This is a genomic window from Thalassospira xiamenensis M-5 = DSM 17429, assembly GCF_000300235.2.
In the GTDB taxonomy this organism is placed as follows: Bacteria; Pseudomonadota; Alphaproteobacteria; order Rhodospirillales; family Thalassospiraceae; genus Thalassospira; species Thalassospira xiamenensis.
In genome coordinates, this window is record NZ_CP004388.1 from 2,452,501 (window position 1) to 2,683,186 (window position 230,686).

Here is a 230,686-nt window from a genome sequence, read left to right on the forward strand (position 1 = left end):
AAGCCGCGTTGCCACGATCAAGCTGCAAGGCGGATCGTTTGCCGGATCAACGGTTGATATCACGGTATCGCCAAAAGGCTGATCACGGCACCGACGAAATCCGAATAGACCAGACGAAAGGGCGCCGACGGCGCCCTTTCGTGTTACTGTATCATGCGATCAGATCAGCGGGTGCCAAACAGACGGTCCCCGGCATCGCCAAGGCCCGGCACGATATAGGCCTTTTCATTCAGCTTCTCGTCAAGGCCCGCAGTATAGACCGGTACATTCGGATGCGCATCATGGAAGACCTTGACCCCTTCGGGGGCCGCGACCAGCGCCATGAAGCGAATGTCTTCATCCTTCACGCCATATTTGTTCAGCGTATCAACTGCCGCCACTGCCGAATTCCCGGTTGCCAGCATCGGATCGACCAGAATGAAGGTCCGGCCTTCGACTTCGGGCAGCTTCACCAGATATTCGACCGGCATGTGGGTTTCGGGATCACGATACAGGCCGATATGGCCGATGCGCGCGGACGGCATCAGTTCGATCAGACCATCGGCCATACCAAGACCGGCCCGCAGGATCGGCACGACGGCCAGTTTGCGGCCCTGGATCATCGGTGCCTTCATCGGGCAGATCGGGGTGACGATATCCTCATAGCTGACCGGCAATTCGCGGGTGATCTCGTAGCCCATCAGCAGCGCAATTTCCTTCAGCAGCTGGCGGAAGGTCTTGGTCGAGGTATCAACCTTGCGCATATGCGTCAGTTTGTGCTGGATCAGCGGGTGATCGAGAATATGAAGATTGGGAAAATCGTTCTGTGTGGTCATGTTTCTGCCAACCATCCTGATGTGCAAAGCTGCCCGCGTGGCACGTCACGGCTTTGCTTTCCGAAAAACTCTGGCGTACCGCCTAAAGCCTTTGCCCTGTGAAGGCAAGTAGAATGCCGCAAAGATGGCGCAAAAACAAACCCGTTCATCAGAAAACAGAAAGGGCCGATGCAGCATCTGCACCGGCCCCGGTATCATATTGAGCGACACTATATATATGTGTCAGTTGACTTCGCGGTCATTGGGCTCGGCCCGGACCGGGAAACCGTCAAGATTCTGGTCCTTCTTGACCGCACTTGCCTTGTCGCGCGCTTCCTTCATGGTCGTAAATCTGCCAACCCGGACATAATACCAGGTGGCATCCCCTTCGGGGCCACGGGCGACAACCGCGACCTCAAGGCCAAGCTTGCGCAATTCTTCGGCGCGCTGGCTGGCATTTTCATGCACCTTGAAGGCCCCCACCTGAACCGAGAACGGGGCGGCCGCCCCGGACGCGGTTGCTTTGGGCGCAGACGTCGCTGCCGGTTCGGTTTTCTTGGCAACCGTCGTGTTTTCTGCCGCGGCCGCCGGGGCTTCGGGGACCGCGGGTGCCGCCGGTGCGGATGTGGTTTCTGATGACTTGGCTGCGGCATCATCGGATGATTTGATTTCCGGTGCCTGAAGCTTGCGCGGGGCATTCGCGCCCTGATCGGCCTGTTCCGCACGGGCCGCCGCCTTTTCGGCGTCGCTCATTTCCGGGGCGACCGGGGCATCATTTCCGTCGGTCGTACCTTCATTGGCCGCCTCACCGTTTTCTGCGGTATTGCCCGCATCCTCGCCCTCGATCACGGCACTGCGTTCGGCAATCAGATCCCCCACCGGATCATCGGTCGCAGCCGGTGCCGCCGGGGTTGAGGATGACGTCTCAGTCCCCGACAGAGTACCGGCATCGGGCATTTCGGCTGTCGGTGCCGGGTTTGATGTCGGACTTTCGGGCAGGGTTGCCAGAATTTCGGCCTGCCCTGCCGGTTTTTCGTTGGCTGCCATCTGTTCGTCAGGGTCCATGAACAGCCCAGCGCCGACCAGCATGCCGACAAAGAACAAGACCAGACCGAGCATGCCGGCACCGGTTGCGAGACCCAGTAAGGTTTTGCGATCCATTTCTGCTATCCGCCCATTTTGTGACTGTCGATGACGCCCGCCGTCCTCACCATGACCATTGCGGCCATAAATAAACGCCGGTAAGGGCGCGTCTTTCTGCGGTTCCGGTTTCGGGTCCGCATGCAGGTCGGTGCGGTTGTTTTCGTCTTCGCCAGCCATTTTCTGCCGGTCCTTTACGACTGATTATCTGTAAATATCGCGCGTATCCGTCATGGCGATTGAACCCCGCCACAGGCTACCCTGCTTCTTTTAGGGCACAGGCCGTTTATAAAACGCTAAAAACGCTGGCCCGGTCGCACCCAAAATCGCGCGTCGATATGCAGATTGCAGATGTCATGAAACTTTGGCGATTTCAAAGCACGGATGTCGCAAAACCGGCCAGCAGGACAAAAAAAGGGAGGCTGGTATATAGCCCGGAATTGTCCCGCACAATTTCCGGATACCAGCCCCCTCGAGTGAGAGAGATCGACCTTCGGGGAGAGAGAGTCCCGAAGAACAGTGGCCATCAGGTACGCCATGTCAGCCTGATGGCCCGTCGCAAACGACGTTGCCGTCTGCATTTGACAAACACAGTCATAGAGCATCATAAATCTAATTGCAAACGATTATCACACTCGTTCGCAATTTTTCTTGTGTTTTTTCAATAGCCATTCGAAATTCACGGGATTCCCGGCCCCGATTTCGCGCCCGTCACGAATATATAGAATACTGTATACCGCGAAAAACATGGGGTTTGGGGCAATAGCGCTATTGTGTTTGCCGCCAAGCTCTGTTTGGATCAAACCAATTACCCCCCAAGAGGTAGACCGGGAACGAAGCACCAAAAGAACCATAAAAAACTGGCTCTGGAGTGTAATGAATGACGGGAGACAAAGCCGCGAAGACGGCTATTGCAGGGGGCGCTACGGGCCTCCTGACGTTACGACGCATCCTGCTTGTAACAGGTTTGCTTTTATCGGGTGCAGTCACATGGATGTTGCTGTGGACCGGTGACACCTATCGAAACTTTGCCGTTGATACGCTGAACAATTCGGTCGGCGGCACAGTCAATTTCTTTGTCCGTTCACGCGTGGCACAGGATTACGCAGACAAGGTCACGCCGATTGTCAATGAATGGTCGCGCCTTGGCAGTCTGGTCAAAAGCTATCAGGATAACGATCAGGCCCGCATGAAGGCCGAACTTAACATCCTTTCCAATGCCAGCCAGGTCGTTCAGGGCGAACTGGTTCTGGTCGAAACCATCGCCTATGACACCGACTTCAACCAGCTTGCAACCTCGGATGCCAATCTGGGGGCCAGTGTCACCGATGATGCGGCGGTGATGGATTACCTTAAAACACGCGACAAGGCCGATGCCCGCAAACCGGTGACCTATATGTGGGCAACCCCAACCGGCAAACCGGTTTTCAGCACCATCGTTCCGGTCGGCGGTTTTCGTGCTGTCGGCTTTATGGAAGTCATCACCGATCCCCTGCCTACCCTTACAGGTATCGGCAAGGTGCTTGGCGGTAATTTCCGCATTCTTGGCAGCGACGGCAATGTGCTGTTTGAAAGCCTTGAAGACGGGGACGCCAGCGAAGGCGGCGAAGCCCTGGCCCCAACGGCCGATAGCGAAGCCCCGGCCCCGGCGGAAGCAAAACCCACCGAAGCAGCGGGCGGCACCCATCGTGCCACGGTCGATATCGAAATCGGCAATGACCGTGGTGGGGTCTGGGCCACCGCCACGTTTGATCGCGATATTACCGACTTCTATTCCCAGACCGACGATCTTCGAACGCTCTCGATCGAAATTCTGGTCGCCGTCCTTCTGGTTGGCTGGATCGCTGGCTGGATATTGCTCAGAACCACGGTATTTCGCAATCTGCGCGCCTTTGCCGGGGCAATGACATCGATCTCGAACGGGGATACCAATGTCCGCCTGCCCCGGGTCGGGTCCGATGAAATCGGCGAAATGCGCAAGGCGCTGGTCGGCCTGCGCGAAGCCGTGCGTCAGGCCATGATCCTGCAAAACATGGTCGAAAATACCCCGACCATGACGGCCCTCATCACGCCTGAAGGCGAACTGACATATCTGAATGCCAGTGCGCAAACCTATGTCGGTGGCGATGCGGCTTCGGTTTCGGGCGACTTCCTCAAGGTCGGTGCGGAATTCCAGAACCGGCTTTCCAATCCGGCCAACCTGCCCTTTACCGAAGTGGTCAAAACCGAACGCGATCACCTTGAACTTCTGGCAGCCCCGGTGCGCGACAAGGACAATGTCCTTGTCGGCACCATGCTGGCCTGGAACGTTGTGACCGAACGCGAAGAAAGCCGCATCGCGGTCAGCGAAATGATGGCCGAGGTCGCCCGCGTGGCGCAATCGGTCACCGAACAGTCCGAAGGGCTTCTTGGCCTTGCCCGTGATCTGACCAGCCAGTCGGAAAACACGGTCGATCAGTCAGGCAGCGCGCTTGACGTCTCGCGCGAGGCGGCAAGCAACACCCAGAACGTCGCCACCGCGGTCGAGGAACTTTCATCCTCGATTGCCGAAATCAACCGTCAGGCATCCGAGGCCGCAAACGTGACCAACCGGGCACGCACCGAGGCCGAAGAAAGCCAGCGCAATATCGTATCGCTTGAAAAGGCAAGCTCGGAAATCGGATCGATCATTGATCTGATCAACGATATCGCGCATCGCACCAAGCTTCTGTCGCTTAATGCGACCATCGAAGCCGAACGGGCGGGCGAACTGGGGCGCGGCTTTGCCGTTGTCGCAAACGAAGTCAAATCGCTTGCCGATCAGACCGCGAGTGCGACCGGCCAGATCGGCGATCTGACTACTGCGATCCAGCAGGAAGTCCAGAAAGCCGCCCATTCCATCAGCACGGTGGGCGACGTTATTCATCAAGTCAACGATATCCAGTCGACCATCACCCATTCGGTGGATGAACAGCGCCGTGCCACCAGCGAGATTTCGGAAAACGTGCAACGCATTGCATCAGGCGCCGGATCGATGGACCAGATGATCCGGTTCGTGAATGACGGTGCCCAAAGCACGGGCCGCTCGGCCCATGACCTCAACACTGCCAGCCGCGAACTTTCCGACATGGCGCGCAATCTTTCCGAACGCATGAAGGAATTCAGCGAACGGATGAAACTGACTTGATCGTACCTGCCTGAAACAGGCCACGACACAAAAAGGCGGCACATATCGCGTGCCGCCTTTCGCGTTTTCCACTGGTCGCCTGTTTAAGCCAGCGGTTCAGGATCAAGCAATATGAACGATCCGCGGCAACCGGGCAAAATGCGGTGCCGAACCCCGCGTGGGATCAGGTGAAAATCACCAGCCTTAAGGTGCATCGGCACCTGATCAAGCTCCAGCACCAGTTCACCCTCCAGCATCAGGATCGCTTCATCCCAATCCGAATGCATTTCCTCGGCAAGGCCGACGGCATCTGCCTTGAAAAGTTTCATCCGGACACAGCCAAAATCTGCAAGAACCCGGCCCTTCCATCCGTCGGAAAGCTGTGCTGCAACGGCGGCCAAATTCATATTCTTTCCCTTTCCATTCGCAACAACCCCCATCGCAAATCATGCATATCGGGCGCGTGGGCCTTATGAAGAAAGGCGTTCACGCAATGACCCACGGCCTCATACCGCCCGCGATTTCGATGCGATTTCATACAGATCGCGGGAAATGTCCGGTTTGGCGAGGATACGATCAAGGGCTGCCTTCATCAGGCCGGCCCGCGCCTCGTCATATTTCGCCCATTTGCCAAGCGGCGCGCAAAGCCGTGCCGCGACCTGCGGGTTGATATCGTCAAGCTCGATCAGGCGGTCGGTATAAAACGCATATCCGCTGCCGTCCGCCGCGTGGAAGTGGCGCGGGTTGGCCATGGCAAACGCCCCGATAAGCGACCGTACCTTGTTCGGGTTGCGCATGGTAAAGAGCGGATGGCTCATCAGGTCCTTCACGCGCGACAGCGTATCATCGCGTGATGACATCGCCTGCAGGCCAAACCATTTATCCATCACCACCGTATCCGTGCCAAAGCGCGCCTCGAAATCGGCAAGTGCTTCGGCCCGGCCCGGATGATCCAGATGGTTCAGCACCGAAAGGGCCGCCATCCGATCCGTCATGTTATCGGCCGTGCGATATTGCTCGGCTGCCAGATCGGCAAATTCGCCCTCTCCGCTTGCCACCAGATAGGAAAGTGCGGTTGCGCGTAACGCCCGCTGCCCGGCCGATTCCGCGTCCGGGGTAAAGGCCGCGTTTGACGCGTTCTGGTGATAGGCATTGCCAAATTCGGCCCGCAAATCCGATCCGATGCGCTTTCGCAACGCATTGCGCACCTGATGGATCGCGTCCGGGTTGGCGGGTTTGCGCTGCTCCGAAAGGAATTCTTCCCCCGGCAGGACAAGCGCATCGGCGCGAAACGCCTTATCAAGATCGTCATTGATCAGGGTCGCACGCATCGCCGCCACAAATTCGGTCACATCGCCCAATGCCGCGTCCGCATCGCCGCCATTCTTTTCAAATTCGGCAATGGCCGAAAGCATCAGCGCGGTCGCATATTTCTGCCCCGCTTCCCAGCGATTGAACGCATCGCTGTCATGGCCCATCAGGAACACAAGCTCCTCATGCCGCTGTTCGGTCGCGATATTCACCGGGGCGGAAAAACCACGGTTGAACGACACGACCGGCACCTGATCGATATTATCAAACACGAATGTCTGTTCGGCCTCGGTCAGTTGCACGGTGCGCGAAACAAGCTCCCTTCCATCCCGGCCCAGAAGGCCAATCGCGATTGGCATATGAAGGGCCACCTTGTCCGGCTGCCCCGGTGTCGGTGCGGTTTTCTGGGAAACCGTCAGGCGGAACTGCTTGGCCTCCGTATCATGTTCGCCCCGCCAGCTCAGGCTCGGCGTCCCCGCCTGCGAATACCAGATTTTAAGCTGGCTCAGGTCAACCTCGTTGGCATCTTCCATCGCCTTGGCAAAATCATCGCAGGTCACGGCCTGCCCGTCATGCCGGTCGAAATAAAGATCGATCCCCTTGCGGTAGCCCTCTGCGCCCAACAGGGTATGCATCATGCGGATCAACTCCGCGCCCTTTTCATAGACCGTCGCGGTATAGAAATTGTTGATTTCCATATAGCTGTCCGGGCGCACCGGGTGGGCCAACGGCCCGCCATCTTCGGGGAACTGGCGCGCACGAAGTTGGGCTACATCCTTGATGCGCTGCACCGGGCGGGACCGCTGATCAGCCGAAAATTCCTGATCGCGGAAAACCGTCAGGCCTTCCTTAAGCGATAACTGGAACCAGTCCCGGCATGTCACCCGGTTGCCCGACCAGTTGTGGAAATATTCATGCGCAACAATCGATTCGATCAATTCATAATCCGTATCGGTCGCGGTATCGGGCTTGGCCAGGATGTATTTGGCGTTAAACACATTCAGGCTCTTGTTTTCCATCGCCCCCATATTGAAGTCGGAAACCGCGACGATATTGAAAAGGTCCAGATCGTATTCGAGGCCATAAACCTCCTCATCCCACTTCATCGACCGTTTCAGGCTATCCATCGCGTAATCGCAACGGTCTTCATTGCCATGTTCGACAAAAATGCGCAGCGCAACATCGCGGCCCGACATGGTCTTGAAGCTGTCCTCAACGCATGCAAGGTCCCCCGCCACCAGCGCAAAAAGGTAACTCGGCTTCGGGAACGGATCTTCCCACACCGCGTAATGCCGGTTGCCGTCAAGATCACCGCTATTGATCAGATTGCCGTTGGATAACAAAACCGGGCAGCTCGCCTTGTCGGCATGGATCGTGACTTTATAGGTCGCCATCACATCCGGGCGATCTGGGAAATAGGTGATGCGGCGGAATCCTTCCGCCTCGCACTGCGTACAGAACGCGCTTTGCGATACATAAAGCCCCTCAAGCCGCGTATTGGCCGCAGGCGATATCTGGGTTTCGATATCCACCACAAATGTCTCGCCCGGCGCGCTAAAGCTTAAGCCCGATGGATCGACACTATATTCATCAACACCAAGCCTGCGATCATCAACCGCAATCGACACCAGCTTCATGTCTTCGCCGTCAAGATGGACCATGTCGCCGCCGCCGGTCCCACGCACAGGATTCGCATGCACGAACAGCCGCGATTTCACATTTGTAACATCCCGATCAAGCTCGAATACCAGTTCGACCTTCTCGACCAGAAAGGCCGGTGCGGTGTAATCTTCGCGGCGGATGACTTGCGGTTGATCAGACATCAGACAGTCCTTTTTCCCTTGGTCTGCGCGGCGTTGCCGGTGATTGTATAAAATCGCCAATGTTGCAGCGCGGCGCAGTTCTTCAAAACTGAATTTCGTTCATTAACCCAACAGATAAGGTAAATTTCACTTTCCGACAAATGCAGAGTTTACGAGCCCGATTTTAGTCGTCATAATCATCAGTGGTGGCGCGAGGGGGGCCGAAGTTTCACATTTCGTGGGGCGAGAGTGATCTTTGGTTTCCCTCACTCCTTTCTGCCAGCGCAGCAAGGACGCATCAGGGTCGCACCACACCAGACAAACAATGTCATCCCGGTTTATCGTCCCCTCACCTTAATATTATCGTGAGACGCCGTTAAAAGATAACGGGATGGAATAATCGCGACCTTTTAAGGGAAATGACTTCCGGGGAAATCGCCAATGGCTGACAGCTTCCAGATTCTGATCGCAGACGACCACCCGCTTGTGCGTGGTGCCCTCAAACAGGCCCTGTCATCAGAATTGGAAAACGTCACACTGTACGAGGCCGGAAGCCTGTCTGAAGCCATCGAACAGATCGAAGCCCATAGCGGCGATATCGACCTTGTCCTGCTGGACCTGCACATGCCCGGCATGAACGGCTTTACCGGCCTGTTCACCTTACGCGCTTCCTATCCCGACATCCCGGTTTCCATCGTCTCGGCCAGTCAGGAACTGCCGGTTGTCAGACGCTCCATTGAATATGGCGCATCGGCCTTCGTTCCGAAATCCGCCCCTGTTGATCAGATCGGAACGGCCATCCGCACCGTTCTGAATGGCGATATGTGGATGCCCGACTGGGCACGTGACGCGATTGAAAACGGCCCCGCCGATGACGAGGCCACCGGCCTTGCCGAAAAAATCGGCCAACTGACGCCACAGCAATTGCGCGTGCTCAACATGCTGACCGAAGGCAAACTGAACAAACAGATCGCCTACGAGCTTGACGTGACCGAAGCCACCGTAAAGGCCCATGTATCGGCGATCCTGCGCAAACTGTCGGTCCATAGCCGCACCCAGGCTGTCATCATGGCCCGCGAACTGCAATTGCAGGAACCGGCCATCGACGCCTGACGGGTCGCTGCGGCAATCTCCTGACCAATTAATTCTATTTCGCGTTCAATCTGGCTATGCTATTGAATAATCATTCATTATTCACCTCGTCGCCTAGTCGACAGACTGCGATAGCAAACAGAGCCACAAAATCATGCGCTTTCCTCTAAAATCACGTATTTCGTGTGCCGGTATCGCAGCCGTCATCCTGTGTGCCGCTGCCTCCCACGCCTCTGCTGAAACAGACTGGTCGGGCTTTTATGGCGGCCTGGCACTTGGTGGCGCATATAGTGCGGCAAAGCCGGACACCGACGTGCTGTATACCGGTTATTTCCAGGACAGTGCCTTGGGCAGTGACAGAAACCAACTCACCCCGATCCTCAATGAAACGATCGAGGGTTTTGATGTCACCGGCTCTGCCCTTTTCGGATACGACCATCAGGACCGTAATATGATTTACGGGGTGGAAGGCGATCTGACATTCATGCCGTTTTCTGAATCAGAAAGCCATGGCCGGACCGCGTATGATACATCTCCGGCCAACAGCTTCACGTCCCAAACCACCGTTGAATCGGATTTCACCTTTAGCATCCGCCCCAAAATCGGCTATGCGACCGGGGGATGGCAGGTCTATTTCGCGGCGGGTCCATCGATCAGCCGGTTCAAAACCACACATAAATTCACCGATACTTTTGGTACAGGCACAAATCATACATTTACCGATACGAAAACGGCATTCGGCGTGTCGGGCAGCATCGGGGCCGGGTACCTGATCGGCAATGGCTGGTCGCTTCGCGGGGACTATGTCCTGACCTATTTCCCGTCCATTGTAGACGGCGACAGAGACATTGGCCAAGGCGGTGCTGCCTCAGACCTTTCTTATGATGGCGACTTCCAGTCGCACAATGTCCGCTTTGCATTGATCAAGCGCTTCTGATCTTCTGACATATGTCTGGCTCAAAACGGCGTCCAATTCGGGCGCCGTTTTGCTTTACCAGCCACTTACATTCATCCCGGCGGAACATCACCCTGTCACAAGACGTTAAAGGCAGGTCACCCTCCTGCCGCCTGCATCATGCCCGGCAGAATTCCGCCCGGAGCGTATTGCATGACCGATCCGATCAAGGCATCCGACACCCCCGCCATTGAAACCGGTGCTGCGGATGCCCCTACCGAAATCGATGAAGCCGAAGAAGCCGAACAAAGAATGTTAAGCGCGCGTGCACGCGCCTATCGCCGGGCGCGCACGGTATCGGTGATCGGCACCTTCGTCATTCTGGCCTTTGGCTGTTTTTACGTCGCCCAAAGCCTGATCCTGCCGGTGATACTGGCCTTCCTGCTGGCACTGGTGTTTTCCCCGGTCGTCCGCACACTGGCGCGCTATCGCATCCCGCAAAGCCTGACCGCGCTTGCGATTGTCCTGACCCTGACGACATCCGTGATCGCCGGGATTTATGGTCTGAGTGAACCGGTATCAAAATGGATCGATGACGCCCCCAAAATCGAACGTCAGTTGCGCCTGCGTCTGGCCGATCTTGGCGGGCCGCTTGAAAAACTGCGCGATGTGCAAAAGCAGGTCGAAGAAGCCACCAATCAGAATGACGGGGCCGACACGCAAAAGGTCGTGGTCCAGGAACCCACCATGATCAGCCAGGCCGCCCGGGGCGCACCGGAAATTGTTGCCGGTATTGCGCTCATGCTCGTGCTGCTGCTGTTCATTCTCTCGTCGGGGGATATGGTCTATGAAAAAATGGTCCGCACCCTGCCAACCTTTGGCGACCGGCGAAAGGGACTGCGCATCGCGCACGATATCGAACGTGAAGTTTCGCGCTATCTCCTTACCATATCGGCAATCAATATCGGGCTTGGCGTCATCATCGGAAGCCTCCTTGCCATTGTTGGCATGCCCAATCCGGTTTTATGGGGCATTGTTGCGGCGATCCTGAATTTCGTGCCGCTTCTGGGGGCGGTTGTCGGCATCGGCATTGTCGGCATGGTCGCACTGGTTTCCATGCCGACCACAACCGCGGCCCTGCTGCCACCCGCGATCTATCTCGCCTGCACCGCGCTTGAAGGCCAGTTTCTCACCCCGGCCCTTGTCGGCAACCGGCTGCGCATCAATTCGGTCGCGATCATCCTCGCCATTGCGTTCTGGGGCTGGATATGGGGCTTCATCGGTGTGCTTGTCGCCGTCCCGCTTCTGATCGTCATGAGCGTCTTTGCCAAACATGTCGAAGGATTGGGGGGCTTGCGCGAAATGCTCGGCCCCAACAACAATAACGGCAACTGATTTCGACCCGATGGCAACCCGATTGCGAAACGGCGCAAAAACTGCCAGTCTTCTGGCATGTCAGACGCATCAAACGAACCGTTTCGCATCCTGTCTCATGACTGCACCGGCGTTTTGGCCCTTAAGGCCAGGACATGCCACAGCTTTGCCAGACACAGCCATGAACAGTTCGGCATCGGCTTCATGTTTGAGGGCGCACAAAAATCGCTTTCGGGGCGCGGCATGGTCGAAGCCGGGGCGGGCAACATCATCACGGTCAATCCGCGCGAAGTCCATGACGGCACACCGATTGGCCAAAGCCCGCGAGGCTGGAACATGCTGTATTTCGATCCGGACCTGATCAGTTACGCCGCCCACGACATGACAGACGGCAAATCAGGCGAATACGAATTCACCAACCCGGTCATGACATCCCCCGATGTCGCAAATTGCTTTGCCGCCCTTTTTAACGCCATCACCCAGGGTAACAGCCAGACCGCAGCGCTCCGGCGCGAAGAAATGCTGTTTCTTCTGCTCCATCACGCGATCATTGTACCCGGCATCAAACCGGGCCAATCCGACCCTGTCCGCAATCAGGCCCCCAACCGTGCCGATCAAAACATCGCGCGCGCCAAGGCCATGATTGACGATGCCCCGGACGAAAACCTCTCGCTTGCCGATCTCGCCAATGCCGCCGGGCTAAGCCGCTTTCAGACCGTCCGCCATTTCACCCGCGCGACGGGGCTTACCCCACATGCCTATATCATCCAGCGCCGCCTCGACCTCTCCCGCCGCCTGATCGCGACGGGTACAGCACTTGCCGACGTCGCCGCAACCGCGGGCTTTGCCGATCAAAGCCACCTGAACCGGCATTTCATCCGCGCCTATGGCCTGTCACCGGGGCGATATGCCCGCGCACTTCGTGCAAACTGATCCATTTCCGGGCCTGCAATTCCGTTCAAGAATACCCGATCAAAACACGCTTAACTGCGCGGATCAGGTCAAACCACAAAACGGAACCATGCCATCATGATCAGCCCCGACTATCTCCTGACCTCGCTTATTGTCGTCCTGCTGCCCGGCACGGGGGTGATCTATACCCTTGCCATCGGGCTTGGGCGCGGCATGCGTGCGAGCATCTGGGCAGCCTTTGGCTGCACGCTCGGCATCCTGCCTGCCATGGGGGCAAGCATCCTTGGCCTCGCGGCTCTGTTGCATACCAGTGCGCTCGCCTTTGAAACCCTGCGCTACCTTGGCGTCGCGTGGCTGCTTTACATGGCGTGGGGCATGTGGCGTGGCACGGGTGCGATGAAAGTCACCGCCAAATCCGATCCGGTCCATGCCACCAAAATCATCCGCGATGCCATCCTGCTCAACGCGCTCAACCCGAAACTGTCCCTGTTCTTCCTGGCCTTCCTGCCGCAATTCGTCACCCCGGATACCGCCGGAACCACCGCCCAGATGATCCTGCTCGGCCTGATCTTCATGGCGATCACCTTCGCAGTGTTCATCGTCTACGGCTTCTTCGCCAGCACCCTGCGCCGCCACGTCATCGAACGGCCAAGGATCATGAACTGGCTGGGGAAAAGCTTTGCAGGGGTGTTTGTTCTGCTGGGGGCAAAGCTCATGGTCGCAAACCGGTAGCATAGGAAGTAGTGAAAGCACACCATTCTGTGATTCACTTGCGCCTTAAGCTTCTTCCAAGCAAGTGAGGAATAAGTTCGCAAGAACGGCAATTGTTTTGATGTCCGCAACTAGGTTTGCATGGAAAACAGCAGGCTCAGCTTCTTCCTCAAACGAGTGCATAATGCAGGGTACAAAATAGTGCATTTCTTCATACTGCTGCTTCAAGCGCACATGCAATTCTAAGTCGCCATTTCGAAGCGCTTCATTTGCTTGCTTAACAAGCTGATTATATTGTTCGGTATCCCGAACACAGTAAGGCGGAATGTACAAAGGGATTCGGTGTACTAACGCGTCACGCCACTCAGTAATGTGAGTAAACCAATCTCTAAATTCGACAATCTTGTCTCGAAATCTTTGTGGCAAGTCACGCCACAGATCACGACAATCTCTGGAGAGCTTCACTTCCCTCGTTCTAAATGTACTACCATCTCGATGTTTTAAGTTACGCTCATTAATCCAAATCCAAGCTAAATTATCCAGACAACCGATGATATTGGAAATACTTGCTTGGATGTGGATAGTTGCTTCCTTGACATCACCCCTTGGGGGTATGTCGTCAATATCGGGAGGAAGCAATTCATAAACGCGGTCCACAGCATGATCTAGGGTTTCCAGCCGCCGACAAAGTCCATGATGAGCGTGTTCGCGGGCCTCGCGAGTTGCAAACTCGTGCACAATAAAACGTTCTTTGCATGCATTTAGATGCTCTCTGGCTTCAACAAACCCTTCAATCAACTGATCAATATGCTCTTGCGTAAAATACATTTTAAAGACCACCCTACTCCATCACGTCCCACCTCAGCCAACAAAGAGCCGGTGTTACTATGACACGCAGAATAACATTGGACACAAACCCAATTTAGGTACTGTTGGGATCTAGTGAAAACTTATTCTGCCACATCGGTTGGGAGAACAATGCGAAAGCCTGAGCCCGTATCACATCCGCCGTTTCGGTGCTTCAGTTATTCGGACCACAGCATCGCGAATGTCGAAGCAATTTTGACAAGACGGGCTAAAGAGCACGACGGCGCCTTGTCCGGCAACAATAGTCGCCCCCGATTCACCTGCCGATGACACAGGATGGTCGCACCAGTGGCGGTCAATGAACGCAAGGCAGGCGCATTTCGCGCCGTCGGTGACTGGCCTTCCGGCATTTCCAAACGCAGCCATCTATCACGTCGCCAAGCCAGATGATCCCCGGCTTCGCCTCACCCCGAACGGCTCGCCCTCACCCAAAGGGCGCATCTCTCCCGTCATGATTCACACCAATTTTCCGCAAATTCTCCACGGGCTCATCACCCGGACGCAATACCGCCGTAATGGCTTTTCCACCTGCCAGTCATGATCCTTTGGCGATATCGCCGTCTTCCTTTCTGCCTGTCAGATCGCGGCTCTGTCATCGTCGTTACCAGCATCATCTTGTTCCTGTCTTTCCGGCCCGAATACGCAAAAACCCGCGAAAGCGAATCACGCTTTGCGGGTTTTGGGTCCGGGTGCATTTCCCCCGTTGACTTTTCTTTGATGCCACAAATGAAAGAACAAATCAAGAACAATTTTCAGGGAATTTGCAAAAAATCCTAATCCCTTGAAAAGATGTTATCTTTCAAAACCATATGCCCCTATTCCGCCGCATCGGAACTTTGCCGGGTCACTGCCCGCGTCATAAGCGCCCGCAATTTGGCCGGGCGCAGCGGCTTGTTCAGCAAGGCGAATCGCTGTGCCTTGATCAGCTCCGCCGTCTCGGTGCTGCGGTCCGCCGTGATCACCACACCGGGAATATCAAGCCCGCGTTGGTCCCGCAGCCGGATCAGCACATCCAGCCCGGTTTCCCCGGAACTGAGGTGATAATCGGCCAAAATGATATCGGGGACAAAGCCGATGTTATCATCGTTATCATCCTCATTCCCAAGCAGGATTTTCTCGGCATCCCTGCCTGACCGGGCGGTCGCCACCACGCAATTCCAGTTTTCCAGCATGGCGCGCATGCCATCAAGGATATCGGGTTCGTTATCGATGCAAAGGACGCGCAAACCGCCCAGTTCGCCGGCCATGCGGCGGCGCGGTTTGGGCATCGCGGCCTCGTCAACAATGCCAATCGGCACATCGACCGAGAAAACCGTCCCCCGCCCCGGTCGCGAGCGCACCGAAACCGTGTGATCAAGCGACCGGCCAAGCCGCTCGACAATCGCAAGGCCAAGGCCAAGCCCCTTGACATCGGTGGTTTCCGGCCCCTCAAGGCGATGGAATTCGCGGAAGATGATTTTAAGCTTGTCCTCGGGGATGCCCGGCCCGCTATCCCAAACCTCGATCCTGATCTTGTCACCGCGCATCCGGCACCCGACCACCGCCCCGCCATGGCGGGTATAGCGCAGCGCGTTGGAGATGAAGTTTTGCAGGATACGGCGCAAAAGCCTGCTATCGCTTTTGACCCAGACATCACGCGGATGCACTGCAAAACGAAGCCCGGCCTTTTCCGCCACCGGCGTAAATTCGGTCTTAAGGGCATTGAGCACATCCGAAACCCGGAAATCGCGAATGGTGGGTTGCATGGCACCTGCATCAAGCTTGCAGATATCCAAAAGCTCGTTAAGCAGTTCCTCAACCCCCTTAAGCGACAGATCAACCTTGTTGACCAGATCATGGATGTCGTCGCGAAGTTCCTTGCCCCCCAGTGCTACGGTAAACAGGCGCGCGGCATTAAGCGGCTGCAACAAATCATGGCTGGCCGCAGCAAAGAACCGGGTCTTGGTATCGTTCGCCGTTTCGGCCTGCTCCTTGGCGACCGACAGCTCCGAGTTCAGTTCCTCAAGCGCATGCGTGCGCTCCGTCACGCGCGCTTCCAGCCCCTCGTTGGCATCCTTAAGCGCGCGTTCGGCATTCCGCCGTTCGGTAATGTCGTGATAGATACAGAAATAGCCAAGTACCTCGCCGGTTTCGTCAAAGTGCGGGATATATGTCCCCTCGGCATAGCGGTCCTCGCGTTCGCTGCGCTGATCCCGTTCGCTGCCGTCACTCGCCCCCCAGCCGCCTTTAGGGGCGGGAAAGTCGATCTCGAAACTCTGACGATAACCTTCAAGCACCGCGCGGATCATCGGCTCCAGCCGGACATAGCGTTCCTCGCCCACCGCTTCGCGCACCGCCATGCCATGCGCCTCGATACGGCGGATGCCAAACATCCGCTCATACGGGCGGTTGGTAAAACGCAGCCGCTGATTTTTGTCGGCATAGGCGATCATGACCGGGATGTTATCGGTATAAATGCGAATATTGCGCTCGCTTTCGCGCAATGCTTCCTCGGTCCTGACACGTGCGGTAATGTCGGCAATGGTCGCGACAAACCCGCCATCGGGCATCGGGTTGGTCCGCATTTCAAGCACCATGCCATCCGTTCTCTTGCGCTCGTAAGTATGGGGCAATCGTCGCATCTGCGGGGCGGCATTGCGCCCCAGAAGGATATCGATATCAACCGCACGCGCCCCATTGTCGCGGCAGATATCGACCAGTTCCGCAAGCGGCATCGTGACCTGAATATCGCTTGCGGTGATGCCCAAAAGATCGATAAAGCGATGGTTCCATGTCGCTAGACGCAAATTCTGGTCAAACACCCCGACCCCTTGCGAAATGTTTTCCAGCGTATTGAGCAAAAGATCCCGGTTGAATTTGATTGCCTCGGACGCTTCATCCAGAAGCTCCATCGCATCGCGCCGCGATACCGCCTTGTCGGGCAGCAGAAGCGCCATCACCACGCGCGATGACGCCGCACCGACCGCGCCCGAAAGCAGATGTTCGGTAAAATTCGCCGCATCAAAATCGGCAATGTCGGATCGTTTGCAATCATCGCCGCGCTGGCTAAGGTAGGTGCGAAACGCGCGCTCTGCCCAATGTTTGCCAAGGAACCGCGCGGCAAGGTCTTCAAGGTCGCCAATCGTCACGCGCCCCGGCCATGTATCGTTTCTGGCTTTGGTATCCTTGCGATAGATATCGACAAAAAGCTGGGCCTGGCGGCGCTGGGTCACGCCTTGCACGCCAATCGCCGATCCGACAAACATCAGAACGAAATTAACCCCAAGCGACCAGACAACCCCGTGCGTCAGATGGTCCTCGATCCCCACACCCAGCAACGCCTGCGGCCGCAGGATACCAATGCCAAGCGGCCCGTCCGTCAGGATCGACATCGGCAAAAGCCCGCTTTGGATAAAGCTTGGCAGCAACAGGGTATAGCTCCACAGCACAAACCCGGAAATCAGGCCAAGCCGCACGCCCGTCCGGTTGATCGATTTAAGGTAAATCGCCGCCAGAACCGCCGGGCCGAACTGCGCCACCGCGGCAAAGGACAAAAGCCCGATATCAGCCAGCGCGTATTTTTCCGACAAAAACCGGTAAAAGCCATAGGCCAGAAACAGGATGGCAATGATTGCCGCACGCCGGATTTTCAGAAGAACCTGGCTGACATCGCCTGCGAACCGCCCCTGCAATTTCTGCGACCGCAGCAAAAGCGGCATGACCAGATCGTTACACACCATCGTCGATACCGCGACGCACGATACGATCACCATGCCGGTACTGGCCGAAAGCCCCCCGACAAAGGCAAACACCGCCAGCCAGTTTTCCCCGCCCAGCAACGGCAGCGTCAGAACAAACGTATCGGGATTGACCGCCGGGTCCCCCCCAAACAGCAGGATTCCGGCAATCGCAATCGGCACGACGAAAATATTGATCGCAATCAGATAGCCGGGAAACAGCCAGCGTGCGGATTTCAAATTCCGGCTGTCATCATTTTCAACGAATGTCACATGAAACTGACGCGGCAGACAGAAAATCGCAAACAGCGCCAACAGGGTCGAGATGAAGAAATGCGATGACAGCCACGCATCGGGCTTGAACATCTCGGTAATATCGGGATTGGCTGCGGCCCGGATGCGCATGTCGCCAAAGCCATCAAACAGCCCGTAAACCACAAACAGCCCGACGAACAAAAGCGCGACCAGCTTGACCATGCTTTCGAATGCCACCGCAAGGATCAGCCCGTCATGATGTTCCGACGCATGGATATAGCGCACCCCGAACAGGATCGCGAAAACCGCCATCAGGATCGTGACGTAAAACGCGGTATCCTTGGAAAAATCGGTCGCACTGTGGCGCACGATCTGCTCGCCGACCTCGCCGATCAGCACATCAAATGACAGCGACACGGCCTTAAGCTGAAGCGCGATATAGGCCAGAACCCCAATCACGGCAATGATCGCCACAAGGGCGGCCAGGCTTTGGCTTTTGCCATAGCGCGAGCCAAGAAAATCGGCAATCGAGGTAATGTTCTGTTCGCGGCAAACGGTCGCGATTTTGGTCATGATACCAAAACCGACAATCATCATGATGATCGGGCCGATATAGATCGGCAAAAACGCCCAGCCGCGCGTCGCCGCCGTCCCGACCGAGCCGAAAAACGTCCAGCTCGTGCAATAGACCGCCATCGACAGCGCATAGATGCTGGGCTTCAGCCGCGACGCCCGCCATTTTTCGGCATATTTGTCGCCATAATGCGCAATCGCGAACAAAAGCCCGATATAGGCCATGGCAACAATGAAAATAAGTCCGCCCTGAAGCATCCGGCTTATGGCTCCGCGTATCGATCATGCCGCCAAAACAGTTGGTTGGCGTTTGGACTATACCACGACGCGCTTATGGACTAAAACGGCGCAAATCCAAACCCAACCAAAGACCAAGAACGATCAGGATTGTCATGTCTTCCGATTACGGCTTTTACGCAGGAATCCTGCGCTTTGTGGCAAAGAAAACCGAAAGCGACGACCGCGAGATAAAGGTCATGATGGGCCATCTTTCCGGCATCGCCACCGCCATTGAACAGTCTGGGCGCTTTGTTGTCGAACGCGCCAATTGCGAAAGTGCCGCCCGTGCCTTCGCCGGTGTCGCCAAATTCCTGCAGGAACGCATCCTGCCCGAGGCCTTGGCAGCAGGCAATGAAGGTGCGGTAAATCAGCTCAAATGGGCGATTGAAACCTCGCTCGCACTGGGCTCGGAACTGGTCAAACGCATCGCGCTTGAAGAATATGAAGGCCAGGACAAATTTACCTTTGACCTGCCCCTGCCCCCCCGGCGCGCCGACCGTGCATTGAAAATGCTGCCGGACCGGACCCCATTCACATAAAAAAAGCGGCACCCGAAGATGCCGATTTTTCCTTATCCGGTCATATCACCGGGAAATTCTTATGCCTCTGCCCAGACATTGGCACGCTGCAGAAGGCCGGTTGCCTCGAACTCCTTGCCATACGGCGCGGCCTTTTTCACGAAATCCATATAGGACGCATAGATACGGCCGTTCAGTTCGTTCTGATCGGCGATTTCCTTGACCGCTGCCTTGACCTCGGTGGCAAGGGCTGCAATCACATCGTCGCTGAAATGACGGATTTCCGCCCCCTTGGCCAAGACGGCCTGATAGGACTGGATGTTGTGGAAGGTGAAATCTGCCAGTGTCTGTTCAAGATTGGCCTGTGCGGCGACAGCAAAGATTTCCTGAAGGTCCTCGGGCAATTCCGCGAATTTGTCCTTGTTGACAAACACTTCAATCCCCGTCCCTGGCTCGGCAAATGCCGGGGTGTAATAATATTTGCCAACCTGGGTCAGACCAAACGCATAATCGTTCCACGGGCCAACCCATTCGGCGGCATCAATCGCGCCGGACTGCATGGCCGGCAGGATTTCGGCTGCGGGCAACATCGTCACATTGGCACCCAGACGGCGCATCGCTTCGCCACCGATCCCGGCATAGCGCATCTTGATGCCCTTGATGTCGTCAACGGTGTTGATTTCCTTGTTGAACCAGCCACCGGCCTGCAAACCGGTATTCCCGGCCGCGAACGGCTTGACGTTGAACTGGGCATAAAGCTCGTCCCAAAGTTCCTGCCCGCCGCCAAAACGCAGCCAGCCCGACAGTTCCCAGCCCATCAGACCGAACGGAATGGTCGAGAAGAAGTTTACACCCGCATCCTTGCCAGCCCAGTAATAAGGGGTGCCATGCGCCAGTTCGGCCACGCCCTGCTCGACCGCATCCATGCATTCGAATGCCGGAACAAGTTCGCCTGCACCGTAAACGGTAATTTTCAGACGGCCGCCCGACATTTTGGTCACGCGCTCGGCGAATTTTTCACCATTGGCACCAAGGCCCGGCGTGCCCTTCGGCCATGGCATCACCATGCGCCAGTGGATCTGTTCATCGGCTTTGGCAATTGAAGGTGCGGCACTGCTGGCGACAAAGGCACCGGCGGCCATGCTGGCACCCGTCAGGAACTGACGACGTTTCATTGTGGGGCTCCCAAATTCATATTGGCAATTTTTTGCGCAAATCTGCTTCTAAAATAGCATTCGTAACTTTGCAAGGGATTGAAGTTGCGGCTTTTGCTGTCTTTGACACGTCATATTCAAAGTTCCCAACATCCCGTAACGTCGATGACATCGCGCAAAGTTTGCTTGAACTTTGCCAGAAAACAAAAAAACGGGGCCGCCCGAAAGCAGCCCCGAATTTCCAGCATGTCGCTTTCCGGATTTCGCGGGACTTAATATCCCCACACTTTCGCACGATGCAAAAGTCCGGTTGCCTCGAATTCCTTGCCATAGCGCGCCGCCTTCTTGACCAGAGCAAGATAGCTCTCCGCGATCCTGCCGCTCAGGTCGTTCTTCGCAGCAATTTCCTGGACCGCGGCATTCGACTGTTCGGCCAGTGCCAGAATGACATCATCCGAGAACTGGCGCACTTCAACACCCTTGTCGATCAGCGGCTGGTAGGATTGCAGGTTGTTGAAGGTAAAATCAGCCAGTGTATTTTCGGCAATCGCCTGCGCGGCATAACGAATGATCGCCTGCATATCCTTGCCAAGCGCGTCGAACTTTTCCTTGGAAATAAAGATTTCAAGGCCCGGTCCGGGCTCATGGAATGCCGGGGTATAATAGAATTTGGCAACCTGATAGAGACCAAATGCAAGGTCATTCCAAGGACCGACCCATTCGGCGGCATCAATCGCACCGGACTGCATCGCAGGCAGAATTTCGCCCGGCGGCAACATGGTGATGTTGGCACCAAGGCGACGCATGGCTTCGCCACCAAGACCGGCATAACGGGCTTTCAGGCCCTTAAGGTCCTCAACCGAATTGATTTCCTTGTTGAACCAGCCACCAGCCTGCATGCCCGAGTTACCGGCATAAAACGGCACAACGTTAAATTCGGCATAGGCTTCTTCCCAAAGCTCCTGCCCGCCGCCAAAGCGAAGCCAGGCGGAAAGCTCCCACGCGGTCAAACCAAACGGAATGGTCGAAAAGAAGTTCAGCGCCGGGTTCTTGCCCTGCCAGTAATAAGGGGTACCATGCGCCATTTCGACCACGCCCTGTTCGACCGCATCCATGCATTCGAACGGCGGGACGATTTCACCAGCGCCAAAAACCGAAATATTCAGGCGGCCATTGGACATTTCCTTGACCATGGCAGCGAACTTTTCGGCATTGGTGCCAAGGCCCGGCGTTCCTTTGGGCCACGGCATGACCATCCGCCAATTCAGGCTTTCCTGCGCGGATACGATGGCCGGTGCGGCAACCGTAGCCGCAACCGCAGCACCGGCACCAATACCGGCCCCTTTAAGGAACTGACGACGTTTCATTGTAACCCCCTAAACTCTTTTACTTTGGTGATTTTTTGCGCAATCACCAGCATGCGTTGGGGGATTTTGGCGAAAAGATCGCGCATATGCCACAATTTTTGCGCATGGCGATGCGGATTTTTTCGCCGACGCTACGGCAGCTTAGCTATTGCCAACATATCGATTGTAATTGGCAACGAATTCATCCGTTTCGCCCTTGCCCCCGGCGGTATTGTAATATTGCTTCCAGTAAGCCGCGAGGCCCGCGATATCGTTGGCATCGGGCAACGGGGCACTGACCCGCATATATCGCACCCGGCACATGGCAGCCGCATAGGCATTATTGGTTGCAAGCTGGGTGGCCTTGTCAGGCTGCGGTGCGAGATAGGCATCAATCTTGGCTTTCAGATCCGCGCGGTAATCCAGAAAATTGACATAGCAATCATTCAGAGTTGCCGGTTCCATCTGAAAAATACCGCGGGCCGGGCCGCCGCCAAGTTGTTCCACATAGGTCCCCAACCCGCTTTCCTGGGCGGCGGTCCCCATAAGCAGGTTTTCAGCGGCCTGCGACCACAGACCAAGGTTTTGCAAAACCGGTCGAATGATGGACAGGCGCAATTGGCTGGCATTGATGGGCATGATGTTTCCTTTGTGTGCATCGAAACTGAGTTGATCAGCCTGACGACGCACGAGGACCACATTCGTGATCACAGTCACATCCAACACCTCCTATACGTGTACAACACCCATCTATCCGTTTGATAAAAGGAACAAGTATCTGGCAGAAAACGGTATATCTTGATATCTGTCCAACGGGCGACAGACACTCCTACCCTTAAGGATAGTTAACATCATAATATCTTTAACCAACCTAAGGTAATGCCCCGCCAAACAACCTTTTATGAGAGACATCGACGAGGGACCCGCATGCATCAGGAAATTAAACGCCGTCTTGAATTCATTGATTTCAATGAAAAGAAGGCAGCCAACCTTAAAAAGGCGTGGCCGATAATCGAGAAAAACCTCGCCCCGATACTGGATGAATTTTATCGAAAAGTGATGGCGCGTGACGATTTGGCCAAAATCATTGGCGATCCGTCCGGTATCGAGCGTTTGAAAAATGCCCAACGCAAACACTGGGCAAAGCTGTTCGACGGTACATTTGACCAGGCATATTACGACGATGTCCGCCGGATCGGTAAAGCGCACGAAATCATCGGCCTAACCCCGGAAGCCTATGTTTCTGCCTACAACTTTATCATGGCCAAGCTTTGCGATATTCTTTTTGCCCATTTCCGCAAGGACTCATCGGTTTCGCAAATTGTAACCGCCGCGACCAATGCCATTCTGATCGATATGGAAATGGCGATAACGGTTTATTACGAAGAAACTCAAAAAACATACAGCAACCGACTGGCGAAAATGTCGGGTGAGTTCGAAGCAACCGTTTCAAAAGTTGTCGACGCACTGGCAAGTTCCGCAGAAGACATGTCGAGCGCCTCGGAAACACTGATCAGCAGCATGAGCCAAACCACCGAACAGGTGGAAAGTGCGAAATCCGCTGCCGAGATTTCGGCGGAAAACGCGTCAACCGTGGCAGGGTCTGCCGAGGAGCTCGATAGTTCGATCCGCGAAATTTCAAGCCAGATTTCACGCGCGTCAAGCGTCTCAAACGAAGTTGAAAGTTCCGTACAATCGACATCGGATGTTATTGCATCGCTGAATGTTTCCGCCGAAGAAATCGGCACAGTCGTTGACCTGATCGACAAGATCGCCAACCAAACCAATCTTCTGGCACTGAACGCAACCATCGAGGCAGCACGTGCAGGTGACGCGGGCAAGGGCTTTGCGGTTGTCGCAAGCGAGGTCAAAAACCTTGCCAATCAAACGGCCAAGGCCACCGGCGACATCACAGCCTAGATCAACAATGTCCAGCAAAACACCTCCGCCGCCGTGACGGCCATCCGCGAGGTTGCTGGTCAGATCAGTTCGATTGTTGATTCCATCACCGCCATTTCAGCCGCCGTTGAACAACAGGCCGCGGCAACCACGGAAATCAGCTCCAACATCACGGCGGTTTCATCGGCCAACAGCAACGTGAACAGCAATCTGGAATCAGTTAGCGGCACCGCGCATCGCACCGGTTCGGTCGCAGAAGAGGTTTATAAGGTTTCAAAGGTCTTAAAAGAGCATTCCCGTCAGCTTAAGACGGATGTGAATGCCTTTGTATCACGCCTGACCGAACCCAATTGATCCTGAGCCCCTAACGCCCCCGTGCTTCAGAGGGCGAAATGCCAAAGACCCGCTTGAACGCGGTTGCAAAGTTGGCAGGACTTGAATAACCGGCCATCCAGGCGGCCTGACCAATCGTCAGGCCGTCTTTTTCCATAGCATCACGCGCTGCAATCAGGCGACTTTCGCGGATGAAATCCTTGACCGTCGTGCCATAGGCATTTTTGAAAATACGTTGCAGGCTGGCAATGCTCATCCCGCACTTTTCCGCCAGGCCAGACAATGTCAGGTCATCAAAAATATGTTCCAGAACATAGTTGCGAATTTCCTGCGCCTTCTGATGCTGGTCAAGCGCATCCGGCTCGACACTTGCCTCCCCGACCTTAGGACCAAGTGCCCCAAGCGCCTCGGCGAAAATTTCCAACCCGCGGCTTTCGGCATAAAGATCACGAAATAGCGGATCATCGGTCGGTGGATAGAGCAACTGGTCCGCCAGTGCTATGGCACGACGTGACGGTTGCCACCTCCGAACAGAGATCCCGGCATGAATAAAATCATCAATTGCGACATGACGGCTATCAGTGTGATTGACCCGACTGGCAACCCAATCGAATTTCGCAGAAATCATCACTTTGCTGACATCGTCACCCTGTTTGAGTTGCCGATGCAACATAACCGGTTGCGATAGGGCCCAAATAAACCCCACTGGTTGATCCCGTGCATCCAGATCAAACGGAACATCATCGAATGCCCCGCAAACGCGCCCTCGCAACACAATCGCAACCGTGACGGCGGCTTTGACGGGAAACTTCACGTCCGCATCTTGCATGCTGACAGTATCGGTCGTGTGGATATTCAAAAATGACTGAAGGTTGTCGTTTGACAGTCGCCCGCTCATCACCGGACGACGTCGAATACCCTCGGCTGCATTGCGCGGTAGCGCTGTTCCGAAATCTTCAAGCTGCTGACCGGTGATGGTTTCCCGCCGCGTCACATTGCGCCGTAAACGTTGCGGCGCATGCTGCCGATCAAACGCCATATGGGTGCCCTTCCAAGCCTGAATATCCCGTCAAAAGCAAAATTTGCGTTTTCGCAAACATCATTGGCGATCTCGCAAACGGTATTCCGATTGCTCGAACCATTGCGATAATAATATTCAAAATCATTCGCATTTGGCAATTTATTTGATAAGGAAATCAGCATGCCGCAGCCATCAAGACCGGTCTTGCTCGAAAAATACCGCCAACCGTTTCATGGCCTGTGCCGCGCAACCCTGCTTGCCGGCGTCGCCCTAACGGTACTTCCGGTAGCAGCCGTCGCACAAGAAACCAAAGCCAAAGACGAAACCGTTCTGGCACCAATCGAAGTCACAGCAAGCCAGGATAGCGGCCCAACTGCGGCGGGGAGTGTCACGGTTACGCAGGACGAACTTGATCGCATCAATCCGCAAACCATCAAGGATGTGTTTGCGAACGAACCATCGGTTCAGGTTGGCGGCCCGACCGCCATCGCGCAAAAGGTTTATGTGCAGGGCATCGAAAACACCAAGCTGAACGTTCAGGTAGACGGCACCCGGCAGGTTGATTCCACCTATCATCATATAGGCACCGCGATCATTGATCCGGGAATGCTGAAATCGGTAAAGGTTGAGTCCGGCATCGCCCCCGCCGATGCCGGACCAAATGCATTGGGCGGTTCAATGGCTTACGAAACCAAGGATGCCCGCGACATTCTCGACCCGAATGATCCGTTCGGCGGCTTTGCCAAAATCCAGTATAACAGCAATACCAAAGGCCTTACCGAATGGCTGACCTTGGCCGGTCAGCATGACGGCTTCGAAGCTCTTGCCTATATCCAGAACAGCAATCAGGGCAATTACAAGGACGGCGATGACAACGAAGTTGCTGGCACGGCAGATGGCAGCGAAAACGGACTTGGCAAAATAGCCTTCACCGGCACCGAAGGTTCACGGATTGAAGCATTTGCAAGCCATTTTGAAGACGAAGGTGTGCGCCCTGCCCGGCCAAACTTTGGAACCCTTACCAGCGGCGCCTCGCCGCAGTGGATTTCATACAAAGATACCTCGCTTGGCATCAGTTATGTCGATGAACAGCCAACCGATCTTCTGGCACCGGAACTGAGCCTCAATTACAGCAAAACCCATCTTGATGTTCCCAAACTGAACGGCAACACACACCTTGAGGCAGAAATTGAAACCCTGAACGGTAAGGCTGCCAATACTTTTGACGTCGGAATGGGCGGGATAACAACTGGCGTCGATTTCTATCATGATCAAGCAACCGGCAGCGGCGACACGGCACGCCCGGCTGGACGTGCCGGGCGATTTACCGAAGAAACAACCAATATCGGCGTCTTTTCACAGGCACGCCTTTCGCTGACCGATCGCTGGCGCGTCTCGTTCGGCGGGCGGGGCGATCAACAATGGTTCGAAGGCATTGACGGAACCGATTTCAGCGAATTCGGACTTAGCGGTAACGCCAATACCGAATATGACCTGACCGATGACCTGATGATCTATGGCGGATTAGGTACAAGCTTTGGTGGACTGCCGCTGGGTGAGTCTGCGATTTACAACTACACCGGCATCTGGACCTATGACGGTTTCAAACCGTCCCGGTCGCATAACTACAAGGCAGGCGCACGCTATCAGTTGGCGCAATGGGATTTCGATGGAAACCTGTTCTACAACAAGATCAACGGTTCCCATTCGCTTGAATATACAACACGAAATACGACCAGCGATCTTGCAACACGTGGTGTCAATCTGTCCGTCACCTGGACATACGGCCCCGGCTTTGTCCGCGCTGCCTATACCCATACCGATGTAGAAAGAAATGGCAAAGTCCCGCTGAGCAACGATGCGTCCTATCAAGGCGTCATCGTCGGTGACATTGCAAACTTTGAAGTCGCCCACCGGTTTGATGACCTTGGCATTCAGGTCGGCTCGACATCTGAACTGGCCCTGTCAGACGACGATCCCGAAAAGAACGGCAATGCCAAGCTCGACACTTACTTTGTTGCCAACCTGTATGGTGAATGGACGCCAGAGACATTGTCGAATGCGGTAACCCTACGCGTCGATGCGCTGAATATTTTTGATCGTGACTATGTCGCCCGGACCACGCCGGGCTACGACAGCAGTGCAATTGAACCCTATCACGAGCCGGGTCGCACCTTCCTTGTTTCAGCAAAGGTGGCGTTCTGATCAGACCATCTTCCAACAGATCCTCTATCCGCGATGGGTGGCATGCCGTGCCACCCATTTCGGCGTTTCTGACTTTCCTGCAATTCTTGCCTATTTCAACAGGACTTCCGCAATGACATTCAAACGCGTTTTAACGCTGGCCGCAGTCGCTTCAATGATCACCTTTCGGGCTCATGCTGGCGAAACCATTACCCTGACCGATGTTTCCGGTCGCGAAGTCACGGTCGAAGTACCGGTCAAGCATATGATCCTTGGCGAAGGGCGTTTCTTGCCAAGTCTTGGCATCCTTGATCCTGAAAATCCGGTCCGCTGGGTCGCCGGTATGATGGGGGAATTCAAGAAACTTGATCCGGCAACCTTTGCACAATACCAGGCAAAATTCCCCGAGATTGACGACATCCCGCTGGTCGGCCGCAGTGGCGAGGCAACATTCAGCGTCGAAAAGGCGATTACAGTTGAACCCGATGTCGCAATTTTCGGCATTGATGGCGGTCATGGTCCGGGATCAGACAGCCATGAAGTCCTGAGGCAATTTGGCGCAGCTCACATTCCGGTTGTCATGATCGATTTTCGCAGTGACCCATTTGGAAACACCCCAAAAAGCATCCGTATCCTTGGCAAATTGATGGGCAAGGAAGATCAGGCAGAGGCTTTCGTCAAATTCTATGAAGACAATCTGGCGAAGGTCAGAACAGGTCTGGAGGGTTTAACGCATAAACCCAAAGTCTTCCTCGAAAGCCGGGTTGGTCTGCATGGCACCTGCTGCGAGGCGATGGGCAACCAAATGATCGGAAGGTTTGTGGAGCTTGCCGGTGGCGAAAATATTCTTGCCGACCGGATTCCGGGCGTCATCAGCCAGATTTCAGTTGAACAGCTGCTCGTCGATCAGCCCGATATTTATGTCGCAACCGCAATTGGCGGGGCAACAATGACGGCCGAACAGAATGTCGGCCGCATCATACTTGGAACCTACGCAGATGCCGAAACATCACGCGAGTCTTTGGCCAAAAGCATGGAACGCACCGTCTTGCCCGAGCTCGACGCCATTAAAAACGGCAAAGTCTATTCCGCGTGGCACCACTTCTATAACACGCCAATGAATGTGACGCTGTTACAGGCCATGGCGAAATGGTTCCATCCCGATCAGTTTGCCGATCTTGATCCAGACGCAACCCTCGCCGAATTCTTTGACCGGTTCCAGCCGGTAGCACTGAATGGTGTTTACTGGATCGGCCTTGATCGGCCATGACCGGCCCGAACATCCCCCAAGAAACCATCAGAGATCGATAAATCAATGTTCAAAACCACAGGATCGGTTCAGACCGGGCAGGCCAGTAAATACCTGCAACAACTCTGCAAGCACTTTGCCCACAAGGTAGAAGTCGATTTCACGCCCCATGAGGCCCATGTGAGCTTTCCAATGGGCACATGCATCATTCTGGCCGATGACGTCACCCTGCGCTTTCAGGGACAGTCTGAGAAAGCCGAGGGGATTGAAGCCATGAAAGGTGTTATTGTCTCGCATCTCGATAAATTCGCATGGCGCGAGCAGATTGAATATGTCTGGGAAGACAGTTCAGATTAAACCTGCCCGCCCCGTAAAACAAAGAAGCCAGCCTTTCGGAGCAGGCTTCTTTGTCTAGCGCAAGTCGTAGATCACAGGAATCGTCAGGTTCATCTCTGTGCGCGCCATATCTTCGGGGAATGGCGGGAAACGTTTAACCCGCTCGATCATATCCTGGGTCGCACGATCAAGAATAGACGAACCACTCGGGCTGGTCATTTCAAAGAAGGAAACAGTACCGTCACGCTGGATGACCAGCCGGACCATGTTCTGCCCCTCTATACCGCGGCGTTTGGCACGATCCGGATATTCGCGATAACGCATCAACATCTGAACCACAGCTGCTTGATAGTCGGTAAAGGCCGCACTGCTCATTGCCGCACCTCCGCCACTTCCCGATGCGGAACTTGCGGCCTGGCTTTGGGTTGCTTCGCCAACCGTGCCTTCTGATTTTACTGAATCGACGGGGCCGCCGGATGGTTGCACGACCGGTTTGGCTTCAGCCTTTTCAACAGGTTTGGGGGACGTTGCCGGTTCCGGTGTTGCTTTGGGGGGCTCCGGCTTTCTGCGGACCGGCATGACATCGGCCAAAAGCGGACTGATTTCCGGTTCCGGCTCTGGTTCCGGTTCAACCGCTTCCTCAACCACCGGCTCAGGAACAGGTTCCGGCTCAACGATCGGTTCGGGATCGGGTTCAGGCACGGTTTCAACAACCGGTTCAGGATCGGGTTCGGGTTCCGGCTCAACAACCGGCTCGGGGACCGGTTCTGGTTGGGGTTCGACTTCCTCGACGGGTTTTTCACCCTGCTTACTGTCTTCAGAATCAGCACTTTCTTCGGGTGTTTCGGCCTCGCCCTGGGTCGCCTGACCGCTGCCCAGCGAGATGCTGATACTTTGAACGGCCCCTGCCCCGCCCCAACCGGCAGGTTGCGGTTCAGGCATGGCAAGAACGATCCCACCGACAAGAACAATACCGGTCAGCCCGGTCGCAATCAGGAAATCAATGCGTTTCGACATATTCTATCCGTCTTGGTCCTGATCTGCTTGCATCGCGGTCATCAGTTGCACCTTTTCGACTCCCAGTTCCTGCAACCGTTTCAAAAGGGCAACAACGCTGGCACCTTCTGTGGTGCGGTCAGCACGAATTTCGACTGGACGACCGGCATAATCAGCCGGTAGCAACCCCGCAATATCCGCAAGGTCTCCCTGCCGGTCTTCAATCCCGATTTCGGCATTTTTGCCAAACCAAAGGACAATCGTGTCTTCTGGCTGGCCTTCGGCCGTGCTGCTTGCGGGCGGATCCACGTCAAATGGCCCCAGCTTTTGCAGACTTCCGGCTATCATGAAGAAAATCAGCAGAAGAAAGACGATGTTGATCAATGGCAACATCGGTTCCTGAGCCGGGCTGTCATCGGTGATCTGGATGCGACGCTTCATTCGATCAGATCCACATCAGTCACACCGCCACGTCCCAGCGCATCCATCACAACAATAAGATGCTGCAAATCGGCACCATTGACGGGCCGCAGATGAACACTGGCACCGGCATGGTTACGCAAAATAGTCACGGCAAGATTGGAAACAGCGACGGCTTCACCATTCAGCGACAAACCACCATTGGCATCGACATTGACCGTTGCCGGGCGAATATCGCTGCTGGCCCGTGCCTGACCGTCCATAACAGTCACCGACATTTCAAACCCCTTCCAGTCAAGAAAACTGGAAGCCAGCATGAAAAAGATCAGCAGGATGAAGACAACATCAATCAGCGGCGTCAGGCCGATCATCGGCGAAGCACCACGACTTCGATCACGCAATTGCATAAGGCGTATTCCGACCTTGTTCGGGCTTATTCCGCAGCCTGGCGCAGTTCAGCGACGTTTGACGCGCGAAGCGCACCCTTCCGAGCCAACTCACCACGATTGATCACCATGGTGCAGACATCTTCCATCACGGCCGCAGCACGCGCGATAACGCCCTGCATCCACATATGGAACGCGGTTGCCGGGATCGCGACGACAAGGCCGATTGCCGTCGTCAGAAGTGCTAGCCAGATACCGCCCGAAAGGACAGAAGGATCAATACGGCTTCCGGCACCTTCCATCTTCTGGAAAGCTTCAATCATGCCCATAACGGTTCCAAGCAACCCCAAAAGAGGGCTTAAGACCGCAATTGCCGACATAATCCGCAAACCGCTGTTCAGGCCATCGATTTCCTTGCGTGCATGGGAAGCAATGATATCGGACGCCGCTTCACGGTTTTCCGGGTTGGCAACGGACAAGGTCATGCCAAACAGACCGATGCGAGCAGCCGGATGACGGCGGCGCGACAGAATCTGCGCGACCTGCTTATCATCACCATTGGAAAGATGACGTTCGACATCCTTGGCAAAACCATCCGCGAAAATTCCACGCCGGATAAAGCCGACCAGCTTGTAGAAGAATATCAGCATCCCAACCAATGCAAGCGCGGCCAGAACCCAACCGACAACACCGGCACGATCCACAAGATCAAAAACCGGCAAGCCACTGATGGCATCCGGAACGATTGTGCTTTCGGTGATGGCAGCTGCGTCATCCGCAATCGGCAAGCCGGTTTGCGGATCAAGGGTTACCGCCCCACCTTCTGTTGACGTGATCGCACCGTTGGCGGCATCCGTGGTTACACCGTCAAGGCCAAGCGGAGTCTGCGCATCTGGCGATGCGGACATCGGATTTACGGGTTCAGGCATGTAACTCTTCCGATCCAAAATTCGATCAGCACCGGACGTCCTGCTCCGGTGCATTTGAAACTGATTTGCATTACTTACAAGAAATCACATTGCGATGCAATCGCAACAGCGAAAAGACGAGCATTTTTCGTGCATGGCCGCATTGCATCGCACGTAAAACAGCGCCCGTCGCAGACGCTCAAACCGGATGGAATCGGTTTTTGAAAACAGAAAAGACCACGGAAAAGCAAAACCCCCGGAACATCTGGGTTCCGGGGGTTTTGAAATGGTGAGCCCGACAGGATTCGAACCTGTGGCCAACTGATTAAAAGTCAGTTGCTCTACCAACTGAGCTACGGGCCCTCAACGTTGGTGAGCGGCCTTTTAATGTGCTGATCGCAAAGGGTCAACCCCCCTTTTTCGATCAAACTGCATGACAGCCATTCAAATGGTAAAAAATATCAAAAACAGGCCCGTTTCAAATCCGCCCCAAATTGACATTCGCATCGGTTCGAAAGCAGTATGACAGTGATCGCAATAAAATCATGAAAAAGAAAAAGCCCCCGAAACCGATTGGGTTTCAGGGGCTTATTGGTGAGCCCGACAGGATTCGAACCTGTGGCCAACTGATTAAAAGTCAGTTGCTCTACCAACTGAGCTACGGGCCCTCAACGTTGGTGAAGCGCGTTTTAATGGGACTGGCGGCTGCGGTCAACACCTGTTTTCCATATTTTCCCGGTTTTTGCACTTTCAGCCCCCAAAACGCGAAAGCCGCCCTGATCAAGGACGGCTTTCGGTTGCATTATAGGGGTCAAGGCTCTTATTGCGCGTCAGCCGCGACCTGCATTTTTACAATATGGTCCGGGTCTGCAACCCGGCCATTGGCCCAAGGTGCCCCCTTTTTCAGGCCATCGACATATTCCATACCCGATACGACCTGCCCCCATATGGTATATTGTCCATCAAGATGCGGCGCATCGGCAAAGACGATGAAGAACTGCGAATCAGCGCTGTTCGGGTTGGACGAACGTGCCATCGAAACCGTACCGCGCACATGATTCTCGTTCGAAAACTCCGCCGGAAGTTTCTGGCCCGAACCACCGGTACCGTCCCCTTTGGGGTCACCGCCCTGCGCCATGAAGCCTTCGATCACACGATGGAAAGTCAGACCATCATAGAAACCTTCACGAGTCAGTTCCTTGATACGCTCGACATGCTTGGGCGCCAGATCCGGACGCAGCTTGATCACAACGCGACCTGCTTCAAGATCCAGATACAGGGTGTTTTCCAGATCCTGCGATGCATCGGCCGACTGGGCCTGAGCACCGCCGCCGATACCACCGTTCGACATGGTCACTATTCCTAATACGAGTACAAAAAGAGATGCGAGACGAATAAGACGCATGGGTGCGCTATTCCTTTTCTTCGGCCAGCTTTTCGTGCAGTCGCTTCAGCACGTTTGCCGGCACAAATTCGGTAACATTACCGCCCAGACGGGCGATTTCCTTCACAAAGCGCGAAGACACGAATTGCTGTTTGTCGGATGCCATCAGAAAGACCGTCTCTACCTTTGGGGCAAGACGGGCATTCATTCCGGCCATCTGGAATTCATATTCAAAGTCAGACACAGCCCTCAGACCACGAATAATGATGCTCGACCCGTTTTCCTGGGCAAACTGCATCAGAAGTGACCCGAACGGCTTTACTATGGTGCGGGCAGCAACTTCGCCGCCCGCAGCCTTAAGAGCCTCTTCGACCAGAGCGCAACGTTCTTCGACCCCAAACATCGGGCCCTTTCCCGCATTGACCGCAACGCCGACAATAAGCTTGTCGACGATGCGGGTCGCGCGACGAATAATGTCCATATGCCCCTGGGTTACCGGATCAAAAGTGCCCGGATAAATCCCGATACGCGAGGCGTTTGAAGACTGTTCGTTCATTGATCTTCCGTTTTATTCGTCGGTGTCGTCTGAACCGGTTTCCACTGCCTCGCTGCTATCCTCGGCAACGGTCGGTGCATCTTCGCCTGATGCGATTTCGGTGCCTTCTACACCTTCGTCGCCTTCAAGCTCTTCTTCACCATTGTCACCCAGATTGGACAGACGTTCGACAGCAACAACCTGTTCGTCTTCGGCCGTACGGAACAGGGTAACACCCTGTGTCTTACGCCCGGCAATGCGGATATCGTGTGTCGGCATACGAATGACCTTGCCACCATTGGTGACCATCATCAGTTCGTCGCCTTCCTCGATCACGAAGGATGCCGCGACATTGCCATTGCGTTCCGACATCTCGATATTGGCAAAGCCCTGCCCGCCACGACCGGTTACGCGGTATTCATAGGCAGACGTACGTTTGCCATAACCATTTTCTGTAACCGAAAGGATCAGCTGATCGCCTGCCAACAGTTCGTCGTAACGTTCCTGAGAAAGGATTTCCAACGGCAGACTATCATCAGCCGAGATTTCCTCGCGACGCAGCTTGCTTGCGATCGACAGATACTCGTCACGTTCTTCCATAGAGGCATGATTGCCAAACAGGACGGACATCGCAATGACCGCATCCTCGTCAGCCAGACGAATACCGCGTACACCGACCGAGTTACGGCCAGTAAAGACACGAACATCTGCAACACGGAAACGAATGCATTTACCCAGACGGGTCGTCAGCAGAATATCGTCATCGTCCGAGCAGGTCTGAACCGCAATCAGCTTGTCACCACGATCTTCTTCAAGTTTCATGGCGATCTTGCCGTTTGATTTCACATTCACGAAATCGGCAAGGCTGTTACGGCGGACGTTACCGGTCGAAGTCGCAAACATCACGTGCAGATTCGGCCACTCTTCCTCGTCGGGAAGTGGCAAAACCGTTGTGATATATTCGCCTTCTGAGAGCGGCAGCAGGTTCACAAGCGCCTTGCCACGCGATTGCGGCGTGCCCAGCGGCAGGCGCCAGACTTTCATCTTGTAGACCATCCCCTCGGAACTAAAGAACAGAACCGGAGTGTGGGTGTTGGCGACGAACAGTTTGGATACGAAATCCTCTTCGCGCGTTGCCATGCCCGAACGTCCTTTGCCGCCACGACGCTGTGCGCGATAGGTCGACAGCGGAACACGCTGGATATAGCCGGTGTGCGATACGGTCACGACCATATCTTCACGGGCAATCAGGTCTTCGATGTCATGTTCGAATTCGGCTTCAAGGATTTCACTGCGACGTTCATTAGCGAACTCGTTCCGCATTTCCGTCAGCTCATCCTTCAGGATGATCATCTTGCGTTCGCGTGAACCAAGGATATCAAGGAAATCTTTGATCTTCTCGCCCAATTCGGTCAATTCGGATGCGATTTTATCACGTTCCAGACCGGTCAGGCGATGCAGACGCAGTTCAAGGATTGCGCGCGCCTGCGCTTCGGACAGGCGATAATTGCCATCGTCCGAACCAACCTGGTTCGGGTCGGCGATCAGCTCGATCAACGGAACAATATCGCCCGCCGGCCAGCTACGTTCCATCAGTTGTTCACGTGCAATCTGCGGGTCAGCCGCAGCACGGATCAAGCGGATGACTTCGTCGATATTGGCCACCGCAATGCCAAGGCCGACTACCAGATGGGCGCGCTCACGTGCCTTTTTCAGCAGGTGAATGGTCCGGCGCGTAATGACTTCTTCGCGGAATTCGACAAAGGCCTGAATGATTTCTTTCAGGTTCATCAATTCCGGCTTGCCACGATTAAGTGCCAGCATATTGACGCCAAACGACGTCTGAAGCGCGGTAAAGCGGAACAACTGGTTCAGAACGACATCGGCAACCGCATCACGTTTGATTTCGATCACCATGCGAACGCCCGAACGGTCTGACTCGTCACGCAGATCGGAAATACCTTCGATCTTCTTGTCACGGACCAGTTCGGCGATCTTTTCCATCAGGGTTGCCTTGTTCACCTGGAAGGGAACTTCGGTAACAATGATGGCTTCACGGTTGGCACGGATTTCCTCGACATGGGTACGTGCGCGCATGACGACAGAACCGCGACCGGTTTTAAAGGCCGAATGAATGCCCGAACGGCCCAGAATCAATGCACCGGTCGGAAAATCCGGACCATGCACGAATTCCATCAGGCCTTCGACGGTAATGGCCGGATTGTCGACATAGGCCATGCAGCCATCGATAACTTCGCCAAGGTTATGCGGCGGAATATTGGTGGCCATACCAACAGCAATACCACCTGCACCATTGACCAGCATGTTCGGAAAACGTGCTGGCAGAACCGATGGCTCCTTGGTGGTTTCGTCGTAGTTATCCCGGATATCGATGGTTTCCTTATCGATATCATCGAGCAGATAATGGGCTGACTTAGCCATGCGGGCTTCGGTGTAACGCATGGCGGCGGCCTTGTCGCCGTCCATCGAGCCGAAGTTGCCCTGCCCGTCAATCAGTGGCAGGCGCATGGAGAATCCCTGCGCCATACGAACCATCGCGTCGTAAATCGCGCTGTCGCCATGCGGGTGGTATTTACCCATAACATCCCCGACCACGCGGGCCGATTTACGGAATGGTTTGTTCCATTCAAAGCCGTTTTCATGCATTGCATAAAGGATGCGTCGATGCACGGGCTTCAAACCGTCGCGGACGTCGGGCAGCGCACGGCTGACGATCACGCTCATCGCGTAATCGAGGTAGCTGCGGCGCATTTCTTGTTCGATGGATACCGGGATAATATCGCGGCTATCTGGATTGGTCTCTTTGGTGGACAAAAGCCGTGACCTCTTAAACGCTTGATCAGAAATGCTTCAATCGGCGTGACATATGGACATATGCCTGACCAGTGAGCCGGAAAGTATCAGGTTTGTCCGGCACAAACAATATTGACAAATCTGCCTGTCCCGGCATTCGGTACAAACGGCGAAAATAATCGTAATTAACGCAAAAATGCCCACCCCGAAGAGCTATTTTTTGGTCCCGGGTGCCGTCATGATCGGGGTTACCGGGTCACATTCCATTTCGGCAACATCACCAGCCCTGACAGGCTTTCGTCCGAAACGCAGCTGGGAAACGGCAATCCCGGCCAAAATAACGCCAAGCGCAATCACGCTGGTCGGTTTGGGAACTTCGTGCAGAACAAGAAAACCGATCATTACGCCGACTGCAGGTACAAGGTAATTGTTAAACACCACAAAGCTCGCTCCGGCGCGCGCAATCAGATACAGGATCAGGAACATGGCAATGCCAGTCGGGAAAATCCCCAGATACAGGATTGAAAGCGCCCCGTCGACGTCCCACCCCATATTCCAGGGCTGATCAACAAACAGCGCAAAGGGTGTGAGCATCACTGCAGCGAAAGTCAGGATCACCGCCGCAGACCCAACACGCGGCTGATCACGCAGATTTCGCGCCACCAGTGATGAAATCGCGTAGCACACGGCCGCGATCAAAACTGCCAACTGAAAAACAAGCTGCCCGCCAAGCCCGGTCAGGGTTTCCGGCCCGACCAGAACAATCACGCCAATGGTGCCAAGCACCACACCAAGCGCCTTCCCCATCGAAAGTTTTTCATCATTCGTAACGAAATGTGCCAGCGCCACCGTTGTCAGCGGCACGACAGACATCAGAATTGCCGCTAGCCCGGCATCGATTTCCGTTTCGCCATAGCTGATCAGGAAAAAGGGCACAGAATTCCCCAACAACGCAACAAAGAAGGTCGACCACCACGCGCGCCGTCCCTTGGGAAGGTCACTTTTGCGAATAAAGGCAAAGGCCCATAGCACCAGTGCGGCGACAGCCAATCGCCCGGCTGCGACCACCAGCGGCGAATAGGCATGCACACCAATCTTGATGAAGGTGAATGAACTGCCCCACATCAGCGCCAGTAAAAACAGCAACGCAAATTCACGAATTCCCGGACGTGTCATCTTCCCAGCCTATTCTTGCCACAGTTATTGGGCTTTATCGGATTTCGAAAGCCAGATGACAGCGTTAGAGCCAGAAAACACGAGAATCAAGAAAATAGCTGAAAACCAGCCACCGCAGGATGTGGTCCGTTATCAACAGCGCCCCAGCACAAGAAACACCTTATATAGCGTAAAATCGCCCGTCTGACTTTGACGCAGCACAACGCGGCTACAGCGAAAAGATGAAAAAAGACAATGGATACAACTTAATTGTTGCGAATGATTTTCAATCGCTTTATCTTGGGCGCAACAATATGAATGGGATGCGAGCAATGAAATATGTGGATCAGGAACTGACCATCGACGAAATGCTGGCCGATCCGATCGTCCAGACATTAATGCGCTATGATGGCATCTCGGCCAGTGACGTCCGTCACACGATTGATCAGGTTTTGCAAAATCGCCTGCCATCACCCCCTGTTCGCGCCCGAAGCAGCCGCGCGCCCCACTATAACTGGCGCATGACAGCGGCGTAAACAACACGACCTCAGGGATGGCTATCGTTCAATGACCAGTCATAATGATAGAAGCTGATGGGCAGGTCCTCGCCGTGAACGCTCAGCCATGTTGCAAGCTCCAATCCGGCATAACGCGCCAGATGATCGGAAAATGCCGCATCGCTTTTGCCAAAATCGGACCGATACCAGTCAAAAATCGAAGACAGTTCGATCTCTGATCCGCCTTCGGCCAACCTCACCGCCCGTTCATCCTGGATGAAAGCAAGAGCCGCCTTATCAAGCTGCTCTTCGATCCGGTTTCCGTCATAGGCCGTCGCTGCCAACGCCGGACAACCAATTGACGCACAATTAAGGGCATAGTGAATACGCGCATCCTGCCAGATGGGCCGCAGGATACGATGTTCGATATCGTTCAGGCTCAAAGACCTGCCTTCGACGGTCAAAAGTTTTTTGTCCCAAGGGCCTGACGAAAATAATCCAAGCGAAAAAAGCCCCGGTGAAATGTCGATATCCCGAATGCTGTCGACCGGATAATGATCCATGACCACCGCAACAGTCTGCGCATTGTAAAGATTGATCCAGAAGGCCATTTGCTGATCGCGGTTATATGCGTCAATTTTAACCGCCTGCATGGCATTAAGATAATCCGAGAGATGCGTAAGGCTTGAAGATTTGGCACCTGCATAATCAAATGCCGTGACGCCAGACGAAACCACCACCAGATGATGGTCAAGGATCGTCTGCCAGACAGAATGATCAATGATGGCGTCGTTCGAATCATCATGCGCCTGCCAATCGGGCCATAGATCAGCATCAGGTGCGGCAATTGCAGGTACCGACACTATCGCCCAAAGCATGATCAAAACAGGCATAAGCAGGTGTTTCAAACGGCTATTTCTCCTACACCATATCGACTGCGTTCCTGCATTCTATGATCGATCAGCAATTCAAGATCACATCAAACTGCCGTGATTGCAGTGATGCCAATCATATACACTTAACCATAAGTTGATATATAATGCTCCCATGACACAGGATGGTGCAATTCAGCTTATTCCTGGCAGTGGTGGGCAACTTGGGCAAGTCATTGCCACCCGTGCCCTTCCCGGTGCCGGGCAACAATCTGCAGGATCAGGTTCTGCTGAGGGGGGCTCTGTTGCAACACCTTTAAGGCCCGCTGCCGTGTCAATCCGACCGATTGGCAATGCGAGCACCACAACACAGCTATCAGATCCGGCGCCAAACGCCCCCTCCACACCGGTTAACAGTGCGGCATCAATTGTTACCATTATTCAACAACTTGACCCTCGCGCCCTGCCCGGTGCGTCCGTACCCGACATCCGGGGCAGCACCGCGCAACAACGCGAAGCACGCGAAACAACACCGGAAAGTGCACGCCTGCCAACAAGCAATCCCGCCCTTTTGACGGACCGGGAACGCGACATTGTTCGGGAATTGCAGGCGCGTGACGCCAACGTCAGGACCGAGGAAGAAAGCCATCAGACCCTTGCTGGTGCGAATGCCGGAATGATCAGTTATAGTTATACTGCCGGTCCTGACGGGCGACTTTACGCCACCGGCGGCAAGGTCAGCATTCACCCGCTTCAGGGCCTTGACGGGATTGCAGCGATTGCCAATCAGGCCGCCATATCGCGGGCCGCCTCTATGCCCGGCACATCATCGGCCGATTTCAATGTTGCAAAGGGTGCGTCACGCAACATCAGTGCGATGATCGCAACACAGGCTATTGCGGCAGCCGAAAGCTATCGCATGACATTAGGGCTGAGCGCGGCACCAGCCAATATTGATATCACGGGCTGACCATCACCGTAGAAGCCACAAAAAAGGGGCCTGCATAACAAGCCCCTTTTGAACATGATCGACGCAAACCTAACCGGCATAGTGCCAGTAAATCGGGAAGCCCGGATCAAACACCGTGACTGGGCCCTCACCGGTTTCAATTCTGGCCGGGAAAGTTGCCGCCGCATCGCGTTTTTCCAATGTGATCTTGTCGCCATTCAACGGCAGACCATAAAACTGCGGACCATTGACCGAGGCAAAGCCTTCAAGCTTGTCCAATGCCCCCTCTTCCTCGAACACATGTGCCAGAAGTTGGACAGTATTATTGGCGGTAAAGATACCGGCACAACCACACGCGCTTTCCTTGCGGTCATCGGTATGCGGGGCGGAGTCAGTACCCAGGAAGAAACGCACATCACCGCTGGTTGCTGCCTTGCGCAGTGCGAGGCGATGTTTTTCACGCTTCGCCACCGGCAGGCAGTAGAAATGCGGATGAATGCCTCCGACCAGAATGGCATTGCGGTTGATGATCAGGTGATGGGTCGTGATGGTCGCGCCAAGGTTCCTGTCATTGGCTTTGACATATTCGACACCGTCTTCGGTGGTGATATGCTCCATGATCACACGCAATTCCGGCAAACGCTTACGCAGCGGATCAAGAACGCGGTCGATGAACACGGCCTCGCGGTCGAAAATATCAATCTCAGGATCGGTGACTTCACCGTGCACGCAAAGCGGAATACCAAGACTTGCCATGCGCTCCAGCACCGGCATCGCCTTGTCGAAATCGCGCACACCACTTGCCGAATTGGTCGTTGCCCCGGCCGGATACAGCTTCAGTGCGGTAATCACACCGGACTTGTAGCCTTCCTCGACATCATCGGGATTGGTCCCTTCGGTCAGGTAAAGCGTCATCAAAGGCGTAAAATCGTGCCCCTGCGGGATGACCGCGTTAATCCGGTCACGATAGGCAATCGCATCCTCGGTCTTGACCACCGGCGGCACAAGGTTCGGCATAATGATCGCACGTGCAAAATGTTCGCTGGTTTCGCCAATAACCCCTTCAAGCATCGCGCCATCGCGCAGATGTAAATGCCAGTCATCGGGACGGCGAAGTGTAATGCGATTTACTGAATTTGCGGACATGGGGGCGACCTCCTCGGAACCGGAACAAACGAATGGGCGCGAGCGCACAGGCTAACTAGCAGATCAGTCCCGGTTTTGGAATTGGAAAGCAGCCCGAAAGACAAAAGGCCAGGCATTTCTGCCTGACCTTTTCACATGGGGCGAGTGATGGGACTTGAACCCACGGCCCCCAGAGCCACAATCTGGTGCTCTAACCACCTGAGCTACACCCGCCGTCGTGTGGCGCGGTTTTTATCGCCGGGAGCACCGGACGTCAAGCGCATATTTTTACTTTTTTGCCCCGTTTTCCACCGAACTTCTCAAAGTCCCGCAAACCGGGCGACTGCGGGTTCTGTATCTGGTACTTATCATCACAACCAATCCGCCCGAACAGGCCCCCATCCGTTTGAACATCTTGCGCGATCAGGCAAGTGCGCTAATTAAATCAATTCAATATCTTGAACACGCCCGCCATTCCGGGCGAAATTAACACGGCGCGCAGGCCTGAAACAATCATGCGCGCCGCAAAAGAGAAAACAATACGGAGTATCGGAATGAAGTGGGGCGTCATCAGCACGGCAAAGATCGGCACGGAAAAGGTCATTCCGGCCATGCAGGAAAGCGACAAGCTTGAAATCCTTGCCATTGCCGGACGTGATCTGGAAAAAACGCGTGAAACCGCCCAAAGTCTGCGCATTCCGCGCGCCTATGGCTCCTATGAGGAACTGCTGGCTGATCCGTCAATCGAAGCAATCTACAATCCCCTGCCCAACCACTTGCATGTCGAATGGACAATCAAGGCGCTGGAAGCCGGAAAACACGTGCTGTGCGAAAAACCCATCGGGCTTGACACCGAAGACGCCAAACGCCTGATCGCGGCCCGCGATAAAAGCGGCAAACACGTGCTTGAGGCCTTTATGGTTCGTCATCATCCGCAATGGCAGGAAGCGCGTCGGCTCGTCGAAAGCGGTCAGATCGGCACGATCAGCACGGTGCAAAGCATCTTTACCTATTTCAATGCCGATCCGAACAATGTGCGCAACAAAAAGGATATCGGCGGTGGCGGTTTACTTGATATCGGCTGCTACTGCATTGTCGGCCCACGCTATATCACGGGCAAGGAACCGGTGCGTGTGGTTTCCCTGATGGACAAGGATCCGAAATTCGGTACTGACCGGCTTGTTTCGGGCATGCTCGATTTCGGAAGCGGCGTTCAGGCAAGTTTTGTTTGCGGCACACAATCCGCCGCCGTGCAGCGCGTTCATATCCTTGGCACCGAAGGCCGCATTGAAATCATCATGCCGTTCAACCCGGTGCCGGAAAATCCGGCAGTGATCAGGGTCGGTACGCAAAAGCAGCCAGGTTTTGACGAAGCACGCGAAATCAAATTCCCGACTGGCAACCACTATACCCTGCAAGGCGAGAACGCGACGGCGATCTTTAACGACGCAAGCCCGGTCGACTACCCGATTGAAGACGGGATTGCCAATATGCAGATCTTGGATGCGCTGGCCCGCTCGGCCCGCACAGGGAGTTGGGAAATGGTCAATTCCTGATCACGGTTGACAGCGTCCCCAAAAAAACAGGCCGAAGGCTAAAGTTCTCGGCCTGTTTCCCTTAAATGCCTTGCTTTTCTACCTTGCAAACGCCTTCTTCATCCGCTCAATCGCCTCGGACATTTTGGCTTCTTCCTTGCAGAAGCAGAACCGCACAAAATGGCGAACGCCGCCATCCTTGCCCTGATAGAACGCCGAAACAGGGATCGCCACAACACCGGCCTCCTTGATCATGATCTGACAAAACTCGACATCATCGCAATCATAGCCAAGCGGTCGGAAATCGCAGGTGATGAAATAAGTACCCTGCGAATCCAGAACCCCAAAGCCAACCTCTTTCAGGCCCTTCATCAGGAAGTCGCGCTTTGCCTGCATTTCAGCAGTAAAACCTTCGAAGTAATCATCACCTTTGTTAAGGCCGTAGGCCACACCATGCTGCAACCCTGGCGGCACGGTGAAAACAAGGAACTGATGCGCTTTTTTGATCGGCTCCATCAATTTTGCACATGCTGTGATGTATCCGATCTTCCACCCCGTCAGTGAGAATGTCTTGCCTGCTGATCCTATGCGTACGGTGCGATCATGCATACCGGGAAAAGTCATCAGCGGTTTGTGTTTGCGCCCGTCAAAGACAAGATGTTCATAAACCTCGTCACACAGTGCGATCACATCATGCTTGATGCACAGATCAGCAATGAATTGCAGTTCATCATCGCCATAGACCTTTGAACAAGGGTTCTGCGGCGAGTTTATCAGGATCAGCTTGGTTTTTTCCGAGAAGGCCGCTGCAAGTTCTTCGCGTGGCAGATCCCAGCTTGGCGGTGTGACACGTACCAGTTTGGGGATACCGTCCGCAAGCTTCACCATCGGAAGGTAGCTGTCATAAAGGGGTTCGATCAGGATCACTTCATCGCCGGGCGCAACAAGACCAAAGATCACATCAGCCAGCGCCTCGGTCGCACCGACCGCGACAAGGACTTCTTTCTTCGGATCGACCTCGATATCATAGAAACGCTTGTTATGGTCGGCAACCGCATGAAGCAACTCCGGAACACCTGCCAACGGCGGATATTGATTGGACAGTTCCATCGTCGCCTTGGCCGCAGCTTCGCGAATATCAGCCGGACCGTCAGTATCGGGCGCTCCCTGCCCTAGATTGATGGCATTATGTTTCTGGGCCAGTTCGTTCATCACTTCAAAAATCGTGATGCCGCCCGAAGCGAAAAGAGGATTGCCGACAAATTCGGTCATGAGGCGTCCTTCTCTGAGTTTCAGTACCAGTCGGTGGAAACCGGCTTTTATCTGTCTGGTGGCGCAAATTATAAATCAGACAGGCAGATTATATGATCCATGCCCTGTCGTCATGATACGTGTTTTATGTATTTTCTGTCGCACGACGCAGGCAGATCAGGCAAGCACGGATCGCGGAGAACCTCGTTGACCTCTGCCATCTCACAATGTTTGCATAAATTTTAAACATTCTGCCTAAAAGACAATCAGATGCGATCAAGAAAATCTTAAAAACTTCATGGGTTTTGCTGGGTTTTCACGCAGAGACTCCTTAGAATGACCGCGCGGGCCAAAACTGGCACGGCCCGTGCAATTAACGCGGCAAAGCAATGGAGCTTTCCGAGTTCTACGCAACTCTCGCAAAAAGCAGAGGGCGCTTAATGAAAAAGATTGAAGCCATCATCAAGCCATTCAAGCTTGACGAGGTTAAAGAGGCCCTTCAAGAGATTGGCCTCAAAGGGATTACCGTTACCGAAGCCAAAGGCTTCGGCCGACAGAAAGGCCATACGGAGCTGTATCGCGGCGCCGAATATGTTGTGGACTTTCTGCCGAAGGTAAAGTTGGAAATCGTCGTTGAGGACACGCTTGTCGAGCGTGCGATTGAGGCAATCCAGCAAGCCGCTCACACCGGTCGTATCGGTGACGGTAAAATCTTCGTTTCCTCGCTCGAGGACGCGATCCGCATTCGTACCGGTGAACGGGGCAACGACGCGATCTAATCGGTCCGTTACCTGACATTGAACATCGTACGATCACTAATTTTGAGTTTTAAAGGGTTGCATCATGTCTGACGCTGCTTCTGTACTTAAGCTTATCAAAGAAAAAGGCATCCAGTTTGTCGATCTGCGCTTTACCGATTCCAAAGGTAAATGGCAGCACACCGCGCAGGACATCTGCACAATCGACGAAGACGTTTTTGTTGACGGCATCATGTTCGACGGTTCGTCGATCGCTGGCTGGAAAGAAATCAACGAATCCGACATGATCCTTATGCCGGATCCGTCGACCGCTGTTGTTGACCCGTTCACCGCGCAGCCGACCCTGATCATCGTTTGCGACGTTATCGAACCGGCCACTGGCCAGGGTTACGAGCGTTGCCCGCGTTCGACCGCAAAACGCGCACTCGCATACATGAAATCGGCCGGTATCGGCGACACCGCATATTTCGGTGCAGAGCCGGAATTCTTCATGTTTGATGACGTTCGCTGGACCACCGCTGGCGAAGGCATGGGTTATCAGCTGGACTCCGAAGAAGGTCCGTACAACACCGGCACCGAATTCGAAGGCGGCAACCGCGGCCACCGTCCGGGTCCGAAGGGCGGCTATTTCCCGGTACAGCCGGTTGACTCGGCCAACGACATCCGCGCCGAAATGGTCAACTACATCAACGAAATGGGCGTGCGTTGCGAAAAGCACCACCACGAAGTTGCACCGTCGCAGCACGAACTGGGTATCGCTTTCGGCACCCTGATCGAACATGCTGACGCCGTTCAGGTTTACAAATACTGCATCCACATGGTTGCACATCAGTATGGCAAAACCGCAACCTTCATGCCGAAGCCGGTCTTTGGCGACAACGGCTCGGGCATGCACGTTCACCAGTCGATCTGGCACGAAGGCAAGCCGCTGTTCGCTGGTAACGGCTATGCGGACCTGTCTGACACCGCTCTGTACTATATCGGCGGTATCATCAAACACGCCAAAGCACTGAACGCTTTCACCAACCCGACGACCAACTCTTACAAGCGTCTGGTCCCGGGCTTCGAAGCACCGGTTCTGCTGGCATACTCGGCTCGTAACCGTTCTGCTTCCTGCCGTATCCCCTACACCGCGTCCCCGAAGGGCAAGCGCGTCGAGATTCGCTTCCCTGATCCGCTTGCCAACCCGTATCTCGCATTCACCGCAATGCTGATGGCTGGCCTTGACGGTATCGAGAACAAGATCCACCCGGGCGATGCAATGGACAAAAACCTCTATGACCTTCCGCCGGAAGAGCTCAAAGAAGTTCCGACCGTTTGCCGCTCGCTGCACGAAGCACTTGACAGCCTCGACGCAGACCGCGACTTCCTGAAAAAAGGCGATGTGATGAGCGACGACCTGATCGACGCTTACATCGCCCTGAAAATGGAAGAAGTTATCCGCTTCGAACAGTCGCCGCACCCGGTCGAATTCGACATGTACTACAGCGGCTGATCCTTTCACCAGAAAGGACGCATCGAACACGAAACGCCCGGCCATGTGCCGGGCGTTTTTGTTTGTGCCAACCACCAGATTCCCGGCAAAAATGTGCCTGATTAGACCTATTAGCTAATTGAAAATCTCGGCAAAACCGCAGTACTGGCGGATGCAACTGATCAAATCAGCAAAGGAAAAGGCGGGATGATCACATCCCCCCACCCCAAATTCCACTTGAGCAAACCAATCAGACCTAGACAGTATCATCCCTGTGCAAATCGGGTTCAAGTTCTGGCCGATAGAGACAGGCCCGCCCCTTGCCGGCTTCTTTGGCCTCATACATGGCCTTGTCAGCACGGCGTAATTGCTCGGTCATGTCGCAATAGCCTGCGTCGAAAACGGTAAAGCCAATCGATGCACCAATATCACAACGATTCCCTTCCCACATATAGGGTTTGGAGATCTCGGCAATAATGTCATCGGCCAGTGCCGCCATTTCCTTTTCATCACCTTTATTAATGAAAAACAGGGTAAATTCATCACCGCCCAGACGCGCCACTTCCTCCGCCCGACGGGCAACACGCTTGAGCCGCTTTGCCGTTTCAACCAGAACCCAGTCGCCAGCACCATGCCCCAATGTATCGTTCACGGTCTTGAAGCCATCAAGATCAAGCAGGAAGATTGACGCTGGCGTATCCGTACCGCGCAAGACAGTTTCACATTGTGAAAGCTTCTGCATGTAACGCGCACGGTTTGCCAGGCCGGTCAGTTCATCGTTATTTGCCTTATTCTGCAGTTCACGTGCGGCAAGCTTCTGCTTGGTGATATCACTTATCCACCAGAGCACAGATTCCTGCCCCTCGAATGTCAGCGGTTCCATGGATGCCTTCAACCACCGCGCATCTGAATCTGCCGGACGGCGAATGCGTAATTCCACATCCTGCAATTCGCCAAGCATATCCATATCCTGAAGACTTTTTTCTCGGTATCGCTCCGAAAGAAGCACTGTGTCCGTTGGCACCATCCCATCACTATCAAGAGACAGAAGAGTCTCGAACATCTTGTTATAAAACTGGAATTCCCCGCCATCCCGGTTGGAAATGCCAACACCGATTGGTGCCTTTTCCAAAAGCCCTGTCAGACGTTGTGCTGCCGCGGCGACTTCGGCCTGTGCCTGTTTTAGCGATGTCACATCAATCAACGAGCCAATCGTACCGGCAATTGCGCCACTTGGCCCCTTCAGGCTGGCGGCGGCAAACAATGCGGATTTTTCGACACCGTCCATTTCGAAATCAATTTCATGACGCACATTGCCTTCTGATTTCAGCAACGGCGCCTCGTAATCGAAAATGCGGCTAACAAGCGGTGCCGGGGCCACATCGGCGAATTTGCCGCCAATCACCTTTTTGGGATCCTGCCCCAGCAACTCGGCAAAAGCATCATTGCAACGGTTGATCACACCATCCAGATTCTTGAGGTAAACCGGGATAGGCAACACATCGATTAGATGCTGGATGAAAAGCTTGTGATCGGCCAATGCCTTGGCAAGTTCTTCTGCCTTGCCAGCCTCGCGAAAGACCAGTGCTGTCACACCTTCGGGACCTTCGGCCTTACGCCACGTAACTTTTCTGCCATTCATTTGAAAGGCTGGCAAATCGGCCTTGGCATCCTTACCAGAAATGAGGCTAAGCGCTTCGCGTGCCGCACCGACACTGTCGCCAGACGAAAATTCCGCATTTTTGGCAAGAAAAGCAAGGAACTGCTTGATTTCGGTTCCGTCTCGCAAGGCCGACTTCGATGCGTTAAAAAGGTTAACCGCAACCAAATTGGCATGGGCGATTTTCAAATCGGACGAACCGATGAATATAATGCCGTCACGCGATAGTGCTGCTGTGGCGACAATGTCTGGAGCAATTGACAATACACGCACGCGCCGCTTTGCGACGCACTCCCTTTCCCGTGTTATCTATAATGCCCCAAAACCATCGGATTTTATTACCAAGGCCGCTTAGCAGGCCCTTTTTCAAAGCTCTTATTCCATACGTAAGTATATGACAAGCTTAGTCTTGCGACCAGAGCCAATGCGTCACGATTTTTTATCGCCGACCGGCAGGTCAATATATCCCCGATCAATGCAATGTTCGAGTTCACGCGCAGCCGCAAGCATTTCCTGATAGCTCTCGCGAAGAAGTTTAAGCTTCGCCAGTTCTTCGGCCGTCGGATGATTGTCGTTGCGATCTGCACTGAGTTTGAAGGCATATTTCAGATAGTCGGCACGCAACTTGGCAACATTGATAATAAGCGGCAAAGCCGTATCGACGCTCATATCAGGGATCGCAGGACTGATGACTTCATGGTTCACTTCACGCAAAACATGCTCCATAGCCATCATGAAACGGCTTTTGCTGCGTCCGGCATCCTGCGTCATGATTTACCCTCCTTGGCGATAACGGTCTGGAATGACATACATTATCTCCTGTTAAGGTAAAAACTCCTATAACAGTTTTACCCCCCTGCACTTGATGTTTTTCAACCTTTAACTGCCTTATGTGATCACGGCTTGCGCGAACCGGTCAGGCAGGCTAGACGATGAAGCATGCAATTCTCGAGACAAGGAACCCGATCATGGAAGCACGCGTAAAGTGGCTTGAAAATCTGACCTTCACCGGCACCAGCGGCTCTGGCCACGGCGTTGTCATGGATGGCAACCGTGACACCGGCTTTGGTCCGAGCCCGATGGAGATGCTGCTTCTCGGTCTGGCAGGATGCTCGTCGATTGATGTCGTGCATATCCTTCAGAAAGGCCGCGAGAAAATCATCGATGTCCAAGCCGATGTCAAAGCCGAGCGTGCGGAAACCGACCCCAAGGTATTCACGAAAATCCACCTGCATTTCAAGGCCAAGGGTGAAAACCTGAACGAAGCCAAACTGGCCCGTGCGGTTGAACTTTCAGCCGAGAAATATTGCTCGGCCTCGATCATGCTGTCGAAGGCGGCCGAAATCACGCATAGCTGGGAAATCATGGAATAAGCCAGCTTTCGGGCGTGTTCTGCCACCGATTTCAAAGCGGTCCGTTACGGGCCGCTTTTTTGTTGGTCGCGTCATAATGCAGCCTGAGTTAGAGTTTATCGGACAAGCCACCACACCGAAACGAAACGGGGAAGCATTCCATGTCCGCAAACGGCCTTTTGCGTTCGACACTTGTCGCTATGACCATTCCGGCGACGATTGCACTGTCGGGATGCATTTTCGAAGACCCGCAACATGATCCGTCCGGCCTTGCCATTGGTGCCCCCGCCGAGAACCAATCATTTGACGATTATGTCCAGAAAACCCGCGAACAGCTTCGCACGGCACTTAAAGCAAAGCGCTTTGACAAGGAAGCCGCGCCATTTAGCCAATACGATCTTGACCAGGTGGTCGCGATGCGTGCCCCTTTCGCATCAGGTCCGAACAAAGCGGCCTGCGATGCGGCGGGCAATGACACGGCACATGGCAAAGATGTCGGTTTCCTGATGGTACATGGCCTGACAGACAGTCCGTTTCTGATGACCGATGTGCGCGATACGTTGCAATCCAAATTCCCATGCGCGACCTTCCATGGCCTGCTTCTTCCGGGGCATGGCACCGTCCCAGGTGATTTGGTTGACGTCAGTTACGAGGACTGGATCAAAACAGTGCGTTATGGCATGGACGGGTTCGCAAACGGCACCGACCATGTCATCACCATTGGCTATTCGATGGGGGCGGCCCTGATCGGGCGCGAATTTGATGCCCGTCGCCGCGATCCGCGGATGACGGCAATGGTTTTACTATCGCCGGGCTTTGCTGCCAAAAGCGATCAGGCATGGCTGACACCCTATGCCCGTTATGTCCAAAGCTGGGTTGGCAAAGGTGAAAACAGTGATGCTGCCAAATATGGTTCGATGGCAATGAATGCCGCAGCGGAATTTCATCTGCTGACTGAACCCTATCGCGATGGCACCATGGATACGTTCGATATCCCCGTCTTCATGGTGGCCAGTTCCGATGACCACACGGTTGATCCCTTACTGGCGGCCGACTTTTTCTGCAACAAGGTCACAAATGATAACAAGCGCCTGATCTGGTATCAGGGCGAGGAACACCTGATTGACGAACATCCTTTGTGTGAGGGTGTCGACATTGTCAAATCTGCGGCTCCGGACTGGCGGACGCTTAATCATGCCCATACTGCCATTACCATGCATCCCGATAACCAGCATTACGGTATGGATGGCATTATCCGTCGATGCGACCATTACGACGAGCAAAGCGCTAACAGTAAATGCCAGACCAGCAGCGATGCGGTTTATGGTGAATTGAATCTGTCGGATTCCGCGTCCCCGGGCAGTCTGCGGCGCGGAACCTTCAACCCCGATTTTGTCAGCATGCTCGATAAAATGACCCATTTCATCGAAGTGTCACTGGAAGTCCCGGGAAAGACCGCAAATTGATGAACAGTTTGCACAACTGATCATCGCCTGCCGCCATAAGAAGCACGCACAGACATGACCTTTGCCATTGATCGATTTAACGGACGAAGCGGCCTGACATTTCGTTATGCCTTGCATTCGCCTGAAAATGCCGTTGGTCATGTCCTGATCCTTCAGGGGCGCGGCGAGTTCATCGAACGCTACGGCGAAACGGCACATGAACTTGCCGAACGCGGGCTTGGCTGTGTCACTTTCGATTTCCGCGGACAGGGCGGATCAACCCGCGAAGTCACCGAAAGCCATATGGGTTATGTCCGCGATATCGCCCATTATATCGAAGATACGCATGATGTGCTTTCGCACCTGGCCGATCATTACAATATCCACTGTGATCTGCTTCTGACCCACTCGACTGGCGGGCTGGTGGGCATGCACATGCTGCTTGAAAAACCGTCCCTGTTTGAAAGCAGCGTCATGATCGCCCCATTTTTCGGGCTTGGTGGGCCGGACTGGATTGCACTTGCCGCGCAGTTTTTGTCAGCCGGACTGTGCCGATATGGTTTCGACAAGCAATTCCTGCCAGGACAAAAGCTGCTGTCACCACTGCAACCCTTTGGCGATGATAATCTGCTGACGTCGGATAGGGCGCGCTACGAACGCAACGTCACCTGCCTGCAAGATAACCCTGATCTGGTGGTTGGTGGCGTTTCGGCGGGATGGCTTGATGCCTGTTTCAGGGCACAGGCGGAATTATCCCAGCGTATTGTACCGGATAATAATTTTGTGACCTCGCCCCTGCCCCCGATTACGATGATTCTGTCAGGAAACGATCAGGTGGTCAGCAACCGCGCCACACAGGAACTGTTTGGCGATCATCCATCGGTTGCAATGGTCGAAATCCCCGAAGCCCGCCATGAAATCCTTCAGGAACGCGATGTTTTCCGAAACCTTTTCTGGCAGGCATTTGACCAGCATCTGGCAACCAATCATACCGACTGGCCCCTGCCTCGTTTCTAATAGGCGCGTCTTCCTTCTCAAACCGACTGCAACATTCCCTTGTCAAACCGTTCACGCCGGAACCGGCTGGGCGACATGCCGCGATGACGGGCAAATTGCCGATTGAAATGCGACAGGTTCTGAAACCCGGATTCCTCCGCCACCCGATAAATCGGCAAATCGGACGACAGCAGCAACGACACCGCCCGCCCCAACCGCAATCCCATTAGATAATCCTGAATGCTTGACCCTGTATGACGTTTGAAAAAACGGCGCAGGGTCCGCTCGCTCATGCCGGTCTGCTCGGCAATTTCAGCACTTCCGGTTTGTTCGACATAGTGCGAATGCAAAATATCCAGAACCCGACCAAGCCGGGTTGCCTCATGATAATCGGGCACCGTCGCGTCAAACCGTTCGGACGCAAGCGGTATCCGTTCCTGCGCATCCAGCAAAATCTGCAATACTTCTATCAGCAACAATAACCGGTCGGCCGGATCGCCTATATCAAACCGGTGTGTGAAGGCCGCAACCTTTCGTGCTGATAGGGTATCGAACTTCACACCCCGCCGTGCATCTGTCAGGACAGGTCGCAGCCGCGCAAATTCCGGAATGGTTTCACAAACATTATTGATCCAATCGGCCGTAAACCAGAACACAAAGGCCTGATGTGGCCGTTCGCCCGGCTTTGCCTGCAAATCAAGATCATAGGCTCCCATATCGATTTTCCCGGATGCGGGCGGGGCGGCATTGTGCGAATGCCATGTATGGGGCAGGTTCGGGCCCAGCAAGACCAGATCATCGTCACCGTAAGAACCGATATGATCCCCGACATAGCGTTGCCCCTCACTTCCGAGCGTCAGGGTGAGTTCGTATTCCGGATGAAAATGCCACTCGAACGGGATCGCACGCAGGTTCCGGTGCAGGCCGCGCCATGACCGATCCGGTGCAATTTTCACATGTTCGAACAGCAGTTTCATTCAAACACCCGCTTATACGGCTATCAAAATCGATTAATTTGGCCGAATAGTATCATATTATGTCCGCCCTGTCAGTGGGCGCGACCATTGCGGCCCTCTAGAATGGTTCCAACATCATGAACCATGCGGGAGGAAAAATCATGAGCATGCTGGCAAACACAACCATGGCAACAATGGCCCCGACCGGCCCGAATGCGAACCGGCCGGGCAATGCCTCGGTCAAGGAAGTCACCGGCACGCAATTGCGTGATCTTAAAAAATCGCTGCCGCTCCGCGTGCTATCGGATGCGGACTTCAAACACTGGCAAACCTATGGCTTTGTTGTCGTAAAAAATGCCGTCCCGCAGGAACAGGTCAAAGCCACCGTCGATTTCCTTTGGGAATTTCAGGAAATGGATCCGAATGATCCGGCAAGCTGGGCCCGGCCGCAAATGCGCGACCATGCCATGACCGAACTGAACAATTCTGGCATGGTCGAAGCCTATCATCATCAATCAATGTGGGATAACCGCCAGACGCCGCGGATTTATGACGCGTTTGTCGATATCTGGGATCGGACCGATCTTTGGGTATCGATTGATCGCGCCAACCTTAATACGCCCAATGTCGGCACGCGTGCCTTTGATGGTTTCATTCATTGGGACGCCGATACCAGTCAGGTCCCGCTGCCGATCAATGTGCAGGGCGTTTTATCGCTGGTCGACACCAATGATGATATGGGTGGGTTCCAGTGCGTACCGGACCTGTTTGCCAATTTCGCCGAATGGCTTGCCACCGCGCCAAAGGACCGAGACCCGTTCCGGCCGGACATCGCCAATATTCCGTATGAACTCAAACGCATCCCGATGCAGGCGGGCGATCTTCTGATTTTCAATAGCCTGCTTGCACATGGCATTCGCGCCAACCGGTCCAACCAGACCCGCGTTGCGCAATATATATCCATGGCCCCGGCAACGCCCGAGGAACAGGAACTTGTTGATTGGCGGACCAAAAGCTGGTCGGAACGCCTGCCGGCACGCGGTCACGCCTTCCCGGGTGACCCGCGCAATTGGGAACAGACGCGCTATGAACGCGCAAAGCTGACACCGCTTGGTGAAAAGCTTCTGGGTAAAGTTGCCTGGTAACAGAACAAAAAACGCCCCGGATTTCTGGGGCGTTTTGTATTAGTTCGCATCAAGCTTTGCGATCAGTATGGCTTTCGTGTCCGCATCCACAAAGGCCGCCTCAAGGGCGGTACGCGTTATACCACGAAGCTCATTCTCGCTAAAACCAAACACATCTTTAGCGCGCTGATACTCCTCGGCCAATGTTGTGTGGAAGAACGGCGGATCATCTGATCCCAACGTCACCTTAACCCCGGAATCATAAAGCCTGCGCAAAGGGTGGGATTCGTAATCCGGATATACAGACAGGGCAATATTCGATCCGGGGCACACTTCCAGAACAATGCCGCGTTTCACCAGTTCTTCGACCAGTTTCGGGTCTTCGATGGATCGCACACCATGCCCTATTCGGGTCACCGGCAATTTGTCGATTGCATCCCACACACTTTGCGGACCTTCAACTTCACCGGCATGCGTTGTACATCCAAGCCCGGCATCGGCGGCAATTTTATAGGCCGGGTAAAACGCTTCCTGCGAAAACATGCTTTCATTCCCGCCCATGCCAAACCCGACAATATAGGGATGATCACACGCAACCGTATCAGTCGCCACACCAATCGCCTTTTCCGGGCCGATATGGCGAACGCAGGTCATGATGATCCGTCCGATAATTCCGGTTTCCTTCCCGGCACGGTCAATCCCCTCGGCAACACCATTCAAATGATCATCAAAGGAAATGCCACATTCCAGTGCATGTGACGGCGAACAGAAAATCTCGACATAAAGCGCCCCCGCTTTGGCCTGTTCGCACAGATACCAATGCGTCAGATCGGCATAATCCTTACCGGTACGGATTGCCGCACTCGCCCTGTCAAAACTGCCCAGAAATTCGGGGAAGTTTGACCAGATATACCGATCCTGATCATCATAAATCCCGTCCGGAAGGCTAATACCGTTGCGGGCGGCGAATTTGCGCACCAATGCAGGGGTCAACGCACCTTCCATATGCAGATGCAATTCGGCCTTGGGAATATGCTGTGTCATTTCTGGCGCTCCGGATTTTCTTATTTTCTTTCCTGATCCAGTTCTAGCGCCAACAAGGCCCTAGGTCACGCAACAACCGTTTTCCGTCGCAGCATTTTTATCGAAGCCAAAAGCGCGCCACCAACAATCAAAAGGCACCCCGCGATCACGGTCGGGCTTGCTTCGGCTTTGCCAAAACCGATCAGCAGGATCGTGCTGAGTAACGGTGCACCATAAGACGCGACACCCAGAACCTGAATATCGCCATGCTTGGTGCCATAATCCCAGACAAAGAAAGCAACCCCGACCGGGCCAAGACCAAGCCCGATAATCGCAAGCCATTGCCCCGCATCCGGCATGACCCAGATTTCAGTCACGCCGTGTGTTATGAAACCCAATAACGCCGCACCGGCACAAAATCCGCAAACGGCTTCAACAGGAACATTGCGATAGCGCCGGTTCAAAACCGAATATCCCGACCACAGGATAGAGCAAACCATTGCCGCACCATAGCCAAGACCATAGGCCGGATCAAAATCAAACCCATGCCCTTTGGTCACCAGAACCGCAGCCCCGCAAAGTCCCAGAACCGCACCGGCAATGTGATACCATCGCAATCGTTCGCCGGGCAGAAGTGCAGAAAACAGGACAATAAAAAGTGGCCACAGATAGGCAATCAGACTGGCATCAACCGCGGGCGCATTGGCCAAGGCTACGAAATAGAAAAAGTGATACCCAAACAACCCGCCAACCCCAAGCACCCAGGCACCAACCGGTTGCCTCAATGCCTGAAATGCCGCCAACCCGCCGCGCGCGATCCAGATAAAGCTGAAAATGGCCGCAACGGAGAAACAAAGACTGACCAGTTGAAAAGGCGGGATGGCACTGACTTCTGTCGTAAATAACGCCAGCAAGGCCCAAAGCACAATGGCAATACCACCAATCATGGTGGCCTTTGTACGGTGATCAAGCAAAGTCATGAAACCATCCCGAAGTTCAACTAATCGCAGCGGTGATCAAAGCAGGTCGGGATGAAGACGTCTTTGCCGAAACTCCGGATTTCATTCGAATGAGATAAACCCGGAGGCCTTTAAGTTCGGCGGCGAAGCGCAATCGGCGCATGTCCGAACCGCCGGGAAAAGGCACGGGAAAACGCACTTTGATCGGTAAAACCGACCTCGCGCGCGATATCGCCAAGCGGCATTGTATTTTTCGGATCATTCAGCATTGCATAGGCACGCTGTAATCGTTGTTCGCCAAGCCAGCGCATCGGCGTTGTACCCAGATGCTTTTGAAACGCCGCAAATAACGCGCTTTCCGATTGCGCGGTAATCTTCGCCATTTCAGGAACCCCGACCGGTTCGGAAAGGCGCAGCTCAATCCAGGCAAGCAGGCGCTGCAAGCGCATCGGAATCATGCTGCCTGCGTCGGCTTTGTCAGTTTGCGTGGCTGCTGAATGGCACAGGACTTCGCCTAAAGTTTTGCAAACAAACGCGTCATCGGCAAAGGTGTTTTCACACACAGCAATTCCCGCCACATGACGCAATGACAGATTTTCAGATTGCAGTCTCCCCTGCCCATCCGGCGAAAATCGCCGTATGCGCGATATCACACGCTTTTGCTCAAGTCCTTGCAAAAGACCTGTCAAATGCCCAGCATAGCCAGCCCCGACTTCAAGATAGGTTGACGCACCCGCCTGATACCAAAACCGTTCAAGCCCGGTTTGCGCCGCAAGATCGATATCGACATCAAGCACAAGAAAACGGTTCATCCCCAACGCCCGATAGGCATGGGTATCGCCCGCCGGAACAAACGCCAGCCTGCGGCCCGAAACACAGCCACCGCGCCCCTCGACCTCAAGCTCGAGCATGCCAAGATCAGCAATGATGATCTGGTGGAAATCGTCGTGACTGTGGCTGGCGGCTTCAGACCGATACTGGCGAAAACTTGTTTGCATTTCTGTTCCTGTTCAAGAGCCACAGGATATGCGATTGCCGCAGTTCCGCAAAGCCCCTCGACAGCCGATACCGGCACAAACAAAATCAGCAAGGCGTTTATTAAAAACGCCTTGCTGATTGGTCGCCCGGGAGGAAGGCTAAAACCTTATGAAAACAGTTCCCTGTTTTCTTCAACGATCTGTGGCAAACGTTCCATGGTTCCCGAAAGATGCTGCCGCATTTCCGAACTGGCCAAATTGCCATCACCGGACTGGATCGCGGCAATTACCGCCTTGTGACCTTCAAGCACCGAAAGCATTTTACCCGCACGCGGCAGATCAAGCATGCGAACGCGCGCCAGATGACCGCTGCGCGCCGTCACCTGCACATGCAGGTTTGATTGATTGACCCCATTGAAAAGAGCCGCATGGAACGTCTCATCCAGCTGCTTGAACAGATCAATCTGTTCGATATCACCCGCAAGGGCTTCCTGCATTTTGATAATGCCCTTGGCTTTGACAACGGCGGCAGTTTCCCCCATTTCCGCCAATTGCCGCACCACTTCGCATTCCGCCGCAACACGCAGAAAATGCTCCTCGCGGATACGGGCAACATCAATCTTGGTCACCACGGTTCGCGACTGGGGATAGGATGCAACCAACCCATCCTGTTCCAGACGCATGATGGCTTCACGCACCGGTGACTGGCTGACTTTGAAACTGTCCGCCAGTTCTGCCCGAACCAGTGTTGTTTCAGGCGGAAGGACAAGCGAAATGATCCGGCTTCTCAGTTCCTCATAAACAAGTGCCGAAGCAGGAACATGCGCATTGGCTTTCATCGCGCTATCATAAACAGGCATGAGACCGCCCATGAATGTATTCATTTTCACTCAACTCCCGGCAATTGCGCATGTGCCTGCATCCCTTGGTCCCTTCATTACATCAATGCGTTGGGCAATAACAACGTCAAGCTTGGCACTGCCGCCATCAAAACGAAAAATACCACCATCGCAATGAAGAACGGGATCGATGCCCGGGTATAAGCGCCGGTTTTGACATCCAGAATGCCACAAACCGTAAACATGATGACCCCGACCGGTGGCGTCAGACCGCCAAAATTGATCAGGGTCACGATCAAAATCCCCATATGGACCGGGTCATATCCGGCATTGACCAGAACCGGCATGACAATCGGCGTGACCAGAAGGATGTTGGCCGCTCCTTCAAGGAACATGCCGCTGATCACAAGAACCGCGACAACAAGCGTCAGGATCAGAACCGGGTTTTCGGTAAGCGTTGTGACGAACTCGGTAATCTGCTGGGGTGCGCGCTCAATGGTCATGGCATAGCCCAGAACCGCCGCCATAATGATCAGCAACATCACCATGCCAAGATCGGAAACAGAGCCGGTCACCGCTTCGTAAAGCTTTTTGCGGTCCAGTTCCCGATAAACAAAAAATCCGACACAAAGCGCATAGAAAACAAGGAACGCGCCCGCCTCGGTCGCGGTAAACAGACCAAAGCGGAAGCCGACAATCAGAATGACAGGAAATGCGAGCGCCCAGATGCTTTCCGAAAAGCTCGACCAAAGCTCTTTTCCACTCGGCACCTTTGGCAGGTCGGGTTTATAACCGTTCTTATGCGCGACAAACCAGGATGTGATCATCAGGACAATCGTCAGGAAAATACCGGGCAGAACGCCGGCCAAAAACAGGCGACCGATCGAAACTTCATTCACAAACCCGAACAGGATCAGTCCGATGCTTGGTGGAATGGTTGCGGTGATAACCGACCCGAAGGCCAGAACCGCAGCCGTTGATGCCTTGGAATAGCCCTGCTTGATCATGCTGGGCCCCAGAAGGCGCGCTTCCATCGAGGCATCGGCAACGGCCGACCCCGAAATCCCGCCCATCATGAAGCTTAGAACGATGGATACCTGTGCCAGCCCCCCGGCCATCCAGCCGGTTAGCAAACGGGCAAACTTGACCAGACGGAACGTAATCCCCGTCACATTCATCAGATTTCCGGCAAGGATGAAGAACGGCACAGCCAAAAGCGGAAAGCTTTGTGTTGCCGTTACCATTTTCTGGATCACCACGGTTGGCGGCATGGCCCCGGTCATAATGAATACCGGCACCGAAGCAAGCGCCAAGGCAAAGGCGACAGGCATTCCGATGACCAGAAAAACCGTAAATAGTACCGCAATCAGTATGAGCATCAGAACTGCCCCCTGCTTCGAATTCGTTCGATAAGCTTAAACACCATGGTCCGCATCAAAAGGATCAGACCGACGACCATCGAAGCATGGATGTAAGAGGCATGGATTTGCGTCGCGCCGACAAGACGGGGATGCATCAAAATCATATTGCCCCACGCGTAATACAGCAGAAACGCAAGGAACCCGATGATCACGACGATATTGAACAATTCGACGAGATCGCGTGCTTTGGGGGATATGTTGTCCTGCAGGACCTGAAGACCGAAATGCCGGTTTTCCTGCATGCCAATGTCAGCTGCCAGCATGCAAAGCCAGACGAAAATAAGCTGGGCCATTTCAATTGACCAGATAATCGGGGATCCCACCGCCCTGGCAATTGACGCAACGCCCACCAGAACGACAATTGCAACAAGCAGAATCCCGGCACAGGCAAACTCAATTTGCTTGAGCATGTATTCCATTCCATCTTGAAGATTGATGTGCGTTGCCCCGCATGCGGAACAACGCACATTCGCAAGGCACGTTTACCGTTACCGGAAAATCAGCGACCGAGAACTTTATTGACGATGGCCGCCTCGGCTTCGAGATCAAGCTGCTTGTAAACCGGCTTTACAGCTTCCTTGAATGGCGCAAGGTCAACTTCGCTGACCTCAACCCCGCTTGCGGCAACATCTTCAAGCGCCTTTTCGCCAAGCTCGATGGTTAGCTGCGACGCATAACGACCGTCCTCGACCGCAAGATCACGTACAATCTTCTGATTTTCAGGAGAGATTTCATCCCATGCCTCGGCACCAACAACCAGCGCGGTCACGAGCTGGATATGGCCGGTTTTGGTCACATTCTTGATCACTTCGTAAAGTTTGGCATTCCAGATTGCGGTCGGCTGGGCTTCGGCACCGTCAATCGTGCCAAGCTGAAGGGCGGTGTATACTTCGCCCCATGCAATCGGGGTCGGTTCGGCACCCATTGCGCGGATGGTTTCAATCCAGACAGGCGCACCGATTGTCCGCATGCGAACACCGGCAAGATCAGCCGGACTTTTCACCGGTTTCTGTGTCAGGGCGTGGCGCGCCCCCTGATACCAGTTCGATGCAATCATCACGAGGCCAGATTTCTCGCGAAGTTCATCACCCCAGGCGATATATTCATCCGAAAGGGCAAATTTGTCGGCCTGTTCATAGGTATCAAACAGGAACGGTGCCGACATGATCGCCAGCGACGGAACGAAGCTTGAAAGACGGGCGACATCCGTGACCGTACCGATACCGGCACCCGCACGCGCCTGATCGATCATTTCGGTGGTGTCACCCAGCTGGGAATTGTGGAAAACCTCGATAATAACGTCGCCATTGGTGGCTTTTTCGACATCAAGCTTGAACTTCTCAAGCCCCTGCCCCATCGGGTCATTTGGTGCCAGAACCGTTCCGATACGAAGCGTCGTTGCAGCCGTCGCAGGCATTCCCGCAGCAAGCGCCCCGGCAAGTACAGCACAGATTCCGAGTGTTTTCGCAGTAAATTTCATTATGGAAGTCCTCCCGTTGGATTGGCATTTTGCCATTAATTGATATTTTAGTTTGTTTGAAATTTTAGATAGCTCCGGTCAATCTTGTCAATCGATTTTTCAACTTGTAAAAATCATTAAAAATCAAAAGATTAGTTGAAAATTTTCAATTCCAGACGCTGAAACTTGTAATCAACCGGGAAATGATCTTTGACCTATCGGGGACGCAAAATCAGAAATTGGCCACCGTCGAATGTGCGTAAAATCCGATCATATTTACCAATCATATTTAGCAGGCAGGTCCGATCTCGCCCGACGTTCAGGCTTTTTTTGCCACACCCAAATCCCATATGCTTTAATGAAGGAAGCCATTATCTTACAAGATGATGGACCTTCGGGTGATCTGGAAAACCAAAAAGCGGAGACGATTTTGACCTTCTGCGAGAAGTGCGACCAAATACCGGAAATGGCCCCAAGTGAAGGCCGCCTTTACCTTTGGCCTCCTGTTGCACATACAACGGGAAAAATTCTTGCCAATATCAAGAAGTCCGGGCACTCCGCAGAAAAAAGCACATCCGTTGCAACGCTTTATCTTAATTATGTACGTCCGGGTCTGCGCCCGATGATTGATGCGATTTCCGAAAATCTGCTGTCCGAAGAAATCACTGACACCAAGGCGCTGATCATGCCCGGCAATAGGGAACCCCAACTTGACGACATTGCGCGCGTCACGTCGCTTGGTGCCATACGCGCACAGATCGGCGCGGAATGGCTTGGCGATATGCTGCGGGAAAATCGCCTGAATTCCGTTTTCCAACCGATTTTTGCCGTTGGAAACATCACAAAACCCTATGCCCATGAATGCCTGATCCGCGGGACCGATAAAACCGGCAATGTCATCACACCAGATAAACTATTCGGCGCGGCCCAATCAGCCGATCTGCTGTTCCAGCTTGACCGGGCAGCCCGGGCTGCAAATGTCCGTAACGCGCACAAAGCAGGGATTTCGGGAAATCTGTTTATCAACTTCACGCCAAGTTCGATCTACGATCCGGATTCCTGCCTGCGCACAACGATTGATGTGGTGTCGGAATGCGGGTTGGATCGCAACAATGTTGTCTTTGAAGTTATCGAAACTGAAAAAGTCCGCAGTATTGAACATCTTGGTGCGATCCTGAAATCCTATCGCGATTCTGGTTTTCGGGTTGCACTGGACGATGTTGGATCGGGCTATTCGACCCTGAACATGTTGCCGCAACTGCAACCCGACATCATTAAAATCGACCGTGAACTGATCGACCATGTTGATCAGGATAAATACAAACAGGCCATTGTCAGCAAGCTGATCGATCTGGCCAAGCAACTCGACATTGACGTCGTCGCAGAAGGGATAGAACGCCAGGGCGAACTTGATTTCCTGACCAGTCACGGCGTGGATTATGTGCAAGGATATCTGCTTGGCAGACCAAACGCCTTGCCCTTTGCCGGCAACGCATAAAGCCCAATCCCATTATTCCGCAATCTCGCAACGCCATCGCTTGTCTGCGGGCACAAGCACATCGCCGCCCCCGCCGCTACCGGGCGACGCTTCGGAACTTTGCCGGGGTCAGGCCGGTAAAGCTGCTGAACCGCGTGGTCAGATGGGCCTGGCTTGAAAAACCGGTGGCGAGCGCGATATCGGCAACCGACAATGCCGGATCGCGCAGCATCCGTTTGGCGGCCTCAATCCGGCGGCGCAGAACATATTTATGCGGTGCCTCGCCCACCGACTGGCGGAACATGCGCGCAAAGTGATAGGGCGAAAGCCCCGCCTCGGCCGAAATCTGTTCGAGTGACAGCGGCTGATCCAGATTGGCCTCGATAAAATCAAACACCCGACGTCTGATTTGCGGCGACAGGCCACCGCGCACCCGGAATTCCAGATCGCGTTTCGACGAATAGCTGCGCAGCATATGCCCCATCAGCATCTGCCCAGCACTCGACATCGCCATGCGGTCCGCCGGGGCACTCCAGTCCAGCGGCAACATGGCGTGGCGGATTGTCTGCTCGATCAGGGGATCGAGGAAGAATGTCTTTTCAGGAACCTCAACGGCGTTGGGTTCAATATCAAATGCCTCGACCACCGCGCGTTCCCACGCGGAATGCGGGATATAGAGGTGGAACAGTTCGACCTCGCCATTGACCACCCAATCCGATGTCAGATGGGCCGGCATCAGGCAGCAACGCCCCGGCCCGCCACCGGTTAGCGGATCAGGTCCGATCTGGCGTTTAATGCCTGTACCACCATTGACATACAGGCTGATGGTGTGATGGTCAGGGTCGGTATAGCGGGTCATGACATCCGCATTGCGCCGCCAGTGTGCGGCCGAAATGCTGTCGCCAAAATCGCCCGCATTCAGCAGTTCGGCATCACCGATCAGCTGATTGTAGACTTCAAAATTCTGGTATCGGCCATTGGGCACAAACATCGGCACGTCCTGTTTCCAAGGCACAATCATCGCATTGCTGCACCATATTGCAAAGCCCGGCGTGCGAAGGACTGCATTGATTTGCGCAAGATTGTGAAAAACACCGCAAGTTCGTGAAAGCCCGTCCCCCGCAAAACGGTCTATAAACTGGCTTCGGATATGCCCCACATATCATTCTCTCCCTCTCGCCACCGGAGTTTCCGCTTTATCATGACCGCATTGCTTTTTCTGATCGTCACGGCCTGCTGGGGATTTACCTGGTATGCGATCAAGCTTCAGATCGGGCCGATCCCGATTGAAATGTCGATCTTCTATCGCTTTTTGCTGGCTGCTGTCGTGCTGTGCGCTTTCCTGATCCTGTCACGAAAATGGCGGCCGGTTCCGTGGCAGGCCCATCCGTGGATCGTGCTGCTGGGCTGCGGGTTGTTTGGCATCAACTTTATCCTGATGTATTCGGCGACCGGCTATATCGCATCGGGGATTGTTGCGGTGATCTTTACCACATCGACCATTTTCAACGCGCTTGGCAACTGGGCCTTTTATGGGCAGCGACCGGGATTGCGTTTTGTTTTCGGGGCCGCGTTCGGCCTTGGCGGCATTGCGTGCCTGTTTGCCAATCAGATTTATGCCCTGTCGCATAACCCGCATGCCATCACCGGCCTTTTGTTTGCGCTTGGCGGGACGGCGGTGTTTAGCATGGGCAACATGGTTTCGGTCAAACTGAACGCGATGGGTATTCCCAACCGCGATGCGGTCGCGCGTGGCATGGCTTATGGTGCGGTCATGCTTCTGATCTTTGCCCTGCTGCGCGGTCAGACGCCGGTCCTGCCGACCGATCCGGTCTATATTGGCGGGCTTCTGTATCTGGCCATTCCGGGGTCGGTCGTTGCCTTTATTGCCTATCTGGCACTGGTGCACCGGGTCGGTGCGGGGCGTGCGGCTTATGTCACCGTCCTGTTCCCGGTGGTGGCCCTTACGGTTTCGACCTTCCTTGAGGGCTATGTCTGGACGCCGATTGGGGCGACGGGGCTTGTGATGATCTTCCTTGGCAATATCACGATATTTGCCCGCCTGCCCGGCGCAAAAGCCCGAGCCGCCAAAGCCGCCGCCAAGGCATGAACAAAAAACGGTCGCCTGAGATATCACAGGCGACCGTGTGCCAACCTATGCCGGTTTGGCTTTGCGCCCGTGCCAGACTTCGGGGTTGATCATGTGGATCGGATCGCCGTTGGCATAGGCCACAAGCTGATCGAAAATATCGCCAAACTGCATGTCCAGTTCATCCTCGGTCACGAAGCCGACATGCGGGGTCGCCAGCACGTTGGGATGGTTGGCAAACCGGTCATCGGCGTCGATCAGGGGTTCGGTATCGAGCACATCCACCGCCGCCTTCCCCGGATGTCCGGCATCAAGGGCCGCCAGAAGCGCGCCCGGCACCACCAGCCCGGCCCGCGATGTATTGACAAACAGGCTGTCGGGCCGCATCCGCGCCAGATCATCAGCCGTAATCGTGCCGCGCGTTTCCGGCGTCAGACGCATATGCACCGTGACGATATCGGGCGTGGCAAAGAATGCCTCGCGCGATGCGGCGACATCAAGGCCGTCCTCAGTAGCAGCCTTGCGCGATGCCTCGGACGCCCAGACCAGCACATTCATGCCGAACGCCCTGGCATAGCCCGCCACCACGCGCGAAATCTTGCCATATCCAAGGATACCGAGGGTTCGCCCGCGCAATGTCTTGCCGATTCCCATCTGCCATTGGCCTGCTTTGAGCGACGCATTCTGTTCGACGATCTGGCGGGCGGATGCCATGATCAGCGCCCATGTCATTTCCGCCGCCGCATAGGATGGCGCCTTGCCCGCCCCCTGTTTCGAGCACAGCAAAACACCGCGTTTCGTGCAGGCATCGACATCAATATGCGGATAGGCACTGCGCTGACTGATCAGTTTTACGCCTGGCAAATGTGCCAGCAATTCATCGGTGATTTTGGTGCGTTCGCGAAACAGGACGACCGCCTCCGCATCGCCAATTGCGCCCGCCAGATCAGCCGGATCATCATATTTCTGCGTGAGGATGGTCACGTCATGCCCGGCCAGCTTGCTATAGCATGGCAGATGAAAAATGCTGTCGAGATAGTCGTCAAGAATTGCGATCTTCATTCTTAATCCCGCTATATTTTGCGCCATGATTACGGCACTTTAGGCAATACTCGCATCACGGGAATACCGACGCAAGACAGATCACCCTGATCCGGTTTTCTCATCCCGGTCACCTTTGCTTTGTCATCGGGTTTTGCGGTGTACGATCCTGCAAAAACCTTGAAAGCCGCCAACCCGGATTGTGCCGATTGGCCAAAAGGCTGTGTTTCGCCGCGATGATATCGCCATGCCCGACCCCATAGATGTCTTGCAGCATCCAGTCTTCCATCGCCAGCATAGCCTCAACCTCGCGCAGGTTCCGCCGACACGCTTCGCGACGCACGCGCCATTTGACCCACAAACCCGCCATTCTGCCCCACACCCCATCGGACCTGCTGGTCACGTCGGTTTTGGCGGCTACCGTCGGCTCGCATGAAATTTGCGCTGCCATGGCCATCATCCTTTTCAAGTTTTCCCAATTACGGATAGCGAGATGATGAGGATTTCTTATTGATGAGACAAACGAGAAGATTTAATATTATCTATTAGGAAACCTCATAATACTGGTTGATATTCATGTCCTCGCTGCCCGCTGCCCTGCCAAATCTTGACCTTGATCTGGCGCGTACCTTTGTCGCGATTTGTGAAACCGGCAACTTTTCGCGCGCGGCAGAACGGGTCAATCGCAGTGCCTCTGCCATCAGTCTTCAGGTCAAGAAGCTTGAGGAGATTATCGGATGCAGCCTGTTTGAACGCGAAACCCGCCGGGTGCGACTGACCCCGGATGGCGAGGTTTTATTGGGTTTTGCAAGACGTCTTCTACAGCTCAATGATGAGGTCATGTCACGCTTCCGCACCCCGGATTTTGCAGGGAAAGTGCAGCTTGGCGTGCCCAATGATAACGGGATCATCGCCATTCCCGAAATCATGCGCCGTTTTGCCATCAGCCACCCGCATGTCGAGGTCGATGTTTTTCTCGGCCCGACCGCAAGGCTGCGCCAGCGCATTGCCGACGGCACTACCGATATCGCCGTTTTCAGCTATAACCCCGAACTTGATCGGCAACCACCAATCCATAGCGAACCGCTTGTCTGGCTTGGTGCCCGCAACGGAATGGCGATTGAAAAACGCCCGCTTCCGGTCGCACTGGCCGAACCGGGTTGTTATTGGCGGGCGATGGCATTACGGGCGCTTGACGAAGCGGGGATCAATTACCGCGTTGCCTATACCAGCGAATTTTGTCAGGCACAGATTGCCGCAACCGAGGCTGATCTTGCGATCTGTCCGGTCCCGATCAGCGTGATTTCCGACCGCCTGATCCATCTTGATGCCCGCCACGGACTGCCCGAGCTTGGCGAATACCGCATAACCCTGGCCAAGCGCCCCGGTACCGGCCCGGCAGAGAATGCCCTGGCGGAGCATGTCGTGAGCAGTTTTAAAATGGCGGCAGAGCGCGGCATGCGGCTTTTTGCCTGAGCATTTTGATAGCCGGCGTTGATGTCCGAATCTGGCCAGCCAGCACAGCCAGCACGCTTTAATATCCATTCCGTCACCACCACATTTCAGACGGATCATGGATATGAGCACGGATACATGGATTGCCCTTTACCCGGAACAGGAGCGCAACCGCACACTTGCAAGGCGTATTCCGGCAGGCCCGAAAGCACCCCGGCCAGAACCGGAAAAAATCAACCAGAGCAATGACCCATCCCCGCGCATGGATGGGCGGAGCTGGGTGATGCTGATTGTGCTTTCGGTACTTTGGGGCGGGTCGTTTTTCTTTACCGAAATCGCCCTTGTCGATTTGCCACCCTTTACCCTTGTTCTGGGGCGGGTGGCGATTGCGGCGATGATCCTTTGGTGGGTGGTTCTGTTGCGCCATATCGACATCCCGCGTGATCCGAAGATATGGTTAAGCTTCCTTGTCATGGGGGCCCTTAACAACCTGATCCCCTTCAGCCTTATCGTCTGGAGCCAAACCCATATCGCAAGCGGTCTGGCGGCAATCCTGAATGCGACGACACCGCTTTTCACCCTGCTCATTGCCCATCTGGCGACCAAAAATGAAAAACTGACGCGGCGAAAAGTGATTGGTGTGCTGACCGGTTTTGTCGGCGTGATGATCGTGATCGGTTTGCCGGACGGAATTGTTCCCGCGATTGAGTCCAGCATGAGTTCCAACACGGGCACCAGCGTATTCAAGGACGTTTTTTCCCTCGCCCCATTTGCCCCGCTGGCGGTACTGATCGCCGCAATTTCCTACGGCTGTGCCGGGGTGTTTGGCCGCCGGTTCAAAAACACACCGCCGATCCTGACCGCGGCGGGGCAAACCAGTGCATCGAGCCTGATGCTGCTTCCTATTTGTATGATGATTGATACGCCGTGGCATTTGCCGTTTCCCAAAACCGAAACCATCCTTGCCGTGCTGGGCATCGCGGCGTTTAGCACGGCGCTGGCCTACATCCTGTATTTCCAGCTTCTGAAACGTGCGGGGGCCAGCAACCTTCTGCTCGTCACCTTCCTGATCCCGGTCAGCGCGATCCTGCTGGGTGTACTGTTTCTTGGCGAAACGCTGGCCCTGCGCCAGATTGCCGGGATGGCCGTCATCGGATTGGGGCTTGCCGTGATTGACGGGCGGCTGATCGGACGCAAAGGGAACCCGCGAAAGAGTCCGGCTTAGCCAAGCCGCCTATAAAGTTTCCTGAAAAAGTTCTTGATTTGTTCTTTTAACTATGACATAAAATAAAAGTCAACGGGAGAAATGCACCCGGACCGAAACCCGCAAGGCCTTGTGCCTTGCGGGTTTTTGCGTTTGGGAGCGGATGAAAGAGGTGATCGGGATGCAGGGACAGGGACAAAGACACAAAACGGGCGGCGGGGCGATCCGCAGGATATTGATCGGGGGATGGCGGAGCCATTACGGCGGCGTTCTGCCCGAGGATTAAGGGGGCTAACCCAGTCATTTGTCATGACGGGAGAGGTGCGTCTTTTTGGCAAGGGAGCGTTAAATTCGCCGGGAGCGGCGGCAATGGCAGCATGAGCGGCAGCGGGCGATCACCCGCCGACGATGGACAGGTGGGGGCCGTGCGCCCGAAATCCGTCTGCGGGGCAAACTGGCGAAGGCCCGAAATGTGTCCGGGCTTCACCGGTTGCCGGAAGTGTCGCCAAAGCCGGAAGGATGGCAATGGCAGCAGCAAGCCATGGCCCGTCGAAGATGGACAGGGCTGACAAGTGCGAGGACCGTGTGCCCGAAAACCGTTTGTGGGTGAGTTTGGCGCAAGCCCGAGGTTTGTCTGAACGCCGGGGTGGCAGGTTGTTGTCGTGGCCGGAAGGTGAGCGATGTGGGCCGGGAGTCCGATGGTGGTCCGTCGGCGGGGTTGGTGAACGCCTGAGGTTTGCCTGAGCACCGGAGAAGCAGGTTGCCGCCACCGCCCGAAAGTGAGCGACGTAGCCGAGAACCCGATAGCCGTCCGTCGGCGAGGTTGGCAATGGCCCTTGGTCTGTTCGGGCGTCGGTGGTTGCGGCAAGTCGGGTTTTGGGGGCCGGTTTTGGGGTGGCGTGCGCGGCCCTTTCGGGGTCGTTTGCCGATCTGCGGATGGTGACCCTGCCGCCGAATGGGCGCATCGAAAATGATCAGCACGGAGCCAGCCTGTGCGGGCCGTCGAACCGATGATGCCGGAAGCAGGCAATCCCGGCCGGGCGGCTTTCTGGTGCTGTGCGGCACCCTCCTGCCCCCGACCCTCATCACAAGCCAGTTTCAAAACCGTCTTTGCAGATCAGCATAAATACCATCGGCAAAGAGGTAACCAATGAAATTCAAAACAGATGACGATGCACATAGTTTTGACATCTCACCAGAAGGTGCAGGTCTGGAAGGAATATATGATGGCGACAGCACGCAGAAATCATCGCTTGAATTCACCAATACCCTGCCAACAAGCGACGGTAAATTCAGCAAAGTTCCCAAAGGATGGATTGCACAGGACGGCTATATGACAACCAACCCCAAACAACAGGGACTTGGTTACATGATGTCATTTGCCGGTGCGACCATGGCCGCGCAAGGCGATATCGAACATGTGTTTGTGTCTTCTGGCAGTGTGGGGGGCGGCGGACAGGCCGTTATTGCCGCACTGGGTGGTGCAAAATACGACCTTTCTGTCACCATGCAGGACGGCAAGACTGAAATCTTTGGCGGTTATGCGATCCCGGTCGCCAGCATGCTGGAAAAATCCGCACAGGGATGGAAGGCAAAGGGCTGGGTGCTCACGGACGACACGCTTTAATCGACCGATCCCAGATATTTCAGCCCCGGGCAGTTCAAGCTGACCGGGGCGACAACATCCTTACTGGTCGAAATAGCAATCCTGATCGATATCGGCGAGCAATCCGGCCTCTGTCGGGGACCAGTCTAATTGCCGACGCGTGATGGCACTTGCCGCCGGGCAATCGAGTTTGGCGAAATGGGCGAACCAGCCGAAATGATCGGTGGCCTCATCGGGGGTTTTGGATACGGTAGGAATACCCAGCCGTTTGCCAATCACCCCGGCGATCTCGCGAAAGGCGATGCCGGTTTCGGCAACGGCGTGATAGACGCTTCCCGGCATCGCGACCTCTACCGCGCGGACATAGGCGCGTGCGGCGTCAAGGCGATGCACGGCGGGCCAGGCATTGCCGCCATCGCCGATATAGGCCGAAACCCCGGTTTCGCGTGCGATGCCAATCAGGATCGGCACAAAGCCATGATCGCCCCTTCCATGCACCGAGGGCGGCAGGCGCATGAGCGACACGTTAAGCCCCTGCCCGACAAGGTCGGCCACGGCGCGTTCGGTCGCGACACGCGGCATGGCGTTTGGGCCGAAATCGGGCATGTCCTGCTCCGTCACCTGCATCCCACCGGCCAGAAGGCCGAGGCCAGAGGTCACGACAAGCGGCTTTTGCGTGTCGGCAATCGCATCGCCAAGGGCGGCGATGACCTCCTCATCCTCGGCACAGCTTTGGGCGTAGCGTGAAAAGTCGTGATTGAACGCGGTGTGAATGATCCCGTCGGCCACGAGCGCCCCGGCGCGCAGGCTTTGACGATCATCAAGATCACCGCGATGCACCAAAGCCCCGGCCGCCAGAAGCGCACCTGCCGACGCATCGGACCGTGCCAGCCCCAAAACCTCATGCCCGGCCGCGATCAGATTTTCCACCACCGCCGATCCGACAAAGCCACTCGCCCCGGTTACAAAAATACGCAATTCCGTTCTCCACTTCACATTGCACATGATCAATGAGCAAACGATAGGCGATGGCGATTGGACGATCCATGCGCTATGATCCATATTACTTTCGCAATCGTCCAGAAGGAAGTTCCCCACCCCATGGATCCGCTTTCCGATATCCTGTCGCTGCTTAAGCCGCGCAATTACATGTCGGCCGGGTTTGACGCCGCCGGTCCCTGGGCGATCCGTTTTGCCGATCAGGCCAATTCCATCAAATGCGGCACCATCGTTTCCGGGCAATGTTATGTCAGCGTCGAAGACCTTGCGGGTCCGGTGCTGTTGACGGCGGGAAATTCCTTTGTCCTGCCGCGCGGGCGGACCTTCTTTCTGGCAAGCGATCCTGATTGCCCGCCCGTTGATGCGCCGCACATCTTTGTCAAGGCCCAAAGCGGCGGGATTGTTCAGCATAATGGCGGCGGCGAATGCTTTATCGTCAGCAGCCGCTTTGTCCTTTCAGGGCCGCATGCCGACATGCTGCTGGCGGCCCTGCCGCCGATTGTGCGGATTGAAAATGATCAGGATGAAGCCAGCCTGCGCTGGCTGGTCGAACGGATCATGCAGGAATTGAGCAACCCGCAACCGGGCGGTTTTCTGGTGTTGCAACATCTGGCGCATACGGTGCTGGTGCAGGCCCTTCGGCTGCATCTGAGCAATGCGCAGCAAGCCAGCGGCCAAAGTGATAGGACCGAGCAAAACGCACCCGACATCCCCGACTGGTTTGCAGCACTATCGGATAAGCAGATCGCAACCGCGATTGCCTGCATTCATGGGGACCCCGCCCATCCCTGGACGCTTAAGGAACTGGCCCGCCATGCGGGCATGTCACGCTCGGCCTTTGCCGCCCGGTTCCGCGATGTTGTTGCTGTGCCGCCGATGGCCTATCTGACCCGCTGGCGGATGCTGCTTGCGGGGGATCGCCTGACCCATTCCGGATTGCCGGTTTCGGAAATTGCCCTGTCGGTGGGATATGAGTCTGAAAGTGCGTTCAGTACGGCGTTCAAGCGGGTGATGGGGTGTGCGCCGCGGGGGTATTCGAAAGAACTTGCAGGGAATGGCGTAAACCCCAACAGATTGTAGGGTTGCTCGTAAACCTAGAGCTTCACTGGGTTAGTCGTTTGATTGTGTGTAATATCTAATGAAATGTACTTAATGACAGAATGCCTCTAATGGGGTTTGGATAGCGCTAGAAAGAAAATCCCCCGAGAAAGAAATTTTGAGATGTGCAGAATATTTGATGAAAAACTATTCTCGCGTTCACTGCAATCAGCAGCAAAAGGTACGCCATGGACCGCAAAGCAAGGAGTGATCTCTAGCAGCTTAAATGGTTGGATATTTTCTGTAGATTTCCATCAAAAAAAAATCCTTAGGTTCTTTGCCAAGCCTGTAGCTTGGGACCACATGCTTTGGGATATCCTTCAAATAGAGGGAAACCAAAATAAACCAGTTACATTCCACTACTGGGGCACATTTACCTGCAAGACACCGGCGATTTGCGAACTGTGCGTTGATGAGGAAGGGCTCTCAAAAGATGATCTTGCCCAGGCTATCATAAGCTTTGCCGATCAGGGCAAGGATGACCGAGATTGGCAGAAAGGGCTATCGTTTGAGCAAATGCACGATCTAGCATCCTCCGATATGCTCAGACAGGACTATACGATGACACAAGTAATTTCATTGATATCGAACCAACGATACGAAGATGCAAAAACACTTTGCCAACAAGCTGTCAGAGGGGAAATTCCGATAAGGCATGTATTCTCATCGTTCGACAAAAACGAAGTGCCAGATCGTCAAGGCAGACGACCTTCAAGGAGCTTTTTCGAGCTCGCCGAAATATACTTAGAAAAGAATTTGTTATGAGCATATTTGCCTAGAGAGCTTTCGCATCATGCGACGAAAACTGTCCAGGCAAGACCACGAAGGGAATTGTAAAAACCAGCCTTCGGGCTGCTTTTATCATTTCGCATTTGACGGAAGGCGCTTTAACCCGCAACCGTTGTTCAGTTCTCAAACCCACATCGGGGGTTCAAGTCCCTCCTCGGCGACCAATTCCGCATCGTCGCCCCAAATCCCGCCGCCTTGACATTCGAACAAATTTGTTCGAACATAGCTCCATCAGCACATTTGGGGGAGGCTGAATGAATGGCAATGAACTGATGCGCAAGCTCAGGAAATACGCCAAGGTGCATGGGCTGGACCTCGCATTCGAGGCACATCGCGGCAAGGGATCGCACGGTACGCTGTATCTGGGAGATCATCGTACCACGCTCAAAGACCGCAAGAAGGAAATCAGCCCCGGCCTTCTGAACAGTATGCTGAAAGATTTGGGCGTCGATCCCAAGGATATCTGATATCCGGTGATGACGCCCATCCGGAACGGAGCAACAGAAATGCGGTTTATTTATCCCGTGGATTTAAGCGACGATGGCGCGGATGGCTTTCTTGCCGTTGTGCCCGATGTCACCGGCTGCGCAACGGATGGCGCAACAGAGCACGAAGCCTTACGCGAAATCGCCGATGCGCTTGATGAAGCCATTGCAGCAGCCATGATCGCCAAGGAAGACATTCCCCTGCCCTCTGCCGCCAAGGGCCGCCCCACGGTGACGCCGGGTACGCTTATGGCCGCCAAGGCCGCCCTTTACATCACCATGCGCGAAACGGGAACGACCAATACCGCCCTTGCGGCAAAGATGGGGCTGGCCGAAACCGAAATCCGCCGGATGCTTGATCCGCGTCATGCGACGAAGATGGGGCGGCTGGAAGATGCTTTGGCTTTGTTGGGGCGGAGGATTTCGGTCGTGGTGGAGGCGGCTTAGGTGAGGGGTGGTTTGGAGAGAACAAGCAGGAAATAAATCAGCCCTTGTTACTTATAGCTTTTTTCTAGTGGACATTCCTTAATTTCGTCTCGGTTTGAGCATCTGAATTACTTCGTGATTGATAGGAATAATCTCATGGAAACCATCATCAAGATTACGCGCTAGCTTTGTAACTAGACTAGAAAATTTCAACGCAGTATCCATATTCTCCCTAATTTCTTGACCGTTCCTAACGTCTACGTCTCCCGATCTTTTAATGTACTCATCGTCAACTACACCACCGCAGTGCTCATATACATGTCTTCTCAAAAACATTCTTTTTAACAACGTCTGATCGTCGTCAGATATATTTTTTTTAACTTGAATATCAAAACAACTTTGCAGCTCAGAATCAAAATAATCCAAATTATGGAATTTTATTCGCTCTGCAGTTTTTCGGCGACTTTCGGTCATTGGAACCAAGCGAACCAGAAGTTTGACATAATCTGCACCACCAGAGTCCAAAACAGATACAATCAGTTTTATCGCTTCAGTCGGATTTATATTACCTGTACCAATCCGCTTCTTAAGATCATCTAATTGAATTTCAATTTGGTCTAAATTGTTCCTGTATCCACAGGAAGAACAAAAGCCATAGCGTCCCAGCACATCATTACGTGTGCCACATTTCTTACACTTAAAGTTGGTCTGTTGCGATTCATCAGCTTTATAAAAGGCAGGCGGCTCTTTACCATCCTGAACTGCGGAAACAACCTCATCCATATCAATAATATGCTCGCCATCATCAGGATAACCTAATGCTTCATGGAAGCGTTGAGTAAGGTTTTTCAGAAATGCTCTGTGTCCTTGAGTTAAGAAATAATGTGGCGCAGCTCGAACACCACAATAAGGACAGACTGTATGCCAAATCGCTGAAAAGCTATTGGTTCTCCAATATTTTTCACAGTTAGGGCATTCATGCCCAAACATGCCAGTACGATCTGAAGCCAAAAGCGCCTGTATAAAAACAGGTTCTGGCTCTGGTTTTTCTGCCTCTGAGTTTGCTACCCATCCTCCTAAACGTGTAATGCGAACTGGTTCTCCATCAGAGTTAACTGCAACACCAATCAACGAGGCAGGGTTAGCATTACTTATTCTCATTCCTATGCTCACAGAACGATTACCTGCTTCATCAGTTTTGACATTGATAGAGAATTTGCCACCACAGTGCCCAATCTCAGAAAACTCTTGATGCATATTTCCACCTATGACCTATAGTTCGCCAAATCTAAAGAATGCGTCCTATCTGTGATACGCTGCACGCATTGGACCAGCGCGCAAAAAAACGCTGGCGATGCATGCCAACGCCGTCTTAGACGTTGTGAAGGATCGTCGGCTGTAACCATGGCAGCAGAGGCTGCTCAGAAGCCGACGTAGACCCAGCATTAGGGCCGATGGAACTGGCCACACTAAGAATATCCTTACAGTGCATTAAAAATTCCACGGATCAATTATGCACGGCTCATTGCCATTAGGACCAGATTTGCCAATTGACACTCTGATATTGTCTGAACAGACGCAATTTCCGTGCATATCCACACTCTCCCCCCAAGTATCTCGCTTCCCCGACAAATCTAGAAAACGCATTGTACCTGTGCCAAATCCAGAAATGAGCGTTGTCAGATAGACCCCATCATTATTAATGGCCACACCGTACTTGAATTTTTGATGACCTTGGAATTGATAGCCTGGCTCAATGGATACAGGACTTGCCAGTTTAATCGCCCAGTCTCTTCCAATATCTAGAAGAGTCTGACTCCGTCCAGATATAAGCTCGATCTGCTTATCTTGGTCATTTGTTTGAAAAGCAGCATATCCATCAATATCATTGAATTTTGCTCTTATGCCAAGGGTCTTACCTGTCTGACCAAAAGCAGATATCACTAGATTCCCCATAGGAATCTCAGACATATCCGTCGCTTTCATACTTTCTATTCCAAGCATAACCCTCTCCTATCAATAGTTATAAACTAACTAGCAGTTAGCTCTGCCAACACAACAGCGCCCACGAAACATCAGTACACCACCCCAATTTACATTAGACACTTATAGTCCCATTAGAAGAAAGCGCTTGCCAGCCCTCCTGAAGGGTAGGATTACCCTCGAGTAAATAGACCGACAAATGTTAGCGACCGACTTTGCAAGCACCATTTGCCGCCTTGAAAAACAAGGCGTTTCAGGGCTTCAAAATTTCTGAATATTTTCTGGAGACTGACATGGAACGTCTGGAAGTGATTGCGTCTAAATGGAAATCTCTGATCCATTTCTGGACTATATTTTCCAATTTTAGACAAAGAATCTCCAGTTAATCCTTTGACTTAACAGGTTTTTTAATTGGTAGCCGAGGAGGGAATTGTAAAAACCAGCCTTTGGGCTGCTTTTTATCCTTGGGCTTTGCCCGGCGGACCGTTGCGCGTTTCGCGCAACGTCTCTCGAAAGCTGCGTGCCTCGCTTTCTCGTGAACCAGGGGGTTAAAGCCCTCTCCGAGGGTGCCAATTAAAAACCCCCTCAGGCGGAGCCATGAGGGGTTTTTTAATTGGTAGCCGAGGAGGGACTTGAACCCCCGACACGCGGATTATGATTCCGCTGCTCTAACCAGCTGAGCTACTCGGCCACCGGGTATGTATAGGATACATATTCTGTGGGTTCCGTAAGCGCCGGAACGGGGCGGTTTTTACGTCAGGGAACCGCCCCCGTCAAGCGCCTTTTTGGTGTTTTGCGGAAAAAAGATATCCGCAAAACCGGCAGGTGAGCAAATGCCCCGCCTGCCCGCCTTATTGATGATTGAGCCGCCGATCAGGCCGCCGTCGGTGCATGTGCTGCCAGAAGTTCCTGACGGGTGATCCAGCCGCCGCCCATTACCCGGTCGCCAGAATAGAAAACGCCCGCCTGCCCCGGTGCGATGCCAAACTGCGGGTCGTGCAGTTCGATGCGGGCCTCGCCCACCCCTTCGGGGTAGATGGTCGCCGGGGCCGGTGCCATGGCGGAGCGCAATTTGACTTCGACCTCGACCCCGTTCGGGTCAATCGCGTCACCATCAAGCCAGTTCAGTTCCTTGACATAGACCATCTGGATCGCAAGGGCCGATTTCGGGCCGACCACGACCTGCCGGGTTTCGGGCAGGAGTTTGACGACATAAAGCGGCTCGGCCGTGCCACCGATGTTAAGACCGCGCCGCTGGCCGATGGTGTAATGGATCAGGCCGCGATGATCGCCCAGCACATTGCCATCCAGATCAACGATCTGGCCCGGTTCACCGGCTTCGGGGCGGAGCTTTTCGACCAGACGGGCATATTTGCCATCCGGGACAAAGCAGATATCCTGACTGTCGGGCTTATCGGCGACTTCAAGGCCGAATTTGGCGGCAAGCGCGCGGGTTTCGGCCTTGCTCATCAGATGGCCCAGCGGGAAGCGCAGGAAATCGAGCTGTTCCTGTGTGGTGGTGAACAGGAAATAGCTTTGATCGCGATTGGGATCGGCCGCACGGTGCAGTTCGGCATGGCCGTTGGCACCCAATTTGCGCTGCACGTAATGGCCCGTCGCCATGCAATCCGCACCAAGGTCATGTGCGGTTTCGAGCAGATCGCGGAATTTGACCGTCTGATTGCATTTCACGCACGGGATCGGGGTTTCGCCGCGCATATAGCTGTCGGCAAAATCGTCGATCACTTCTTCGCGGAAGCGTGATTCGTAATCGAGCACGTAATAGGGAATGTCGATATCCTCGGCCACCTTGCGCGCATCATAGATATCGCGCCCGGCACAGCAGGATTTGGCGCGTGACGGTGCATTGGCCCCCATATCGTAAAGCTGAAGGGTAATGCCGACCACGTCATAGCCTTCGGATTTCAGAAGGGCCGCAACGGCGGAGCTATCGACCCCGCCCGACATGGCAACAACCACGCGGGTATCTTTCGGGGCTTTGTCAAAGCCAAGAGAGTTCATTTTTCCCACCCATCCGCGGGTCAAGGCCGCGGCGACAAGAAGTTGATGTAAAATAGCGGCAGACCGAGACCGGTATCGGCGTCCGGTCCATGATCCCTGCCCCGCGTCATTCCCGCGAAGGCGGGAATCCAGCCCTATCCGTTATGCCGCGACGTGCGGCGATATGGATTCCGGGTCTGCGCTTCGCTTCGCCCGGAATGACGGGAAGAGCAAAGCGGGAAGAGATCAACAAACCGGGCGGTTTTAACCGGCCCAGAAAGCATGTTCGCACTCATATAAGGCATCTGCGCCTATTTTGCCAGATCAAGCCCCATCTGCCAGAAATCGGCTTCAAGGCGGCTTGCCCTGGCAAAGATTTCCGTTAGCCCCTTGATCCGGGAATCCCCCCCGCGGGTTTGCGCGGTATGTTCCAGAAGATCGATTTCGGCCTTTGCCACGTCCTGGAATTCGGTCGATGCATACATCTCGATCCAGGGGCGGTACGGATTTCCATCCAGCCTTGTATCAGAACTTGCCATCAGGCGGTTTGCGATTTCGGCATAGCCAACCATACAGGGCATCAGGGCGACCTGAAGATCAACCACATCGCCCCGCCCCCCGCAATCGAGCACATAACGGGTATAGGTGATGCAGGCGCGGGCTTCGGGTTCGGCCACGATATCGGCCTCCGTCAGGCCCCAGCCTTTGCAGAAGTCGAGATGCAGGCTCATTTCCATATCAAGGATCGCATGGACCGTGCCGGAAAACTGGCGCATGGCACGCAGATCATCGGCCTTGTAGGTTGCCAGCGCATAGGCACGGGCAAACTGGATCAGGAACAGGTAATCCTGAATGAGGTAGTGCCTGAACGCGGCTTCGGGCAGGGTTCCGTTGCCAAGCTGTTTGACGAAGTCGTGGCAGACATAGCTTTGCCATGCATCGGGGGCATTGGCGCGAAGACGGCCAAACAGGCTTTGGGCCGGGATGATATCGGTGAAGGTGTCGGTCATGGTTGTCAAAGCCCCTGCCCGTGATGATGTCGAATACGGATAAAACAAAGCCAGCCTGCGGAAGGGTCCGGGCTGGCTTGTATCGATGCGGGTTCTACCGGTTTTGCGGGTGCCTAAGAAGGCGGGCATCCCGCACGGCAGAAATCCTAATCGTCGCGTTCATCGATCCATGCCATCTGGATGGCTTCGAGGATCTTCTCGTTTGATTTCGCGGGATCGTCGTCGAAGCCGTCAAGTTCACAGATCCATTTATGCAGATCGGTGTAACGCAGATTGACGTTATCCTTGTCGGGATGGGCTTCTTCAAGCTCGATCGCGATATCCTGAATATCTGTCCAGCGCATGGGTGTCCCCCTTTTGGCTTGGGCGGATTAACGGGGCGGAAATCTTGGTGTTACTTGTCGACCATCATGTTGCGCGTGGCAGACGGCAGCATGACGCGAAGGCCGTCGAGCTCGTCGCTCATGATGATCTGGCAGCCAAGGCGCGAGGTCTCGGTCAGGCCGAATGCGAGGTCAAGCATGTCTTCCTCGTCTTCGCTTGGCTCGTCGAGCCTGTCAAACCAGCTATCGTCAACAACGACATGGCAGGTCGAGCAAGCGAGTGATCCTTCGCAGGCACCTTCAAGGTCGATGCCATTCTTGTGGGCAGCTTCCAGAACGGACAGACCGTCGGCAACGTCAAATTCCTTTTCGGTGCCATCGGGTTCAACAAAAACGATCTTAGGCATCTGTGCCTTTCTCCTCGGTAATACTTTTTCGTTCGATCTCTGGTCCGACCTGACCTTGGCGGTTGCACGGGACAATCGCCGCAGTTGGCCGGTTTGTCAATTATGTCTGGCCCCTAATTCACCTGATCGACATTGCGACCGGCAAGGGCCTGACGGATACGGGCGTCCATACGGGCCTCGGCAAAGGGACGCGATGCGTCTTCCAGGGCCTCGGCCTGTTCGTTGATAAGGTCGCGATCCTCGCCCGACATGGCGGCTTCGAGTTTGGCAATCGCGCCTGCGATATTGTCTTCGTCCTCCGGCGTCAGAAGGGCACGGTCGGCATTGATTGCGGCCTGAACGGCCAGAACATTGCGGCGTGCCTCGACCCGTGCCTCGGTCAGGAGGCGCATTTCCATATCCTCGCGGGCATGAACCATGCTTTCGCGCAGCATGTTGGCCATTTCAAGCTCGTTAATGCCATAGGTCGGCTTGACGGCGACTTCCTGTTCGGTGCCGGTGGTTTCCTCGCGTGCCGATACGGTCAGAAGGCCGTCGGCATCGACATTGAACGTCACCTTGATGCGCGCAGCGCCAGCCGCCATTGACGGAATGCCGGTCAGGGCGAAGCGCGCAAGCGAGCGGCACTGATCGACCATTTCGCGTTCACCCTGCACCACATGGATCATCATGGCCGACTGACCATCCTGATAGGTGGTGAATTCCTGTGCCTTGGCGACCGGGATCGGGGTGTTGCGGTCAATGACCTTTTCGACAATCCCGCCCATGGTTTCAAGACCCAGCGACAGCGGCGTGACATCCAGCAGAAGGTTGTCAGAGCCGCCTGTCAAAGCCTCTGCCTGAAGGGCGGCACCTAGGGCGACGACTTCGTCCGGGTCGATATCGGAAAGCGGTTCCTGTTCGAACAGATCAGCAACCGCCTTACGCACGGCAGGCACACGGGTGGAGCCGCCAACCAGCACCACGCCCTTGACGTCATCGGCCAGAATATCGGCGTCATCAAGAACCTGTTCGGTGATCGCAATCGTGCGCGATACCAGTTTGGCAATCATCGCATCAAACGCGGCACGGGTGACGGTGTGGGTGGTTTCCGCGCCGCCAAGCGAGACGGTAACACTGGTTTCATCGGCATCGGTGAGCGCCTCTTTGACCTTGCGCGCGGTTTTAAGCAGGCGTTTGGCATCCGACGCATCCAGATCATCGGTGGTGCCGCCGTCCTTGCGTTCCGCCAGAAGATGTTCGGCAATGGCGTGATCGAAATCATCACCGCCAAGTGCGGCATCGCCGCCGGTTGCCTTCACCTGGAAGACGCCCTTTTGCATTTTAAGCAAGGAAATATCGAACGTGCCGCCGCCAAGGTCGTACACGGCATAAAGCCCCTCGGCCCCGTTATCGAGGCCATAGGCAAGGGCGGCCGCGGTTGGCTCGTTCACCAGACGCAGGACTTCGATCCCGGCCAGACGGGCGGCGTCCTTGGTTGCGGTACGCGCACCATCATCGAAATAGGCCGGAACGGTGATGACGGCCTTTTCGACCGGCTTGCCAAGGCTTTCCTCGGCCCGTGCACGCAATGCACGCAGGATATCGGCGGAAACTTCGACCGGGGTCAGGACGCGGTCGCCGACATTAAGGCGCACCATCATCGGTTCGCCCGATGGGGTGGCGTCCTCGGCCGGGACTTCGACATGATAGGGCAGCGTGCCGGCAATCGATTTGACATCGGCAATGCCGCGCCCCATCAGGCGTTTGACCGACGATACGACGCGGTCGGCATTATCGTTGATCTGATCACGGGCCGCCTCGCCCACCACCGGATCGGCATCCGCGCCATAATAGACGACGGAGGGCACGATGGCATTGCCGCCGGATGTATCGCGAAGCACCTCGGGTTTTTCATCGTTCGAGATCGCGACGACGGAGTTCGTCGTACCCAGATCGATACCAACCGCAAGCTGGCGTTCATCTTCGTGGGGCAGCGGCGTCTGGCCCGGTTCGTGAATCTTTAGCAAAGCCATGAATTCTATCCGTTCTTTTTAAATGATCAGGCGGCGGCAAGACGCGATTTCTTCGCGCGCGCTTCCTCGGTCATTTTCATCAGGTATCTGAGCCGGGTTGTCAGTTTTCTGGCCCGGTCATATGCGTTCTGGTCAAGTGCCTCGGCAACGTCCTGCTCACACGCACGGGCGGCCTTTCGGGTATCCTTGATCATGGCGTCGACCGTATTGCGATCATCGGCATCATGCAGGGCTTCGCGCATTTCCATGGCTTCCATCAGAAGGGCGGGATCGTTGACCGTATGCCCCTCGCCGCCTTCGGGTTCGTGACCGGCCAGACGCAGAAGATATTCGGCCCGCGCGACCGGGTTTTTAAGGGTTTCGAACGCGCCATTCAGGGTTGCCGCCTGCTGTGACGACAGGGCCTGTTCACGGGCGGATTTCGATGCGAAGCGGTCGGGATGGAGCAGTTGCTGCTGCTTAAGGTAGGTTGCCTCTATCGCATCGACATCGATGATGAAGGTGCGTTCCAGGCCAAAGCGCGTGAAATGGTCAAGCTGGCCGGGGGGCTGGATGGCATTGCAGGTATCGCAAAACAGGGCTGATGCCTCGACCGGGCCCTTGCAGGACCAGCAGACTTTATGCTGCGGCTGTTCTGCGGTGCGCGTTTCTGAGGTACCGGTATTGCTCACGCTATGCACTTTCAAGATTTAAAAACAAATGACAGAACGACAAAACAGCGACGACCGGGACTGCTTTCAGTCGATGGCCCCGGTGATCGGAACGTCCATCAGAACATCCATCACCGGGGCCATGACCGATCAAGAAGCAGGGAAAACCCGGCAGACCGTCAGACGTGGAAGGATTCCCCGCAGCCGCAACGCCCCTTTTCATTGGGGTTACGGAAGACGAAACCTTCTTCCAGACTGGTGACCTCGTAATCCATCTCGGTGCCGAGCACGAACATGATGGCTTTTGGGTCAATCAGAAGCTTAACGCCGTCCTCAAGCTCGACGACTTCTTCGAAGCCCGATGCATCATCTGCATATTCAAGCGTGTAGGACAGACCCGAGCACCCTTTGCTGCGCACGCCAAGGCGGATGCCTTCGGACGGTTTTCCGCGGCTATCAAGCAACGCCTTGATATGAACAAGCGCCTCAGGGGTGACACTGATCGGGGACGGTAATGCCATAGTCTTCTCCTGAATTCCCGAAAACGAAGGGGGGGTAGAAGCTGCTTATTCAGCAGCTTCGACTTCGCCCTGACCGTTTTTGGTCTTGTAGTCGGCAATCGCTGCCTTGATGGCATCTTCTGCCAGGATCGAGCAGTGAATTTTCACCGGCGGCAGAGCCAGTTCTTCGGCGATCTGCGAGTTCTTGATCGAACCGGCTTCGTCAAGCGACTTGCCCTTGACCCATTCGGTGATCAGCGAGCTTGACGCGATGGCCGAACCGCAACCGAACGTCTTGAACTTTGCATCTTCGATGATCCCGTCGGCGGTCACCTTGATCTGCAATTTCATGACGTCGCCACAGGCCGGGGCACCGACCAGACCGGTACCGACAGACGTTTCGTTCTTGTCCATCGAACCGACATTGCGCGGGTTTTCGTAATGGTCGATCAGCTTTTCACTATAAGCCATGGTAAAAGTCCTCCTAAAAGTCCTGTTTCTCTCTCACGAGAAGGAATAGTTCGTTACGCTTAGTGTTCGGCCCATTCGATCGATTTGATGTCGATGCCTTCCTGGGCCATTTCCCAAAGCGGGCTCATTTCGCGAAGGCGTTCGACAGCGACACAGATCGAATCAATCGCCTGATCGAGCTCTTCACGGGTCGTATAACGGCCAATACCGATGCGAAGCGAGGTATGGGCGAGTTCTTCGTCAACACCGAGCGCACGCAGAACATAAGACGGTTCCAGCGATGCCGAGGTGCAGGCCGAACCGGACGAAACCGCAATGTTCTTGATGTCCATCAGAAGGCTTTCGCCTTCGACATAGGCAAAGGAAACATTGAGGTTGCCGGCAACGCGCTGTTGCTCGTCGCCATTGACATAGATATCGGCCAGGCGATCCCGGAAACGTTTCATGGTGTAGTCCCGCAGCTCCATGATGCGGGCATTTTCTTCGGCCATTTCGTTCATGGCGATGTCGCATGCCTTGCCCAGACCGACGATCAGCGGGGTCGGCAGCGTACCGGAACGCATGCCGCGTTCCTGACCACCACCGGTGATCTGTGCGATGACGCGAACGCGCGGACGACGGCGGACATACAGCGCACCAATGCCTTTCGGGCCATAAATCTTGTGGCCGGAAATCGACATCAAGTCGATTTTCATGTCATCGACATCAAGCGGAATCTTGCCAACCGCCTGTGCGCAGTCGGTGTGGAAGAACACGCCACGTTCGCGGCAGATTTCGCCGATTTCTTTCAGCGGCTGGATCACGCCGATTTCGTTGTTGACCGCCATGACCGACACAATTGCGGTTTCATCGGTGATCGCGGCTTTCAGCTGTTCAAGGTCGATCAGGCCGTTATCCTTGACGCCAAGATAGGTTACTTTGAAACCTTCCTGTTCAAGGTGACGGGCACTGTCGAGCACGCATTTATGTTCGGTCACGACCGTGATCAGGTGCGGCTTTTTCTTGCCGTAGAACTTCATCACGCCCTTGAGCGCAAGGTTGTTCGATTCCGTCGCACCCGAGGTGAAAATGATCTCTTTGGACGAGGCGCCAATGATCTTGGCGACCTGGTCGCGGGCGACCTCGACCGCGTCTTCCGCTTCCCAGCCAAAGCTGTGGTTACGCGAATGCGGGTTACCGAACTTCTCGGTGAAGTAGGGCAGCATGGCATCCACCACACGCGGATCGGTCGGCGTCGTTGCCTGGTAATCCAGATAGATCGGCTTTGCTTTAAGCTCGTTCATAATTAAGGCTTCCTCACTCACTCTTTTTCAGGCCGCGTGGCGCGCACTTTTCTTACGCACTGCATTGCCCCGCATCCGGCTCCAAACGCGGATAAATGTATCAATCTCGTCATCGGTGGTTTCCAGTCCCAGACTGACCCGTATGGCCGATCCGGCATCCGTAACCCCCATTTCCTTCAATACGTGGCTTTCACGTACCTTGCCTGATGAACAGGCTGATCCCGAACTGATCGCAACCCCTGCAAGATCAAGCGCCATCACCTGGGTTTCCCCCGGCATGCCCGGCAGGATCAGGCAGCTGGTATTGACCAGTCGATCCGTTCCTTTTCCGGCAATCAGAAGTTCGGGGGCTTCTGATGCCAAAACCGTTTCCAGACGGTCGCGCAACGCACGGACATCGTCCATTTTCGCCCGGCTGGCGTCGGCGCGTTCGGCCGCAGCACCAAAGCCTGCGATACCGATCACGTTTTCCGTGCCGCCACGGCGGTATTTTTCCTGACCGCCACCGCGGATCTGCGGCACCAGCATCACGCCGGGCGCAATCGCCAAGGCACCAATCCCTTTGGGGCCGCCGATCTTGTGGGCCGAAATCGACACCATATCGACCAGAAGCTGGCCCATATCGACCGGCAGACGACCCAAGGCCTGAACCGCGTCACAATGGACCTTTGCGCCATATTCACGGGCCAGAAGGCCGACTTTGGCGACCGGCTGAATAACGCCGGTTTCATTGTTGGCCAGCATCACCGAAACCAGAACCTTCTGCCCGGCATCGGATGCCGCACGCAGCATGGTTTCAAGGGCGGCCAGATCAATGACGCCATCGGCATCAACCGGGATGCGTTTCGCATCCGACCGGGCTTCGATCACCGAAGGATGTTCGACCGCACTGGTAAATACGGTGACATCTTCCAAACCGTTCAGGGCCAGATTGTTGGCCTCGGTACCGCCGCTTGTGAAAATCACACGTTCGGCATCGCCACCGATCAGATCGGCAATTTTACGACGGGCGTGATCGACAATCTTGCGGGCTGCACGACCGGATGCATGAACAGATGACGGGTTGCCCGCGATTTCCATCGCCACAAGCATCGCCTGCCGTGCTTCGTGGCACAGTGGCGCGCTGGCGTTGTAATCAAGGTAAACCGGGTTGGTCATCTGTTTATAATCATCCTTATTCGCATTTTCTGATCTGCCCTCGATATAGAGGACAAGTTACTGGGCCGCAACCTGGCTCGGCTCTTTGATTTTCGTGGTTCTGGGCTCGAACATGCGTGCCCCGCCCGGAACACGACAATCCACAACATCAGCCAGACTGACAGAGGCCAGATAAAGATAAATCTGGTTGCCGAGTTCTTCCCACAATTCATGGGTCAGACAGCGGCCCTGATTGGCCTTGCAGCCCTTTGGCGAGCCCGATTTGCAGCGGGTTGCGCGGATCGGTTCGTCAACAGCCAGAATAACATCGGCAACGCGGGTTTCCTCGGCCGTGCGGGCCAGAAGATAACCACCACCCGGCCCCCGGACAGATCGGACAAGTCCGCCTTTGCGCAATTTGCCAAAAAGCTGTTCCAGATAGGACAGGGATATTTCCTGACGGTCCGCAATATCGGCAAGCGCGACCGGCCGGTCCCTGCTGCTATCAGCGAGATCGACCATCGCCATGACGGCATAGCGGCCTTTTGTACTCAGCTTCACGGTGCGTCCTCCTACCTGTCGATCAAGGCCCGAACTGTCGGGAAATGATCACAAGCTCTGTATTTCCTTTATGGGCGATCAACATGTCTATTTGATGCCCGACCTGTATCCGCCCGATTGGGACGGTTACAAATATTACTCTGATGCCGCGACAATCCGCGGCTTTGCCGGTGTATCGGCACCCGCGGCTGTACCTGCCCTGTCGGCTTCGAGGGCGGCAACCTGACTGCGCAACGTCTGGACTTCGCGGCCCAGTTCTTCAAGCGCGCGCGCAACCGGATCGGGCAGATCGCCCAGCGGCGTACCATAGGCACAGAAACGGTCGTCCTTTTCCCGACGGACGATCTTGGCCGGAATACCGACCACGGTTGCGCCTTCGGGGACTTCGGACAGCACGACGGCGTTGCCGCCAACTCGTGCATTTTTGCGAACAATGAACGGACCAAGGATCTGCGCGCCAGAACCGACAATCACGCCATCTTCAAGCGTCGGGTGACGTTTCAGGCCACGCTGGCCATCGCTATTGACGCTGGGCGATGTCCCACCAAGGGTAACCCCCTGATAGAGCGTAACGTCATCGCCGATTTCGGCGGTTTCGCCAATCACCACACCCATGCCATGATCAATAAAGAAGCGTTTGCCGATGGTCGCGCCGGGGTGAATTTCAATCCCGGTCAGCCAGCGCAAAATCTGTGACAGGAAGCGTGCGGTTATACGAAAACCGCGCTTCCACAGCCAGTTTGTGCCGCGATATCCCATGATGGCATGGAACGCCGGATAACAGAGCGCGATCTCCCAGCGGGAGCGTGCCGCTGGATCGCGGGCGATCATCGCGTCTATTTCCTGACGAATTAGCTTGAACATCGGGCTGTCCACTGTGTAATTAGTAGCTTCGATTCCCGGCAGCCGACATCGTTGCCCGCAGCGCGAACCGCGCAAAACGGACAGCAATGATGCCATCGGATTAGCCGGAATATAGGATAACCGAGTAACCTGGTCAAGTATTTGCCCAAAGCAATTTATGCACAAGAACGAAAAAACCTACAAAAATACTCGGATATATTCTTTACTCACCCCATTCCATTCGTGGACAGGAGCAGTCTGATCCATGCCTGAGGTCATTTTTAACGGCCCTGAAGGCCGCCTTGAAGGTCGCTATCACCACAATGGCGCAGACGATTCGCCCATTGCGCTTATTCTTCATCCGCACCCCCAGCAGGGCGGCACCATGAACAACAAGCTGTGCTTTAACATGTTCAACATGTTCAAGGATCGCGGCTATTCGGTCATGCGTTTCAATTTCCGCGGTGTCGGACGCTCGCAGGGCGTTTATGATCAGGGAATTGGTGAATTGTCGGATGCGGCATCCGCCCTTGACTGGATGCAGACCTATAACGCCAATGCGCGCGCAACCTGGGTTGCGGGCTATTCATTCGGTTCGTGGATCGGCATGCAGCTTTTGATGCGCCGCCCGGAAATTGACGGTTTCATTTCGGTTGCAGCCCCGGCCAGCGACTATGATTTCACCTTCCTGGCCCCCTGCCCGTCATCGGGCATCATGATCCACGGGTCGCACGACACCAACATCCCGCTGGCGTCTGTCAACAAGCTTGCCGACAAGCTGAATGCCCAGAAAGGCATCGAAGTTGATATGTGCGTCATCGAAGGTGCCGATCATTACTTTGCCAAGCAGCAGGACGACGTGATCAAGCATACGGCTGCTTATCTGGACAAGCGCAGCGCGTAAGCACTGCCAGCCGGACAAAAAGACCAAAGGCCGCCTGATCAGGCGGCCTCAGACTGCTGACAAAGTCCTCGCCATTGGCGGGGATTTTTGATTCAATGGGGAATGCTTAAGAAACCCAGCCCACATCAAACCGAACTTGAGATGGTGACACTCGACAGTTTGGTCCCCAGCGATCATTTGCTTCGTAAGATCGATGCCGTGATCGATTTCAGTTTTATCCATGCGCGCGTGGCCGATTTGTACTGCGCGAACAATGGCCGTCCCGCCCTTGATCCGGTGATGATGTTTAAGGCGCTGTTCATTGGCTATCTGTTTGGCGTGCGCTCGGAGCGCCAGCTTGTGCGCGAGATTGAGGTCAATGTCGCCTATCGCTGGTTTTTGCAACTCAAGCTGACCGACAAGGTCTTTGATGCCTCGACCCTGTCGCAGAACCGGCGGCGTCGATATCATGATGCCAGTGTTGCGCAGGATATTTTTGACGAGATCGTCGAGCAGGCGATCAGGCACGGGCTGGTGGATGGTAAGGTTCTCTATACCGACAGCACGCATTTGAAGGCCGATGCCAACAAGAACAAATGGGACCGCGAAGTGGTTGCCAAATCGCGCGCGGCCTATTGGGATGATCTGGATCTGGCGATTGAGGAAGACCGGGCGGCTCATGCGAAAAAGCCGCTCAAAGCCAAGGAACGCCAGCCGGTTGAGAAAGAAACCAAGATCAGCCGAACCGATCCCGACAGCGGATATATGGTGCGCGACGGCAAGCCCAAGGGCTTTTTCTATCTCGATCACCGCACGGTCGATGGCAAGCTTGGGATCATTACCGACAGTTACGCCACCCCGGCCAATCTGCATGACAGCATTCCCTATCTCGACCGTCTTGACCGACAAAGGCAGCGTTTTGACCTTGATGTTATCGCCGTCGGACTGGATGCGGGCTATGCGACCGCCGCGATTGCCAAAGGCCTTGAAGATCGTGACATCCTTGGCGTGACGGGCTATCGCCGCCCGAACCTTCGGGAAGGCTACATCCCCAAACGCAAATACGTTTATGACCCTGAACGTGATGCTTATCGCTGCCCCGAAGGTCAGCTTCTGTCTTATGCGACAACCGACCGAAATGGATACCGCCATTATCACAGCGACCCGGAAAAATGCCGCACCTGTCCTGTGCTGGCTTCCTGTACCGCCAATGCCCACCACCGAAAAACTGTCACGCGCCATGTCTGGCAAGACGCCAGAGACCGGGCTGACGCCTATCGTCTGACAGAGTGGGGTAAGCGGGTTTACAAGCGCCGAAAAGAGACGGTCGAACGCTCTTTTGCAGATGCCAAACAGCTTCACGGTCATCGATATGCAAGGTTCCGGGGACTGATCAATGTCAAATGCCAATGTCTGCTGGCCGCCGCCGCCCAAAACATCAAGAAAATAGCCCTGGCTTTGGGCCCCAAGGGGCCAATCGCTGAGGGATAATCCCCTCGGCACACTCAAGCCAGCTTTCAAACACCTCTAAAAGAAAAACCCCGCCAAAATATGACGGGGTTTGTCAGCGGTCTGAGGCCGCCTGATCAGGCGGCCTTTTTGCTGTGATAGAGCTTTCCGCCCCGGCATGGTTCGGGAACGCCGGTTGTGCCAGGAAAACTGAGCGGCAGATCGCAAAGATGACGGACCGCAAGATAGCCAAAGCATTCGGCCTCGACCGCATCGCCGTCCCAGTCCAGATCGTCAACGGATCGTACTGGTACACCCAGCCGATCATTCAAATGTGCCATCAAATAATCATTGTGACGCCCGCCGCCACAGACAAACCATTGCAGGGGAGCCGCAGGCAGGTGATTTACCCCGGCAACAACCGCCGCCACGGTGCATTGCGCCAGTGTTGCCGCCCCGTCGGCAACGCCCAGCTTTGCCTCTGCCACCAGCCCATCAATGCGGAGTGCCATATCTTCGCGATCAAGCGATTTGGGGGGGATGCGGTCGAAATACGGGTCTTCAAGGAATTTGACCTCGATCATCGGGTCCGGCAGGCCGGATGCGGCGGTTGCACCATTCAGATCGACCGGATTGCCGGTATGGCGCAACATCCAGTCATCGATACGTGCATTGCCCGGCCCGCAATCAAAAGCCAGCAATTCGTCATCGGCACCGATCCATGTGACATTGGAAACGCCGCCGATATTAAGAACAGCCACCGGCATATCAACACCGGCACTTTTCATCAGGGCGGCATGATAAACCGGGGCCAAGGGCGCGCCTTCGCCCCCGGCGGCAACATCGGCCAGTCGGAAATCGGCAACAACCGGAATGCCGGTCTTTTCGGCCAGCATATCGGGCGTTCCGATCTGGCGCGTGATCCCCGATGCCGGTTCATGAAACACGGTCTGGCCGTGAAAACCGATCACACCAATTTCGGATGGGGAAATCGCCGCACGATCCAGCAACATGTTAACAGCATTCACATGCACCAGCGTCAGATCATCGGCCACGACATGCTCACTGTTGGTGGCAGCACGATTGCCAAAGCAGGCGCGCATGCGTTCGCGTAAGTCAGGGCTATACGGCACGAAAACGGCATGACCGGTACGCCGGACATCGACGCCGTCGGTTTCAATCAATGCCGCATCCACCCCGTCAAGGGATGTGCCGCTCATCATGCCGATGGCCTTGATCCAGCCGGTTGTCATTTTGTACTCCGTTCCCGTATGCGTTTTTGCGTTTGTCAGTGCCGCAAGAGCGCAGATTAAGCCCGATTTATCGCGAAATCGTTACCATGCATTGCAAACAGGGCGTCGATGCGTTGCCGAGGGGATATTTTCTGTGCTAGATCATCGCCTCCGCCCTTTGGGGTGCTCGTATTTTTACACTCACAACCAACATAGCGCAAAAACCATGACTGAACTGAAGTCTGATTTTCTCCGCGTCATGAATGACCGCGGTTACATCCACCAATGTACTGATCTTGAAGGGCTTGATGCCTATGCGTCAGAAAAAAAGGTGGTGTGCTATGTGGGCTATGATTGCACCGCAGACAGCCTGCATGTCGGGTCGCTTGTTTCGATCATGATGCTGCGCTGGTTGCAGAAAACCGGCCACAAGCCGATTGTCCTGATGGGCGGCGGCACGACCCGTGTTGGTGATCCGACCGGCCGTGATGATGCCCGCCCGGTTCTGACCGATGAAATCATTGCCGCCAATATGGCCGGCATCAAGAAGGTGTTTCAGCAGTTCCTGACATTTGGCGATGGCCCGACCGATGCGGTCATGGTCAACAATGCCGACTGGCTGGACAAGATCAATTACATCGAATTCCTGCGTGATTTCGGGCGTCATTTCTCGGTCAACCGGATGCTGAGCTTTGATTCCGTCAAGCTGCGTCTGGAACGTGAACAGTCGCTGAGCTTCCTTGAATTCAACTACATGATCCTGCAGGCCTATGACTTTGTCGAACTGCAGCGCAAATATGGCTGTGTGCTTCAGATGGGCGGTTCGGACCAGTGGGGCAATATCGTCAATGGGGTCGAGCTTGGCCGTCGTGTGGATGACAGTGCATTGTTTGGCCTGACCACGCCGCTTATGACCACCGCATCGGGTGCGAAGATGGGCAAGACGGCATCGGGTGCGGTGTGGCTGAACGAGGAACGCCTGTCGGCGTATGATTATTACCAGTTCTGGCGCAACAGCGAAGACGCCGACGTGATCAAGTTCATGCGTCTGTTCACCGAGCTGTCGCTTGAGCAGATTGCCGAATATGAAAAGTTCGAAGGGGCCGAGATCAACGAAGCCAAGAAAATACTGGCGTTCGAAGCGGTCAAGCTGTGCCGTGGGGAGGAAGCCGCCCTTGCGGCAGCAGAAACCGCGCGCAAGACCTTTGAGGAAGGCGTTCTGGCCGACGACCTTCCGACTGTCGAAGTTCCGAAATCGGAAATTGATGCTGGTATCGCGGCATTTGATCTGTTCCGTCGTGCCGACCTTGCCAAATCGGGGGGCGAAGCGCGCCGCCTGATCAAGGGTGGTGGTGCCAAGATCAATGACGAGAAAGTCGATGATGAAAACATCATCATTGGCGGTGATGCGGTCAATTCTGATGGCGTGATCAAGCTTTCGGCGGGTAAAAAACGCCACGTTCTGATCAAGCCGGTTTGACCCAGCCACCCGGTTTTATCGGATTGAACATCAAAGGCCCCGGGCATGCGTCCGGGGTCTTTGTTTATCTCATCCCGGTTCAGCGCCGGTTATCAGATTGCGGAACACGCCCGGCACAAAGGTCGATAACGGATTGACCGTGACTTCCGGGTCTTCAAGTGCGCCTTCGATGGTGTAGGTCGGGGCGAAAATACCGCCGCCTTCCTCGCCCACCAGCAAATCCCCCAGAAGCGGTATCGCACCAAGGGCGGAATTAAGCGCATAGATCGGAACGATTGACCCCGCCAGCCTGATTTCGGCCTTTGCCATGTCAATCGAGCCATTGCTGGTCACGCCAACCGCCGAGCCGTTGGCGGCAAATTTGCTGAGCGCGAGCACATCATTGGCATAGGTGAAATCGCCGTTCAGTTCGTCAAAGGCAATGCCGTTTCCGCCCAGCACATCGGCAAGACCGGTGAGCGATGCCGCGCCCAGAACACGGGCGGCAAGCGGTGCATTCACCGCCCGGAAAGCCGTGATATTGACCTTGCCCGTGAAGGGTTGCGACCATGTGCTATCATCAACCGTCCCCTCGATGGCAAGCGCGCCCCCCAGAAGATTCTCGTACAAATCCACCGCACGCAGGAACTTGCCGGCATCTTCGCTGGTCAGGCGGACATTTCGCGTTTTCGCATCCTTGCGTTCGACCTGGACAAAGACGTTTGACCGATCCCCCAATGTGCCGTTCAGAACCAGTCCGTCCCATTCGTCGCCAACGACGTGAATGGAACCTTCAAGATCGCCAAGCAATTCGGAATTGGCCATGATCACCTGATCGATCGACAGGAAGATATCGGTCTTCCCGCCAACGCGCGAGGCATTCTGGCCGATGCCACCACTATTGGGGCTTTCGACGGGGCCGGGATCACGCGGCGCATCGTCATCGGCGATCCATGGCTGCGCATCGGCCTGACGAGCGGCGATTTCAACCTCGCGGTTTTCGCCGGTCTGGTTAAGCAGGATCGATCCATCGCGCAGAACGGGACGGTCCCCCTTGATCAGAAATTCGGAGGCTTCGAGCCGGATATCCATCGCATCGAAATCCCCCGCCGGGCTGGCCGATTTTTGCACGCCGTCCTTTGGGCTGTCTTCGACGAAGGAACGCAGATCAAACTGATTACCCTTGAGATCGACCAGAAGCTTGCCCCCCTGATCAACCGTGATGGCCCCGGATACGGCAAGGTTTTCGCGGAACCGGGTATCATTCAGATTGATGGTGAACTTATCGGCAATCGGGCTGTCGCCGCGCCAGCGCCCCTTGGCCTTGGCGACCAGTTCAGGCGCCATCAGATCAAACGACCGGACTTCACCCGCCCCATTGGCCTTGACGGTCAGGTCAAACGCAAGGCTGGCATCCTGCCCCGGTGTTTTGTGATAATCGACCATATCAAGCTTAATGTCGGCGGCAGACAGGCTGGTTTGTGCCTTGATCACGACATCGCGGCTGCGCAGATGTTCGATGGTGACCTTGCCGGTGGCGACACCGCTTGCATAGGGATCAGCGGCAAAGCCGACCTGTTCCAACGCGGCAAGATCAAGGTCGCCTTCAAGGTCATAGTGGCTGATGACGGGCGTATCATCGGCAAAGCTTTCGATCCATTTGATGTTTGTTCGGCCCTTGCCAATCGCGGCCTCGCCCGACAGTTCGAGCCCCTTGGTATTGACCTGCAATTCAAAGGTGCCATCGGAAAGATCAAGTTCACGGAACGCATCGGTAATCGCGGCATTTTCGATGCGCGAGGCAGCGGCGACTTCGACATCATCGAAAGACAGGTCTTTGAGCAACGGGAAATGCAGCTTGACGCGGGTTGCCTGTTCGCCATCGACCTGTGCGGGATCGATGCCAAGCTTGGTTGCGAAACCAAGCGGTTCTTCATCGATCATTTCAAGCACATTGCGCGCGCCGCCGTGGGCGACAACCTCGATATCGGCCATTTCGGTGTCGGTATCAAGCTGCGAGAAGACAAGCGTTGCCTCGTCAACCACGATCCCGTCAGCTTCGCCTTCATTAACGAAAATGCTGAAACTCGACTGATCAAACTCCGCCCGTCCGCCTGCCCCCAGAACCGATGGCATATCGCCAAGGTAATGCACGGTAACACCGGTCATGTTCATTTCGCCGTCCAGATGATCGACAACGATGTTTCCGGTTTCGTCCTGATGCAGTCTGGTGCGCAGTTCGGCCTGATGAACGATCCCGTCTGTCAGGTTTTCAACCACCCAGGTGCGTGCATTATGGCCAATGGTTTCGGGCCACAATTGCGGCAGGTCATTGGTCCGCACATCGGTTGCCGTCGCCGTGATATCGATGGCCCACTGGCCCAGCGGGTTTAGCGCAACACCTTTGAGCACCACGGCGGTTTCCCCGGCTTCGATCCGGACGTCATCAAAGCTCAGCCGACCGGGTACGAAGCTCAGATCCGCCTTGCCACCGGTGACATGATAGGAAGCGGTCATGGGGGCGGGAAAATCAACCCGCCCGACCCCAAGATCAAGATCGGTGCCAAGTTCGATCACGCTGCCATCCGCGCCAAGTTTTGCGGTGACACGTCCGGTTACCGGCACCTCGATCCCGGCCAGATCGGCAAACATATCGGAAATGCTGGTCAGTTGTGATGGAACGACTTCGCCCAGATCGACCGCCATATCGATTTCTTCGATCCGGCTGTCATATTCGGCGGTGACATTCACATCGGTCGAGACCGTCCCGGCATTGACCTTCATCGTCGCATCCGCGTGGATACCCATGGGTTTGCGCGACAGTCGGATATCGGCAGACGGTGCAGACCAGACGATATCAAGCGCCTCGTCACGTACTTGAAGATCCGCGCCAGACACCCCGAACGATTCAAAATAGGCTGCTGCCGGGAAATCGGCGGCCTCGCCCGACAGGATCGCAACGATTTCGCGCATTGCACTGCTGCCGTCGCGGATGCCGCGCTGTGCATCGCTTAACGGTTGATCGGGTTCGGGCGATGCGTTTTCCGAGGCGGTTGGCATCGGCATGGTTACGACGGGTTGATCGGGATTGTTCTGGGCTGGTGCCGTACCTGCAACGTCATCTGCGCTATCGGTTTCTGCCGCAGGCACAGGTACCGTATCAGATTTCACCGCATCCGTGGTTTCGCGGCTTGCCTGTTCGTTCGCGGTATAGCCGATATCGATCTTGCCATCGGCACGGCGCACAAGGCGTAATTTGGGGCCGATCAGGTTGAGTTCGCGCAGCGCCAGAACGCCGTCAAACAATGCGCGGCTGGAAAACACCACGTCGGCCTCTGGAACATGCAGCATTTCATTGTCCGCACCGTCGCGGACCGAAACATCGCGCAATCGGATATCGAACCGTTCCTGCCATCCGCGCCAGAACAGGACCATATCGCCGACATCGAAACGGGTATCGCCGCTGCTTTCGTTCAGCTCGGCCACGACATACGGTACGAGACGATGCAGGGAAACCGGGCCTTGCGAGATGCGCCAGACCAGTACACCAAGGAAAACGCCGACAAACAGGACCACGGCAGCAAGAAGCAGCCCACACCAGCCGGTAAAGATTTTGATGCGACGCACCTGCCTAAAGATCCCGAATTTACGATGCCATGAATGACTTTTCAATCAATGCAATAACGCCGTCAAGCCAATGAAGTTTCGCGGATGGCGAAAAACCTAATAAATGTAAACTGATACTGTTTCCCTGTCGCCTTTTTGGTATCGTCGGAAACAAAGGAAACAATCTGTGTCATGTCCTGCCCCTGACCGGATGCCGGAAATAGCCAGCAAAGCACGACAAGCCAAGGGATAGCCCGGTTCGACGTCCAAGAGCAATAACAAGAGCAACACAAGGAAAGCAAAAAGTGTCTCTTTCCTGGATTACACCTGATCTGCCGAAACCCTTCGATGCGGATCGCTGCAATAACGGTTTCGAAAGATGGTCAGCACTTGCCGATCGTCCCGTCTTTGAACATCTGGCACAACAGATTGGCGACATTGCGGCCAACAGCCCGAAAAAAGATGTTCTGGCGGCAATGTTTGGCAATAGCCCGTACCTGACAAACCTGTGCCTGCGCGATCCCGATATCGTCTGTCTGACTTTTGATCAGGGACTTGACGTTGCCTTTGACGCCGCCCTTGATCCGGTGCGCAAAAGTGCCAATGCCAGCGCCCTGGATCAGGCAAACACCATGGCCGAAGTGCGCAAGGCGAAACGCCGGGCGGCTTTGGTTATTGCAATGGCCGATATCTGCAAGGCGTGGACGCTTGATAAAATCACGAGCGCGATTAGCACTACAGCCGAGGTCACGCTTGAGTTCGCCTTGGCGCATTGCCTTTCGGCAACGGCCAGACAGCGCAAATTCGACCTGCCCCATCCCGATGATCCGTTGCGCGATTGCGGGATATTTGCGATTGGCATGGGAAAGCTTGGCGCCAAAGAGCTTAACTATTCATCCGATATCGACCTGATCTTCCTTTATGATCACGAGGTCGTCACCTATATCGACCCGGATCGCTTGCAGCAGGATCTGGTGCGGATGGTGCGCGATGTCACGCGCATCATGGAAGAACGCACCGGTGATGGCTATGTTTTCCGCACCGATCTGCGCCTGCGCCCCGATCCGGCATCCACCCCGCCGATCCTGTCGATGCTGGCGGCTGAAACCTATTACGAGACGGTTGGTCAGAACTGGGAACGTGCAGCCATGATCAAGGCACGCATCGTTGCAGGAGACAAAAAATCAGGCGATATATTCCTTGAAATATTGCGCCCTTATGTCTGGCGCAAGCATCTTGATTTCCTTGCCATTCAGGACATTCATTCGATCAAACGCCAGATCAACGCCCACAAGGGCGGCAGCAAGGTCGTGATTCCGGGCCACAATATCAAGCTTGGCCGTGGCGGCATTCGCGAGATCGAATTTTTCGCCCAGACCCAGCAACTGATCTGGGGCGGGCGCGAGGTTGCGCTCCGCTGCAAGGCGACCTGTGATGCGCTGCGCGAATTGACCGAATTTGGCCAGATTACCGAACAGGTTCGCGACGAAATGCTTGTCGCCTATGAGTTTTTGCGCACCGTCGAACATCGTTTGCAAATGACAAACGACCAGCAGACGCAGACATTGCCCGACAATGACGAAGGACTGCACGGGCTTGCGACCTTCCTTGGCTATGCCACGCTTGATGGTTTCAAAGCCGATCTGTTGCATCATCTGCGCAAGGTCGAAAGCAATTATGCCGAACTTTTCGAAGATGATATTCCCCTGGTCGCATCCGACGGCAATCTTGTCTTTACCGGAACGGAAGACGACCCTGATACAATTGAAAATCTGCGCCATATGGGGTTCGAGAACCCGACCAATGTTTCGGTTACCGTGCGCGGATGGCATCACGGGCGTTATCGTGCCACCCGGTCAAGGCGGGCACGTGAAATCCTGACCGAGCTGATGCCGACCCTGTTGAAGGCATTGTCGCAAACCACCAACCCGGACATGGCGTTTCGCGCCTTTGATGAATTCCTCAAAGGGCTGCCTGCTGGCGTTCAGCTTTTCTCGTTGCTGACGGCAAATCCGGAACTGCTTGAGCTTCTGGCGCAGATTGCCGGTACGGCACCGCGCATGGCCAAATATCTGGGGCGCAATGCCGGGGTGCTTGATTATGTTCTGATGTCGGGCTTCCACGACGAACTGCCCGATGCCGATACGATGCTTGAGGAACTCAACAGCCTTCTTTCGCGCGAGGATATGGTCGAAGACTGGCTTGATACCGCACGGCGCTGGGCGAACGATCAGAAGTTCCGCATTGATGTGCAAACCATCCAGAACCGCCATACCCCGCATCAGGCAGGCCGGGCATTGGCCGATGTCGCCGATGTGGCCATTCGCGCGCTTTTCCCGCGCATTGCCGATGATTTTGCGCAAAAGCATGGCAAGTTTGACGATGGCGGGCTTGCGGTCTTTGCGCTTGGCAAACATGGCGGGCAGGAACTTTCGCCCGGTTCCGATCTTGATATGATCTTTGTCTATGAAGTGCCCGAGGATGCCGAAGAATCAAATGGCGAAAAGCCGCTTAGCCCCGGCCATTATTACATCCGGCTCAGCCAGCGTTACATCAACGCCCTTTCGGCACCGACGGCCGAGGGGGTCCTGTTTGAAACCGACCTTCGCCTGCGCCCCAGTGGCAACAAGGGACCACTTGCCACCCATTTCAAAAGTTTCGAGGCCTATCAGCTTAACGAGGCCTGGACGTGGGAGCATATGGCACTGACCCGGTTACGTCCGGTTTATGGCCCGCAGGCCCTGTGCGACAGGGTCATGGAAACCACCAATTCGGTGTTGCAGAAAAAGCGCAATCCCGATGATCTTCTGCGCGATGTTTATGACATGCGCAACCGCATGGATGCCGGCAAGGGGGATAGCCACCCCTGGGCGATCAAGATGCGGCGCGGCGGGTTGGTTGATCTGGAATTCATTGCGCAATATCTGCAACTGGCGCATGCCCATACCCATCCCGAAATCCTGTCGCCCACCACGCGCGAGGTTTTCAAAAACCTGTCATCCGCCGGGATACTGGAGGCAGAAGAAGCAACCTTCCTTGCCAATGCCGGATCATTCTGGCTGGCGTTGCAGGCAATGCTGCGCCTGACGACCGAAGGGCCGTTTGATCCCGCAAATGCCAGTACCGATTTGCGCCGTATGCTCGCACGCGCCGGGCAATGCGATGATTTCGATGCCCTTCAGGCCAAGCTTGACGAAACAGCAGGCCGGATCAAGGCGATCTATGATCGTCTGATTACCGAACCGGCCGAAAAACTTCCGCCCCGTTCAGAATGAGCAGAGTGATCCGGAACAATTTGCAATGCTTATAAGGTTTTGTATTTTCGCAAGCACGGTCTGGAGAAACTTCCTGACATGGCTTTCCGAAGCTGGTCAGGGACGTGCAACTTTGAACAAGGATAGAACAATGGCACTTGATGTTGGTGACAAAGCCCCTGATTTCGACCTGCCGACCGACGGCGGCGGTTCGGTCAAATTATCGGACCTTAAGGGCAAACCGGTTGTGATCTATTTCTATCCCAAGGATATGACGCCGGGCTGCACGACGGAATCGTGCGAATTCCGCGATGCCGAACCCGATTTCAGCGCGGTCAACGCCCAGATCATCGGTATTTCCAAGGACAGTGCCAACAGTCACGACAAGTTCAAGGCCAAACATGACCTGAACTTTATCCTCGCATCGGATGAAAACAGCACGACCTGCGAGGATTACGGTACCTGGACCGAAAAAAGCATGTATGGCAAAAAATTCATGGGAATCGAGCGCAGCACATTCGTCATTGATGGTGATGGCGTGATCCGGAATGTCTGGCGCAAGGTAAAGGTCAAGAACCACGTGGCAGAGGTTCTTGCCGCGGTCAAAGCACTGTAATTTACCGCCCCAGTCTTACGAATAGGGACCGGTCGGATGAGAATCCGGCCGGTTTTGCATTTTTATAACAATTAAAAACGGATATTTTTCAGGCACCTAATAAACCCTACCCTTATTCAATATGTTGCCTTGCCTTGTTTGTCGGGCTAAGAATCCGGATATGGGAGTATAAGGTGTATCGATTTTTACACTTCCTGGTGAATGGCGAACGACCGGGGAACCGGCAAGGCAGGGTAAAACAATGAACAAGAATGTTATCGATCTCGACGATCAGATGCTCGCCGATTTCCGTGATGAGGCGAACGACATCGTCAACAGCATCGGCGTGCATCTTCAGAATGCGCGCAGCAAGGCCGATCCGGCGATCCTGACATCGATCCAGCGCGAAATTTTCAATCTTCGATACAAGGGCAAGTCGGTTAACGCGCCGCTGGTCAATCTGACCAGCCACCGTCTTGCAGATTATGTCACGACATGCCGCGAACTGACCGAGGACGCGATTGCCGATATTCAGGCCTTTATCGACAAGATCGAGGGGCTGCTGGATGGTGACATGTCCGGTGGCGGTGCCGATTCAGCCGAATTCGTGCGCGAACTGCCGTCCAAACGTGCCCCTGACATTGATCCGAACTGGCTTAAAAAGACCAATGTCGAAGCCCTTCTGGTCATTCCGCAACGTTCCATGTCAGCCATTGTCGAACGCGAACTGGCGGCTTGCGGTTATCGCTGTTCGGTCACGCAAAGCTCGTTTGAGGCGATTGAACTTGCCGTGCGCACCCGCCCGGATTTCATCATCGTTGCCAAAACCATTGATGAGCTTGGCGGTGTTGACGTTGCCAGTGCGTTGCAGGCCATGCCGAAAACCCGCAGCATTCCGACCGCGGTTCTGACATCGGATGCCCCGAACCACCCGTCCCTTCAGGACCTGCCATGCCGAACCGCGATCATCCGCAAAGGCCCGGCCTTTGGCGAAGATCTGGCCGAAGCACTGGCGCGCTTCAACATTACCTGAGACATCATCGATATATCCGGGTTTGACAGGGCGACCGTGATTTTTCCGGTCGCCCTTTTTCGTACCATCACCATGCCGGGATTGACCCGTTATCCTGCACATGGCACAGAATGCCGGTAAACCTTCATTTTCCGGAAAAGCCTCATGTCCCGCCTGACCCTTGCCGAAGCAGCCAAACGCGCCCTTCTGACGGCGGATGCCACGGAAAAAGCCGATGTCACCGCCGAAATGGCGGCGATGTGGCGCAATGGCGAGATTACCGAGGTGGGTTCAACCGATCTTCCAGATCGCCCCGGACGCCCGGCAAAACCGGAACTGCTGCCGCCCAACAAAATGCCCAAACGCAAAAAAGGCAGCGTTCAGGGCCGCATCGGGCTTCTGCATGCACTGGCCCATATCGAACTTAATGCCATCGATCTGGCGTGGGATCTTTGCGTGCGGTTTCCCGAAGCCGACATGCCCAAGCATTTTCACGATGCCTGGGTTCAGGTTGCAGACGACGAAGCCCGTCATTTCAAGATGATCAACAAACGTCTGGGTGAAATGGATGCGGCCTATGGCGATTTGCCTGCCCATGATGGCCTGTGGCAAACATCGATGGACACGGCCTATGACATTCTGCCGCGTCTGGCGGTCGTGCCGATGGTGTTCGAGGCACGCGGCCTTGATGCCACCCCACCAACCATCGAACGGTTGCTGTCGCATGGGGATACCGAAAGTGCGCGCATCCTTAAAATCATCGCCCATGATGAAATCGCCCATGTCGCGGCGGGGCGTAAATATTATGAATATGTCTGCGATCAGCGCGGCCTGCCCTATTACACGACATGGCATGACATGCTGCGCAAACATTTTCGCGGCCCGCTTAAACCGCCCTTTAACGACGAAGCCCGATACGAAGCCGGAATGCCACCCGATTATTATCAGGACTATGTTCTGGAACTGCCGGGCGAGGATGAATAGGGGCAGGGCCGATGCGGTTTTTATCCCGTTCCTTGATACATCGCAAAGTTTAGAACCATATTATCCTATACCCTTCCTGCGCGCTTAATGCATGCCCGCTACCGGTGGGCATAAAATCATTCCGCAAGGAGGATATGAGCATGCCTGCTACCATGAAGGCCGCCGTTGTGCGGGAATTCGGCAAGCCATTGTCGATTGAGGAAGTCACCGTCCCCAAAGTCACGCCCGGCAAAATTCTTGTAAAGATCACGGCATCCGGCGTTTGCCATACCGATCTTCACGCTGCCGAAGGCGACTGGCCGGTCAAGCCGAACCCGCCCTTTATCCCCGGCCATGAAGGTGTGGGCATCGTTGCCGAAGTTGGCGAAGGCGTCACATCGGTCAAGGAAGGCGACCGGGTTGGTGTGCCGTGGCTGCATTCGGCCTGCGGGCATTGCCATCATTGCATTACCGGCTGGGAAACACTTTGCGGCGAACAGCTTAATACCGGTTATTCGGTCAATGGCGGGTTTGCCGAATATGTTCTTGCCGATCCGAACTATGTCGGCCACCTGCCCGACCCGCTTGAATTTGGCAATGCCGCACCGGTGCTTTGCGCCGGGGTCACGGTTTACAAGGGGCTTAAGGAAACCGAATGCAAACCGGGTGAAACCGTTGTCATTTCTGGTGTCGGCGGGCTTGGTCACATGGCCGTGCAATATGCCAAGGCCATGGGCATGAAGGTGATCGCGGTTGATATCAGCCCGGAAAAACTGAAACTTGCCAAGGACCTTGGCGCTGATTGGGTTCTGAATGCCAAGGAAACCGATGTGGTTGCCGAAGTGCAAAAACAGATGGGCGGGGCGAACGGGGTTCTGGTAACTGCCGTTTCCAAATCCGCCTTTGCGCAGGGTGTTGGCATGCTGGGCCGTCATGGCACCATGGCATTGTGCGGCCTGCCGCCCGGCAAGTTCGAGCTTGATATCTTTGATACCGTCCTGTCGCGCAAAACCATTCGCGGCTCCATCGTCGGTACACGTGCCGACCTTCAGGAAGCATTGGAATTTGCCGGCGATGGCAAGGTGCATTCGCACTTCACCACCGAACCGATGGAAAACATCAATTCGATCTTTGATCGCATGCGGGCCGGAACCATTGATGGCCGTATCGTGATGTCGATCTGATCAACCCGATTTATCGCTGAAATAGCCAAAGGGCCGCCCTGAAAAGACGGCCCTTTGGCATTTGACCACATTTATTTCAAATCCTGCCCGCTTAGCGGATCTTCGCTGTAATAACGCACCGGCACCGCATCGCCAACGATGTTGCCCACCCGCCTAATCCAAGCGGTAAGCCCATCGTAAAGCACCATATCCAGATCGGCTTCATGCGCCAGATGCGTGTAGGCATAAACGGCGATATCCGCGACGGAATAGCGCGAATTTGCGAGGAAATCCTGATGACTTAAGTGACGGTCAAGCATCGCCAGCACATTTTTGGCGCTAGCACGTCGGTTTGGTAGCTGTGCATGATTGGCGTCATTTTTTCCCGTCAAATTCCAGTATCGCAAGCTTGCGATAGTTGCCTGAACATAGTCAGCTTCGAAAAACAGCCACTGGCAGACCTTGGCGCGCTCAAAGGCGTCCGAGGGCAAATAATCCGTTCCATCCGCCAGATAAAGAAGGATGGCATTGGATTCAGCAATAAAGCGCCCATCATCAAGTTCAAGCACCGGCACCGCCCCCGCCGGGTTCATTTTATAGAACCCATCGGTATGGCTTTCACCGGCAAAAATCGAAACCCATTGTGTTTGGTATTCACGGCCCAGATGGGCGCAAAGCTGTCGTATCTTCCACGCGTTTTGTGATCCGGCATAATCATAAAGCTTCATCAGATGAGACCTTTCAGGCAAAGAAATAGCGTTCCGGCACATGATCCGCCGGTCGTTACTCAGGAAAATTCAGGATTATCGGGGATCAGGCGGCTTTTCGGGCCATCCTCGCCTCGTGATCGAGCAGCCAGCGTTTGCGATCAAGCCCACCGGCATAGCCGGTCAAAGTCCCGTCCGATCCGATGACCCGGTGGCAGGGCACAATGATCGAAACCGGGTTAAGTGCATTGGCACGTGCCACCGCGCGAACCGCTTTGGGGTTGCCAAGGATATCGGCCTGCCCGGCATAGGATCGGCTTTCGCCGCTGGGTATGGCGATCAGGGCATCCCAAGCCGATTTCTGAAAATCGGTGCCGATCATCCGCACATCATCCATCGGCAAGGGCATGAGACGACCGGCAAAATAACTGTCCAGCCAATCGGTGACGGATTTTGGGGCAACACCGCCTTCGTGCCAGTCGACATTTTTAAAGCGTCGGGTCTGGATGGTGTGCAGGCGGGTATCGTTGTTTTCGAAATCCAGATGCACCAGTTCGCCATCCACCATCGCAAGGCTGAGTTTGCCAATCGGGCAGTCATAGCGGGCAATGTCGATGCGGGTTGTCATGGTCATTTCCCTTTCCTTGGAGGCTGGGGCTTTGGCTTTGGCGCATGTTCCTGTTCAAGTGCCGACCACAGATATTGCGCGGCATAGGCACGCCACGGACGCCAGCGTTCGGCATGCTGTTCCAATGGTTTGGGCTTTGCTGGTCCCCCACCGATTTCAGATGCCTTCAGGATGCCAAGATCAGCCGCCGGGAAGGCATCCGGATCGCCAAGCCCGCGCAGGCCGAAATAATTCAACGTCCACGGGCCGATCCCCTTGGTCGCGGTCATTGCCGCCAGGATGTCATCGCCCGATTGTCGGTCACATTGCGGATCGGCAAACAGATCGATGATATCGGCAAGTGTCTGGGCGCGGCGGGTCGTAAGCCCGATTGATATCAATTCCTGTTCCTGCATGGTTGCGGGTTTCGGAAACAGATGGGTGATGCCGGTTCCGGCAATCAGGTTTTCAGGCAAAACCTCGCCAAAGCGGGCCACCAGTCGCCCGGCCAAGGTACGGGCGGCGGCAACCGAAACCTGTTGACCCAGTACCGCCCGGATCGCCAGTTCGAACCGGTCCCAGCATCCGGGCACACGCAAGCCCGGGCGTTTATCGACCAGCGGGCGCAGCAATTCATCATCGGCAAACAGCGCCGTGATTGAGGGCACATCGGCATCCAGATCAAACAACCGCCGCACCCGGCCCCCGATTTCAAGCACGGCGTCACGCGCCGGACCGCGCAGGATGACGTCCACCCCGCCCTGATCGCTCGCAAACCGGCAAATCATCAGACCGACGGCATCATGGATGCGAAAGCCGCGGGCATAGGTGCGGTCGCCCACCGCCTCCAGCCCCGGAATGGCGCGTGCCCGGAAGAATGTCAGAAGGTAGTCGGCATCAAAGGGTTGGCGGGCGCGCAGGCGCAGGATCAGATCGTCGCTTTTGGGCGCGAAGGGATCATTATCGTTTTTATCTGACACGGGTTCGGCCTTTATGCCGCGCCGGAACGCGGTTGGTGCGTGGCCATAGGCGGTTTTCATGGCGTCATTGAACCGGCGCAAACTGCCGAACCCGGCAATATCGGCGATTTCCGTCATCGACAGGTTGCTGTCGACAATCAGTTGCCGGGCACGCAGCAGACGCCTTGCCTTGGCATGATCCTGCGGGGTGACGCCGGTATGTTCCTTGAAAATACGGCGCAGATGACGATCTCCGACGCCAAGCCGGTCGGCAAGCTGTTCGACCGATCCGGTTTCAAGGGCGCCTTCTTCGATCAGCCTTACCGCACGGGCAACGGTGGCGTGAACCCCGGCACTGGCCGGTGATCCGGGGGCGGCTTCGGGGCGGCAGCGCAGGCACGGGCGGAACCCGTGGGCAATTGCCGCCTCGGCACTGGGATAAAATTGCACATTCACGCGCTTTGGCGTGACGGCCGGGCATATCGGACGGCAGAAAATCCCGGTGGTCAGAACGGCGGTGTAAAACCGACCGTCAAACCGGCGATCCCGGGCCTTTAATGCGTGATAGCAGATATCGTCATTGAGCTGTTCCATACCCGGCAGTGTAGCAGAACACAGCAATAAAACTCGCCAGATTCGGACTCAAACGTGAAACCGCCGGAACCCACCGGCAGTCTTAGTTCAACGGAATATCGTTTGCGCCCTTGCCTTCCTGATACTGATCAGAAAGCGCGTCATATTGCGCGGCAATCGATTTTGCCTTTTCACACCACGCTGCACGGTCGGCTTCGGGTAGGTCGGCAATCATGCCCATCATGGAATGACTTTGCCAGAATGCGTTGGATTTGTTGTATTCCCCGGCATCAAGGGTGAAGACTTCCTTGAGGATTTTAAGGTCATGGGGAATTTCAAACGCATCGCGGGAATCCTCATAGCTGAAGAAATAATAGAAATTATCAAACCCGGCCCAGGTGATCGCCGACAGGCACATCGAACAGGGTTCGTGCGTTGACAGGAAAATAAGATCCGACGTTGCAGGGCGCGCATCAGCAGGCATTTCGTAAAACCGTTTCAGGCAATGCACTTCACCATGCCAAAGCGGGTTTTCCGTCTCATTATTGGTTTCGGCCAGCACCAGCGAATGATCGGATTTGCGCAACAGGGCCGCCCCGAAAATCTTGTTACCGGCGGCGACACCCTTGCGGGTTTTGGGCAGGATGTCGTTTTCAAGTGTGGCAAACAGGGTGGCAAGAAGGGCGGTTCTGTCGTCGCGTGGCATAAGGGCGGTTCCCGATGAAATGTTTGATGCTTTTTGATGGCTTCCATTTCATCGTCAATGAACCGCCCTGCCAACAGAATTTATTGCAGGTTTTGTGACCGGACGGGAGAAACACTATGTGCGGCATATTGATAGCGGCAGGAACCGGATGGTTTCCTAACCACGCAGGATGCCATCATTGATGTCTTCGTAACGCTGATCGGCGGGAACAGGGCGATAGAAATCCGGGTCCAGCAAGGTCGTAACCGCGATAAGCGTCGGCGATTTTCGATCCCGAACCTTGGTGATCAGGGCATGATCAACCGGTCTCATTTCGCGGATTTTGATGACCTCGAAAATGGGACCATTCGGGGTGGCAAGTTTGAACTGGTCGCCAACAGCGACCTGGCCATGGGACTGACGCGGCATTTTTGGACTTCACCTGACTGATAGACGTTTACTCAAGATGCAAAACCCGCCGAGGCCCTATTTTTCAAAGACTTGGCCCTTTCGTTTTTCAACGGATTTTGCTTATCGGCAACACACTGCCACACATATCAGGCGAGACTATGACAGAAGCGGGATTTTTACGGGCAATCGACGGCCCTTTTGCATAAAAACACCCCGCCAGTTTTCCTGTGCGGGGTGTTTTGTTTGGTAATCCGGTTCGGATCAATCGATGTCTTCGACTTCACCGGCAGAGCCGGTGACCTTGGCGGCCAGGGCGGCGGCCATGAAGGCATCAAGATCGCCGTTCAGAACGCCCTGGGTGTCGGATGTTTCGACACCGGTGCGCAGGTCCTTGATCATCTGATAGGGCTGCAACACGTAGGAGCGGATCTGATGGCCCCAGCCGATATCGGATTTGGTATCCTCAAGCGCCTGGGCTTCGGCTTCGCGTTTCTGAAGTTCGGCCTCGTACAGGCGGGCTTTGAGCATCTTCATCGCGGTATCGCGGTTTTTGTGCTGTGAACGGTCGTTCTGGCACTGGGCGACGATACCGGTCGGAATATGCGTGATACGCACGGCCGAGTCCGTTCTGTTAACGTGCTGACCACCGGCACCCGATGCGCGGTAGGTATCAATACGAAGGTCCTTGTCGAGCACCTCGATATTGATGTCGTCATCAATCACCGGATAGACCCAACAGGACGAGAAGCTGGTATGGCGGCGCGCGGCACTGTCATAGGGCGAAATACGCACCAGACGATGCACCCCGACCTCGTTTTTCAGCCAACCATAGGCATTGTGACCGGTGACTTTATAGGTCACCGATTTGATGCCGGCTTCCTCGCCATCGCTTTCTTCTAGCATTTCAAGCTTGTAGCCCTTGGACTCCGCCCAGCGCACATACATGCGCGCCAGCATGCTGGCCCAGTCCTGGGCCTCGGTCCCGCCGGCACCGGCATGGATTTCGAGATAGGCGTCATTGGCATCCGCCTCGCCCGACAGCAGGCTTTCAAGTTCACGCTTGGCCGCGATTTCGCGAATATCGCGCAGGCCCTGTTCGGCCTCGGCAACGGTATCGGCGTCACCTTCGGCTTCGCCAAGTTCGATCAGACCGATATTGTCTTCGAGTTCCTGGGCAAGGGCCTTGTAACCATTGATGGCGTCGTCAAGCCGGGTGCGTTCCTGCATGACTTTCTGCGCGTTTTCCGGCTTGTCCCACAATGTGGGATCTTCGGCCAGCGCGTTCAGTTCGTCGAGGCGTCTAAGAGCATTATCCCAGTCAAAGATGCCTCCTCAGCAGTGCCATCGACTGCTTGATTTCATCGACCAATGCCTGTGCTTCGGCGCGCATTGATGTCTCCGTTATTCATATGAAATTCTGTAAGGCCGCGAAGGATCGCAGCAACTTCGGCGGCGCTTATAGCAGTTTTTGCCCCGATTGAAACCCCCGCGGGGACGCACGGCAGGCATGGAAAAACCCGGCACATCAAATGCGCCGGGTTTAAAGGGGGTATTGCGTGGGTCAGCTGTAAACCGGATCAAGCGTCACGGTATAGAGTTCTTCGTCGGCCACATCACGAAGCGACACGCGGAACTGTTCGTTTTCGGCGTCGATATCAACAAGGCCAAAGAATTGCAGGCCAAAGGACGGCGGCAGATTAACGCCCTGTTCCTCAGTTGGATGTTTGGTAAACATCACCTGCGGACCGAATGTATTATCCATGTCATTGGGGCCAAACGTTCCGGCATGCAGCGGGCCGGAAACGAACTCCCAGAACGGATCGAAATCCTGGAACCGGGCCTTGTTCGGGTCATAGTAGTGGGCGGCGGTATAATGCACATCCGCTGTCAGCCAGACGGTATTGAGAATGCGGGCCGATTTGATGAAACGCAGCAATTCAACAATTTCAAGTTCGCGCCCGGCCGGTGCACCATCACCATTGGCCAGATTTTCAAAGGTGCTTTTGTTTTTCCAGTCATCATAGACAATCATGCCAATTGGCATATCCGCGGCAATAACTTTCCAGGTTGCCTTGGAATTCAGTAGACTGCGTTTAAGCCATTCGATCTGCTCCCGGCCAAGGAAGGTGGTCTTGTCATTGGGTTCCGGGCTGTTATTGGCATCGTTCGCAGCGCGGTAGGTGCGCATATCAAGGAAGAATATCTCAAGCGACGGACCATAGGACACCTTGCGATATACCCGCCCCGGTTCGGACGCATGTTCGGTGATTGGCAGCATTTCACGAAATGCCCGGTTGGCACGTGCGGCCAATAGGGATACCGATTTTTCGCTGTAACGATCATCCCCGGTCAGCATTTCACCGGGATACCAGTTGTTGGTCACTTCGTGGTCGTCCCACTGGTAATAGACCGGGATCAGGCGGTTGAATTCGCGGACATTCTTATCAAGCATGTTGTATTTGTAATTGCCGCGAAACTCGGCAAGGGTTTCGGCGACCTTGCCGGTATCCTCGGTCGTGATGTTTTTCCAGATATCGCCATCGGGCATTTTTGCCTGTTCGGCAAACGGACCATCGGCATAGATGGTATCGCCGGAATGGATGAAGAAATCCGGGTTGTGTTTGGTGATCGTGGCATAGGTTTTCATGCCGCCGCGATCCTCATCAATGCCCCAGCCCTGCCCGGCCGTATCACCCGACCAGCCGAACCGGATATTGCGTTTTGCCGCCGGTGCGGTGCGGAAATGACCGATCACCGATTCGGACGATGCCCGTCCATCATCAAGATTTTCGAAATGGATTTTATAAAACACGTCCTGCCCGGCCGGCAGATCATTCAGGGCAAGCTTGCCGGCAAAATCACGTTCCGGCAGAACATCGACATGCGGAATTCTGACGGATCGTGAAAAGTTTTCCGTTGTGGCAATTTCGGTAATCATCCGTGACGCACGATCCGCACGGCCCCAGATACAGGCGGAATTGGCGGTGACGTCACCACTTTGCACCCCATGGGTGATCATTGGACGATCCGCCGCACGCGAAATGGACGGCATGAAAAATCCACCCATCGCCGATGCCGCACCGGCCGTGGCGGTTACAGAGGCGGTTGTGGTCAGGAATTTTCGGCGGGAAAGACGAAAAGACATTGAAAGAACCCCTTCAAAATTTGAAGTAACACCTTGAAGAGTATGACAAATTCAAATGACAGGACCGTTGCGGCCTCTTGATGGTTTTATCAACATTTGATGACACTGGCGCGCGCAATACGACGTTTGCAGCCCCGCCCCGTTTTCAAATGAAAAAGACCGGATGCGATTGCATCCGGCCCCTTAAACATTCCCGCAAAAGCGCGGCAAAGATCAGTAAATGCCACCCGGGCTTGAAACGCCGCCGGTATTGCCTTCGGCACCGACGCCGCTGTAACCGGCATCGCCACCATCGATCACATTGTCATTCGATGACGGAATGGTGCCGGGTTTGAAAGCTTCCCAGATCACGTTCTGATCCCCCGGGCGGGCCGGAAGGCCGGAACGGGCTTCAACGCGGACCATGCGAATGCCCGGCGGTGTACGGAATGGCACGGCCTTTGTGCCCTTTAAGGCATCGCCCATGAACTGCTTGAAGATCGGGGCGGCGGCACTGGCCCCCTGCTCCTGATCGCCAAGCGAGCGGTTATCGTCAAAGCCGACATAAACACCAACCGCAAGGTCGGGCGAGAAGCCGACAAACCATGCATCGCGGCTATCGTTCGTGGTACCGGTTTTACCCGCCAGCGGATAACCGAGTTCGCGAATGCGACGACCGGTTCCGCGTTCAACCACACCTTCAAGCATCGATACCATCTGGAACGCGCTTGCCGGGTCGGTAAGCTGTTCACGGGTATCGGGCAGTTCAGGGGGCATCTGATTGCGGAAATCGACATCCTGACATTCCGCACACTGGCGTTCGTCACGACGATAGATCACTTCACCGCGACGGTTCTGAATGCGGTCAATCAGGGTCGGGGTGATTTTCTTGCCGCCATTGACAAATTCCGCATAGGCCGCCGTCATGCGCATGACGGTGGTTTCCGCCGCACCAAGCGCCATCGAAAGAACCTGTGGCATATCATCGACAACACCGAAACGTTGCGCGTAATCGGCAACCTTGTCCATGCCGATGGTCTGGGCCAGACGTACCGTCATCAGGTTACGCGACAGTTCGATACCAAGACGCATGGTAGAAGGACCATAGAACTTGCCGCTATAGTTGCCCGGCTTCCATTTACCAAGCCCGGGCCCCTGATCAATCACGAATGGCGCATCCAGCACCAGGGTCGACGGGGTAAAGCCCTGATCAAGGGCGGCCAGGTAAACAAACGGTTTGAAGGCAGAACCGGGCTGACGACGGGCCTGGGTCGCGCGGTTGAATTTCGACATGTCATGCGAAAAACCGCCCGACATTGCCAAAACACGCCCGGTATGCGGGTCCATCGCGACAAGCGCCCCATTGACCGCAGGAATCTGGCGCAGGCCATAGGTATTGGGCGGCAGTTCTTCGCCATCAAGTTCCGCAAAATGCCTCACATAGATCACATCACCCGGCGACAGAACATCTGATGGGCTGTTGACCGCAGCACCAAGCTTCTGGCCTTCTTTCCACGGACGCGCCCATGTCAGGAAGCGAAGCGGAATGCGGCCCTGCTTGCCCGACAGAAGGCCAAGGGTTGCTTCTTCGGCACTGACACGCAGAACAACGGCCTTGTCCCATGGCAAATCATTGGGTGTTTCGACTTCGCGCAGTTTCTGCTGCCAGTCATCGGCCAGATCGATATTGGTGATCGGACCGCGCCAGCCATGACGACGGTCATATTCCACAAGCCCTTCGACCAGCGCCTGATCGGCAATGGTCTGCAGGCGCGGATCAACCGTCGAGCGGACCGACAGTCCGCCATCATAAAGCATATTTTCGCCGTAACGGTCGACCAGCTGGCGGCGGACTTCCTCGGCGAAGAAATCAGCACGATAGGTATCGACCGACTGGCGTTCCTTGGCAATCAGCGGGCTTGCCCACGCGTTCTGGGCTTCGGCCTCGGTGATGAATTTTTCTTCGAGCATCCGGCCAATCACCCAATTACGACGCGCCTTGGCTTCGTCATGATTGCGGACCGGATGATAATTCGACGGTGCCTTTGGCAGGGCGGCAAGATAGGCCGCTTCCTCGATATTGATTTCATCAAGAGATTTATCGAAATACCGCAACGCCGCCGCCGCAACGCCATAGCTGCCATTGCCGAGATAAATTTCGTTCAGATACAGTTCAAGGATATGTTCCTTGGAAAAGGCACGCTCGATCCGGAAGGAAAGGATTGCTTCCTTGACCTTGCGTTCATAGGAAACTTCGCTGGTCAGAAGGAAGTTTTTGGCAACCTGCTGGGTGATGGTCGATGCACCGACCGGACGCTTACCCGTGCCCATATTGACAACGTTGGTCACGGCTGCGCGCAGCACGGATGCGAAATCGATGCCCGGATGGCTGAAAAAGTTTTTATCCTCGGCCGCGACAAACGCGTCGACAACAACATGCGGGATCGAGGTGATCGGCACGAAAACGCGTTTTTCACGCGCATATTCGGCGATCAATGCCCCGTCACTGGCATGGACGCGTGTCATGACTTCGGGTTCGTAGTTTTCAAGCTGGGTGTAATCGGGCAAGTCCTGACCGAAATGCCAGAAGATCGCCAGAACGCCGATCCCGCCAGCAATTGCCATCAGGAAAAGCACACCGAAAATACTTAGTAAAATACGCATAAACAGGTCTTTATCATTTTGCTGTTTTGGCCTGATCCGGTTTGGCGCGCACCAAAGCGCACATTTCGGAGAATTGCAATCAGCCTTATCATAGCGGCAAAAAAGTGACGGCGTTGTGACACTGCGCACGGCCACCGTATTTTCTGTTCCGACCGGGCAAAGATTATAGCCCTACCGCCCCATCAAAGCGAGAGCCGGAAATTCCATTGCACGGAAAAGTTATGCAAATTGCCAATATGCTTTTCGAAATCCGGGGACGAAGCCGTTGAACCCGACCTAGAATTTATGTTTTTCGAAATAGATATCGATGGCGCGCAGTATAGCTTCGGCGACCTTGCGACGATGTGCCGGGCTTTGCAACAGCTTGGCATCCGTCGCGTTCGATAAATAGCCCATTTCAAACAGGGCTGAGGGGATATCAGGAGCCTTGAGCACAGCAAAGCCCGCGAACCGATGGGTCCGGCGTTGCAGTTCGATGCTTTTGCCGAGTTCGGTGACCATATTGGCCGCAAGGGTCGCCGACAGGTTCATGGTTTCGCGCTGTGCCAGATCGATCAGGATGCTTTGCACCAGCGAGTTTTCTTCCGATAGGTCAATACCGGCAATCACGTCGGCCTTGTTTTCCTTTGACGCCAGTGCGGCGGCTTCTTTGTCCGACGCGTTTTCAGACAGGGTATAGACCGATGCACCGCGATGCTTGGAATTGCCAATCGAGTCTGCGTGCAGCGAAATAAACAGATCGGCCCCGTTTTTACGCGCGATTTCGGTTCGCTGGCGCAATTTCAGGAACACGTCCTTGTCGCGTGTCAGAAGCACACGATACCGACCGGAATCGGTCAGAACCTTTTCAACTTCGCGGGCGGCGGCAAGCGTCAGGTCCTTTTCATAGACCCCGCCAACCCCGATTGCGCCGGGATCAACCCCGCCGTGACCCGCATCAATCGCAATCAGCGGCTTTTCCGAACCACCACGACCGGACTCAACCGCAACATCGGCACTTTGTTCGGTGGCACTGGTGTCGTTGCGGCTGCGTGCGGAATAGGCGACCATGCTTTCGCGTGATGCCGCCATAAAGGCATCACGCTTGGCGGGCGACAGATCAACGACAAGACGATGGGGCTTGCCATCGGATGCAGGCAGCGTGAAGATTTTTGAAACAAGTGCCGGTTCGGCAACGTCAAGAACCACACGGAAGGTGCCCGGTTTGAACAGGCCGTAACGCAATCCCGAAATCAGGCCCCCGCCCGATGTTACCTTGCCCGGGGGGGCGGTCCATTCGATTTCGGGCATGTCGATGATGACACGATATGGATCGGGCAGCAGAAAATAGCTGAACTCGACACTGCGATCGAGATCAATGACAAAGCGGGTATAGTCGGGATAAACGCCAAGGCGCGCGCCAAGAACCTTGGTTTCCTGCGCATTTGCCGTGGCAGAACCGCCGACACAGATCATCATCGCCAGAAAAAGCGACAAACAGAGTGCAGCAACAATCCGGGCCGGTTTTTGCCCGACCAAGAACAGCGTTTCTGCCGTCGCATTCACCTGCGAACCCGTTTGAACTGATACCATCGTCCTGCTGCGTTTATCCTGAGAATGCGGAGTAGTTTTAGACTGGTTGTCTGCGTTTATAACAATGCGTTGGTTAACGGGCAATTGACTGCCCGCGAAACACGCGACGCGCACAACATTCTTCGTTTCGATGTCCATTACATTAATGTAAACGGTAAAAACATTGCAGGATCATGGATTTGGCAGAAGGCATCCGTGATTGGCGCAATCAGGCGAAAAACTTCGCGATTTTGAATTCAACCACAACAAAGTCATCGGACAACGTAACAAAACTGTTTGTCGCGGGACTTCAAAAGGGATATGTTGCACCCGAGATTCCTATGCCTTGCGGTGTGAACCTTATTAATCCGTCAGGCTGAGGACGCGACGAGGCCAGTTCTCGGGTCGGTGTCTCGGTGACGCGGCAATTCCCGCTCCCGATAGAGCCCTCCCATTCAAGGCTGTCTTGGCGCGCTCGAGATTACGCAACCAATTTTTGTTTCAACACCAAAACCAGGTCCGAACCGGAAGAGCAGCCGAAACGCGATGAACCAGATATATACAGGACATATCGCGACCTTTATGGACGGCGCCTCCGGATACGCCGGTTTATTTGCATACCAGCGCAACATCGCTTTACGCAGGAAACTGGCGGGACCTTTAGGAACAGGTTCCGAATGGTCAAACGCATGCTCATCGATGCAACGCACACGGAAGAAAGCCGTGTCGTTGTTATTAATGGAAATCGCCTAGAAGAATACGACGTCGAAACTTCGACCAAGAAGCAGATAAAAGGAAATATCTATCTCGCGAAAGTGACGCGTGTAGAACCGTCCCTGCAGGCGGCCTTCGTCGATTACGGCGGAAACCGCCATGGTTTCCTCGCCTTTAGCGAAATTCATTCCGACTATTACCAGATCCCGGTCGCAGATCGCGAAGCCCTTTCGCGTAGTCATAGTGACGTCAAGGATGCCGACATCGTCGAAGACAATATCGGCGACGCATCCGAGGGTAACGATACCCCGAAAAAAGAAAAGAAACCGGCCCGCACCCGCAATCGCCGCAAACCGCGTGCGAAAGCATCGGACGAAACCGCGGTTGAAACCGATGCAGAAGCACCGGCAACCGACGAAAACGCCGATAGTGCGGAAACTGTTGCGGCCGACGCCCCGCAGGAAAATGACGCTGCGGCAAGTGATGATGCGAACGATGAGGACGCAAAACCGCGCCGTCGTCGCCCCCGCAACCGTCGCAAGAAATCCGACGAGGTCGAGGCATCTGGTGATGGCACCGCCGACGCATCGTCGAACGATGGTGATGATACCGATGGTTCGGGCGGCGGAAATGCTGCCATGTCAGCAGAAATTGCCGAACTGACCGTCGATATCGAAACCGAGCCGGCCGGTGCCGCCGAAGAAGAAGACATCGATGATCTGGGCGGCGATGACGGGGATGAATTCTCCGACAGCCATCGCCCGCAGATGCAGAAGCGCTACAAGATTCAGGAAGTGATCAAGCGCCGCCAGATCCTGCTTGTGCAGGTGGTCAAGGAAGAACGCGGTAACAAGGGTGCTGCGCTTTCGACCTTCCTGTCACTGGCGGGTCGTTATTGCGTTCTGATGCCAAATACCCCGCGCGGTGGCGGCATTTCGCGCAAGATCACCAATGCACAGGATCGCAAGCGCCTTAAATCCATTCTGGCCGAACTGGAAATTCCGGATGGCATGGCCGTTATCGTGCGTACCGCAGGTTCGGAACGCACCAAGGCCGAAATTAAACGCGACTTCGATTATCTGATGCGTTTGTGGGATCGTATTCGCGAAACCACCCTTCAGAGCCAGGCACCGTGCCTGATTTATGAAGAAGCCGATCTGATCAAACGGTCCATCCGTGACCTGTATGCACGCGATGTTGACGAAGTTCTGGTCGAAGGTGACGAAGGTTACCGGATCGCCAAAGACTTCATGAAGATGCTGATGCCGTCACATGCAAAGCGTGTGCAGCCCTACAAGGATCAGGGTGTTCCGCTGTTCCACCGCTTCCAGGTGGAAAGCCAGCTTGATGCGATGCTCAATCCGGTCGTGCAGCTTAAATCGGGTGGCTATATCGTCATCAACCCGACCGAGGCACTGGTCGCGATTGACGTGAACTCGGGCCGTTCGACCCGTGAACGCAACATCGAAGAAACCGCATACAAGACCAACCTTGAAGCCGCCGAAGAACTCGCACGCCAGCTGCGCCTGCGCGATCTGGCCGGTTTGATTGTGGTCGATTTCATCGACATGGAAGACCACCGCAACCAGGGGGCGGTTGAACGCAAGCTTAAAGAAGCCATGCGCAATGACCGGGCCCGCCTTCAGATCGGCCGTATCAGCCCGTTCGGCTTGCTTGAAATGTCACGCCAGCGCCTGCGCCCGTCGCTTGTTGAAAGCGCGTTCGAGGTTTGCGCGCATTGCCGCGGTGTCGGCCTTGTCCGTTCGATCGAAAGTGCCGCCCTTCATCTGCTGCGTGTGCTTGAAGAAGAAGGCATGCGTCGTCGTTCCGGCGCGCTTACCGTTCATGTTGCAAGCGAAGTCGCGCTTTATATCCTGAACCGCAAACGTGACACGCTGGCCGAAATCGAACAGCGTTACGGCTTCACCGTGATGATCTTTGGCGATGACAGCCTGATTTCGCCAGATCACCGGATTGAACGGTCACGTGCGAAAAAGGGTGACGAAGAAGAAGCCCTGCCGGTTCTGAACACCGACAGCGTATCTTTGACCGCGATTGAAAGCCCGGTTGAACCGGACGAAGACGAAGAAGAAGACGTTGCAGAGGCACGTGATACCCGTGATCAGCGCGACGACGATGATCAGGGCAACAAACGCCGCCGTCGCCGTCGCCGCCGTCGTGGCCGCAATGATGAACGTGATGACCGTGATGATCAGAACGAAGCCGATGCATCAGATGATGCGGCCGGTTCGTCGGATCGCGGTGATCAGGACGATAACGAAGATGATGACGACGACGAAGCACAGCGCAAACGCCGCCGCCGCGGCAAACGTGGTGGACGCCGTCGTTCACGCCGTCAGGAATTTGAAAACGCACCGCGTGTCAAATCGCCTGCCGATGATGCACAGGCAACTGCCCTTCGCCGGGATCGTGATCACAGCGCACCGGAAGGTCAGGTCGAGGATCAGGTTATTGATGCCGACAGCGAAGGTCAGGATGCCGACAGCTTCGATCAGGAAGGTGTCCGTGTCGGCCGTGAGCGCAGTGCAACCGCGCCGGCCCCGGCACGGCCGCGCCGCGAACGTCGTGATCGCAATGACAATCGCCGCAACAGGCGGGATCGCAATGACCGGGGTGATGTGAAAAACATCCCGATCCAGAGCGGCCCGGCCCCCGAGACTGCGGAAGAAATCGCCAAGGAAACCGTTTCGGCACCAGCACAGAACCCAGCCGAAACACCCGTAGCAAGCCCAGCGGAAATCGTGGCGGAAAAACCGGCAAGCCCGGCCCCTGCCCCCGCAGCAGCAACGGCAGCGGAGAAATCCGAACCGAAGGCAGAGCCGAAAAAACCGGCACCAAAAGCCGAAAAGGCACCGGAACCGGTGGCGAGTGAACCCGCTTCTGCCGAACCGGCAAAAGATGAAAAACCCAAGTCGAAGAAACGCGGCTGGTGGAGCCTTGGTCGTTAAGATCAGGACCCGATAAAATCCAAAAGGGCTGCCGAACATTCGGCAGCCCTTTTCGTTGCGGTCTGTTTGAGATCAGGGGCTTATCGCTGCCAGTTCTTCAATGCCTTTACCGCACCCAGCATGGTTGCCTCGCTATGTGCGAATGAGAATCGGACATAGTGTTTGCCGCGAAGCCGATCAAAATCAGTGCCCGGCGTGGTGGCAACACCGGTTTCGTCAAGCATGCGACGACAGAATGCCTCGCTATCATCCGTCAGATCGCGGACATCGGCATAGAGATAGAATGCACCATCCGCCGGGGCGAAGTTGCCAAATCCGGCTTTGGGCAGTTCATTGAGCAGGATTTCACGATTGCGGGCATAGGCCGCGACATTGGCCTGCAATTCGTCCTCGCAATCAAATGCGGCGACGGCGGCGATCTGCGATAATGCCGGGGCCGAAATAAACAGGTTCTGTTGCAGGCATTCGACCGCGCGCATCAGATCAGGCGGCACCACCGCCCAGCCCAGACGCCAGCCGGTCATCGAGAAATATTTCGAGAAGCTGTTGATGATGATCGCCTCATCGCCGAATTCAAGTGCGGTGCATTCCCGGACATCGCCAAACGAAATGCCCTGATAAATCTCGTCACTGATCAGGCGAATGCCGTTTTCCCGGCAATAGGTCGCCAGTTCGCGGTAAGTTTCAACGTCAATCATGCTGCCCGCCGGGTTGGACGGACTTGCAACGATCAGACCGTCAATCGGGTCCTCAAGATCACGCAGCATGGCAACGGTCGGCTGATAATGGCTTTCGGGACCGGCAGGCAGATTGACGGTTTCAATGCCGAGTGCGGTCAGGATGTTGTGATAGGCCGGATAGCCTGGTGCCGCCATCGCCACCCGATCCCCGGCATCAAAGGCCGCCAAAAACGCCAGCACGAAGATCGAGGAAGAACCGCTGGCAACGCAGATGCGCGACGGATCGACCGGGGTGTTGAATTTGCGCTGATAATGGCCGGCTATGGCTTCGCGCAGGGGATCGATTCCCATCGCATTGGTATAGCCGATCAGATCGTTATCAAGGGCGCGGGCCGCGGCCTCGCGGACCTTGCGTGGGGCCGGGGTGCCGGGTTGCCCGACTTCAAGGTGATAGACAGCCTTGCCGTCGCGTTCGCGCGCGTTGGCGGCACGCATGACATCCATAACAATAAACGGCGAAATGGCACCGCGGCGCGATTGTTTCAAAGCCATTTGTGGGGTCCTGCTTTGTATCGTGAAAATCGGGGCAGGAAATCCTGCCCCGATGAAATGTCTGTAAAGGGTGGCTTACTGGGTGCCCGCCATACCGCCGCCCGCAGGATCGGCAATGAACTGGCAGCTTTCCGGATGCGGCGGGATCCCTTCAAGGCAACGCACGATATTGACCGCCGGTTTGCCCGCCGAATTCATCGGTACATTGGCAGCCGCCCCCTTTTCGATCAGGTCTTCGGCCATGGTGGCAATCTGTTTGGTGGCACCGGCCGGAGTCCCGGTGCCAGCGATCCCATAGTAATATTCCCAGACAAACGGGTTGACCATAAGTGCCGGGCCCATCAGCGGGGTCTGGGCATAACCCGCATCCCCGGCGGCAAGGTTAAGGCCGAACGCATCGGCACCAAGCCCCGCACCAAACGGTTTGTTCATCGTGGTCATGCAGGCAACCGCATTGGCCTTGCGGTCCAGCACGACAAAGCCGCTGCGCCCGGTATTGGCTTGAATGTTGCTGTCAGCAGCTTCGATATCGGCCAGATAGCGGTTCAGGATCGCACCAAGTTCCGTTTCCGCGTCAATAACAGATCGCCCGTTATCGGAACGCGGCGGATAGGCAAGGTAAAGCGTTTCGTTGCCAACCTTGACCTCGGTCGCGGCTTTCCATTGCGGTTTGTAGGAACGCATGTCTTCGGCCGTCAGCGTGCCACCGGCATTCTGAACCGCGGTTGCGATCTGGGCGCCAAGGGCACCGTTATAAAACTCGCCCGGTCCCTTGACCCGAAGAGAGGTCAGAAGTGCGCCAAGATTGACGGAACGAATCCGGTCACCGACCTGCAAGGTTTTGCCATCTGGCATGAAAACATCGCGCAGGATCGGGCTTGCTTCGATCCGGTCGCGATTGGCTTCGATATCATCAACCATCGAACGCGATACCGGAACACCAAGGCGGGCATACTGTTCTGCTGCCGAAAGAAGCTGCGGCCATTGCAGACGACCATAACGCGCACTAAGTGCGTAAAGGCCGCGCGGGACACCCGGAACGGTCGTTGCGACTTGGCCATCTGCGGTGCGAGTCCCCGGACGTGGCCAGAAATCAAGGACTTCGACCTTTTTCGATTCCCGATCATGGACAACGCAAACCCCGCCGCCACCGATACCGGCAACCGATGATTTGGTCACCGTCATGGTGGCATAAAGCGCAACAGCCGCATCGGCCGCCGTGCCGCCAGCCGAAAGAACATCGCGCGCAATACGGACCGCACGGGGTTCGTCGGCAACCACGCCACCAAGGAAACCACTGACGGCCCCGATTTGGCCAAGATTATCAGTATTATCAGTACCGCAGGCAGCAAGACCGGCAGTCATTGCGATTGCCGCCATGATCCGCCATGATGGCTTGCGCGTCGGGAACCTGTCCGCACGGGTCGGGTCGACATAAGATGAACGAGAACACGGAACGCACATTTTGCTCAGACGCATTATTACTCTCACTGCCATTTTCCTTGTTGCCCTGCCCAGCACAGTTTTTGCGCAGGGTCGTTCTTTTATCCGGGATACCGAGATTGAGGAAACCCTTCATCTCTATGCGACCCCGATATTCAAGGCTGCCGGGCTCGATCCGCGCGGCGTTACTGTCTATATCGTCTCAGATCCCAGCCTGAACGCATTCGTTGCAGGTGGCCAAAAGCTTTTTATCAATACTGGCCTCTTGTTGAAAGCCCAGACTCCCGAACAGGTTATGGGTGTGATGGCCCACGAGACCGGCCACATTGCGGGCGGGCATCTTTCACGTGTTCATGATCAGCTTCGAAATGCATCGGCGATCTCGATTCTGTCAACCATCGTCGGTGTTGCTGCCGGTGTTGCCGCCGGACGTTCCGATGTCGGTACGGCGGCCGTTCTTGGCGGCCAGAACGTTGCCGAACGCAATTTTCTGGCCTATTCGCGAACACAGGAAAGCAGTGCCGATCAGGCCGGCGTCAAATTCCTGAGCGAAGCAGGCATATCATCGCGCGGCCTGATGGAATTCATGGAAACGCTTGAAGGTCAGGAATTGCTGAGCACCGCGCGTCAGGACCCGTATCTGCGCAGTCACCCGTTGACGACCGAACGTGTTGATTTCCTTGAAAACTATACCGCGAATTCACCGTTAAAAGACGCCAAGGTCGATCCGGTTCTGTATGAACGTCATGATCGTATGCGTGCCAAGCTGTATGCGTTTACCAACCATATCCAGCATACTTTGCGCACCTATCCCGAGTCCGATACCAGCGTTTCGGGGCGCTATGCGCGCGCCATCGCCTATTACCGGGACTCGCAAATCGAACCGGCGATGAAACTGATTGACGGGCTGATCGCCGAAGAACCCGAAAACCCGTATTTCGAGGAGCTTAAGGGTCAGGTCCTGCTGGAATTCGGCAAGGCCAAGGAAGCCACCGATCCGCTGCGCAAATCGGTCGAATTGTCCAATGGTGCCCCTTTGATCCGCCTTCTGCTGGCGCATGCCCTGATTGAAAGCGGCGATGATGCGGTTCTGGGCGAAGCCAAGGAAAACCTGCTGGGGGTTCTTTCGGTCGAACGTGGCAATGCATCGGCATGGCGTTTTCGGGCGATCATTGAAAACCGTCTTGGCAATGAGGGCGAAGCATCGCTGTCGCAGGCGGAATACAGCCTTTTGACCGGGGATCGGGAAGCGGCGAAATATCATGCTGTGCAGGCCGACCGGAAACTTGAAAAAGGCACCGCGACCTGGCAGCGCGCACAGGACATCATCCGGGCGACCGACCCGGAAGGCAAGGACAAGCCCAATTGATATCGGTTCTGTCGCCGCAGGCGGGCGTCATTTCGATGATGTCGCGCCGTCTGGGCGTTGCTTTTATGGCGGTTTACGTCCTGGCCGGATGCAGCCTGCCCGATGCCGGGGTCAGCGTCGAGGGAGACCTGAAGCTTCTTTACGGCCCCTTCTCGCTTGGCAATCCGCCGCGCTACTGGCATTACGCCGACCGCCCGGCAAAGCTTGATCAGGGTGAACAGTCAAAGGCCAACAGCCTTTACTGGGACGATATTGATGGGCGCATCGCCCTTGCCATGCGCCCGGCCATTGCCCCGTTTGAACTTGGCCGCCGAACCAATATTTCGGTTCTTGCATCCCCCTATCTGTCTTTTGACTGGTTGATGAACGCATCCGCCCTGCCCGGCGATACCGAGCTTGTGCTTGGTTTCCGGTCGCAGTCACAAGGGGATTGGGGCGAAAGTGACCTGGGAGTTGGCAAGCCGCCGATTGATCACGTAATCCGCCTGCCGATCGGGGGCGATATTTCGGGCACTGTCGGCTGGCAGCGGGATTATTTCGATCTTTCGACCCTGCATCGACGATACTGGCCCGACACAGACACTGTCGATGTTCGTCTGGTATGGATCGGCGTCGCATCGTCACATGATCAGCGCCCCGATGTGGCCGGTGTCACATATCTCTCGCATATTTTACTTTCCCGTTAGGGTGCCCGTCTCGTATCAATGATCTAGAGAAATCAGGTCCTGCGTGATGTCAGAAACATCCGGGACGAAGACAACAAAGGATTTTCGATGAACTCGCTTATGATCAAACGCCTTCTGGGCGGTGCCGCCATTATGCTTTCGCTGGGTTTTGCCATGGGGGCCCCGGCACAGGCAGCAGACCTTAGCGACGCGCAGAAGGCCGAGATCGAAGGCGTGATCGAGCAGTATCTGATGGAAAATCCGGATGTTCTGTTGCGCGCCATCCAGAATGTTCAGGTCTGGCAGACAACCGAACAAGCCCGTCAGCAGGCCGAAGCCATTCAGCCGGTATGGGATGCGCTGGTGGCTGACAGCTCCGTGCCATCGGTTGGCCCGCTTGATGCACCGGTTACCGTGATCGAATTTTTTGATTATCACTGCGGTTATTGCAAACGCGCCTTTGACGGTGTGAAGGAACTTGCGGAAAATTCCGACGGCAAAATCCGCACCATGTTTGTTGAATTCCCGATCCTGCGCGAAGAAAGTGCCAGTGCGGCACGTGCCGCACTGGCCGCTGCCAAGCAGGGCAAATACATGGAAATCCACGCGGCCTTCATGGAAAGCCGTGGTGTGCTTGACGAAGCACAGATCAATAAGCTGGCCGAAGATGCCGGTGTTGACGTTGATCAGATGCGCAAGGACATGCAGTCGCCGGAAATCAACGGCATGTTGCAGCAATATTCCGCCATGGCGCGCAGCATCGGGGTTAATGGCACCCCCGCCTTCCTGATCAATGGTCAGATGGTGTCGGGGGCGGATATGGAACGGGTCAATGCGCTGGTCAAAGCCGGACTTAAAGAAGCGTCCTGATTTTTAAATCACCTGCGACTACGGATGCAGTCAATCCGTTTCGCAGCCTTAATAAAACAAACGCCCCCGTTTCGGTATCGAAACGGGGGCTTTTTATCGGGCGTTTGCGCGATCAGATCAAACCGGCCAGCGGCGAGGACGGATCGGCATATTTTTTCTTGGGCATACGACCGGCAAGGAAAGATTCCCGACCAGCGATGATTGCGTGTTTCATGGCGCGCGCCATACGGATCGGGTCCTTGGCACCGGCAATCGCGGTATTCATCAGAACACCGTCACAGCCCAGTTCCATGGCAAATGCCGCATCGGACGCGGTGCCAACACCGGCATCGACGATCACGGGCACATTGGCGTTTTCCTTGATGAGCGCAATATTGACCGGGTTCAGAATCCCCATGCCCGATCCTATCAGGGAACCCAGCGGCATGATCGCGACACAGCCCATATCTTCAAGCATCTTGGCCTGAATGGGATCGTCGCTGCAATAAACCATCACGTCGAAACCGTCCTTGATCAGGGCTTCGGCCGCCTTGAGGGTTTCGGGCATGTTGGGATACAGCGTTTTCTGATCGCCCAGAACTTCAAGCTTCACCAAGTTCCAGCCGCCGGCTTCGCGGGCCAGACGCAGGGTGCGAACAGAATCATCGGCCGTAAAGCAACCCGCCGTATTGGGCAGATAAACGTATTTTTTCGGATCGACATAATCGACCAGCATTGGCTGCGACGGGTCGGTCAGGTTAACACGACGCACCGCAACCGTAACCATTTCGGCACCCGAGGCATCAATCGCGATGCGGGTTTCTTCGAAATCCTTGTATTTGCCGGTACCAACGATCAGACGCGATTTGAATTTGTGACCGGCAACAACAAAGCCCGCGTCATCGGCCGATGCAAGATCGGCATCCGATGAACCGCCACCAATGAAATGAACGATTTCAAGTTTATCGCCATCAGCAAGGGCGGTATCGCCATAGGCCGTTTTCGGCACGATTTCGAGATTGCGTTCCACCGCGACCTTGGTCGCCGTGATCCCGAGTTCGCCGAGAAGATCGGCAACGGTTGCTGCGGTATCGATGGTGCGGTCTTCACCGTTGATGGTCAGGCGCATCTGTTCGTCTTGTCCTTGTGGTATCAAAATATTCATCTATTGGCGCGCAGTATGCGCAGCTGCCGGGCGAGAGGCAAGCTGTGATCGGCGGATTCTGCCATGCGGGGCACACAAAGCTGTGCCGATGGCGATGATGCAGGCATGATCTTGCGGCTACAGTCATAGCCTCGTCCGAATGCAACGTTGCGTCAGACTTTGGTCGTGCTATAAACGCATCACTATATGTTGGGCATGTGGGAACGGATGACAAAACCCGTCTACATTCTGAATGGGCCGAATTTGAACCTGCTGGGACAGCGTCAGCCGGAAATTTACGGTTCGACCACCTTGCGGGATATCGACAGCATGTGTTCGGCACATGGGTCGCAATTAGGCCTGCCCGTCGTCTTTCGCCAAAGCAATCATGAAGGCGAACTGGTTGACTGGATTCAGGAAGCCCGGCAAGAAGCTGCTGGCATTATTATCAATGCTGGGGCATATACGCACACATCGGTTGCGATCCTTGACGCCTTGCTGGCATCCGATTTGCCGGTCGTCGAGGTGCATCTTTCAAATATTCATCAGCGGGACGCATTCAGACATCATTCTTACGTCTCAAAAGCTGCAAAAGGCATGATCTGTGGTTTTGGCGCGCAGGGTTACATTCTTGGCCTTGATGCCATCAGATCACTGATCCACACACCATCATAAAAGATATCGAAATGAGCAAGTTCAACATCGACAACGATACCATTCGCCAGCTCGCCGAGCTGCTGGACGAGACCAACCTGACCGAGATCGAAGTTGCCGCAGGCGACAATCGCATTCGCGTCGCCCGTCAGGGCACCATGGTTGCAGCCGCTCCGGCTGCTGCACCGGTTGCGGCTCCTGCTGCGGCGGCTGCTCCGGCGGCACCTGCTGATGCAGGTTCCCATCCGGGTGCTGTAAAATCGCCGATGGTTGGCGTGGTCTATTTCGCACCGGAACCCGGCGCTGCACCGTTTATTTCGGTCGGTTCCAGCGTTTCCGAAGGCCAGACCCTGATGCTGATCGAAGCAATGAAGACCTTCAACCCGATCCGCGCGCCGAAATCTGGCAAAATCAGCCAGATCATCGCAACCGACGGCCATCCGGTCGAGTATGACGAGCCGCTGGTCATTATTGAATAAGCCGGGGTAAACACCGCATGTTCGACAAACTACTGATTGCCAACCGTGGCGAAATCGCGCTGCGTATTCAGCGCGCCTGCCGCGAAATGGGCATCAAAACTGTCGCGGTGCATTCCACCGCCGATGCAGATGCCATGCATGTCCGCCTGGCAGACGAAGCCGTCTGCATCGGCCCGGCAGCATCGAAAGACAGCTATCTGAATATTCCGGCGATCCTGTCGGCAGCCGAAATCACCGGGGCGGAAGCCATCCATCCGGGTTACGGCTTCCTGTCGGAAAATGCCGACTTTGCCGCCATGGTCGAAGAACATGGCTTTGCCTTTGTCGGTCCGTCGGCGGAACATATCCGCATGATGGGTGACAAGATCACCGCCAAACTCACAGCAGCAAAACTGGGCATTCCGGTTGTTCCGGGGTCGGACGGAGAAATCACCACCGTTGCCGAGGCGCAAAAATGCGCCAAGGAAATCGGCTATCCGGTTCTGATCAAGGCATCGGGCGGCGGCGGCGGTCGCGGCATGAAAGTGGTCGAGCGCGACGAAGACCTTGCCGAAGCCTTTTCCATGACCCGCAAGGAAGCATTGCAGAACTTTGGCAATGCCGCGGTTTATATGGAAAAGTACCTTGGCAAACCGCGCCATATCGAACTTCAGGTTATCGGCGATTCCCACGGAAATGCCGTCCATCTGTTCGAACGTGACTGTTCGTTGCAGCGCCGTCACCAGAAAGTGCTTGAAGAAGCCCCTTCGCCAACGCTGACACCGGAAGAACGCGAACGTATCGGATCGACCGTTGCCAACGCGATGCGTGGCATGGGATATCGCAATGCCGGTACGATTGAATTCCTGTATGAAAATGGCGAGTTCTATTTCATTGAAATGAACACCCGCCTGCAGGTCGAACATCCGGTGACCGAAGCCATTTCGGGCGTTGACCTTGTGCGTGAACAGATTCGCGTTGCCGCAGGCCTTGAACTGTCCTTTACACAGGAAGATCTGGAAATTCACGGCCATGCGATTGAATGCCGCATCAATGCCGAAGATCCGGAAACCTTTGTGCCGTCACCGGGCAAGATCAAGGAATATCATGCACCGGGCGGTTTGGGCGTTCGTGTCGATAGCGGTATCTATACCGGTTATTCGATCCCGCCCTATTACGACAGCATGATTGCAAAGCTGATCGTGCATGGGCGTGACCGCGAAGAATGCATGATGCGCCTGCGCCGTGCCTTGGCCGAATATGCGATTGGCGGGATCAAAACCACCATTCCGCTGCATCAGAAGCTTTTGGCGCAGCCCGATATCCAGAAAGGTGATTACGACATTCACTGGCTGGAAAAATTCATGGGCATGAAGAAGTAACCTTCTATATCCCGATCAAAAAACGGGGCTTCCTTTCGGGAGCCCCGTTTTTGTTTGGGAATTTCCGTTAGCCCAGCAACGCCCCTAGCGAGAGGCGATGGCAACCGCCGCCCCGACCATCACCGTTGCACTGGTGCGGTTGGCGATTTTCATAGCACGTCGGCTGCGGATCAGGTGGCGCAGACGCGACGCCATGAAAACCCATGTCAGGTCGACCGCGACCAGAACCACCATCAGGGCGACGGAAAGTTCGAACCAGCCAAACAGCGACACGGATGCCAGATCAATCACGGTTGGAACCAGCGCCATATAGAACAGCATGATTTTCGGATTGCCCATCGTCACCGTCATGCCCGCGATGAACATCCGAACACCGGATTTTGTATCGGGGATGGTTTCGGCATCGACATCAACAGACGCGTGCCACATCTTCCACGCCAGATACAGAAGATAGGCCACACCGACATATTTGATTATGGTGAACAGAAGATGGAAGCTGTTTGCGATGGCCGACAGGCCAAGTACGGCAAAGCTGAGCCAGATCAGTTCGCCAATCCACAATGCGACCAGAAACGGCAGGATATCGCGGTATCCGCGTGCAAGAACCCGGGCCACGAGTGCCGCAACACTTGGTCCCGGCGATCCTGATGCCACCAGCAACGCCCCGGCAAAAATAATCAGCGAAGAAATTTCGAGCATTTTACAATTCCGGCGCGAAAGAATTAATCATACATTTCGATTATCATGCCAAACATAGTCGATGGACTGCAAGCTGCTATCTTGTCAGAACAGTGCGCGTTCACATATGTAAACAGACGATTTGCAAACAGGACCGAAACCATTATCACCGCGATCATGTCGAACCAACTGACCCCTGATCTGTTGATCCGTGCCTATTCGGTCGGCCTGTTTCCCATGGCCGAAAGCCATGATGACCCGACCCTTTACTGGATTGACCCGGAATGGCGTGGCGTATTGCCGCTTGACGGCTTCCACGTGCCCAGAAGCCTGCGCAAAGCGGTGCGCAAGGGGACATTCAAGGTCCATGTAAACAAAGCCTTTCCCGATGTCATTCGTGCCTGTGCGGAGCCAACCGACAGCCGGGATGATACCTGGATCAATGACAATATCCTTGATGCCTATTGCGCGCTTCACAAGATGGGGTGCGCCCATTCGATCGAGGCATGGCTTGATGGCAAGCTGGTTGGCGGTCTTTATGGCGTCAGCCTTGGGCAGGCGTTTTTTGGCGAAAGCATGTTTTCGCGTGCGACCAATGCATCAAAGGTGGCATTGGTGCATCTTGTCGCCCTTTTGCGGCAAGGCGGCTATACCCTGCTTGATACCCAGTTCGTCAATGATCACCTAAAACAGTTCGGGGTGGTCGAAATCCCACGGGAACGTTATCGTTCCGAACTTGCCCGCGCGCTTGCCGGACGGGCGAGCCTGCCGTTTGAAGCGGACCCCGAATTTATCGAACAGGTCTTGCAACAGGGCGACCGCTAACACCTGCCCGCGCCATGTTTTATCCCCTGCCCCGCGCGGGCTTGTTCCCCACGAAAGACTGATCGTTACAATGCAGATACGCCCCGCCACCCAGAATGATGTCGCGAAAATCCTTGAAATCGTTGCCCCGATCCTTCGGGCCGGTGAAACCTATGTCATGCCCACCGATATGACCGACACGGATGTGTTGGCCTATTGGATGGGCGCGGACAGGGAAACCTTCGTTGCCGAGGAAGACGGGCAGATTGTTGGCACCTATTACCTGAAGGCCAATCAGCCGGGCAATGGTGCCCATGTCGCCAATTGCGGCTATATGACCGCCCCCGATGCGGGCGGGCGCGGGATTGCGCGGCGAATGTGCGAAGACTCGCTGATCCGTGCAAGGGATCGGGGCTTCAAGGCAATGCAGTTCAATTTCGTCATCGCCAGCAACAAGGCCGCGGTGCATCTTTGGCCGCAGCTTGGCTTTGAAATTGTCGGGCGTTTGCCCGGTGCCTATATGCACCCGACACACGGCGAAACCGACGCACTGATCATGTATCGCAAACTATAAGAAAAGGGCGGAAACAATGATGTTTCCGCCCTTCTCAGTTTGATTGCATTGCGCAACTATAGATAGATCAGAACAGGAAGCGAACCCGAAGCGTACCGTCGATGGCTTCGAGTTCCTTGCGGATGCCAAGCCCCGGCTGGATTTCCTCGTCGACTTCGACAACCACGTAACCCACGCCGCCTTCGGAACGCAGATACTGACCGCTGATATTCATGCCACGCGTTGCAAACACGTCGTTGATTTTCGACAGAACGCCCGGAACGTTGCGATGAATATGCATGAAGCGGGTGTGCTTGCGATCCTTGACCGGCAGCGAAACTTCCGGGAAGTTGACCGCACCCAGCGTCGACCCGTTATCGGAATAGGTGATCAGCTTGTCGGCAACTTCGACACCGATATTTTCCTGTGCTTCCTGGGTGGAACCACCGATATGCGGGGTCAGGATCACGTTCGGCATACCGCGAAGCGGGCTCTGGAATTCCTCGTCCTTGCCCGCAGGCTCGACCGGGAACACGTCAAGGGCTGCACCGGCCAGATGGCCGCGTTCCAAGGCCGCAGCAAGGTCTTCGATCACGATGACATTGCCACGTGCCGCGTTGATCAGGTGCGCCCCCGGCTTCATCTTGGCGATTTCGGTCGCGGTGATCATGTTTTTGGTCTGTTCGTTGGCCGGAACATGCAACGAAACGACATCAGATTTCGCCAGCAATTCATCCATCGAACTGCACGAGGTGGCATTACCCATCGCAAGCTTGTTGATCACATCATAATAAATGACGTTCATGCCAAGCGATTCCGCCAGAACCGACAGCTGCGATCCGATATGACCATAGCCGATGATGCCCAAAGTCTTGCCGCGCGCCTCGTACGAGCCCTTGGCATTTTTAAGCCAGCCACCGGCATGGGCAGCCTTGTCACGCTGCGGGATACCGCGCATCAGCATGATGATCTGACCCAGAACCAGTTCGGCGACCGAACGGGTATTGGAATAAGGCGCATTGAAGACCGGAATACCGCGCATCGCAGCGGCTTTCAGATCAACCTGATTGGTGCCGATACAGAAACAACCGATAGAGGTCAGCTTGGGTGCAGCGTCGATGACTTCTTCGGTCAGTTTGGTGCGGGAACGGATGCCCAGAAAATGCGCTTCGGAGACGACGGATTTCAGTTCATCCGCATCCAGAGCAGCAGGGTAGTGGTCGACATTTGAGTAGCCGGCCTCTTTGAACATCTTTACAGCGTTTTCATGGATACCTTCGAGCAGGACGATCTTGATCTTGTCCTTCTCCAACGAAAGCTTGCTGTTCACGGCGCACCATCCTTTTCTTTGCGAGGGCGACACGGGCATTTCCCGAGCCGTAGGGCCGTAACGTTACGCGCCCTTGGCCCAATGAAATAGGGCCTAAGGCAACGTCCGTCAAAGGCTTTCCCTTGCGCAAACATGCAATGCGCCTATCTTCTGAACGCATATACCGGCTATTGCGTATAGAATGCAGGCCCGAACGGCGACCAAGGATTGAACACAGGGGACCCCATCTTGCCTGCCGAGATAAGAACCGTTACCGATATCCATAAAATCGGCGAAGCCGACTGGGACAAATGCGCAGGCACGGCGAACCCGTTTGTCAGCTTTGCCTTTCTTTCCGCAATGGAAGATAGTGGCTCGGCCAATGCCGATACCGGTTGGCAACCCTTTCATCTGGTGGTTACCGATGATGACGATACGGTTGCCGGGATTGTGCCGCTTTATGTCAAATCGCATTCCTATGGCGAATATGTCTTCGACTGGAGCTGGGCGGAAGCCTATGAGCGGGCGGGTGGACGGTATTATCCGAAATTACAGGCCGCCGTACCCTTTTCACCGGTTCCGGGCCCGCGGCTTCTGATACGGTCCGATCATCCAGCCCCTGAGCGCGTTCGCACACTTCTGATTGGTGCGCTTTGTGCCCTGCCCGAACGGCTTGGCATTGCCAGCCTGCATGTAACGTTTTGCAGTGGCGATGAAAGCCGGGCGATGCAAGATGCCGGATTTCTTCCGCGAACCGGCATTCAATATCACTGGTACAATCGTGGTTACGACAGTTTTGACGATTTCCTTGGCGCGCTGAATTCGCGCAAACGCAAAAATCTGCGCAAGGAACGCAAACAGGTGCGCGATGCGGGATACAGCTTTGAAGTTCTATCGGGTGATGACCTTAAAGCCGCCCATTGGGACCGGTTTTATGCCTTTTATCACGACACATCGGATCGCAAATGGGGGCAGGCCTATTTAACGCGGGAGTTCTTTGATCTTCTGCATGAACGGGTCCGGGACCGGACCGTTTTGGTGGCTGCCTTTCGTGACGGCGACATGGTTGCCGGGGCGCTCAACCTGATCGGCACGGAAACCTTATACGGACGCAACTGGGGCACTGTTGACCGGACCCCGCTTTTGCATTTCGAGACCTGTTACTATCAGGCGATCGATATCGCGATTGAACGCGGCCTTAAAACGGTTGAGGCCGGGGCACAGGGTGAACACAAAATCCAGCGTGGCTATGAACCGGTTCTGACCCATTCGGCACATCTGATTGCCGATGCCGGTTTACGCACTGCCGTGGCCCGTTTTCTGGATCAGGAACGCCATCATATCGCGCAGGATCGCGAATTTATCGTGGCCGAACACAGCCCGTTCAAACAGGAATGAACCGGCAGCTCCGCCAAGCAAAAAGGAGCACGATGCATCAGCATCGCGCCCCTTCCTGACTGCCCAACCAACTCAGTATTTTTAGACGGCTCTGACGTCGTTCAGGAAGCCATTTACATGGCTTCTCAGCTCATCATTGGCGGCCGCAAGACGACCGACACAGTCAAGCTGACCATTCGAAAGATCACCGCTTTCGGTTGTGGCCAGGGCAACACTTTTCACCGCATTTGAAATCGCGACGTTGCCATTGGCAGCCCCTTCGACACTGCGTGAAATTTCTTCGGTTGCAGCGCCCTGCTCTTCCACCGCACTGGCAACAACCGACATCAGTTCATCAATTTGATGAATGGTTTCGGCAAAGCCGCGAACGGCTTCGGCGGCGGCACCGGTTTCACCCTGCATTTCGGTAATTTTCGCAGTGATCTGTTCGGTTGCCTTCACCGTCTGGGCAGCAAGGTTTTTGACTTCCCCCGCCACCACCGCAAAGCCCTTGCCTGCATCGCCGGCACGTGCGGATTCAATTGTCGCGTTAAGTGCCAGCAGGTTTGTCTGATCAGCAATGTCGCTGATCAGGCTGACAACTTCACCAACACTTTGCGCCGCTTCGTTCAGCATTTCGACACGCTGATTGGTGCGTTCGGTTTCCGCAACGGCATGCTGGGTAATTTCGGTAACACGTGCGATCTGCGATGCGATTTCAGAAATCGACGCGGAAAGCTGCGCGGTTGCCGATGCAACGGTTTCGATGTCTCCCGATGATTCTTCGGCCTGCTCTGCCACACTTTTCGCATCCTGATTGGCGCGAACCGAATGTGACGAAAGCGTTTCCGATGCACTGCGGACTTCGTCCAGCGCAACATTAACCGCCGAAAGAACTTCCTGGATTTTATGATCGAAACCGGCAGTCAGTGTACCCATACGCTTGCTGCGTTCGATCTGGCGTTCGGCTTCAATCCGTTCCTGTTCGGCCATCCGGGCACGTTCACGGGCGTTTTCACGGAACACTTCAAGCGATTTGGCCATCGCCCCCACTTCGTCGGCGCGCTTCATATCAAGGATTTCGATATCAAGGTTGCCAGATGCCAGACTTCCCATCGCATCCGTCATCTTGCGGATCGGTGTCGCAATAAGGCGCGACAACGTGCCACCAAACAATGCCGCCATGGCGATCAGCAAAACAACACCAATGCCCAGTGTGGTCTGGAACAGCATCATGGCCCGTTCGACACGGTTTTCGACATCCAGGTTCATCTGGTCGATATTTTCTGCCAGTTCCAGGGCAATCTTCGATACGCTGTCAGACAATTCACGCGGTTCGCCGGAAGCTTCAATCGCGCGCGCATGGTTGACGGTCAGGTAATGACGCATCAGTTTCGCCTGCTCGCTGGCGATCTCTTCCCAGCGATAAATTGCGCTGTCCATCTGTTCGATAAGATCGGCAATTGTCGGGTTAATCGTCGCGTAAGCTTTCAGAACATCGGTGCGGGTATCGATTTCAGCCAGCGATTCCTGATAACTTTCAAGTCCGGTCCGGTCACCGGTTGTCAGGAAATAAACCAGTTCCTGACGCGCCATCAGATAAGAGCGGTCCAGGTTGCGATAGTCGCGTTCGAAATCAGAAAGATAATCACGTTGATCATTGGCAGACTTGACCTGGAAAGTCGCAAACATCCCAGCACCCGCAACCATCAGGATGACTACAATCATCACAGCAAAGCAGGTCGTCAGCTTGGCTGGTATGGAAAGGTTTTTGAAGAAGTTCATTGTCCGTCTCCCTTACAACTGCTGACGACGCGCGAGTTCATTAAGATTGACCTCGATCGTGACGGCACCGATTGGTGCCCCTTGCTGATCGCTCATGGTCATATTGAGCTGCGAACGCCAGGTGTCGGATTCTTCGTTATATTCAGCTTCATCAATGAAGACGGCGTTGGCTCCGTTGGGGAAGGTGTTTTTGAACTTGGCCTCGTCCCCCTGCCAGAAATCGGAAGTGATCGAGCTTTGCCCGACATTGAGGCCGACAGCGTCCATGACAAATATTTCGGCAAACAATCCGCCGGAACGCGCCTGGATCTGCGTCAGATAACTGGAAAGAGGATTGGTCAGAATGGCTGCGACCAGCGGCTGGTCCTCGGCTTCGCGTTCCGCCACCCATTGTTTGTCGGCCGCATCGATCTGATCCTGCGTCATACCTTTGCGCAACCGGTTCTGCGACGAGATTGAAAGTTCGACCACCGGATTTGCAAGCCATTCCCGAACATCACGGATCGTGTCATCCGTAATCAACTGGTCCGGTGCCCCGGGCAAATCTGACTTGGCATTGGCGGCAGTGACACCAAACGAAGTGCCAATCATCAGACCCGTCACCAGAACAAGGTGTTTTGTTATCTTCATAACCCTTCCTACCCCTCCGTATGCAAATACTATCCCTTGGTATAGATTATACAGAGAAAAATCTGTTCATCAACTACTTTTAGACGCAGGAAAATATATACAAACACGCATACATTACCCGATATCCCCATATGGGGATGCCAGTTAAGCCATTGGAGGGCTGGATGATAAGAAAAGGGGGACAAAAGAAAAAAGCGGCGGAAAAACCGCCGCTGAGTTTGGTTGGGACACGAGCAAACTGCAGAAGATTACGTTGTTCCAGGCGCAAGATGCGCCCCTGCAAAGAACAACTGTCCGATCACCCATATGCATAGGGTGTGCCAGTTTTTGGCATCATCTTAAAATCGCAGAATTTGGCCGATTATTGATTGAAAAAACTCTGATAAGACAACTACTTCAAAATTAATTCGCAATTTGCGACAGAAATATTTGCAAAATGCGATAACCATTCTTTGTATTTTGCAAAACGCAATTTAAGTCAAATGACAGCAGGATTGATCTGCAGATCAACCGGCGTTGCGGCGTGCCGGCTTACGCTTTTTCCGATTTCCGAAATTCAGCAAAGCAGGAGCGTTTTCAATGATTTCCTGAAGAATTTCCTTGGCAATCTCAAGGTCATCCTTGGCACCTTCATCAAGGTGGCTGATATATCGCGGATTGGAAATCATGCGCTCTGCCTCATAAAGCGTGCGAAGCTCGCTTTGAAACATCTCGCGCGCACCAAGCGGCAGAACCGGCTTGGCACTCATCACAAAGAAGAATTTCAGGCTGGTTTTGATCACGATGCGCAGCATCAGAATCTGCAATTTATGGAATTGCTCTTCAAGCTCGTCCTTTTTCGGATGCTTTTCAAGCTTTGCAAGGCGGTCGGTGATCACCAGCGAAAGCGCTTTGAAATTATCGACTTCCTCGCGGAAAGGCCGGTAACCTGTCACTTCCGTTGTATCGACCGTCTTCTCGATCACATCTGCCAAAGCCACAAGCCTGCGCGCCTGCGATTCAAGTTTGGACAGAAACTTCTCGACCTCATCACGGTATTTTCGCTGTGTCGCCTGGTTCATTGTTTTTATATGCCACCAAAAGCAATTGCCCGAAACAACTGTTCCGGGCAATCACAATAACGCGCCAAAACTTAATGACAAGGTAATCGATCACAGGGCAATCAGTTTGCCATTTCCGGATCTTTTTCCTTTTTCGCCCCGCCACCATTTTCTTCCGGATAACGGAAGATAACGGCATCGTCTTCGATATCGACCAGAACGGCCCCGCCCTTTTCGAGTTTGCCAAACAGCAACTCCTCGGCCAGCGGCTTTTTGACGTGTTCCTGAATGACACGCCCCAATGGACGCGCCCCAAAGGCCGCATCATAGCCCCGTTCGCCCAGCCAGGTCCGCGCGGCTTCGGTCAGTTCGATCGAAACATTGCGATCTGCAAGCTGGACTTCAAGCTGCAGTATGAACTTATCCACCACCATCTTGACGACCTCCGGCTTGAGGTTTTCAAACGGAATGACCGCGTCCAGACGATTACGGAATTCCGGCGAGAAAGTTCGCTTGATCGCCTCTGCATCCTCGCCGGTACGCATTTCACGTTTGAAACCGATGGGCGGCTTTGCCATATCCGATGCGCCCGCGTTGGTCGTCATCACCAGCACAATATTACGGAAATCAACGGTCTTGCCGTTATTATCCGTAAGCTTGCCGTGGTCCATCACCTGCAAAAGAATATTGAACAGGTCCGGATGGGCTTTCTCGATCTCGTCAAGCAGGACAACCGCATGCGGATGCTGATCGACGGAATCGGTCAGAAGCCCGCCCTGATCGAAACCGACATAGCCGGGCGGCGCACCAATCAGGCGAGAAACGCTGTGGCGTTCCATATATTCCGACATGTCGAACCGTATGAATTCGATCCCCATGACATGCGCCAGCTGCTTGGTCACCTCGGTCTTACCAACACCTGTCGGGCCGGAGAACAGATAGCTGCCAATCGGCTTTTCCGGTTCGCGCAGACCGGCACGTGCGAGCTTGATCGCGCTGGCAACAGCCTCAATCGCCTTGTCCTGCCCAAACACAACGGTCTTGAGGTCACGTTCCAGATTGGCCAATGCCTTACGGTCATCCGTCGACACCGATTTTGGTGGTATGCGGGCAATCTTGGCGACGATTTCTTCGACATCGCGTTTGGAAATCGTGCGCTTGCGCTTGCTTGGTGCCACCAGCATCCGGGATGCCCCGACTTCGTCAATCACATCAATCGCGCTATCAGGTCGCTTGCGGTCATTGATATAGCGTGATGCCAGCTCGACCGCAGACCGAATGGCCTCGTTGGTGTATTTGACGTGATGATGTTCCTCGTAATAGGGCTTGAGCCCCTTGAGGATTTTAATGGTATCTTCGGGAGACGGTTCTTCAACATCGATTTTCTGGAAACGACGCACAAGGGCGCGGTCCTTTTCGAAATGACCGCGGAATTCCTTGTAAGTCGTGGAACCGATGCACCGAAGCGAACCGCTGGCCAAGGCCGGTTTCAACAGGTTCGAGGCATCCATTGCCCCGCCCGATGTCGCGCCCGCGCCGATCACCGTGTGAATTTCATCAATGAACAGAACCGCGCCATCAAACTCTTCGAGTTCCTTGACGACCGCCTTCAGGCGCTCTTCGAAGTCACCACGATACCGTGTCCCGGCCAGAAGCGCACCCATATCAAGAGAGAAAATGGTGGCATCCGCAAGAACCTCGGGGACATCACCATCAACAATGCGACGCGCCAAGCCTTCGGCGATGGCGGTTTTACCAACCCCCGGATCGCCAACATAAAGCGGGTTGTTCTTGGTGCGACGGCACAGGACCTGAATGGTGCGTTCAATTTCGCTTTGGCGACCGATCAACGGATCAATCTTGCCATTCTGCGCCTTGACATTAAGGTTCACGCAATAAGCCTTGAGCGCCTCGCCCTCGCCAGCGGCGGCACCTTCTTCAGCGTCGGTTGTCGCACCGGGTGCAACTTCTTCTTCGGCACCACGCGGAATGCGGCGTTCGTTCAGTTCGGGCGCCTTGGCAATTCCATGGGAAATGTAATTGACCGCATCCAGACGGGTCATGTCCTGCAATTGCAGGTAATAGACCGCGTGCGATTCACGTTCGGAGAACAGTGCAACCAGCACATTCGCCCCCGTTACCTCTTCTCGCCCGGAAGACTGAACATGAATGGCTGCGCGCTGTATCACGCGCTGGAAACCAGCCGTCGGTTTGGGGTCCACCAGACGCGCACTGATCAGGCCGGAAAGCTCGCTATCAGCAAACTCCAGCAGATCCGAACGCAGACGATCAACATCCACCCGGCACGCTTTCAGAACAGACAACGCGTCCTGATCTTCGGTCAATGACAACAGAAGATGTTCCAGCGTTGCATATTCATGACGCCGCTCAGAGGCATATGCCAGCGCACGATGTAAGCTTTCTTCAAGGTTACGTGAGAGCATGTTTCACTCCTTCTCTAACGTGCACTGCAGCGGATGCTGATTTTGCCGCGCCAGATCCATGACCTGGTTGACCTTGGTTTCCGCGATCTCGTAGGTGAAAACCCCACAAATTCCGACCCCCTTTCGGTGGACCTGAAGCATGATCGCGGTCGCCTCTTCCCGGCCCTTTTCAAAGAACCGTTCAAGCACATGGACAACGAATTCCATGGGGGTGTAGTCGTCATTTAGCAACAACACCTTGTACATGGACGGCTTCTTCGTCTTTGGCCGTGTCTTCGTTACGATCCCCGTATTCGGGAGACCACCACCGTCATTGTCCTGATCACTCATAATCTGCTTACCGGAACCCTTTTGTTCTGCATTGTCTCCATGATAGGTCATTGAACATCTGTTTCAAAGTCCGCAGCGACAAAACGTTTCTAACCTCATCCCAAATTCATGTAGGCCGAGAATGCCGTGCTGCAAGATCATTGACCAAACTTCGTCATCTTTGCCGTAAATATCGGTAAAAAAAATAAAAACGGACATGGCTGCCAGCCATGTCCGTCCCGATACATTCATTACGGCAAAATCCTAAGTGCGTCGGGTTGCTTACTTGAGCGGAACACCAGCAGCCTTGGACATTGCAACAAATCCGTCCGTGAAAGCAGCGAACATCATTTTCTGAATTTTTTCGCCTTCGGACATGCCGGACTCGACATAGCGCTTCAGTATACGCTCGTTCAGTTCCTGCAGTTCAGAAAGGCTTTCGACCTTTGAAAGCGCTTCGAAATCAGCTTGGGATGCATCAACTTCCCGCTGCGCCCAGGATGCCAGCTCAGCACCGAAGGAACCGCTTTTTTCCATCAGTTCAGATGAAACCTGCCATACGCCTTCGAAACTTTTTTGCTGCGTTTCAATCAGTTCTTCGTATCTGGCCATCATTTGCGTTCCAGCATCGGAGAATATGTCAGCCTGCTCGGTAACCTTTTCTGTCACCTGAGCAAGAACATCATTGACCGCCGTTAGACTTCCTTCGAGAGCATTCTGGGTTGCTGCAACCATGGTATCGACTTCCGGTGCTGTCCAAAGCTCTGTGAACGGTTCAAGGCTTACCGCACCAAACGCAGCCACATCACCGGCGACTGTCGGCTGGGCTGCAACCTTAACCTCGACAGCAGTTTTTTGGGTGTCTTTAGCTTTCGTCTCGGCCTTCGCCGCCGCTGTCACTTTGGCCGGAGCAGCCGCTTTCTCTTGCTCTGTCACGATGGAAGCCTTCTTTGCTGGGGGGGGCGTTTCGGAAATCGCACCAGATGCCTTATCGCTGGAAACCGAAACTTTGGGTTCGCTGACGGCTTTGGAGGCAGGCATAACCGTATTCTTTTTCGATGTGGTTGCCGCCTTCGGACGGCTTGCCGGTTTGGGGCCTGCCGTTGTCTTCTCTCTGGCTTGCTCGGGCGCAGGTTTGCTTTCCGCGGCTTCTGCTTTTGCCGGGTCATCAGCCTTGGCCGGAGCCTTAGCCCCTTTAGCGGCAACAGGTTCTTTCTTCGCCTCCGGTACTACAGCATCCGGTTTTGATAGCTCCGCAGGAGGATGACGCAATGCCTCTGCTTCAAGCGCGCTTGCGGTTGTGACGACACGCTTCGGCCGCTCTGTTGCAGCCTCGGAAATTTCAGCTGTCGCGGCCTTTGCCGGGGAAGCAGCCGACTTTTTACCGCCATCAGAGGCTGTTTTTTGAGTCACCGCCTTTGGTCGAGAAGAGACCTTCGCCGGATTAGCATTTGTTGAAGCGGGCGCAGATTTTTTGCGAGGAGTCACCATGTGCCGACCTCCTTGAATTGGGCTTGGCATTCAGAAATTATGCTGCATCGCAACATAACCCTAGATGGAATAGCGGTGTGCCGTCAAGGTTGCTTTGGTGACATTTTAAAAGTCGTGAATGGGTCAAGCACGTCTGGGAGAACGGATTATCTTGATTCCCGGGAACCGATTGTAAAAAACCGGCATACGTTCAACCGCTTAGGCGGGAAATTACGTTAATCCTGATATTCAGGATGCTAAAAAAACAAAAATGGCACGGGTTATGCCGTACCATTTTCATCGAAGATTCCTGAAACGGATCAGCTTATTTCAGCTGATTTCCGCGCACGGTGCGATAGAAATGGCGAGACTCGGCTTTCTTGTCATTCTTGCTGAAAAACGGATCAGGCTGCTTTGGCGTCCCGAAAGCTGGCGGCTGTGGAAGTGTTTTTTCCAAACCCGACAGGTTTTCGAGCACATTCGGGAAAGTCAAAGCGCGCAGATCATCCTTGGTAGACGTCCATGCGGCGAGCGTGATGCTTTGCGATGAACAGCCAATCGCAACCCAGTAATAATCGTCAGAATGCAGGCGCAATCCGTCGCGGCTTTGATATCCGAAACCATCGGCCTGAAGCGCATCGGTCAGTGCAAGATATTGTCCGCGCGACAGGGTTTCCCGCGATTCCGTCCCGCCGAAAGCACCAAGGGGGGCTGTGACCTCGACATTGACCTCGCTTACGTCAAGCGGACCAAATATCCGCGACACCATCTCAAACTGCTCCGCACCGTTCCTGGGAATAAGGTCGTAACTGCGCGTTTCTTTATAATAATCAGCATTATAGACGATGCGAATCCGTCCTTCTGCATCCCCGGCAGAACATGCGGTTCGAATGTCATCCGCATTGATAAACGAGAACCAGCTACCCTTGCGCACCAGCGGATTTTCGATATCGCTTGTACCGGTAAAACTGCATGCAGAAAGCGCCATCAAACCTGCGGCACACAGCGCGCCACCACTTAAAATTGATGATTTTGTTCTTATGTTACTGACAACAGACATTATTTTTTTACGCATTCGATCCTCGATTTTTAACCTTCTGGCGGATATAAATTGAGTCTGACGAAAAAATGAGACCGCAACAAGGCGGCAACTCAGATTATCTGAACAAGCGTTAAGCATTTTTTTAATGCCGCGATGAGACACTGACCATATTTCGTCTTGGGGATCACCGTAAAGCCGAGCCCGTCAAATGCGTTTTAAGACCCGTCTTGGGCCAAAAGCGATGGCCACCGTTAGTACTGATCAAAGTCGACCGATGTGGCAATCGCAGGGTCGCAGGATTTACTGCGTCCTGTCCGTGATGCTGCTGATCATCGCTGCTGTTGTATTCACAACACCGGCAGCAATGGCACGCACCTATACAGCGATGGTTATCGACGCCGAAACCGGCGATGTCCTTCATGAATATCGCGCCGACCACAAAGTTTACCCTGCGTCACTGACCAAGATCATGACGCTTTACATGCTGTTTGATGCGCTGGATTCCGGTAAGGTATCGCTTTCGACACGCATGGAAGTTTCCAAACGCGCCTGGGGACAGGCCCCTTCGAAATTAGGCCTTCAGCCTGGTGAAAAGATTTCGGTCGAGGATGCCATTCTGGCACTCGTTACGAAATCGGCAAACGACATTGCCGTTGTGGTCGCCGAGCATCTTGGCGGAACCGAGGTGAAATTCGCGCAGATGATGACCGCGAAAGCGCGCCAGATCGGCATGAAGAACACCACCTTTCGCAATGCATCAGGCCTTCCGAACCGTGGCCAGTTGACCACAGCCCGCGATATGATCCGGCTTGCAGTTTCGCTGCGCAAGGATTACGGCAACTACTACCATTATTTCAGCACCCAGAAGTTCAGCTATGGCAAGCGCACCTATGGCAACCATAACAATCTTCTGGCGTCCTATTACGGTACGGACGGCATCAAGACCGGCTATATCAATGCGTCGGGCTTTAACCTTGTCGCATCGGTCAACCGCAATGGTCGCCGTTTGATCGGCGTTGTCTTTGGTGGCCGGACTGCGCGGTCACGCGATGACCAGATGAAAAAGCTTCTTGATCAGGCCTATCTTGAACTGAAAAAAGACGGCGAAATCATCGCGCCACGTCCGCGCATCAGCCCGGATGGCAAAATTCTTCCGGCTGATACCCAGCTTCTGATGGCCAAGCAGAACAACGCCAATGAAGTCGAACAGCCCGGCCGCATTGATACCGAAACCGTTGTCGCCCGCCTGTCGCCGGAAACCGGCGGATGGGGCATTCAGGTTGGCGCGTTCAGCGATCAGCGTCGTGCACAGGAAGCCGTCCTTGCCGCAGCACGCACAGCGCCGGAAGTCCTTCGGCTGACCCGTGCCGCTGTCGAGCAGCAAAGCAACGGATCGGGTGTTGTTTATCGTGCCCGCCTGCTTGGGTTTGGTGGTGAACAGGAAGCACGCAGTGCCTGTGCTGCGCTGCGCAAGGAAAAGGTCGCCTGTATCCCGGTTAATGCCGGTGATGCCGGGTAAACAGCCTGCCTCAAATCAAAAAAGCCCGCTGAATTGCTTCAGCGGGCTTTTTTGTGCCTTCCAGAAAGCGGTCTAGTGACCGCCACCGGGTGCAAAAAAATCATCCGATGTCAGACCGCTTTTTTGCAGCTGTGCGGTTACCTGTGCTTTCAACCGCAACAAACCGCTTTCATCAGCGGCCTCGCAACGGGCCACGATCGCAGGCTGGGTATTGGAAGCACGCAGCAACCACCAGCCGTCATCCGTGCTGACACGCACACCATCAATTCCACTGACTTCAGCACCAGCTTCGGACAAACGACCACGTACTTCTTCGATCAGGGCGAACTTGCGGTCATCCGGGCAGTCGATGCGGGTTTCCGGGGTATTAACGGCCACCGGCATCGCATCACGCCAGTCATCAAGGCTTTTGCCACTCTGAACCAGAATGCGATACAGCCGGACCGCGGCATACATTGCATCGTCATAGCCATAGTAACGTTCGGCAAAGAAGATATGACCGCTCATTTCACCGGCAATCGGTGCCTTTGACTCAACCATTTTGGTTTTGATCAGCGAATGGCCGGTTTTCCACATGATGGCATTGCCGCCAAGACGGGTGACCTCGTCAAACAGCGTCTGGCTGGCTTTGACATCGGCAATGATCGATGCGCCCGGCAGACGCCCGAGAACGTCGGCAGCATAAATCTGCAGCAGCTGATCGCCCCACAAGACACGCCCCTGCCCGTCAACAACACCGATACGATCACCATCGCCGTCAAAGGCAACACCCCAGTCGGCATTCAGCGATGCCACCTTGGCCTTGAGATCGACCAGATTGGCCTCGACCGTCGGGTCCGGGTGATGATTTGGGAAAGTGCCATCGATCTCGTCAAACAGCAGATGGTGGTTGCCCGGAAGCTTTGCAGTCAGTTTGCGAACCACATCGCCTGCGGCACCATTGCCGCAGTCCCATACAATCGTCATCGGCTTGGCAACATCACAATCAAGTTCGGTCAGCAACCGTTCGACATAGTGGTCTTCGATATCAATGTCGGTAACCGAACCAGTACCGGTTTCGAAATCACCCGATGCAGCAATACGGCCCAGCTCCTGAATGGCTTCGCCAAACACCGACTTTCCGGCATTGAGCATCTTGAAGCCGTTATAGTCAGACGGGTTGTGCGACCCGGTGACCATGATGCCAGCATCGGTTTTCTGGTCATAAACCGTGAAATAGAGCATCGGAGTTGGCCCACGCCCGATCCGGACAACATCACAACCGGTCGAAACGATCCCTTCGACAAGCGCACTTGCCAGTTCGGGCGAACTCAGCCGTCCGTCCCGGCCAACGGCAACCCGTTTTCCGCCAGACTGGCGCACTTTCGTACCGAATGCCTTGCCAAGAGCAAGCGCATCGACCGCATGCAGGGTTTTGCCCACGATACCGCGCACATCATATTCGCGCAGCACGGAAGGATCAAAATTGTGTCCGGCAGAGATGGTCATAGTTCTAACTTAGCCTCCGATTGATCCACGCCCGATGCAGGAATAGCTGAAACCCTGTTCTGCCATCTCGCCGGGGTCATATACATTTCGCAAATCCACCACGATCGGGTGTTTCAGCGCAGATTTGATGCGATCCAGATCCATCCCGCGGAACTCGTTCCATTCGGTCAGAACCACCATCGCATCGGCACCTTCAAGGGTGTCAAAGGCGGTATCGCAATAAATTATGTCTTCAAGAAGCTTTTTTGCTTCTGTCATGGCTTCCGGGTCATAGGCCTTGACCGTTGCGCCCGCCGCAATCAGGGCTGGCACGATATCAAGGCTTGGCGCATCGCGCATATCATCGGTATTAGGTTTGAACGCCAGCCCGAGGATACCGATGGTTTTGCCCGAAACCGAGCCACCACAGGCCGAAATGATGCGATCAGCCATGGCCTTTTTGCGCTGCGCATTTACATCGACCACAGTTTCAATAATGCGCAGCGGGCTGTTATGTTCCTGTGCGGTGCGTACCAGCGCCAAAGTATCTTTCGGGAAGCATGACCCGCCATAACCCGGCCCGGGATGCAGGAATTTCTTTCCGATACGTCCGTCAAGCCCGATACCGCGCGCAACATCATGAACGTCGGCACCAACCTTTTCACAAAGATCGGCGATTTCGTTGATGAAGGTGATTTTGGCTGCAAGGAAGGTATTGGCCGCGTATTTGATCATTTCCGACGTTTCGCGCGAGGTGAAGACAATCGGTGTTTCAATCAGATAAAGCGGACGATAAAGATCACGCATCACGTCACGGGCGCGTTCGTCGGTCGTTCCGATCACAACACGATCCGGCCGCATGAAATCACCAATTGCGGACCCTTCGCGCAGGAATTCGGGGTTGGAAACCACCGCAAATTCCGCATCCGGTCGCCGTTCACGAATAATGCGTTCGACTTCGCGCCCCGTGCCGACCGGTACGGTCGATTTGGTCACGATGACGGTAAAGCCTTCCATTGCGTCTGCAATTTCTTCGGCTGCGGCATAAACGTAGCTGAGATCGGCGTGACCATCACCACGACGGGTCGGCGTGCCAACGGCAATAAAGATCGCCTCGGCACCTTTCACGCCTTCCTTAAGGTCGGTCGTGAATGTCAGACGCCCCGCCTTGACGTTATTTTCAACAAGAACATCAAGGCCCGGTTCGTAGATCGGCATGATGCCGTCTTCAAGACGGGCAATCTTTGCTTCGTCCTTATCAACACAGATAACGTCAGTGCCAAATTCCGAGAAGCAGGCACCAGAAACTAGGCCCACATATCCGGTCCCAATCATTGCTATACGCATTAATACATAACCCCAGTCGATGTTTCGGCAGGAGTCTGTCCCGGCTCCTGCCAAAATACATTAAGTGAATTCTATTATTCCGCAGCTTCGCCGGCGGCGAATTCGTGAATAAGATTGCGAACGTCATCACGCATGTCTTCGCGTGCCAGCGCGAAAGACATGGTGGCCTTCAGGAAACCGATCTTGTTGCCGCAGTCAAAACGACGGCCTTCGAAGCGATAGCCGTAAAACGGAACTTTTCCAATCATGGCCGCAAGCGCATCCGTAAGCTGGATTTCATTGCCCGCACCGCGCGGAATATTCTCAAGGACTTCAAAGATACCCGGATCAAGGATGTAGCGGCCAATCGCCGACAAGGTCGATGGCGCGTCTTCGGGCTTGGGCTTTTCAACCATGCCGCAGGCGCTGACCAGTCGGCCATTGGTGCCTTCGACTTCAAGCACGCCGTAACGCTGGGTTTCCTCGCGCGGGACGTCCATAACGGCAACCATATTGCCACCCGTCCGGCCATAGCTTTCGACCATCTGCTTCATGCAAGGCACTTTTGACTGGATCAGGTCATCGGCCAGAAGAACGACGAAGGGCTCGTCACCGACAAGAGATTTGGCGCACAATACGGCATGACCAAGCCCCAGAGGATTGCCCTGACGGGTATAGGTCACACGACCATTTTCCGGGATCATCGCAAGCGAGGTTTCAAGCGCATCATGTTTGCCGCGCTCCATCAGGATCGCTTCGAGTTCGGCAGAACGGTCGAAATGGTCTTCGATTGCGGTTTTGCCACGACCGGTTACGAAGATGAATTCTTCGATGCCCGCCGCGATTGCCTCTTCAACAGCATATTGAATAAGCGGCTTGTCTACCACTGGCAGCATTTCCTTAGGCATTGCCTTGGTTGCTGGCAAAAAACGGGTTCCCATACCCGCAACCGGGAATACAGCCTTTTTGATTCGCTTCGACATGCCTTTTTTCCTCTGTTTTGACCGCGTCATACCCGCCTCATTCGCATTCGGCCAATCTTATGCTTCTGCCACATTTCAAGAACGCGGATCAAGCGAGTGCGCTGTTTGTTCAGTTCAATCTTTAAAAAGCTGTAACAGGAGGCTCCGGGCCGCATTGATTTTGGATGCAAGATAATCTGATCCGCCATGATCCGGGTGAACTGCCTTGATCAGGACCTGATAGGCCCGATTAATCTCCTCGCGGGTCGCCTGTTCGGAAACACCAAGGATTCTTCGGGCCTCACCTGCATTCATCTCTCCGCTGCGAAATCCACTGTCAGCTTGCTCGTAATCGTTTCCGGCACGGCCGTTTCCATTATCATTTTCATCCCGGGACGCCTGCCAGTTCTGCCATCCTGAACAATCCGGTCGGCGTTCCAGATAGGTTTCCAGAACAGTCTGGCTTTGATCTTGTGCGCCGCAACATTCAACATAAAGCACGCGCATCTCGTCAACCCCGAGCGTATCCAGATCCCGCCCAATCATCGAGCCGCGCACGATTGTGCCAGCCAGTTGACCGCTGTCGTGATCAAGATACATGCGCAGATAATCCGTTTTTATCTCCGATACCCGTCCTGAACCGGCAGACGCACGCCCGGAAGGCCTGCCGCCGCCAGAGCGGGCAAAACCGAACATCCTGCGCAATAATGGCCACAATAAGCCAATTTTGAGGATTCTAGAGAGGAAGGGTATGGCAGCAACAAGGGCGGCAACCATGGCCGCAAGCTTTCCGGTCAGAAGCAACCACGCTGCCAGCACGCCCAGCGACAGAACGGCGACCCACATCCCGATCTTTCTGACGTGCTTTGGCTCGGCTGACGATAACCATCTGATGATAAATCCGGCAGCAACGAAAAGCCCTATCCCCAACAAGAACCATTGCATTATCGGGGTTTCCGCAGTTGGGAGCCCAGCAGTTTGACATCCTGCGATGATGTTTTATGGCCGTATTCCTCGAGCGCGTTGATCCCGCCAACCGCATAACTTGCAACCGCGCCAAGCAAATCGCGTAAACGGTCTGCTGCGCTGGCATCAAAACGGGCAAAAGCACCACCGGTGATCCGGGCAATTTCGCGGAAGGCAGTCTCGGCTTTCACGTCATATCCTTCCTGAAACATGAATGCCTTGATCCCCTTTAACGCCAGCTGCCCCGCCAGCCCGGCAAGATTATCGATATCTTCCTCGAGGCAATCCCCGACATAAATCAAGGCGTTGATCTTTTTATCCTTCGCCTGACTTTCAACATGGCCAAGCACCCGGGCAAGCTGTGTATGCCCCGCACGACAGGTGACTTTTGTCATGGAGTCACGCAACCTTGCCGCATCCCGATACCAGGCACTGGCCTTGCATTCCGAAATACCACGGAAGAAAACAAGCTGAATATCCAGTGTGCTGCCAATGCCTGCGACGGCATCAAACATTTCAGCCTGCAGAACCGCAGCACTGTCCCAGCTTGGCTGACGGCTGGCCGTTGCATCCATCGCAAAGATCAAACGCCCCTGCGCAGGCCCAGAAGCCGGTGCAACAGCCGCCAAAGTGCGCGCCTGCTTCACAAAGGCGGTCACGTCTGTATGGTTTGAGACATCAGACGCAACATAGCTTTGCTGTTTGGCTTTTGTTTCGGGTGTCGATTTGTTTCCGGGCACGGCCACCAACCATTTTTCAGGGCACTATCACCCTGATATAGGGGCGCTTATATCAGATCGGCAACTCTTCGCCATCTGCCGGTGTGAAGCCGATTATTTCAAGCAACGCACGAACTTCCTGCCGGGCTGCCATGTGCGACATGCTAAGCGGGATTCCTACCCCCTTCTCGCGAAGGTCAAGCAGGGTCAGACCTTTCAGGAACAATTCCCGGTAGATCACGCGTTCGCCAAAGCCGGGCGCCACACGGAACCGGATACGCGCTGCCAGCTTGTCGACGATTTCGGCGATATCACGTTTGTTGCGTGCATCAAGGTGTGACAGACGATTACGCATGACGATCCAGTCAATCGTACCGCCATCTACCGCTGCACGGCGTTTACGTGCATCCCAGACCATTTCGGCATAGATACTGGGTCCTTTGATATCAAGGGTGTCCGGATCGATCCGGGCGAGCATATCAAGATCAATATAGCTGTCATTAATCGGAGTTACCAGCGTATCGGCGCAGGAATGCGCAAGACGCGACAGGTAATTGTCACTGCCCGGGCAATCCATCACCACAAAATTGCAGCCCATCACCAGTTCGCCAAGGGCATTGGTGAAACGCTCCCGCTCGTCAAGCTTGGCGGCATTGCCATCATCAAGCTCGCTGCGGTAAATCGGACGATGATCCGGAACAGGCAGTTTCAGCTTTTTCTGTTCGTTAAATGAAATCCGGTTTTCAACATATCGGGTCAGTGTCCCCTGACGGGCGTCAATATCGAGCGAACCAACGGAAAATCCCATTTTCATCAACGATACGATCAAATGCATCGCCGTTGTCGACTTTCCGGATCCACCTTTTTCGTTGCCAATCACGATCACATGGGCGCGCTTCGCGCCTGGCTGCTTGGCGGTAGCGATCTGCTGGCCTGCGCTTTCCCCGGTTGCGCTGGTCTCGTGCACCGTCATTGAAGTTTGCTCCGTTATTCAGGCAATTTTCTGTCCCCAGGGCCGAAACCCTGCTTCCAATGAGCGTCTTTGCCCGTAAAAATCAAGAACAAAGAATTTCATTGAAGGCAAGTTGTCTACTGGCCCCTAGCCAATCTATCACCGTACAGGTAAAGATAGGAGTAGGGAAAAATGATTTCACCAGCAATAACATGAAGGAAGGACGCAAAGTGACCAATCGGGGGGCCCTTTGGGGTGGCGTAATTGCCGGCACTTTGATGATGACCGGAATGTCGTCTGCGAACGCGCAGGATGTTGGCGGGTTTGAGCAGATTCCAGCGGATCAGAGCCCGCTTTCACTTAAATCCGATATACCGGTTACAACGGTCTTTCTGCGCCAATATCGCGAAAACAGCACCGTTTTTGTTGGTCGCTGGCTGTCGCCTGCGGCGGAAGGCAGTATCAAAGGCGCAAGCGATGATCTGTTTGTTGAAAGCGTTTTTTCGACTTCCGCCCCGGGCTTTGCCTTTAACAATGAAATGTCGTCCGAACAGCTTTTGGAGATGTTTGACGGATTACGCGGACGAAGTACCACCAATGGCATGAATTTCATGCAAGATACCCGATACGGGCCGATTGCAATGACCCCCTTCATTCGCGCCGGTTCACAATGCGTGTCGTTTGTCGGTCAATGGAACCCGGATAAACCAACGGTGCGTGGCAGTCGCCTGCTTGGTTACTATTGTGACCCGGTCGCGCGCCAGACCATGACAGATTTCACAGCCCCGCCTAAACAGCTTGATGCGGTTGATGCCCAGCTGTTCGGGGCTAATTTCTTTGCACGGTTTGACGTGCAGCTTCCCGACGGTGTCGTGATCCCGTCAACGCAAGTAACCCCGGAAGTTGTCGAAACACCGTCACCAGCGGCACTTCCAGATAGCAATACGACAGACACACCGTCCGAAGGATTACCGATCAGCACCAACTGGCAAGGATCACGCGGACAGGGAATGCTGAAATTTGATCAGCCCTCCGGCGAAGGCACGATGATTATTGATAGTGACCTTCGCCATTGTGAAGGCATATGGCGGCATGATGGCGGCGCTTATCAAAGCAACACATTGCCGTTTGGCAGCTGGTATGTGTTCTGTGACGACGGGGCATCTGCACGTGGCCATTACACAAGCGAAGACCCCGGCAGTGTGACCGGCGAAGGTCAGGACAATCAGGGCCAGGCCGTTTATTTCCGTCAGATCAACTCTTAAGCCCCGGACAATTTTTTCAACATGACCACCGATATTCAAACCGTCATTATCGGCGCCGGCGTTGTCGGCCTTGCCTGCGCACGCGCCTTGGCCAAAGCCGGCCGGGAAGTTCTGATTATCGAACGTCACGATGCAATCGGAACCGAGACCAGCGCACGCAATAGCGAAGTCATCCATGCCGGCATTTACTATCCGAAAAACAGTCTGAAGGCGAGGTTCTGCGTGGCAGGACGCGATATGCTGTATCGCTATTGCGCAGAAAACGGCATTGATCATAAACGAACCGGCAAACTGATTGTCGCAACCCACGACGATCAGATACCCGCCCTGCGCGACATTGAAAAACGGGCACATGAAAATGGGATCCATGACCTTGTCTGGCTTGACGGACATGACGCGATTGCGCGCGAACCGGCCCTGAATTGCGTGGCAGCCCTTGAAAGTCCGTCAACCGGCATTGTTGATTCCCATCAGCTGATGGTGACCCTATTGGGCGAGGCAGAGGCAAACGGGGCAACTTTGGCACTTAATACCGATGTTGTGGCCGCGAAATTTGAAAATGGCATTTTTGCCATCGAAACGCGTGACCGCGACGGTCAGGAAATGAGCCTGACCTGTGCCGAGCTTCTGATCGCCGGGGGCCTGCATAGTCAGACATTGGCGCATAATTTTACCGGCCTGCCAGACCAGAGCATTCCGCCACAGCATTATGCACGCGGATGCTATTTCACGCTTTCGGGCAAGGCCCCCTTCTCCACCCTGATTTATCCGGCCCCCGAACAGGCGGGGCTTGGCATTCATCTGACCCTTGATCTGGGGGGACAGGCGCGTTTTGGCCCGGATGTGACCTGGGTTGAAGAACCGAACTATGACGTGCCCGAAGAAAAACGTGCGGGATTTGCAGCTGCCATTCGCAAATACTATCCGGCACTGGACGAAAATGCCCTTCAAACCGGTTATGCCGGCGTCCGACCAAAAATTCAGGCACCGGGCGAAGCCGCCCGCGACTTTCTGATTTCGGATCGCGAAGCCCATGGCATTGATGGTCTGGTGATACTCTATGGCATTGAATCACCGGGATTGACGGCATGCCTTGCAATAGCGGACCATGTCGAAAATGTCCTTTCACGACCGCAGGCAAAGGCAGCGTCATGATGGCAGAAGCAAACTGGCAAAAAGTACGCGATTTGAGCCGGGGAAAAGTTTCGGGCAAATTGACCAGCAATCCGCAAAGCAGATTTCGCTGGAAACGCAGCCTTGTCGCCTTTGGTTTGGTAGTTGGCAGCCTTTGCGCGCCTGTCACGTTGACAGCTCCGGTAAACGCCCAGCAGTTGGAGCCTTTCGTTCCGCCCCCCAACAGTCTTAGTTCACCGAGCAAGCGAAGCGAGGCAACCGGAACGGAAAAGCCGGATGTTCAGTTTGCCGATGAAATGCGAAATTTCGTCATTCAGCTTAGCCGGTGGGCGAAATCCTATCGCAGCGATTTTTCGATCATTGCCCTTAATGGTCTGGAACTGACGGAATATCTTGAAACCACGCTGTTTGCATCGCGCGGGACGGCAGAGCCTGCACGCAATTATCTGCGTGCGCTTGACGGTATCATGATCGAAGCCCCGTTTTACGGTTTCGATAAATATGGCGAGCCCACAGATAGCGAGGAAACCAAATATATCCTTGGCTATCTGGATCGTCTGAAATCATCCGGGCTTGAATATTTCGCGCTGGACTACACCGATAAAAGCGATGCACAGCAGGCCGCACGCCAGAAGTTGCGGGACCTTAACGCACTTTATTACGCGGCTCCGCCGCCCGATAAGCAGCTTTCGACATTGGCGAAGGTACCGCGCACACCAATTGGCGCGAACCCGCATATCATCGATAATATTCGCGAAGCCAAAAATTACGCGATCGTGCTCGACAGCTCACCTTATGGAACCAAGGACGCGTTTACCGACGCAATGATCGACACCAATTACGATGTCCTGATCATTGATCCGTTCCATCGCGGCACGATCCCGCTGACCTATGACGACATGAAGCGTCTGCGCTATAAAAAAGTCGGCACGCCGCGCACCATCCTTGCCTATCTGAATATCGGAACGGCTGAAACATATCGCTACTACTGGCAGAATAACTGGCGTGCGGGCAGCCCTGAATTCATCGGCGAAGGCAACCTTGATGCGCGCTGGGGGCAGGAACACCATGTCTATTACTGGTCACAGGCATGGCAGAATATTCTGTTCGGCAGCGAAAACAGCTATCTGGGCGGTATCATGAAGCTTGGGTTTGATGGTGTGGTGCTGGGCGGGCTGAATGAATATAGCTGGTGGCTGGATTACTAGATCCTGATCATGGCCACCTGCGAATTCATCACAAATCCGGGATATGCCGTCAGACCATTTGACGGTGACAGAGCAGATCGGGCAATCTTGCATCATTCCAAAACAATATGCCGCTGACAGGCAGCCCCCGGAGGTTTTGAATGTCTACGCCCATCATCCATTATTTCTTTGTTCAGTCCCCCTGGTCGTTCTTCGGGTTCAACCGCGTTGTCGAAATCGCACGCAAACATGATACACCGATCATCCATAAGCCATGCCGGGCAGCGGATGTCTGGCAACATGGCGGCGGTGTTCCCTTGGCGCAACGCCCCAAACCGCGCCAGGAATATCGCATGGTCGAAATGAAGCGCTGGGCAGACTTTTTGAACATTCCGGTCAATCTGAACCCTGCCGCGTTTCCGGTGGACGAAACACTGGCCGCGCGCACCATTATCGCGGTTCAGGACGAAGGCAAGGACCCGACCGGACTGATCCATACGCTGATGGGGGATGTCTGGCTTCGAGATCGCAATATTGCCGAGCCACAAGTCGTCCGCGAGGCGCTTGTGACGAACGGATTGTCGGGCGAATACATCGAACATGCCGATTATCCGGCGATTGCCAAAATTTATGATGCCAACAGCGAAGCTGCAAAAGCAGACAATATCTTTGGCGTTCCAACATATTTTGCCAATGGCGAAATGTTCTGGGGACAGGACCGGCTCGATTTTCTTGATCGCGCACTTGCGAAGTAAAGCATTCCGGTCATAACAGAAAACAACAAGGGCGGGTTGAAACCCGCCCTTGTTGTTTTGGCCGCTGGCCGGAAATCCCGTTGTGCCGGTTAGTCACGGCGTTTGACGTGATCGACAACAAAACCGTCGCAAGACGGATAGGTGTTTTCGATCATGGCAAGTGCCTTGTATTCGTCCTTGGCAGCAACTTCGTGGGTCTGCACATCGGCCCAGCGATCATCAAAAACCTCGTGGGAACGATTCTCTTTGACGCATTCACGAACGGCCTGGTTGTGCAGTTCAACCTGATAAACGGTTTGGCGTGGGTCTGTGAAAGCAGACATGTCCACCCGGTCTCCTTACTTTTGCCTGCGGCGCCCGCCCGACGCCGCCTGTGTCCTGAACCGGGAATTTCATAAACATGAAACGCCCAACCACGAGTGTGGAACAAGTGGCTTAACGAGCCGTAAATCATCCGGCTGGATTCCATATTTAAATGAATTGATCCGGATTGAAGTGTGACGGTTTTGCATGGCTGGGTCCAAAATGGCGTAATTCTGCGGTGCAGCACGAATTCCTATCGCAGCGCAACTTGTCTCTTTCAGTTTATCCTTATGTCTGGATTTCGACCTTTCAAGCGCCGTTTGAACAACAAAAACGGGATCGCGACGCGCAACGACAAATGCACAAGATAACAATAAATCGCAAAATACGCATTTCAGTACGCGAAAGATTATTTCAAAGCACCCTCCTCACGATCACAAAATTCCATCTTTTGTCGCGCGTTTTACCGAAACGGTCTTTTTTAACCCAAAGGTGATTTTGAAATTGATCAGAAGCCCGAAGCATCAAACATAAAGGAATAACCAAGGGACCGACCCTTGCAGAATAACGAGCTTGCGCCAGGAGGCGACACCAGGATGAACGTTTTTTCCGACACCGCATTTGACGGCCATGAACAGGTTGTTTTCGCCAGTGATCCCGACACCGGCCTCAAGGCCATTATTGCCGTGCACAATACCAATCTTGGCCCGTCGCTGGGCGGATGCCGTATGTGGCCTTATGCGTCGGAACAGGAAGCCATTCACGATGTGCTGCGACTGTCCCGTGGCATGACCTATAAATCAGCGCTTGCAAACCTGCCGCTTGGTGGCGGCAAATCGGTTATTATCGGTGATCCGCGCAGTCAGAAAACGCCCGAGCTGTTTCGCGCAGTAGGTCGGGCTGTTGAACGGGTTGGCGGTCGCTACATCGTCGCCGAAGATGTTGGCACCAGTCCGGCTGACATGGAACAGATCGCCAGCCAGACCAAGCATGTCGGTGGTATTAATGACGGCAAAGATCCAGCACGGACCGGTGATCCATCCCCCTTCACCGCCTACGGCGTTTTTATCGGCCTGAAAGAAGCGGTTCGCTTTAAAAACGGTCATGACGATCTTGCGGGGTTACGCGTTGCCGTTCAGGGGCTTGGCAATGTCGGCTATCACCTGTGTCGCATGCTGCATTCGGCGGGTGCACGACTGGTTGTGTCGGACCTGAATGCCAACAGCGTTAACCGGGCGGTCGAAGAATTCGGCGCTACTGCGGTTTCAACCGACGAAATCCTGTTCATTGATGCCGATATTCTGGCCCCCTGCGCGTTGGGGGGTGTCGTTAACGACCGCAGCATCGATAAAATCCGCGCCCGCATCATTGCCGGTGCCGCTAACAACCAGCTTGAAGCCGACCGAGACGGCGAAATGCTGCGCGAGGCGGGCATTCTTTATGCGCCGGATTATGTGATCAATGCGGGTGGCGTTGTCGAAGTCTATTATTGCCGCGAAGGCAGGCCGGTGAGCGAAACCAACAAGCATATCGAAGGTATCGCCGCCACCGTGCGCGAAATCTTTGAACGTGCAGACCGCCAAAACCTGTCGACCGGTTTTGTTGCGGACCGCCTGGCCGAGGAACGGTTCGGGAAGCGCTGATTTTCAAACCTGCCTGCATTCCCGGAACGCAGGCAGGTTTCCGGGTCTGAAAACAACAAAGCCCCCGCTTGCGGAGGCTTCATCAAAATTTCCCGATCTATATTGGAGCTTATTCGGCGGCAATCGGAGCCACATTTGCGGTGACAGCGGCCGCATCATCGCAATCGCAATTGCCGCATGTTTTCGCCTGAAGCAATTCCGCACGCATGTGGCAGGCGCATTTCCCGCATTGCGGGGCACAGCCATGAAAACGGAATACGTCAGCAGGGCGCGTTGCGCCACCTTCCTCGGCGGCACGACGAACATCGCGTTCTTTTATGGCGTTACAAATGCAAACATACATCGGCGTAATTGCAATCAGTTATTAATGACAGCAACCTACCTGTAATCCACATGCGAATAGTTTTCAAACACTTTTGCAACACGCAGATAAAAAAGATCCCCCGCAAACCGGCAGATTTGCAGGGGATCACGAGAAAATCTTTTAATCACAAGGTGATCAGACAGTTGCGATATGGCTGACGACGCGCTTGACACCCTTGATACGACGAACGATTGACAGCACTTTGTCGAGCTCTTCGATGCTTTGGGCATCACCCATGATGTAGACGATATTGTTCACGGACTGCCAACGGTAGTTCACCGAACTGACACCTTTTTCGGCCAATAACAATGCCTTGATCTGGCTTTCGATCCAAACGTCTGACCCTGTCTGTGTCGCCGAATCCGCTGGCACGGCATTTTTGCCATATTCGTCTTCTGCCTTGTGATAGGCCTCGATGGTTGCCGCATCGGCGACTTCAAGATGGTCATAGACAGTCTTGATGCGGCTGTCCTGTTTGACCAGCGACATCACATCAAAATATTTGCCTTTGGAATCGACCATGCCGGTGACCATCACCTGCTGTTTCCAGATATCGACATTCACGTCGATAAGGTAGGTATGGTCGACCTTAGAGAACTCGCCAAGGATGCCTGACTTGATCTGGGTATCAAGCCACTGGTCATTCCCGGTCCGGTCTTCCAGCGGCATCTGTAACGGCCCACAGGCCGCAAGCGGCGTCGCCAGCAAGGCACATACCGAAACAGCTTTCATCGCGTTGCGCCAGCCTCGGGAAATCGTGATCATCTTTGAGCTCCTTCTCATGCCGATGGATCGACATATCCAAATTCTTTCGAACCACTAATACAGCAGATCGCAATAAAGCTTTAACGCCCTGAACTGCCCGTAGTTCCGGCACATCTTGTGGCAGGCGATTATGACGAAAAAAAGCCCGCGCACAATTGCTCAGGCATGTTTTGTCGCAACACAAAGGCACAATATCGCCCCCCAAAGAAAAAGACCGGGGCGATATACCCCGGTCTCTGGTGACGGATATAGAGATCCGTAAGATCAGTTTTCTTCCATCGACATCAGCGACGCGTTACCGCCCGCCGCCGTCGTATTGATGGTAATGGTTTTTTCGGTCGCAAAACGATGCAGGAATGTTTCGTCAGGCAACGCACCGTCATCGTCAGCACCGCTATCGGAAATCAGCGACAGGATCGCCCCGTCACGTTTTGCCAGAAGCTGCTTGAAAGCCGTTACACGATCAAGCGGCGCAACACAGGACACACCGGCGACATCGCCATCATACATCACGGCAACGCCGACCTTAGATGACACAACGCCGATAAGCTTTATCGGGAGGCCTGCTTCGAGCGCAAATACCGGAAGATCAGCAAGCCATTTCTGATCGCCTGCCACAATTACCGCATTGCCCGCAGCAAGGGCTGCAGCGATATGACGGATAATCCGGGATGGCTCGGCATCCTTTTCGGCCTGAACCAGATAGACACCACGTCCCAGCATATAAAGGTCGTTGGTTTCACCGGTCGGCCCGGGCATCCGGGTCGGCGCAACAAAGCCGTTTTCCGAAATTGCGGCAAAATTCGCAATCAGTTCGGCATTTTCCGACAATTCGCTGACCGGGGCGGCTGCCAGTTTGGCCGCGAAATTTTCCAGAAGACGAACACGTTCATTGCCATCCGTCGCCTGCCATTTGACCTGTGCTGCCTGCAGGAAGCGGTATTCCTCGTCTGCCAGCGATGCCTTGATCACGATAGGCGAGCGGTCATCGGCAATGGCGGCACTACCGGCTGCTTTTTTACCGGCTTCAGTCACCGGCTTGGCAAAGCGTTCGACATAGTGCGGACCGCCTGCTTTCGGGCCGGTACCAGATTTACCCTGACCGCCGAACGGCTGCACGCCAACAACAGCCCCAATCATGTTGCGGTTCACATAGCAGTTGCCAACACGCAGCTTTTGCGAAATCTGGCGCACGGTGCTGTCGATACGCGAATGGATGCCCATCGTCAGGCCATAACCGGACGCATTGATCTGATCGAGAACCTTGTCCAGATCGCGCGCCTTGTAGCGAACAACGTGAACAACCGGGCCAAACACCTCACGTTCAAGAACATCAAGCGACGGAATTTCAAAGCAATGCGGCGCAAAGAATGTGCCGTCCTTGCATTCGGGCAAGATGTCACAGGCATGCAGCAGCTTGGCTTCCTTGGTCATGCGTTCGGCATGCGCGACAAGGGTTTTGCGCGATTTTTCGTCAATCACTGGTCCGACGTCGATATCAAGGAATTTCGGGTCACCAACGCGCAGTTCCTTCATCGCCCCGACCAGCATTTGGCAAAGTTTATCGGCGATGTCTTCCTGAACGAACAGGACGCGCAGGGCCGAACAACGCTGCCCGGCGGACTGGAAGCCGGAAATGATCGCATCCTGAACAACCTGTTCAGGCAATGCGGTTGAATCGACAATCATCGCATTCTGGCCACCGGTTTCGGCGATCAAAGGCAACGGAACACCCGGGCGCTTTGCCAGCGCCTGATTTATGACCTGTGCCGTTTCAGTCGAACCGGTAAACGCCACACCCGCAATACGCGGATCATTGATCAGGATGTTGCCAATCACCCGGCCCGGCCCCGGCAACAGCGTGAATGCCGCCCCCGGCACGCCCGCGGCAAGAATAAGTTCGGCGGCCTTAGCCGCGACAAGCGACGTCTGTTCGGCCGGTTTGGCAATCACGGCATTCCCGGCGGCAAGTGCCGCACTGACCTGGCCCAGGAAAATCGCAAGCGGGAAGTTCCACGGACTGATGCAGACGAAAATGCCGCGCCCTTCAAGGATGCTGCCCTCGCGGAAGCTTTCCTCGGCCCGGTTGGCATAATAACGGCAGAAATCGACAGCTTCGCGTACTTCGGCAACACCGTCGGAATAGAGCTTTCCTGCTTCGCGCTGACAGAGCGCGATGAATTCGTCCATGTTGTCTTCAAGAAGATCACCAAGACGGCGCAGGCACGCGGCACGCTCAGTCGCAGCGGTCTTGTTCCAGATTTCATAACCTTTGGCGGCGGCAACAATCGCGGCCTCGACATCGGCTTCACCGGCCTGAACCAGTTCGCCGACTTTTTCGTTCCGGTTTGACGGATTGAGGACATCAATAGCCTCGCCCGAGACAAGCTTGCCACCAATCAGCGGCGCAGCATGCCAGATTTTACCCTGAATCGAGGCCAACTTTTCCGCCAGCGGTAGAAGCTTGGTCGTATCGGTCAGATCAATGCCCTTGGAATTGACGCGCCCCACACCATAAAGATCAATCGGTGCCGGAATTTTCGGATGGGCCTTGCGTGGCAGGGCGGCCATCTTTTCCACCGGGTCGGCAATCATTTCCTCAATCGGGAGCTGCTCGTCCTGAATGCGGTTTACAAAACTGGTATTGGCACCATTTTCAAGCAAACGGCGGACGAGATAGGCCAGCAAATCCTCGTGGGTGCCAACCGGTGCATAAACACGGCACGGCACGTTTTCACCGTTTCTATCGACGATCTGTTCGTAAAGGGCTTCTCCCATGCCATGCAGCCGCTGGAATTCAAATGTCCGGTCATTGCCGGCCATTTCCAGAACCGATGCCACCGTGTGGGCATTGTGGCTGGCGAACTGGCAATAAAATGCATCACGACGCGACAGCATGAAACGCGCGCACGCCAGATAGGAAACATCGGTTGCTGCCTTGCGGGTAAAGACCGGATAACCTTCGAATCCGTTTTCCTGACTGTTTTTGACCTCGGTATCCCAATAGGCCCCTTTGACAAGGCGCACCATCATTTTGCGGCCAACCTTGACCGACAGGTCGGCAAGCCATTCAAGCACGTGATACGCCCGTTTTTGATAGGCCTGCACCGCCAAACCATAGCCTTCCCAGCCATCAAGATCAGGGTCGGCAAAGACCGCCCCGATCACATCAAGTGACAGGTCCAGGCGGTTGGCTTCCTCGGCATCGACGGTGAAACCGATGTCATATTTCTTGGCCAGTAGCGCAAGCTGTTTGAGGCGCGGCACAAGTTCATTCATGACACGGTCATAATTGGCGAAATCGTAACGCGGATGGATCGCGGAGAGTTTTACCGAGATACCCGGGCTGTTGATCGGGCCACGGTTATTGGCGACCTTGCCAATATCGTTGATCGCATCAACATAGGATTTGAAATAGCGATCAGCATCTTCCATGGTGCGGGCGGCCTCGCCCAGCATGTCATAGGAATAACGATAGCCTTTTTCTTCGTTTGCTTTTGCCCGTTCGGCAGCCTCTGCGATTGTGCGGCCCATAACGAACTGACGCCCCATAATGCGCATGGCATGGTTGAATGCCTTACGGATGACCGGTTCACCCGAACGTGCGATCATGCGCTTAAGCAATGCGCCCGGATCGGCCTTTTCCGCCTTGCCGAACTTGATCACCTTCCCCGTCAGCATCAGCCCCCAGGTCGATGCATTGACAAAGAAGCTGTCGGAATGGCCCAGATGGCTTTGCCAGTTGGCGTCAAACAGCTTGTCCTGAATAAGTTTATCAGCGGTCACCGCATCGGGAACGCGCAAAAGTGCCTCTGCAAGGCACATCAGGATGACGCCTTCCTTGCTGGATAGCTCATATTCATGAAGCAGTGCATCGATGCCGCTTTTGCCATTGTCGGCTTTGCGGACACGGGCGACCAACTGATAGGCGCGATCCTGAACACGGGCTGACTGCTCGGGTGCCAGTCGGGCGGCATTGATCATGCGCTCGACAACGGCTTCTTCGTCAGTGCGATAGGTTTCGCGAATTTTGGCGCGGATTTCGTTAGCCTGGGGCATATCAATGCGAAACATGGCGATGGCTTCTCCCTGCAAATGCGATCCTCCGGTTCCTTATGGGAACGCAGAGTTTTCTCCTCATGTGGCCACAGACAATATATATGCGCTCAAAAAATGTGCTGCCATTTTCGCTAAAAATACGATATATCATCCACAGAAAAACTTTTAGTGCAGTCATTATCACTGGTTAATAGATAGAAATGCAGAAGAATCATAAAAGCCTGGACAAGATCGACAAACAGATCCTGCGCGAACTTCAAAACGACGGACGCATGTCGAATGTCGAACTGTCACGCCGCGTCAATCTTAGCCCGACACCTTGCCTTGAACGTGTCCGCCGTCTTGAACAACACGGCTTCATCACCGGCTATATGGCCCTGCTCGATCCCCGTAAGCTTAACCAGTCGCTGGTGGTTTTCGTCGAAATCACGCTTGATCGAACAACCCCGGACGTGTTTGACGTTTTCGCAACCGCGATCCGCAAATTGCCGGAAATCGAAGAATGCCACATGGTGGCAGGTGGTTTTGATTACCTGATGAAACTGCGGGTTGCTGATATGTATGCCTATCGTGAATTCCTTGAACGCCTGTCTTCGGTTCAGGGCGTAAGCCAGACTCATACATATGTCGTCATGGAAGAAGTAAAAGTCCGCCCCGGCATAACGATCCCGTAAATTCCATCATTTTGATTGCAATACAAATGCTTAGTGGCACACTATGACCAAGCCATCCTGCCGATGGCTTTGCCGGTATCGCCACGTGGCACACCGTTTCGCGTCATTATTTACGGGCCCCACAACATGTCGGAAGTCACTTTCTATTTCGATTTCTCGTCACCTTATGGTTACCTTGCGGCGGAACGTATAGAGGCCTTTGAGGCCAGAACCGGCGTTACGGTCAATTGGTATCCGTTCATGATCGGGGCAGCCTTCAAGCAGACTGGACAAAGCCCGCTGCTGGACCAGCCAATCCGCGGCGACTATTTCAGGCACGACATGGAACGCTGCGCAAAGATGCAGAACACGCCATTCTGCATCCCCGAAAAATTCCCCTATGCCGCACTGGTCCCGACCCGCGCCTATTACTGGATTGCATCAACCAAGCCCGCATTGGCGATCAAGTTCGCCAAGGATGTCTATCGCGGATATTTTGCCGACGGGCTTGATATGTCGGACCCGGAAGTTGTCTTTGCCACAGCCACCCGGCACTCCATCAATGCGGGGGAAATCCGCGCTGCCGTCGAAAACCCGAAATGGAAACAACACGTCCGCGAAGTTACCGACGAAGCCATCGCACGCGGCGCCTTCGGGTCGCCGTTCTTTTTCTATGAAGACGAAGCATTTTTTGGCAATGACCGGCTTGAACATCTTGAACGCTGGATCAAACTGCGCAAGCAGATCGACGACTGATCCGATCAGAAAACGTGCCCATCAAAAATCCATAACCAATTAAAATATATACGAATTTTGCGACACTTTCCCTCACTCGAAATATCATTTCGCGATCCCAATATACTGTCCATTTTTGATATACGTAAATTCGGTACTGGATTACCTATTTAATCTTGACGTTTACGTAAACTTCCACCATAACAGCAGTCATAAACGCCATTCATCACGGGGCCGTTTCCTTGCATAAACAGCCCCGGCAACAAACGGTGTCAATTGACGATGACGGTTCTGAAATCTGCGATAAATCCCCGCTCGGAAGATTTCCGCAACAATGCCGAACAGATGGAACAACTGGTTGCCGATCTGCGTGATCAGATCACGCAGATCAAACTTGGCGGCGGTGAACGCGCGCGCGACCGGCACACAGGGCGCGGCAAACTTCTGCCCCGTGAACGTATCCGTCAATTGCTGGATATCGGGTCCCCGTTCCTTGAACTGTCACAGCTTGCCGCCTATGGCATGTATGACGATGAAGACGTTCCTGCTGCGGGCATCATCACCGGGATTGGTCGGGTTTCAGGCGTTGAATGCGTCATCGTTGCCAATGATGCCACGGTCAAAGGCGGCTCCTATTACCCGATGACGGTGAAGAAGCACCTTCGCGCGCAGGAAATCGCGCTCGAAAACAATCTGCCCTGCATTTATCTGGTCGATAGCGGCGGGGCGAACCTGCCACGGCAGGATGATGTTTTCCCGGATCGCGACCATTTCGGCCGCATCTTTTTCAATCAGGCAACCATGTCTTCCAAAGGCATTCCGCAAATCGCGGTTGTCATGGGGTCCTGTACGGCGGGTGGCGCCTATGTACCGGCAATGTCCGATGAAAGCATTATCGTTCGTAAACAGGGCACGATCTTTTTGGGGGGGCCGCCCCTGGTGAAGGCCGCAACCGGCGAAGTTGTCTCGGCCGAGGACCTTGGCGGCGCGGATGTTCATTGCAAGACATCGGGCGTGACCGATCACTATGCACAGGACGATGCCCACGCATTGTCGATTGCGCGCAATATCGTCAAGAACCTGAACTGGACGAAAAATCCCGGTTTGACCCTGACCACGCCGCGCGACCCCGCCTATGACCCGCGCGAAATTTATGGCGTTATTCCAAGCGATTCCAAGAAACCCTACGACGTGCGCGAAGTCATTGCCCGCATCGTAGACGGATCAGACTTTGACGAGTTCAAGGCCCAGTATGGTACGACACTGGTTACCGGCTTTGCCCGCATTTTCGGCTATCCGGTCGGGATCATTGCCAATAATGGCATCCTGTTTTCCGAGAGTGCGCTTAAAGGCGCACACTTCATTGAACTCTGTTGCCAACGCGGTATTCCACTGGTGTTCTTGCAGAACATCACCGGTTTCATGATCGGGCGCAAATATGAAAGTGGCGGCATTGCCAAGGATGGCGCGAAGTTGGTCACCGCCGTTGCGACCGCCAATGTTCCCAAATTTACCGTCCTGATCGGTGGTTCATTTGGTGCGGGCAACTATGGCATGTGTGGCCGTGCTTATAGCCCGCGATTCCTTTGGATGTGGCCAAATGCACGAATTTCAGTCATGGGCGGGGAACAGGCGGCAAACGTTTTGACCCAAATCCGCGCCGATGCACAGGAAAAGCGCGGTGAAACATGGCCCATAGAAGAACAGGAAGCCTTCAAAGGCCCGATCCGCGACCAGTATGAAGAACAGGGTCATCCCTATTACGCGTCTGCGCGACTTTGGGACGATGGGGTGATTGATCCGGCCGATACCCGCATGGTTCTTGGGCTTGGTCTTTCGGCAGCACTTAACAAACCGGTCGAGGAAACGCGCTTTGGCGTGTTCCGGATGTGAGGCTGGCATGAGCAATGTAAACACCGATAACACCAATCCATCAACCGATGCCGTGATGTGCCAGATCAGCGCATCGGGCGTTGCCCGCATCACGCTGAACCGTCCGGAAATCCACAACGCGTTTGACGATATCCTGATCGGCGATCTGACGGCCAAGCTGGAATCGCTGAATGCCGATCCGCTTGTGCGGGTAATCATTCTGTCCGGCGCGGGCAAAAGCTTTTCTGCCGGGGCCGACCTGAATTGGATGAAGCGCATGGCCAGTTACAGCCATGACGAAAATCTTGAAGATTCCCACAAGCTTGCAAAACTGATGAAGGTTTTGAACTTTGCGTCAAAACCAACCATCGGGCTCATCAACGGGGCGGCCTTTGGTGGTGGGGTTGGGCTGGCAGCATGTTGCGACATTGTGATTGCGTCTGATCGCGCCAGTTTCTGCCTGTCAGAGGTCAAACTGGGCCTGATCCCAGCGGTTATTTCTCCCTATGTGGTTGAGGCCATTGGCGTCTCGCACGCCCGTCGTTATTTTCTGACAGCGGAGCGTTTTGATGCCGCTACCGCCCACGCCATCGGATTGGTCCATGAAATTGTTTCAGGTGACGATCTGATAGCGCGTGGCGACGCCATGGCAAAGCTTTTGCTGGCGAATGGCCCGGGTGCCATGGATGCAGCAAAATCGCTGATTTATGCGGTTGCCAACAAACCGATTGACGATGATGTCATTGACGATACCGCACGACGTATTGCCGATCAGCGCGCAAGTGCCGAAGGCCGTGAAGGTGTCAGTGCATTTCTTGAAAAACGCCCCGCGAAGTGGAGTGAGAATTAATCATGCCGCGCAAAATACTGATCGCCAACCGTGGTGAAATTGCCTGCCGCGTGATTGAAACCGCACGCCGCATGGGCATCCAAACCGTCGCGGTTTATTCCGACGCGGATGCCAATGCCCTGCATGTCCAACGGGCCGACGAGGCCTATCACATCGGCGGTCCAGCCCCGAAAGACAGCTATTTGCGCGTTGATCGTTTGCTTGATGTCATTGCACAATCGGGGGCAGATGCGGTTCACCCGGGTTATGGTTTCCTGTCGGAAAATGCAGGGTTTGCAGATGCCCTTGAAAAAGCGGGCTGTGTCTTTGTTGGCCCACCGGCAAGTGCGATCCGCGCGATGGGATCGAAATCCGAAGCCAAGAAAATCATGGGCAAGGCGGGTGTTCCGCTGGTTCCCGGTTATCACGGCGAAGATCAGGACCCGGATATTCTGGCCGCAGAAGCAGACAAGATCGGATATCCGGTTCTGATCAAGGCATCGGCGGGTGGCGGCGGCAAAGGCATGCGGGCGGTTGAAAAACCCGTCGATTTCAAGGATGCCCTTGTCAGTTGCAAACGAGAAGCCGCCAGCAGCTTTGGCGACGATCATTGCCTGATTGAAAAGCTGATCGTCAAACCACGCCATGTTGAAATTCAGGTCTTTGCCGATAGTCATGGCAATGCGGTTTACCTGTTTGAACGCGACTGTTCCCTGCAACGTCGCCACCAGAAAGTCATTGAAGAGGCCCCGGCCCCGAACATGCCCGAAGATCTTCGGGCACAGATGGGCAAGGCCGCCGTTGATGCCGCAAAGGCGATTGGTTATCAGGGGGCTGGTACGGTCGAATTCCTGCTAGATGCGTCGGGTGCGTTCTATTTCATGGAAATGAACACACGCCTTCAGGTCGAACATCCAGTGACCGAGATGATCACCGGCGAAGACCTTGTTGAATGGCAATTGCGTGTTGCTGACGGTGAAAAGCTGCCCAAGGCACAGGAAGAACTGACCATTAACGGCCATGCCTTCGAAGTCCGACTGTATGCCGAAGACCCGCATAATGATTTCCTGCCCGCCACCGGCACACTTGTGCATATGCGCATGCCCGCGGCCAATGATCACGTGCGGATAGATACCGGCGTTTACGAAGGCGGCGAGGTTTCAATTCATTATGACCCGATGATCGCAAAGCTGATCACTTGGGATACGGATCGCATATCGGCACTGCGCCGGATGGCAACCGCACTTAACGATGTACAGATTGTCGGCGTAACAACCAATACCGGTTTTCTTGCCAATATTGCGCGTCATCCGGCCTTTGAGCGCGGCGAAGTCGAAACCGGTTTCATCAGCCAGTATCTTGACGATCTGATCCCTGCCCCGGCGGTGCCTGATAATGACGCATTGGCCTTTGCCACCCTTGATATTCTGATGCGTCGCGATGCCGAGGCCAAAAGCCATGCGGCGCAAAGCAGCGACCCCTATTCCCCGTGGCACAGCACATCGGGATGGCGGATGAATGATGACAACCACCATAATCTGATCCTGCGCCATGACGGTGCAGAACTGAAAATCAGGGTGCATTACCGCACGCACGGTTATGTCATCGATATGCCTGACGGCAATTCGGTTACGGCCCATGCCGAATTCGGCGGTGATGGGACCATTCATGCAACACTTGATCAGGTGCGCAAACGCGCAAGTGTCCTTCGCGATGGCAATCGACTGACGATCTTCCGCGAAGGACGTTCTGACCGGTTGGAGATTTTTGATCCGGTTGCCGCCGCAGGCGGGCAGGAAGGTGCCGGTGGCGGGTTAACAGCGCCGATGCCCGGTAAAATCATTGCCGTGCTGACGGAACCGGGGCAATCTGTTGCTGCAGGCGACAAGCTTGTGGTGATGGAAGCAATGAAAATGGAACACACTATTTCAGCACCGGTTTCGGGCTCGGTCCGCGAGATATTCTTTGCCGTTGGCGATCAGGTTGATGATGGCGCGGAATTGATCGCCATCGAGGAGGCCGAATAGAATGCCCCGCCTTTCGGTTTTGCCCGCGCGTGTCAAAATCGTCGAAGTCGGTCCGCGTGACGGGTTGCAGAACGAAAAGGCGATGGTTGCGACCGACATCAAGGTCGAACTGATACACCGCCTTTGCAATGCAGGCCTTTCGGTGATCGAAGCCACCGCCTTTGTCAGCCCGAAATGGGTCCCGCAAATGGCCGATGCATCCGACGTCATGGCCCGTATTTTGCGTAAACCGGGCGTCACCTATCCGGTTCTGGCCCCCAACCTCAAAGGGCTTGAAGCCGCCATCGAAGCAGGTGCAACCGAAGTTGCAGTTTTTGGTGCGGCATCGGAGAGCTTTTCGCAGAAGAATATCAATTGTTCCATCGCTGAGAGCCTTGATCGGTTCCGTCCGGTGGTCGCCGCAGCGCGTGATGCCAACATCGCCGTGCGCGGGTATGTTTCCTGTGTTCTTGGATGCCCTTACGAGGGTGAAATTGCCCCACAGAAGGTTACAGACGTCGCCAAAGCCCTGTTTGATATGGGGGCTTATGAAATCAGTCTGGGCGATACCATCGGCACCGGCACACCCGGCAAAGCACAGGCCATGATCGAAGCCGTTGCAAATCAGGTTGCCATCGAAAAACTTGCCGCCCATTTCCATGATACATATGGCCAGGCATTGGCAAATCTTCTGGCGGTATTGCAGATGGGGGTTGCCACGATTGATAGCTCCGTCGCCGGTCTTGGCGGATGCCCCTATGCCAAAGGGGCCAGTGGCAATGTTGCGACCGAAGACGTCGTCTATATGCTGAACGGTCTTGGCATCGAAACCGGTGTCGACCTTGAAAAGCTTGTAGAAACAGGTAGCTGGATTACCGGAAAAATCGGCCGCCAGTCCGGATCAAAGGCCAATCTGGCGCTTGCTGCCAAACGCGACACTGTCGGGATCTGATCGCATGGCCGCCGCCGAGACATATCGTTTCCGGCGGGCCGTCCCCAGCGATTTTCCCATGATACGACGCTGGTTGCGGGTACCCGAAGTGGCGCGATGGTGGGGTGCACCGGACGAGCAGATCGAACTGATCACCGAAGATATCGAGCTGCCGGAAATGGCAACGCTGATTGTATCCTATCGCAATCGACCATTCGCCTTTGCCCAGCATTATGACGCGCATCAATGGCCGCAGCCCCATTTTGCTCACCTTCCCAAGGGTACACGATGCATTGATGCCTTCATTGGCGTGCCCGACATGATGGGATGCGGCCACGGCAAAATGTTTTTGCGATTATTGGCGCAAATGCTGATCGAACGCGGCGCACCAATGGTCGCGATTGACCCGGATCCGGAAAATGTGCGAGCGCGAAAAAGTTACGAGGCCGCCGGTTTCATCGGTAACACCGAATATGAAACCGGCGATGGTCCGTGTGTGTTGATGCAGTTTAAACAAAACGAAGATTAAGCTGCCTTGACCGCTGTCAGGAAAGATTCAACTTTCAGACGCAAGGTTTCTGCCTGCTCAGACAGCTCACCCGATGCATTCAACACTTGCTCGGCAGCGGCACCGGTTGATGTCGCCGCCTCGTTAACACCATGAATGTTTTCGGTTACCTCGCTTGTTCCGGCTGACGCCTGCTGAACATTTCGGGTGATTTCTTCGGTGGCAGCCCCCTGCTGTTCCACAGCACTTGCAATCGTTGCCGCAATTTCGCTGATCTCAGCAATCGTACCGCCAATAGAGTCAATCGCAACCACCGCACCTTCTGTTTCCGCCTGAATTCCTGTGATCTGGGCAGTAATCTCTTCGGTTGCTTTTGATGTCGCGTTTGCGAGATTTTTGACCTCGGCAGCAACAACAGCAAAACCTTTCCCTGCCTCACCTGCCCGCGCAGCTTCAATCGTTGCATTCAATGCCAAAAGGTTGGTCTGCGCAGCAATATCGCTAATCAACCCAACCACATCACCAATCTTCTGGGCAGCTTCCGCAAGGCCGCGTACCTGAGCGTTGGTATTTTCCGCCTCGGAAACAGCCTTGTTTGCAACTTGCGATGATTGATTGACCTGATGACTGATCTCCGAAATCGAAGCACTCAATTCCTCGGATGCACTCGCAACGGTTTGAACATTGTTGGATGCCTGTTCAGCCGCCGCTGCGACCACAGTTGACTGACGATTGGTTTCTTCTGCCGTTGCTGTCATAGATGAAGCTGTTGCCTGCATTTCTGTTGCCGCAGATGATACGCTTTTCAGCACCAGAGACATGTCGGCATCGAAATCATTGGTAAGCTTCTCGATGACTTTCACGCGGGCTTCTCTTCGCTTTTGTGCCTCGGCCTCCTGTGCGGCAAGCTGTTCAGCCCGGATCATGTTTTCTTTGAAAACCAGCACGGCTTTGGCCATATCGCCGATTTCATCCTTATGATCCTGCCCGGGGATTGGTGTTTCTTTATCGCCGGCGGCAAGAACCGTCATGGCTTCCGTAATATTCCGGATAGGATTGGATATTCCCGTCCCAATCAGCCAAGCAGCACCAATACCGCAAACCACCGCAGCAACTGAAATTGACGTCACAAGCATGATGGTATTCTGGATATCCTCGGTAACCATCGGCCCGAGCTTATCCTGCTCTTGCCTGATTTCAAGTTTCAGGTTTTCAAGATTGGATGCAACCTCTGGACCGATACGGTCCAGACCTTCAATAACAAGCTGGTCTCTTTGAGGATCACCAGCCGGAATTTTGACAACTGATTGAAAGACTTGAAGATAGTCAGCCAAATCATCGTTCGTTTCCTCGATGAGGGCTTTTCGCGCACCCTGATCAACCAGCGTGCCGAGTTTTTCATTCAATTCAGATGCTGTTTGCAGACGCGTGAGCACAGTGCTGATGGCTGTTTGCCGGCCCGGTCAGCAGATAGTCTCTAACGCCAACCCTGGCTTCGAGCATGTTGGCCTGTACCCGGCCTGCCTCGTTAGACTGTATTGCAATAGATCGGTATCTATCAAAATCGCTACCTATCCCGGTTAACGTGACGAACCCCAGTATGGATATCGACACCAGAAGCAAAAGAACGAGCCCGAAGCCACCAAAGATTTTAGGCGCTATTTTAAGTCTTTTTAAAATTGACATATTTCCCTCCAAAGATGCAGGCACACTCCTTAATGTTGTTTGGAAGGAAATAAATTCAACCAGAACAATTGTATTCAGACAGCAATAGAAAACCGCACTTTAGCGGGCCATTTTCAGGGCATTGAGCGCCGTCAGCGGAATATACTTTGGTTACAAAATCTTAGAACTACCATAAGTTGTCTGCAAACCACCCTCCCTATCAGATGCCCCCATCCGGCGGGCCAGACGGTAACTGACGATTCCGGTGATGGTTCCAAAAAGAACAATTCCGGCGGCCTGCCCGAACAAAACACCTGTTGCACCCAAATAATAACTGCCAAGCCATACCAGCGGGATCACCCCCAGCAGTTCCTTCGCGAGATCGAAGATCATCGCGAGATTGGGACGCCCGGTAACGTTAAAAAAGGTATGTGATGAAAATTGCAGACCGAGGAACATATAAAAGGGTGCTGTAAAACTGTAAAAAATCGATAGATACGCCGTTGTTTGATCGGTCGCGCTGAAAAGCATCGCAATCTGGCTTTGAAACAGGAACAGGGCAGCGCAGACAGTAACCCCGTAAACCGCCACCAATCCCCAGACATTATGCCAGATGCTGCGCACCCGTTCGGCCTTTGCCGCAGCAAAATTCTGGCCGATGATCGGGCCGATTGCCTGGGGTAACGCCATGTAGCCAACAAAGACGAATGGCGCGATACGTTCAATGATCGCCATGGCGGCCACCGCATCGGGCCCATACTTTGCCATGCTGGACATGATAAAGGCGCTGGCAATTGGCGGGCCAACCTTTGCCAATCCGACTGGTACGGTTACACGGGCAATATCACGGATGTCCTTGCGGAAAAGATTCGCATCAAACTGGCCAAGCATGTGATGAACGTTTCGAACACCGTAAAAGGCAACTGCCATGATTACGATCCGTGACACGACGGTTGCCCATGCCGCCCCTTCGACACCCCAATCAAAACCAAAGATGAAAATCGGATCGAGGACTGCATTGACCGCCGCCCCGGCCATTTTCGACCACATGGCACGCTGCTTTGCCCCGATGGCACGCAACAACGCGCCCGATGACATGCTAAGCACCAGAACCGGCAAGCACAGGATCACGATCTGCACATAAGTGATGCCGATATCACGGGCCTTGCCGGTCGCCCCGAACATATCAAGCATCCAAGGTGCCGACAGCCACAAGACGACCGTCATCACGCCCGATAGCACAAAACCGAATACCAGAACATGTGTGGCATAGACTTTTGCCCTGTCCCGATCACCTAGCCCCTCAGCACGGGAAACAAGTGCTGTCATTGCGGTCGATATGCCAAGCGACACGGCAAGTGTGAAAAAGATAATCGGCCATGCAAAGCCAAGACCGGCAATGATTTCCACATCCCTCAGAAGGCTCAGGAAAAACAGATCAAGCGCATCAACCAGAACCATCGCCACCAGCGCAAGCATGCTGGTATGCGCCATTGAAAAGATGTGACGCAGGATTGAACCAGAGACAAAATATTGCGACTGCATAGCCATCGAATTTCACACTATGCAGAGCTGAGAAGCGCGTTCAGCCATCATTATTTGGCCGCAGGATAAATTCAAATTCGCGTTCTTCGGTGGTTGCACAATCATCCCCGGAAAGCAGCGGCATGCGTGAAAGTCCTTCGCGGTTCACTGACGATGCCGATATTCTGGCGGCATCCGGGCCGATTTTCCATTTGGCGGCAATCACGCTCGGATTTTCGGCATCGAACTCGTCCAGCTTGCGCCCGATGCGAGACTGCAAAACCGGCGCATAAGGAAATTTCTGCTGGGTCCAGAAACGTTTAGAAGGCTGAAAATATCCAACTTCGTCCAGAAACGAGACACCAAAATAATAACAGGACTCAAGCGAGTTATAGAAACGACTGTCAGGGACGAAGCTGCCATCGCGCTTAAGGGAATGCCCAACACACCAATCAAGCATGGCGGCAATCTGTTCGCGCGCCAAGGCCCGTTCTGCCGACTGCATATGCGGCCACCCATAGCGAAAGATTTTCGCGACATCATAGTTGTTGTGATTATTAAATTCACCGCGGCTGAGCCATCCTTGCGGATATTCCATCTGGCGGCTTTCAAGAGTGGTGCGGATGATATCGGACCAATGCCCGACGCACCCCTTGCGATATGACACGATATGAAAAGTATAGCTGAGATCATCGTAACGATGGGTTTTGCCATCCGAAATGTACCAAGGGCCCCAGTAACCGGTTTCGGGGTTCTGGATTTCATCAAGGAATTCGCGGAAGGCATCAACATAGCTTTGATCAAGATCGATGCCGCGCACATGTTTCTGCGCATAGCGTCGCAAGGACGGCTTGAAACAAAGCTGCGCCAGACAGCAGATCACACTGCCGAATTCATCGCGCTGATTGCGCCCGGTGGTGGCAATATCGGAAACAAGAAGCTTTTCCAGATAGTTTCGCATTGCCGGAGCCGTTGCAATCGGTTCGAGGAAATGCAGCGGATAACGCGGCGCGCGGCCTTCATTGGACAATTCATGCAAACGCACGATGGTTGCATCAAATTTGTGGTGGAATTCGTTATATTTCCAACCCCACGAACCATCAACCGAAGACTGAGTTGCGACATAGCTTTGGTCAACATCGTCAAAGCTGTTTTCCAGTCTGTCGACAAGTTGGTCAAGTTCCGGCCAGTATGCCGTGTATCGCGCCAGCCATTTGGCGTAGATATACAATTGCTGGGACGCCAGCATTGTCCGGCTATATTCGGAAAATTTACGCAACGCCAGCGATAGCGCCCCCAGATAATCGATATATTTGAGCGCCTTGTCCTGATAGCCGTGATCGTAACGCGTAAAATCCCGCGTAATCACGCAGCTATCACCAATCCCTGCCAGGCTTTGCTCAATCGACATTGGTTGCCTTTTCCTGTTGAACCCAGAAATGCGAACCTGCTTCCTTGCATCGGCCGCTACCGATGCCAACTGTCAGGAGATGCGTGAATTCCCCAATCCGCTTGGCAGGATTGCATCCTGTTGTTGGGACTGATGTTTTCGGGCTCTCCTTTTTAGCCTGAAGGACAACCAAGCATTTTACAATGGTTGCCACGCAAAGGCACCTAAACAGCTAATAAGTGTATAGCTTGAAACCGATCAAAACACCACTCTAAAGGTGAACTCTGGACGGATTTTCATATACAAAGGAATAATCATTGAGCCGCCAATATCAATTCCCTGCCCAGAAATGACGACTGGGGTACCGCGATCAATGACAGAAAATACCGGCATTATAAGGGCAAAAGAAAAGACGCCCGCAACGGGCGCCTTAACGGAAATGCTATTTAAAGCTTGGCTTGATCAAATCAGATGAAATCAGGACGCCGATTTAAGAGCCGTCCGACGCCGTTCACGAAGCGATCCAGCCGTAACCCGCCCATCCCCTGTCGGTTGATAATAAACCGTCATTTCCTTTAATGCGGCGCGCACTTTTGCCAGCGATACATCGTCGTCATTTTTCAACTCATATGCATCAAATCCGCAGCGATGCATATAAAGAATCTGGTCGCGCAACACGTCACCGATTGCACGAAGTTCACCCTTGAAACCAAGACGTTCGCGCAGAACACGCGCATAGGAATATCCGCGCCCGTCGGTATAGGCCGGGAAATTGACGGTGATGATCGAAAGACGATCCAGATCGTTTGCCAGATCTTCCGGCGCATCGCCGGGGTTAAGCTGCACGCCAAGACCACCATTGCGGCCGATCAGCGTTTCGCGTTCTTCCTTAAAACGCGCAAGAGGCACGATAATGTTTTCCTCCCCCGGCGGAAGGTCGGCTTCGGCGTCAAGCGTGATCCATTCCTGATCAATCACACTGTCATTCTTAACGATCGCCATAAAGCACCTCCTTGAACGGGTCCATGCCGACACGGCGATAGGTATCGATAAAACGTTCGCCGGTTTCGCGAATGCCAAGATATTTGGTCACCAGACTTTCAATGGCATCGACGACTTCGGCCTCGGAGAAACCGGCACCGGCGATTTTACCGATTTCGGCATTCTCACTGGCGTCGCCGCCAAGGGTGATCTGATAGAATTCCTTGCCACGTTTATCGAGGCCCAGAATCCCGATATGACCAACATGGTGATGTCCGCAGGCATTGATGCAACCGGAAATCTTGATCTTGAGTTCGCCGATATCATGCTGGCGATCCAGATCGGAAAAACGTTCCGAAATGCGCTGAGACAGCGGGATCGAACGCGCCGTTGCCAGCGCACAATAATCCAGCCCCGGGCAGGAAATGATGTCGGTAACATAGCCAAGATTTGCCGTTGCCAGATTGGCGTTTTTCAGCTCCGCCCAAAGCGAGAACAAATCGGCTTTTTTCACGTGCGGCAAAACCAGATTCTGTTCGTGGGTTACACGGACATCACCAAAACTGTACTGCTCCGACAGATCGGCAACCAGTTCCATCTGGGTATCGGTTGCATCGCCCGGAATACCACCAATCGGCTTCAGCGATACGTTGGCAATCGCATAACCCGGTTGCTTGTGCGGAATGACGTTCGAACGCACCCAGTTGGAGAATTCCCGATTTTCGGCCTTACGACGTTCAAATTCGGCATCATCGTCGGAAAGGGTTTCGAATGCCGGAGGGGCGAACTGTTCGATGTAATGCGCAATTTCGGCATCATCGACGCGCAGCGATCCGTCCTTGATCTGCGCCCATTCTTCCTCGACCAGGCGCTGCATTTCCTCGACCCCGATTTCATGTACGAGGATTTTGATTCGTGCCTTGTACTTATTGTCACGACGGCCAAAGCGGTTATAAACCCGCAGGATCGCCTCAAGATACGAAAACAGATCGTTCTTGCCGATAAAGTCACGCACGGTTTTACCGACGAATGGCGTGCGGCCAAGCCCACCGCCCACGATGACCTCGAACCCGACCTCGCCCGCATCATTCTGATGCATGCGAAGTCCGATATCATGGACCTTTACTGCGGCACGGTCATTTGGCGACCCGGTCACCGCGATTTTGAATTTGCGCGGCAGATAGGTGAATTCCGGATGGAACGTTGACCACTGGCGGATCAGTTCGCAATAGGGCCGCGGATCTTCTATCTCGTCGGCGGCAGCCCCTGCGTACTGGTCGGTTGTCGTGTTGCGGATACAGTTGCCCGATGTCTGGATCGCATGCATTTCGACCTTGGCAAGATCAAGCAATGCATCGGGAATTTCATCAAGTTTTGGCCAGTTATACTGGATATTCTGCCGGGTCGTGAAATGTCCGTATCCCTTGTCATAACGACGCGCGATATAGCCAAGCTGGCGCAATTGATCCGCGCGCAATGTTCCATAGGGAACAGCAACGCGCAACATATAGGCATGCAGCTGAAGGTAAACACCGTTCATCAGGCGCAGTGGGCGGAACTGGTCTTCGGTAATATCGCCCGAAAGACGACGTTTTACCTGTTCACGGAACTGCTCGGTACGTTCCAGCACCAGTTGGCGGTCAAAATCATCATAGCGATACATGACGTATCCTCTCCTTACCCGGCCTGATAGCCGAGATCCTGCCGCACACTGGGACCCTTGGTGCGCAGAACTTCACGGTATTTTGTCGGAACCAGCCCACCGTCCTGTTGCTCCACCTCGATCAGATAAGGTCCGACAATGACAGTATCGAGCTCAGGTGCACTGGCCTCTGCCAGCAAGGCGTCACCCGCCTCTTTTCCGTCGGCAACGCGAGACTGATCGATGTCTTCACTCCAACCGCCTTCCGCGGTCAGGAAAACCACCAACCCGTCACCAAGACGGTTTGCCGTGACAACTTGCAGGGACATTCGGTTCTCTCAGCCTGTAAATCTCTCTGGTGATGTCCTGTCTATGGACATTTTCTGCACCAGAATTTGGATGATTACCGACTATTGGTCAAGTTTTTTTGTTAAATACATAAAAATACAAATTATTAATGTTATTAATACTCAGCACTTGACCAAATTCCCCATGACTTCTAGGTCAGATAACACCCTGTCTCGCCTGAAAGAACATGACCAAACCATGCCCCTCCATCTGATCAAACTAAGTGTTGGTACGGAAAGCCCCGAAACCCTGCGCCAATGGCAGGCCTATTTCGGGAACCTTCATGGACGAATTTATCATACCACCCGAATGACTCCGAAACGCAAAGCGGAAATACTGGCCGGCGGATCGATCTATTGGGTGATCAAGGGGGCAATTCGCGCACGTCAGCGCATTATAGATCTGGAAGAATTCATTGACGATGAAGGCATCAAGCATTGCCGCATCGTCCTGGACCCGGAACTTTTCGAAACGCGCACATGGCCGCACCGCGCCTTTCAGGGGTGGCGTTACCTTTCAGAAGACAAATGTCCGCCAGATGAAAAGCAGGCCGGTGGCGCAGAAGCACTTCCCGAAGACATGGCAGATGAATTGCGCGAGCTCGGCCTTCTCTGAGCCGGATTACGATTTTCCCGGATCGGGGGTGATGACAGTCAAGGCCGGCTGGTTTTCCTCGATATCCTTGAGGGTTGCGGCAACTTCGTCCTTCAGCCAGCGAATAAAGGATTGTACACGCGGCCGGTTCAGGTTTTCCTCGGGACAGGTCAGATAATAGGCGTAACTTGACGCAACGGTTTGCGGAAATGGGCGAACAAGCAAACCGGCTTTCAGGTCCTGCGCGGCAAGACTGGTTCGCGCCATGCCAACCCCGTGCCCCATCAGGGCTGCCTGAATGACCATGTCGCCAGAATTGAAACGAAGTCCGCGTCGCAAATCAATTCCCTTAACCCCGACACCTTCCAGCCAGAATTGCCAATCCGCAGCGCGCGGTTGCTCAATATGCGATGTGGCGTCATGCAGTAGCTGATGACCGGCAATATCCGCAGGCCGGTTCAGCGGCGGACTTGATGCCAGATAATCCGGGCTGCAAACCGGGAAAACTTCATCACGCATCAGCAGTTCGGTATAAAGGTTGGGATACCGGCCTCGGCCGAAACGAACAGCAAGATCAATACCTTCATTGCGGAAATCAACCAATCGATCATCAGCGTGGATTCGAACATCAATATCAGGATGTGCTTCACGAAAATGCCCAAGCCGCGGCACCAGCCATTTGACAGCGAAAGATTGCAATACGCTGACGGTGACAACACCGGCTTCTTCCACAGCGCGAAGGCTGTCGATTTCGCCTGCGATGCGTGAAAAGCCTTCAAACGTTGCCCTCGCCAGACGATCCCCCTCCTCGGTCAGTTGCAACCGCCTTGGCAAACGGAAAAACAAACGAAATCCAAGATATTCTTCGAGCTGACGGATCTGCTGACTGATCGCCCCCTGGGTAACGAAAAGTTCCTCGGCGGCGCGGGTAAAATTCAAATGTCGCGCAGCGGCATCGAAGGCACGCAAAGACTGCAATGGGGGTAAGCGCATGTTCGCCTCAAATCCACAATCATTAGATAATCTAATACATAACCCGAGAAATACTCGTTTGTCACCTACCTGATTTAAGAGGAGTATGGCTTCAACAAACGTAACCTCCATTAGAAGAACTCAATTCAGGAGAACGATTATGGCACATGCATATTGCCAGACGCCTTCTGGCCACACCAACACCAGAGCCACAAACCCGCCAACCACATCGCTGCAAAACGTTATCAACACAGTATTCAGCACAATCGCGGATACGCTTGCCAAACGCGCACAGCGCCGTGCTCTCATGCGGTTAAGTGACGCCCAGCTTTCTGATATCGGTCTGTCGCGAAGTGATGCCGAGGCCGAATACCGGAAATCCTATCCGCTTTGACATTGCCCCACCTGCGCCATGATCGAAATCCTATCCGTGAACCGGATTTGATCTACCTCCTTGCGCCCCCTTTCGATCATGGCGCATTTATGTCACTGTAATTTCCCATTAAAGTTGCAGGGCATCTACAGTATGGCGGCGAAACAGAAAGACAACCCGACGAAAAAGACGGAAAGCGGTGACAATTCGATCCGCAAGGCGGTGAAAAATACGGCGCGCAGCCGCAGGGCTTCGAAACAGCATCCCGATCTTTCCAGCCTTGATAGCGAAGCCCGTGATCGTTTTTTACTTGATGCTGAAAGCATGACGATGGATCGCCTTGATGATCGCCCGTCAAAGAAAAGCATTTCCCCGGAATCAGACACTCCCGGAGACTATGTCCCGCCTGACATCGACGCCGATCCCAATGCACGCGTGAAAAAGATGCATGGCAAACAGTATCTTGAACTCATTGCGCCATTGCATATCGAACTTCTCAAGCTGCAAAACTGGGTTAAGGCTGAGAACATCAAATCACTGGTGATTTTCGAAGGCCGCGATGCCGCTGGAAAAGGTGGCACGATAAAACGCTTCACAGAACATCTGAACCCGCGTGGCGCACGTGTGGTTGCGCTCGGGAAACCGAATGACCGGGAACTGACTCAATGGTATTTCCAGCGCTACGTTGAACATCTGCCATCTGGCGGCGAAATCGTCCTGTTTGACCGGTCCTGGTATAACCGGGCGATGGTTGAACGTGTCATGGGATTCTGCAACATGTTCGAAGTCAGCGAATTCCTGCAATCGGTCCCGGCACTCGAGCGCATGCTGATCCGTTCCGACATTCACATGACCAAGTTCTATTTTTCGGTCAGTAAAAAAGAACAGGCGCGCCGGTTTGATCAGCGCAAACAAGACCCGCTTAAACAATGGAAACTAAGCCCGGTTGATCTGGCATCGCAAAATCTTTGGGATGCCTACACCGAAGCAAAGACCGAGATGTTTTTCCATACCTCGACCACCGACAGTCCTTGGATCATTGTTAAGTCAGACGACAAGAAGCGCGCACGTGTAAACGCTATCCGCTATTACCTTTCGCAGTTCGAATATCCCGGAAAACGGACTGAACTTCTGACCTATGACCGGCGGGTCATTCATACCGTCAGCGAGGAACTGGCACTCGACGACTGACAGATGAATGATCCATGTATTCCGGATCGTGGAAACATTGTCTCCATGACATTCCGCTGCATTGACATTCGCAAGGTGGCCTCCTTTACTGGTAACACCAATTACACGGGAGGCACGAAATGGCAAAATGTGCATTTATCGGGCTGGGCGTCATGGGCTATCCCATGGCCGGCCACCTGCAAAAGGCAGGGCACGACGTTACTGTTTTCAACCGCACCGCCGCAAAAGCAGATAAATGGGCGGGCGAATATGGCGGAAAATCCGCCCCTACCCCGGCCGAAGCCGCCAACGGGGCAGAATTTGTTTTTATTTGCGTTGGCAATGACGACGATCTGCGAAGCGTCGTCCTCGGCGAGACCGGTGCTCTCACCGGGGCGGCAAAAAATGCTGTGATGATTGACAACACAACAGCATCAGCCGATGTCGCCCGCGAACTATATGCGGCCGCCAAAGATGCTGGTGTTTCCTTTATCGATGCCCCCGTATCGGGCGGACAGGCGGGTGCTGAAAACGGCATTCTTACCGTCATGTGCGGCGGTGATCAGGCGGCATTTGACCGCGCGGCACCGGTTATTGACGCGTTTGCGCGCTCCTGCAAGCTGATGGGTGAAAGCGGATCGGGCCAACTGACCAAGATGGTGAATCAGATTTGCATCGCAGGCCTTGTTCAGGGTCTTTCCGAAGGTGTGAATTTCGGTCGCAAGGCTGGCCTTGATATGGAAAAGGTTCTTGATGTGATTTCGAAAGGTGCCGCTGGCAGCTGGCAGATGGAAAACCGAGGCAAGACAATGGTCGAAGACAAGTTTGACTTTGGCTTTGCAGTTGACTGGATGCGTAAAGATCTTGGCATCTGCCTTGAAGAATCGAAGCGCAATGGCGCGCGCCTGCCGGTAACCGCGCTTGTTGATCAATTCTATGCGCAGGTTCAGGAGCGTGGAGGAAACCGTTGGGATACATCCAGCCTGATTGATCTTCTGGCGCGTGGATAAGCAGCACCGCAGACCTTTCAAAACACACAAAAAACGCGGCCTTTTGCAGGGCCGCGTTTTTTGACAATTTATCACAATTAGAGCCCCGCGCGCAAAAGTGGCTCCACCTGATCCCTATACACAGCAAGCTTACCGTCACTGAAATAGCCCACGGCACATTCAAGAACAGTATCGCGCTGCAATTCCTTGGCTTTGGCCTCGCCATCGCCTTCGGCGTCCAACGGGTTATCATTTGTTGCAGATTTGCCGATACGGGTAACCTCTATATCGCGTTCGCAACTTGCTGCATCCATTGATGCAAGAACCTTGCGCGGATCGCGGCGACGCGGCGGCAAAGCGTGCTCAAGATCAACCTCCCGCTCGAACTCTTCGGCATCAGGAAGTTTGACTTCAATATCCGGGACAACACCATTGCCCTGCACGATGTGGTTTTCCGGCGTCGTGTAATAACCAGTCGTGATTTTAAGACCACCGCCAGAAGTCAGCGGCATGATGCGTTGCATTGAACCTTTACCAAACGACTGTTCGCCGATGATGACACCTCGCCCGTTTTCACGCAGGGCGGCCGCCATCAATTCGGCGCCCGACGCCGATCCACGGTCAAGCAGAATAGCCATGGGCGCACCGTGAAAATAATCGCTGCTGTCTGCTTCATAGCTGCGCAATTTACGTTCGCCCCGCCCTTCGGTCGCAACAATCAGCCCCTTGCTCAGGAATTGATCGGCAATATCGGCGGCACTATCAAGCAATCCACCCGGGTTGCGTCGCAAATCAACGATTACGCCCCGCGGTGAGCCAATCCTGTTTTCCAGCATTTCAAGATATTCGCGTGTCTGATCCAATGTGCTGGCATCAAAACGCGACACACGGATGTAGGCCAAATCGTTATCGATGATTGATGCGGTAACCGACGGCACCTCGATCCGTGCACGTTTCACGGTGACGTCAAAGTTTTCCTGCTTGCGCTGTATCGACAGTGTCACCGGGTCGCCGATGCGACCGCGCATAAGACGGACAGCCTCGGCAATGGGCTCGCCCTTCATTTCATGACCATCAATATGCGTGATCCTGTCATTGGGTTGCAGGCCAGCCCGTGCGGCAGGTGTATCGTCAATCGGTGACACGATACGGATCAGTTTGTCCTCGTCCTGCGAAATCACGATGCCAACACCGGCAAAACTTCCCTCGGTACTTTCCTGCAAACGGCGGAACATATCGTCGGTCATATATGCGCTATGCGGGTCCAGGTCGTGCAGGCTTTCGTCGAGTACTGCACCAACGATGCCGTCTGGCGTGTGATCATCAGTTTCAAGATTTGGCAAACTGGCAATCGCGCGCTCGACAAACGCCGGGCGATCAATATTTTCCACATAGGTATCGGAAAGAACCTGAACCGCTTCGACGAACAGTTTATCGGCGCGATCATATTGGTCGCTGGTCGCACTTTCGTCGACATAGTCGCGGTAGGCATCCAGAAACTGCTGTTCATCATCGCTTGGCCAAACCGGACCGGCACACGCCACCAACCTTGTTCCGGCAAATGAAATCACCACCGCAAGCAAAATCGGTAATATTCCTTTGCGCAGCACCGCCATACTCCTGTGTTTTCTTGTTCTTCAGATCGTGTCCCGATCACCGGAAGGGCAGTCTAGCTTGCCAAAGCCCGAATGGCGACCCTGCAACGGTTTTCACACCTGATTTATATCGGAACCATTATATATTACCGCCAGTAGTGCGACGCAACACTCGCTGGTTTTCCAGAAGAACATCCAACTAATAGCTTAGAGTAATTTGGTACTTTCAGAAGGAAACAGACTCGATCTTCTCCCGCCTTGTGATTATGCTATATAGCAACAAAGCCCCAAAACGAGGGAGATACCGAGCGGGCGCCTCACAATTCAGGGAGACGTCTTTTTCCATGAGCGACTATACGCCACCACTCCATGATCTGCGGTTCCTGATCCACAATGTGATCGGTTTGCAAACCGTTTCGGATATCCCGACCTTCGCAGAAACCAGCCCGGACCTTGTCGATGCCATTCTTGAAGAAGCAGGGAAACTGGCTTCTGGCGTACTGGCGCCCTTAAACCGTATTGGGGATCAGGAAGGTTCAGTTCTTCAAACTGATGGCCATGTTAGAACTCCGACCGGCTGGAAGGATGCCTATGATAAATTCTGTGAAGGCGGCTGGCAGGGCATAAGCGCCCCGCAGACCGAGGGCGGCATGGGGTTGCCGTTGCTTTTGGGTGCCGCCGTAGGAGAGCTTTGGCATTCGGCGAATATGGCCTTTGCCCTGTGCCCCATGCTTACCGCCGGCGCCATTGAACTTCTGACCGCACATGGATCGGACGAGCAACGCGCAATTTATCTGTCACGCATGATAAGTGGCGAATGGACCGGCACGATGAACCTTACCGAACCGCAGGCCGGTTCCGACCTTTCAAAGGTTCGCAGCACGGCCGAGCCAGAAGATGACGGTTCGTACCGGATTACCGGACAAAAGATTTTTATCACCTATGGCGATCACGAGATGACAAGCAACGTAGTTCATCTTGTGCTTGCCCGGACACCGGACGCGCCAGACGGGGTCAAAGGTATATCGCTATTCATTGTGCCGAAGTTCGTTGTGAACGCCGATGGCACACCAGGAGAGCGTAACGATGTGAAATGTGTATCACTCGAACATAAGCTTGGTATCCATGGAAGCCCGACCGCTGTTCTTTCCTTTGGAGACAACGGGGGTGCCAAGGGTTATCTGGTCGGACACAAAGGCCACGGTTTGGCTTGCATGTTCACAATGATGAACAACGCCCGTCTCGCTGTCGGGCAACAGGGCGTCGCGATTTCAGAACGCGCCTATCAGCAAGCTGTATCCTACGCACGCGATCGCAAACAGGGGAAATCTCCGACGACCGGGCAGGATGAAAGCATCATTCATCACGGCGACGTCCAGCGCATGCTGATCCGAATGCGCTCAACCGCCGAAGCCGCCCGCGCGCTTTCACTTTATGCCGCGGCGCAACTTGATATTGCTCATCATCATGAAGACGAAAATGAACGCACGAAGGCGCAAACGCGCGCAAACCTTCTGATCCCAATGGTCAAGGGATGGTCAACGGATCTGGGCGTGGAAAACGCATCCCTTGGCATTCAGGTTCATGGCGGTATGGGCTTTATCGAGGAAACAGGCGCAGCCCAGCATCTGCGTGACGCGAGAATTGCCCCAATTTACGAAGGCACAAATGGCATTCAGGCACTGGATCTGATCGGCCGGAAGCTCCTTCGTGATAACGGAGCCGCGATGCGGTCACTGATTACCGAAATGCGTATGTCTGTATCCAAGCCGCATCTTGATGACAATTTGTCTAAAGCGGCGCGGATGTTCGCCCATGCTATCGATCAACTGGAACAAACCACAAAAGATATCCTCTCCAGGTGCAAAAACTCATCTGGCCTCGCTCAGGCTATCGCCTCCCCCTACCTCCGGCAGACTTCGATTTGTGTGGCAGGTTGGTTAATGTTCCGCTCTTTGGAAAAACTGACCGATAGCGACATTGAAAAGGGCTTTGCCAGAGCAAAGGGCCTAAGCTGTAACTTCTTTTTGGCGCAAATCGTTCCCGAAGCCGATTTCATGGCACAGCAGATCGCCAATACGCGACACGAATTGCTGCATGAAACCGCGCCATTATTCTGACACAGCGTTGGCGTTGAAATCCCCCAACCTCTTCCGGAACAGATTCTCCAGGAGAGGTTGCTTTCGCCTTTAACGGCAATCGTTTGCAGCATACTCCACCACAATCAGCCAGCCCCGTCGCGTAACAGTGTAATTGCCGGGATTTCCCCCTAATTTCCTGTTTCGGTTTTTGAACGCTTCTCTATAATCCGGCCAATGAATCGTTTAACCCGATATATGCTGAAACAGCAGTTCATCATGATGGTGTTTGTGACACTTGGCTTGCTATGTGTCATTTGGCTGTCGCAAAGCCTGCGTTTCATTGAAATGATTGTGAACCGCGGCCTTTCGGTATCGGTATTTTTGCAGCTAACATCTCTGCTGCTTCCAAGCTTTTTGGCGATTATTTTACCGATCTCGCTCTTTTTCGTTGTAGTTTTCACATATAACAAACTTATTCAGGACCGCGAGTTGATCGTTATGCGATCCGCCGGGTTAAGCCAGTGGGCTCTTGCAAAACCGACACTCATACTAGCATTGCTGACCACCGCTTTCGGTTATTTCCTGACGCTGTTTTATCTGCCTTACAGCTACCAGCAATTCAAAGAACTGCAGTTCTCAATCCGCAACGATTTCTCATCCGTTTTGCTGCAGGAAGGCAGCTTTACCGACCTTGACGGTCTGACAGTCTATATCCGGGAAGTCGGGCAGGATAACGAGCTACTTGGCATTCTTGTACATGACGCCAGAGATCCAAACAAACAGGCCACAATGATGGCCAAAAATGGTGCTCTCGTTCGCACGGAAAATGGTCCGCGGATCGTATTGCTTGATGGAAACCGCCAGGAAGTCAACACAAAGGACGGCACGATGTCGATCCTCTATTTTGACCGCTATGCTGTCGATATTGCGCATAATGCAGAAGATCCGGCCCTTCGTTACAAAGAAGCGCGTGAACGAAGCGTATCCAATCTTCTAACAACCATGCCGCCTGATGTTTTGCCGAATGACATTGGCTCATTTCGCGCTGAAGGACATGATCGGCTACTTTCACCGCTATACTCCATCGGCTTTGCAAGCATTGCACTGGCAGTTCTGGTTTCAAGCAGCTTCTCTCGCAGGGGGCAGACCGGGCGCCTTTTATTTGCGATTGCAATTATGATCGTCTTCCAGGTGATCAGCATTACAATGAAGAACCTTGCAGCAAAGAATCCCGACCTTGTCCCCCTTATGTATTTGAATGCGCTTCTTCCAATCGCAGGGGGCCTCTACTGGACATTCCGCGGACCGCAAATCCGTGCGAAGGCTGGAAGCCGGGACGAGGTTCCAGTATGAGAATCTCACCAACCCTCACCTGGTATTTCGGCAAACATGTTCTGATATCGATTCTGGGAATTCTCGCCCTTTTGATCGGATTGATCCTGATCGGCGATACAATCGAATTGCTGCGTCGCGCCGGTGGACGCCCAGATGCGACGGTTGGTATCGTATTTCAAATGGCAACCAGTCGAATTCCATTCATGACAGAGAAGGTCCTGCCGTTTGCTGTCTTGTTCGGATCGATGTTTTCGTTCTGGAAGCTTACTGGCAATCAGGAGCTTGTCGTCACACGTGCAGCAGGTGTTTCTGCCTGGCAATTCCTACTTCCGCCAATCATGTGCGCGATTTTACTAGGCTCCATTCAGGTTATGGCGCTTAATCCGCTATCTTCAATTTTGCTACAAAGATACGAAACGCTCGAGGCCCGATATCTTCAGGGCAACAGCAGTGTCATGAATCTCTCGTCAAACGGATTATGGCTGCGTCAGGGCACGCAGGATGGACAGGCCGTAATATATGCCCGCGAAGTTCGTGGGCAGGCAACAGATAGAGTTGACTTGCGGAACGTCACCGTTTTCCGTTTTCAGAATGCGGATGATTTCACAACCAGAATTGATGCGCAGCGTGCAGTTCTCGAGCCCGGCACATGGCGTTTCTATGACGCATGGACCTTCCATCCGGGACAGACTAGTGAGTTTTCATCCGAATTGATGTTGCCCACAAATCTGACCGCACGAAAAATCCAGGACAGTTTTGCGTCTCCCGAAACGATGTCGTTTTGGGACCTGAAGCCGTTTATCAACCTTCTGGAACGCGCCGGCTTCAACGCAACCCGCCATCGCATCCATTTTCACAGCTTGCTGTCGCGTCCATTGCTGCTTTGCGCAATGGTTCTGATTGCCGCTGCATTCTGTCTTAAATTTTCTCGACGTCGCCGCGCATCTCTTGTTATCGGTGGGGGTGTCGCGACCGGTTTCATTCTTTATTTTTGTACCGATGTCATTTCAGCACTTGGCGTTTCAGGTGGAATCCCGCCCGTCTTGTCGGCTTGGGCACCTGCAGGTATATCTTTGCTATTGGGAGTTTCCACCTTGCTTCATCTGGAGGACGGCTAGCTGAATGGCTCATACAGGGGGAATGATTAAAAGACTGGCAACGGGGACCATCCTGGGCTGTGCATTTGCTTTGGCCGGAACATATTCGATTGCCGCCAAGGCACAGCAGTCCGATGAAGTGACCACTGCAAACGACGAACAGTCCAAGATTCTTTTCAGTGCGGATGAAGTTGACTATAACCGGGAACTTCAAACGGTAACAGCGCGCGGCAATGTCGAAATCTCGCGGGATGGTCGTATTTTGCTGGCAGATACAGTCAGCTATGACAGATCACAGGACGTGCTGACGGCGTCTGGCAATGTCAGTATTACCGAACCAACCGGTGAAGTGACGTTTGCAAGTCATGTCGAACTCTCGGGTGATTTCAAGGAAGGCATTGTTGAAGACATTTATGTTCTTCTTGATGAAAACACTCGAATTGCCGGTACCGGCGCGCGCAGAAGCGGCGGGAATTTTACCGAAATTGCCAAGGCGGTTTACTCTCCTTGCAAGGTTTGCGAAGACGATCCGGAAACACCACCGCTTTGGCGCATCAAAGCAGCCCGTGTTCTTCACGATGCCAAAGAAAAAACCGTGGAATACGAAGATGCCCGACTGGAATTTGCAGGAATTCCGGTTCTTTATTCGCCGTATTTCCAGCATCCTGATCCAACAGTTAAACGTCAATCAGGTCTTTTGGCACCATCTTTTGGTAGCACGAGTTATGTCGGATCGTTCTTCGAATTGCCCTATTATTGGGCTATTGATCAAAGCAAGGATCTGACCCTTCGTCCTATCTACACAACGGACGAAGGCCCGGTTCTCGCCAGTGAGTATCGCCAACGCTTTGACAGCGGTGAAATGGACGTTGTCAGTAGTGTTACCAGTGACGATACGGACGACTTTCAGGGGCACATTGATGCAAAAGGCCGCTTTGACATCGATAAAACATGGCGGTGGGGATTTGATGCAGAACAAGCTTCTGAAAAGACCTATATGAGCCGATATGGTTTTGGCTCACCATCTGTTTTGACCTCCAACCTGTTTACCGAGGGTTTCAGAGGGGCCAGTTATAGCCGTGTCGACGGCTATTATTTCCAGGGACTAAAGGCTGAAGATGATCGGGATACGACACCCATCATCTTGCCACACGCACAATTCCACGGTCAAACGGCTCCGGCGAAATATGGCAGTTACACCACCCTTGATTTGGATGCCTTGTCACTCACCCGGGAAGAAGGGGCGGATTCTCATCGCCTTTCCGCCAAAGCAGGCTGGGCACTACCCTATATCGGATCACTTGGGGACGTAACAAAGCTCTCGATATCCATTCGCACCGACAATTACATGGTTTCGGATGTATCAAGAGACGGTCAACAGGATTACAACGGATATGCAGGCCGAATTCTTCCATTGGTAGCCGTCGACTGGAACATGCCATTTGTGAACAATCAGGGCAGCTACCATCATATCATCAAACCGATTGTCATGGCCGCATGGTCACCAAACGGTGGAAACCCGGACGAGATTCCGAATGAAGACTCCCAGTCATTCGAGTTTGATGACATCAATATTTTCTCACATGACAGATATAGTGGCCTTGACCGTGCAGAAGACGGTTTTAGAACCAGCTACGGCCTTGAATGGGGGGTCTACGGTGAGGAAGGAGGATATACCAGTGCCATGTTCGGCCAAAGCTATCGCGCCAACAAGGGCGATACCTTTGAAGAAGGCACTGGCCTCGAAGATCATCTGTCGGATTATGTCGGCAGAGTAACCGTCTCTCCAAACAAATATGTCGACCTGACCTATCGCTTCAGGCTTGATAATGAAGATTTCTCGACACGCCGAAATCAGGTATCAGCAGGTTTGGGTGAAAAGGAAACGTTACGCCTTAATCTGGATTACGTTCACTTTGCAGAAGATGCTGGCAGTGATGAGTTCGGGCAACGAGAAGAACTTTATTTCCGTGCAGAGCGCCAGTTCAGCGAGTTCTGGTCGGGGATGGCATATAGTCGCTATGATCTTGATCAGAACGACCCTCTTGAATACGGTTTCGGCTTTGTTTACGAAGACGAATGCTTCGTGTTTGACGGACGGGTCAGAAGAACATTCTACGAAGATCAGGACCTTGGTCAGTCGGATGAGATTCTTTTCCGACTGGTATTCAAAACACTTGGCGAATTTGCGTCAGCAGCCGGATTATAAGGCAGTATAACTTTGCATAGCACCAGACTTTCTCATCTCGTCGCAGCAATTGCTGTCATGCTTTTTGCTGCTGTTTCGATATCGACAGCAAGAGCTCAAAGCACGATCGGCGTCGCAGCTGTCGTCAATGATGCCCCGATTTCGGTGGTCGATCTGGTAGAACGCATCAAGCTTGTCGCTGCCTCTTCCAATATTCCGATGAGCCCGCAACGAAGCCAGGAGATGGCACCACAGATTTTACAGCAGTTGATCAATGAAAAGCTGCAACTGCAGGAATCTGAACGTCGCGGCTTTGAGGTGACGGACGCAGATATTGATCGCGCCAAAACCCTGATCGAGCAAAATTCCGGATTGCCAACGGGGGGGCTTGACCAGTTTCTGGCTCAGAATGGTATCGCATCAGAAACCATAAGAAACCAGATCCGTCCCCAAATTGCATGGCAGAAACTTTTGGGTTCCATGCGTCGCGAAATCGAGATTTCCGATACAGAAATTGATGACAACCTCGAACGTATTCGCAGCAACCAGGGTAAGCCGCGTAACAATGTTCAGGAAATTTTCCTGCCTGTCGATAATCCGCAGGACGAAACCAAAGTTTACCAGAATGCCCGCGAGGTGATCCGGGCCCTTGAACAGGGGGCTAATTTTGGCGGCCTGGCGAGACAGTTTTCGGCAAGCTCAAGTGCAGCAAACGGTGGTAACCTTGGCTGGCTTTATTCCGGTGAAATGGCCGGAGAATTGCAGCAGGCCATTAACCAGATGCAGCCGGGCGATGTAAGTGATCCTATCAGAACCATTCGCGGATATTACATCCTGAAACTGCTTGAACGCCGTCGGGGAGATGCCAACGCCCTGACTGATGTCCGGCTTGATCTATATCAGCTCTTTGTTCCGATTGCAGCCAACACGCCCCAAGATGAGGTCAACTCCAAACTTGGTATCCTGCAAAATGCCAAAGAAACTGCCGATAGTTGCCAATCATTGGCAAATGTCGCGGTTGACCTTGGTTCGGACATGAGCGGAAAGACCGAAGGCATATCACCAAACGATCTTGCAGGGCCTGTACGCAATGCCGTCGCAAATCTGGATAAAGGCGGTATTTCCGATCTGATCAAGGTTGATGGTGGTGCCCTGCTTGTCATGGTTTGCGACAAGACCGAAGAAAGTACTCTTCCTGACCGGGAAAGCATCCGCCAACGTCTTGAAATGGAACGCCTCGAAATTCTGGCGCGCCGTAAACTGCGTGAATTGCGCCGTAATGCGTTTATCGATATCCGGATGTAATCCGGAAAGGACGCCAGCCGATGAGCAACATCAAGCCGATTGCAATGACACTGGGAGAACCGGGCGGCATCGGCCCGGAGCTCGCCCTCAAGGCGTGGCTGTCGCGCAAAGACCATGTACTGCCTCCATTTTTCATTCTCAGTCCCAAGACAATCATGGATCAAACCATCGAAAGTCTTGGGCTGCGGGTAAAAACCAAGGTGATAAACGAGGTCAGCCAAACAGGTAAGTTCTTTGAGGACGCCCTTCCGGTTTTTGAAATTCCCGGCACTGCACAAGATATCAAACATGGAACTGCATCCAGCAAAACCGCATCTATTGTAATAGACAGCATTACCCATGCCGTTAACTTGACGCGATCAGGAACAGCAAGTGCTGTGGTAACCAACCCGATTCAGAAGAGCGCGCTTTATCAAGCCGGTTTCAAACATCCCGGCCATACCGAATTTCTGGCAGAGCTTTCTGGTCCGGGCACCATCCCGGTTATGATGTTGGCCAATAGTCAATTGCGCGTCGTACCGATGACAATCCACATCGCCCTTTCGGAAGTGCCAAAGCAACTTACCAGTGAAATGATCAAACAATTGGTCCGCATCACGTCAAAGTCGTTGCAACGGGATTTTGGGCTGGAAAAACCAAGGCTTGCGATTGCCGGATTAAACCCGCATGCAGGTGAAGATGGATCAATGGGCGACGAAGAAATCAGGATAATACGTCCTGCCATAAAGGCATTGCAGAATGAGGGGTTTGATGTCGTTGGGCCCCTCCCCGCAGATACCATGTTCCATGCCGAGGCACGTGCAAACTACGATGTCGCCCTATGTTCCTATCATGATCAGGCTCTGATTCCGGTCAAAACACTTGATTTCCATGGCGGTGTGAACGTCACGCTAGGATTGCCCTTTATCAGAACGTCCCCTGATCACGGGACGGCTCTTGATATCGCAGGTAAAGGCATCGCACGGCCTGACAGCCTGATCGCGGCCATCAAAATGGCGGCTGAGATGGCACATAAACGAGTAGCCGGCAACGCTGCCTCACAAGGAGCCTGACATCGTGTCAGACCAGAACAACGAAACCACCAGCCTTGCCAATGATGGGCTTCCACCCTTGCGCGACGTCATTGCAACGCATGAACTGTCCGCGCAGAAGAAGTTTGGCCAGAATTTCCTTTTTGATCTGAACCTGACCGGGCGGATCGCGCGCGCGGCTGCACCACTGGATGACGCAACCGTAATTGAAATCGGTCCAGGCCCCGGTGGTCTGACACGCGCCTTGCTTTATCATGGCGCAAAGAACTTGACGGTTATCGAACGTGATCCCCGTTGCCAACCGGTTCTTGAACAAATCAGCAATCACTATCCGGGGGCGCTTCATGTGATCGATGGGGATGCGCTTGACGTTGATGTTACGTCACTCGGCCCGGCTCCGCGAAAGATTGTCGCCAACCTTCCCTATAACGTGGGTACGCAACTTTTGCTGGGTTGGCTGATGCAGATTGATCAGTTTGCCAGCCTGACCTTGATGTTCCAGAAAGAAGTCGCAGAGCGCGTTGTCGCCGCCCCGAAAAGCAAGGCCTATGGCCGCCTTTCGGTCCTGTGCCAGTATTTATGTGACTGCCAGATACTTTTTGATGTGCACCGTAGTGCCTTCACCCCACCGCCCAAGGTAACCTCAGCTGTCGTTCAACTGCGTCCCAAAACAGATCGCGGCGAAGCTGTAAATCTTGTCAGTCTGGGCAAGATCACACAGGCAGCCTTTGGCCAAAGGCGCAAGATGCTGCGCGCCAGCCTGAAGACATTGAACATGGATGTCGGAATGTTGTTGGAACGTGCACAAATTACAGAGACAGCACGTGCAGAAGAATTAAGTGTAGCCGATTTCGTTCGACTAACACTTGTTCATGACGAAATGGTCGCCTGATCAGGCGGCCATTTCGGATCATCAATCTGTCAAAAGCTTTTTAACGAACCCCGGCAGTTGGGATTGGCGTTCGCGTTTAACGCGTTCTGCACCAATGATATGTTGTACATCGGCAAGACAACGTTCAAGGTCATCATTGATCAGAACATAGTCAAATTCTTCCCAATGGCTGATTTCGGCACCGGCTTTTGCCATACGCTTCATGATCACATCATCAGCATCCTGTCCCCGGTCACGAAGACGGCGTTCAAGCTCGGCCGACGAGGGCGGCAGGATGAAGACAGAAACAACATCATCCCCACCCTTCTCGCGTATTTGCCGCGCGCCTTGCCAGTCAATGTCAAACAGAACATCGTGGCCTTCGGAAAGCGCCTTTTCGACCGGGCCGCTCGGCGTGCCATAATAGTTGCCAAACACTTCCGCCCATTCCAGCAATTCATCATCGGCGATCATATGCTTGAAGGCATCAACGGATTTGAAGAAGTAGTGTACCCCTTCTTCCTCGCCCGGACGCGCTGCACGTGTTGTCGCAGAAACCGAAAGAGAAATCTGGCTGTCTTTTTCCAAAATCTGGCGTGTGATCGTGGTTTTCCCTGCCCCTGAAGGGGCACAGAATACCAGCATCACACCACGACGTTTTGCCTGATCCGTCATCGGATTGTCCTTATTCAACGTTCTGAACCTGCTCGCGCAGTTGATCGATTATGACCTTAAGCTCCATACCACAATTGGTCAGTTCGATATCATTCGCCTTGGAACAGAGCGTATTGGCTTCACGATTGAATTCCTGACATTGGAAATCAAGTTTACGGCCAATCGCACCGCCTTTTTGGATCATGTCGCGTGCGGCGATGATATGGGCTTTAAGTCGATCGATTTCCTCCCGAACATCCGCCTTGGTCGCAAGCAAAACTGCTTCCTGATGAAGCCGTTCGGGATCGAACTTGCCTGTTTCCATCAGCTCATCGATCTGACGCTTGAGCTTTGCCTTGATCGCATCGCTTCGAACGGACGCGCAATTTTCAGCTCTCAGGACGGTTTCCTCAATACGATCAATATGACCGCGCAGCATTTCGTCAAGCTTCGCTCCTTCTTCGGCACGATGTGCTGCCAGTTGATCAAGCGCCTCGCCAAAGCTTTCAAGGATCGCGGCATCCAGATTTTCGCGACTGTCGTCGTCTTCCTGCTGTTCGACCGCTTCGAGAACGCCACGCACATTCATCAAATCTGCAATCGTCCCGGCCGAAAGACTACTGGCGCGATCAAATTCTTCGGCCAGCGCAACCAATTCGGCAAGTAGATCGCGGTTAATGCGATAGGCACTGGTTTCCCCGGGGCGGACAACATTTAACGTGACCCCCATATTGCCTCGCTTAAACCGTTTGACGACGGCGTCTCGTACAACAGGCTCCAGACGTTCAAAGCCGCCGTTAAGGCGCGTACGAACGTCCAATCCCTTGCCATTGACACTGCGAAGCTCCCAGGTCCAGCCAAAGCCTTCTGCACCGCCGTCGGTGCGGGCGAACCCGGTCATGCTTGATACGGTCATATTCTTATCCAGTCTGAATTGTCGGTTGCCCGTTTATAACGGTTGTGCCTCGGCGCGCCAAGGGATTGTCGTTTGATGATCGATCATCAAGACAGACAGTTATTGCCCGCATTTCATAATGCTGCCCTAATGCTGTCCCATGTTCCGCGCGAACAATTCGGAACATGCCCAACGGGATCACGAGCAACCATGTCACTGCAATACCACGCCATCCTGATTACCGGTGCCAGCTCGGGCATCGGGGCCGCCCTTGCGCGTCACTATGCCCGCACCGGGGTCACCCTGTTTATCAGCGGCCGGGACCAAACACGTTTGAAACTGGTCGAAAATGAATGCCGCGCTGCAGGGGCAAATGTATTTGCCGATGTGCTTGATGTGACCGAACGCGAAACGATGGCTGAATATGTTACCAAATGCGACCAGATTACACCGCTGAGCCTGATTGTCGCCAATGCGGGTATTTCAGCCGGAACCGGCAGCGAGGGTGAAGACCCCGATCAGGTACGCGATATTTTTGCAACCAATGTTGCGGGTGTTCTCAACACGATTGATCCTGCCATCGCCTTCATGTCCGCACGTAGGCACGGCCAGATCGCACTGGTTTCATCGCAGGCATCTTGGCGTGGTCTTCCGTCCGCCCCGGCTTACTGTGCCAGCAAGGCCGCCGTAAGGACGTATGGTGAAGGACTCCGGGGTGCCCTTGCCCCCTTCGGGATAAAGGTGAATGTGATTTGTCCGGGATTTGTCAAAAGCCGCATTACCGATGCCAACGACTTTCCCATGCCATTCTTCATGCAGGCCGACAAGGCCGCAATCAAGATTGATAAAGGCCTGTCGAAGAACAAGGGAATGATAGCTTTTCCCTGGCAAATGAACATTCTGGTTGGTGTTCTGAAAATGGTCCCTCAATCACTGCTGGACATGGCGGCATCGCGCATCCCGCGAAAGGCATCGAAAAGCCAAACGCGCCAAAGACTGGCATCAACGTCCGAACATATACAGCCGCGTCAATAAAAACGGGGATAACCAGTTACTTATTGGCGATCCCGGATGCGGCGCCAACGCGTGACATTGCGGTTATGCTCGTCCAAAGTCCGGGCAAAGGCATGACCGCCCGTTCCATCCGCGACGAAATAAACCTCGTCAGTTTCGGCAGGATGCAAAACGGCATAGATCGCGTCACGTCCAGGATTTGTTATCGGTCCCGGTGGTAACCCGGATGACACATAAGTATTGTAGGGACTATCGAATTTCAAATCAGCACGCGTCAAGGCACGGTCAAGCGGTTCATCCCGGCTGATTGCATAAGCGACCGTCGGATCGGACTGCAAACGCATATTCATTCTGAGCCGGTTGACAAAAACCCCCGCAACACGTGGACGTTCCGCAGCAACACCGGTTTCCCGTTCTACAATCGATGCCAGAACAATCGCTTCTTCGATGGTATCATACGGCAGATTGGCTTCTCGTCCCGGCCATAACTGGGTTACCAGCGCATCATGTGCTGCTGCCATACGATCAATGATGCTTTGTTTCGTATCACCGAACGAAAACTGATAGGTCTCTGGCAGAAGCATACCATCAGGCGGAACATCAGAAATTTCACCAATGAGACCATCTACAAGATTGATACGGGTGACGATCTCGCTTGAGCGCAGCCCTTCAGGGATCGTCACAAACCGTTTTACAGTATCGCCGGTCGCAAGAATTTCTGCGGCCTGTTTGGGGCTGACACGCGCAGGAAAATGATATTCTCCTGCGCGCAATGCCCGATCAAGCCCGGCGATGCGGACGCCAAGCAGAAACACAAGCGGTTCCTGAATAATATTTTGGCGGCGAAAGATGTCCGCAATCCCGCGAACACCGGTACCCTGCGGGATAACAATATCACTGCCCTGCGCCAGCTTGCTGGGCGATGTATACTGCACATAAACATACACCGCCGCCCCACCAATGGTGAGCGCGGCGGTGATGCATAAAAAGCCAAGAACAAGCAGAAAACGCTTCAAGGGGTTTCCCTCTGTCAGGTTGAATCTGCTGTCTTAAACGCCTTTGAAGACCAGCGAAGCATTGGTACCGCCAAAGCCGAACGAGTTCGACAGGGCGACATTGACCTTGCGTTTCTTCGCTTCAAGCGGAACCAGATCAATTCCGAGGCAAGCTTCGGAAGGATTGCGCAGGTTCAGGGTCGGCGGAACAATACCTTCATGGATTGCAAGGATCGAGAACACAGCCTCGATCGCACCTGCTGCGCCAAGAAGATGGCCCGTTGCCGATTTGGTCGAGGACATCGAAAGTGTCGATACCGAATCCCCGAACAGACGTTTTACCGCACCGAGTTCGATTTCATCACCCAACGGAGTCGACGTACCATGTGCGTTTACATAATCGACGTCTTCCGGGTTAACGCCCGCATTGCGAAGGGCATTGCGCATCGAACGGAAACCACCATTGCCGTCTTCGGCAGGTGCCGTGATGTGATAAGCGTCGCCCGACATGCCATAACCGGCAACTTCGGCATAGATTCTAGCGCCACGGGCTTTGGCGTGCTCGTATTCTTCAAGTACCACACAACCGGCACCTTCCCCCATGACAAAACCGTCACGGCCCTGATCCCAAGGACGCGATGCTTCGGTCGGGGTATCGTTGTAACCGGTGGACAAGGCACGCGCCGCAGCAAAGCCCGCCATACCCAACCGGCAAACAGCGGCTTCAGCCCCCCCGGCAACCATAACATCGGCATCGCCCAGCATGATCATGCGCGATGCGTCGCCAATGGCGTGCGCACCGGTTGAACATGCCGTAACGACAGCATGGTTCGGGCCTTTAAGGCCATGTTTGATCGAAACCTGGCCGGAAACCAGATTGATCAGGCAGGACGGAATGAAGAATGGGCTGACACGGCGGGTTTTGCCGTTATTCACCAGCTCCGTGGCTTCGGAGATCTTCGGCAAACCACCAATACCCGAACCGATCAAAACACCAGTATTTTCCTGGTCTTCATCAGTTTCAGGCTTCCAGCCGGAATCGGCCAGTGCCTGGTCGGCAGCGGCAACACCATAGACGATGAAATCGTCCATTTTTTTCATGTCTTTGATCGAGACATGATCTTCCGCGTTGAAAAGTCCGTCACCCACACCGCGCGGCACAAGGCCAGCGATCTTGGCCGGGATATCGGACACATCGAAAGTGTCGATGCTTTTGATTCCGGATTGGCCGTCCAGCAATTTCTGCCAGGTGTTCTGTGCGCCGCTGGCAAGCGGAGTAACAGCACCAATACCGGTAACAACTACGCGTCTCATCCCGCACTACGCCTTTATTTTATGAATACAGCAAAGACGAAAAGGGCGCCTGAGGATGCCCTCTGGCGCCCATGTCTCACGGCAAGATTAGCCGTTCGCCTTTTCGATGAAGTCGATCGCGTCTTTAACGGTCAGAATTTTTTCTGCTGCGTCATCAGGAATTTCGCAACCAAATTCTTCTTCAAACGCCATGACCAGCTCGACAGTGTCCAGGCTGTCGGCGCCCAGATCGTCGATGAAGCTTGCGTTTTCGGTGACCTTGTCTTCCTCGACACCGAGGTGCTCGACAACGATCTTCTTCACGCGATCTGCGACATCACTCATAGCTCAAATCCTTCAATAGGTTTTCTGTCAGTTGGTTTTGATTGGTTCTTCGCGCCTTCCCCCTATTGAAGGAATTTGCGAGGACCGGAATCCGACAACCGCAATTGCCGGTTTCGTGATTTTCTATAGCGGCCTCTTTTAAACAGAAAAGCAAGCAACCCGCAACGGGTTAAATCATCGCCATTCCGCCATTCACATGCAAGGTCTGCCCCGTGACATAAGCGGCTTCGTCGCTTGCCAGATACAGAACCGCTGCTGCGATCTCTTTGCTTTCCCCCATGCGCCCGGCAGGAACATTGGTCAGAAGCTTTTCTTTCTGTCCGTCATCAAGCTCGTCAGTCATCGCCGTGGTAATGAACCCCGGTGCAACACAGTTAACAGTAATTCCGCGCGATGCAACTTCCTGTGCCAAGGATTTTGACCATCCGATCATTCCGGCCTTCGCTGCCGAATAGTTGGTCTGGCCCGGATTCCCTGTCACACCAACGATCGAGGTAATATTGATAATACGGCCATGACGGCGTTTCATCATCCCGCGCAACGAGTTCCGCGCAAGCTTGAAAGCAGCCGTCAAGTTCACATCGAGAACCGCCTGCCAGTCTTCGTCTTTCATGCGCATCGCAAGCTGATCACGGGTAATACCAGCATTATTGACCAGAATGTCAAGCTGACCGCCAAGGGCTTCTTCGGCATCCTTGATCAGACCGGCAACCGATTCCTGATCAGAAAGGTTACCCGGAACGACAACAGCATTTTCACCAATTTCCGCAGCAACAGCCTGAAGGCGTTCTACGCGCGTGCCCGAAAGAGCAACCTTTGCACCGGCCGCAGCCAGAATTTTGGCAATTTCACCGCCGATACCACCAGTCGCGCCGGTTACAAGTGCGGTCTTGCCTGCAAGATCAAACATCAATCTATCCCTTTGGGTTCGTCTGTTTCGAGCAACGCTTAAAGCGTGCCGAGGAAGCTTTCGATATCGGCCGGGCCGTTAACGGCCAAACCGGTAAGATCACGGTCGATACGGCGAACCATACCACTCAAAACTTTACCCGCGCCCAGCTCCACCAGATCGGTGACACCCTGCTCTTTCATATAAAGAACAGACTCACGCCAGCGCACGGTTCCGCAAACCTGCTCCACAAGGAGTTTACGAATGGTTTCCGGATCAGCAGTTTTTTCCGCAATCACGTTTGCGACAACCGGTTTACCGGGGGCATTCATCGCCACAGACGCCAGTGCTTCGGCCATACGGTCTGCAGCCGGTTGCATCAACGGGCAATGGAACGGTGCCGATACCGGCAGCAAAACAGCGCGTTTTGCACCCTTTTCCTTGGCTATCTCGATCGCGCGCTCAACGGCCGCCTTATGGCCCGAAACAACAACCTGTCCGTCGGCATTGTCATTTGCAGCGGTACAGACATCACCTTGCGCAGCTTCTTCGGCAACAGCAACGGCGTCGACATAGTTAAGCCCCAGAAGAGCTGCCATCGCGCCGACACCAACCGGCACAGCGGCCTGCATCGCCTGCCCGCGAATTTTCAGAAGGCGAGCCGCATCTGCAATTCCAAAGGTGCCCGCAGCTGCAAGGGCCGAATATTCACCCAGAGAATGGCCCGCAACCAGATCACATTTATCTGCAAGCTTGAAACCGCCTTCGGCTTCAAGAACACGGGTAACCGCAAGACTGACAGACATCAGAGCAGGCTGCGCATTCTCCGTCAGCGTCAATTCGTTTTCAGGACCTTCGAACATCAGGGTGCTGAGTTTCTGCGAAAGAGCGTCATCAACTTCCTGAAAAACTTCGCGGGCAACCGGAAATGCATCTGCCAGTTCCTTGCCCATACCTACCGCTTGCGACCCCTGACCGGGGAAAACGAATGCGCGTGTCATTATGTGTAATTTACCCTTGTCTGCTTTCGTAAGGACCCGGTTCGGTCAGATCCCTTTTTTCGAGCTACCCTTGATACTGCCCGCAAGCCCTGTGTCAAGAACAGACGACATTGTCATGCGACTTTCCGTCGCTTTGTTGCCCGAAAGGTAACAGACTTGCCAAACGCCGAAAACAAAACCTTGTTGCGCAGTGCAACGTGGCCTGTTTGCTTCCGGCACGTTCTTGCCCGCAAAGCATCAAGCATCCAACCTGATATATACAAAATGCTATTCAATTCTGCACTGAATGACACAAAAGGCCGGTTTTCTGCGGTTTACCACTATTAAAGAACGATCAATACCCATACCGTTCATGATGGCAGGTTTCGCGCGGTTTTCAGCAGAAGTTTGATGGGGCATTTACGGTTGCATGCCCTGTGGAAAAGTGTATATTCCGCCGTCTCACGGCTCCTTGCCGGGGTTGCCCGGCTATGCCTGCATGGCACGAGGTCATGCGAGGAAGAGACAAGCCAAAAGGAGTAATAGGAGTATTATGAATAAGTACGAGAGCGTGTTTATCGCACGTCAGGACTTCTCGACCGCACAGGTCGAAGCCCTGAATGAAAAACTGGCCCAGACCGTTGAAGGTCTTGGTGGCAAAATTGCCAAAACCGAATATTGGGGCCTGCGTTCCCTGACATACCGTGTCAAGAAGAACCGCAAAGGTCACTATACTCTCTTCCAGATCGAAGCCGACAACGCCACGATCGCGGAATACGAGCGTCAGATGCGCCTGAACGAGGACGTTCTGCGTCAGATGACTGTCAAGGTTGAAGAGTTCGAAGAAGAACAGTCAGCCATTCTGCGTAACCGCGACGAGCGCGGCGGCCGTGGCGGTAATCGCCGTGGCGGTCCCCGTCAGCACGGCTAACAGATAGCGAGGAGAATTTATTATGGCTGGACGTCGTCTGTTTTTCCGTCGCCGCAAAACCTGCCCGTTCTCGGGTGCGGATGCGCCGAAGATTGACTACAAAGATGTCAAACTGCTGCAGCGTTTCGTTTCCGAACGCGGCAAAATCGTTCCGAGCCGTATCACTGCGGTTTCGGCCAAGAAACAGCGCGAACTGGCGAAAGCCATTAAACGTGCCCGTTTCCTGGCGCTGCTGCCGTATTCAGATCAGGTCTGAGGCAGTCGGCAAGAGACCCTCTTGCGGTCTCGGGCCTGGAGTAACTGATGTCGCGTAACATTTTAATGGCAGTCGGTGCAGGTTTGGGCAGTTCTGTCCTGTTCCTGCTTGTATTGTCAGGTAATCCGCTGGCTCTGTTGCTTTCATATTTCGGGCACCTGCCACTTTTTCTTATCGGATTGTGGCAAGGTCCAAAACGCCTGCTGGTTGCGGCAATTGCCGCATGTAGTGCCCTTGTTCTACTGGGGGGACTGCTGCCTTTCACGGTCTTTATGGTCGTGTTTGCCGGACCGGCGATGTTGTTGACCCGCTTGGCGCTGGTCACCCGCAAGGACGAAACCGGGAAACCGGGCTTTGTTCCGACCGGAATAGTGGTAAGCGCCATGGCCGTCATGATTGCAATGGTGATGATTGTCATCACCGGCAGCGTAACGGCGGAAGGTTTGGACATCCAGGAATTCATTTCGCAGTTCCTGGGTCAGATGTATTCAGAAATGGGGGTCCCTATGACGCCCGAACTTCAGAATATCATCGACATGTTCCAAACGTATTTCCCGGCGATTGTGGCGGTAAGCTGGCTTCTTATGCTGTTTGCCAATGCTGCGATCGCACAGGCAATTCTGGTGCGGTCCGGTCGCAATTTGCGTCCGTCGCCCGATCTGGCCTCGATGGCCTTGCCTGGATGGTCACTGTTTGCGTTCGCCCTGGCTGGATTTCTGGTCGGCTTTGCCGATGGATCTTTGGCCTATGTGGCGCGAAACGTCGCGGTGGTGCTGGCAGTGCCGTTCCTGATTCAGGGATTGGCACTGGTGCACGGGCAGGCAGCCCGTTGGCCGCAAAAACGTATGATACTGACGGTATTCTATATCGTCGCGGTTCTGTCCACATGGTCGTTTATCGCGATCACGGGACTTGGAATTGTTGAGCATTTAATCAGGCTGCGGGGGAAACAACCGATGACCCGTAGCAATGAGGAGGATCGGTGATGGAAGTTATTCTGCTCCAGCGGGTAGAAAAACTCGGTCAGATGGGTGATGTAGTCACCGTCAAGCCGGGCCATGCCCGCAACCGTTTGCTTCCGAAGGGCATGGCCCTTCGCGCAAACAAAGCAAATCTGGCAGTTTTCGAAGCTAAAAAAGCACAGCTCGAAGCTGACAACCTTGACCGCCGCAAAGAAGCCGAAGCGGTTGCCGAGAACATGGGTGACGTTGCTGTCACCCTCGTTCGTCAGGCATCCGATGTTGGTCACCTTTACGGTTCGGTTACCGCACGTGATATCTCGAACGCGGTTACCGAAGCAGGCTTTACCGTTGCACGCACCCAGGTCGTTCTTGATCAGCCGATCAAGACCCTTGGTCTGCATCAGGTCAAAATCAACCTGCACCCGGAAGTTTCCGTTGAAGTGACCGCCAACGTCGCACGTTCCGAAGAAGATGCCGTCGAGCAGCTTCGTAAGGGCGGCGCCGTTCTGGGCACCATCGACGAAATGGAAGCCGAAGAAGCTCTGGAAGCTGCTGAAGAACTCTTCGAAGAAGACGTTCCGGAAGACTTTGCTGACGAAGCTGAAGGCGAAGAAGAAGCCAACGTTTAATCGTTGCCTTTCATTCTAAGCCAGTTTGGAAACGGCGTATCCGCAAGGATGCGCCGTTTTCTTATGGTTTTGTAATATATTTCAGCTTTTTACACCGAAGGCGACCTCTGCGCTTGCGGAATACCGGCTATGAGTTATACCGATTAGCCCTTTCAGCCCAACAAGATGACTGATACCTTTTTACGCCATGACTGATCCCCAGCTAGATGCCCTGTTCGCACCCCTCGAAGAAAACCACGGTGGCAACACTGAAATGGTGCTCGAACGGACTCCGCCTCATAACTTCGAGGCAGAGGCAGCACTGCTTGGCGCCATCCTGAACAATAACGCCGCTTACGAACGCGTTTCAGATATACTACGTCCCGAACATTTCGCGGACGCCCGCCATGGCCGTATTTTTGAAGCCTGCGGCAAATTGATCGAACGCGGTCAGCTAGCCAACCCGGTGACCCTGTCGGCGTTCTTTCGGCAGGACGAACATCTGGCTGAAATCGGTGGCGCGCAATATCTGGCCGAACTGTCAAACAACCTTGTCTCGGTTATCAATGCCGGCGATTACGGCAAACTGGTATACGACCTGTATCTGCGCCGCGAACTGATTGAAATCGGCGAAGACACCGTCAACGAGGCCTATCGCTACGAAATCGAAACTGACGCCGCCAACCAGATCGAGAAAGCCGAACAGAAACTTTTCTCTCTGGCGACGGCGGGTGCTGCTGAATCCGGTTTCGTTGCATTCGGCCCTGCCCTGACAAAGGCATACGAAAACATTGAACACGCCTATAAAAATGCCGGAAAGGTTGTTGGTGTAACCACTGGCCTGCGCGATATCGACCGTAAGCTTGGCGGTCTGCACGCTTCTGACTTGCTGATCCTTGCCGGACGTCCATCAATGGGTAAAACCGCGCTTGCAATGAACGTGGCATTTAACGCCGCCATTGCATCGCATCAGAACCGAAAAACCGGTGCCGAGGCAGGCGACGAACTCAAGACCGGCGCTGTCGCGGTTTTCTCGCTCGAGATGGCGGCAGAACAGCTGGCTGGGCGACTTCTGTCCCAGGCGGCCGAGGTTTCGGGCGACAACATGCGCCGCGGCGATTTGAACGAAGACGATTTCCAGCGTCTTGTGGTTGCCACTCAGGAACTCAATACCGTTCCGCTTTATATCGATGATACGCCGGCTCTTCCGGTTTCGACCCTGCGCACACGTTGCCGCCGCCTGAAACGTCAGCACGGCCTTGCGATGATCGTCGTCGATTACCTGCAACTTCTGGCTCCGCCAACCAACTTCCGCGGCGATGGCCGCGTACAGGAAGTTTCCGAAATCACCCGTATGCTAAAGGCAATCGCCAAGGAACTCGAAGTTCCGGTTCTAGCCCTGTCGCAGCTTTCACGTGCCGTCGAACAGCGCGAAGACAAACGTCCGCAGCTGTCGGATTTGCGTGAATCGGGCTCGATCGAGCAGGACGCCGACGTTGTGATGTTCATTTACCGTGAACAATATTATCTCGAACGTGCAGAACCGGCACAACGTCCGGAAGAAGCTACCGACAAGTTCGGCGAACGTTACTCCCAGTGGCAGGATCGCCTGAACCACGTCTATAACACCGCAGAAGTCATTATCGCCAAACAGCGTCACGGTCCGGTGGGCAACGTACGCCTGTTCTTTGACGGGAACTACACCAAGTTTGGCGACCTTGACCATATCGAAGAAGAATATGAATAGGCCTTGAGCCTGAAACCGAAACGGACTCCACGGGGTATTGCGAATGAGCGTTCTTCCCGCCGCCGGCCGTGCTGCTGAGTGTGCCGAACTTCAGATCAATCTGAAGGCGATTGCTGACAACTACCAGATCATCAAGAAACGCTACAAAGGGCGGACTTGTGGCGCGGTTGTCAAAGCAGATGCTTATGGCCTTGGCGCACAAACCATTGTGCCTGTTCTCAAAAAGCAGGGTTGTCGTCTTTTCTTTGTCGCACAGGCAAACGAAGCAGCCGACCTGTTCCCGCTTCTGCGTGGCGGCGGTCGCATTGCTGTTCTCAATGGCGTTCTGCCCGGTGACGAAGAATTCTTTATCGAAAATGACGTCATTCCGGTGCTTAATGACCTTGGTCAGATCGAACGCTGGTCAAATCTTTGCCGTGAACATGAACGCCCCGCACCGGCCTTCATTCATCTTGATACCGGGATGAACCGTTTGGGTCTTGCCCCGCGCGAGATCGGCGAACTGGTGGATCGTTATTCGTCTCTTTTATACGGCTTCGAAAAAGCGGGATATATGACCCACCCGGTCGCCGCCGACGAGCTTGAAAATCCGGTCACGGCCGAACAGTACGAACTGTTCATGAAATGGTATCGCCGCCTGCCGCCTGCTCCGCGCGGTTTCTGCAATTCCTCGGCGATTTTCCGTAACAACGATTATCACCTCGAATTCTGCCGTCCGGGCTTTGCGCTTTGGGGTGGAAACCCGACCCCCGAAACCACCAACCCGATGCGTCCGGTGGTAAAACTGACCGCAAAGGTACTTCAGGTGCGTCAGATCGTCGCTGGCGAGGCGGTTGGTTATGGCGGCACCTGGCGCGCGGAACGAGCCAGCCGCATTGCGACAGTTGCCGTTGGTTATGCCGATGGATGGCTGCGTTCGCTTTCGAATTCAGGAAAACTGCGCATCAAAGGGCATGAAGTCCCGTATGTCGGACGGGTTTCGATGGATGCAATCAGTATTGATGTCACCGATCTTCCGGGCAAGCCGTTGCAGCCGGGCGATATGATTCCGTTGATTGATGACAAAATGACAGTTGACGACATCGCAAGTGCTGCGGGTACAATCGGTTATGAAATACTGACTTCTCTTGGACATCGCTATCGGCGGGTCTATACAGAAAGCTGACTTGAAGAAATCGGCCAACAGTCAATGACTGGCCTGCAACAGGGGAAATAATAATTCCAATGCCGATCTTTGCGCCGGTTGGCCGTATGTTCCTTGCCTTTTTGGCTCTCGTTGGTCGCGTAACGGTATTTGCCGGGCGCACCATTGGCCATATGGTAACGCCGCCATTCTATTTCCGACTGATTTTCAAACAGATGCGCGAGATTGGCTATTTCTCGTTGCCGGTCGTCGCCATGACGACCCTGTTTGCCGGGATGGTTCTGGCCCTGCAATCCTATTCAGGCTTTTCACGCTTTTCTGCCGAAAGTGCGGTTGCCACGGTTGTCGTCATTTCGATGACCCGCGAACTGGGCCCGGTTTTGGCCGGCCTGATGGTGGCCGGTCGTGTCGGGGCGGCGATTGCGGCTGAAATCGGTACCATGCGCGTCACCGAACAGATCGACGCATTGGTGACCCTGTCGACCAACCCGTTCAAATATCTGGTGGTCCCACGTGTCATTGCCGGGCTGCTGACCCTGCCCGTGCTGGTCCTGATCGGGGATATCATCGGGGTGCTGGGCGGGTATCTTGTCGGGGTGAACAAGCTCGGCTTCAATGACGGTTCCTATATCCGCAACACCTTCCAGTATCTTGAACAGCTTGATGTTGTTTCGGGTCTGGTCAAGGCGGCGGTCTTCGGCTTCCTGATCACGCTTATGGGTTGCTATCACGGATATCATTCGCGTGGTGGCGCACAAGGCGTCGGGCAAGCCACAACCAATGCTGTGGTTTCAAGCTCTATCCTGATTCTGATATCGAACTACATCGTCACCGAACTTTTCTTCACACGCTAAGGTCGGGATATGAGCGACACAGCCAAAATCTCGCTTCGTGATGTACACAAGTCCTTTGGCCCCAAAAAGGTGCTACAGGGGGTCAATCTTGATGTCGGCCCGGGAGAATCCGTTGCCATCATCGGCGGCTCGGGCACCGGTAAGTCCGTTACACTGAAATGCGTTCTGGGTTTGCTGACACCTGAACAAGGATCCATCAAGGTCAACGGTGTTGAAATGGTCGGGGCATCGCGGTCCGCCCGTGAAGACATGCTTGATCATACCGGCATGCTGTTTCAGGGGGCCGCGTTGTTTGACTCCCTGCCGGTTTGGGAAAATGTCGCCTTCGGTCTGATCGAAGGCCGCGGCATGAAACGCAAACAGGCCCGTGACATTGCCATAGCAAGACTTTCCGATGTCGGCCTTGGCCCCGAAGTCGCCAATATGTCCCCGGCATCTCTTTCGGGCGGCATGCAAAAACGTGTCGGTTTGGCACGCGCCATTGCCACCGAACCGGAAATCCTGTTTTTTGATGAACCGACCACTGGCATCGACCCGATCATGGGTGACGTGATCAATGATCTGATCGTCAAATGCACCCGCGAGCTTGGTGCCTGTGCGATGACCATCACCCATGACATGGCAAGCGCGCGCAAAATCGCTGATCGCGTTGCCATGCTGTATCAGGGCAAGATCATCTGGGATGGTCCGGTTTCTGAAATCGACAATGCCGATAACCCCTATTTGCAACAGTTCGTTTCGGGTGATATCGAAGGTCCGCTGGATCTTGATCTGAAGCATCTCTGATCACGACCAGCCCCTTCGCCTGTTTCGTTCCATCCTCATGCGCGGAGCCACCTGTGGCCAAAACCCAAAGTCGTTTCATCTGCCAGAATTGCGGTGCAGAATACCGGAAATGGACCGGACGTTGCGATGCCTGCGGCGAATGGAATTCGATCGAGGAAGAACGCATTGAAGCCAGCCCCAAGGCAACCGGTGGCATCGCGACCGGGTCGAAGGGCAAACAGCTTGATTTCGTCGCCCTTGAAGGTGAAAGTGCAAGCCCGCCCCGCATCATAACCGGCATTGCCGAACTTGATCGTGCGGTTGGTGGCGGCCTTGTTCCTGGCTCTGCCCTTTTGGTTGGCGGCGATCCTGGGATCGGTAAATCAACGATCCTGTTGCAGGCCGTTGGCGTCCTGTCGGCCAGACATAAATGTGCCTATATCTCGGGCGAAGAAGCGGTTGATCAGGTGCGCATGCGTGCCGCCCGTCTTGGACTTGAAAAATCAAAGGTCGATTTTGCCGCCGCAACCAGTCTGCGCGATATCATCGCGACACTGGATCAAAGTTCACATGAAGTCGTGGTCATCGATTCCATTCAAACGATGTATGCCGATACGCTCGACAGTGCCCCGGGTACCGTATCGCAGGTCCGCGCCTGTGCACTTGAACTGATCCGCCTTGCCAAGCGCAAGGGTTTTGCCGTGATCCTTGTCGGTCACGTCACCAAGGAAGGCCAGATTGCCGGTCCCCGTGTTCTGGAACATATGGTCGACACGGTTCTATATTTCGAAGGCGAACGCGGCCATCAGTTCCGCATTCTGCGCGCGGTTAAAAACCGTTTTGGTGCGACCGATGAAATTGGCGTGTTTGAAATGGGCGATGCGGGCCTTGTCGAAGTCCCGAACCCGTCCGCCCTTTTCCTTGCCGACCGTGAAGCCCCGGTATCGGGCACCGCCGTGTTTGCCGGGCTTGAAGGCACCCGCCCGATGCTGGTGGAAATTCAGGCGCTGGTCGCGCAATCTGCACTCGCCACGCCACGTCGGGCGGTTGTCGGCTGGGATTCGGCGCGTATGAACATGATCCTTGCGGTTCTGGATGCACGCTGTGGCTTGCCGCTTAGCCAGTTTGACGTTTACCTGAACGTTGCCGGTGGCATGCGCGTGGGCGAACCCGCCGCCGACCTTGCCGTGGCGGCAGCCCTTATATCTGCCGTCGCAGATGCGCCGGTTCCTGCCGAAACCGTTATTGTCGGCGAAGTCGGCCTTTCGGGCGAAGTCCGCCCTGTCGGTCAAATCGAATCACGCCTTAAAGAAGCCGCCAAACTCGGCTTTGTAAATGCCTATAGCCCGCGAACCGGTGGCAACGGCAAGAAGAAGATCACGATCAAGGGCCTTAACCAGCGTGAAATCGGCCATCTTCAGGATTTGGTAAATCTCTTCGGCGACGATGTTCGTGACAAGGTGCGTCCGCGCGAAGGCATGTATTGATCGTTGCCCGGCTTTTTTGTGCGCGTACTGCGAACTGACTGACCAACAGGATTTACGAAATTATGGACTTTTCCAGCCTGCCCGATCTTGGTGCACGGGACGTATTCGATCTGGTGATAGTAGGCATTGTCCTGATCTCCGGTCTGTTTGCATTTTTCCGCGGCTTTATCCATGAAACCCTGTCGATGATGGGCTGGGTCGGGGCTGGTCTTTGCGCATTGTATGGTTATCCGGTCGCGCGCCCCTATGTGCGAGATCTGATTCCTTCCGAACTGATTGCCGATCTGGCCACCGGGGTTGGCTTGTTTCTGATAAGCTTCCTGATCTTTTCCTTCATCAGCGGGCGTATTGGTCGTGCCGTTCAGAATTCCGGTCTTGATAGCCTCGATAGCACGCTTGGCTTTGTCTTCGGGCTTCTGCGTGGCGGGCTTATCGCCTGTATCGGTTTTCTGGCCCTGTCATGGCTTTTGCCGGCTACCTCGCAGCCAGACTGGGTTCGAGACGCCCGTACCCGCCCGGTTCTGGAAGAAGGTGCGTTTCTGCTGATGCGCGCAATGCCCAATGAAATCTTTGACACAACCGCCGAAGAAATTGCCCGTGCGCAACGTGATGCGGAAATCAACGACCAGACATACCGTCAACTTCTGGGTCCTGAGCCAAAAGGTGCTGGACCCAAGCCCCTAAACGGGTATACAAGGCCCTCGCGCGATGATTTGGATCGTCTGATTGAGGCGACCACCAACGAGTGAGGCGATAGGGTTTCGCATGGGTGCGGTATCCTGCGCCACCGGCGAGAGAGCGGAACCCACTCATGCTGACCACCAATCCATTTGACGACGACAAGCTGCGTGAAGAATGCGGTGTTTTCGGTGTTTTCGGATCGCCCGATGCGGCGGCCCTGACGGCCCTTGGCCTGCATGCGCTTCAGCATCGCGGACAGGAAGCCGCCGGCATCGTTTCCTATGACGGCGAAGATTTCCCTGCGCACCGGGCATCCGGTCAGGTCGGCGATATCTTCGGTTCTGAAGACGTAATAAAAAGCCTGCAAGGCCACCGTGCCATCGGCCATGTGCGCTATTCCACGGCCGGGGGCAAAGGCCTTCGCAACGTGCAGCCACTCTTTGCAGATTTCGAATTCGGCGGTCTGGCGATTGCCCATAACGGAAACCTGACCAACGCACTTGCCGTGCGGGAGCGTCTTGTAAAACGTGGTTCGATCTTCCAGTCGACCTCGGATACCGAAACATTCATTCATCTGATCGCAACCAGCCTGTATGAAAAAATCGTGGATCGCCTGATTGATGCCATTCGTCAGGTCGAAGGCGCATACAGCCTTGTGGTCATGACCCAGAAAAAGCTGATCGGTGTACGTGATCCCTTGGGTGTACGTCCGCTGGTTCTGGGCAAGCTGAATGACAGCTATATTCTGTCATCGGAAACGGTTGGCCTTGATATCGTTGGCGCGGAATTCATTCGCGACGTCGAACCGGGCGAAATCGTTGAAATCACGGATGACGGCCTCAAATCGATCAAGCCGTTCAAACCGGTCAAATCGCGTTTCTGCATTTTCGAACATGTCTATTTCGCCCGCCCCGACAGCATCGTCGAAGGCACAAGCGTTTATGACGTGCGCAAAAATATCGGTCGCGAACTGGCACTGGAATCCGGTGTTGATGCCGATGTGGTCGTACCGATCCCCGATTCAGGTGTCCCGTCCGCGCTTGGCTATGCCGAGGCAAGTGGCGTCCCGTTCGAACTGGGCATCATCCGCAACCACTATGTCGGTCGTACCTTCATCGAGCCGACCGATCAGATCCGCCACCTTGGCGTGAAGCTGAAACACAACGCCAACCCCGGCAAGCTTAAGGGCAAACGCGTTATTCTGGTCGACGATTCCATTGTTCGCGGTACCACCTCGACCAAGATTGTCGATCTGGTCCGTCAGGCTGGTGCTGCCGAAGTGCATATGCGCATCGCAAGCCCGCCGACCACCAATCCGTGCTTCTATGGAGTTGATACACCGTCGAAGGAAAAACTGATGGCGGCCAATCACGACATCGAAAGCATGGCAAAGATCATTGGTGTCGACAGCCTTGCCTTTGTCACCATTGACGGCCTTTATCGCGCAGCCGGTCTCACGGGACGCGACAATGACAGTCCGGCCTTCTGCGATGCCTGCTTCACCGGTGATTATCCGATCCGTCTGGTCGATCATCAGGCCGAAAACAAGGACCGCAAACTTAGCCAGCTTGTCGAAAGGCAGTCCGCATGAGTGATGCTAAGCGCCTTGAAGGCCGCGTTGCCCTGATCACAGGGGCCTCGCACGGGATCGGTCGCGCGGTCGCAAAACGTTTTGCTGCCGAAGGTGCCACTGTTATTGCGCTGGGTCGTAATGTCGGTGCGCTCGAAGAACTTGATGATGAAATCCGGGCTGATGGCGGCAAACTTGTTTTGCTGCCCATGGATTTGACCATGTATGAAAAGATCGATGCCATGGGAGCATCGATCTATGAACGCTTTGGCAAGCTTGATATCGTCGTTGGCAATGCCGGTCTTCTGGGGGAACTTGCCCCGGTCGGCCATATCGATACACAGGTTTTTGAAAACACTTATGCGACGAATGTCACGGCGAATTTTCGCCTGATCCGCAGTGTCGATAAACTTCTGCGTCTTTCCGATGCCGGTAGAGCGATCTTTGTGACCTCGAATGCCTCGTTCAAGGGACGTGCTTTCTGGGGCCTTTATGCGTCGACCAAGGCCGCGCTGGAAAGTCTGGTGCTGTCCTATGCCCAGGAAGTCGAAGAAACGCCCCTGCGTGTTAATCTGGTCAATCCGGGCCGCATCCGCACAAAGATGCGCGCAGAGGCCTATCCGGGTGAAGACCCGGAAACCCTTCCGACAGCTGAAAGCATCACCGATGTGTTTGTCGATCTGGCCGCAACCGATTGCACAAAACATGCCGAGGCCGTCAACGCATACTAAGCCAAAGTGACCTGAAATGACAAAGGCCGGGCATATGTCCGGCCTTTTTGGTATTTGCGTAATCCGGGGACTTACTATTCAAATGTGACCGACGGACCATTATCGATGATCTCACGAATACGGTCGCTCAGATCATCCTCGGTGAAGCTTTCCTGTGCCTCTCTGTCATGCGCGAAAGCATAGATATCGGCCAGATCCTGACCGTTGAAATCAATCTGATAGCCAAGATCAGCGCGCTGCAAATGCAGCATCTCATCCGCGCCATGCCACATCCGCGCAAAAAAATCGAACGGGTTTAATGACTGATCGATATTGCTGGCATCAAACCCCGGTCCGATATCTCCGCCGACATTATTCACGGCGTGGCAAACAACACAACCACGCTCGGCAAACAGCTTTTTACCTCGCAGGGCATCCATTTCCGGATAAACAATATTAGCAGCGCCGGCGTTGGTGTCATTCTGCGCCCAAACCACACCGAAACCCGAAAATCCTACCGCCAATGCGATTCCAACGGCAAAGGATAGCCCCAAAGGGCGAGTAAAAGAAAAATGCTGGTGCATATAAAGTCCTTAGGTTGCTTGCTTGGCTCCAAACGGTGCAGCGTTGCGACTGTAAAGAAGCCTATGCCACGAGACAAGCGTATCAACGAAACTGCAAACCGTTTTGCACGACCCCATGTGCGAAAAGGAGCACCGACATCTCATCGGCCTTGTCCTGCAACGCGCCCCACTTGTTCACCGCAATAATCAACGCGTGTTTTTTCAATTCAGACGGATGTTTTCGGCGCAGAAATCCAAAAATGCTCGAACACGGGCGGGTAAATGCCCTCGCCCGCCAATATAAACGGCGTTAATATCGACACCGCCGCCGGGATAAAATTCATCCAGTAAAACCTCAAGCCTGCCATCCGCGACTTCCGCATTGATGTGGAACCTTGCGAGCCGCACGATACCGCCCCCTGCAAGGGCCAACTGACGCGCACTTTCGGCATCCGCAACGTCAAACACACCACCCGGGGTTACCGAAACGTCCTGCCCGTTTACCCGAAACGGCCAGTCAGGAAGAACACGCTGAAAATTGTATCCGATCAATGTATGGCTTTGCAGCGCATCCACGGTCGTTGGTCGTCCGTGTTTTTCAAGATATGACGGGGAGGCGGCAATTGCCATCCGGCATTGCCCAAGCTTGCGCGCAATCAGTCCGGATGACTGTAACGGACCACTTCGGATCGCCACATCGGCACGTTCCTCATACAGGTCCATCACCTTGTCGCTGACTGTCACGTCCAGCGTGATATCGGGATACCGTTCCCGAAACAGCGGCACCAACGGTAAAAGACGATGCAACCCGACAGGCACGTTGGCCGTTACGCGCAACCGCCCGCGCGGTGCCATTGCGGTTGCGACTTCCTGTTCTGCCTCATTAATATCCGCAATGATATCAAGTGCGCGTTCATAAAACCGCTGCCCTTCGGATGTCAGATGCAGCTTGCGGGTCGACCGGTTAAACAATCGCGTACCCAGCCGGTCTTCCAAACGACCGACAAGCTTGCTGACGGCGGATGGTGTCATGTTGAAATCACGTGCCGCAGCAGAAAACCCGCCGCGTTCAACAACACGCACGAAGACTTCCATCTCGCCGGATCGGTTGGTTTCAAGTCGCGCCACAGTGAATTCAACTCACAAATCTTCTTCTTAAGATACTACTAGTTGAAAATAAATCCTTTGTCCATATTCCCCCCATGAACCATTTCCAGTGACGGAGAAAACAATGGAATACAGACAATTGGGGAATTCCGGTTTGCGTGTCCCGGCACTCAGCTTTGGTGCAGGTACCTTTGGCGGCCAGGGCCCCCTGTTCGGTGCATGGGGTACAATTGACGCCCGCGAAGCCAGCCGCATGATCGATATCAGCCTGGAAGCAGGCTTGAACATGTTCGACAGTGCCGACGTCTATTCCGACGGTGCGTCCGAACAGGTTCTGGGTGAAGCCATCAAAGGACGCCGCGACAAAATCATACTGTCGACCAAACTGGCCTTGCCGGTTGGCGATGGCCCGAATGACTTTGGCACCTCGCGCCACCGCCTGATCATGGCAACCGATGCCGCCCTGAAACGATTGGGGACCGATTACATTGATCTGCTGCAACTTCACGCCTTTGACGCCTTTACCCCGGTCGAGGAAGTCCTGTCAACGCTGGATGACCTCTTACGCGCCGGGAAGCTGCGTTATATCGGCGTTTCAAATTTTGCCGGGTGGCAGATCATGAAATCACTCGCCGTATCTGATCACCTTGGTTACAGCCGCTATGTCGCCCATCAGGTTTACTATTCACTGGTCGGGCGCGATTACGAATGGGACCTGATGCCGCTGGCGCAGGATCAGGGACTTGGCGCACTGGTCTGGAGCCCCTTGGGCTGGGGCCGGTTGACCGGTAAAATCCGCCGCGGCACGCCGATCCCTGATGGCAGCCGCCTGCATGAAACCGCACAATTCGGCCCGCCGGTTGATGAAGACCATCTCTATGACATTGTCGATGTGCTTGAGGAACTAAGTGCCGAAACCGGCAAAACCGTCCCACAGATTGCCATCAACTGGCTGCTGCACCGCCCTACGGTGGCATCTGTGATTATCGGGGCACGCAATGAACAGCAATTGCGCGACAATCTGGGTGCGGTTGGCTGGTCCCTTTCCAGCGAACAAATCGCCCGCCTTGATGCCGTCAGCAAAAGGCAACCACCCTACCCGCATTACCCTTATTACATCCAGGAAGACTTCGCCCGACTAAACCCGCCATTATTTGCATAAGGATTACAAATACCTGCAACAGGGCCGATCACCCGGTATTGATCACAACGGATTGATCGGCTCTGTCTTGTCTTTGCCAACATCAACGGTTAGTCGGAACATCCGGTTTGATCATGCCACGGATACCCGATGCGATTTTTGCGCTGCCTCATCGTTTCTGTAATATTTACTATCACGGCACCTGCCATCGGGGGGGCTGAAACGTCACCCCTGTCGCTGATTGGCGAAAGCAGCCAGTTTGTCGAACTTGATCCAAAACGGATTGCGCGCAACACCCGCTTTTATGACCGGCGAAATCACCCGACCGATATCGGCGCCTATCGCGGCAAGGTGGTTCTGGTAAATTTCTGGGCCAGCTGGTGCCTGCCCTGTATGGCTGAAATGCCGTCGCTTGATCAGTTGGCCTATGACCATTCCAATGATGACCTTGTCATCATTCCGGTCTCGATAGACGAAGACGGGTTGTTGGCTGCCATTCCCTTTTACCGCCGTTTGGGCCTTGAAAATCTTGTTCTTTTCGTCGATCCGAACGGCGAAACCGCTTATAGCAACCGTGACAATCCAAAGAATGCCGAGTTTGCCCTTTATGGTCTGCCGATCACATACGCCCTTGATCGTACTGGCCGTATTCTTGGCTATGTAACCGGGTTGGTCGACTGGCAGTCAGACAATGCTGCCGATTTCATTGACCGTCTTTTAGAGTCTGCCAAATAAAAACGGAGGCATTTCTGTCCCCGTTGATGCTTCTGCACTCAGGCCCTATCGTTTTTTCTTCTTGTTGCCATAGGGGTTGTCACTGCTGCGCAGATAAATGCGGATCGGAACACCCGGCATGTCGAAATCCTCGCGCAGACCATTAATCAGGTAGCGCGTATAGCTTTCGGGCAGCTCGGCGGCCTTGGAGCAGTTGATAAAGAAGCTTGGTGGACGCGATTTCGCCTGGGTCATATACCGCAGACGGATACGACGGCCGGAAATAACCGGCGGCAGATGGCGTTCGGTAATGGCTTCAAGCCAGCGGTTCAGCTGCGAGGTCGGAATACGGCGGCTCCAGATATCATAGATATCAAGGACTGTCGGCATCAAAGTATCTGTCCCGCGACCGGTAAGGGCCGAGAATGTCAGGATCGGAATACCCTTGGCCTGCGCAAAGGACGTATCAAGCTTGTCGCGCAACGCCGACATCACACCGGATTTGTCTTTGACCGCGTCCCACTTGTTCACCGCAATGATAAGCGCACGACCTTCTTCCAGGACCATACGCGCAATCGTCAGGTCCTGCTTATCAAGCGTATTGGTCGCATCGAGCATAATGACAACCACCTGCGCATAGCGGATCACGCGCAAGGTATCGGTCACAGACAGCTTTTCAACCCGATCATCAATCTTCTTCTTGCGGCGCATTCCGGCGGTATCGACCAGACGGATCGGACGGCCTTCATAGGACCAGTCAACGGCAATCGAGTCACGGGTCAAACCAGCCTGCGGACCGGTCATTACCCGGTTTTCACCCAAAAGCTGGTTCAGAAGGGTTGATTTACCCACATTCGGACGGCCGACAATCGCAAGCTGGATTTTCGAATTGTCCTTGCGAACAACTTCTTCCTCGCCTTCATCGTCTTCGTCATATTCGATTTCAAAGGACGGGAAAGAACCATCGTCCTCGTCCATCTCGTCATCTTCGAAATCGTCATCGATGGCAGCAATATCGCCTTCCTTGCGCGCCTTGCGCTGCTTGTCGCGATATTCTTCCCAATGGGGACGCATGATATCGATCAGCAATTCCATGCCAAGGCCATGCTCGGCTGAAATCGGCGCAACATCGCCAAGACCAAGGCCATAAGCCTCGTACAGGCCTGCATCCTGATCCCTGCCCTCGTGCTTGTTGGCAATCACATAAACCGGCTTCTTGCGTTTGCGCAGCCAATCGGCAAAGTGATTGTCAAGCGGGGTCAGGCCCGCACGTGCATCGATCAGGAAAAACGCAATATCACATTCTTCAAAGGCCATTTCGCTTTGCTGGCGCATTTTGCCTTCGATTGAATCGTCAAATGCCTCTTCCAGACCGGCGGTATCGATAATATCGAAACCCATATGGCCAAGACGCGCCCTGCCATAACGGCGATCACGTGTGACGCCCGGCTGGTCATCAACCAGCGCCAGCTTCTTGCCGACCAGACGGTTAAACAAGGTCGACTTCCCGACATTGGGGCGACCGATAATGGCTACTTTCAGCGACATCTGACTTTCAGACTCATTGTTATAATACGGCGATGTGCGCCGAGGGGCAGTTTACCCCGTTCCGGCGCACGCGCATATCAGGCAAAAGATCGGATCTTTCGCAAAAACTGTGTTCTACCTGTTAGCGATACGCGATTAGATCGGCATCCGCAGTCAGGAAGTAAAGACTGTCACCCGCAACAGACGGCGGCAAGGTGATCGGGCCGGAAACTTCATCCTTGCCAATGATCTCGCCACTATACGGGGAAACAGTCATGATTTCGCCCTGCTCGTTTCCAACGATCAACCTGTCACCAACCAGAACCGGACCGGTCCACACCATCGGACCTTCCTGATCTTCGGGATCGACAAAACGCGGCAAAGCAGTCACCCATTTAACCTGTCCGGTGTCTCGACGCAAGGCTATCAGGTCATTTGTGTTGGTAAGGATGAAAACATAATCGCCCGCAACCCACGGCGACTGGATGCCTCCAGCTTCCAGTTCCCAGACGCGGTACCCGGTGCGAAGGTCAATCGCAACCGTCAAACCGGCATTACTGGTGGCGATCACCAGATTATTGTCAATAACCGGAAGACCGCGAATATCGGCAATCGCCGAAACCGCATCGGTGCGACCCGCCGATGCCAGCGCATCGGACCAGATCACCTGACCGTTTTCAACACGAAGCGCGTACATTTCACCGGTCGTGTAAGCCGAAATAACAACCCCTTGATCAACCGCCGGGCTTGCTCCACCGATAAAGGAAGCACCTTCAGATGCACCGCGATGGCTCCAAAGTGTCTCGCCGTTCATTGCGTTCAGTGCGACAGTCTGGTTATCAACCGTCACAACGAACACGCGCCCGCCACGAACCGTCGGCGCGCCACGCATCGGGGCGGTTACCTGTGAGCGCCACATCACGGTTGCACTGGGAGCATCAATCGCAATTACTTCAGCAAAGCCGGTGGTTGCATAAAGAATACCATTCTCATAGGCTAGACCACCGCCCAGAAGCGTGCTGTCTTCGTCCTCGTCCTTCGCCAGTTCAAGCGACCAGATACGCTTGCCCGATTTGGCACTGAACGCACGAACGACGGCGTCGGCATCAATGGTAAACACCACACCCCGCGCCACAATCGCTTGATTGAGCAGAAGATTGTCATCCATCGATCCTTCGCCGATACCAACAGACCAATCCTGACGCAGCACATCGTTGTCCAGACCGACATGATGCAGGGCATGACTTGGCAGACCACCGTTCTGCGGCCAGTCTTCCATCGGCTCGGGTTCCGGCAGGATCACGCGTTGATCGCTCAATTCGGCATCCGGCTGAACCGTGCTTTCAAGTGATAGAACCGCAAGGCGTTCACCGGGAAGCGGCGGATCTTCGGATTCTCCAAGCCAGCTTGAGCATGCCGAAACGGCAACCGACATGCCCATGACGCACAAAAGGGATTTAATGTTGCGTGGTCTCAAAACCATATCCTCTGATCCAGTCCCTGTGAACAGGTTGCCTGTGCCATTCCCGCCAATCAGGCGCCAACGGCTTTCAGAATTTCACTTGCGCGGGCGCGCATGCCTGACGGTGCTTCGCTGTCATCGGCAATCTCGGTCAGCAGCGGCTTTGCTGCCTCTACCTCGCCTGCTGCGATATGAAGCATCGCGATCATTTCACGTGCCGAGTAGTACCAGGGATTTTCAGGCACAGCGATCGGTTCCAAACGCGAAACCAAATCCTTGGCATTTGATGCGTCGGCGTTGTTCATCGCAATCTGAACCACGGCAAGATCGCGATAGATCTTTTCGACGTCGCTGTTACCCGCAATTGCCTCAAGCTCGGCGACCGCGGAATCTTTCGCCCCGGCGCGAAGATAAATTGCCGCCTTCTGGAAATGACCAAGGGCGACAAAACCGGCATCGCCATCGGCAATGATCGCATCAAGCGCACCCAGTGCCGCATCCTGCTTTTCTTCACCAGCTTGTGCCAGTTCAATGGCATTTGCCATGCGCGTGCCGTTTTCGATGCGCGAATTTTCCTCGTAGCTTTTCCAGCCTTCACGTCCGGCAACACCCAGCACGATCACGGCCGCCACACCCACGATGTATTTGCCGTATTTGCGCCACAGCGCTTCATTGCGCTCGCGCTTGAGGTCTTCTTCGACTTCCTGGAAAATATCAACCACGAAAACCGCTCCAATCCGATCAAAAGAAAGCGGGCAACCTGCCCGCTTGTCAGAATTAATTCCGGCAAGGATTTAACGCGCCAGTACGCAAGGGGTCAAGTCCGCTGCACATCAGGAGCCGCCAATATCGCAATTAAATCCCGCAATGCTGTATTTCACGCGTAAAACTGCCACCCATCACGTTGTTTTTGATCCAGTGAACAACCATCAAAGGAAAGAATTGCCGCCTGCGATGCAGGACCAGACCTTAACCCGAACGAAAATCTGCCGCTAAAATCATAATCTGCCGTCCGGTTAATTGCCAAACCCGGCTGAAATGTGGCCAATCCGTCCCAACATCAAAAACAGTATCTGCTTCACCCAAAACGGCACATGGATTGCATTTGTAAATTCGGGAAACGGAATTTTAATCGCTACCGGGCAAATACTGACCGGTCGATGCACGGAGATCAGGATGAAAAGCTTGCACAAGGCCCAAAGCCGACAAGAGGCGAAACGAATAATCCGTCAGCGCGTTCTGGCTGGATTATTCGCAACGCTGCTTGCTGCAAGCGTTTCAGGATGCGGGGGCATGGATAGTGCAGTAGAAGACATTACTGGAACCTCGGCGTTAACAGCTTCGCAATGGTATGTGGCGCTTGATGTCGTCAGCATCATCAACACTGACAAAACCCTGATTGACCACGTCGTTTCCCTTTCAACGGGCCGGGACTGTTCTACAATCCGAAAGATTGATGGTAAATCATACTGCAAAAAGGATCCGGTTCCGGAAACGCCACTTTATTGCTATCGCACATTGGCGGCGGTTAGTTGCTATCGTACACCCGATCCTTACAATACTGGCGCACAAACCGTTGACTGGCCGCCAACACGATCACGCAGCCTGTAATCACCTCAACCAACTGAAATCTCACATATATTTGTAGAAATTTTCATATCCCGGCCCTTTCAAACTTGAGGCTGCGGATAAACCGCGCTACCGTGTCATCAGAGCGTCATAAACGCTCTATCCCGGCCTTTTGAAATTACGTCCGGAGAAAGACATGGGTACATTGTTCAATCTGGCTCAATACCGCAAAGCCAAAAGCTTTGTGCATTTTGACCGGACTGAATTGATGCAGCTCATGAATACTTATTCCAGACAAGTCGCAAGTGGTGCATGGCGCGACTATGCCATTGATCACCTTGATGGCATGGCCATGTTCTCCATCTTCCGTTCCTCACATGAAACAGCCATCTTCACCGTCATCAAACTTGGTGCGGATCACAAGAATGCCGGGCATTTCGTAGCACTTCACAGCGGTGAAAAAATAAAACAAAGCTCGGAAATCCAGAACGTTCTTGATGCCGTTGAAAAACGTGCACGCAAAGTCGTCCCGCTGTTCAAATCCCGTTAAAGATCGGTTTCGCCTTTTGCCCCTTTCCATACTTGCTTTCTTCTCGCCCAATCGCGGCAATCGCACCATCCTGTGTGGTTTTCTTGTTCTGGCGGCATATACGTTTCATGCTCCACCTGCACAGGCCGACTACACCAGTGGTTACAAGGCCTATCAGGCGGGGAATTATGAAATGGCCCGCGCACAGTGGCGCGTTGCCGCACAGGAAGACGATCCACGTGCGCAATATGCGCTTGGCCTGCTTTACTATCGCGGCCTTGCCGGTCCACAGGACTACCGACAGGCAGCAGATTGGTTTGCCCTTGCAGCACGCTCTAATCATGCAAATGCAATCTATTATCTTGGGCTGATGTATTTCAATGGCTGGGGGCTGCGCTATGACCAGTTCCGCGCCACAGAATTCTTTAAACGCGCTCTTCATGCCAACGGGAACAATACCGATGCCGCCTTTCTGATTGGCGAACAGTATTTTCACGGGCGTGGAGCGGAACAAAACTATGTTGAAGCCGCCCATTATTACAGGATCGCCGCCGAAAAAGGCATGCATGCCGCCCAATTCATGCTCGGCGCGATGCTGGAACGCGGCTGGGGTATAGAACAGGATTATGCAGATGCCTATTACTGGCTACGCCGTTCAGCCCTTGGCCCACGCCCCCTGCCTCCCGGTGTCGAACTTGAAATGGACCCGGCAACGGCAATTACCAATCTTGAACCAAAGCTGCGCCTTGAAGAAATCAGACGTGTTGACAAACGGCTACAGGAATTGGCTGTTCCCTGAACCAAAACACAAAAGGCCACCCGAAGGCGGCCTTTTGCATGATATTCGTTCCGTGACTAGGATCAGGAAAATGCTTCGTCCCAAGTGCCGCGCGTTGCGGCTTTTGAATATTCCGTCGCGCGGTTTTCAAAGAAGTTGGTGTGCTCGACCGCATTCAGCATCGCATCCATCCATGGCAACGGGTTCTGTTCAATCCCGTATTGCTCCTCAAGACCAAGCTGGCTAAGGCGGCGATCAGCGATATAGCGGATGTATTTCTTTATATCTTCCGCTGTCAGGCCCTGCACCGCACCGGCTTCGAAGGACAGATCGATAAACGCATCTTCGTGACTGACGATGGTTTTGCAGGCCTCGATCAGGTCGCTGCGCATTTCGTCATCCCAGATTTCCGGGTTCTCTTTGCAGAATGTCCTAAACAGGCGGATGATGCTTTCGCAATGCAGGCTTTCATCGCGCACAGACCATGTGACGATCTGCCCCATGCCCTTCATCTTGTTAAAGCGAGGGAAATTCATCAGCATCGCAAATGAGGCAAACAGCTGCAAACCTTCGGTAAAGGCGCCAAACACCGCAAGCGTCTTGGCGATGTTCCGCTTGCCCTGTGTGGTTAAACGCAGGTCGCCATGCTCGTCGGTATACTCGTCTTCCGGACCAATGCCCCAGATTTGCATATAGTCGTATTTGTCCTTCATTTCCTTGTACTGGAAGAAGGCCTCATACTCGGCTTCGGGCATGCCAATGGTATCAAGAAGGTGCGAATAGGCGGCTACATGGATGGTTTCCATGTTGGAAAATGCCGCCAGCATCATCTGGACTTCGGTTGGTTTGAATACGCGCGTATAATGGCGCATATAGCAGTTATTGACCTCGATATCCGACTGAGTGAAAAAGCGGAAAATCTGCGTGAGCAGGTTGCGTTCGGCATCGGAAATCGTGTGGTTCCAATCCTTGACGTCATCGGCCAGCGGCACTTCTTCGGGCAGCCAGTGAATTTGCTGCTGGGTCAACCACGCCTCATAGGCCCACGGATAACGGAACGGCTTGTAGACCGGGTTTTCCGTCAGAAGATCAATTACTTTATCGTCAGACATATCGTCACTTCTCGCAAAATTTCTGTGTGCTCAAGCCGCTTTACTGGCAGGCGAGACATTCATCATAGTCAGGTTCGCTGGCTGCCTGTGCGGCGGCGGCCGCAACCAGTGCCGGGATTTCAAACGAGCTTTCCGGGCTTGGCATATCGTCATCATTCGACTTCGCACGCCCCGGAATGTTCGCAACCACCTCGGCCCGCTGGATCGATTTCGACCGGCAGTAATAAAGGCTTTTGACCCCCTTTTTCCATGCTTGGAAATGGATCTGATGCAGGTCGCGTTTATGAACATTCGACGCCAGGAAGATGTTCAGTGACTGTGCCTGATCAATCATCGGCGTGCGATCACCGGCAAGTTCGATCAGCCAGCGCTGATCCAGCTCGAACGCAGTCTTGAAGATGTCCTTTTCCAGATCAGACAGGAAATCAAGATGCTGAACCGACCCTTCATGCACCGTGATGGATGTCCAGACATCCTCAGTATTCCGACCTTTTTCTTCCAGAACCTCGGCAAGATACTTGTTGCGCACGTTAAACGAGCCCGAAAGCGTCTTGTGGGTGTAGGAGTTCGCCGCCATCGGCTCGATTCCCGGCGAAGCACCGCCGCAAATGATCGAAATCGATGCGGTCGGCGCAATCGCGGTTTTGTTCGAGAAACGGGTTTTGATGCCGTATTCGGCCGCATCCGGGCACGAACCGCGTTCTTCCGCCAACTTTTCAGATGCCGCATCGGCATGTTTTTTCAAGTGATCAAAAATCTGCTTGTTCCAGACCTTGCTCATCACCCCTTCAAGCGGCACTTTCTGCGCCTGAAGGAAGGAATGGAAGCCCATCACGCCAAGACCAACCGAACGTTCACGCATCGCGGAATATTTCGCACGCGCCATGGTATCGGGCGCATGATCGATAAAGTCCTGAAGCACGTTATCAAGGAAACGCAGGATATCCTCGATGAACTGGTCGTCGTCCTTCCAGGTCAGGTAATGTTCAAGGTTCAGCGACGACAGGCAGCAAACAGCAGTACGATCCCCGCCCAGATGATCCTTTCCAGTCGGCAACGTGATTTCCGAGCACAGGTTCGACGTCTTGACGCTAAGCCCGGCCAGCTTGTGGTGTTCCGGCACCGCACGGTTCACGGTGTCGATGAACAGCATATAGGGCTCGCCTGTTTCAACGCGCGATGTCAGCAAACGTATCCACAATGAACGCGCGCTGATTTTGCGGACAACATGCCCGTCTTTGGGGGATGTCAGCGCCCATTCTTCATCATTTTCGACCGCACGCATGAAGGCATCCGAAATCGCAACGCCCTGATGCAGGTTCGGCGTCTTGCGGTTCGGGTCACCACCGGTCGGGCGGCGCATCTCGGAAAACTCTTCGATCTCTGGATGGCTGACCGGCATATAAACCGCGGCCGATCCGCGGCGCAACGATCCCTGACTGATCGCCAGTGTCAAGCTGTCCATCACGCGAATGAACGGCACTACCCCGGACGTCTTGCCATTCTTGCCGACCTTTTCCCCAATCGAACGCAGATTGCCCCAGTATGAACCGATTCCGCCGCCACGTGCCGCAAGCCAGACATTCTCTGTCCAGATATCGACAATACCGCCAAGATTATCGTCTGCCTCGTTCAGGAAGCAGGAAATAGGCAAGCCTCGCGTGGTCCCGCCATTCGACAGGATCGGGGTCGCTGGCATGAACCAAAGCTTGGAAATGTAGTCATAAAGACGCTGCGCATGCGCTTCGTTGTCACCATAGTAGCTGGCAACGCGCGCAAACAGATCCTGATAGCTTTCGCCCGGCATCAGATAACGGTCATTCAAAACCGCCTTGCCAAAGTCAGTCAGCAATGCATCGCGCGAACGATCAACAATAACGCGCGCACCTTTTTCGTGCTGCACCACATCCAGCATCTTCATGCTTGTAGTCCCCTTACCTGAACGGTCGCCAGTTGGCGGCGATCCGCTTCCTGTTTGTTATCTTCATCAAACGGCGTTTGCCTGATCCGGCCCCGGTTGACGGCCTGCCAGATCATGAAAAATACCCGTTTCCAATGCCCGTTTGAAAATGGTTATGCCTGCTCAAAGCCCGATTGAAAACACAATATGTAGTGGGAATGGATAAAAAATCGTCAATTGATTGTATCAGTTCCGTTACAATCCCGGATATCCAATGATTCGCGGCAAAGGCATTTTTTACTCCCCCTGCGGTCAAGCAAAAGATCAGCAAAATTTTTGCGAACAGCTTGATCCCAAAGGTTGAGTTTGGGGTGATCAGCATCCTACAAATTCGCAAAACGCCAGTTGCGATTCCCGATTTGAATTGTCCCAAACAAAAAGCGCCCGGACAAACCGGACGCTTTTTACAGATATTCGAAACGTGCTTAGGGCAGTTTATAGGCCACCACGTAATCACCGGCCTTGGTTCCGATGGAACCGTGCCCACCAGCAACGATCAGCACATATTGTGTGCCGTCATCGGTGGTGTAGGTCATCGGCGTTGACTGCCCGCCAGCAGGCAGCCGCGCCTCCCAAAGCTGTTTGCCCGTGGTGACGTCATAGGCACGGAAGTAGTTATCAACCCCCGCACCAAGGAACGCCACACCACCCTTGGTGATGATCGGACCACCGATACCTGGCACACCAAGCTCGAACGGTAATGGCAAGGGTGTCATGTCCTCAACCGTACCGTTTTTATGCTTGTAAACAACCTCGCCAGTGCGAAGGTCCGCCCCCGCGACATAACCCCATGGCGGAGCTTGGCAAGGAACGCCAACTGGTGACAGGAATGGCCCCATATTGACTGCATAAGGCGCGCCTTCATTGCGGTTGATCCCCATCTCGCTGGCTTTTTCCGTACCGCGCGGCGGCACTTCGTCGCGTGGGATCAATTGCGATGTGAAAGCAAGATATGTCGGCATGCCGAACATGATCTGTTTTTCGGGATCAATCGCCACACTGCCCCAATTGAATGTGCCGAAATTACCGGGATAAACCAGCGTCCCTTCCAAAGAAGGCGGGGTGTAACGGCCTTCATATTTCAACTGATGGAACTGAATGCGACATGCCAGCTGATCAAACAGTGTAATGCCCCACATGTCCTTTTCCGTCAGCGGTTCGGGCATGAAGGTCAGGTCCGATACCGGCTGTGTCGGCGCTATGAAATCTTCCGGGATCGCACCGCCAGGTGCGGGAACTTCCCTAACCGGAATGATCGGTTCGCCCGTTCGGCGATCAAGGACATAGATATCACCCTGCTTGGTCGGTCCGACAAGTGCCGGGACATTTTCACCATCGGATGTGGTGATATCGAGCAACGCGGGCTGGGCCGGAACATCCATATCCCAAAGGTCGTGATGCACCGTCTGGCGCACCCACTGGACCTGTCCGGTTTCAAGGCTAAGCGCAACGATGGATGATGAATAGGTTTCAACCTCTTCACTACGCCCCATACCCAATTGATCGGGCACCTTGTTGCCCAGCGGCACATAGATCATGCCGAGCTCCTCATCTACGCTCGACACTGACCAGCTATTGGGTGAATTCGCGGTATAGGTCTGACCTTCGGGGATCGGTTCGGTCTGTTCCGGATTGCCAGAATCCCAGTTCCACACCAGCTCACCGCTATTGACGTCATAGGCACGAATGACACCCGACTGGGATTTGGTCGAATAATTGTCATTCACCGCGCCGCCAATAATGATCTTGCCATCAGCAACAACCGGCGGCGAGGTAGAATAATAATATCCGGCCGGGTTGTAGGGCATGCCCTCTTCCAGATGGACGGTTCCCTGATCACCAAAGTCGGCGCAAATCTCGCCGTTATTAGCATCAAGGGCAATCAGTCGCGCATCCGACGTCGGCAGATACACCCGTGCGGCACACGATGCATCTGCTGACATCGTGGTATCCTGATAGAATGTCACCCCTCGGCAGGTTTGGTGCTGCCGGTCGGTATTATCGGGAACTTCCGGATCAAACCGCCATTTTTCCTGCCCGGTTTTGGCATCAATCGCCATTGCCCAGCTATGCGGCGTACACAGATAAAGTGTGTCATTGATCTTAAGGGGGGTCACCTGATAGGTCGTTTCAGGCACGTCTTCGGACCGCCTGACATCGCCGGTCTGAAAAACCCACGCCTGTTCAAGTGTCGCAACATTATCGGTGTTGATCTGATCAAGAGGCGAATAACGTTGCCCGAACGGTGTCCGTCCATATTGATGCCAATCACCTGCCGGAACATCGCCGCCTAGGTCAGGACTGGAAACAACCGGGCTGTCGTTTAACTGGCCCTCGATTGCATGAGGGTTATTCATCATCGAATACACCGCAACAACAATCGCCAGGACAAGGCTGCCCTCCAGCACGAACGAACGTGTTGGTTTGACTTCCGGCACTGGCTGCCCGACCAGAAGCGTCTTGCGATAGGCAGGCATGGCAAGCCACAGGCCGATCAAGACAATCAAACCACCGCGCGGTCCCAACTGCCACCAGTCAAACCCGACTTCCCAAACGGCCCAGCCAAGGCTTGCGATCATGAAAAGTGCGTAAAACGGTAAAACGACAGGTCGTTTTGCGAATGAAAGAGCCGCGGCAATCAGAAATGCCAATCCGGCAAATGCATAATACCAGCTACCATCCAGGAAAATAAGCCAGACGCCCCCGGCACCAAGTGCCAGTCCGATCAAGGCCAGCAATCCGGATGTCAGAATATTGATCATGAGATTGTCCTCGTTGTGCGTAAAAGCGGGACATACCGACACAGCCTTTGACCATAAAATGGCAGGTTAAAGGCAGTATCGGCATTTGTTCCAGAACGCACAGACAGCAACAACGGTTCCAACCAACATCGGGAAAAATAAAAACCACCGGCCGTCAACAATCCGGTGGTTTGCAAAATGGCTGAGTTCTTTGGAAAATCTCTTAGTGATGGGTCTCGATAATGGTGCCGGATTTAACAACTTCGGTGATCGTTACACCCAGGTTTTCATCCACGACAACGAGTTCCCCACGTGCCACCAACCGGTTATTGACGTAAATATCAACCGGCTCCCCCACTTTGCGATCCAGTTCAAGAACCGCACCGCGGGTCAGGCGCATCAATTGTGCAACCTGAATCTGGCTTTTGCCGATCACGGTCGATACGCGTACCGGCACATCATACGCCGCCCCGATTTCAGATGCAGCGTGACGTTTGGCAAAAGGATCGTCGTCGTTTTTAGCCATGGTAACCAGATCACCCGGATAAAATGGAAGAATCGCGAAACTCTATTCTAGAGGTTAGCTTTGAAAAAAGTGTTAGCAAGCTTATTCGCAAAATTTACGGTAGTTTTCTGTATAATAATCACCTACATGAAGAAACCTTCAACGATCCGCGTCACCAGCGCCAAACAGAAATACAGGACTTTTCATGAGCTACGATCGCCAATGGGTGGCTGATGCCATCAACATCATCGAAGCCGACTTCAACCGGTCTGCAGACACCCATCTGATCCGTCTTGATCTGCCGTCACTTGATGGCATCGGGCTTTACCTCAAGGATGAATCGACCCATCCGTCCGGCAGCCTGAAGCATCGCCTGGCGCGCTCATTGTTCCTGTATGGCCTTTGCAATGGCTGGATATCCAAAGACACCCCGATCATCGAGGCATCAAGCGGCTCCACTGCCGTGTCCGAAGCCTATTTTGCCCGCCTTCTGGGGCTTCGCTTTATTGCGGTGATGCCCAAATCAACATCGCAACAGAAAATCGATCAGATCGCCTTTTATGGCGGCGAAAGCCATCTGGTCGAACACAGCGGCCAGATTTATGCCGAATCCCAACGCCTGGCGCGGGAACTGGGAGGCCATTACATGGACCAGTTCACCTATGCCGAACGCGCAACCGACTGGCGGGGCAACAACAATATCGCTGAAAGCATCTTTGACCAGCTCAAACGCGAACCCCACCCTGTTCCGCGCTGGATCATTGTTGGTGCCGGTACGGGTGGAACATCTTCTACCATCGGTCGCTATATCCGTTACGGACAGATCCTTGGCATGGGATGCGAACTTTGCGTCGCTGATCCGGAAAACTCTGTTTTCTATGACGCTTATGAAACCGGCAAATGCGACATCACCGGGCAAAAAGCATCACGTGTCGAAGGCATCGGTCGCCCGCGCGTTGAACCAAGCTTTAACCCCAACGTCGTCGATCACATGATCCGCGTACCGGATGCCGGCAGCTTCGCCGCCCTGCAATATCTGGAAAAACATATGGGAAGGCGTTGCGGCGGGTCGACCGGCACTAACCTGATCGCCACCCTGTCACTGATCAGTCAGATGAAAAAGGCTGGCGAAAGCGGATCGGTTGTTACCCTGCTGTGTGATGGCGGTGACCGCTATCGCGATACCTATTACAATCCCGACTGGATCATCAAACAGGGCATCGACCTTGACCCTTGGCATGCCGCCCTCGAAGCCTTCGATAAAACCGGTGTGTTTGAAATGCCGATGGATTGCTGCACGGCTCACTAACCATCGCCATGCGACCGCAGACAAAAAAGACGGGCGGATTTCTCCGCCCGTTCAGGTGCTTCATCAAGGTTGAGGCAAAACTTACCCGGAAATCGCAATCTTGCGCGGCTCCAGCTTCACTTCCGCTACTTTAGGGAGAGTGAGCGTCAGGACACCGTTCTTGAACGATGCCGCAATCTTGTCTGCATCGACGGTATCAGGCAGACGGAATGAACGTTTGAAGCTGCCATAGGTGCGCTCAATAACACGGGCACCATCATTGCTTTCACGGGTTGATTTCTTTTCACCCGTAATCGTCAGGACACCTTCAAGTACCGACACATCAACATCGTCCTGTTCAACACCCGGAAGTTCGGCGGCAAGTTCGATATTGTCATCAGTTTCGTGGACGTCGATGCGCGGGGTCAAAAGCTTTTGCGATACCTCGCCACCACTTGCACCAGCAGAATTCACAAGCCCGTCACGTCCAAAGATCGAGCCGATCATACGATCAAAATCACGTCCGAAAACACCAAACGGATCACCATATGCCGGACGCGAAGCCAGACGACGAGCAGTACCATTTACAGTCTGAAGACCAGTCATAATTACCCTCCTAAACAGACAGGTAGTTCTTACGCCACAGGTCCAGTCATGCTGCAACCCTGACGCGCACAAGGCCACCATGGCCTTTCGATTCAACAAATAGATCAGGGTCATTTTTCCGCAAGTAGGTGCACGCATTTTTTTGAAATTTTTTTCGTTCCTTATCTCGCCCTCATCGGTGTCCTTATCTGGCCGACCATTCCACGAGACGGAAAAGCCTTGGATCCCTATGGCGCGAACAGCAATTTCCAACTAGCTTCATGCCATTGTCGGCAGGAACCCCTGCCCCCACTGATACAGGACACCTCCATGAGCCACCTTTTTACGCAGCTCTGCCTTGGCAAGCTTGAACTGGAAAACCGCATTGTCATAGCGCCGATGTGCCAATATTCCGCCGATAACGGTAAAGCCACGGCATGGCACGACATGCATCTTGGCAATCTTGCCCAATCCGGTGCCGGCCTTCTGATAATCGAGGCATCTGCGATTGAACCCGAAGGCCGCATTACCTATGGCGATCTTGGACTATGGGGCGATGAAACCGAAGCAGCCCTTGGCAAGACCCTCGCCGCTGTGCGCAGCCATTCCGACATGCCAATTGCCATCCAGCTTGCCCATGCTGGGCGTAAGGCATCCTGCGAAAAGCCTTGGGATGGTGGTGGCGCCATTGCACCGGATCATGAAAATGGCTGGCAGGTTGTTGCCCCGTCCGCTGTTCCGTTCCGTGCAGGCGACCCGGAACCAGAGGCACTCAACACCTCGCGCATCCGCGAAATCATTCAGGGCTTTGCCGATGCGGCCAAGCGCGCGGATCGACTTGGTCTTGATGCCATCGAAATTCACGGGGCACACGGGTACCTGCTCCATCAATTCCTCTCACCACATTCCAACAAACGCGATGACGACTATGGTGGATCGCTTGAAAATCGTATGCGGATCGTGATCGAGGTTTATGACGCAGTTCGCGCCGCTTTCGATCCAGCCAAACCGGTCGGCATTCGGATTTCGGCTTCTGATTGGGTCGAAGGCGGCTGGGATATTGATCAAAGCGCCGAACTGGCCCGTGTCCTGAAGGAACGCGGTTGCGATTTTATCCATGTGTCATCTGGCGGTCTTCACATCGATCAGAATATCCCCGTTGGCCCGAACTATCAGGTCCCCTTTGCAGATCGCATCAAATCGGAAACCGGCATGATCACCATCGCGGTTGGCCTGATTACCGAAGCAGAACAGGCAGAGGCCATTGTCTTCACCGGTCAGGCCGATGCCATTGCGCTGGCGCGTGGCATTCTTTATGACCCGCGCTGGCCGTGGCATGCGGCAGCAAGCCTTGGCGCCGAGGTCAAGGCGGCCAATCAGTATCTGCGCTGTCAGCCACGCACACTTAAAAAGCTGTTCGGTTAATCTGAAAAATCCCCGCAACTCATCTGATTGCGGGGATTTTTATCGCAATCGATACAGAAACGAAAAGGGCCTCGCAAATGCGAGACCCTTTCCGTAGCAAGAAGGTCGGTTGGTGGTAAGGCTTAGAAGCCCATACCGCCCATGCCGCCCATACCACCCATGCCGCCCATGTCAGGCGCGCCACCGGAGGATTTGTCTTCCGGCTTTTCAGCGATCATGCATTCGGTGGTGATCAGCAGACCTGCGACCGATGCTGCGTCCTGCAGGGCAGTACGAACAACTTTGGCCGGGTCGATGATGCCGGCTTTGACCAGGTTGGTGTATTCACCTTTCTGTGCGTCGAAGCCGAATTCAACATCGTCCTGCTCAAGCAGCTTGCCAGCGACAACTGCACCGTCAACACCTGCGTTCTGAGCGATCTGACGGACCGGAGCCTGCAGCGCGCGACGAACGATGTCGACACCGATGGTCTGGTCATGGTTTACACCTTCAAGACCGTCAAGAGCGCGGGTCGCGTACAGCAGAGCCGTACCGCCACCAGCAACGATACCTTCTTCAACAGCAGCGCGAGTTGCGTGCAGGGCATCGTCAACGCGGTCTTTGCGTTCTTTCACTTCGATTTCCGAAGCGCCACCGATTTTGATCACGGCAACACCGCCAGCGAGTTTCGCAAGACGTTCCTGCAGTTTCTCGCGGTCGTAATCCGAAGTGGTTTCTTCGATCTGTGCACGGATCTGGCCAACGCGGGCTTCGATCTGGGCTTTCTCACCGGCACCATCAACGATGGTGGTTTCTTCTTTGGTGATGGTGATCGATTTCGCGGTACCGAGCATATCGAGCGTAACGCTCTCAAGCTTGATGCCGAGATCTTCGGAGACAACCTGACCACCGGTAAGGATGGCGATGTCTTCGAGCATTGCTTTGCGACGGTCGCCGAAGCCCGGTGCTTTGACTGCAGCGATTTTCAGACCACCGCGCAGCTTGTTAACGACGAGGGTCGCAAGAGCTTCGCCTTCGACGTCTTCAGCAATGATAAGAAGCGGCTTGCCCGACTGAACGACAGCTTCCAGAAGCGGCAGCAGCGGCTGCAGCGAGGAAACCTTTTTGTCAAACAGCAGAACATAAGGGTTGTCGAGCTCGGCAACCATCTTTTCCGGATTGGTTACGAAGTACGGCGACAGGTAACCACGATCAAACTGCATGCCTTCGACAACGTCGAGTTCGGTGTGCAGGCCCTTGGCTTCCTCGACGGTGATAACACCTTCGTTGCCAACTTTTTCCATGGCTTCAGCGATCATGTCGCCGACTTCACGGTCACCGTTGGCCGAAATGTTACCAACCTGTGCAATCTCGTCCTTGCCCGAAACTTTACGAGCGCGGCTCTGGATGGCTTCGATTACTTTGGTCGTCGCAAGATCAATACCGCGTTTCAGGTCCATCGGGTTCATGCCAGCAGCAACGGACTTGTTGCCTTCACGAACGATTGCCTGTGCCAGAACGGTTGCGGTGGTGGTGCCGTCACCAGCCAGATCGGCGGTTTTGGAAGCCACTTCACGCAGCATCTGTGCGCCCATGTTTTCGAACTTGTCAGAAAGTTCGATTTCCTTGGCGACCGAAACGCCGTCCTTGGTCACGCGCGGTGCGCCAAAGGATTTTTCGATGACAACGTTACGGCCTTTCGGGCCGAGCGTCACTTTAACGGCATCAGCAAGGATGTCGACACCGCGCAGCATTTTGGCGCGGGCGTCGGTGGAGAATTTTACTTCTTTAGCAGCCATAGTATTCTTTCCTCTCTATGAGACGGATGAACGTGGATTTAAGTCACCAAAAGGCTGACTTATTCCATGATGCCCATAATGTCGGACTCTTTCATGATCAGCAGCTCTTCGCCATCGACCTTGACTTCGGTGCCCGACCATTTGCCGAACAGAACCTTGTCACCTGCCTTGACGTCAAGCGCTACAAGCGAGCCATCTTCTTTGCGAACACCGGAACCAACAGCGATGATCTCGCCTTCCTGCGGTTTTTCTTTCGCGGTATCCGGGATAATGATGCCACCGGCTGTCTTGGTGTCGGATTCGACACGACGGACCAGCACACGATCATGTAACGGACGGAACTTCATGTTAGACAACTCCGTGTTTAAGCTAAGGCTCGTTTTAAATTAAAACTAACCGGGATGAGCCCGTATTAGCACTCACCCCCGGCGAGTGCTAACAGCATGTATTGAAGCCATCGGAATTTGTCAACAGAAGAGAACAAAAGGACGCAAAAATGTCATGATTTTGGGGATTTTCTCGCACTTGCGAGAATGAAAACGGCGCGCTTCGCCCATGCGCCGCGCCACGATCATTTTCTGATGCCAGACCTATCACGCGACACTTCACATGACAAAGGGCAATATTGTGACACGATTTCCGAAACCCTTCATTCGCCAGCTTAAACTCATTGGCGGACTTTGATTTAACCAAATCCCCAATGCATCTTTATAAGTTATGCTAAGTAGGATATTCGTCTTGCAGGTCATTAGCCCGACTGGACCACTTGGGTCCCAAATGGTGATTTTATGAAGATCGAATCTCTGGAAATTCCCGAAGTCAAACTGCTCTTCCCGAGAAAATTCGAAGACGAGCGGGGATTCTTCTCCGAAACCTATAATCAGGAGGAGTTTTCACAGGCCGGAATCACGCAGGATTTCGTTCAGGATAACCATTCCTTTTCCAAAAGCCCCGGTGTTTTGCGCGGCCTGCATTTCCAGCGCGAACCGTATGCCCAAGACAAACTCGTTCGGGTTCTGCGCGGTCGAATCCTAGACGTTGCCGTCGACATTCGTCCCAATTCGCCAACACTTGGCAAATCGGTTATTGCCGAAATCAACGCCGATGACTGGAACCAGATTTTTGTTCCGCGCGGATTTGCTCATGGTTTTCTGACGCTCGCCCCCGACACAGAAGTCGTCTACAAGGTCAGCAGGCCTTACACCCCTTCGGCCGAGCATGCTATTCTATGGAACGATCCGGATCTTGGCATCAACTGGCCGATGGATGAAAGCCAGCTGATACTGTCAGCCAAAGATACCAATGCGATGTCGTTCAAAAAGTATCTTGAAACAGTTAGAGACGAAAACTGAACTGTCGTCTACATCCGATGCAGGCTGCGCAAAACGGATATTAGATAGTCGCGATACGAGCTGGCACCAAAGGCATCAATCAGCTTTTCAAATTGCCCCTCATCAATCAGACCTGTGCGTAATGCTATTTCTTCGGGGCAAGCAATTTTAAGGCTTTGCCGCTTTTCTACTGTTTCAACAAAGTTTGCGGCGTCAAGCATCGCACCATGGGTTCCTGTATCAAGCCAGGCATATCCGCGCCCCATCTTTTCTACATGCAACTGCCCACGTTCCAGATACGCATTGTTGACATCGGTAATTTCAAGCTCACCACGCGCCGATGGTTTTATGGATCTTGCGATTTCAACGACCTGCGCGTCATAGAAATACATCCCGGTCACGGCATAATTCGATTTCGGCTCTTTCGGCTTTTCTTCAATTCCCTTTGCCATTCCCTTGTTATCGAATTCGACG

The 230,686-nt window shown here is 54.3% G+C and carries 205 protein-coding genes, 4 tRNA genes and 2 pseudogenes (2 of these 211 running past the window's edge); 96 read left to right on the top strand and 115 right to left on the bottom strand.

Annotated elements, in window-relative coordinates:
• Positions 1-82, top strand: the 3' portion of a protein-coding gene (locus TH3_RS11565; RefSeq protein ID WP_233421754.1) for a hypothetical protein. 368 nt of this gene lie to the left of the window's left edge; only the last 82 of its 450 coding nucleotides appear in the window; its start codon lies off the left edge, out of view; the stop codon is at positions 80-82.
• Between the two features lie 82 nt (positions 83-164).
• Here the strand turns inward: TH3_RS11565 and upp are convergent, their stop codons facing one another.
• The gene (gene upp, locus TH3_RS11570) at positions 165-815 is read right to left on the bottom strand and encodes a uracil phosphoribosyltransferase (protein WP_007092206.1); all 651 of its coding nucleotides are present in this window, start codon (positions 813-815) and stop codon (positions 165-167) included.
• A gap of 222 nt (positions 816-1,037) precedes the next feature.
• Complete coding sequence (locus TH3_RS11575) at positions 1,038-2,114, bottom strand: SPOR domain-containing protein (protein ID WP_007092205.1); 1,077 nt, start codon at positions 2,112-2,114, stop codon at positions 1,038-1,040.
• Between the two features lie 700 nt (positions 2,115-2,814).
• Between TH3_RS11575 and TH3_RS11585 the strand changes: the two genes are divergently transcribed.
• On the top strand, positions 2,815-5,100 hold the full coding sequence (locus TH3_RS11585) for a methyl-accepting chemotaxis protein (RefSeq protein WP_233421755.1): 2,286 nt from the start codon (positions 2,815-2,817) through the stop codon (positions 5,098-5,100).
• Positions 5,101-5,183: 83 nt separating this feature from the next.
• On the opposite strand, the gene TH3_RS11590 is transcribed toward TH3_RS11585, so the two are convergent.
• Both TH3_RS11590 and pepN read right to left on the bottom strand, forming a co-directional pair.
• Complete coding sequence (locus TH3_RS11590; RefSeq protein WP_007092203.1) at positions 5,184-5,486, bottom strand: cupin domain-containing protein; 303 nt, start codon at positions 5,484-5,486, stop codon at positions 5,184-5,186.
• A 99-nt stretch (positions 5,487-5,585) separates the two neighbouring features.
• Positions 5,586-8,213 carry an aminopeptidase N gene (gene pepN, locus TH3_RS11595; protein WP_007092202.1) on the bottom strand — a complete coding sequence of 876 codons (2,628 nt, stop codon included), beginning with the start codon at positions 8,211-8,213 and terminating at the stop codon, positions 5,586-5,588.
• A 420-nt stretch (positions 8,214-8,633) separates the two neighbouring features.
• Here pepN and TH3_RS11600 point away from each other — a divergent pair, with 420 nt between their 5' ends.
• The 5 genes from TH3_RS11600 (at position 8,634) to TH3_RS11620 (ending at position 13,197) form a co-directional block, all read left to right on the top strand.
• On the top strand, positions 8,634-9,305 hold the full coding sequence (locus TH3_RS11600; protein WP_007092201.1) for a response regulator: 672 nt from the start codon (positions 8,634-8,636) through the stop codon (positions 9,303-9,305).
• 133 nt (positions 9,306-9,438) lie between these two features.
• A complete protein-coding gene (locus tag TH3_RS11605) occupies positions 9,439-10,221 on the top strand; it encodes an outer membrane protein (RefSeq protein WP_007092200.1) in 783 nt (260 codons plus the stop codon).
• Positions 10,222-10,392: 171 nt separating this feature from the next.
• Positions 10,393-11,574 (top strand): AI-2E family transporter, encoded by a 1,182-nt coding sequence (locus TH3_RS11610; protein ID WP_007092199.1) that lies wholly within the window; start codon positions 10,393-10,395, stop codon positions 11,572-11,574.
• Between the two features lie 57 nt (positions 11,575-11,631).
• The gene (locus tag TH3_RS11615) at positions 11,632-12,486 is read left to right on the top strand and encodes an AraC family transcriptional regulator (RefSeq protein ID WP_007092198.1); all 855 of its coding nucleotides are present in this window, start codon (positions 11,632-11,634) and stop codon (positions 12,484-12,486) included.
• Between the two features lie 96 nt (positions 12,487-12,582).
• Entirely contained in the window at positions 12,583-13,197 is a 615-nt protein-coding gene (locus TH3_RS11620; RefSeq protein WP_007092197.1) for a LysE family translocator, read from the top strand.
• Between the two features lie 45 nt (positions 13,198-13,242).
• On the opposite strand, the gene TH3_RS11625 is transcribed toward TH3_RS11620, so the two are convergent.
• Together TH3_RS11625 and TH3_RS11635 are read right to left on the bottom strand one after the other, a co-directional pair.
• Positions 13,243-14,004 carry a hypothetical protein gene (locus TH3_RS11625; RefSeq protein ID WP_007092196.1) on the bottom strand — a complete coding sequence of 254 codons (762 nt, stop codon included), beginning with the start codon at positions 14,002-14,004 and terminating at the stop codon, positions 13,243-13,245.
• Positions 14,005-14,858: 854 nt separating this feature from the next.
• The gene (locus TH3_RS11635; RefSeq protein WP_007092194.1) at positions 14,859-18,845 is read right to left on the bottom strand and encodes a hybrid sensor histidine kinase/response regulator; all 3,987 of its coding nucleotides are present in this window, start codon (positions 18,843-18,845) and stop codon (positions 14,859-14,861) included.
• A gap of 134 nt (positions 18,846-18,979) precedes the next feature.
• On the opposite strand from TH3_RS11635, the gene TH3_RS11640 reads away from it, so the two are divergent.
• Entirely contained in the window at positions 18,980-19,405 is a 426-nt protein-coding gene (locus TH3_RS11640) for a hypothetical protein (protein ID WP_007092193.1), read from the top strand.
• Between the two features lie 59 nt (positions 19,406-19,464).
• Here TH3_RS11640 and TH3_RS11645 read toward each other — a convergent pair whose 3' ends face one another.
• The 3 genes from TH3_RS11645 to TH3_RS11655 form a co-directional block, all read right to left on the bottom strand.
• A complete protein-coding gene (locus TH3_RS11645) occupies positions 19,465-20,559 on the bottom strand; it encodes a TRAP transporter substrate-binding protein (protein ID WP_007092192.1) in 1,095 nt (364 codons plus the stop codon).
• A 251-nt stretch (positions 20,560-20,810) separates the two neighbouring features.
• Positions 20,811-21,905 carry a TRAP transporter substrate-binding protein gene (locus TH3_RS11650; RefSeq protein ID WP_007092191.1) on the bottom strand — a complete coding sequence of 365 codons (1,095 nt, stop codon included), beginning with the start codon at positions 21,903-21,905 and terminating at the stop codon, positions 20,811-20,813.
• A 141-nt stretch (positions 21,906-22,046) separates the two neighbouring features.
• Positions 22,047-22,601 (bottom strand): hypothetical protein, encoded by a 555-nt coding sequence (locus tag TH3_RS11655; RefSeq protein ID WP_233421756.1) that lies wholly within the window; start codon positions 22,599-22,601, stop codon positions 22,047-22,049.
• 210 nt (positions 22,602-22,811) lie between these two features.
• On the opposite strand from TH3_RS11655, the pseudogene TH3_RS23560 reads away from it, so the two are divergent.
• From TH3_RS23560 to TH3_RS22410, 3 genes and pseudogenes are all read left to right on the top strand, one after another.
• Positions 22,812-23,219, top strand: a pseudogene (locus tag TH3_RS23560) (protoglobin domain-containing protein); the annotation flags it as partial.
• A gap of 426 nt (positions 23,220-23,645) precedes the next feature.
• A pseudogene (locus TH3_RS23565) lies at positions 23,646-23,766 on the top strand (methyl-accepting chemotaxis protein); the annotation flags it as partial.
• A 71-nt stretch (positions 23,767-23,837) separates the two neighbouring features.
• A complete protein-coding gene (locus tag TH3_RS22410) occupies positions 23,838-24,137 on the top strand; it encodes a hypothetical protein (RefSeq protein WP_007092188.1) in 300 nt (99 codons plus the stop codon).
• Between the two features lie 10 nt (positions 24,138-24,147).
• On the opposite strand, the gene TH3_RS11665 is transcribed toward TH3_RS22410, so the two are convergent.
• Positions 24,148-25,155 (bottom strand): helix-turn-helix transcriptional regulator, encoded by a 1,008-nt coding sequence (locus TH3_RS11665; protein WP_139328307.1) that lies wholly within the window; start codon positions 25,153-25,155, stop codon positions 24,148-24,150.
• Between the two features lie 162 nt (positions 25,156-25,317).
• Between TH3_RS11665 and TH3_RS11675 the strand changes: the two genes are divergently transcribed.
• The 3 genes from TH3_RS11675 to TH3_RS11685 all read left to right on the top strand — a co-directional run bounded on the left by TH3_RS11675 (position 25,318) and on the right by TH3_RS11685 (position 28,927).
• Positions 25,318-27,342 carry a TonB-dependent receptor plug domain-containing protein gene (locus TH3_RS11675; RefSeq protein ID WP_007092185.1) on the top strand — a complete coding sequence of 675 codons (2,025 nt, stop codon included), beginning with the start codon at positions 25,318-25,320 and terminating at the stop codon, positions 27,340-27,342.
• Between the two features lie 112 nt (positions 27,343-27,454).
• On the top strand, positions 27,455-28,591 hold the full coding sequence (locus tag TH3_RS11680) for an ABC transporter substrate-binding protein (RefSeq protein ID WP_007092184.1): 1,137 nt from the start codon (positions 27,455-27,457) through the stop codon (positions 28,589-28,591).
• 45 nt (positions 28,592-28,636) lie between these two features.
• On the top strand, positions 28,637-28,927 hold the full coding sequence (locus tag TH3_RS11685; protein ID WP_007092183.1) for a DUF2218 domain-containing protein: 291 nt from the start codon (positions 28,637-28,639) through the stop codon (positions 28,925-28,927).
• Positions 28,928-28,981: 54 nt separating this feature from the next.
• On the opposite strand, the gene TH3_RS11690 is transcribed toward TH3_RS11685, so the two are convergent.
• The 10 genes from TH3_RS11690 to TH3_RS11735 form a co-directional block, all read right to left on the bottom strand.
• Positions 28,982-29,923, bottom strand: a complete 942-nt coding sequence (locus TH3_RS11690) for an energy transducer TonB (protein WP_007092182.1) — start codon at positions 29,921-29,923, stop codon at positions 28,982-28,984.
• Positions 29,924-29,926: 3 nt separating this feature from the next.
• The gene (locus TH3_RS11695; RefSeq protein ID WP_007092181.1) at positions 29,927-30,343 is read right to left on the bottom strand and encodes an ExbD/TolR family protein; all 417 of its coding nucleotides are present in this window, start codon (positions 30,341-30,343) and stop codon (positions 29,927-29,929) included.
• Positions 30,340-30,729 (bottom strand): ExbD/TolR family protein, encoded by a 390-nt coding sequence (locus TH3_RS11700; protein WP_007092180.1) that lies wholly within the window; start codon positions 30,727-30,729, stop codon positions 30,340-30,342. Before TH3_RS11700 ends, TH3_RS11695 begins: the two co-directional genes overlap by 4 nt.
• Before the next feature lie 26 nt (positions 30,730-30,755).
• Complete coding sequence (locus TH3_RS11705; RefSeq protein ID WP_007092179.1) at positions 30,756-31,637, bottom strand: MotA/TolQ/ExbB proton channel family protein; 882 nt, start codon at positions 31,635-31,637, stop codon at positions 30,756-30,758.
• Between the two features lie 266 nt (positions 31,638-31,903).
• Positions 31,904-31,979, bottom strand: a tRNA-Lys gene (locus TH3_RS11710).
• 229 nt (positions 31,980-32,208) lie between these two features.
• Positions 32,209-32,284 (bottom strand) — tRNA-Lys (locus TH3_RS11715).
• Positions 32,285-32,436: 152 nt separating this feature from the next.
• The gene (locus tag TH3_RS11720; RefSeq protein ID WP_007091877.1) at positions 32,437-32,967 is read right to left on the bottom strand and encodes a peptidylprolyl isomerase; all 531 of its coding nucleotides are present in this window, start codon (positions 32,965-32,967) and stop codon (positions 32,437-32,439) included.
• A 61-nt stretch (positions 32,968-33,028) separates the two neighbouring features.
• Complete coding sequence (coaD, locus tag TH3_RS11725) at positions 33,029-33,556, bottom strand: pantetheine-phosphate adenylyltransferase (protein WP_007091878.1); 528 nt, start codon at positions 33,554-33,556, stop codon at positions 33,029-33,031.
• A 12-nt stretch (positions 33,557-33,568) separates the two neighbouring features.
• Positions 33,569-36,370, bottom strand: a complete 2,802-nt coding sequence (gene gyrA, locus TH3_RS11730) for a DNA gyrase subunit A (RefSeq protein ID WP_007091879.1) — start codon at positions 36,368-36,370, stop codon at positions 33,569-33,571.
• Between the two features lie 192 nt (positions 36,371-36,562).
• Positions 36,563-37,525: a DMT family transporter gene (locus tag TH3_RS11735; RefSeq protein WP_007091880.1), complete on the bottom strand. Its 963-nt coding sequence runs from the start codon at positions 37,523-37,525 to the stop codon at positions 36,563-36,565.
• Between the two features lie 221 nt (positions 37,526-37,746).
• Between TH3_RS11735 and TH3_RS11740 the strand changes: the two genes are divergently transcribed.
• Positions 37,747-38,040 carry a hypothetical protein gene (locus TH3_RS11740; protein WP_007091881.1) on the top strand — a complete coding sequence of 98 codons (294 nt, stop codon included), beginning with the start codon at positions 37,747-37,749 and terminating at the stop codon, positions 38,038-38,040.
• A gap of 11 nt (positions 38,041-38,051) precedes the next feature.
• On the opposite strand, the gene TH3_RS11745 is transcribed toward TH3_RS11740, so the two are convergent.
• Entirely contained in the window at positions 38,052-38,909 is an 858-nt protein-coding gene (locus TH3_RS11745) for a DUF547 domain-containing protein (protein ID WP_007091882.1), read from the bottom strand.
• Positions 38,910-39,204: 295 nt separating this feature from the next.
• Here TH3_RS11745 and TH3_RS11750 point away from each other — a divergent pair, with 295 nt between their 5' ends.
• Positions 39,205-39,843 (top strand): putative metalloprotease CJM1_0395 family protein, encoded by a 639-nt coding sequence (locus TH3_RS11750; RefSeq protein WP_007091883.1) that lies wholly within the window; start codon positions 39,205-39,207, stop codon positions 39,841-39,843.
• Between the two features lie 69 nt (positions 39,844-39,912).
• Here the strand turns inward: TH3_RS11750 and pyrC are convergent, their stop codons facing one another.
• The gene (pyrC, locus tag TH3_RS11755) at positions 39,913-40,968 is read right to left on the bottom strand and encodes a dihydroorotase (RefSeq protein ID WP_007091884.1); all 1,056 of its coding nucleotides are present in this window, start codon (positions 40,966-40,968) and stop codon (positions 39,913-39,915) included.
• A 136-nt stretch (positions 40,969-41,104) separates the two neighbouring features.
• Positions 41,105-41,181: transfer RNA gene (locus TH3_RS11760), tRNA-His, on the bottom strand.
• Between the two features lie 320 nt (positions 41,182-41,501).
• On the opposite strand from TH3_RS11760, the gene TH3_RS11770 reads away from it, so the two are divergent.
• A complete protein-coding gene (locus TH3_RS11770; RefSeq protein WP_007091886.1) occupies positions 41,502-42,503 on the top strand; it encodes a Gfo/Idh/MocA family protein in 1,002 nt (333 codons plus the stop codon).
• A gap of 78 nt (positions 42,504-42,581) precedes the next feature.
• Here TH3_RS11770 and TH3_RS11775 read toward each other — a convergent pair whose 3' ends face one another.
• A complete protein-coding gene (locus TH3_RS11775) occupies positions 42,582-43,754 on the bottom strand; it encodes an aminotransferase (RefSeq protein WP_007091887.1) in 1,173 nt (390 codons plus the stop codon).
• A gap of 419 nt (positions 43,755-44,173) precedes the next feature.
• On the opposite strand from TH3_RS11775, the gene TH3_RS11780 reads away from it, so the two are divergent.
• Together TH3_RS11780 and glnA are read left to right on the top strand one after the other, a co-directional pair.
• A complete protein-coding gene (locus tag TH3_RS11780; RefSeq protein ID WP_007091888.1) occupies positions 44,174-44,512 on the top strand; it encodes a P-II family nitrogen regulator in 339 nt (112 codons plus the stop codon).
• A gap of 64 nt (positions 44,513-44,576) precedes the next feature.
• Complete coding sequence (gene glnA / locus TH3_RS11785; protein ID WP_007091889.1) at positions 44,577-45,986, top strand: type I glutamate--ammonia ligase; 1,410 nt, start codon at positions 44,577-44,579, stop codon at positions 45,984-45,986.
• A 235-nt stretch (positions 45,987-46,221) separates the two neighbouring features.
• Here the strand turns inward: glnA and TH3_RS11790 are convergent, their stop codons facing one another.
• Together TH3_RS11790 and TH3_RS11795 are read right to left on the bottom strand one after the other, a co-directional pair.
• The gene (locus TH3_RS11790; RefSeq protein WP_007091890.1) at positions 46,222-47,898 is read right to left on the bottom strand and encodes a sensor domain-containing protein; all 1,677 of its coding nucleotides are present in this window, start codon (positions 47,896-47,898) and stop codon (positions 46,222-46,224) included.
• A 156-nt stretch (positions 47,899-48,054) separates the two neighbouring features.
• On the bottom strand, positions 48,055-48,396 hold the full coding sequence (locus tag TH3_RS11795; protein ID WP_007091891.1) for a hypothetical protein: 342 nt from the start codon (positions 48,394-48,396) through the stop codon (positions 48,055-48,057).
• Positions 48,397-48,593: 197 nt separating this feature from the next.
• Here TH3_RS11795 and TH3_RS11800 point away from each other — a divergent pair, with 197 nt between their 5' ends.
• The 3 genes from TH3_RS11800 to TH3_RS11810 all read left to right on the top strand — a co-directional run bounded on the left by TH3_RS11800 (position 48,594) and on the right by TH3_RS11810 (position 51,439).
• Positions 48,594-48,998, top strand: coding sequence for an OsmC family protein (locus TH3_RS11800; protein ID WP_007091892.1), 405 nt, complete (start codon positions 48,594-48,596; stop codon positions 48,996-48,998).
• Positions 48,999-49,138: 140 nt separating this feature from the next.
• The gene (locus tag TH3_RS11805) at positions 49,139-50,443 is read left to right on the top strand and encodes an alpha/beta hydrolase (RefSeq protein ID WP_007091893.1); all 1,305 of its coding nucleotides are present in this window, start codon (positions 49,139-49,141) and stop codon (positions 50,441-50,443) included.
• Positions 50,444-50,497: 54 nt separating this feature from the next.
• Positions 50,498-51,439, top strand: a complete 942-nt coding sequence (locus TH3_RS11810) for an alpha/beta fold hydrolase (RefSeq protein WP_007091894.1) — start codon at positions 50,498-50,500, stop codon at positions 51,437-51,439.
• Positions 51,440-51,456: 17 nt separating this feature from the next.
• Here TH3_RS11810 and TH3_RS11815 read toward each other — a convergent pair whose 3' ends face one another.
• Positions 51,457-52,395: a helix-turn-helix domain-containing protein gene (locus TH3_RS11815; RefSeq protein ID WP_007091895.1), complete on the bottom strand. Its 939-nt coding sequence runs from the start codon at positions 52,393-52,395 to the stop codon at positions 51,457-51,459.
• A 140-nt stretch (positions 52,396-52,535) separates the two neighbouring features.
• On the opposite strand from TH3_RS11815, the gene TH3_RS11820 reads away from it, so the two are divergent.
• Entirely contained in the window at positions 52,536-53,519 is a 984-nt protein-coding gene (locus TH3_RS11820; RefSeq protein WP_007091896.1) for a phytanoyl-CoA dioxygenase family protein, read from the top strand.
• 39 nt (positions 53,520-53,558) lie between these two features.
• Here the strand turns inward: TH3_RS11820 and TH3_RS11825 are convergent, their stop codons facing one another.
• The 7 genes from TH3_RS11825 to TH3_RS11855 form a co-directional block, all read right to left on the bottom strand.
• Positions 53,559-54,542, bottom strand: a complete 984-nt coding sequence (locus TH3_RS11825) for an adenosine deaminase (RefSeq protein ID WP_007091897.1) — start codon at positions 54,540-54,542, stop codon at positions 53,559-53,561.
• A 65-nt stretch (positions 54,543-54,607) separates the two neighbouring features.
• Positions 54,608-55,501: an aromatic amino acid exporter YddG gene (gene yddG / locus TH3_RS11830; protein WP_007091898.1), complete on the bottom strand. Its 894-nt coding sequence runs from the start codon at positions 55,499-55,501 to the stop codon at positions 54,608-54,610.
• Positions 55,502-55,611: 110 nt separating this feature from the next.
• Positions 55,612-56,478: an AraC family transcriptional regulator gene (locus TH3_RS22415; protein ID WP_007091899.1), complete on the bottom strand. Its 867-nt coding sequence runs from the start codon at positions 56,476-56,478 to the stop codon at positions 55,612-55,614.
• 146 nt (positions 56,479-56,624) lie between these two features.
• Positions 56,625-57,341, bottom strand: coding sequence for a GntR family transcriptional regulator (locus TH3_RS11840; RefSeq protein ID WP_007091900.1), 717 nt, complete (start codon positions 57,339-57,341; stop codon positions 56,625-56,627).
• A gap of 53 nt (positions 57,342-57,394) precedes the next feature.
• Positions 57,395-58,675 carry a TRAP transporter large permease gene (locus TH3_RS11845; protein ID WP_007091901.1) on the bottom strand — a complete coding sequence of 427 codons (1,281 nt, stop codon included), beginning with the start codon at positions 58,673-58,675 and terminating at the stop codon, positions 57,395-57,397.
• Positions 58,675-59,127: a TRAP transporter small permease gene (locus TH3_RS11850; protein ID WP_007091902.1), complete on the bottom strand. Its 453-nt coding sequence runs from the start codon at positions 59,125-59,127 to the stop codon at positions 58,675-58,677. The genes TH3_RS11845 and TH3_RS11850 overlap by 1 nt, the downstream gene beginning before the upstream one ends.
• An 89-nt stretch (positions 59,128-59,216) precedes the next feature.
• Positions 59,217-60,197 carry a C4-dicarboxylate TRAP transporter substrate-binding protein gene (locus tag TH3_RS11855; RefSeq protein WP_007091903.1) on the bottom strand — a complete coding sequence of 327 codons (981 nt, stop codon included), beginning with the start codon at positions 60,195-60,197 and terminating at the stop codon, positions 59,217-59,219.
• A 601-nt stretch (positions 60,198-60,798) separates the two neighbouring features.
• Between TH3_RS11855 and TH3_RS11860 the strand changes: the two genes are divergently transcribed.
• Positions 60,799-61,674: an EAL domain-containing protein gene (locus tag TH3_RS11860; protein WP_233421757.1), complete on the top strand. Its 876-nt coding sequence runs from the start codon at positions 60,799-60,801 to the stop codon at positions 61,672-61,674.
• 76 nt (positions 61,675-61,750) lie between these two features.
• On the opposite strand, the gene TH3_RS11865 is transcribed toward TH3_RS11860, so the two are convergent.
• Complete coding sequence (locus TH3_RS11865; RefSeq protein ID WP_076519702.1) at positions 61,751-62,644, bottom strand: helix-turn-helix domain-containing protein; 894 nt, start codon at positions 62,642-62,644, stop codon at positions 61,751-61,753.
• 210 nt (positions 62,645-62,854) lie between these two features.
• Between TH3_RS11865 and TH3_RS11870 the strand changes: the two genes are divergently transcribed.
• The gene (locus tag TH3_RS11870) at positions 62,855-63,763 is read left to right on the top strand and encodes a DMT family transporter (RefSeq protein ID WP_007091906.1); all 909 of its coding nucleotides are present in this window, start codon (positions 62,855-62,857) and stop codon (positions 63,761-63,763) included.
• A 45-nt stretch (positions 63,764-63,808) separates the two neighbouring features.
• Here the strand turns inward: TH3_RS11870 and TH3_RS11875 are convergent, their stop codons facing one another.
• Both TH3_RS11875 and TH3_RS11880 read right to left on the bottom strand, forming a co-directional pair.
• Positions 63,809-64,804, bottom strand: coding sequence for a D-2-hydroxyacid dehydrogenase family protein (locus tag TH3_RS11875; protein ID WP_007091907.1), 996 nt, complete (start codon positions 64,802-64,804; stop codon positions 63,809-63,811).
• Positions 64,805-64,913: 109 nt separating this feature from the next.
• Entirely contained in the window at positions 64,914-65,234 is a 321-nt protein-coding gene (locus TH3_RS11880; RefSeq protein ID WP_076519696.1) for a hypothetical protein, read from the bottom strand.
• 125 nt (positions 65,235-65,359) lie between these two features.
• On the opposite strand from TH3_RS11880, the gene TH3_RS11885 reads away from it, so the two are divergent.
• The 3 genes from TH3_RS11885 (at position 65,360) to TH3_RS11895 (ending at position 69,069) form a co-directional block, all read left to right on the top strand.
• Positions 65,360-66,259 carry a LysR family transcriptional regulator gene (locus TH3_RS11885; RefSeq protein WP_007091909.1) on the top strand — a complete coding sequence of 300 codons (900 nt, stop codon included), beginning with the start codon at positions 65,360-65,362 and terminating at the stop codon, positions 66,257-66,259.
• Positions 66,260-66,362: 103 nt separating this feature from the next.
• The gene (locus tag TH3_RS11890; protein ID WP_007091910.1) at positions 66,363-67,463 is read left to right on the top strand and encodes a DMT family transporter; all 1,101 of its coding nucleotides are present in this window, start codon (positions 66,363-66,365) and stop codon (positions 67,461-67,463) included.
• A 1,129-nt stretch (positions 67,464-68,592) separates the two neighbouring features.
• The gene (locus TH3_RS11895) at positions 68,593-69,069 is read left to right on the top strand and encodes a hypothetical protein (RefSeq protein WP_007091911.1); all 477 of its coding nucleotides are present in this window, start codon (positions 68,593-68,595) and stop codon (positions 69,067-69,069) included.
• A gap of 60 nt (positions 69,070-69,129) precedes the next feature.
• Here TH3_RS11895 and TH3_RS11900 read toward each other — a convergent pair whose 3' ends face one another.
• Entirely contained in the window at positions 69,130-70,026 is an 897-nt protein-coding gene (locus TH3_RS11900; protein ID WP_007091912.1) for an SDR family oxidoreductase, read from the bottom strand.
• Between the two features lie 123 nt (positions 70,027-70,149).
• On the opposite strand from TH3_RS11900, the gene TH3_RS11905 reads away from it, so the two are divergent.
• The 4 genes from TH3_RS11905 (at position 70,150) to TH3_RS11920 (ending at position 72,866) form a co-directional block, all read left to right on the top strand.
• Entirely contained in the window at positions 70,150-71,127 is a 978-nt protein-coding gene (locus tag TH3_RS11905; protein ID WP_007091913.1) for an AraC family transcriptional regulator, read from the top strand.
• 141 nt (positions 71,128-71,268) lie between these two features.
• Complete coding sequence (locus TH3_RS11910; protein ID WP_007091914.1) at positions 71,269-71,910, top strand: Rossmann-fold NAD(P)-binding domain-containing protein; 642 nt, start codon at positions 71,269-71,271, stop codon at positions 71,908-71,910.
• Between the two features lie 278 nt (positions 71,911-72,188).
• Positions 72,189-72,401, top strand: a complete 213-nt coding sequence (locus TH3_RS11915) for a type II toxin-antitoxin system HicA family toxin (RefSeq protein ID WP_007091915.1) — start codon at positions 72,189-72,191, stop codon at positions 72,399-72,401.
• Between the two features lie 39 nt (positions 72,402-72,440).
• Entirely contained in the window at positions 72,441-72,866 is a 426-nt protein-coding gene (locus tag TH3_RS11920) for a type II toxin-antitoxin system HicB family antitoxin (protein ID WP_007091916.1), read from the top strand.
• A gap of 78 nt (positions 72,867-72,944) precedes the next feature.
• Here the strand turns inward: TH3_RS11920 and TH3_RS22870 are convergent, their stop codons facing one another.
• The 15 genes from TH3_RS22870 to cysE form a co-directional block, all read right to left on the bottom strand.
• Positions 72,945-74,102 carry a hypothetical protein gene (locus TH3_RS22870; protein WP_139328303.1) on the bottom strand — a complete coding sequence of 386 codons (1,158 nt, stop codon included), beginning with the start codon at positions 74,100-74,102 and terminating at the stop codon, positions 72,945-72,947.
• 234 nt (positions 74,103-74,336) lie between these two features.
• Positions 74,337-74,849 carry a hypothetical protein gene (locus TH3_RS11930; protein WP_007091918.1) on the bottom strand — a complete coding sequence of 171 codons (513 nt, stop codon included), beginning with the start codon at positions 74,847-74,849 and terminating at the stop codon, positions 74,337-74,339.
• Between the two features lie 593 nt (positions 74,850-75,442).
• A tRNA-Met gene (locus TH3_RS11935) sits at positions 75,443-75,519 on the bottom strand.
• Between the two features lie 182 nt (positions 75,520-75,701).
• Complete coding sequence (gene mnmA, locus TH3_RS11940; RefSeq protein WP_007091919.1) at positions 75,702-76,850, bottom strand: tRNA 2-thiouridine(34) synthase MnmA; 1,149 nt, start codon at positions 76,848-76,850, stop codon at positions 75,702-75,704.
• Positions 76,851-77,140: 290 nt separating this feature from the next.
• On the bottom strand, positions 77,141-77,839 hold the full coding sequence (tenA, locus tag TH3_RS11945) for a thiaminase II (RefSeq protein WP_007091920.1): 699 nt from the start codon (positions 77,837-77,839) through the stop codon (positions 77,141-77,143).
• A gap of 146 nt (positions 77,840-77,985) precedes the next feature.
• Positions 77,986-78,183, bottom strand: coding sequence for a Fe-S cluster assembly protein IscX (gene iscX, locus TH3_RS11950; protein ID WP_007091921.1), 198 nt, complete (start codon positions 78,181-78,183; stop codon positions 77,986-77,988).
• A gap of 50 nt (positions 78,184-78,233) precedes the next feature.
• Positions 78,234-78,569: a ferredoxin family 2Fe-2S iron-sulfur cluster binding protein gene (locus tag TH3_RS11955; protein ID WP_007091922.1), complete on the bottom strand. Its 336-nt coding sequence runs from the start codon at positions 78,567-78,569 to the stop codon at positions 78,234-78,236.
• A gap of 113 nt (positions 78,570-78,682) precedes the next feature.
• Positions 78,683-80,584 (bottom strand): Fe-S protein assembly chaperone HscA, encoded by a 1,902-nt coding sequence (gene hscA / locus TH3_RS11960; protein ID WP_007091923.1) that lies wholly within the window; start codon positions 80,582-80,584, stop codon positions 78,683-78,685.
• 26 nt (positions 80,585-80,610) lie between these two features.
• Positions 80,611-81,255 carry a Fe-S protein assembly co-chaperone HscB gene (gene hscB / locus TH3_RS11965; RefSeq protein WP_007091924.1) on the bottom strand — a complete coding sequence of 215 codons (645 nt, stop codon included), beginning with the start codon at positions 81,253-81,255 and terminating at the stop codon, positions 80,611-80,613.
• A 158-nt stretch (positions 81,256-81,413) separates the two neighbouring features.
• A complete protein-coding gene (locus tag TH3_RS11970) occupies positions 81,414-81,755 on the bottom strand; it encodes a HesB/IscA family protein (protein ID WP_007091925.1) in 342 nt (113 codons plus the stop codon).
• A gap of 45 nt (positions 81,756-81,800) precedes the next feature.
• Positions 81,801-82,205 carry a Fe-S cluster assembly scaffold IscU gene (gene iscU, locus TH3_RS11975; RefSeq protein WP_007091926.1) on the bottom strand — a complete coding sequence of 135 codons (405 nt, stop codon included), beginning with the start codon at positions 82,203-82,205 and terminating at the stop codon, positions 81,801-81,803.
• A gap of 59 nt (positions 82,206-82,264) precedes the next feature.
• On the bottom strand, positions 82,265-83,488 hold the full coding sequence (locus tag TH3_RS11980) for an IscS subfamily cysteine desulfurase (RefSeq protein ID WP_007091927.1): 1,224 nt from the start codon (positions 83,486-83,488) through the stop codon (positions 82,265-82,267).
• A gap of 27 nt (positions 83,489-83,515) precedes the next feature.
• A complete protein-coding gene (locus tag TH3_RS11985; protein ID WP_007091928.1) occupies positions 83,516-84,646 on the bottom strand; it encodes a cysteine desulfurase family protein in 1,131 nt (376 codons plus the stop codon).
• Between the two features lie 57 nt (positions 84,647-84,703).
• The gene (locus TH3_RS11990; RefSeq protein WP_007091929.1) at positions 84,704-85,186 is read right to left on the bottom strand and encodes an Rrf2 family transcriptional regulator; all 483 of its coding nucleotides are present in this window, start codon (positions 85,184-85,186) and stop codon (positions 84,704-84,706) included.
• 135 nt (positions 85,187-85,321) lie between these two features.
• Entirely contained in the window at positions 85,322-86,050 is a 729-nt protein-coding gene (gene cysE / locus TH3_RS11995) for a serine O-acetyltransferase (RefSeq protein WP_040059877.1), read from the bottom strand.
• 244 nt (positions 86,051-86,294) lie between these two features.
• Here cysE and TH3_RS12000 point away from each other — a divergent pair, with 244 nt between their 5' ends.
• Positions 86,295-86,933: an alpha/beta hydrolase gene (locus TH3_RS12000; RefSeq protein ID WP_007091931.1), complete on the top strand. Its 639-nt coding sequence runs from the start codon at positions 86,295-86,297 to the stop codon at positions 86,931-86,933.
• A gap of 102 nt (positions 86,934-87,035) precedes the next feature.
• Positions 87,036-88,403 carry an IS1182 family transposase gene (locus TH3_RS12005; protein WP_040059618.1) on the top strand — a complete coding sequence of 456 codons (1,368 nt, stop codon included), beginning with the start codon at positions 87,036-87,038 and terminating at the stop codon, positions 88,401-88,403.
• Between the two features lie 95 nt (positions 88,404-88,498).
• Here the strand turns inward: TH3_RS12005 and TH3_RS12010 are convergent, their stop codons facing one another.
• A complete protein-coding gene (locus TH3_RS12010) occupies positions 88,499-89,614 on the bottom strand; it encodes an anhydro-N-acetylmuramic acid kinase (protein WP_007090263.1) in 1,116 nt (371 codons plus the stop codon).
• Between the two features lie 205 nt (positions 89,615-89,819).
• Here TH3_RS12010 and tyrS point away from each other — a divergent pair, with 205 nt between their 5' ends.
• On the top strand, positions 89,820-91,073 hold the full coding sequence (tyrS, locus tag TH3_RS12015) for a tyrosine--tRNA ligase (protein ID WP_007090264.1): 1,254 nt from the start codon (positions 89,820-89,822) through the stop codon (positions 91,071-91,073).
• A gap of 69 nt (positions 91,074-91,142) precedes the next feature.
• Here tyrS and TH3_RS12020 read toward each other — a convergent pair whose 3' ends face one another.
• Positions 91,143-94,679, bottom strand: coding sequence for a YhdP family protein (locus TH3_RS12020; protein WP_007090265.1), 3,537 nt, complete (start codon positions 94,677-94,679; stop codon positions 91,143-91,145).
• Positions 94,680-94,963: 284 nt separating this feature from the next.
• On the opposite strand from TH3_RS12020, the gene TH3_RS12025 reads away from it, so the two are divergent.
• The 5 genes from TH3_RS12025 to adhP all read left to right on the top strand — a co-directional run bounded on the left by TH3_RS12025 (position 94,964) and on the right by adhP (position 101,666).
• On the top strand, positions 94,964-97,933 hold the full coding sequence (locus TH3_RS12025) for a bifunctional [glutamine synthetase] adenylyltransferase/[glutamine synthetase]-adenylyl-L-tyrosine phosphorylase (RefSeq protein ID WP_007090266.1): 2,970 nt from the start codon (positions 94,964-94,966) through the stop codon (positions 97,931-97,933).
• Positions 97,934-98,063: 130 nt separating this feature from the next.
• On the top strand, positions 98,064-98,528 hold the full coding sequence (gene bcp, locus TH3_RS12030) for a thioredoxin-dependent thiol peroxidase (RefSeq protein WP_007090267.1): 465 nt from the start codon (positions 98,064-98,066) through the stop codon (positions 98,526-98,528).
• A gap of 241 nt (positions 98,529-98,769) precedes the next feature.
• The gene (locus TH3_RS12035; protein WP_007090268.1) at positions 98,770-99,540 is read left to right on the top strand and encodes a response regulator; all 771 of its coding nucleotides are present in this window, start codon (positions 98,770-98,772) and stop codon (positions 99,538-99,540) included.
• A 144-nt stretch (positions 99,541-99,684) separates the two neighbouring features.
• Entirely contained in the window at positions 99,685-100,503 is an 819-nt protein-coding gene (locus TH3_RS12040; protein ID WP_007090269.1) for a ferritin-like domain-containing protein, read from the top strand.
• A 140-nt stretch (positions 100,504-100,643) separates the two neighbouring features.
• Positions 100,644-101,666, top strand: a complete 1,023-nt coding sequence (gene adhP, locus TH3_RS12045; protein ID WP_007090270.1) for an alcohol dehydrogenase AdhP — start codon at positions 100,644-100,646, stop codon at positions 101,664-101,666.
• A gap of 71 nt (positions 101,667-101,737) precedes the next feature.
• Here the strand turns inward: adhP and TH3_RS12050 are convergent, their stop codons facing one another.
• From TH3_RS12050 to TH3_RS12090, 9 genes are all read right to left on the bottom strand, one after another.
• Positions 101,738-102,373: a glutathione S-transferase family protein gene (locus tag TH3_RS12050; RefSeq protein ID WP_007090271.1), complete on the bottom strand. Its 636-nt coding sequence runs from the start codon at positions 102,371-102,373 to the stop codon at positions 101,738-101,740.
• Between the two features lie 85 nt (positions 102,374-102,458).
• Positions 102,459-102,986: a methylated-DNA--[protein]-cysteine S-methyltransferase gene (locus tag TH3_RS12055; RefSeq protein ID WP_007090272.1), complete on the bottom strand. Its 528-nt coding sequence runs from the start codon at positions 102,984-102,986 to the stop codon at positions 102,459-102,461.
• Complete coding sequence (locus tag TH3_RS12060; protein ID WP_233421758.1) at positions 102,983-104,539, bottom strand: DNA-3-methyladenine glycosylase 2 family protein; 1,557 nt, start codon at positions 104,537-104,539, stop codon at positions 102,983-102,985. Before TH3_RS12060 ends, TH3_RS12055 begins: the two co-directional genes overlap by 4 nt.
• Positions 104,540-104,594: 55 nt before the next feature.
• Positions 104,595-105,197, bottom strand: coding sequence for a nucleoside deaminase (locus TH3_RS12065; protein ID WP_007090274.1), 603 nt, complete (start codon positions 105,195-105,197; stop codon positions 104,595-104,597).
• Positions 105,198-105,353: 156 nt separating this feature from the next.
• Positions 105,354-105,605 carry a hypothetical protein gene (locus TH3_RS12070; RefSeq protein WP_007090275.1) on the bottom strand — a complete coding sequence of 84 codons (252 nt, stop codon included), beginning with the start codon at positions 105,603-105,605 and terminating at the stop codon, positions 105,354-105,356.
• 243 nt (positions 105,606-105,848) lie between these two features.
• A protein-coding gene (gene prfB / locus TH3_RS12075) for a peptide chain release factor 2 (protein WP_139328243.1) occupies positions 105,849-106,977 on the bottom strand; the annotation gives its coding sequence in 2 pieces (ribosomal slippage) (positions 105,849-106,907 and positions 106,909-106,977; 1,128 coding nt in all).
• Between the two features lie 171 nt (positions 106,978-107,148).
• Positions 107,149-108,732 carry an alkaline phosphatase D family protein gene (locus tag TH3_RS12080; protein ID WP_007090277.1) on the bottom strand — a complete coding sequence of 528 codons (1,584 nt, stop codon included), beginning with the start codon at positions 108,730-108,732 and terminating at the stop codon, positions 107,149-107,151.
• Positions 108,733-108,945: 213 nt separating this feature from the next.
• The gene (locus TH3_RS12085) at positions 108,946-111,375 is read right to left on the bottom strand and encodes a penicillin-binding protein 1A (protein WP_040059878.1); all 2,430 of its coding nucleotides are present in this window, start codon (positions 111,373-111,375) and stop codon (positions 108,946-108,948) included.
• A 276-nt stretch (positions 111,376-111,651) separates the two neighbouring features.
• The gene (locus tag TH3_RS12090) at positions 111,652-112,947 is read right to left on the bottom strand and encodes an N-acetylmuramoyl-L-alanine amidase (protein WP_007090279.1); all 1,296 of its coding nucleotides are present in this window, start codon (positions 112,945-112,947) and stop codon (positions 111,652-111,654) included.
• Between the two features lie 173 nt (positions 112,948-113,120).
• On the opposite strand from TH3_RS12090, the gene TH3_RS12095 reads away from it, so the two are divergent.
• Positions 113,121-113,306, top strand: coding sequence for a hypothetical protein (locus tag TH3_RS12095; protein ID WP_007090280.1), 186 nt, complete (start codon positions 113,121-113,123; stop codon positions 113,304-113,306).
• A 297-nt stretch (positions 113,307-113,603) separates the two neighbouring features.
• Entirely contained in the window at positions 113,604-116,609 is a 3,006-nt protein-coding gene (locus TH3_RS12100) for a ribonuclease E/G (protein ID WP_007090281.1), read from the top strand.
• A gap of 80 nt (positions 116,610-116,689) precedes the next feature.
• Here the strand turns inward: TH3_RS12100 and TH3_RS12105 are convergent, their stop codons facing one another.
• Together TH3_RS12105 and TH3_RS12110 are read right to left on the bottom strand one after the other, a co-directional pair.
• The gene (locus TH3_RS12105; protein WP_007090282.1) at positions 116,690-117,841 is read right to left on the bottom strand and encodes a pyridoxal phosphate-dependent aminotransferase; all 1,152 of its coding nucleotides are present in this window, start codon (positions 117,839-117,841) and stop codon (positions 116,690-116,692) included.
• Positions 117,842-117,916: 75 nt separating this feature from the next.
• A complete protein-coding gene (locus tag TH3_RS12110) occupies positions 117,917-119,320 on the bottom strand; it encodes a gamma-glutamyltransferase (protein WP_007090283.1) in 1,404 nt (467 codons plus the stop codon).
• On the opposite strand from TH3_RS12110, the gene TH3_RS12115 reads away from it, so the two are divergent.
• From TH3_RS12115 to TH3_RS12125, 3 genes are all read left to right on the top strand, one after another.
• On the top strand, positions 119,307-120,653 hold the full coding sequence (locus tag TH3_RS12115; RefSeq protein WP_007090284.1) for a M48 family metalloprotease: 1,347 nt from the start codon (positions 119,307-119,309) through the stop codon (positions 120,651-120,653). The genes TH3_RS12110 and TH3_RS12115 overlap by 14 nt on opposite strands.
• Positions 120,650-121,339 (top strand): hypothetical protein, encoded by a 690-nt coding sequence (locus TH3_RS12120; RefSeq protein WP_007090285.1) that lies wholly within the window; start codon positions 120,650-120,652, stop codon positions 121,337-121,339. The genes TH3_RS12115 and TH3_RS12120 overlap by 4 nt, the downstream gene beginning before the upstream one ends.
• A gap of 87 nt (positions 121,340-121,426) precedes the next feature.
• Entirely contained in the window at positions 121,427-122,188 is a 762-nt protein-coding gene (locus tag TH3_RS12125; protein ID WP_007090286.1) for a DsbA family protein, read from the top strand.
• A gap of 112 nt (positions 122,189-122,300) precedes the next feature.
• On the opposite strand, the gene thiS is transcribed toward TH3_RS12125, so the two are convergent.
• Positions 122,301-123,296, bottom strand: coding sequence for a sulfur carrier protein ThiS (thiS, locus tag TH3_RS12130; protein WP_007090287.1), 996 nt, complete (start codon positions 123,294-123,296; stop codon positions 122,301-122,303).
• A gap of 243 nt (positions 123,297-123,539) precedes the next feature.
• Between thiS and aroQ the strand changes: the two genes are divergently transcribed.
• Genes aroQ through accC form a run of 3 tightly spaced genes read left to right on the top strand, consistent with a single transcriptional unit; the run spans position 123,540 to position 125,805 of the window.
• Entirely contained in the window at positions 123,540-123,986 is a 447-nt protein-coding gene (gene aroQ / locus TH3_RS12135) for a type II 3-dehydroquinate dehydratase (RefSeq protein WP_040060922.1), read from the top strand.
• 11 nt (positions 123,987-123,997) lie between these two features.
• The gene (accB, locus tag TH3_RS12140) at positions 123,998-124,444 is read left to right on the top strand and encodes an acetyl-CoA carboxylase biotin carboxyl carrier protein (RefSeq protein WP_007090289.1); all 447 of its coding nucleotides are present in this window, start codon (positions 123,998-124,000) and stop codon (positions 124,442-124,444) included.
• Between the two features lie 17 nt (positions 124,445-124,461).
• Entirely contained in the window at positions 124,462-125,805 is a 1,344-nt protein-coding gene (gene accC / locus TH3_RS12145) for an acetyl-CoA carboxylase biotin carboxylase subunit (RefSeq protein ID WP_007090290.1), read from the top strand.
• An 84-nt stretch (positions 125,806-125,889) separates the two neighbouring features.
• Here the strand turns inward: accC and TH3_RS12150 are convergent, their stop codons facing one another.
• Entirely contained in the window at positions 125,890-126,504 is a 615-nt protein-coding gene (locus TH3_RS12150; protein WP_007090291.1) for a LysE family translocator, read from the bottom strand.
• 156 nt (positions 126,505-126,660) lie between these two features.
• Between TH3_RS12150 and aat the strand changes: the two genes are divergently transcribed.
• Both aat and TH3_RS12160 read left to right on the top strand, forming a co-directional pair.
• The gene (aat, locus tag TH3_RS12155; protein ID WP_007090292.1) at positions 126,661-127,308 is read left to right on the top strand and encodes a leucyl/phenylalanyl-tRNA--protein transferase; all 648 of its coding nucleotides are present in this window, start codon (positions 126,661-126,663) and stop codon (positions 127,306-127,308) included.
• Between the two features lie 70 nt (positions 127,309-127,378).
• Entirely contained in the window at positions 127,379-127,861 is a 483-nt protein-coding gene (locus TH3_RS12160) for a GNAT family N-acetyltransferase (protein ID WP_007090293.1), read from the top strand.
• 67 nt (positions 127,862-127,928) lie between these two features.
• On the opposite strand, the gene serA is transcribed toward TH3_RS12160, so the two are convergent.
• A complete protein-coding gene (gene serA, locus TH3_RS12165) occupies positions 127,929-129,170 on the bottom strand; it encodes a phosphoglycerate dehydrogenase (RefSeq protein ID WP_007090294.1) in 1,242 nt (413 codons plus the stop codon).
• Positions 129,171-129,398: 228 nt separating this feature from the next.
• On the opposite strand from serA, the gene TH3_RS12170 reads away from it, so the two are divergent.
• On the top strand, positions 129,399-130,547 hold the full coding sequence (locus tag TH3_RS12170) for a GNAT family N-acetyltransferase (RefSeq protein ID WP_007090295.1): 1,149 nt from the start codon (positions 129,399-129,401) through the stop codon (positions 130,545-130,547).
• 81 nt (positions 130,548-130,628) lie between these two features.
• Here the strand turns inward: TH3_RS12170 and TH3_RS12175 are convergent, their stop codons facing one another.
• The 8 genes from TH3_RS12175 to TH3_RS12205 all read right to left on the bottom strand — a co-directional run bounded on the left by TH3_RS12175 (position 130,629) and on the right by TH3_RS12205 (position 139,192).
• Positions 130,629-132,311, bottom strand: a complete 1,683-nt coding sequence (locus TH3_RS12175; RefSeq protein ID WP_007090296.1) for a methyl-accepting chemotaxis protein — start codon at positions 132,309-132,311, stop codon at positions 130,629-130,631.
• Positions 132,312-132,323: 12 nt separating this feature from the next.
• On the bottom strand, positions 132,324-132,941 hold the full coding sequence (locus TH3_RS12180; protein WP_007090297.1) for a hypothetical protein: 618 nt from the start codon (positions 132,939-132,941) through the stop codon (positions 132,324-132,326).
• Positions 132,942-133,447: 506 nt separating this feature from the next.
• Complete coding sequence (locus TH3_RS12185) at positions 133,448-134,002, bottom strand: hypothetical protein (protein ID WP_007090298.1); 555 nt, start codon at positions 134,000-134,002, stop codon at positions 133,448-133,450.
• 101 nt (positions 134,003-134,103) lie between these two features.
• A complete protein-coding gene (clpA, locus tag TH3_RS12190; protein WP_007090299.1) occupies positions 134,104-136,425 on the bottom strand; it encodes an ATP-dependent Clp protease ATP-binding subunit ClpA in 2,322 nt (773 codons plus the stop codon).
• Positions 136,426-136,428: 3 nt separating this feature from the next.
• A complete protein-coding gene (gene clpS / locus TH3_RS12195; protein WP_037988091.1) occupies positions 136,429-136,755 on the bottom strand; it encodes an ATP-dependent Clp protease adapter ClpS in 327 nt (108 codons plus the stop codon).
• Positions 136,756-136,818: 63 nt separating this feature from the next.
• Entirely contained in the window at positions 136,819-136,986 is a 168-nt protein-coding gene (locus TH3_RS23070; RefSeq protein ID WP_167710569.1) for a hypothetical protein, read from the bottom strand.
• 30 nt (positions 136,987-137,016) lie between these two features.
• Positions 137,017-138,225, bottom strand: coding sequence for a phasin family protein (locus TH3_RS12200; RefSeq protein WP_167710570.1), 1,209 nt, complete (start codon positions 138,223-138,225; stop codon positions 137,017-137,019).
• Between the two features lie 304 nt (positions 138,226-138,529).
• Positions 138,530-139,192 carry a hypothetical protein gene (locus TH3_RS12205; RefSeq protein ID WP_007090302.1) on the bottom strand — a complete coding sequence of 221 codons (663 nt, stop codon included), beginning with the start codon at positions 139,190-139,192 and terminating at the stop codon, positions 138,530-138,532.
• Positions 139,193-139,454: 262 nt separating this feature from the next.
• Here TH3_RS12205 and TH3_RS12210 point away from each other — a divergent pair, with 262 nt between their 5' ends.
• Positions 139,455-140,765, top strand: coding sequence for a D-alanyl-D-alanine carboxypeptidase (locus tag TH3_RS12210; protein ID WP_223305133.1), 1,311 nt, complete (start codon positions 139,455-139,457; stop codon positions 140,763-140,765).
• Positions 140,766-140,837: 72 nt separating this feature from the next.
• On the opposite strand, the gene pgmG is transcribed toward TH3_RS12210, so the two are convergent.
• The 6 genes from pgmG to TH3_RS12240 form a co-directional block, all read right to left on the bottom strand.
• Positions 140,838-142,253: a phosphoglucomutase/phosphomannomutase PgmG gene (gene pgmG, locus TH3_RS12215; RefSeq protein WP_007090304.1), complete on the bottom strand. Its 1,416-nt coding sequence runs from the start codon at positions 142,251-142,253 to the stop codon at positions 140,838-140,840.
• 9 nt (positions 142,254-142,262) lie between these two features.
• Complete coding sequence (locus TH3_RS12220; protein WP_007090305.1) at positions 142,263-143,579, bottom strand: UDP-glucose dehydrogenase family protein; 1,317 nt, start codon at positions 143,577-143,579, stop codon at positions 142,263-142,265.
• 74 nt (positions 143,580-143,653) lie between these two features.
• The gene (galU, locus tag TH3_RS12225) at positions 143,654-144,541 is read right to left on the bottom strand and encodes a UTP--glucose-1-phosphate uridylyltransferase GalU (protein WP_007090306.1); all 888 of its coding nucleotides are present in this window, start codon (positions 144,539-144,541) and stop codon (positions 143,654-143,656) included.
• A gap of 114 nt (positions 144,542-144,655) precedes the next feature.
• Positions 144,656-145,366: a DnaJ domain-containing protein gene (locus TH3_RS12230; RefSeq protein ID WP_007090307.1), complete on the bottom strand. Its 711-nt coding sequence runs from the start codon at positions 145,364-145,366 to the stop codon at positions 144,656-144,658.
• Positions 145,367-145,464: 98 nt separating this feature from the next.
• Entirely contained in the window at positions 145,465-146,226 is a 762-nt protein-coding gene (locus TH3_RS12235; protein WP_233421759.1) for a VWA domain-containing protein, read from the bottom strand.
• Between the two features lie 52 nt (positions 146,227-146,278).
• The gene (locus TH3_RS12240; RefSeq protein ID WP_007090309.1) at positions 146,279-147,178 is read right to left on the bottom strand and encodes a division plane positioning ATPase MipZ; all 900 of its coding nucleotides are present in this window, start codon (positions 147,176-147,178) and stop codon (positions 146,279-146,281) included.
• A gap of 209 nt (positions 147,179-147,387) precedes the next feature.
• Here TH3_RS12240 and TH3_RS12245 point away from each other — a divergent pair, with 209 nt between their 5' ends.
• The 4 genes from TH3_RS12245 to TH3_RS12260 all read left to right on the top strand — a co-directional run bounded on the left by TH3_RS12245 (position 147,388) and on the right by TH3_RS12260 (position 151,498).
• A complete protein-coding gene (locus TH3_RS12245) occupies positions 147,388-148,422 on the top strand; it encodes a hypothetical protein (RefSeq protein WP_233421760.1) in 1,035 nt (344 codons plus the stop codon).
• A 21-nt stretch (positions 148,423-148,443) separates the two neighbouring features.
• Positions 148,444-149,577, top strand: coding sequence for an NAD(P)/FAD-dependent oxidoreductase (locus TH3_RS12250; RefSeq protein ID WP_007090311.1), 1,134 nt, complete (start codon positions 148,444-148,446; stop codon positions 149,575-149,577).
• Positions 149,574-150,764 (top strand): hypothetical protein, encoded by a 1,191-nt coding sequence (locus tag TH3_RS12255; RefSeq protein ID WP_233421761.1) that lies wholly within the window; start codon positions 149,574-149,576, stop codon positions 150,762-150,764. Before TH3_RS12250 ends, TH3_RS12255 begins: the two co-directional genes overlap by 4 nt.
• Positions 150,765-150,904: 140 nt before the next feature.
• On the top strand, positions 150,905-151,498 hold the full coding sequence (locus TH3_RS12260; RefSeq protein WP_007090313.1) for a 2-hydroxychromene-2-carboxylate isomerase: 594 nt from the start codon (positions 150,905-150,907) through the stop codon (positions 151,496-151,498).
• An 89-nt stretch (positions 151,499-151,587) separates the two neighbouring features.
• Here TH3_RS12260 and TH3_RS12265 read toward each other — a convergent pair whose 3' ends face one another.
• A complete protein-coding gene (locus TH3_RS12265) occupies positions 151,588-151,821 on the bottom strand; it encodes a hypothetical protein (RefSeq protein WP_007090314.1) in 234 nt (77 codons plus the stop codon).
• Between the two features lie 576 nt (positions 151,822-152,397).
• Here TH3_RS12265 and TH3_RS12270 point away from each other — a divergent pair.
• On the top strand, positions 152,398-153,444 hold the full coding sequence (locus TH3_RS12270; protein WP_007090315.1) for a Glu/Leu/Phe/Val dehydrogenase dimerization domain-containing protein: 1,047 nt from the start codon (positions 152,398-152,400) through the stop codon (positions 153,442-153,444).
• A gap of 109 nt (positions 153,445-153,553) precedes the next feature.
• Here TH3_RS12270 and TH3_RS12275 read toward each other — a convergent pair whose 3' ends face one another.
• The 3 genes from TH3_RS12275 to putA form a co-directional block, all read right to left on the bottom strand.
• Positions 153,554-153,787 (bottom strand): (2Fe-2S)-binding protein, encoded by a 234-nt coding sequence (locus tag TH3_RS12275; RefSeq protein WP_037988009.1) that lies wholly within the window; start codon positions 153,785-153,787, stop codon positions 153,554-153,556.
• Positions 153,788-153,943: 156 nt separating this feature from the next.
• Positions 153,944-154,573 carry a BON domain-containing protein gene (locus TH3_RS12280; RefSeq protein ID WP_007090316.1) on the bottom strand — a complete coding sequence of 210 codons (630 nt, stop codon included), beginning with the start codon at positions 154,571-154,573 and terminating at the stop codon, positions 153,944-153,946.
• A gap of 264 nt (positions 154,574-154,837) precedes the next feature.
• Positions 154,838-158,647 carry a bifunctional proline dehydrogenase/L-glutamate gamma-semialdehyde dehydrogenase PutA gene (putA, locus tag TH3_RS12285; protein ID WP_007090317.1) on the bottom strand — a complete coding sequence of 1,270 codons (3,810 nt, stop codon included), beginning with the start codon at positions 158,645-158,647 and terminating at the stop codon, positions 154,838-154,840.
• A 185-nt stretch (positions 158,648-158,832) separates the two neighbouring features.
• On the opposite strand from putA, the gene TH3_RS12290 reads away from it, so the two are divergent.
• The 7 genes from TH3_RS12290 to TH3_RS12320 all read left to right on the top strand — a co-directional run bounded on the left by TH3_RS12290 (position 158,833) and on the right by TH3_RS12320 (position 166,187).
• Positions 158,833-159,306, top strand: a complete 474-nt coding sequence (locus TH3_RS12290) for an Lrp/AsnC ligand binding domain-containing protein (protein ID WP_007090318.1) — start codon at positions 158,833-158,835, stop codon at positions 159,304-159,306.
• Positions 159,307-159,432: 126 nt separating this feature from the next.
• Positions 159,433-160,041 carry a 2-hydroxychromene-2-carboxylate isomerase gene (locus TH3_RS12295; protein WP_007090319.1) on the top strand — a complete coding sequence of 203 codons (609 nt, stop codon included), beginning with the start codon at positions 159,433-159,435 and terminating at the stop codon, positions 160,039-160,041.
• A 261-nt stretch (positions 160,042-160,302) separates the two neighbouring features.
• Entirely contained in the window at positions 160,303-161,913 is a 1,611-nt protein-coding gene (locus tag TH3_RS12300) for a carboxyl transferase domain-containing protein (protein WP_007090320.1), read from the top strand.
• A 7-nt stretch (positions 161,914-161,920) separates the two neighbouring features.
• Positions 161,921-162,742, top strand: coding sequence for an enoyl-CoA hydratase/isomerase family protein (locus TH3_RS12305; protein WP_007090321.1), 822 nt, complete (start codon positions 161,921-161,923; stop codon positions 162,740-162,742).
• A gap of 2 nt (positions 162,743-162,744) precedes the next feature.
• A complete protein-coding gene (locus TH3_RS12310) occupies positions 162,745-164,748 on the top strand; it encodes an acetyl/propionyl/methylcrotonyl-CoA carboxylase subunit alpha (protein WP_007090322.1) in 2,004 nt (667 codons plus the stop codon).
• Position 164,749: 1 nt separating this feature from the next.
• The gene (locus TH3_RS12315; protein WP_007090323.1) at positions 164,750-165,679 is read left to right on the top strand and encodes a hydroxymethylglutaryl-CoA lyase; all 930 of its coding nucleotides are present in this window, start codon (positions 164,750-164,752) and stop codon (positions 165,677-165,679) included.
• Between the two features lie 4 nt (positions 165,680-165,683).
• Positions 165,684-166,187, top strand: coding sequence for a GNAT family N-acetyltransferase (locus TH3_RS12320; RefSeq protein ID WP_007090324.1), 504 nt, complete (start codon positions 165,684-165,686; stop codon positions 166,185-166,187).
• On the opposite strand, the gene TH3_RS12325 is transcribed toward TH3_RS12320, so the two are convergent.
• The 6 genes from TH3_RS12325 to TH3_RS12360 all read right to left on the bottom strand — a co-directional run bounded on the left by TH3_RS12325 (position 166,184) and on the right by TH3_RS12360 (position 173,697).
• Positions 166,184-167,572, bottom strand: a complete 1,389-nt coding sequence (locus TH3_RS12325) for a methyl-accepting chemotaxis protein (RefSeq protein ID WP_007090325.1) — start codon at positions 167,570-167,572, stop codon at positions 166,184-166,186. The genes TH3_RS12320 and TH3_RS12325 overlap by 4 nt on opposite strands.
• Positions 167,573-168,002: 430 nt before the next feature.
• Entirely contained in the window at positions 168,003-169,325 is a 1,323-nt protein-coding gene (locus TH3_RS12335; protein WP_233421762.1) for an MATE family efflux transporter, read from the bottom strand.
• Positions 169,326-169,416: 91 nt separating this feature from the next.
• On the bottom strand, positions 169,417-170,766 hold the full coding sequence (locus tag TH3_RS12340; protein WP_007090328.1) for a hypothetical protein: 1,350 nt from the start codon (positions 170,764-170,766) through the stop codon (positions 169,417-169,419).
• A gap of 456 nt (positions 170,767-171,222) precedes the next feature.
• Positions 171,223-171,747, bottom strand: coding sequence for a DUF934 domain-containing protein (locus TH3_RS12350; protein WP_007090330.1), 525 nt, complete (start codon positions 171,745-171,747; stop codon positions 171,223-171,225).
• Positions 171,734-173,389: a nitrite/sulfite reductase gene (locus TH3_RS12355; protein WP_007090331.1), complete on the bottom strand. Its 1,656-nt coding sequence runs from the start codon at positions 173,387-173,389 to the stop codon at positions 171,734-171,736. Before TH3_RS12355 ends, TH3_RS12350 begins: the two co-directional genes overlap by 14 nt.
• A gap of 14 nt (positions 173,390-173,403) precedes the next feature.
• Entirely contained in the window at positions 173,404-173,697 is a 294-nt protein-coding gene (locus TH3_RS12360) for a DUF2849 domain-containing protein (RefSeq protein WP_007090332.1), read from the bottom strand.
• Positions 173,698-173,767: 70 nt separating this feature from the next.
• Here TH3_RS12360 and TH3_RS12365 point away from each other — a divergent pair, with 70 nt between their 5' ends.
• The gene (locus TH3_RS12365) at positions 173,768-174,331 is read left to right on the top strand and encodes a DUF1489 family protein (protein WP_233421763.1); all 564 of its coding nucleotides are present in this window, start codon (positions 173,768-173,770) and stop codon (positions 174,329-174,331) included.
• A gap of 6 nt (positions 174,332-174,337) precedes the next feature.
• On the opposite strand, the gene TH3_RS12370 is transcribed toward TH3_RS12365, so the two are convergent.
• Entirely contained in the window at positions 174,338-175,303 is a 966-nt protein-coding gene (locus TH3_RS12370) for a transcriptional regulator GcvA (RefSeq protein WP_007090334.1), read from the bottom strand.
• Between the two features lie 139 nt (positions 175,304-175,442).
• On the opposite strand from TH3_RS12370, the gene TH3_RS12375 reads away from it, so the two are divergent.
• The 3 genes from TH3_RS12375 to TH3_RS12385 all read left to right on the top strand — a co-directional run bounded on the left by TH3_RS12375 (position 175,443) and on the right by TH3_RS12385 (position 177,835).
• Complete coding sequence (locus tag TH3_RS12375) at positions 175,443-175,676, top strand: DUF1127 domain-containing protein (protein WP_007090335.1); 234 nt, start codon at positions 175,443-175,445, stop codon at positions 175,674-175,676.
• Positions 175,677-175,808: 132 nt separating this feature from the next.
• Positions 175,809-176,846, top strand: a complete 1,038-nt coding sequence (gene ppk2, locus TH3_RS12380) for a polyphosphate kinase 2 (RefSeq protein WP_007090336.1) — start codon at positions 175,809-175,811, stop codon at positions 176,844-176,846.
• Positions 176,847-176,965: 119 nt separating this feature from the next.
• Positions 176,966-177,835 carry an NAD(P)-dependent oxidoreductase gene (locus TH3_RS12385; protein ID WP_007090337.1) on the top strand — a complete coding sequence of 290 codons (870 nt, stop codon included), beginning with the start codon at positions 176,966-176,968 and terminating at the stop codon, positions 177,833-177,835.
• A 77-nt stretch (positions 177,836-177,912) separates the two neighbouring features.
• On the opposite strand, the gene TH3_RS12390 is transcribed toward TH3_RS12385, so the two are convergent.
• Positions 177,913-179,430: a S41 family peptidase gene (locus TH3_RS12390; RefSeq protein ID WP_007090338.1), complete on the bottom strand. Its 1,518-nt coding sequence runs from the start codon at positions 179,428-179,430 to the stop codon at positions 177,913-177,915.
• 323 nt (positions 179,431-179,753) lie between these two features.
• Here TH3_RS12390 and TH3_RS12395 point away from each other — a divergent pair, with 323 nt between their 5' ends.
• From TH3_RS12395 to rsmA, 7 genes are all read left to right on the top strand, one after another.
• A complete protein-coding gene (locus tag TH3_RS12395) occupies positions 179,754-181,529 on the top strand; it encodes an acyl-CoA dehydrogenase (RefSeq protein ID WP_007090339.1) in 1,776 nt (591 codons plus the stop codon).
• A 195-nt stretch (positions 181,530-181,724) separates the two neighbouring features.
• Positions 181,725-182,843, top strand: coding sequence for an LPS export ABC transporter permease LptF (lptF, locus tag TH3_RS12400; RefSeq protein WP_233421765.1), 1,119 nt, complete (start codon positions 181,725-181,727; stop codon positions 182,841-182,843).
• Entirely contained in the window at positions 182,840-183,943 is a 1,104-nt protein-coding gene (lptG, locus tag TH3_RS12405; RefSeq protein WP_007090341.1) for an LPS export ABC transporter permease LptG, read from the top strand. The genes lptF and lptG overlap by 4 nt, the downstream gene beginning before the upstream one ends.
• A 22-nt stretch (positions 183,944-183,965) precedes the next feature.
• Positions 183,966-186,131: an LPS-assembly protein LptD gene (locus TH3_RS12410; protein WP_007090342.1), complete on the top strand. Its 2,166-nt coding sequence runs from the start codon at positions 183,966-183,968 to the stop codon at positions 186,129-186,131.
• Positions 186,132-186,143: 12 nt separating this feature from the next.
• Positions 186,144-187,415, top strand: coding sequence for a peptidylprolyl isomerase (locus tag TH3_RS12415; protein WP_267958664.1), 1,272 nt, complete (start codon positions 186,144-186,146; stop codon positions 187,413-187,415).
• A 20-nt stretch (positions 187,416-187,435) separates the two neighbouring features.
• A complete protein-coding gene (pdxA, locus tag TH3_RS12420; RefSeq protein ID WP_007090344.1) occupies positions 187,436-188,467 on the top strand; it encodes a 4-hydroxythreonine-4-phosphate dehydrogenase PdxA in 1,032 nt (343 codons plus the stop codon).
• Positions 188,468-188,471: 4 nt separating this feature from the next.
• Complete coding sequence (gene rsmA, locus TH3_RS12425; protein ID WP_007090345.1) at positions 188,472-189,338, top strand: 16S rRNA (adenine(1518)-N(6)/adenine(1519)-N(6))-dimethyltransferase RsmA; 867 nt, start codon at positions 188,472-188,474, stop codon at positions 189,336-189,338.
• A 21-nt stretch (positions 189,339-189,359) separates the two neighbouring features.
• Here rsmA and gmk read toward each other — a convergent pair whose 3' ends face one another.
• Together gmk and TH3_RS12435 are read right to left on the bottom strand one after the other, a co-directional pair.
• Positions 189,360-189,992 (bottom strand): guanylate kinase, encoded by a 633-nt coding sequence (gene gmk / locus TH3_RS12430; protein ID WP_007090346.1) that lies wholly within the window; start codon positions 189,990-189,992, stop codon positions 189,360-189,362.
• Between the two features lie 10 nt (positions 189,993-190,002).
• Positions 190,003-190,887, bottom strand: coding sequence for a YicC/YloC family endoribonuclease (locus tag TH3_RS12435; protein WP_007090347.1), 885 nt, complete (start codon positions 190,885-190,887; stop codon positions 190,003-190,005).
• Positions 190,888-191,076: 189 nt separating this feature from the next.
• Here TH3_RS12435 and TH3_RS12440 point away from each other — a divergent pair, with 189 nt between their 5' ends.
• Positions 191,077-191,901 carry an SDR family NAD(P)-dependent oxidoreductase gene (locus tag TH3_RS12440; protein ID WP_007090348.1) on the top strand — a complete coding sequence of 275 codons (825 nt, stop codon included), beginning with the start codon at positions 191,077-191,079 and terminating at the stop codon, positions 191,899-191,901.
• A gap of 20 nt (positions 191,902-191,921) precedes the next feature.
• On the opposite strand, the gene mltG is transcribed toward TH3_RS12440, so the two are convergent.
• From mltG to fabD, 5 genes are all read right to left on the bottom strand, one after another.
• Positions 191,922-192,896, bottom strand: a complete 975-nt coding sequence (mltG, locus tag TH3_RS12445; protein ID WP_007090349.1) for an endolytic transglycosylase MltG — start codon at positions 192,894-192,896, stop codon at positions 191,922-191,924.
• A 33-nt stretch (positions 192,897-192,929) separates the two neighbouring features.
• Positions 192,930-194,189 carry a beta-ketoacyl-ACP synthase II gene (fabF, locus tag TH3_RS12450; protein ID WP_007090350.1) on the bottom strand — a complete coding sequence of 420 codons (1,260 nt, stop codon included), beginning with the start codon at positions 194,187-194,189 and terminating at the stop codon, positions 192,930-192,932.
• A gap of 87 nt (positions 194,190-194,276) precedes the next feature.
• The gene (locus TH3_RS12455) at positions 194,277-194,513 is read right to left on the bottom strand and encodes an acyl carrier protein (protein ID WP_007090351.1); all 237 of its coding nucleotides are present in this window, start codon (positions 194,511-194,513) and stop codon (positions 194,277-194,279) included.
• A 169-nt stretch (positions 194,514-194,682) separates the two neighbouring features.
• The gene (gene fabG, locus TH3_RS12460) at positions 194,683-195,423 is read right to left on the bottom strand and encodes a 3-oxoacyl-[acyl-carrier-protein] reductase (protein ID WP_007090352.1); all 741 of its coding nucleotides are present in this window, start codon (positions 195,421-195,423) and stop codon (positions 194,683-194,685) included.
• 38 nt (positions 195,424-195,461) lie between these two features.
• Entirely contained in the window at positions 195,462-196,403 is a 942-nt protein-coding gene (gene fabD, locus TH3_RS12465) for an ACP S-malonyltransferase (RefSeq protein ID WP_007090353.1), read from the bottom strand.
• A gap of 532 nt (positions 196,404-196,935) precedes the next feature.
• Between fabD and rpsF the strand changes: the two genes are divergently transcribed.
• From rpsF to TH3_RS12525, 12 genes are all read left to right on the top strand, one after another.
• Positions 196,936-197,313 carry a 30S ribosomal protein S6 gene (gene rpsF, locus TH3_RS12470; RefSeq protein ID WP_007090354.1) on the top strand — a complete coding sequence of 126 codons (378 nt, stop codon included), beginning with the start codon at positions 196,936-196,938 and terminating at the stop codon, positions 197,311-197,313.
• Positions 197,314-197,335: 22 nt separating this feature from the next.
• Positions 197,336-197,569: a 30S ribosomal protein S18 gene (gene rpsR, locus TH3_RS12475; protein WP_007090355.1), complete on the top strand. Its 234-nt coding sequence runs from the start codon at positions 197,336-197,338 to the stop codon at positions 197,567-197,569.
• A 47-nt stretch (positions 197,570-197,616) separates the two neighbouring features.
• On the top strand, positions 197,617-198,555 hold the full coding sequence (locus tag TH3_RS12480; protein ID WP_007090356.1) for a DUF2232 domain-containing protein: 939 nt from the start codon (positions 197,617-197,619) through the stop codon (positions 198,553-198,555).
• Positions 198,555-199,160 (top strand): 50S ribosomal protein L9, encoded by a 606-nt coding sequence (rplI, locus tag TH3_RS12485; protein WP_007090357.1) that lies wholly within the window; start codon positions 198,555-198,557, stop codon positions 199,158-199,160. The genes TH3_RS12480 and rplI overlap by 1 nt, the downstream gene beginning before the upstream one ends.
• Before the next feature lie 187 nt (positions 199,161-199,347).
• Positions 199,348-200,886: a replicative DNA helicase gene (locus TH3_RS12490; RefSeq protein ID WP_007090358.1), complete on the top strand. Its 1,539-nt coding sequence runs from the start codon at positions 199,348-199,350 to the stop codon at positions 200,884-200,886.
• A gap of 43 nt (positions 200,887-200,929) precedes the next feature.
• A complete protein-coding gene (alr, locus tag TH3_RS12495; RefSeq protein ID WP_007090359.1) occupies positions 200,930-202,051 on the top strand; it encodes an alanine racemase in 1,122 nt (373 codons plus the stop codon).
• 59 nt (positions 202,052-202,110) lie between these two features.
• On the top strand, positions 202,111-202,884 hold the full coding sequence (locus TH3_RS12500; RefSeq protein ID WP_007090360.1) for an MlaE family ABC transporter permease: 774 nt from the start codon (positions 202,111-202,113) through the stop codon (positions 202,882-202,884).
• Between the two features lie 9 nt (positions 202,885-202,893).
• Positions 202,894-203,670: an ABC transporter ATP-binding protein gene (locus tag TH3_RS12505; protein ID WP_007090361.1), complete on the top strand. Its 777-nt coding sequence runs from the start codon at positions 202,894-202,896 to the stop codon at positions 203,668-203,670.
• A gap of 53 nt (positions 203,671-203,723) precedes the next feature.
• A complete protein-coding gene (radA, locus tag TH3_RS12510; protein WP_007090362.1) occupies positions 203,724-205,136 on the top strand; it encodes a DNA repair protein RadA in 1,413 nt (470 codons plus the stop codon).
• Between the two features lie 62 nt (positions 205,137-205,198).
• A complete protein-coding gene (locus TH3_RS12515; RefSeq protein WP_007090363.1) occupies positions 205,199-205,885 on the top strand; it encodes a CvpA family protein in 687 nt (228 codons plus the stop codon).
• A gap of 62 nt (positions 205,886-205,947) precedes the next feature.
• The gene (gene purF / locus TH3_RS12520) at positions 205,948-207,408 is read left to right on the top strand and encodes an amidophosphoribosyltransferase (RefSeq protein ID WP_007090364.1); all 1,461 of its coding nucleotides are present in this window, start codon (positions 205,948-205,950) and stop codon (positions 207,406-207,408) included.
• Entirely contained in the window at positions 207,405-208,118 is a 714-nt protein-coding gene (locus TH3_RS12525) for an SDR family NAD(P)-dependent oxidoreductase (protein ID WP_007090365.1), read from the top strand. The genes purF and TH3_RS12525 overlap by 4 nt, the downstream gene beginning before the upstream one ends.
• A 74-nt stretch (positions 208,119-208,192) precedes the next feature.
• Here the strand turns inward: TH3_RS12525 and TH3_RS12530 are convergent, their stop codons facing one another.
• Complete coding sequence (locus TH3_RS12530; RefSeq protein WP_233421766.1) at positions 208,193-208,621, bottom strand: c-type cytochrome; 429 nt, start codon at positions 208,619-208,621, stop codon at positions 208,193-208,195.
• 261 nt (positions 208,622-208,882) lie between these two features.
• Complete coding sequence (locus tag TH3_RS12535; RefSeq protein ID WP_007090367.1) at positions 208,883-209,788, bottom strand: LysR family transcriptional regulator; 906 nt, start codon at positions 209,786-209,788, stop codon at positions 208,883-208,885.
• Between the two features lie 103 nt (positions 209,789-209,891).
• Between TH3_RS12535 and TH3_RS12540 the strand changes: the two genes are divergently transcribed.
• Both TH3_RS12540 and TH3_RS22420 read left to right on the top strand, forming a co-directional pair.
• Positions 209,892-210,929, top strand: a complete 1,038-nt coding sequence (locus TH3_RS12540) for an aldo/keto reductase (RefSeq protein ID WP_007090368.1) — start codon at positions 209,892-209,894, stop codon at positions 210,927-210,929.
• A gap of 129 nt (positions 210,930-211,058) precedes the next feature.
• Entirely contained in the window at positions 211,059-211,643 is a 585-nt protein-coding gene (locus TH3_RS22420) for a TlpA disulfide reductase family protein (protein WP_007090369.1), read from the top strand.
• Between the two features lie 45 nt (positions 211,644-211,688).
• On the opposite strand, the gene der is transcribed toward TH3_RS22420, so the two are convergent.
• The 3 genes from der to TH3_RS12560 form a co-directional block, all read right to left on the bottom strand.
• The gene (gene der, locus TH3_RS12550; protein ID WP_007090370.1) at positions 211,689-213,170 is read right to left on the bottom strand and encodes a ribosome biogenesis GTPase Der; all 1,482 of its coding nucleotides are present in this window, start codon (positions 213,168-213,170) and stop codon (positions 211,689-211,691) included.
• Between the two features lie 121 nt (positions 213,171-213,291).
• Positions 213,292-214,632, bottom strand: coding sequence for an outer membrane protein assembly factor BamB family protein (locus TH3_RS12555; protein WP_007090371.1), 1,341 nt, complete (start codon positions 214,630-214,632; stop codon positions 213,292-213,294).
• Positions 214,633-214,682: 50 nt separating this feature from the next.
• A complete protein-coding gene (locus tag TH3_RS12560) occupies positions 214,683-215,333 on the bottom strand; it encodes a tetratricopeptide repeat protein (protein WP_007090372.1) in 651 nt (216 codons plus the stop codon).
• Between the two features lie 571 nt (positions 215,334-215,904).
• Here TH3_RS12560 and TH3_RS12565 point away from each other — a divergent pair.
• The 3 genes from TH3_RS12565 to TH3_RS12575 all read left to right on the top strand — a co-directional run bounded on the left by TH3_RS12565 (position 215,905) and on the right by TH3_RS12575 (position 217,508).
• Positions 215,905-216,222: a hypothetical protein gene (locus TH3_RS12565; protein WP_233421768.1), complete on the top strand. Its 318-nt coding sequence runs from the start codon at positions 215,905-215,907 to the stop codon at positions 216,220-216,222.
• A 154-nt stretch (positions 216,223-216,376) separates the two neighbouring features.
• Positions 216,377-216,730 carry a DUF2794 domain-containing protein gene (locus TH3_RS12570; protein WP_007090374.1) on the top strand — a complete coding sequence of 118 codons (354 nt, stop codon included), beginning with the start codon at positions 216,377-216,379 and terminating at the stop codon, positions 216,728-216,730.
• Positions 216,731-216,746: 16 nt separating this feature from the next.
• Positions 216,747-217,508 (top strand): tetratricopeptide repeat protein, encoded by a 762-nt coding sequence (locus TH3_RS12575; protein WP_007090375.1) that lies wholly within the window; start codon positions 216,747-216,749, stop codon positions 217,506-217,508.
• 62 nt (positions 217,509-217,570) lie between these two features.
• Here the strand turns inward: TH3_RS12575 and TH3_RS12580 are convergent, their stop codons facing one another.
• From TH3_RS12580 to fliN, 4 genes are all read right to left on the bottom strand, one after another.
• The gene (locus tag TH3_RS12580; protein WP_007090376.1) at positions 217,571-218,599 is read right to left on the bottom strand and encodes a ribonucleotide-diphosphate reductase subunit beta; all 1,029 of its coding nucleotides are present in this window, start codon (positions 218,597-218,599) and stop codon (positions 217,571-217,573) included.
• A 40-nt stretch (positions 218,600-218,639) separates the two neighbouring features.
• Positions 218,640-220,514: a ribonucleoside-diphosphate reductase subunit alpha gene (locus TH3_RS12585; protein WP_052268419.1), complete on the bottom strand. Its 1,875-nt coding sequence runs from the start codon at positions 220,512-220,514 to the stop codon at positions 218,640-218,642.
• 470 nt (positions 220,515-220,984) lie between these two features.
• A complete protein-coding gene (locus TH3_RS12590; RefSeq protein ID WP_007090378.1) occupies positions 220,985-223,321 on the bottom strand; it encodes a glucose/quinate/shikimate family membrane-bound PQQ-dependent dehydrogenase in 2,337 nt (778 codons plus the stop codon).
• A 202-nt stretch (positions 223,322-223,523) separates the two neighbouring features.
• The gene (gene fliN, locus TH3_RS12595) at positions 223,524-223,826 is read right to left on the bottom strand and encodes a flagellar motor switch protein FliN (protein WP_007090379.1); all 303 of its coding nucleotides are present in this window, start codon (positions 223,824-223,826) and stop codon (positions 223,524-223,526) included.
• Between the two features lie 184 nt (positions 223,827-224,010).
• Between fliN and TH3_RS12600 the strand changes: the two genes are divergently transcribed.
• Entirely contained in the window at positions 224,011-225,114 is a 1,104-nt protein-coding gene (locus TH3_RS12600) for a PLP-dependent cysteine synthase family protein (protein ID WP_007090380.1), read from the top strand.
• Between the two features lie 81 nt (positions 225,115-225,195).
• Here TH3_RS12600 and TH3_RS12605 read toward each other — a convergent pair whose 3' ends face one another.
• The gene (locus tag TH3_RS12605; protein ID WP_007090381.1) at positions 225,196-225,699 is read right to left on the bottom strand and encodes an Hsp20/alpha crystallin family protein; all 504 of its coding nucleotides are present in this window, start codon (positions 225,697-225,699) and stop codon (positions 225,196-225,198) included.
• 309 nt (positions 225,700-226,008) lie between these two features.
• On the opposite strand from TH3_RS12605, the gene TH3_RS12610 reads away from it, so the two are divergent.
• On the top strand, positions 226,009-227,103 hold the full coding sequence (locus TH3_RS12610) for an NADH:flavin oxidoreductase/NADH oxidase (protein ID WP_007090382.1): 1,095 nt from the start codon (positions 226,009-226,011) through the stop codon (positions 227,101-227,103).
• A 122-nt stretch (positions 227,104-227,225) separates the two neighbouring features.
• Here the strand turns inward: TH3_RS12610 and groL are convergent, their stop codons facing one another.
• Complete coding sequence (groL, locus tag TH3_RS12615) at positions 227,226-228,881, bottom strand: chaperonin GroEL (protein ID WP_007090383.1); 1,656 nt, start codon at positions 228,879-228,881, stop codon at positions 227,226-227,228.
• Between the two features lie 59 nt (positions 228,882-228,940).
• Entirely contained in the window at positions 228,941-229,228 is a 288-nt protein-coding gene (gene groES, locus TH3_RS12620; protein WP_007090384.1) for a co-chaperone GroES, read from the bottom strand.
• Between the two features lie 441 nt (positions 229,229-229,669).
• Here groES and rfbC point away from each other — a divergent pair, with 441 nt between their 5' ends.
• The gene (gene rfbC / locus TH3_RS12625; protein WP_007090385.1) at positions 229,670-230,233 is read left to right on the top strand and encodes a dTDP-4-dehydrorhamnose 3,5-epimerase; all 564 of its coding nucleotides are present in this window, start codon (positions 229,670-229,672) and stop codon (positions 230,231-230,233) included.
• Between the two features lie 8 nt (positions 230,234-230,241).
• Here the strand turns inward: rfbC and rfbA are convergent, their stop codons facing one another.
• Positions 230,242-230,686, bottom strand: partial view of a glucose-1-phosphate thymidylyltransferase RfbA gene (gene rfbA, locus TH3_RS12630; RefSeq protein ID WP_007090386.1) — the 3' portion only. The gene runs 437 nt beyond the window's last position; only the last 445 of its 882 coding nucleotides appear in the window; the start codon falls outside the window, past its right edge — the gene reads right to left on this strand; the stop codon is at positions 230,242-230,244.

Bases quoted from the DNA above. Each gene is read 5' to 3' on its own strand.
- TH3_RS11585 (WP_233421755.1), top strand. From the start codon at position 2,815: ATGACGGGAGACAAAGCCGCGAAGACGGCTATTGCAGGGGGCGCTACG.
- TH3_RS12100 (WP_007090281.1), top strand. From the start codon at position 113,604: ATGGTCAAACGCATGCTCATCGATGCAACGCACACGGAAGAAAGCCGT.
- accC (WP_007090290.1), top strand. From the start codon at position 124,462: ATGTTCGACAAACTACTGATTGCCAACCGTGGCGAAATCGCGCTGCGT.
- aroQ (WP_040060922.1), top strand. From the start codon at position 123,540: ATGACAAAACCCGTCTACATTCTGAATGGGCCGAATTTGAACCTGCTG.
- tenA (WP_007091920.1), bottom strand. From the start codon at position 77,839: ATGACCGACACCTTCACCGATATCATCCCGGCCCAAAGCCTGTTTGGC.
- TH3_RS12250 (WP_007090311.1), top strand. From the start codon at position 148,444: ATGACCACCGATATTCAAACCGTCATTATCGGCGCCGGCGTTGTCGGC.
- cysE (WP_040059877.1), bottom strand. From the start codon at position 86,050: ATGTTCAAGCTAATTCGTCAGGAAATAGACGCGATGATCGCCCGCGAT.
- TH3_RS11685 (WP_007092183.1), top strand. From the start codon at position 28,637: ATGTTCAAAACCACAGGATCGGTTCAGACCGGGCAGGCCAGTAAATAC.
- TH3_RS11600 (WP_007092201.1), top strand. From the start codon at position 8,634: ATGGCTGACAGCTTCCAGATTCTGATCGCAGACGACCACCCGCTTGTG.
- TH3_RS12265 (WP_007090314.1), bottom strand. From the start codon at position 151,821: ATGTCTGCTTTCACAGACCCACGCCAAACCGTTTATCAGGTTGAACTG.
- TH3_RS12340 (WP_007090328.1), bottom strand. From the start codon at position 170,766: ATGTCGATTGAGCAAAGCCTGGCAGGGATTGGTGATAGCTGCGTGATT.
- aat (WP_007090292.1), top strand. From the start codon at position 126,661: ATGTCGAACCAACTGACCCCTGATCTGTTGATCCGTGCCTATTCGGTC.
- TH3_RS22870 (WP_139328303.1), bottom strand. From the start codon at position 74,102: ATGCATCAAGAGTTTTCTGAGATTGGGCACTGTGGTGGCAAATTCTCT.
- TH3_RS12350 (WP_007090330.1), bottom strand. From the start codon at position 171,747: ATGGCGATCGTTAAGAATGACAGTGTGATTGATCAGGAATGGATCACG.
- TH3_RS12185 (WP_007090298.1), bottom strand. From the start codon at position 134,002: ATGAACCAGGCGACACAGCGAAAATACCGTGATGAGGTCGAGAAGTTT.
- groES (WP_007090384.1), bottom strand. From the start codon at position 229,228: ATGAAGTTCCGTCCGTTACATGATCGTGTGCTGGTCCGTCGTGTCGAA.
- fabG (WP_007090352.1), bottom strand. From the start codon at position 195,423: ATGTTTGATCTTGCAGGCAAGACCGCACTTGTAACCGGCGCGACTGGT.
- TH3_RS11815 (WP_007091895.1), bottom strand. From the start codon at position 52,395: ATGAAACTGCTGTTCGAACATGTGAAAATTGCACCGGATCGGTCATGG.
- TH3_RS12590 (WP_007090378.1), bottom strand. From the start codon at position 223,321: ATGATCAATATTCTGACATCCGGATTGCTGGCCTTGATCGGACTGGCA.
- clpS (WP_037988091.1), bottom strand. From the start codon at position 136,755: ATGAGTGATCAGGACAATGACGGTGGTGGTCTCCCGAATACGGGGATC.
- TH3_RS12440 (WP_007090348.1), top strand. From the start codon at position 191,077: ATGTCACTGCAATACCACGCCATCCTGATTACCGGTGCCAGCTCGGGC.
- TH3_RS11885 (WP_007091909.1), top strand. From the start codon at position 65,360: ATGTCCTCGCTGCCCGCTGCCCTGCCAAATCTTGACCTTGATCTGGCG.
- TH3_RS12275 (WP_037988009.1), bottom strand. From the start codon at position 153,787: ATGTATGTTTGCATTTGTAACGCCATAAAAGAACGCGATGTTCGTCGT.
- TH3_RS11700 (WP_007092180.1), bottom strand. From the start codon at position 30,729: ATGCAATTGCGTGATCGAAGTCGTGGTGCTTCGCCGATGATCGGCCTG.
- TH3_RS12365 (WP_233421763.1), top strand. From the start codon at position 173,768: ATGATTACCGACTATTGGTCAAGTTTTTTTGTTAAATACATAAAAATA.
- TH3_RS22420 (WP_007090369.1), top strand. From the start codon at position 211,059: ATGCGATTTTTGCGCTGCCTCATCGTTTCTGTAATATTTACTATCACG.
- TH3_RS11980 (WP_007091927.1), bottom strand. From the start codon at position 83,488: ATGAACGAGCTTAAAGCAAAGCCGATCTATCTGGATTACCAGGCAACG.
- TH3_RS12490 (WP_007090358.1), top strand. From the start codon at position 199,348: ATGACTGATCCCCAGCTAGATGCCCTGTTCGCACCCCTCGAAGAAAAC.
- bcp (WP_007090267.1), top strand. From the start codon at position 98,064: ATGGCACTTGATGTTGGTGACAAAGCCCCTGATTTCGACCTGCCGACC.
- TH3_RS11675 (WP_007092185.1), top strand. From the start codon at position 25,318: ATGCCGCAGCCATCAAGACCGGTCTTGCTCGAAAAATACCGCCAACCG.
- TH3_RS11850 (WP_007091902.1), bottom strand. From the start codon at position 59,127: ATGCTCAAGCAAATTGAGTTTGCCTGTGCCGGGATTCTGCTTGTTGCA.
- TH3_RS12610 (WP_007090382.1), top strand. From the start codon at position 226,009: ATGAGCCACCTTTTTACGCAGCTCTGCCTTGGCAAGCTTGAACTGGAA.
- TH3_RS11635 (WP_007092194.1), bottom strand. From the start codon at position 18,845: ATGCTTCAGGGCGGACTTATTTTCATTGTTGCCATGGCCTATATCGGG.
- TH3_RS12090 (WP_007090279.1), bottom strand. From the start codon at position 112,947: ATGGTATCAGTTCAAACGGGTTCGCAGGTGAATGCGACGGCAGAAACG.
- TH3_RS11735 (WP_007091880.1), bottom strand. From the start codon at position 37,525: ATGACACGTCCGGGAATTCGTGAATTTGCGTTGCTGTTTTTACTGGCG.
- TH3_RS11930 (WP_007091918.1), bottom strand. From the start codon at position 74,849: ATGCTTGGAATAGAAAGTATGAAAGCGACGGATATGTCTGAGATTCCT.
- clpA (WP_007090299.1), bottom strand. From the start codon at position 136,425: ATGCTCTCACGTAACCTTGAAGAAAGCTTACATCGTGCGCTGGCATAT.
- fabF (WP_007090350.1), bottom strand. From the start codon at position 194,189: ATGAGACGCGTAGTTGTTACCGGTATTGGTGCTGTTACTCCGCTTGCC.
- TH3_RS12395 (WP_007090339.1), top strand. From the start codon at position 179,754: ATGAGCGACTATACGCCACCACTCCATGATCTGCGGTTCCTGATCCAC.
- TH3_RS12085 (WP_040059878.1), bottom strand. From the start codon at position 111,375: ATGCGTATTTTACTAAGTATTTTCGGTGTGCTTTTCCTGATGGCAATT.
- TH3_RS11645 (WP_007092192.1), bottom strand. From the start codon at position 20,559: ATGAAACGTCGTCAGTTCCTGACGGGTGCCAGCATGGCCGCCGGTGCC.
- iscX (WP_007091921.1), bottom strand. From the start codon at position 78,183: ATGCGCTGGACAGATATTCAGGATATCGCGATCGAGCTTGAAGAAGCC.
- pepN (WP_007092202.1), bottom strand. From the start codon at position 8,213: ATGTCTGATCAACCGCAAGTCATCCGCCGCGAAGATTACACCGCACCG.
- TH3_RS11590 (WP_007092203.1), bottom strand. From the start codon at position 5,486: ATGAATTTGGCCGCCGTTGCAGCACAGCTTTCCGACGGATGGAAGGGC.
- TH3_RS12315 (WP_007090323.1), top strand. From the start codon at position 164,750: ATGCCCCGCCTTTCGGTTTTGCCCGCGCGTGTCAAAATCGTCGAAGTC.
- TH3_RS11620 (WP_007092197.1), top strand. From the start codon at position 12,583: ATGATCAGCCCCGACTATCTCCTGACCTCGCTTATTGTCGTCCTGCTG.
- TH3_RS11800 (WP_007091892.1), top strand. From the start codon at position 48,594: ATGGAAGCACGCGTAAAGTGGCTTGAAAATCTGACCTTCACCGGCACC.
- lptG (WP_007090341.1), top strand. From the start codon at position 182,840: ATGAGAATCTCACCAACCCTCACCTGGTATTTCGGCAAACATGTTCTG.
- TH3_RS12410 (WP_007090342.1), top strand. From the start codon at position 183,966: ATGATTAAAAGACTGGCAACGGGGACCATCCTGGGCTGTGCATTTGCT.
- TH3_RS12455 (WP_007090351.1), bottom strand. From the start codon at position 194,513: ATGAGTGATGTCGCAGATCGCGTGAAGAAGATCGTTGTCGAGCACCTC.
- TH3_RS12180 (WP_007090297.1), bottom strand. From the start codon at position 132,941: ATGAAGATAACAAAACACCTTGTTCTGGTGACGGGTCTGATGATTGGC.
- glnA (WP_007091889.1), top strand. From the start codon at position 44,577: ATGTCTGACGCTGCTTCTGTACTTAAGCTTATCAAAGAAAAAGGCATC.
- adhP (WP_007090270.1), top strand. From the start codon at position 100,644: ATGCCTGCTACCATGAAGGCCGCCGTTGTGCGGGAATTCGGCAAGCCA.
- TH3_RS12110 (WP_007090283.1), bottom strand. From the start codon at position 119,320: ATGCGTCTGAGCAAAATGTGCGTTCCGTGTTCTCGTTCATCTTATGTC.
- TH3_RS11665 (WP_139328307.1), bottom strand. From the start codon at position 25,155: ATGGCGTTTGATCGGCAGCATGCGCCGCAACGTTTACGGCGCAATGTG.
- TH3_RS11695 (WP_007092181.1), bottom strand. From the start codon at position 30,343: ATGAAGCGTCGCATCCAGATCACCGATGACAGCCCGGCTCAGGAACCG.
- pgmG (WP_007090304.1), bottom strand. From the start codon at position 142,253: ATGACCATCTCTGCCGGACACAATTTTGATCCTTCCGTGCTGCGCGAA.
- rpsR (WP_007090355.1), top strand. From the start codon at position 197,336: ATGGCTGGACGTCGTCTGTTTTTCCGTCGCCGCAAAACCTGCCCGTTC.
- TH3_RS12290 (WP_007090318.1), top strand. From the start codon at position 158,833: ATGCAGAAGAATCATAAAAGCCTGGACAAGATCGACAAACAGATCCTG.
- hscA (WP_007091923.1), bottom strand. From the start codon at position 80,584: ATGGCTTTGCTAAAGATTCACGAACCGGGCCAGACGCCGCTGCCCCAC.
- upp (WP_007092206.1), bottom strand. From the start codon at position 815: ATGACCACACAGAACGATTTTCCCAATCTTCATATTCTCGATCACCCG.
- putA (WP_007090317.1), bottom strand. From the start codon at position 158,647: ATGTTTCGCATTGATATGCCCCAGGCTAACGAAATCCGCGCCAAAATT.
- TH3_RS12320 (WP_007090324.1), top strand. From the start codon at position 165,684: ATGGCCGCCGCCGAGACATATCGTTTCCGGCGGGCCGTCCCCAGCGAT.
- TH3_RS11895 (WP_007091911.1), top strand. From the start codon at position 68,593: ATGAAATTCAAAACAGATGACGATGCACATAGTTTTGACATCTCACCA.
- TH3_RS12565 (WP_233421768.1), top strand. From the start codon at position 215,905: ATGGATAGTGCAGTAGAAGACATTACTGGAACCTCGGCGTTAACAGCT.
- TH3_RS12050 (WP_007090271.1), bottom strand. From the start codon at position 102,373: ATGAAGCTTTATGATTATGCCGGATCACAAAACGCGTGGAAGATACGA.
- TH3_RS11845 (WP_007091901.1), bottom strand. From the start codon at position 58,675: ATGCTCATACTGATTGCGGTACTATTTACGGTTTTTCTGGTCATCGGA.
- TH3_RS12105 (WP_007090282.1), bottom strand. From the start codon at position 117,841: ATGGCTTTGAAACAATCGCGCCGCGGTGCCATTTCGCCGTTTATTGTT.
- mnmA (WP_007091919.1), bottom strand. From the start codon at position 76,850: ATGAACTCTCTTGGCTTTGACAAAGCCCCGAAAGATACCCGCGTGGTT.
- TH3_RS12175 (WP_007090296.1), bottom strand. From the start codon at position 132,311: ATGAACTTCTTCAAAAACCTTTCCATACCAGCCAAGCTGACGACCTGC.
- TH3_RS12310 (WP_007090322.1), top strand. From the start codon at position 162,745: ATGCCGCGCAAAATACTGATCGCCAACCGTGGTGAAATTGCCTGCCGC.
- tyrS (WP_007090264.1), top strand. From the start codon at position 89,820: ATGACTGAACTGAAGTCTGATTTTCTCCGCGTCATGAATGACCGCGGT.
- TH3_RS12150 (WP_007090291.1), bottom strand. From the start codon at position 126,504: ATGCTCGAAATTTCTTCGCTGATTATTTTTGCCGGGGCGTTGCTGGTG.
- TH3_RS11690 (WP_007092182.1), bottom strand. From the start codon at position 29,923: ATGTCGAAACGCATTGATTTCCTGATTGCGACCGGGCTGACCGGTATT.
- rfbC (WP_007090385.1), top strand. From the start codon at position 229,670: ATGAAGATCGAATCTCTGGAAATTCCCGAAGTCAAACTGCTCTTCCCG.
- TH3_RS12300 (WP_007090320.1), top strand. From the start codon at position 160,303: ATGACGGTTCTGAAATCTGCGATAAATCCCCGCTCGGAAGATTTCCGC.
- accB (WP_007090289.1), top strand. From the start codon at position 123,998: ATGAGCAAGTTCAACATCGACAACGATACCATTCGCCAGCTCGCCGAG.
- TH3_RS12240 (WP_007090309.1), bottom strand. From the start codon at position 147,178: ATGACGGTGCACGAGACCAGCGCAACCGGGGAAAGCGCAGGCCAGCAG.
- TH3_RS12210 (WP_223305133.1), top strand. From the start codon at position 139,455: ATGCGTTTTAAGACCCGTCTTGGGCCAAAAGCGATGGCCACCGTTAGT.
- TH3_RS22415 (WP_007091899.1), bottom strand. From the start codon at position 56,478: ATGCAAACAAGTTTTCGCCAGTATCGGTCTGAAGCCGCCAGCCACAGT.
- TH3_RS12435 (WP_007090347.1), bottom strand. From the start codon at position 190,887: ATGACCGTATCAAGCATGACCGGGTTCGCCCGCACCGACGGCGGTGCA.
- TH3_RS12480 (WP_007090356.1), top strand. From the start codon at position 197,617: ATGTCGCGTAACATTTTAATGGCAGTCGGTGCAGGTTTGGGCAGTTCT.
- TH3_RS11855 (WP_007091903.1), bottom strand. From the start codon at position 60,197: ATGAAATTTACTGCGAAAACACTCGGAATCTGTGCTGTACTTGCCGGG.
- TH3_RS12260 (WP_007090313.1), top strand. From the start codon at position 150,905: ATGTCTACGCCCATCATCCATTATTTCTTTGTTCAGTCCCCCTGGTCG.
- TH3_RS11915 (WP_007091915.1), top strand. From the start codon at position 72,189: ATGAATGGCAATGAACTGATGCGCAAGCTCAGGAAATACGCCAAGGTG.
- TH3_RS11775 (WP_007091887.1), bottom strand. From the start codon at position 43,754: ATGACCGAATTTGTCGGCAATCCTCTTTTCGCTTCGGGCGGCATCACG.
- TH3_RS12375 (WP_007090335.1), top strand. From the start codon at position 175,443: ATGGCACATGCATATTGCCAGACGCCTTCTGGCCACACCAACACCAGA.
- TH3_RS11820 (WP_007091896.1), top strand. From the start codon at position 52,536: ATGAGCATGCTGGCAAACACAACCATGGCAACAATGGCCCCGACCGGC.
- TH3_RS12280 (WP_007090316.1), bottom strand. From the start codon at position 154,573: ATGATCACGATTTCCCGAGGCTGGCGCAACGCGATGAAAGCTGTTTCG.
- TH3_RS12605 (WP_007090381.1), bottom strand. From the start codon at position 225,699: ATGACTGGTCTTCAGACTGTAAATGGTACTGCTCGTCGTCTGGCTTCG.
- TH3_RS12515 (WP_007090363.1), top strand. From the start codon at position 205,199: ATGGACTTTTCCAGCCTGCCCGATCTTGGTGCACGGGACGTATTCGAT.
- TH3_RS11705 (WP_007092179.1), bottom strand. From the start codon at position 31,637: ATGCCTGAACCCGTAAATCCGATGTCCGCATCGCCAGATGCGCAGACT.
- TH3_RS12505 (WP_007090361.1), top strand. From the start codon at position 202,894: ATGAGCGACACAGCCAAAATCTCGCTTCGTGATGTACACAAGTCCTTT.
- TH3_RS12255 (WP_233421761.1), top strand. From the start codon at position 149,574: ATGATGGCAGAAGCAAACTGGCAAAAAGTACGCGATTTGAGCCGGGGA.
- TH3_RS11955 (WP_007091922.1), bottom strand. From the start codon at position 78,569: ATGCCTAAGATCGTTTTTGTTGAACCCGATGGCACCGAAAAGGAATTT.
- TH3_RS12355 (WP_007090331.1), bottom strand. From the start codon at position 173,389: ATGTATCGCTATGATGATTTTGACCGCCAACTGGTGCTGGAACGTACC.
- TH3_RS12055 (WP_007090272.1), bottom strand. From the start codon at position 102,986: ATGACCATGACAACCCGCATCGACATTGCCCGCTATGACTGCCCGATT.
- TH3_RS12200 (WP_167710570.1), bottom strand. From the start codon at position 138,225: ATGGTGACTCCTCGCAAAAAATCTGCGCCCGCTTCAACAAATGCTAAT.
- TH3_RS12000 (WP_007091931.1), top strand. From the start codon at position 86,295: ATGCCTGAGGTCATTTTTAACGGCCCTGAAGGCCGCCTTGAAGGTCGC.
- TH3_RS12335 (WP_233421762.1), bottom strand. From the start codon at position 169,325: ATGGCGCATACCAGCATGCTTGCGCTGGTGGCGATGGTTCTGGTTGAT.
- TH3_RS12390 (WP_007090338.1), bottom strand. From the start codon at position 179,430: ATGGCGGTGCTGCGCAAAGGAATATTACCGATTTTGCTTGCGGTGGTG.
- TH3_RS11640 (WP_007092193.1), top strand. From the start codon at position 18,980: ATGTCTTCCGATTACGGCTTTTACGCAGGAATCCTGCGCTTTGTGGCA.
- TH3_RS12525 (WP_007090365.1), top strand. From the start codon at position 207,405: ATGAGTGATGCTAAGCGCCTTGAAGGCCGCGTTGCCCTGATCACAGGG.
- TH3_RS11860 (WP_233421757.1), top strand. From the start codon at position 60,799: ATGATTGATGCGATTTCCGAAAATCTGCTGTCCGAAGAAATCACTGAC.
- fabD (WP_007090353.1), bottom strand. From the start codon at position 196,403: ATGACACGCGCATTCGTTTTCCCCGGTCAGGGGTCGCAAGCGGTAGGT.
- TH3_RS11825 (WP_007091897.1), bottom strand. From the start codon at position 54,542: ATGACACAGCATATTCCCAAGGCCGAATTGCATCTGCATATGGAAGGT.
- TH3_RS12570 (WP_007090374.1), top strand. From the start codon at position 216,377: ATGGGTACATTGTTCAATCTGGCTCAATACCGCAAAGCCAAAAGCTTT.
- iscU (WP_007091926.1), bottom strand. From the start codon at position 82,205: ATGGCTTATAGTGAAAAGCTGATCGACCATTACGAAAACCCGCGCAAT.
- thiS (WP_007090287.1), bottom strand. From the start codon at position 123,296: ATGCGCCTGACCATCAACGGTGAAGACCGCACCATCGATACCGCAGCA.
- TH3_RS11870 (WP_007091906.1), top strand. From the start codon at position 62,855: ATGACCGCATTGCTTTTTCTGATCGTCACGGCCTGCTGGGGATTTACC.
- fliN (WP_007090379.1), bottom strand. From the start codon at position 223,826: ATGGCTAAAAACGACGACGATCCTTTTGCCAAACGTCACGCTGCATCT.
- TH3_RS12040 (WP_007090269.1), top strand. From the start codon at position 99,685: ATGTCCCGCCTGACCCTTGCCGAAGCAGCCAAACGCGCCCTTCTGACG.
- TH3_RS11905 (WP_007091913.1), top strand. From the start codon at position 70,150: ATGGATCCGCTTTCCGATATCCTGTCGCTGCTTAAGCCGCGCAATTAC.
- purF (WP_007090364.1), top strand. From the start codon at position 205,948: ATGCTGACCACCAATCCATTTGACGACGACAAGCTGCGTGAAGAATGC.
- TH3_RS11650 (WP_007092191.1), bottom strand. From the start codon at position 21,905: ATGAAACGTCGTCAGTTCCTTAAAGGGGCCGGTATTGGTGCCGGTGCT.
- TH3_RS12370 (WP_007090334.1), bottom strand. From the start codon at position 175,303: ATGCGCTTACCCCCATTGCAGTCTTTGCGTGCCTTCGATGCCGCTGCG.
- TH3_RS11910 (WP_007091914.1), top strand. From the start codon at position 71,269: ATGTGCAGAATATTTGATGAAAAACTATTCTCGCGTTCACTGCAATCA.
- TH3_RS12555 (WP_007090371.1), bottom strand. From the start codon at position 214,632: ATGGTTTTGAGACCACGCAACATTAAATCCCTTTTGTGCGTCATGGGC.
- der (WP_007090370.1), bottom strand. From the start codon at position 213,170: ATGTCGCTGAAAGTAGCCATTATCGGTCGCCCCAATGTCGGGAAGTCG.
- TH3_RS23070 (WP_167710569.1), bottom strand. From the start codon at position 136,986: ATGAATGTATCGGGACGGACATGGCTGGCAGCCATGTCCGTTTTTATT.
- TH3_RS12585 (WP_052268419.1), bottom strand. From the start codon at position 220,514: ATGCTGGATGTGGTGCAGCACGAAAAAGGTGCGCGCGTTATTGTTGAT.
- TH3_RS12220 (WP_007090305.1), bottom strand. From the start codon at position 143,579: ATGCGTATAGCAATGATTGGGACCGGATATGTGGGCCTAGTTTCTGGT.
- TH3_RS12600 (WP_007090380.1), top strand. From the start codon at position 224,011: ATGAGCTACGATCGCCAATGGGTGGCTGATGCCATCAACATCATCGAA.
- yddG (WP_007091898.1), bottom strand. From the start codon at position 55,501: ATGACTTTGCTTGATCACCGTACAAAGGCCACCATGATTGGTGGTATT.
- rplI (WP_007090357.1), top strand. From the start codon at position 198,555: ATGGAAGTTATTCTGCTCCAGCGGGTAGAAAAACTCGGTCAGATGGGT.
- TH3_RS12360 (WP_007090332.1), bottom strand. From the start codon at position 173,697: ATGTCCCTGCAAGTTGTCACGGCAAACCGTCTTGGTGACGGGTTGGTG.
- TH3_RS12385 (WP_007090337.1), top strand. From the start codon at position 176,966: ATGGCAAAATGTGCATTTATCGGGCTGGGCGTCATGGGCTATCCCATG.
- TH3_RS12095 (WP_007090280.1), top strand. From the start codon at position 113,121: ATGGATTTGGCAGAAGGCATCCGTGATTGGCGCAATCAGGCGAAAAAC.
- TH3_RS12005 (WP_040059618.1), top strand. From the start codon at position 87,036: ATGCTTAAGAAACCCAGCCCACATCAAACCGAACTTGAGATGGTGACA.
- TH3_RS11615 (WP_007092198.1), top strand. From the start codon at position 11,632: ATGTCAGACGCATCAAACGAACCGTTTCGCATCCTGTCTCATGACTGC.
- TH3_RS11805 (WP_007091893.1), top strand. From the start codon at position 49,139: ATGTCCGCAAACGGCCTTTTGCGTTCGACACTTGTCGCTATGACCATT.
- TH3_RS12230 (WP_007090307.1), bottom strand. From the start codon at position 145,366: ATGTGGGTCGCCGTTCTGTCGCTGGGCGTGCTGGCAGCGTGGTTGCTT.
- TH3_RS11920 (WP_007091916.1), top strand. From the start codon at position 72,441: ATGCGGTTTATTTATCCCGTGGATTTAAGCGACGATGGCGCGGATGGC.
- TH3_RS12160 (WP_007090293.1), top strand. From the start codon at position 127,379: ATGCAGATACGCCCCGCCACCCAGAATGATGTCGCGAAAATCCTTGAA.
- TH3_RS11985 (WP_007091928.1), bottom strand. From the start codon at position 84,646: ATGACCAACCCGGTTTACCTTGATTACAACGCCAGCGCGCCACTGTGC.
- TH3_RS12205 (WP_007090302.1), bottom strand. From the start codon at position 139,192: ATGGCGCTTTCTGCATGCAGTTTTACCGGTACAAGCGATATCGAAAAT.
- TH3_RS11810 (WP_007091894.1), top strand. From the start codon at position 50,498: ATGACCTTTGCCATTGATCGATTTAACGGACGAAGCGGCCTGACATTT.
- TH3_RS12500 (WP_007090360.1), top strand. From the start codon at position 202,111: ATGCCGATCTTTGCGCCGGTTGGCCGTATGTTCCTTGCCTTTTTGGCT.
- groL (WP_007090383.1), bottom strand. From the start codon at position 228,881: ATGGCTGCTAAAGAAGTAAAATTCTCCACCGACGCCCGCGCCAAAATG.
- pyrC (WP_007091884.1), bottom strand. From the start codon at position 40,968: ATGTCCGCAAATTCAGTAAATCGCATTACACTTCGCCGTCCCGATGAC.
- TH3_RS11605 (WP_007092200.1), top strand. From the start codon at position 9,439: ATGCGCTTTCCTCTAAAATCACGTATTTCGTGTGCCGGTATCGCAGCC.
- galU (WP_007090306.1), bottom strand. From the start codon at position 144,541: ATGTCGAAGCGAATCAAAAAGGCTGTATTCCCGGTTGCGGGTATGGGA.
- rpsF (WP_007090354.1), top strand. From the start codon at position 196,936: ATGAATAAGTACGAGAGCGTGTTTATCGCACGTCAGGACTTCTCGACC.
- TH3_RS11770 (WP_007091886.1), top strand. From the start codon at position 41,502: ATGAAGTGGGGCGTCATCAGCACGGCAAAGATCGGCACGGAAAAGGTC.
- TH3_RS11680 (WP_007092184.1), top strand. From the start codon at position 27,455: ATGACATTCAAACGCGTTTTAACGCTGGCCGCAGTCGCTTCAATGATC.
- ppk2 (WP_007090336.1), top strand. From the start codon at position 175,809: ATGGCGGCGAAACAGAAAGACAACCCGACGAAAAAGACGGAAAGCGGT.
- coaD (WP_007091878.1), bottom strand. From the start codon at position 33,556: ATGAACGAACAGTCTTCAAACGCCTCGCGTATCGGGATTTATCCGGGC.
- TH3_RS12295 (WP_007090319.1), top strand. From the start codon at position 159,433: ATGTCGGAAGTCACTTTCTATTTCGATTTCTCGTCACCTTATGGTTAC.
- TH3_RS12080 (WP_007090277.1), bottom strand. From the start codon at position 108,732: ATGTCTTTTCGTCTTTCCCGCCGAAAATTCCTGACCACAACCGCCTCT.
- TH3_RS11970 (WP_007091925.1), bottom strand. From the start codon at position 81,755: ATGGCATTACCGTCCCCGATCAGTGTCACCCCTGAGGCGCTTGTTCAT.
- TH3_RS12580 (WP_007090376.1), bottom strand. From the start codon at position 218,599: ATGTCTGACGATAAAGTAATTGATCTTCTGACGGAAAACCCGGTCTAC.
- TH3_RS11795 (WP_007091891.1), bottom strand. From the start codon at position 48,396: ATGACGCAGGATGCCGGACGCAGCAAAAGCCGTTTCATGATGGCTATG.
- alr (WP_007090359.1), top strand. From the start codon at position 200,930: ATGAGCGTTCTTCCCGCCGCCGGCCGTGCTGCTGAGTGTGCCGAACTT.
- TH3_RS12270 (WP_007090315.1), top strand. From the start codon at position 152,398: ATGAACGTTTTTTCCGACACCGCATTTGACGGCCATGAACAGGTTGTT.
- TH3_RS11890 (WP_007091910.1), top strand. From the start codon at position 66,363: ATGAGCACGGATACATGGATTGCCCTTTACCCGGAACAGGAGCGCAAC.
- TH3_RS12065 (WP_007090274.1), bottom strand. From the start codon at position 105,197: ATGCCACGCGACGACAGAACCGCCCTTCTTGCCACCCTGTTTGCCACA.
- TH3_RS11880 (WP_076519696.1), bottom strand. From the start codon at position 65,234: ATGGCAGCGCAAATTTCATGCGAGCCGACGGTAGCCGCCAAAACCGAC.
- TH3_RS12305 (WP_007090321.1), top strand. From the start codon at position 161,921: ATGAGCAATGTAAACACCGATAACACCAATCCATCAACCGATGCCGTG.
- TH3_RS11865 (WP_076519702.1), bottom strand. From the start codon at position 62,644: ATGTTTGTGCCCAATGGCCGATACCAGAATTTTGAAGTCTACAATCAG.
- TH3_RS11840 (WP_007091900.1), bottom strand. From the start codon at position 57,341: ATGAATACATTCATGGGCGGTCTCATGCCTGTTTATGATAGCGCGATG.
- TH3_RS11575 (WP_007092205.1), bottom strand. From the start codon at position 2,114: ATGGCTGGCGAAGACGAAAACAACCGCACCGACCTGCATGCGGACCCG.
- TH3_RS11625 (WP_007092196.1), bottom strand. From the start codon at position 14,004: ATGTATTTTACGCAAGAGCATATTGATCAGTTGATTGAAGGGTTTGTT.
- TH3_RS11780 (WP_007091888.1), top strand. From the start codon at position 44,174: ATGAAAAAGATTGAAGCCATCATCAAGCCATTCAAGCTTGACGAGGTT.
- TH3_RS11610 (WP_007092199.1), top strand. From the start codon at position 10,393: ATGACCGATCCGATCAAGGCATCCGACACCCCCGCCATTGAAACCGGT.
- pdxA (WP_007090344.1), top strand. From the start codon at position 187,436: ATGAGCAACATCAAGCCGATTGCAATGACACTGGGAGAACCGGGCGGC.
- TH3_RS12035 (WP_007090268.1), top strand. From the start codon at position 98,770: ATGAACAAGAATGTTATCGATCTCGACGATCAGATGCTCGCCGATTTC.
- TH3_RS11740 (WP_007091881.1), top strand. From the start codon at position 37,747: ATGAAAAAAGACAATGGATACAACTTAATTGTTGCGAATGATTTTCAA.
- TH3_RS11875 (WP_007091907.1), bottom strand. From the start codon at position 64,804: ATGAAGATCGCAATTCTTGACGACTATCTCGACAGCATTTTTCATCTG.
- lptF (WP_233421765.1), top strand. From the start codon at position 181,725: ATGAATCGTTTAACCCGATATATGCTGAAACAGCAGTTCATCATGATG.
- gmk (WP_007090346.1), bottom strand. From the start codon at position 189,992: ATGACGGATCAGGCAAAACGTCGTGGTGTGATGCTGGTATTCTGTGCC.
- TH3_RS12070 (WP_007090275.1), bottom strand. From the start codon at position 105,605: ATGCCGCGTCAGTCCCATGGCCAGGTCGCTGTTGGCGACCAGTTCAAA.
- TH3_RS11720 (WP_007091877.1), bottom strand. From the start codon at position 32,967: ATGTCGAACGGTGGTATCGGCGGCGGTGCTCAGGCCCAGTCGGCCGAT.
- TH3_RS12010 (WP_007090263.1), bottom strand. From the start codon at position 89,614: ATGACAACCGGCTGGATCAAGGCCATCGGCATGATGAGCGGCACATCC.
- TH3_RS12540 (WP_007090368.1), top strand. From the start codon at position 209,892: ATGGAATACAGACAATTGGGGAATTCCGGTTTGCGTGTCCCGGCACTC.
- TH3_RS12125 (WP_007090286.1), top strand. From the start codon at position 121,427: ATGAACTCGCTTATGATCAAACGCCTTCTGGGCGGTGCCGCCATTATG.